This is a genomic window from Rhizobium sp. 2YAF20, assembly GCF_052114685.1.
Classification (GTDB): Bacteria; Pseudomonadota; Alphaproteobacteria; order Rhizobiales; family Rhizobiaceae; genus Rhizobium.
The window spans coordinates 512678-741038 of the sequence record NZ_JBFRFF010000001.1 but is presented as its reverse complement, the minus strand read 5'-3'; the positions used below and the strand labels follow the sequence as shown (position 1 = coordinate 741038).

The following is a 228361-nucleotide window of genomic DNA, read 5'->3' as shown; positions in this document are numbered from 1 at the left end:
GGTCTGCTTTCCCTCGACCTCCATCTGCGCGTTCAGCGCCAGGAAGTCGCTCTTGGCCATATACACCTCGCCGCGCACCTCGACGATTGCAGGCGCGCCTTTCGCCAGTTGCTGGGGTATCTCCTTGATGGTGAGGATATTGGCGGTGACGTTTTCGCCAGTCGTGCCGTCGCCGCGCGTTGCAGCGCTTACCAGCTGTCCGTTCTCGTAGCGGATCGACATGGAAAGGCCATCGATCTTTGGCTCGGCGGTAAAGGCGATCGATTGGTCCGGCAGCCGCCCGAGGAAACGGTAGACGCCCGCGACGAAATCCTGAACGTCCTCTTGCGAAAACGTGTTGTCGAGCGACAGCATCGGTCGCGCATGAGTGACGGCAGAAAAAGTCACCGAGGGAGCTGCGCCCACCCGCCGCGATGGGCTATCGGCCCGAACGAGATCCGGAAACCGTGCCTCGATAGCATCGTTGCGTCGCTTGAGCGCATCGTATTCGGCGTCGGAAACCTCAGGCGCGTCCTTGCCATGATAGAGCGCGTCGTGATGGGCGATCTCTTTCGCCAATCGCTCCAGCTCGGCAGCGGCGGTTCCCTCGGTCAAGGTATCGACGGCAGGCAAGTCGGTCGGCATCGGCGCACACTCCAGAGATTCTGAAGATGGTTTTAGAGCAATTTTCCCGGATGAAAAGATGGGCGGTGTCGGAGTGATGTGAGATGGGAGCTTCCAATTCGGTTTGGTCGAGCCGGTCGCGCAGAAGGTTCTCCACCCCTCATGGTCAGGAGCCGGGTTTGCGAAGCGAAGGCGAAAGCAGCGGGCCTCGAACCACGTGGGCTTGCCTGGAGGTTGCGGCTACGACTTGCCGCAGGGTGAGGACGTAACGCCGGTCTCCAGTGCGATCATCCCACCCCAGCTCCTCGCTTGCCCAAGGGTGGTTCGATCCTGCGTATGAAGCGGTAGGGCAAATACCTTACTACCCATTCCCCGCAAGCAATCTTACCGCCGCTGCCCTCGCCTCGTCGGTGACCGACGCGCCGGCCAGCATGCGGGCTATTTCTTCGGTGCGGTCCTTCGGCGCCATGGCGGCAACGCGGGTGAATATCTTCTCTGAGCCCTCCTTGGACGGACCCTTCGAAATCAGCAGATGCGTCGCGGCACGGGCGGCGACCTGCGGCGCGTGTGTGACCGACAGAACCTGTACCGTGTCAGACAGCCGCTTCAGCCTCTGGCCGATCGCATCCGCCACGGCACCGCCGACGCCTGTGTCGATCTCGTCGAAAACGAGCGTTGGCGCAGAGCCGCGGTCGGCAAGCGCCACCTTGAGAGCAAGGAGGAAACGCGACAGTTCGCCGCCGGACGCGACCTTCATGATCGAGCCGGGCCGCGTGCCGGGGTTGGTCTGGACATGGAATTCGACGACGTCGATGCCCTCGGCTGTCGCTGCCTCGTCGCTCGTCGATATCTCGACCATGAAACGCGCCCGTTCGAGCTTTAGCGCCGGCAATTCAGCCATGACAGCTGCTGCCAGCGCCTCTCCCGCATGGTGGCGTTTGTCGGAAAGCGAGCGCGCTGCTCCATCGAAGGCGGTCTTGGCGATGCCAAGCTCGGCGTCGAGCTTGGCGAGCCTCTCCTCGCCGGCATCGAGATCGGCAAGCTCGACGATCATCCGCTCGGCAAGGGCCGGCAGACCGGTCACCGGCACCGAATATTTGCGCGAGGCGGCGCGAAGCGCGAATAACCGCTCCTCGACGCGCTCGAGCTCCTTCGGATCATATTCGGTGTTGCGCAGGGCGGCTTCGACTTCCATCTGCGCATTCGACAATTGATCAAGGGCGGCATCGAGAAGCGCGACCGTCTCTTCGAGCAGTCCCGGCGCCTCGTGGCTCTTGCGCTCCAGTCGTCTCACCAGCGAGGCGATATGCGGTACCGGCGAGGCGTTGCCGTTGAGAAATTCGGACGCTTCGGAAATGTCGCCGGCGATCCGCTCTGCCTTCATCATCCGCGACCGGCGATCGGCAAGGTCGTCCTCCTCGCCGTCCTGCGGAGACAACGCTTCCAGTTCCTCGACCGACGAGCGGATATAATCCGCCTCCCGCGCCGCGTTTTCTACCTTTTCGCGTTGTTTCTTCAAGCTGCGCTCGGTGTCGCGCCAGATGCGATAAAAGCCGGATAACTGCTGCACCTCGTCGTTCAATCCGGCGAATGCGTCAAGCAGCATGCGATGCGCATCGGTATCGACCAGCGCGCGGTCGTCATGCTGTCCATGGATTTCGACGAGCAGTTGTCCGGCCTGGCGCATCAACTGGACGCTGACGGGCTGGTCGTTGACGAAGGCCTTGGTGCGGCCATCTGCAGATTGCGTGCGGCGGAAGATCAGGTCGCCGTCGTCGTCGATGCCGTTGTCGCGGAGCAGCTTGCGGGCCGCATGGCCCATCCCGACGTCGAAGACGGCAGTCACCTGTCCCTTGTCTTCGCCGTGGCGCACGAGATCGCCATCGCCGCGCCCGCCGAGTGCCAGCGACAGACTGTCAAGCAGGATGGATTTGCCGGCGCCCGTCTCTCCGGTCAGCACCGAAAGCCCGGTCTCGAAGGCAAGATCCAGCCGCTCGATCAGGACGATATCGCGGATCGAAAGCTGGATCAGCATCGGCGCTCAAATCTCACGTACCAAGAAGCAGTTTCTTCCCCGCGCGGGCGATCCATGAGCCGCTGTTTTCACGAGGCTCGCTGCCGCCGCTCTTCAGGAGCTTGTAGCTGTCCGCATACCACTGGCTGTCAGGATAGTTGTGTCCGAGCACTGCCGCGGCGGTCTGCGCTTCCTCAACGATGCCCATTGCATAATAGGCTTCGACGAGTCGCGCCAGCGCTTCCTCGACCTGGTTGGTCGTCGGATATTGTTCGACAACGATGCGGAAGCGCGAAATCGCCGGCAGATAGTTCTTGCGCTCGAGATAATAGCGGCCAATCTGCATTTCTTTGCCGGCGAGCTGGTCGCGGGCGAAACGGATCTTTGCCTGGGCGTCCGTCACATATTCGGACTTCGGATAGTCGGTGACCACCTTCTGCATGGCGACGATCGTCTGCTGGGCAGCGCGCTGGTCCTGCGTAACATCGGTGATCTGCTTTGAATAAGACGAACCGACGAGATACTGCACATAGGCGGCGTCATCCGACTGCGGGTATTGCTTCAGATAGGTATTGCCGCTTTCGATCGCGTCGTCGTAGCTGCCCTGGCGGAACTTGACGAAGGTGCTCATGACCAGCGCTTTGCGTGCCCAATCCGAGAACGGCTGCTCGCGGTTGATCGCATCGAACTTCTTGCCGGCCTCGCCGAGGTTGCCGGCCTTGATATTAGCAAGGCCCTGGTTGTAGAGGGCTTCTGGCGGATCCGTATCGACGGCGAGCTTGGTGATATCGATATCTTTGTCAGTCTGGCATCCGGAAATCGCAGCACCCACACTGGCCAGGAGAAGCGATACGAGCAAGGCCCGTGCTGTATTCTTCATGCTTTCAGATCCTGCAAAACCCATCGGAAAAATCCCAATTGCCGTCCAGACGGAAACGGCTGCTTCTCGATGGCGTTTCTATCCATAAAAGCACCATCAGGGCAACGCAATGATGATGCATTAACGCATTTTTGTGGCGACGCCAGCGAGAATGCCGTCTTTAGCCACTGTATTGACAGAAGTTTCTGCAACGGCCGTATTTTAGGAAGACGCCAAGGCAGGACGATTTCCCAAGCGCGCGAATCTTGCCTCAAGAAAAAGCCGCCTCCTTTCGGAGGCGGCTACCCTGGTCATGGAAAATTCTGGAGGTCATGCCGACCAGGGTGCAAACTCAGGTGCGCTCACGGCAACGAATTCGCGAGTGCTGGCGCGCCGGCGCGGTGCAGATGCTTCAACCACCTCATAGGCGCTCGGATCGCTGAGAAGTGCCTTCAACGCGTTGGCATTCATACGATGGCCACCGCGATAGGACCGGTAGCAGCCGATGAACTGCGTGCCGGCAAGAGCAAGGTCGCCGACCGCATCGAGCGCCTTGTGGCGAACGAATTCGTCCTTGGCATAACGCAGGCCTTCGACATTGATGACCGTGTTGTCATCGGAGATGACTACCGAATTTTCGAGCGAGGAGCCGAGCGCATGGCCGGACGCCCACAGTCGCTCGACATCGCGCATGAAGCCGAAGGTACGAGCGCGGGACAGTTCGGACTTGAAGGTCTTCGCCGTCAACTCCCCTTCCCACTTCTGGCGGCCGATCAAGGGGCTGTCGAAGTCGATCTCGACTTCGAAGCGCGTGCCGTCATGCGGGCGAAACTCGCACCAGGAGCCGCCCGATTCGATACGAACGGGCTTGGTGACGCGGATATAGCGGCGCTTGACGTCGAGCGGAACGATGCCGGTCTGCTCGAACGCTTCAATGAAAGGATAGGAGCTGCCGTCCATGATCGGCATCTCGGCGCCCTGCACTTCGATCAGCACATTGTCGAGACCGATGGCATAGATCGCAGCCATCACGTGTTCGACGGTAGCAACCGAGCGAGCCGGCGACAGGCCAAGCACCGTGCAAAGATCAGTGTTGCCGACCTGCGAGGAAACAGCGCGCAGTTCGGTCACGTCGCCATTGTCATGCATACGCTGGAATACGACACCCGTATCGGCTTCGGCCGGGAGGAAGGTAATAGACACATTGGCCCCGGAATGAACTCCGATACCCGACATTGTCAGGGCGCTCGCAATGGTGGTCTGAAAACCCAGCAATCTAATTGCCATTCAATTCTGCCTTCATCTTCCTTCACCGAACCCGGGCGGCTCTTGGGATGCCTGCCCTGCAATGCGTGGTCCGGTCTGTTACCTTGACTGCGAAATTTCGATGCAACTCGTTGTCGAATGCGATTCAGCAGTGCGCTTGATATCTACATACGCGCCGGACCATCGCATTCCAAATCACTGTTTCTTTCGCATTGTAACGGAAGCAGGCCTCTGAAATTCCTAGGTAATTCTCAAAAAGAAGATGTGGAATAATTTTCATTGCCCGAGGCAAAAAATCACCTCGGGCAATGGAGTTCCGTTAAGTCAGCCAATCCGTTCGATTGGCTCAGCCGATCAGTTCGATTGGCGGCGCAGGAAGGCCGGAATTTCGAGCTGGTCGTCCTCCTGGCTCATGCGGGCCTGCGGTGCTGCGCGACCGTGGTCATCAAGCTGGCCGCGACGCGGAGCGTAGAGGCTGGCTTCCGGCGACAACGGCCGGCGCTGCTGCGAAGCGGCGCTTGGTGCGGTTGCCGTCATGTCGACAGCGACGGTCTCTTCCTCGCGGCGGCCAAGCGAGTTGGTGATCCGCTTCAAGAGACCCATCGGGCCGCGATCTTCAGCGGGTGCTGCGGCAGGCTGCGCCCTGTGATCCATCTCAGCCTTCACGACCGGAGAAAAATCCTCGACCTTCGGCATGCGCACCTGTTCGGGGGCCTGACGAATAATCGGCTCATGGCGCATTTGCGGCTGGCCGGCCGGCTGCTGGCTCATCGCCGGCTGCACGATAGGCTGCTGCATGACCGGTGCCGGCTGCGGAGCCTGGGGTGCAGGCTGGCGCATCACGGGTGCATTTTCCTGAGCGCCGGAAAACAGGCGGCTCTGGGGACGGAAGGCTTCTTCCTGCGCGACCGGCTGCTGGACTGGAGCCGGATGGCGCATGACGATGTCGAGTTCACGCTCCATTTCGACTTCCGCCTGGCGGATGGTCTGTGCGATCGGATCGACGGCCTTCGGAGCCTGCGCGACGTAGGCAGGCTGAGCTGCGGCTGCTGCCGGAGCAACAGCCGCGGAGGGACGGGCAGCCGGCTTCGGGGCGGAACGGAATTCCATGTTCCGTTCGTGAGCTTCGTTCATGGCACGGTCGATGCCGGTGGCGACGACCGAGACGCGGATGATGCCTTCGAGGGATTCGTCGAAGGTGGCGCCGAGGATGATGTTGGCATCCGGATCGACTTCCTCGCGGATGCGGGTTGCCGCTTCATCGACTTCGAACAGGGTGAGGTCGCGACCGCCGGTGATGGAGATCAACAGACCCTGCGCACCCTTCATCGAGGTTTCGTCGAGCAACGGGTTGGCAATCGCCGCTTCGGCTGCCTGCATGGCGCGGCCGGAGCCGGAAGCCTCGCCGGTGCCCATCATGGCGCGGCCCATTTCACGCATCACGGAGCGAACGTCGGCGAAGTCGAGGTTGATGAGACCTTCCTTCACCATCAGGTCGGTGATGCAGGCAACGCCTGAGTAGAGAACCTGGTCGGCCATGGCGAAGGCGTCCGCAAAGGTCGTCTTGTCGTTGGCGATACGGAAAAGGTTCTGGTTGGGGATGACGATCAGGGTGTCGACCGACTTTTGCAGTTCCTGGATGCCCATTTCGGCAAGCCGCATACGACGGCCGCCTTCGAAGTGGAACGGCTTGGTGACGACGCCGACCGTGAGGATGCCCTTGTTGCGGGCCGCCTGTGCGACGACGGGTGCAGCACCGGTACCGGTGCCGCCGCCCATGCCGGCGGTGACGAAGCACATGTGCGTGCCGTTGAGATGATCGACGATTTCGTCGATGCATTCTTCAGCGGCGGCGCGACCGACTTCCGGCTGCGAACCGGCGCCGAGACCTTCGGTGACATTGACACCGAGCTGGATGATGCGTTCGGCCTTGGTCATGGTCAGGGCCTGCGCGTCCGTATTGGCGACGACGAAGTCGACGCCCTGGAGGCCAGCGGTGATCATGTTGTTGACGGCATTGCCGCCGCCACCGCCGACGCCGAACACGGTGATCCGCGGCTTCAGCTCGGTGATATCTGGCTTTTGCAGCTTGATAGTCATTGTACCAGTTCCTTCTCTCTATGGCCGCATCGCCACGCCGGCCAATTCACTCAATCTCGTTTGCATGGACCCTGCCCGGAAGCGTTCATCGCGATCCGGGGGCCATGCACTCAAAAACTCTCCTTCAGCCATTGCCCGACGCGGGCAAAACGACTGTTGTTACCGCCAAGCGACGAAAGCAGACCGCTTCCCGCCGCATGTGTCTCCATGTCCGCGACCTGCGGATAGATCATCAGGCCGACGGCCGTCGAAAAGGCCGGGCCCTTGGCCGCCGTCGGCAACCCGGAAACGCCCATCGGGCGGCCGATGCGAACGTTGCGAGCAAGGATGCGACGCGCCACATCAGGCAGGCCGGTCAACTGGCTGCCGCCGCCTGTCAGGACGACGCGCTTGCCGACGATCGGGCTGAAGCCCGACCGCTGGATCCGGTCGCGGATCAATTCGAGCGTCTCTTCGATGCGGGCGCGAACGATGCGCGAGACCAGTGCCTTCGGCACATGCGTCGGCTGGTCGCGATCGTCCTCGCCGATCGGCGGGATGGAAATCAGTTCGCGCTCGTCCGAAGTGTTCGGGAGTGCCGAGGCATGCACGACCTTCAGCCGCTCGGCATCCTCGATGCGGGTCGAAAGACCGCGGGCAAGATCCGTCGTGACATGGTGCCCGCCGATACTGACGGCGTCCGTGTGCACCAGCTTGCCTTCGGCAAAGACCGAGATCGTTGTCGTGCCGCCGCCCATGTCGATGGCAGCGCATCCGAGCTCGACCTCGTCGTCGACGAGAGCGGCAAGCCCGCTTGCGTAAGGCGTTGCTACCATTCCCTCGACGGAAAGATGGGCGCGATTGACGCTGAGCTCGAGATTGCGAAGTGCAGCGCGCTCAGCGGTGACCACATGCATCTCGACACCAAGCGCATCGCCGAACATCGACAGCGGATCTCGGATGCCCCGCTCGCCGTCAAGAGAATAACCGGTCGCCAGCGAATGAAGCACGGCGCGATCCTGGCGGATCGACTGGTGGCAAGCGGCGGAAAGCACCTTTTTCAGGTCGTTGCCTTCAACTTCCTGTCCACCGAGATCGATGGTCGCAGTATAGATATCGCTGCCGAGACGCCCTGCCGAGACATTGACGATCAGGCTTTCGACGGTGAGGCCGGCCATGCGTTCGGCGGCGTCGACAGCAAGCCGGATAACGCCTTCGACAGCGTCGAGATCGGCAATGACGCCGGTCTTGATGCCGCGCGAGCGCTGGTGGCCGATGCCGATGACTTCGATATTATGCGTGCGGCCAGGTAGGACCTGGCTCTCTTCGCGAGGCGTCAGGCGCCCGATCATGCAGACGACCTTGGTCGAGCCGATGTCGAGCACCGAAACGATATGCGACCGCTTCGAAGAAAGCGGCTTCAGGCGTGGCAATCCAAAGTGGGACGAACCGAATAAGCTCATGTGCTCTGTCCCGCCTTTGCCAGCGCCTTTGTCCTGTTGTCGACTGCTGCCTGCCGGCGGGTTGCCGCGTCGGGTGTCAGCTCGATCGTAGTGCGATCTTCGAGACGGAGATCCACGGCAGCGATATCCCGCTGCAGCAGATCGTTCTGCTTGTTCATCTTGCTCAGCACCGCCATCGCCTGCTGAACATTGTCTTCGGGCAGCTTCACCACGATGCCGTTGTCAAGATAGACATCCCAGCGACGACCGGCGACGCGCACGAAAGCCTTGATGCGGCTGCGAATATCCGGCCATGCTGCAAATTCGTCGACGACGGAGGCAGCAGCGGTTTCCGCGCTCCGGCCGACGAAGAGCGGCAGGGCTGCAAACTTATTGTCGCGAAGCGGCGCAATGACGCTTCCGTCCTTCTCGATCAGGGAAAGCTCGGAGCCGTGCTGCCAGATCGCATAGGCCTGGCGCTCCTTGAGCTTCACTTCGATCGTCTTCGGATAGACCTTGCGGACCTCGACATTCTGAACCCAGGGAAGGGTCGCGATCTTCTTGCGGGCGGCATCGACATCGAGCGCAACCAAAGAGGTGGTGCCGTCGAGGCCGAGCAGCTGCAGGATTTCGATTTCCGACGTCTGGTCGTTGCCCGAAACCTTCACGTCCTCGATGGCAAAGCCTGCAGCCGTCGTCGTCGCCTGCGCAAAGCTCTGGGTATGGCCGCCGAGCGACATGCCGTAGAAACCGGTTGCCGCAAGGAAAGTGAGCGCCGAAACTGTGCCGACATGGGCGGGAACGTGGATGCGGCCGGATCCGAGGCTGACCAGGAAGCGCACAGCACGGCGCAGCGGACGCGGCAGTACGAACAGCTCGTCGGCCTCATCGAGGGTGACCGCAACCCGGTGGCGGGATCGCCGCATTCTTTTCACCGTCAACGCAAGCAAGACGCGTCCTCCACCATCCACCGGAGAAATTCGCCGAACGAGTAACCGGCATGGCCGGCCATTTCGGGCACCAGCGAAGTGGGCGTCATTCCCGGCTGGGTATTGATCTCCAACCAGATAATTTCACCGTCCTCGGAGAAGCGATCGTCATAACGGAAGTCAGATCGACTGACGCCACGGCAGCCAATTGCTTGATGCGCCCTTAGTGCCAATGATTGTATTTTTTGGTAAATATTTGGTGAAATTTCCGCCGGTATGACGTGTTTTGATCCACCAGCCGCATATTTGGCATCGTAATCATAAAAGCCGTGCCCGAGCGGCACGACCTCGGTCACGCCAAGCACCACATCGCCCATGACGCCGCAGGTCAGCTCGCGTCCGGCGATATAACGCTCAACGATCACCTGTTCGCCAAAGGCCCATTCTGGCGAAGAGATGATCTGCGGCGGGTGCGTCTGGTCTTCCTGGACGATGACGACGCCGAAGCTCGACCCCTCTTTGACCGGTTTTACGACATAAGGCGCGGGCATCGGATGCGCCGATGTAAATTCGAAGCGGTTCATGACAAGTGATTCGGCAACGGGAATGCCGACATCCTTGGCCACGAGCTTTGCCCTCGCCTTGTCCATGGCGAGCGCCGAAGCCAGCACGCCAGAATGGGTGTAGGGAATCTGCAGATATTCGAGGATACCCTGGATCGTCCCGTCTTCGCCGAAAGGTCCGTGCAGGGCATTGAAGACGACATCAGGCTTGAGATCGGCAAGGCGCGAAGAGACGTCGCGCTCGACGTCGACGCGGGTCACCTTGTAGCCTTCAACCTCGAGAGCGTCGGCGCACGCCTTTCCGGAGGAGAGGCTCACCGGCCGTTCCGAGGAAAATCCGCCCAACAGGACAGCGACATGCTTGCCGTTCATCAACGCCCCCAAATAACCAACAGCCCTATGACCGCACGCTTGCGCGGAGCTATTTTCCAAAGAATCCTGCCGCGTCCCAATGAAGGCATTACAACGCGATTATGGTTAATGAAGTGTTTACTTTGGTTAACCGGCGTCAGGTTTCGGAATGGAAAAACTCCGTCGAATCAAATCGACCTGCAGAATTGTCTCTTGGAATCAGAGAGTTGAAGCGGGATCAAGACCTTTTCTTAATTTCTTAAGAAGCAAAGACCCGCGCAGATGAGCCTGCGCGGGTCTTTGATACAAATTGGACGAATTGGATCAGGCCTCTTCGCCGAAACCCTTCCAGATGATTCCGCCGAGTGCGCCGCCGACCAGAGGCGCGAGCCAGAACAGCCATAGCTGCTGCAGGGCCCAGCCGCCAACGAACAGGGCCTGCCCCGTCGAACGGGCCGGATTGACCGACGTGTTCGTCACGGGGATGGAGATCAGATGGATCAGCGTCAGCGCCAGGCCGATTGCAAGCGGCGCAAACCCAGCCGGCACCCGGCCGCTGGTCGATCCGAGGATGACGATCAGGAAGAAGGCGGTGAGCACCACTTCGATGACCAACGCCGATACCAATGAATAGCCGCCCGGCGAATGCTCGCCATAGCCGTTTGCGGCAAATCCGCCGAGCTCGAAGCCCGCCTTGCCGCTCGCAACCAAATAAAGCACCGCCGCCGCCGCGATCGCGCCCACGACCTGCGTGACGATGTATGGGACAAGGCTCGAAGCCGGAAATTTGCCGGCGACCGTAAGACCGAGCGAAACTGCCGGATTGAAGTGTCCACCGGAAATGCCGCCGACGGCATAGGCCATCGTCAGCACTGTCAATCCAAACGCCAGTGCGACGCCCGCAAAGCCGATCCCAAGATCTGGGAAGCCAGCTGCGAGGACGGCACTGCCGCATCCGCCAAAGACAAGCCAGAATGTTCCAAGAAATTCTGCGATAAGTTTTTTCTGCACAGTCGCCTCCAACAGCGTTCACAACCAGAGCGCTCAATTGGTGTCTACTGCAAACTGAGTCTCGTCAAGAGCGTCTGGAATAGGCGAATGCATCGAAATATGCGGCTTGCACTGCGATGATCGGCGGTTCGCAAATATGATGAAATGCGTAATTCAAGACTTGGACAGGAAAGGTTGGGTGCGTTGCAGCATCGATTTTCGTCGAAAAGTTGCCGCTTTTGCGTTTCCGCTGAACGAGAATTGCGCTAATGACCGCTTATTCGCTAGGCAAACAGATCGAATTCAGGATTGGTAAGATAATGACTAACGCGATAACAGAGCTATCGCCGGCCCCCTCGTCGTCGAATAACGCTGCGCTCAATTCACCGGCGCGCGTGCTGCTCGCAAGCCTCATCGGCACAACCATCGAATTCTTCGATTTCTACGTCTATGCGACCGCCGCCGTGCTGGTCTTTCCGACGCTGTTCTTCCCGACCAGCGATCCGACCTCCGCCATTCTCCAGTCCTTCGCCACCTTCTCGATCGCCTTTTTCGCCCGTCCGATCGGCGCAATCGTCTTTGGACATTTCGGTGACAGGATAGGCCGCAAGGTCACGCTGGTCGCAGCCCTTATGACCATGGGCGTCTCCACCGTATTGATCGGCTTCCTGCCCTCCTATGCTTCGATCGGCGTTGCCGCTCCGTTGCTTCTGGCCCTTTGCCGCTTTGGCCAGGGCTTCGGGTTGGGCGGCGAATGGGGCGGCGCCGTGCTTCTCGCCACCGAGAACGCGCCGGAAGGCAAGCGCTCCTGGTACGGCATGTTCCCGCAGCTCGGCGCACCGATCGGCCTGTTCCTGTCTTCGGGCGTCTTCTGGATGCTGCTGCACTTCATCTCGCAGGAAGACTTTATTACCTGGGGTTGGCGCGTCCCGTTCATTGCCTCCATCGCACTGATCGGCATCGGCCTCTGGGTGCGGCTGTCGATCACGGAAACGCCGGAGTTTCGCAAGGCGATCGAAAAGCAGGAGCGCGTCGCCGTGCCCGTTGCCGAGATTTTCCGCAACCACAAGCGAAGCCTGGTGCTCGGCACCTTCGTCGCCCTTGCCACTTTCGTGCTCTTCTATATCGGCACGGCCTATCTGCTTTCCTACAACGTCAAGGTCCTGAAGATCAGCTTCCTCGACGCGCTTCTCGTGCAGATCGTCGCTTCGGTCTTTTTCGGGATTTTCATTCCGATCGCCGGCAAGCTTTCCGATCGCTTCGGCCGGCGCATCGTCCTGGTCACGACGACGATCGCCATCATCGCGTTCTCCTTTCTTCTGCCTGCTCTGCTGAGCGGGGGGATTTTTGAAGTCTACGTATTCGCCGCGCTCGGAATGGCGCTGATGGGCATGACCTACGGTCCGATCGGCACGGCACTCGCGGCCCCCTTCCCGACCGCCGTGCGCTATACGGGAGCATCGATCACGTTCAACTTCGCCGGCATCTTCGGCGCGTCCCTTGCCCCCTACATCGCCACCTGGCTCGCCTCGACCTATGGGCTTGCCTATGTCGGCTACTACATGGCGATCGCAGCGCTGATCACACTTGTCTGCATTCTGCTATCGGGCAACGAGGAAATCTGACCCTTCAGGATATCGATAAAAGGGCCGCGGCAAAATCTGCCGCGGCCCTTTTTATGCAATACAGTGTCTCTGGAGACGGATCGTTAGTCGGAGGTTACGCCTTGAAACGGCCGAACCTCGCGGCCGGGCATGAAGACGCCGAGCCTCTTGATCTCCCACTCGAGCTTGATCCCCGAATGCTCGAACACTTCGCGGCGAACCTGCTCGCCCAGATATTCGAGATCGTAGCCGGTTGCCTGACCCATGTTGATCATGAAGTTGCAGTGAAGCGACGACATCTGCGCCCCGCCGATGACAAGTCCGCGGCAGCCGGCTTCGTCGATCACCTTCCATGCGGAATGGCCATCGGGGTTCTTGAATGTTGAACCGCCGGTCTTTTCGCGGATCGGCTGCACGGTCTCGCGGTGGTTTCGCACCGCGTCCATCTCGGCACGGATCTTCGCACGATCTTCCGGATAGCCCTCGAACACCACCTCGGTGAAGATCAGGTCTTCGGCTGCCACGGAATGGCGATAGGTGTAGCCCATCTCGGCATTAGAGAGCACATGCTTGTTGCCCTTGCGGTCGACCGCATGAACCTCGATCAGCCGGTCGCGGGTCTCCGCGCCGTTTGCCCCGGCATTCATGCGCGCGGCACCGCCAATGGCGCCCGGAATGCCGTAATAAAAGTGAAAGCCGCCGATGCCGTTGTCCATCGCCATGGCGGCGACGTGTTTGTCCGGGCAAATTGCGCCGGCCCTGATACGGTTCTCGCCGACCAGCTCGACAGCGCCGAATCCCTTGGCCGACAGCCTGAGGACAATGCCGGGAATGCCTCCGTCGCGCACCAGGATGTTCGAGCCGACCCCGACCACGGTCAGCGGCACTTCGTCAGGCAATATCTTAAGGAATGCAATCAGATCGTCGAGATCGTGCGGCTGGAACATCAGCTCCGCCAGCCCGCCGGCGCGGAACCATGTCACACGGTCCATCGGAGCATCCGGTGTCAGTCTACCCCTGATGTCCTTGACGCCCTCACCGAGCGAAGCAAGTAGTTTTTCTCCATTTACCTGTTTCATGCGGACTTACCCGAGAGACCTTCCAATTCCTTTGGCAACGCTGCTGCCCAATAGGTTATGCTGCCAGCCCCTAACAAAACCACAAAATCGCCCGGCCTTGCAATCTCTTGCACCACGCCTGCCAGATCCTCCGGCGCGCGGAGATAGCGCGCATCGCGATGGCCGCCGGCCTTGATGCGCGAAACCAGCGCCTCGGAATCTACACCCTCGATCGGCTCTTCGCCCGCTGAATAGACAGGAGCGAGTAAAATACTGTCGGCATCGTTGAAGCAGGTGGCGAATTCTTCAAACAAACTGGAAAGCCGTGTGAAGCGATGCGGCTGGTGAACTGCGATGATCCGGCCGGAGCAGGCCTCGCGCGCGGCCCGCAGCACGGCTTTGATCTCGACGGGGTGATGCCCGTAGTCATCGAATATCTTGACGCCATTCCATTCGCCGGTGAGCGTGAAGCGCCGCTTGACGCCGCCGAAGGAGGCAAGGCCTCTTGCAATATCCTCGTTGGATATACCGAGACGATTGGCAACCGCGATGGCGGCGACCGCGTTGGAGATATTGTGCCGGCCCGGCATCGGCATGACCAAATCCTTGATCTCGATGATCTGGCCCGTGCGCCGGCGACGAATCTCGATATCGAACAACGAGCGCGTACCGTCGATGCGCACGTTCATGAAACGAACGTCGGCCTGTGGGTTCTCGCCATAGGTGATGACCTTGCGGTCCTCGATGCGGCCGACCAGAGCCTGCACCTCGGGATGATCGAGGCAAAGGACGCCAAAGCCGTAAAACGGCACGTTTTCGACGAACTGGCGGAATGCCGCCCGAACCGCGTCGAAATTGCCATAGTGGTCGAGATGTTCCGGGTCGATATTGGTAATGACAGCGACGTCGGCGGGGAGCTTCAGAAACGTGCCGTCCGATTCGTCGGCCTCCACCACCATCCATTCGCCGGCACCCATGCGCGCGTTGGTGCCATAGGCATTGATGATGCCGCCGTTGATGACGGTCGGGTCGAGCCCGCCGGCCTCGAGCAGCGTCGCCACCAACGAAGTCGTGGTTGTCTTGCCATGTGTGCCGCCAATCGCAATCGCATTGCGGAAGCGCATGAGTTCGGCCAGCATCTCGGCACGGCGGACGACCGGCAGCAGCTTTTCGCGCGCGGCAATCAGCTCCGGATTGCTCTTCTTGATCGCGGTCGAAACCACCACGACTTCGGCATCACCGAGATTCTCCGCCCGGTGGCCGATATGGACCTCGATGCCCTTTTCCCGTAGGCGCTGAACGTTGGCGCTTTCCGACTGGTCCGAGCCCTGGACGCGGTGGCCGAGGTTATGCAGGACCTCGGCGATGCCGCTCATCCCGATGCCGCCGATGCCGATGAAATGAACAAGGCCTATCGCCTTCGGCAGCTTCATGCGCCTGCCCCCTTGAATTCCGCAATTGAACGTTTGCCCGCAATAGCCTCAACCATGTCCGCAAGCAAGTTTGCCGCGTCCGGCTTGCCGGAAAGCTTCGCTGCCGCCGCCATCGCCGCGAGCTTGTCCGGATGCGTCATCGCACCGCGAAGGATGGTCGATAGCTTCTCGGCCGAAAGCTCCGATTGGGCGATGACCTTGGCGCCGCCGGCTGCAGCGAGCGACGCCGCATTGGCTGCCTGGTCGTGATCGAGCGCATAAGGATACGGCACGAGGATGGCCGGCCGGCCGATAACGGAAATCTCGGAAACGGTCGAAGCGCCGGAGCGGCAGATGACGAGATGAGCAGCGCCCATCCGCTCGGCCATGTCATTGAAGAACGGCGCGATGTCGGCGCCCATTTCCAGGTGCACGACGCAGTTCTGGACGGTTTCCATGTCTTCGGGGCGAACCTGCTGGGTGATCCTCAGGCGCTTGCGCAATGCATCTTCCAGTAGGCTGACGGCCGTTGGAATGGCCTTCGAGAAATATTGCGCGCCCTGGCTGCCGCCGAAGACAACCAAATTGAACGGGTTGTCCAAGCCCGATGGCACATAGGGTATCTTGGCCGCCTCTATGACCGCCGGACGTACAGGGTTGCCCGTCGTCACGGTTTTCTCGGCAAAGGCTCCGCCATCTTCCGGCAGAAAGCCGCCGGCTATCGCTTGGACGCGGCCGGCAAGCGCCTTGTTGGCGCGGCCCATGACGGCGTTCTGCTCGTGGATCATCGTCGGAACGCCCATGCGGGTCGCGGCAAGCAAAGGCGGCACGGTCGGATAGCCGCCGAAGCCGACGACGCAGAGCGGCCTTATATTGCGTATGAGCTTGCGGGCAGCCCGCATGCCAGTCCACAGCGTCCAAAGTGAGCGAGCCACCTTGATCGGATTCTTCGAGCCGATCGTTGCCGAGGGGACGACATGGATCTCGTCGGCCGGAAACTTGCCGGCATAGCGCTCCGCACGTCTGTCGGTGACCAGATGCACCGAATAGCCGCGATCCTTCAGCTTGTAGGCAAGCGCCTCGGCCGGAAAGACGTGGCCGCCGGTACCGCCCGCGGCGAGCAGGATAATGCCCTTGGTCATGGCGTCACTCCGCTGCAACGCCGTGAGTGACGCGGAACAGGCTGCGTTCCTGTGCCCGTTTTTCCGGACGGTGGCGCGTCAGCGCCAGAATGAAGCCTGCAGTCACGCATATGGCGATCATCGACGAACCACCATAGGAAATCAATGGCAGCGTCATGCCCTTGGCCGGCAGGAGCTGCAGGTTTACGCCGACATTGATGATCGACTGTATGCCGATCTGCAGGACCAGCCCGGCGACGGCAAAACGGTTGAAGTCGTTCTTTTCCCGATAGGCGTGCGACAGGCCGCGCAGCACCAGCACCGCAAATATCGCCACCAGCGCCATGCAGAAGACGATGCCGAACTCTTCAGCGGCGACCGAGAAGATGAAGTCGGTATGCGCGTCGGGGATGATGCGCTTGATGATGCCCTCGCCCGGCCCGACACCGAACCAGTCCCCGCGCACAATCGCTTCACGGGCCGTGTCGACCTGGAACGTATCGCCTTCGCCGGTCAGGAACCGGTCCACGCGGCCCGCCACGTGCGGAAAGGCGTAATAGGCCGTAACGAACCCCCCAGCACCAAGCCCGCCGAGTATCGTGATCCAGAGCCAGGGCATACCGGCCATGAAGAACATGCCAGCCCAGACCGCCGTAGTCAGGATAGTCTGGCCAAGGTCGGGCTGTGCGACAAGCAAGGCTGCGACGATGCCGAAGAGGATGATGGCGAAGAGATTGCCCGGGATTTCAGGCTGGCGCGCATGTTCGGCGAAGAGCCATGCGCAGACGACGACGAAGGCCGGCTTCATGAACTCAGACGGCTGGATCGAGAGGCTGGCAATATTGACCCAGCGCCGCGAACCTTTGACCTCGACGCCGAAGAACAGCGCGAAGAGCATCATCGCAAGCGCGACGATCAGGATGATCACCGCCGTCCGCCGCACCTGCCGGGGGGTCAGGAACGAGATGCCGATCATCGTCGCCAGCGCCGGAATGAGAAAGGCCGCGTGACGCTTGACGAAGTGGAAGGGCTCGAGCCCGATGCGCTCGGCCACCGCCGGTGATCCGGCAAAGGACAGCATGAAGCCGATACCCATCAACAGGATGAATATCGCCAGGAAAAATCGATCGATCGTCCAGAACCAATCGGCCAAGGCCCCACGTTCTACGCGGCTTACCATGTCATTTGCCTCCTGTTGCTGAACCGATCAGCATGGTGATCCCGTCAAGTGCTGCAACCTGGGCGACGAACGCATCGCCGCGAACTTCAAAGTTCTTGTACTGGTCGAAGCTTGCGCAAGCCGGTGACAGCATCACGACCGAGGCGCCCTTCTCATCTTTTTCAGCGTCAGCGGCGGCATGGGCCACTGCCTGATCTAGCGTCCCCGATATCTCGTAGGGAACCGCCTCGCCGAGGGTCGCTGCAAATGCTGGCGCCGCCTCGCCGATCAGGTACGCCTTGACGATGTGCGGAAATAAGGGGGCCAGCGTCGTGATGCCGCCCTCTTTCGGCAGTCCGCCGGCGACCCAGTAGATGCGATCGTAGCTCGACAAGGCAGGTGCTGCCGCATCGGCATTGGTCGCCTTGCTGTCATTGACGAAGACGACTTTCCCGCGCCGGCCGACCGGCTGCATACGATGCTTGAGGCCTGGAAATGACGCGAGGCCGGCCCTGATTTCATCAGGCGAGAGCCCGACGGCGAGGCAGGCGGCGATCGCGGCTGCAGCGTTTTGCGCATTGTGGCCGCCGCGCAGCGTCTGGATGCCGTCGAGATCGGCGATGGTGGAAGTCATGGCGCCGATAGCCCGCACGATCCGGCTGCCCTCGGCATAAAGACCGTCGGCGAGCACATGCCGGCGGGAAATCCTCGTGACCTTTCGGCCCGCCCGTTCGACGCGATCGGCAATCAGGGCCGAAAAGCTGTCATCGACGCCGATGATGGCAACACCGCTGCCGGCGACCAGCCGTTCCTTGATGTCGGCATAGTGCTGCATCGTACCATGCCGATCGAGATGGTCGGGCGTCAGGTTGAGGAGAATGCCAGCGGAAGGATTGAGGGTCGGCGCAAGGTCGATCTGATAGGAGGAGCATTCGACGACGTAATAGCGCGCCGACTTCGGCGGATCGAGCGTCAGGATGGCTGTGCCGATATTGCCGCCGAGCTGCGTGTCCCGTCCGCCCGATTTGAGGATATGCGCAATCAACGCCGTCGTCGTCGATTTGCCGTTGGTGCCTGTGATGGCAATGAAAGGGCAACCGGGGGCATGTGCCCGGCGTTCGCGCACGAAAAGCTCGACGTCGCCGATGATATCCACACCGGCAGAGCGGGCAAGATCGACCGTCCAGTGTGGTTTCGGATGCGTCAACGGCACGCCCGGCGACAGCACGAATACTGAGCACGCATTCCAGTCGATCGTCCTGAGGTCGGCGGTATGGATCCCCTCGGCCGAAGCCTTCGTCACGCTGTCGGGATTGTCGTCCCAGGCGGTGACATCGGCGCCACCCAGGATCAACGCCCGGGCGGTCGCAAAGCCCGAGCCGCCGAGCCCGAACAGTGCGACTTTCTTTCCCTTGAGCGTGGTGACCGGGATCATTGTCGTCTCACCGCAGTTTCAGCGTTGAAAGGCCGACCATCGCCAGCACGACGGCAATGATCCAGAACCGGATAACCACCTGGCTCTCGGTCCAGCCCTTCTTCTCGAAGTGGTGGTGGATCGGCGCCATCAGGAAAACCCTACGCCCGGTCAGCTTGAAGAAGCCGACCTGGATAATGACCGACAGCGTCTCGATCACGAACAGCCCGCCGATGATCGCCATGACGATCTCGTGCTTGGTGGCGACGGCGACAGTGCCGATCATTCCACCGAGCGCGAGAGAACCGGTATCGCCCATGAAGATAGCGGCCGGCGGCGCGTTGAACCAGAGGAAGCCAAGGCCGGCGCCGATCATCGCGCCGAGCACGACGGAAAGCTCGCCGGTGCCGGGCACGAAGTTGATCTGCAGGTAGTTTGCAAAGACGACGTTGCCCGCGAGATAGGCGATGACCCCGAAGGAGGCCGCGGCGATCATGACCGGGACGATGGCAAGACCATCGAGGCCGTCGGTCAGGTTCACTGAGTTTCCCGCCGCCACGATGACGAAACCGCCGAACAGCACGAAGAACAGGCCGAGATTGATCATGAAGTCTTTGAAGAAGGGGAAGGCGATCGACGAACCGAAGGTCGATCCAGCCGGTCCGGACATGAGCGCCGAGCGCATCATGAAGTAGACTGCAATGCAGGCGATCAGGAATTCGATTCCAAGCCGCGCCCGGCCGGAAAAGCCCTTGTCGCTCTGCTTGGTGACCTTCAGATAGTCGTCATAGAAGCCGATGGCGCCAAAGCCGAGCGTCACCAGCAGCACAGCGACGACGTAAACGCTGGAAAGGTCGGCCCACAGCAGGCAGGACCCGACAACGCCGGCGATGATCATCAGCCCGCCCATGGTCGGCGTGCCCGCCTTCTTGAAATGCGTCTGTGGACCGTCGGCCCGGATCGGCTGACCCTTGCCCTGGCGCAGGCGGAGCGAGGAGATGATCGTCGGGCCAAACAGGAAGACGATCAACGCCGACGTAAAAAGCGCGCCACCGGTGCGGAACGTGATGTACCTGAACAGGTTGAAGAATTTCACATGCTCCGACAGGTCGACAAGCCAGATCAGCATCCATAGCCCTTTCTAGGGTCAAACTTCAGTGGGACATGATCGGGAAAGATGCAGAGGCTGCTTTCGGATCATGCCAATTGGTAGCGAGCGTAATGACGACATGAAAATGAGTCACCTTGCTCCAGAACGAGGCCCCGTGTCGGAAAATGCGGCAAATTTGTCAAGCAAGGCCGCGACGATCTTCCCAAACCCAGTTCCAAGCGACGATTTCACCATCAGCACATCGCCGGCAGCAACCGTTTCTACAACGAACGCAGCCAGATCCTCGGTCTTCTCGCGATATTCGACGTGCACGCTGTCCGGCAGCGAATCTCTCAGCGCCACCATTTCCGGGCCGGCGAGCCAAACATGCTCGATGCCGGCTGCAAGCAGCGGCCCTGCAAGGTCGGCGTGAACCTTCTGCGAATGGTCGCCCATTTCCAGCATGTCGCCGAGGACGGCGATGCGGCGCGTGCGGCTGTCGGAGGCGCTGGCGGCAAGCAACGAGATCGCCGCCCGCATCGAGGCCGGGTTGGCGTTGTAGCTCTCGTCGATCAACGTGAAATAAGATGTGCCGAGCGACAGCTTGTGGCGCTTGCCCCTGCCCTTTTCTGGCTGCAGGGTCGACAGCGCCTCGATCGCCTTGTCGAGGTCGGCGCCCACCAGCGTTACTGCACCAAGCACGGCAAGCGCGTTTTCCGCAATATGCCGCCCAGGCGCACCGATGGCGATCTCGAACGTCTCGCCGCCGATCGTCAGCCAGAGCGCCGAATTCTCTTCCGACCCGTTGAACTCGGCGAGCCGGAAATCCGCCTTGGGATGCTGGCCGAACGTGTGAATATTCTCCACGCCCGATGCCTGGGCGGCGCGATCGAGGAAATTGAATTGGTCGCTGTCGCGGTTGAGGATCGCGTGGCCGCCGGGAACAAGCCCTTCGAAGATCTCGGCCTTGGCCGTGGCGATCTCCTTGATGCTTTTGAAATTGCCGAGGTGGGCAGCCGCGATCGTCGTGATGATCGCCACATGCGGCTGCACCATCTTGACCAGCGGCCGGATCTCGTCGGGATGGTTCATCCCGACTTCGAATATGCCGAAGTCCGTATCCTGAGGCATCCGCGCCAGCGTCAGGGGAACGCCCCAGTGATTGTTGAAGGACGCGACGGACGCATGCACCTTGCCAGATGGCGCGAGCACATGACGCAGCATCTCCTTGGTGGTGGTCTTGCCGACCGACCCCGTCACCGCGATGATCTTCGCCTCGGTGCGCGCTCGCGCCGCCACGCCGAGCTTGGCCAGGGCCGCGAGCACATCCTCGACAACGATCATCGGAACCGTCAACCGCCCCATGGCCGGAAGCCTGGATTCGTTGACAACCAGCAGCGCCGCACCGCTCGCCATCGCCATGCTGGCATAGTCATGGCCGTCGACGCGGTCGCCCTTGATGGCGAAGAAGGCTTCACCGGGACCGATGGACCGGCTGTCGATGGAAATGCCGGTGATGCCTTCCGGCGGCGCGCCGAACGGCCGGCCTGCCATCGCGGCAATCATGTCGTCCGTTGTCCAAAGCCAGGTCAAGACTTGCACTCCTCCAAAGCTTTACGCACTTCCGCATGATCCGAGAATGGCAGGGTGGCGCTGCCGATGGTCTGGCCTTCTTCATGCCCCTTGCCCGCAACGATCAACGTGTCTCCGGATTTCAACATGCCGACGGCCTCGCGGATCGCAGCCGCGCGATCGCTGATCTCGGTGGCGCAGGCTGCAGCTGCCATGATCTCCGACCGGATCGTTGCCGGATCTTCCGATCGCGGATTGTCGTCGGTGACAATGACGATATCGGCAAGACGGCATGCGATCTCGCCCATGATCGGACGCTTGCCGCGATCACGGTCGCCGCCGCAACCAAAGACGGTGATGACGCGTCCCGTCGTGAAGGGCCTGACGGAGGTCAGAACATTCTCCAGAGCGTCCGGCTTGTGGGCATAATCAACATAGGCGAGCGCACCGTCCCTGGTGTGGCCGACAAGCTCAAGCCGCCCGGGCGCGCCCTGCAATTTTTCGAGCGCCGCCACGGCAACGGGCGCTGCAACGCCGGTCAAGATCGCAAGACCGGCGGCCACCAGCGCATTGGCAATCTGAAAATCGCCGGCGAGCGGAATATGCACTTCGAAGATGTCCTGACCGATATGAACCTCGGCCACCTGCTTGTGGCGGAAATGCTCCACGCGCTTCAGGGTCAGGAAATTGCCCTTGCGGCCGACGGTCCTGACGTCGTGTCCGGCAGCGGTTGCGACTGAGATTGCCTGCTGCGACCAGGCGTCATCGGCAAAGATGACAGCCGGCGAGCCCTTCGGCAACAACGTCTCGAACAGCCGCATCTTGGCAGCCATATAGGCCTCCACCGTCGGATGGTAATCCATGTGGTCGCGGCCGAGATTGGTGAACGCCGCAGCCGAAAGTCTGACGCCGTCGAGCCGGAACTGATCGAGCCCGTGGCTGGAGGCTTCCATGGCGGCATGGGTGACGCCCTCATCGGCCAGTTCGGCAAGAAGCTGATGCAGCGAAACCGGGTCAGGCGTCGTCAGCGAACCATAGTCGTTTCTCCCTGGAGAGACGACGCCCGTGGTGCCGATCATCGCTGCCGGGTGTCCGGCAAAGGCCCAGATCTGGCGAGTGAACGACGCGACCGAGGTCTTGCCGGCGGTGCCGGTGACGGCAACCATCGTTTCGGGTTGCCTGCCGTAGAAATTCGCTGCCGCAAGTGACAAAAGTCGGCGGGGCTCCGATACAGGGAGAACAGGCACATCGCCTGCCTGAGCGGCATGCCCGGCAAAGATCACCGAAGCGCCACGAGCAGCGGCATCGGCGATGAAGGTGGCGCCGTCTGCCTTGGTGCCGGCGACGGCGACGAAGGCCATTCCAGGCGTGATCTTGCGGCTGTCGGCGGAAAGACCTGAGACGTCAAGGTCACCAAGCGTCCCGTCGATATATCCGTTGAGGTCCGGAAATCCGTTTCCGGTGATGTCCCGCAATTTCATCGCGTCTACTGCTTCTCTTTCAGGCCTGAATCCCAACGAATCGGCCGTTTCATTTCATTTGCGCCTAATAAGACACCAGCATTGCGGAGCTATCTTGTCCGAATTTCGGTTGTACACCGAGAATTGGTGCAGCCCTTGCGATGATGTCGCGTGCGATAGGCCCTGCAGTACCGGCCGAGATCGTGTTGCCATACTTGGCCTCACCGGACTTTGGTTCGTCGCAGAAGGTCATGACCACATATTGCGGATTGTCGATCGGAAAGGCCGCCACGAACGAGTTGAAGTTCAGCGTTTTGGAATAGCGCCCGTTGACGACCTTGTCGGCGGTACCCGTCTTGCTGCCAACGTCAAAACCGGGGACGCGGGCAACGCGACCGGACCCCTTGGAGCCGTTGAAATCGAGCAGGAACCTGATGTCGTCGCTCGTGCTTTTCTTCAGGACAACCTTGGCGACTTCGTCGGCCTGTTCGCGTGTCCGCGGCAGGAAAGTCGGCTCGATCAGCTTGCCGCCATTGACGAGCGCTGCCGCCGCAACCGCCGTCTGCAGCGGCGTGGTCGAGACGCCGTGGCCGAAGGAGATGGTAATAGAGTTGATCTTCTTCCAGACGCGCGGCTGCGAAGGCATCTTCACTTCCGGCAGCTCGGTCTGCGTCTTCGTCAGAAGGCCGACGCGTGTCAGGAAGTCCTTCTGCGCATCGATGCCGACGAGGTCGACGATCTTGGCCGTACCAATATTCGACGAATACTGGAAGATCTCCGGCACCGTCAGAACACGGCCCTGACCGTGGAAGTCGTGGATGGTAAAGCCGCCGATGTGCAGCGGCGCACTGGCATCGAAGGCGTCGCGCAAGGTGATCTTGCCGCTGTCGAGCGCCATGGCCATGGTAAAGGTCTTGAAGGTCGAGCCCATCTCGAACGTGCCGTTCGACATGCGGTTCAGCCAGCCCTCGGCGGCGCTGGCATTCGGATTGTTCGGATCAAAATCCGGTGCCGACGCCATGGCGATCACTTCGCCGGTATGAATATCAAGCACGACCGCACCGCCGCCCTTGGCCCCGAAGTTGGTGACAGCATTCGTGACTGAATCGCGGACGATTGCCTGGACGCGCAGGTCGATGGAGAGCTTGACCGGTTCCAGCGGCTGGTTGCTGGTCATGCCGACGGCGGCAAGATCGGCAAGCCCCTGGTCATCGATGTATTTTTCCATGCCGACAACGCCTCGGTTGTCGATGTTGACGTAGCCGAGGATATGCGAAGCGGTCGCGCCACCTGGATAGAACCGACGCTTTTCAGGCCGGAAGCCGATGCCGGGAATGCCAAGCGCCAGGATCTGGCTCTGCTGCTTCGGTGTCAATTGCCGGCGCAACCACTGGAAATGCGATTTGGAGGAAAGCTTGCGATAGATACTCTTCGGCTCGAGATCGGGCAGCACCGTGGACAGCTTCTCCGCGGCATCGTCCGCATCGACGATCTTGTTCGGCTCGGCAAACAGCGAGACAGTGCGGATATCGGTTGCAAGAAGCGCGCCGTTGCGGTCGACGATGTCGGGTCGCGAGGCCATCAGCCGGTCCGGCGGCAATATGCTCGACGTCGTGTCCGGCATTGCAACGCCATATTCGACGAGGCGTGCACCGATGACGCAATAGACGGTGGTAAAACTCACGATCAACAGCACGACGCGGCTTTTGGCCTGCCCCGACTTGCGCTTGCGCGTACCCTCGAAAATAGCGGCGCTATAGGGATCGGTCGGCCGGTTGTTGGCGCCGGCGGAGAAATGCGCTTTGCTTTTCAAAACCATGATGCGAGAGAGAAAAGACATCAGCGCTTCACCGATCCCGTTTTGACTTCGTCTATCTGCGGCTTGCCGTGCTTCAGCGGCAATGCCTTGGCGACCGGTTTCGGAGCCGGCTTGGAGGCAACGTCGGCGATGACCTTCCTGATATCGGCATCGGTGCTGGCGCCCTTCGACAGGGTGGGGCCGGACGACTTGCCGCCCTTGGCGTCCTTGCCATCCGCGGCATCGGCGACGATAGGTGCTTCCGGAAGCTGCGAACGCAGCATCGGCAATTCGTTCGGCTGCACCATCGCGGTCGAGAGCGTCGGCGCCAGCTTCAGCTCGCCGTTGAAGTTATTGACCAGGCGCTCGAGGCGGTTCGGCTGGATGACGAGCGCCCAGTCGGCTTTCAGAAGCTCGATCGTATCCTTTTCCAGCTTTATCTCGGATTCCAGCCGATGCACCTCTTCGAGCTTCAGCTCGGCGCGATGCTTGATCGTATAGGTCACGGCCGCAGCGGCGGTCATGATGCAAATCAGGATGACGTCAAAGGTCTTCAGCATCTCAACCCCCGAGCTTTCCAAGTGTGGCAAGGCTGGGCAATTCGAAGATCGAGAGATCGGCGGCCTCAGCCGGTGCGTGCGTGCGGACCGCGGCGCGCAGCTTGGCCGAACGGGCTCGCGGGTTGAGTTCCGCTTCCTCGTCGCTCGCCGAAACCATCGACTTGCCGATGGCATCGAATGTAGCCGCGCGTTCATGCACGATCGGCAGATGCCGCGAGCCAGTGGCGCGACCGGAGCGATCGGCGAAGAACTTCTTGACGATGCGGTCTTCGAGCGAATGGAAGGTGACGACGACAAGCCGCCCGCCGGGCTTCAGGGCCCGCTCAGCCGCAAACAACGCCGCGGCCAGTTCGCCGAGCTCGTCATTGACGAAGATGCGCAGCGCCTGGAAGACACGCGTGGCCGGATGAATCTTGTCCTTGGCCTTGCGCGGCGTCACGGTCTCGATCAATCCAGCCAGATCGCGCGTGGTCACGAACAGTTGTTCGGCGCGACGCTTTTCGATGGCATGAGCGATGCGGGGCGCCTGCTTTTCCTCGCCGAGAAAAACGAATATTCGGATCAGGTCGGCAAGCTTGGCGCGATTGACGACGTCGGCGGCAGAAACGCCGCTTGCCGACATCCGCATGTCGAGCGGACCGTTCTTTTGGAAAGAAAATCCGCGCTCCGCCTCGTCGATCTGCATCGACGAAACACCGATATCAAGGACGATGCCGTCAAGACCGCCTTCCGGCGCATGCTCGGCAAGTTGCGAAAACTGAGATTGAATGAGCGTGAGGTGGTCGCCGTGCTTTTCGACCAGCGCCTGACCAGCCGCAATTGCAGTCGGGTCGCGGTCGAGCGCGATCACGTCTGCGCCCTTGTCAAGGATTGCCAAGGTGTAGCCGCCTGCACCGAAGGTGCCGTCCAGGATCATCTTGCCGGGCGTCGGCGCCAGCGCTTCGAGCACTTCAGATAGAAGAACCGGAATGTGGCGAACCGGTCCGCCATCGGCATCAGTTGAACCTCCGCCAGGATTCGCCACCATTCCGTTCCCTCGTATTAGTCGGAGCGCTTGCCCGCCAGCCGGCGCTCCTGTCTTGCGGTCGCCTGCAAGGCCTGAAAGGCCTCCGGCTCCCAAAGCTGAAAATGGTCCGCCCGACCCACAAAAGTCACCTCGCTGGTGATCCCGGTGAAATCCCGGATGAAATCCGTGACCATCAACCGCCCTTCGGCGTCGAGCTTCATGAAGACCCCGCCCCCATGAATCAGGAGCGACATCTGATTGGCAGCCGTCGAAAACGGATCCTCGGCTGCGATCTGGCGCTCGAACCGATCGAGCAGATCCGGACCGCCGACGCTGATCGCAGGAAACACGAAGTCCTGGAAGCAATATAACTCCTGGACCTTGCGCTCCGCCAACACCGAACGAAATGCCGAGGGCACGGAAACCCGCCCCTTGGCATCGATCCTGTTGGTCGCGTTCGACAGGAAGCGGCTCATTACGCGAAACACCCGTTTCCAATGGCAAGCGGACGACCATCCGCCCGCCAATACCGCAAAAATCGGACACAACTTCGCAAGCCGAGGGAACGAAAGTCCCCCTGGCGCCCTCCTTACGAGGGTAGCCGTAGCTTTGCGGTGAACGGGCACCGAATTGCCCTTGTGCAGTACGACTTTGGGATAGCATGGGACCATATGGGCGTCAATGGGATGCTACGAAAACGGGACTATCGCAGCTTAAATATTCATAAGCTGTTAAGTTTAACGAAAGGTTATGATCACCGCCGGCAAGCCGTTCGAAACGAGGGTGTTCATGGCGATTTTGAGCGGGCGAATTGTTGGCTTGAGAGTAGGCGAAAATATTATATTTTCAGTGACTTATAGATAATAACTCCAAACGCCCGCGCTGCGGCGCGCAAGGAAAAGGCGAATACCAGTTGGCCTGTAAGCCGGGTTCTGTAAGGCTCCGGCCGAAACCGGAACGTGGCAGCCATTCATCTGGGACGACACTTGCGCGCCGCCTCATGCAACCCACCCGGATGACCGGCCCGGAAACGGGCTGGAGCGCTTGCGCGCGCCGCGTCATCCCTATTCGGTTTTGCTCCCGGTGGGGTTTACCATGCCGTCGCTGTCACCAGAGACGCGGTGGGCTCTTACCCCACCCTTTCACCCTTACCCGCTCCCGAGGGAACGGGCGGTTTACTTTCTGTGGCACTTTCCCTGAGGTCGCCCTCGCCGGACGTTATCCGGCACCGTGTTTCCGTGGAGCCCGGACTTTCCTCACCCCACTGCCTTTCGACATTGTGAAGCGCGGCTGCCCGGCCAACTGGTAGGCGCTCATTAACGGAGACCGCAGGCGAATGCCACCGAAATGTGTCTCACTGGGGCATATGCGATCACTTGAGGAAATGCCCTGAGAAATCCGTGGTGTAGCCACCGTCCTTGATTCGGCCTTCGAGGATCAACTCGGCGCCGAGCCTGCCGATTTCATCGGAGCTTTTCGCCGCCGTGCCGCAGCCGCCGGTCAGGACGGCAATGCGCGGCGACGCCGTGTAGCTGATCATCGGATAATCGGTCGGAGGATAGGATGTAACGCAGGAACTGCTCGTGACCGAGATCGGGTCGAGATCGGGCACCAGCCTGCGGATAATTCCGGTGAGATGGTCGCGCACCGTCTCCCGCCCGTCTGTGCGAAACCAGGCACGCAGCTCGCTATCGCGCTCCAGCCCCAGATCGTCGGGATCGCCACCGATCTTCAGGTAGTACCGCCCATCGGGGTAACGGATCGGTGGCAGCAGGTAAATGCTGTCAATATCGTCGACGCCCTTGGTGATCAGCGACGGCATAGTCGAAAGCGCCCTGGCGTCTCCGGCGCTGACCTCGAAGAACGCGACCGTCCGCCCGCAAACCTTCATGTCGACAGGCGTTGCCAACAGGCCCCCTGCAATCGAGAATCCACCGGCTGCCATCAGCACTTTTTCACCGCGATAGCGGTTGCCTTCGCTGGTCGTGACCACCGCGAGACCGCCCTCGTCTCGGATGGAGGTTACGGTTTCCTTGATGACGGCGGCTCCCGCCTGCTCGGCAAGAAAGGACTGTGCCTGCACCAGCCTGCGCGGGCTGATATGTCCGGCGCCATGCGGCTCGTGAACGCCCTCGCTGCCCTCGACGAAGGAGAAGAATGGAAAGCGGGACTTCAGGCCATCATCGTCAAGAATGTCCTTTTTGACATGTAGCCGCGAGGCCGCGGCGACAACGTGTTCAATGTAGCTGTCGACACCGCCACGCTTTGGTCCGACGACGAGGCAGCCGACTTCCGAGTAGAATTGAATGCCGCTGTCGTGCTCGATCTCCTCGTAGCGGGCGATGGAGCGATTGGCGAGCAAGGCCCAGTTGGTATCGGGATCGATGGTCCGGGTGATCCGGCCCTCGTCGTAGTGGCTGGCAAAGACGCCGTCATGATGCTTGCGATCTTCCGGCTCGTCAGGCCCGATCACCGCGATGCCATCGGTCTGGCATGCCAGATGGCGGGCAGCCGCTGCCCCCATCATCCCACGCCCGACCACGATGAACCTGAAATCCCCAGCCATGCCCGATCCTCGCAAATTACCTGCAATGGATAACACGGCGTCAGGTTGATTCAATGCATGAGGAGCAGGCAAAAATGATTCTGCTCCAATGGCTTGGCGGCTTTAGTCGAGAAGCGCCAGTACCTTACCGCAATAGCGCTGCGAGACCGGGTTCATGCGGGTGGCACCGTGGCCGGCATTGTATTTGAGGATGGTGTTGCAGGTTGGACCGCCGCCCAGCTGCTGGGCCATGGCGAGATATTTCATGCCGATACGGATATTGGTGTCGGGATCGTAGAGCCCTTTGGTCGAGCCCGAATAGCCCATCAGCCGTGCGGTGGCGGGCTTCACCTGCATGAGGCCGATCTCGCCGGCACTGCCGCGCATTCTGGGATTGAAGTTGCTCTCGATCTGGACGACGGCAGTCGCCAGTTCGACAGGAACGCCATTCTGGTTGGCATATTTGGCGATCGTATCCGCATAGGGATTGGCTTTGAGGACCGATGCGCCTGGAGTTGCGACGGCGGCGGCAACCGCAGCTGCGGCCTGCGGTGTGGCGTAACCGGTGCTGCGCGTGACGGCCTTCAACGAAACGGTTTCGACCTTTACCCTATGGGCCCGATGGACCGGATGAACCCTGTGGACTTGGTGAACCTTGTGGACCGGGCGGACCTTGTGGTTTTGGCCGGCGAATGCGCAATCATATCCCATCAGCAACATGCTCGCGCATGCTGCAGCCACAACAATCAAATTTTTCATTTAGTCTTTTGTCTCCGAGCGCGGGATCGCAGGACGGCGCACGTTACCGTCGGTCCGGACCTGACAGCGAATGGTCAGGGGTGCCGCAACGATCCCCGTTGTTTGATTTTCGACCGCACACAGACAAACAAACAGGGCGCGTGCGGCCGCCGTTCAGTGGCGCCGTTAGACCATCGCAATGAGGAATTAATAGGGAAATGATGTGGCAGTGCAGGGTGTTAGCAATTATCCAGGCTTTATGGGAGTTCTGCGCGCAAAAAAGCGAACCAACTGACGCTAGGCAAAGTTGGGTAGCGAACGAAGCAATCGGTGCAGCGTGTCGATGGTCGAGAAATCGGCTATCCCGTCTACCCGTTCCTGGCGGAAATGCCGTTGGAAGGCTTCGACGTCGCCTTCCATCTGCGCCGTGAATTCACCATTGACCTCAGTACCGTAGCCATAGAGTGACAACATCGATTGCAGTGCCTCGATCGGCTGGCCGGCATCACCCTTTTGGAAGTAGCGACCGCCGGCAATAGGCGTCGGTTCGACCCAGTGCCCGACCCCTGCCGCATGCAGCCGCGCCCAGGGGAAGCGCTCGCCCGGATCGACCTTGCGGATAGGCGCTATATCGGAGTGACCAAGCACCCTTTCAGGCCGAATTGCCCAACGATGGCCGCAATCGCGACACAGTTCGATCACCGCTGCAATCTGTTCGTTCGGGAATTGAGGCAGTCCGCCAGGGTGGCCGGCATTGGCGATCTCGATGCCGATCGACTGCGAATTGACATCGCCCTGCTTGTGCCAGCTGCCCTTGCCGGCATGCCAGGCGCGACGTTCCTCCGGCACCAGTTGGATCACTGTGCCGTCCTCATGGATGAAATAGTGGCTGGAAACCTGACTTTCTTCTCGACAGAGCCAATCGAGCGCGCCGACAGCGGTGCCCATGCCGGTATAGTGCAGGAGAATAATATCCGGCTTGCAGCCGTCCGCGCGCTCCCCGTGGTTCGGCGAGGGCTGCACCAGGGCACGGCGGTAATCTGCCGCAAACCCGGTCATGCGGCGCGGCGTTCTTTCTCGATCTCTTCGTAGGCGGCGTTCAGCACCGCCATCCGCTCGTTGGCGATGGCGTGGAATTCCTTCGGCACGCCGCGGGAAACAAGGCGATCGGGGTGGTTCTCATGAACCAGCCCATGATAGCGGCGGCGGATCGTCGGAAAGTCGTCGCTCGGCGAAACGCCGAGAACCTTGTAGGGATCGCGACCATTGCCGGAGACATGGCGCGCCATGATCTGTTCGAAGCGCTCCTGGCTCATCTGGAAAATCTCGGCAACGTGGGCCAGGAATGCGATTTCCTTCTCGTGGATCAGACCGTCGGCCTTGGCGATATGGAAAAGGCCATCGAGCACATCTTCGAGAACCGGGCAATTCTTGGAGCACGTGACGCAGAGCGATGAAAGTCGCTCGGCATAGGCCTCGTAGCCGGCAACGTCCTGGCGCGCCAGGTTATAAAGCCGGGCGACATTCTTTGCCTGGTCTTCTGGAAATTCGAAAATCTCGCGGAAGGCGTTGACCTCTTTGTCCGTCACCACGCCGTCAGCCTTGGCCATCTTTGCAGACAGCGCAATGATGGCGACCGAGAAGGCAACCCTGCGGCGCGTTTCCGGGTCACCCTCAAACAGGGTGCGGATAGCCTCAACGACCCCCGACAGGGCATTGCCCGCGATATCGACGGCGTTCAGCAGCTTTTCCCAAAACGACATGATGGTCTCGATCACTCTCCAGAATGAGAAACACGTTGATCAAATAATGGTTGCGAAAGCAAGCTGTCCATTGGTCGCAGTCCTGAAAACACCTTTCACAATTCGGTAATGATCGACCCGATATTTGCGACCCATCGCGTTGGCTTCTCGCCCCATGACCCAAATGAATTGGCCAATTTGCCACCCTTCCCAAACCGGCGGATTGGCGCTGCTGGTCGCCTTCGCCGTCTGGCTTGGACGCAAAGCGTGTCTTTCGTAAATTCTTTACTTTACAGCCTCATTTCCCTGTCGCATCCATTTTGACAGCAACCATGGGATCGACACAACGGGTCCCTGCAAGGAGGAAATGATGGCCAAGCAGAAAGTCGCAATGCTCACCGCCGGCGGGCTCGCCCCCTGTCTTTCCTCAGCCGTCGGCGGCCTCATCCAGCGTTATACCGATGTTGCCCCGGACATCGAGATGATCGCCTATCGCTCGGGATATCAGGGTGTTCTTCTCGCCGATCGCATCGAAATCACGGCCTCGATGCGGGAACGGGCGCACCTGTTGCACCGCTACGGCGGCTCACCGATCGGCAACAGCCGCGTCAAGCTCACCAACGCCGCCGACCTCGTCAAGCGCGGCATGGTCAAGGAGGGCGAAAACCCGCTGCGAGTCGCCGCCGAACGGCTGGCCTCGGACGGCATCACCATCCTCCATACTATCGGCGGAGACGATACCAACACGACGGCTGCCGACCTTGCAGCCTATCTTGGCGCCAATGGCTATGACCTGACGGTCGTCGGCCTGCCGAAGACCGTCGACAATGACGTGGTGCCGATCCGCCAGTCGCTCGGCGCCTGGACGGCAGCAGAAGTCGGCGCGGCCTTCTTCGACAATGTCAGCAACGAGCAGACGGCAGCCCCGCGCTCACTGGTCATCCACGAAGTCATGGGACGCCATTCCGGCTGGCTGACCGCCGCAACCGCCCGCGCCTATATACAGAAGACCAGCAGGAACGAGTATGTCGAAGGCTTTATGACCAACGAAGAGATGAAGTCGATCGACGGTCTCTATCTTCCGGAAATGGAATTCGACATTGAGGCCGAAGCGCAGCGATTGAAGAAGATCATGGACAAGACGGGCCATGTCACCCTGTTCGTTTCCGAAGGCGCTTGTGTCGATGCCATCGTCGCCGAGCGCGAGGCAGCCGGCGAAACCATCAAGCGCGACGCCTTCGGCCATGTGAAGCTCGACACCATCAATGTCGGCAACTGGTTTCAGAAGCAGTTCGCCTCGCTGCTCGATGCCGAGCGCTCCATGGTGCAGAAGTCGGGCTATTACGCCCGCTCGGCTCCCGCCAACGGCGAAGACCTCAGGCTGATCCAGGGCATGGTCGATCTTGCCGTCGAAAGTGCGCTCAACAAGGTATCGGGCGTGACCGGCCACGATGAAGGCCAGGGCGGCAAGCTGCGCACCATCGAATTTCCACGAATCAAGGGCGGCAAGCACTTCGAGCTGTCGACGAAATGGTTCGGCGAGGTCATGGATCACATCGGGCAAAAATACAAGGAAGCCTGATTGACAGCTTTTCAGAGCGATGGCTTGCTGCGGCGAATAGTAGAGGAGGATTCCATGTCAATTGAAACCTGGCTCGCCTTCGCCGCAGCATCGGCGATCATGCTGGCTATCCCCGGCCCCACCATTCTGCTGGTGATTTCCTATGCGCTGGGCCATGGCCGCAGGACGGCGCTGGCAACCGTCACCGGCGTCACGCTCGGCGATTTCACCGCGATGACCGCCTCGCTTGCCGGCCTCGGCGCCCTGCTCGCCACCTCCGCGACCCTGTTTACGATTCTGAAACTTATCGGTGCCGGTTACCTGATGTTTCTTGGCATTAAGCTGTGGCGGGCGCCTGTTATCACGGGCCCAATGGGCGATAATGACAATCTTCCAGAAGAAAAACCGCTGAAGATTTTGGCACACGCCTATGTTGTGACGGCGCTGAACCCGAAGAGCATCATCTTCTTCATCGCCTTCGTTCCTCAATTCCTTGATCTTAACCAGCCGTTCTTTCCGCAGACGCTTATTTTAGAGGCAACCTTCCTCTGTCTGGCGGCGCTGAACGCGCTTTGCTATGTGCTTTTGGCCGACATGGCGCGAGGCTTTATTCGCAAGGCAAGCGTGCAAAAGATGGTCAACCGGACCGGGGGAACTTTGCTGATCGCGGCCGGTGCAGTGACCGCCGGATACCGTCGGATGGCTGCCTGAGCGTCAACCACGCTTGCGGCACCATCCCGAATAGGTTAATTGGGATTCATAAATTTATTTCTCCTGTGACGGATTTGCATCGCAGGTAGGGCGCAATCTTCGAAAGCGACAGCATGGTAACGAATGGATTTTCCAGCCTTAAGCGCAGCGTTGCCTACTCGGCAATTCTGTGCGGCGCGCTGGCCGGATGCGCAAGCACCGACCAGCATACGTCTAAGGCAGAACTTTCTCCGGCGCAGACCAACGTGCCGCATCCGGCGACCACAGGGGCTCCAGCCGGCGTTGCTTCGACTTCTGGCGTTGCGACTACAACGGCGATCGCAAGCGTTGGTTCCACCGCCAACGACGCATCGCTTCAAAAATCAGGCCGTATCCAGACGGCGATAAACCAGAGCCCGCACGGCAGCGCGCCGGTCGAGACGACGCAGACTGCTAAGATCGAATCCAGCCAGATCAACGCTGCCCAGGATCGCATGGCCCAGACGCCCGTCCAGCCGGCGGCGCAGTCAAGCCAGGCCCAAGTGGCCTTTGCCGCCGTCACCGGCGCGCAGACGACGAATACCTCGGCATCTGCAGCCTACGCCTCGCCCGACCAGCCACCCATCCCGACCATGGTCGCTATCCCGACGCCCAACCCGGCCCGTCCGGGAGACATGGCGCTCCAAGCCGTTGCTGGTCCAACCGTCGATGCGGCCTATGCCCCGATCCCGCTGACGCCGGAAATGGTGGCAATCCAGTCAGTGATACCGATCCCGCGCCCCGGCGAGGCGTCGGGGATGGAGGCGACAATGGTAGCCTCCGCAACCCCGCCCGCCCAGCTTGCCGCCCTCTCCTATGCCGACAGCCGTCCTCATTACGATTTCAATTTCGATACAACCGGCCCCGTCGTGATCCCCGCTGTTCTGAGCGAACGGGAAGACAGCAGGGTTCCCCCGGAAGAGAAGAGCTACATCACCCAGCTCATACAGAAATACGCCAAGCTCTATCAGGTCCCGGAAGCGCTCATCCATCGCGTCGTCCACCGCGAAAGCCGCTACGACCCCAAGGCTTATAACAATGCCGGCTATTTCGGCCTGATGCAGATCAAGTACAACACTGCAAAATCCATGGGCTACGGCGGCCCCGCCTCCGGCCTGTTCGATGCCGAGACCAACATCAAATATGCCGCCAAATATCTAAGCGGCGCATGGAAGGTTGCCGACAATAAACAGGATGACGCCGTGCGGCTTTACGCCCGCGGCTACTACTATGATGCCAAGAACAAAGGCATGATGGACATTGCCACCGGCAACTATTAGCCCTTCGCCTATGTGTTCGCCGGTGTCACGGCGTCCAGGATCTTTTTCAGCAATATCTGCGGCCGGTAGCCGAGAACACCGGGCGTCAGACCGAGCCTGACGACCACGAGGTTGGCCGAAGGCACGATGGCGATGCTCTGTCCGTCATGGCCGAGCATCCAGAACGTATCGTCCGGCAGGCCGAATTGCTTGCTCGATCCTCCCGGCACCGAGAGCCACGCCTGAACCTGCGTGTAGGCTCCATCCGACGCGGCGGTGCCGGTGCGCATCGCGCCGACGAAGCCTTCCGGCAGCAGGCGCTGTCCCTTCCAGACACCATCCTGCAGCAGGAACTGCCCGAAGCGCGCCCAGTCGCGCGCCGTGGCGTAGAGATAGGATCCTCCGACGAATGTTCCCTGCTCGTCTGCCTCCAGGACCGCGCTCGACATGCCAAGCGGCGAGAACAGCGCGTCGCGAGGATAGGCCAGCGCCGCGTTCTGGTCCGCAAACCGGTTCATCCAGATTCTCGACAGCAGCAAGGCCGTGCCCGTCGAATAATAGAACCGCTTGCCTGCAGGCTGTATCTGCGCAGCACTTTGGGGCAGCGCCACCATGTCCGGATTGAGAAAGAGCATGCGCGTCACATCCGTCACGGCTCCATAGTCCTCGTTAAAGACGAGACCGCTCTCCATCGCCAGCAGGTCCCGCAACCTTATTCGGCTGCGCCGGTCTCCATGCCATTTCGCCAGCAGATCCTTGTCATCAAACGACATGCGGCCTGCAAGCATCAGGCGACCGATGATCGACGCATTCACCGTCTTCGTCATCGACCAGCCGATCAGCGGCTTTGTGGCGTCAAAGCCGTCGGCATATTTTTCCGCGACGACGCGCCCGTCCTTGACGACCAGGATCGCCCGCATTCCCGGGCCGCCAAGTGACGGTTTCGCGATAACCTGCGAAACCTCGCTTTTGACGTCAATGTCGACGCGCCCACCATCCGGCCACAGCCCGTCACCGTTCGCAGGATCGCCCACCTTCATCGTCGGCAGGCTTGCAGCAGCCTCGAAGTTGCCATCGGGAACGCTGGCGCAGCCAAGCGCCCCGCGATAGAGCGCATAGTTCGGCGCGAACAGGCCGAGAATACGCGCACTGACGACGCCCGCAGTACGGTCGACGGAAATCCGGACGAGTTTCAGGGCGGGATTGCCCGGGGCCTGCACGTCCTCCGCAAGCACAGCGTCCGGGCCGCGGCCTGCGATGAAGACGTTGGAGCAGACGATCTTGGCGGCATAGCCATCGCCGACCCGCAACAGATCAGGCGGAAAAAAGGAGAGCCAGACGATACAACCGATTGCGGCAAGCAGCACGAGAGCCACGATACCCTGAACTACCCTCAACGCAAATCGCATGCACCGTCCTCCGATGCGCAGACACAATCAGGAAAACAACGATTGCGAAAGAGCAACCATGATCAAAAACGGGGATCGACCTCTGAGGCTTCCTAGGTGACGGGATACCAACAGGAAACGTCATCAGTCTGTAGCATTGGCGGGTTACACGCCCAGAACCTTAAAAAAGGGGTGACAGACTCACATGACGGAATTTGCACCGGACGCCGGCTTCGGCAAGAACCGAAAGCTCAAGGACGCTCTTCTCCAGCACAAGGCGCTTTCGAAGGCCGGCTTGTCCGAGCGGCTCTTCGGCCTGTTGTTCTCTGGCCTGGTCTATCCACAAATCTGGGAAGACCCCGATGTGGATATGGAGGCGATGGAGCTTAAGGCACATCACCGTGTCGTCACGATCGGCTCCGGCGGCTGCAACATGCTCGCCTACCTGTCGCAGAGCCCCGCCTCCATCGACGTTGTCGATCTCAACCCACATCACGTGGCGCTGAACCGGCTGAAGCTTGCCGCATTCCGGCTGATGCCCGGGCATGCCGACCTCGTCCGCTTCTTTGCGACGCCGCGGCTGAACATCAACAGTCACGCCTTCGACCGCTTCATATCTCCGGGCCTCGATGCAGCGACGGCAGCCTATTGGAATGGCCGCGACATGCTCGGCCGCCGCCGCATCACGGTGTTCAATCGCAATATCTATGAAACCGGCCTGCTCGGCCGTTTTATCGGCGCCGCGCACCTTCTCGCCCGCCTTCATGGCGTCAAGCTCGCAAAGATCACCGAAGCCCGAACCCTTCGCGAACAGCGGCAGTTCTTTGACGACCAGATCGCGCCGATATTCGACCGCCCGATGGTTCGCTGGCTTCTCGGCCGCAAGAGCTCGCTGTTTGGCCTCGGCATTCCGCCGCAGCAATATGACGAACTTGCAAGTCTCGCCAGCGGTGGGTCGATCTCTTCCGTCCTCAGGCACCGACTGGAAAAGCTCGCCTGTCATTTTCCGATGAGCGAGAACTATTTCGCATGGCAGGCCTTCGCGCGCCGTTATGCCGGCCGCAGCGAAGGGCCGCTGCCGACCTACCTGAGGCCAGAACATTATTCGGCGATTCGCAACAATGCCGAACGGGCGACCGTTCATCACGCCAGCTTTACCGAGCTGCTTGCCACCAAGCAGGCAGCCTCCATGGACCGTTATATCCTGCTCGATGCGCAGGATTGGATGAACGACACACAGTTGAACGAGCTCTGGGCGGAAATCAGCCGCACAGCACGCGAAGGTGCGCGCGTCATCTTCCGCACCGCTGCCGAGAAGAGCATCATCGAAGGCAGGCTGTCGCCGGCAATCCGGGCGCAGTGGACCTATTTCGAGGAGCGGTCGCAACGACTGAACGTGCTGGATCGCTCGGCGATCTACGGCGGCTTCCATATCTACGGAAAAAACGCGTGAGCCGCGCCGAGACGGATACGCCTGTGGCCGGGGAGAGCCATGCCGGCCTGATGGACGGCATGTATCGCTATCAGCGCCACATCTACGATCTTACCCGCAAATACTACCTTTTCGGCCGCGACCGGACGATCGACAACCTCGGCGTCCCGTTCGGCGGGTCGCTTCTGGAAGTCGGCTGCGGCACGGGCCGCAACCTGCTTTTCGCCCATCGGCGCTTTCCCTCGGTAAAGCTTTACGGCCTCGACATCTCGCAGGAGATGTTGTTGAGCGCGCGAAAATCCTTTCAGGACATGTCGCATATGCCGGATTTCCGCGTCGCCGATGCCACTGCCTTTCAGGCGGTGGATTTCGGCACCGACGGCTTCGATCGGATTATGATCTCCTACGCCTTGTCGATGATCCCGGATTGGCAAAGCGCCGTCGACGCGTCGCTTCGAGCGCTTGCCCCAGGTGGTGAACTCCACATTGTCGATTTCGGCCAGCAGGAACGCTTGCCGGTCTTTTTCCGTTCGATACTGAAATCCTGGCTGCGGAAATTCCACGTCACGCCCAGGGCCGATTTGCGCGCAGTGCTGGAAGAGCATGCTACGGCGCTCGGCGCACGCCTGATTTTCGAGGAAATCGGCCGCGGCTACGCCTGGCGAGCGGTTATTGTTACCCAGCAACGATAATTCGCTTGAAGATAACGCAATTTTTACGTTGATATGGTGAAAAAGAGGTTAGGGCCTCTTTTGACGGCAGCTGGGATTCACCTATCGCGGAAGCTGAAGCATTGAGGCATCGGGATTACTCGCGCCATCACGGGACGCCAATGCACCGGCTTTTGTTGTGCTTACTGCCGCTTGCCATGCTTCTGACCAGCTGCACGGCTGGCTACGATTTCATGGAAACCAAATCCATCAGGCCGAAGGCGCGGTTCCATGACACCAAGCCGCAGGATTTTGGCGCCGATCATCCGCAGTTGCACCCGATCCACGGCATCGATATCTCCAAATGGCAAGGCGATATCAACTGGGGCACGGTGAAGTCGTCGGGCGTCGCCTTCGCATTCATCAAGGCGACCGAAGGCAAGGACATCGTCGATCAGCGCTTTCTCGAATATTCGCAGGAAGCGCGGGCCGCGGGCATTCCAAGCGCGCCCTATCATTTCTACTATTTCTGCTCGTCGCCGGACGAGCAGGCTGACTGGTTCATTCGCAACGTGCCCAAGGAAGCGATGCGTCTGCCACCAGTGCTCGACGTCGAGTGGAACAGTGAATCGAAGACCTGCCGCTATCGCCCAGATGCTGCCACCGTCCGCATCCAACTGCAGCGTTTCATGGACAGGCTCGAAGCCTATTACGGCATGCGCCCGATCATTTATACTTCGGTCGACTTCCATCGCGACAATCTCGTCGGCTATTTCCAGGACTATCACTTCTGGGTTCGCTCGGTCGCCAAGCACCCGAAAGTCACCTACGCCGATCGTCGCTGGGCCTTTTGGCAGTATACGTCCACGGGCGTCATTCCTGGTATCAAGGGTCCGACCGATATCAATGTATTCGCCGGCAACGAAAAGAACTGGCACAACTGGGTAGCGGCAGTAACAAAGCAGGGAAATTCTTGAGACTGCGGCCATTTCCTCCTTGCTTCTGTCGCATAGTTCTGTGAAAGCGACCTCTTCCGTAAGCAAAGAGGATCGCGCATGACCCGTATCACCGTCCGAAACACTGCACTTGCGATTGTATTTGCCTCAGCGCTCGCCGGTGCTGCGGCCGCGCAGCAGAGCCCGGCTCCAGTTGCAGATGCGCCCAAGGTCGCTTGCGGCGGAGACCTTTCAACCTTCCTTGCCGGCGTGAAAGCGGATGCAATCGCCGCGGGCGCAACGGCAGAAAGCGTCGACAAGACCTTCGCCGGAGCGCAGCTTGACCAGAAGGTTCTCGCGCGTGACCGCGCGCAAGGCGTCTTCAAGCAGACATTCCTCGAATTTTCGCAGCGCACGGTTAGCCAGGGCCGCCTCGACATCGGCCGCCAGAAGATGAAGCAATATGCCGACGTCTTTGCCAAGGCCGAACAGGACTACGGCGTTCCGGCCGGCGTTATTACCGCCTTCTGGGCGATGGAGACCGACTTCGGCGTGGGCCAGGGCGATTTCAACACCCGTAACGCCCTTGTCACGCTTTCGCACGACTGCCGCCGCCCTGAGATTTTCCGCCCGCAACTGATCGCCTTGGTCGAATTGGTACAGCGGGGAGATGTCGATCCGGCAACGACAACTGGTGCCTGGGCTGGCGAAATCGGCCAGACGCAGATGCTGCCAAGAGCCATCATCGACTACGGCGTTGATGGCGACGGCGACGGCCACGTCAGGCTCAAGGAGAGCGCACCTGACCTCATCCTCACCACGGCAAAGTTCATAAAGGCGCTCGGCTTCACGAGCGGCCAGCCCTGGCTCCAGGAGGTCACCCTCCCCGAGACGCTGCCTTACGAGAAATCCGGCATTGGCGGCACGCTGACGGCCGGCGACTGGTTCGCCCTCGGCGTCAAACCGCGAGACGGCAATACCTCGTTCGCCAACCTCGCCTCGGCGCTAATCCTGCCGCAGGGCCGGCTGGGCCCGGCCTTCCTCACCTATCCCAATTTCAACATCTACCTCGAATGGAGCAAGTCGTTCATCTACACGACTTCGGCCGCCTATTTCGCCAACCGCTTCAGCGGCCTGCCGACCTATCTCAAGGGCACGCCTGAGAAGGGGCTTTCGGACACGGAAATGAAAGCGCTGCAGACCAAGCTGCAGGCCCGCGGCTACGACGTCGGCGACATCGACGGCATTCTCGGCTCCGGCACCCGCGTCGCCATCCAGAAGGAACAGCTTCGCCTCGGCGAGCCGGCCGACGGTTGGGCAACAGAGCAGTTGCTGAATGCCCTTTGAACGTGACCATCCCAAATGAGACGGGCGGCTTCGGCCGCCTTTTTCATTATCTCTTTCCGGACGTACCGCCGATCGTCGAAATTCTGCCTGCTGGTCTGGAAACGGGTGGCGAAGCCTGCGCGGATCGCCATGATGGCAGCATGTGTGGGAGAGCAGACCGATGAAGACGGATACCGGCATGAATGCGCTGACCTGGGGCCTCTTGCTGCTGCTGGGCCTGATTTGGGGCGGTTCGTTCTTCTTTGCCCGTATCGCCGTCCACGACGTTCCGCCGTTTACACTGGTCTTCCTGCGCCTGTCGCTGGCAGCGGTGGCGCTTCACCTCTACATGGCTGGCCGCTTCGATATCTATCGCCTGCTGCGATTGCATTGGCGGCAATTCCTGTTTCTCGGCCTCATCAACAATGCGGTGCCGCACGCCCTGATCTTTCTCGGCGAAACCGAGATCGGCGCGGGTCTTGCCTCGGTGCTCAACGCGACGACGCCAATCTGGACCGTTATCATCGCCCGCTATCTGACGGAGGATGAGAAGCCGACGGCGGCAAAACTCGTTGGTTGTCTCGTCGGGCTGGCCGGGACGATCGTTCTCGTCGGGCCTGGAATAATGGTGACAAACGGCGTGCCGTTCTGGGCACTGCTGGTGCCGATCCTTGCTGCTGTCTCCTATGGCTTCGCCGCGATCTATTCCAAGCGTTTCAAAGGCACCCCGGCGCCGATCATCGCAACGGGACAGCTCACCGGATCATCGATCATCATGCTTCCGGTCTCGCTAATCGTCGATCGGCCGTGGACAGTGGCGATGCCGCCGCTTGGATCGATCACGGCGATCGTAGCACTTGCGCTGCTTTCCACCGCTTTCGCCTATATTCTTTATTTCCGGATCATGGCCCTTGCCGGAGCGACGAATGCATCGCTGGTGACCCTCCTCGTCCCGCCCGGTGCCATTCTGCTTGGCGTCGTCTTCCTCGGCGAGCGGCTGGAGCCAACTGACATCGCCGGAATGCTGCTGATTGCCGTAGGCTTGCTTATTCTCGATGGGCGGTTGTTTGCTAGATTAAGGCCAGGCGCCAGACCGGCCTAACCTTACGTAACCCCAACCAGCTAGTGGCCAAGTCGGCGGCGGCGTTAACAATTCGCGCCAGAAATTTAACAGTTCATTAAAAATCGTGACTGTGGAGAAGGATAGTTTTATCTTTTGAAATCAAAAACTTGATGATCCTGCCTAATCCCATCGGAGAAGTGGATATCGCATCGCAGCATCGATTTTCTTTGCCAGCGACATATTTGTGACATAAGCTTTAAGGGTTAACGGAGGAGGCAGACATGGGACTGACACAATCCTTTAATGTCCTATTGATCAGTGCTGCGTTCGTATTCGTGGTGACCATGCTCTTCATCTAGAGGCACGGTTTGGCGAACTCAAAGACGGGAAATGCGACTCCTAGAAGCTAACAGTAAGTCATTCCAAGAAGCGCATGCCTTAAGGGGTATGCGTTTTTTTGTGCCTTCAAGCTGCCGCTCCGGCTGACTTCCTTTCCGTATCGCAACCAAGGCCGAGGAGTTCCAGCACCGATCCGACCAACGGCGCGCGGTTCATCGTGTAAAGGTGAAACTCGTTCAGGCCACGGCGAACAAGGTCCTCGATCTGTTCGGCCGCGACATCCGCGGCAACCTTGGCCCGCTCGATCGGGTCCTCGTCCAGCCCTTCGAAACGCGCATCCAGCCTTACCGGTATCGTGGCGCCGCACATGCCGGCGAAACGCTTCAGCTGGGTGAGGTTCTGGATCGGCATGATACCCGGAACAACGGGAATGCCGATGCCCGCGGCGCGCACGCGCTCCAGATAGGTCTCAAAAACATCATTATCGAAGAAGAACTGCGTCAGGGCCCGGTCGGCACCGTTGTCGGCCTTGCGTTTCAGCATGTCGATGTCGGCGTTCACATCACGACTTTCCGGATGTTTTTCCGGATAGGCCGAAACGGAAATCTCGAAGTCTCCAAGCGCGCGCAGCCCCAAGACCAGCTCGGCCGCATTGGCATAGCCGCCCGGCTGCGGCCGGTAGGCGCTGCCGATACCCTCGGGCGGATCGCCGCGCAACGCCACGAAATGGCCAACGCCGGCGGCACGAAATTCATCAACGACCCGGTGGGTCTCCTCCCGCGTCGCGCTGACGCAGGTCAGATGAGCGGCTGTCGCGAGCGGCGTCTGCGAGATCATCCGCCGCACCGCGGCAAGCGTCGGGACCTTGGTCGAGCCGCCGGCCCCATAGGTCACGGAGACAAACTCGGGATCCCATTTCTGCAATTCAGCGACGGTGTTCCAAAGCTGCGCCTCCATCTCTTCCGATTTCGGCGGAAAGAACTCGAACGAGATACGAATGTCGCGGCGACCGTTTTCCAAATTCGATACCATATCAGGCTCCCCCGGCATGCATGGATGAAGACTGGCGCTCCTGTCCGGCGGCCATCAGCAATCGCCGATCGCGCGCCACCCAGATCGTCACCGTCAGGTTCTGGTCATTCTGCTTTCCGGCGTGAAGGTCCTTGACCTCCTCGACCTCGAGACCGGCATTCTCCAGCCACTCGGCCATCATCTGATGGGAGAAGCCCAACCTCAGATGCGCGTGCTCGTCGCGCAGATATTCGAGCGTATGCGGCGCAAGATCGATGATCACCAGCCGGCCGGCAGGCCGCAGCATCCGCGCCGCTTCGCCGATCGCCAGTTCCGGTTGATAAAGAAAATGCAGCACCTGATGGATGGTGATGAGATCGAAATCCTGCGCGTCGAGCGGCAGATTGAAGATGTCTCCATGGCGCACGGACGCTGTGGTGATGTTCGCCTTGTCGAGATTGGCGCGCGCCACAGCCAGCATGTCGCGGCTGGCATCGACGCCGAGGCCGCGGCGATAGACGCCCGAGAGCAGCTGCAGCATGCGACCCGTCCCGGTGCCAAGATCAAGGAATGCATCGATCGGCTTTGCGCCGATGAGATCGATCAGCGCACTGTCGACATCCTCGTCGGGCACATGCAGCCGCCGGAGCTCATCCCATTCTGCGGCATTGCGGCTGAAATAGGCCTGCGCCCGCTCCGATCGAATGCGCTTCACCGCGGCGAGCCGCTCGCCGTCGCGCAGCAGGACCGGATCGTTTTCGGAAGCGTATTTCAGCAACGTCCGCACCAGCTGGACGGCCTTGCCATCATGGGTGAGCCGGAAATAGGCCCAGGCGCCCTCTTGGTAACGATCGATCAGCGACGCCTCGCCAAGTAGCTTCAGGTGCCGTGAAATACGGGGCTGCGACTGACCAAGAATTTCTGTAAGATCGGTGACGGTGAGATCGCCGGATGCAAGCAAGGCGAGCAGACGAAGCCGCGTCGGCTCACCCGCCGCCTTCAGCACGTCGACCAGGCCGTCCAGACCGAATTTCACCAAGTCCATCATATCCGCACCCAATCAAGATATAAAGATATCTTTATGTGATTTGGTTTTTGATGGCAAGCGAGAATTGCGCAATCGGTTTTGTGCCAAAGAAAAACCCCGGCGAAACCGGGGTTCTCAATCGTGCCAACTTGAAAGCCGATCAGCGCGTCAGGCGCTTGTAGGTAACGCGGCTCGGATTGAGCGCGTCGGCTCCCAGGCGTCGCACCTTGTCGACTTCGTAGTCTTCGAAGTTGCCTTCGAACCATTCCACATGGCTGTCGCCTTCGAAGGCGAGGATATGCGTCGCCAGGCGGTCGAGGAACATACGATCGTGGCTGATGATGACGGCGCAGCCCGCGAACTTTTCCAGCGCATCTTCCAGCGCCGCCAGCGTCTCGGTGTCAAGATCGTTGGTCGGCTCGTCGAGCAGGAGCACATTGCCGCCAGCCTTCAGCATCTTGGCCAGATGGACGCGGTTGCGCTGACCGCCGGACAGATTGCCGACCTTCTGCTGCTGGTCGCCGCCCTTGAAATTGAAGGCGCCGCAATAGGCGCGGCTGTTCATATCGAATTTGCCGAGCTTGATGATTTCGGCTCCGCCGGAGATTTCTTCCCAGACCGTTTTGTTGCCATCAAGTGCATCGCGGCTCTGGTCGACATAGCCGAGCTGAACGGTGTCGCCGATGCGCAAGGTGCCAGCATCCGGCTTTTCCTGGCCGGTGATCATGCGAAAGAGCGTCGTCTTGCCGGCGCCGTTCGGGCCGATGACGCCAACGATGCCGCCCGGCGGCAACTTGATCGACAAACCGTCGATCAGGAGCTGGTCACCGTAGCCCTTCGAGATGCCGTCCATCTCGATGACGACCTGACCCAGCCGCTCACTGACCGGGATGATGATCTGTGCGTCGCCCGGACGCTGCTTCTCGGCCGCATCGACCAGCTGTTCGTACGATTTGATACGGGCCTTCGACTTCGCCTGACGCGCCTTGGGGCTGGAGGCGATCCATTCCTGTTCGCGCGAGATCGCCTTCTGGCGGGAGGCGTCTTCGCGGTTTTCCTGCGCCATGCGCTTGGCCTTGGCAAGCAGGTAGGCTGAGTAATTGCCCTCATAGGGAATGCCGCGGCCGCGATCGAGCTCGAGGATCCAGCCGGTGACGTTGTCGAGGAAGTAGCGATCGTGGGTGATCATCATCACGGCGCCGGGATAGGCGCGCAGGTGTTTTTCGAGCCAGGCGATCGTTTCCGCGTCGAGATGGTTGGTCGGTTCGTCGAGCAGCAGCAGGTCGGGCTGCGACAGAAGCAGCCGGCAAAGTGCTACGCGGCGACGCTCACCGCCCGACAGGCTGGTGACATCGCTGTCACCGGGCGGGCAGCGCAACGCGTCCATCGCCATCTCGACCTGGCTTTCGAGATCCCAGAGGTTCTGGCTGTCGATGATGTCCTGAAGCTTAGAGCCCTCTTCCGCCGTTTCATCGGAATAGTTCATCATCAGTTCGTTGTAGCGCTCGAGGATGGCCGTTTTCTTCGCAACGCCAATCATGACATTCTCGAGCACCGTCTTGTCGGCATCGAGATGCGGCTCCTGCTCCAGGTAGCCGATGGTCGCGCCTTCGGCGAGCCAGGCTTCACCGGTATATTCCTTGTCGAGGCCGGCGATGATCCGCAACACCGTCGATTTACCGGCACCGTTGGGTCCGAGGATACCGATCTTGGCATCCGGGTAGAATGAAAGGTTGACGTTCTCAAGGATCTTCTTGGCGCCATAGGCCTTGTTGAGCCCTGACATGTGATAGATGAACTGACGTGCCATTGCTGCACTGCTCCTAGGCGAGAGGATTTCGGGTTTGTGCCGCTATGTAAGGTAAACAAAGCCGCCGGGCAACGCCGAAAACTCGTTATCGCCTGAAGAGCCGCCCGATGGCAGCGTTCACGAGCCGACGGCTTGTACCACGCCCTGGTCGCAACCGAATTTCGTCGTCCCCGCACTCTGGATCAGCGTTTCGAGCCGGGGGCCGGATGGATCGGGTTCGATCGCATCCTGCGAAAGGCCGATCGTCAGCTCCGATATGACCCTCACCTTGCCGACGCGACGGCAGCTCATCTTGACCCGGTCGCCTGCCCCCTCGCCGAAGCTCTTGTCGAAAGCCTGCTTGATCGTCTCGGCATCGAGCGTCTTGCCGATATTCTGCGCGAAGAGATCGCGCACTGCCGAGGCATTCAATTCGCCGATCAACCCGGCGGCTCCGGCAAAATATTCGTCAGCCGAGAGCTTCGTGCAGGTGCCGTGCTTGATCCACTCATGGCGCTCCAGGCCGGATTGCGTGCCGGGCATCGCCTTTGCGAGAACAGACCGCGTCTTTGTCGATAGCGGCACCTCGGGCAGGCTGTTCCAGTCCTTGTCGCGATCCGATCGCTGCAGATCCTGCGAAACATCACAATATTGCTGCCGCATCGGCCAGAGCCCATGAAGCGAGAAATTCGTCGCGTCGTATGCGTCAGGCTTTTCGTCGCGGCATTCCGCCTTCTTCTGGTTGGTGGCGCAGAAAGCCGGTTCCCAGCTGGCGGCAAGGATGAAGCGCGTGTGTCCACCCTTTTCGCCGTCCTGTGCCGACGCGCCGATTGCCAGCATCTGCAGCAACAGCGCTGCAATAAGCGCCCGAATCCCGAAATGCATACCACCCTCCAAACCAGAACAATATGGGAACAAATAAGCAGCTTGCCGCAATCTTCGCAACCCAGAATCGTAGCGGCTTGAATATTTTGTGCCGTCGCGCCGCCCGGCATTGCAAATCACCTTGGGATGGCCTTTTGTCCCGGCCAGGATGAGGAGAGCTGCATGTTCGCAGAAACAGCCTGGCACGATAGCCCGACAGGTGCTGCACTTGCGCATCATCACATTTCCGCCGAGGGCAAGCCGCGCGGAATTCTGCTGATTTGCCACGGGCTTGCCGAGCATTCGAAGCGCTATGCGCCTTTTGCCAAGGCGATGGCCGCGCGCGGCTACCATGTCTATGCGCACGATCATCGCGGCCATGGTGAAACGAAAGCGGTGGATGCGCCCATCGGCCGCTTTGCCCGGCGCGACGGTGTAAGCTGCGTGATCGAGGATGTCGTTGCCATGCACGATCATGCGGCGGCCCGCCATCCCAGCCTACCGGTCATCCTGTTCGGCCATTCGATGGGCGGTCTTGTCAGCCTCAACGCCGCGGTCGCATTCCCCGGAAAATTCGATGCCGTCGCGGTCTGGAACGCCAATTTCAACCCCGGCCTCGCGGGCCGGCTGGCACAGCTCATCCTCAGGACGGAGCGAATGCTGAAGGGTTCGGATGTTCCAAGCGCGATCCTGCCGAAGCTCACGTTCAGAACGTGGGCGCGGTCGGTTCAAAACCGCCGCACCGCGTTCGACTGGCTTTCCGGCGACCCGCAGCAGGTCGACCGATACATCGCCGATCCCCTCTGCGGCTTCGACGTTTCCGTCTCCCTGTGGCTGGATCTTTTTGAAATGACGTTCCGCGCGCCTCAGACATCTGCGCTTGAAAGATTGCGGAAAGACCTACCGATCCATCTCGTCGGTGGCGGCAAGGACCCCGCCACGGAACAGGGGAAAGCGACGATCTGGCTCGCAAATCATTTGAAACGCCACGGCTTCCTGCGTATCACGACCGAGATCTACCCTGACATGCGTCACGAGACCCTGAACGAGATCGGCGCCGACGTGGCGATATCGTCGTTTGCGGATTGGTGCGATCGGGCAATCGTGCAGTCGTAGGTAACAGGACTTCGAAATGAGCAGCAGCAACATGGTTCGTTCGGCATCAGCCGCTTCGCAGGTGACGACGGGCATCACGTTGATGTTTCTTTCGGTCCTGGTCTCGCCGATCATCGACATCTTCGCCAAGCTCGCCATCGCCACCATCCCCTCGGCGGAAATTACCGCCGCGCGCTTCGTCGTGCAGGCGCTATGCATGCTTCCGATCGTCCTCTGGCGGCGCACATGGGCCGATTTTTCCTGGCGGCAGAGCATGTTTCATGCGATGCGTGGCGCCATCATCACCGTGTCGATGGTCTCGTTCGTGACGACGTTGAAATACATGGCTGTTGCCGACGCCATTGCCATTTTCTTCGTCGAACCCATCATGCTGACGATCCTCAGCAGTATCTTCCTCAAGGAGACCATTGGCTGGCGGCGCTATACGGCCTGCGGGGTCGGCTTCTTCGGCGCGATGTTGATCATCCAGCCAAGCTTCGAGGAGGTCGGCTACGTCGCACTCCTGCCGGTGCTCAGCGCGCTCTGCATTGCCGTCTTTGCGCTGATGACCCGGGTGCTGTCGCATCGGGAAGATCCGTGGGCAATGCAGTTCCAGATGGGCCTGTGGGGGCTGTTGTTCTGCGCTGTCATCCTGTCCTTCGGCCAGGGATCGGGCTCCGATGTATTCGATCCCGTCATGCCGAGAGGCGTCGCTCTTTTCTATCTTTTGGGCGTCGGCGCCATGGCGGCGATCTCGGGAATTCTCGGTGTCTATGCCTATCGCTCGGCCCCGGCCTCGACGCTGGCACCGCTTCAATATTTCGAAATCGTCTCCGCGACGATCTTCGCCTGGCTGGTCTTCGGCGATTTCCCGGATGCAATCAAATGGCTCGGCATCCTCATCATCATGGCGTCCGGTTTCTACATTCTATGGCGCGAGCGCCGCTTTGCATCCAAACCCGTATCGGATACATCTGACGCCACCCGCGCACCCTGAGCGCTGTTCTGGAACGACATGACGAATACACCAATGAAACAGCCCCCGCTTTCCGGCATCCGCGTTATCGAGCTTGCCCGTGTCCTTGCCGGTCCCTGGGCCGGCCAGATGCTGGCCGACCTCGGTGCCGATGTCATCAAGGTAGAAAATCCCGATGGCGGCGACGATACGCGCCACTGGGGGCCTCCCTTCGTCGAGGGCAAGGACGGCGAGAACCTTTCCGCCGCCTACTACCACTCCGCCAATCGCGGCAAGCGCTCGATTACATCAGACCTCAAGAGCGCCGAAGGCCAGGATCTTGTCCGGCGGTTGGTGATGACGGCCGATGTCGTCATCGAGAATTTCAAGCTGGGCGGGCTGACCAAATACGGCCTCGACTATGAGAGCCTCAGGAAGATCAACCCGAAGTTGGTCTATTGCTCGATCACCGGCTTCGGCCAGACCGGCCCCTACGCCGATTTCGCCGGCTACGACTATATCGTCCAGGGCATGTCGGGCTTCATGTCCATCACCGGCGAGCCGGACGGCCAACCGATGAAGGCAGGCGTCGCAATCGCCGATGTCTTTACCGGTATTTATGCAGTCGCGGCGATCGAGGCGGCCCTGATCCACGCGCTGAAAACGGGGCAAGGCCAGCTGGTCGACATGGCGCTGCTCGACGTCCAGTCCGCCGTCCTTGCCAACCAGAATATGAACTACCTGATCTCGGGCAAGGCGCCGGAACGCCTCGGCAATGCGCATCCGAACATTTCTCCTTATGAAGTCGTTCCGGTGGCGGACGGTTTCCTGATCCTTGCGATCGGCAATGACGGCCAGTTTCGTCGGCTTTGCAGCCTCCTCGGCGTCGAGGCCATGGCCAGCGACGAGCGCTATGCGACCAACAAGGCCCGCGTCGCCAATCGCGTTGACGTGCGCCGGCTCGTCTCGACTGAGACGCTGAAATGGCAAAAAGCCGACCTGCTGAGGCTCTGCGAACAGAACGCCGTGCCATCAGGCCCAATCAACACCGTCGAGGAAATGTTCGCAGACCCGCAGATCGTCGCCCGCAAGCTGCGGATCGATCTCAACGACTTCGCCGGCACAAGCATCCCCGGCGTTCGCACGCCGGTCGTCCTGTCGGAAACGCCGCTGCGCTATGAGCGGCCGAGCCCGCGCCTCGGCGAACATCAAGAGGAGGTTCTTGCCGAACTGGCGGACCTCGAGAGAAAGGCAAAAGCATGAAAAGGCCGACTGAAGGGCTAAAAAGGACTGGCGGCCAGCTCATCGTCGAGGCCCTGAAGGCAAACGGCGTCAGACGGATCTCCTGTGTTCCGGGCGAAAGCTTCCTCGCCGTGCTCGACGCATTGCATGATACCGACATCGACGTCATCGTCTGCCGCCAGGAAGGCGGCGCGGCGATGATGGCCGACACATGGGGCCGCCTGACGGGCGAGCCCGGCATCTGCATGGTCACCCGAGGACCGGGCGCGACCAACGCAACGGCCGGCCTCCATATCGCCCGCCAGGATTCGATCCCGATGATCCTTTTCATCGGCCAGGTGCAGCGCGATGCACGCGAGCGCGAGGCGTTCCAGGAAGTCGAATATCGCCGCGCCTTCACCGAGTTCGCCAAATGGGTCGGCGAGATCGACGATGCCGCCCGCATTCCCGAGTTCGTGACCCGCGCCTTTGCGGTCGCAACTTCCGGCAGGCCCGGCCCCGTGGTCCTGACACTGCCGGAAGACATGCTGCGCGATATGGTCGACGCCCCGCACGCCAAGCCCTATGTTAGGGTCGAAAGTCATCCCGGCAAAACCCAGATCGACGACCTCTATCTCAGATTGATCGCTGCCGAACGGCCCATGATCGTGCTCGGGGGCACACGCTGGGACGAGGACGCAGTTGCCGATATCAAAGCCTTTGCCGAACGCTTCCAGTTGCCGGTCGGCTGTTCCTTCCGCCGCCAGATGCTGTTCGATCATCTCCACCCGTCCTATGCGGGCGATGTCGGTATCGGCATCAATCCGGCACTGGGCAAGGAGGTGAAGGAGGCAGACCTGCTCATCCTTCTCGGCGGACGGTTTTCCGAGATGCCGTCATCGGGCTACACGCTGATGGACATCCCCTACCCATCGCAGTCACTGGTGCACATCCATCCGGACCCGTCAGAACTCGGCCGGGTCTACCGCCCCGATCTGGCGATCTGCGCCAGCCCCGCTGATTTTGTCGCCGCCCTCACAGACCTTGAGGCGCCGGCCGAGCCGCGCTGGGCGGAGCGGACAAAGTGCATGCATGGAGCCTATCTCCAATGGTCGACGACGCCAGAGACGAGCCCGGGCCCAGTCCACATGGGCCGGATCATGGATTGGATCGAGGCGAATACGCCGTCTGACGCCATCTTCACCAATGGTGCCGGCAACTACGCCACCTGGCTTCATCGCTTCCACCGGTTCCGCAGGTTCAATACCCAGTCGGCACCAACCTCCGGTTCGATGGGGTACGGCATGCCGGCCGCCGTTGCCGCCAAGCAGTTGTTCCCCGACCGCGAAGTCATCTGCTTTGCCGGCGACGGCTGCTTCATGATGCATGGGCAGGAGTTTGCGACCGCGGTGCAGTATGGCCTGCCGCTGATCGCGCTCGTCATCAACAATGGGATGTACGGCACGATCCGCATGCATCAAGAACGCGACTATCCCGGCCGGGTCAGCGCCACGGCGCTGGTGAACCCCGATTTCGCGGATTTTGCCCGCGCCTATGGTGGCCATGGCGAGACGGTCAAGACGACCGAGGAATTCGGAGCCGCCTTCGAGCGCGCGCGGGCGAGCGGCAAACCCTCGATCATCGAAATCGTGCTAGACCCAGAAGCGATCACGCCGACGCGCACGCTCAGCGAAATTTCCGCAGCAAAAAGCCGGTGAGCTTATGCCCACCGGCTTAAAGTCCTAGTCTAAGCAAACGCTACTGATCAGTCGAGAGCAGCGGTGACGATGAATTCGACCTTGTACTTCGGCGCGGCAAGCTTTGCTTCGCTGGTGGCGCGGGCTGGCGTGTTGGCCGGGTCGACCCAGGCTTCCCAGGCGGCATTCATTTCGGCGAAATAGGCAATGTCGGAAAGATAGATCAGCGTCTGCAGGACCTTTGCCTTGCTGCTGCCGGACGCGGCCAGCAGGCGATCGACTTCGGCCAGTGCCGACTTGCACTGGTCGGTCACGCTTTCGCCCTCGCCGACCTGGCCTGCCAGGTAGACGGTGTTGCCATGAATGACGGCGCCGCTCATGCGCGGGCCGCTGTCGATGCGCTTGATGCTCATTATGTTCTCCTGAACAATCGGTGTTGGATTGGAAATTGCGGGCACCGCAATGCGCAGCACCCAAGGGGCAACGCAATTGCGCGAGGGAACTAAATGCGCATATGCTGGGTCTTCTGGTAGATCGCGGTCGAGCGCGCGCCGGAGCGGCAATAACCAAGCATCGGCCGCGGAAACTCGTCGAGCGCGTCGACCATGCTCAGCACCGCGTCTTCGGTGACGCCCATCGGGCCGACCGGGACATGGGCAATCATCATGCCGAGCTCCTCGGCGCGGCTCGCGATATCGTCGAACAGCGGCTGATCAGGGCTTTCATGATCGGGCCGGTGGCAAACGATTGACTGGAACCCCATCGCCTTGATCTCGTCGAGGTCATCGACGCCGATCTGGCCGGAAACCGAGTACTCGTCGTCGATCTTGCGGATATCCATGGTTCATTCCTCTTTGAAACCGCAGGCCCTCGCGCGGGCCCTGCAAACCGTGGCCACTGATCTACGCCGCACAAATGCGACCGTCAACCGCTCGGACCTGCCATCTATCTTGTCCAAGGCCCGCCTACAGAAACGCGAAGCTGAGCGCGTAATTGCGGCTTTCACCCGGCTGGAGAATGTTGAATTCGCCGGCCGCTTCGAGCTCGGCCCGCAAGACGCCTCGATGCGACACCGGCTCTATGCCAAGGACATGCACCGGGGTTCGCTGGTTGCGCCAGACCTGCAGGAAAGGCAGCGTCTCGGCACTAAACCGCACTCGCAGCGTCTTGCCGTCGGCAACTTTGATCGGTCCTAGTGAAACCTCGGCCCATTTGCCCTCGGTCGCCGGGGACGGTACACAGAAGAGACCGCCGGGCTCCTCGCCGAAATTCCAGGGGAAGCCGCCACCATCGAGCATCGCACCGGTCAGCCTAACGCCGTCGTCGAACCATTTTCCGCCGATATTCATGTGATACATCAGGAAGACGGGCACAGGCACTTTGCTGGTGTTGACGACCCGGTCCATCAGATGCACCTCCCCGGTCTTGCCATCGATGCGCCAAAGCCTCTCCAGCCGAAACGGCCGACCCTCGGCGCCGACGACGTCGACATCCGCCCGGCATTCGGCATTGCCATCTTCGAACCGGGTCCAAAGCACCTTGGCCGGGTTGGCTGAAAGAGAGCCGTGCAATGGGTATTTCCGGCCGCCGAATTCCGGGGCCATCGGTTCGGGATGACGAATATGGTCCGGGCCGCAGGTGAAGAGGAAGCCTTCGACAGAATGGGAAATCCTGGCGTCTCCGTCGTCGGGCACTGCCTTTGCGGGCGATAGATCGACACCACCGACGACACAGGCCCCTATATCCATGACGGAGCCTTCGTCCAACCTGAGCTTCGGACCCTTGTCGGCTGAAAAATCGATCATCGGCAACCATCTCCCCTGTCGGCCTGACGGCAGCGTTAAGACGAGCAATGACTGGCGTCAACCGGCAAGAGTGCATCTTTACCAGCCGCTAACCATGACCAGGCGACAATGCCTGCACCCTTGGAAACCATTTGGATTACCGAACGTTAATCCGCTAACCATTCCGCTGCAAATTTTTATCTTTTATTCAGTATGATGTCGGAAATTCCACATTGCAGTCAAGATTCCAATGTGTGAGTGCCGGACTACTGATCGAGGAAACCACCGACGTGAACCGATTCCTGAGAACGAGCATTGCGCTGGCCGCCGCGATCACGATGTTCGCCGCCGTGTCGCCCAGTGCCGACGCGCAGCAATACTATCGCCAGCGTAGCAGCGATGTGGTCCTGGTCACGCCTGACGGCCGGATTCTCGATCAGGTTCCCGAGCAGGGCGACGTTATCGTCGCACGCGACGGTCGAGGCCGTCGCGTGCTGATCGATCGCCGCGGCAATCTGCTTGCGACCGAAATGCGCGCAAGCACCTACTATCCGAAACCGCCTGTACGGGACGCCTACAATGGTGGCTACCAGGACAATGGCGACGGCAACCGCTACGGCGATACCCAGTTCGGCAACAACAGGGGCTATGGTGTCGATGACGGCTACGGACAGCCGGAGCCCGGAGCCATAACCGGCGGCATTGCGCGCGAAGGCTCGGTCCAGCGGCTTCCTCTCGACAATCAGCAACTGCCCGACGCGAACGGCCAGGCCGATCTCAACAGCAACGACAGCTACGCTTCGCTCGATCCGCAACAGCCGCCGCCAAGCGCCCCGAGGGCCGCACCGGCCGAGCCGGTCATCACCCTAAAGAACAAGTCGAAGATGGAGATCACCGCTCTTGAGGTCTTCCTCGATCGCCAGGGCATATCGCCTGGTGCCATCGACGGCCGCATGGGTGCAAACGTCACCAAGGCGATCTATGCCTACCAGCAGATGACCGGCCAGACGCTCGATCCGAATGATACGGACTCGATCCTGGAGCAGCTTCGAAATTCCGGCGGCATGCCGATCACCACCTACACCATCACCCCGGCCGATGCGGCAGGTCCCTATGTGGCTGAAATTCCCGAGGATTACGCCCAGAAGGCGACCCTGACCTCGCTCGCCTATACCTCGACGACGGAAATGCTTGCCGAGCGTTTCCACATGGATGAGGGATACCTGAAGGAGATCAACCGCGGCGTCGATTTCACCGTACCCGGGACCACGATCAAGGTGATCGATCCCGGCCCGATGAAGACGGGCAATGTCGCTCGCATCGTTGCCGACAAGGGCCGCAAACAGGTCTTCGCCTATGACGCGACGGGCGCGCTGATCGCGGCCTATCCGGCAAGTATCGGCTCGACGGACACCCCCTCGCCCTCCGGCACAGTCACAGTCGAACGCGTCGCCTTCAATCCGGGCTACACCTACAATCCGAAGATCAACTTCAAGCAGGGCGGCAACGACAAGGTACTGGATATCCCGCCCGGCCCGAACGGCCCGGTCGGGACCGTCTGGATGGCGCTTTCCAAGCCGACCTACGGTATCCACGGAACACCCGAGCCCTCGAAGATCGGCAAGTCCCAGAGCCACGGCTGCGTCCGCCTGACCAATTGGGACGCCACCGAACTTGCCAAGATGGTCAAACCCGGCGTCGTCGTCGAATTCGTCGACTAATGAACCAGCCAAGAGAAAAGGCCACCGGTGCAACGTGCCGGTGGCCTTTTTCTGTATCGCGTTCGATATTCAGGCGGCGTCTCTGACAGTGTCGTAGCCGAACCGGCGCTCCGACGCTGTCAAGCGGATGGGCAATATCCGCATCATCTCCTCCGCAAATGCCCTGGCGTTTTCCTGGGCCTTGTCGAGATTGCTGACGCATTGCGGGTCCATCGTCTGCAGCGTGCCGCCACAGTCGAAGATGTCGCGGAAGGCGGAGCGCTCGACGATCGGCGTTTCGAGCACAGGCACCTGTCGCTCCGACAGAAGTGCCTTCACCGTCTGCAGCGCTCGCGTGGTCACCAGCGAGTTGACCCGTGTCAGTATCACGGAATGAGCGATGTGGATCCCTGCCCGCTGCCTCAGACATTGCAGCAGTTCCAGCACCTGCGCGCCGCCTCGCGCGTCCATCGCACAGCCCTGTATTGGGATGAGCACGTGATCCGAAAGGCCGATGGCGGTGGCCAGCAACGCATCGCGCGCACCGGGCAGGTCGACGATGAAATAGTCCGTCTTGTCTTTCTCTTCTTTCAGGTGGATTGGCAGCGAGGTTGTCGTGACGAAATCGATGACGGAGATATTCGCGATACCTCCCGAAATTTCATACCACCGCGAGATCCAATGCTGAGGGTCGGCGTCGAGGATCGTCACTCGATAGCCCCGCCGCGCCAGTTCGGTCGATAGAAGCAGCACGGCGGTGGTCTTGCCCGCCCCGCCTTTGGTATTTGCAAATGTGATGATAGCCATGGGGTTGATCCTGGTGGGGAGCTGCGACATCGCTCCGATCAGCACCTTCGGGATCATGGTGCGATTAACATATCCTTTCGAATTATGGTTAACAAACTAAGAACAGATAAGTCTAATTTACACCCGGCTGTTGCGGCCAATCCCTTGCCATACGATCTGCGAGGCAAAAAGCCCGGGATGCGTTCTTTTGCATTCCGGGCTTTTCTCATGGTCCGCCGCAGGGCCGAGCAAATAGGTCAGAAGCAGTCCTTGAAAAGGGCCTTGGTGTATTCAAGCGTCAAGGGCACAGGATTTCCACCAGCACTCGGATCCTCGATCGCCATCGCCGACAATTCGTCGATGCGGTCGTTGGCAATCCCCATGGACGTAAGATTTTCCGGAACGCCGAGCTCGGCGCGCAGCGCCAGCACGTAATCGTAAAAGCCGTTGAAGCCACCGGAAATTCCGAGATAGGCGGCCGCTCGCGCGATCTTTTCTTCGATGGCCTTGCGGTTGAAGCGCAGCACGGCGGGCATGACGACGGCATTGGTCATGCCGTGGTGGGTGTTGTAGACGGCGCCGATCGGGTGCGATAGCGCGTGGATGGCGCCAAGGCCCTTCTGGAACGCGACGGCACCCATGGCAGCAGCCGACATCATGTTGGCGCGGGCTTCGAGATCTGTGCCTTCCTTATAGGCGCGCGGCAGAAATTCCTTGACGAGACGCATACCTTCCAGCGCGATGCCGGCCGACATCGGATGGTAGAACGGCGATGAATAGGCTTCGAGGCAATGCGCGAACGCATCCATGCCGGTGCCGGCAGTGATGATCCTCGGCATGCCGACCGTCAGTTCCGGGTCGGAGATGACGACGCCCGGCAGGAACTTCGGGTGAAAGATGATTTTCTTCACATGCGTCACCGAATTGGTGATGACGCTGGCGCGGCCGACTTCGGAACCGGTACCGGCCGTCGTCGGGACCGCGACGATCGGCGCGATGCCCTCGACGCTTGCACGCGTCCACCAGTCACCGACATCCTCGAAATCCCAGACCGGTCGGCTCTGGCCGGCCATGAAGGCCACGCACTTGCCAAGATCGAGACCGGAGCCGCCGCCGAAGGCAACGACGCCATCGTGACTGCCGTCCTTGAACGCCTTGACGCCGGCTTCGAGGTTCTTCTCGTTCGGGTTCGGATCGACATCGGCAAAGATGGCGCGGCCAAGTCCGGCCTCTTCAAGAATGTCGAGCGCGTTCCCCGTGATCGCCATCGACGCAAGACCGCGATCAGTCACTAGCAGCGGCTTCTTGATGCCGAGGCTCTTGCAGGCGTCCGCCAGTTCCTTGATGCGGCCTCGTCCAAGCTTGACTGCTGTCGGATAGCTCCAATTGGCTGTGATGTTGCTCATGCTGTGACTTTCTTCAAATGGTAGGATTTGGGACGCGTCAGATTATGGAAACCGAGGACGGAAAGCGAGCCGCCGCGGCCGGTTTCCTTGACGCCTGTCCAGCAGAGCGCCGGATCGAGGTAATCGGCACGGTTCATGAAGACGGTGCCGGTCTCGATTTCCCGACCAAGCCTTGCGGCGCGTTCGCTGTCCCTGGTCCAGAGCGAAGCGGTCAAGCCATAGGGACTGTCGTTTATCAGTTCCAGCGCTTCCGCGTCGCTCTTCACCTTCATGATGCCGACCGCCGGGCCAAAGGTTTCCTCGCGCATGAAGGCCATGGAGTGATCGACATTGACGAGGATCTGCGGCGCCAGGTATGCGCCGCCGTCATCGGCCGGAAACAGCTTCGGATCGACCAGCGCCTTGGCGCCCTTGGCAATCGCGTCGGCGATCTGGTCGCGCACGACCTTGGCAAAACGCTTGTGGGCCATCGGGCCGAGCGATGTCTCAGGGTCTAGCGGATTGCCGAGCTTGTAGTTCGACACCCAGGCGACCGACTTCTCGACAAATGAATCATAAAGCGATTCGTGAACGTAGATGCGCTCGATGCCGCAGCAGCACTGGCCGGAGTTGAACGTCGCGCCGTCCATCAGCGTATCGACCGCCGCTTCAAGATCGGCATCCTCCATGACATAGCCCGGGTCCTTGCCGCCAAGTTCGAGACCGAGGCCGGTGAAAGTGCCGGCCGCCGCCCGCTCCATGGTGCGGCCGCCTTCGACGGAACCGGTGAAATTGATGAAGTTGAAGCTGCCGGCAGCGATCAGCGCGGACGTCGTCTCGTGATCGAGGAAGACGTTCTGGAACACATCGGCGGGCACACCGACTTCGACGAAGGCCTGCACGAGGCGCTCACCGACGAGCAGCGTCTGGCTTGCATGCTTGAGGACGACCACGTTGCCGGCCATCAAAGCTGGGGCCACCGTGTTGATCGCCGTCATGTAAGGGTAGTTCCAGGGCGCGATGACGAAAACGACGCCATGCGCCTCGCGCTCGATGCGACGCTCGAAGCTGGCGCTATCCTCGACGACCATCGGCGCCAGGGCGTCGGCAGCGATCGTGGCAACGTAGTTGGAGCGCTCGTTGAAGCCGCGATATTCGCCGCCATACTTGATCGGCCGACCCATCTGCCAGGCAAGCTCGGGCACGACAACATCCGCCATCTCGTTCAGCCGGGCGACGCCCTTCATCACCAGCTGGACGCGATCTTCAAGCGGACGGCGGGCCCAGTCCTTCTGCGCCCTGCGCGCCCGTGCCACCGCTTCCTTGGCAGCCTCCAGCGACAGCGCCGGACGTTCCGCATAAACCTCCCCATTCACCGGGGAAACGCATGTGATCATGGTCATGATCGAATTCCTATTCTCTATTCACAAACAAAATTTCTTTCGGCGAGGCATCGCCCTCACCCCAGCCCCCCCCCGCAAGCGGAACGAGGGAGCTATTGCAGCTGCCGCTCGCCTCGACTGGCAGTTGAGCGACGGTGAAAGGTGCGTCTATCTCCTTCTCCCCGTCAGGCGGGAGAAGGTGGCCGACAGGCCGGATGAGGGGCATTCGTGGTCTCAATTACGCCCGCTCGAACCCGCGTGCAACTTCCCAGTCGGTGATGCGGCTGTCGTATTGTTCCTGCTCCCATTCGGCAGCCCGCGTATAGTGGTCGATGACATCGTCGCCGAAGGCCGCGCGCAGCATCTTCGATTGCGCCATTTCCACCGTCGCGTGGCGAAGCGTTCTCGGAATCTCGCGGACTTCGCGCGCGCCATAGGCGTCACCGACGAAGGGAGGTTCAAGTTCCAGCTTTCTTTCGATCCCGTCGATGCCGGCTGCCAGAAGGGCTGCGAAGGCCAGATAGGGATTGAGGTCGGAACCGCCGATGCGGCACTCGATGCGGATGCCCTTTGTGTCGGCGCCGCACATGCGATAGCCAGCCGTACGGTTGTCCGTGCTCCAGATCGCCTTGGTCGGCGCGAATGTTCCGGCCACGAAGCGCTTGTAGGAATTGATATAGGGCGCGAGGAAGTAGGTGATTTCGCTGGCATGGTCGAGAAGCCCTGCGACGTAGTGCTTCATCAGCGGCGTCATCCCATGGTCCTCCTTTTCGTCGAAGAAAAGGGGGCTCTTGCCGTCGGCGCTCCATAGCGACTGGTGGATGTGTGACGAGCTGCCGGCAGAGGTATAGCTCCACTTGGCAAGGAAGGTAATTGCCTTGCCCTTGGCCCAGGCCATTTCCTTCGCGCCGTTCTTGATGATCACATGCCGGTCGGCCATGGTCAGGGCGTCGGCGTAGCGCACATTGATCTCCGCCTGCCCAGCCGATGCCTCGCCCTTGGTGTTTTCAACCGGAATGTCGGCGCCCTGCAGCCCCTTGCGGATCGCCCGCATCAGGTCTTCTTCCTTGGTGGTCTGGAAGATGTGGTAATCCTCGTTGTAGGCGCTTGCGAGCGGCAGGTGGCGATAGCCGCAAGCCTGCGCCTGCTCGTAGGTCTGGTCGAAGAGAAAGAATTCCAGCTCGGTCGCCATGAACGCCTTCATGCCCATGGCTTCGAGGCGCTTGACCTGCTTCTTCAGGATGGCGCGCGGCGAGTGAGGCACTTCCTCATGGGTATGATGGTCCATGATATCGCAAAGCACGAGCGCGGTGCCCTCGAGCCAGGGCGTCCGGCGCAAGGTCGAAAGGTCGGGCTTTATCGTGTAGTCCCCGTAGCCCTTTTCCCAGCTCGTCGACTTGTAGCCGGAGACCGTCTCCATCTCCATGTCTGTGGCGAGCAGATAATTGCAGCTATGCGTCTCTTTCCAGGCGCTATCTATGAAGAATTCGGCCTGGAAGCGCTTCCCCATCAAGCGCCCCTGCATGTCGACCTGACATGCCAGAACCGTATCGATGCGCCCTTCGGCAACATCCTTTTTGAGGTCGTCGAACGTATAGCTGGTGCTCATGGTTGATCCGCCTGAAAACTTGAAGAAAAATGACGGGACTTGACAGCGGCCGCATTGCGCAAAGTTGGATTTGCGCAACGCATGTCCTTTCAGTCCGAAGCAGGGCCGCAGGATCGCGGCCCCGTCTGTTGCTGGAATGCTTGTCAGACTTCGCCGACGGCGCGTTCGGCAGCGGCAATATCTCCCTGCCGCTTGGCGATCATGTCGCCGATCGGCGGGCCGAGGAAGCGACGCTTTTCAAAGGCGAACCAGATGATCCCGGTCAGAACTAGGAAGCCGATGGTGATGTAGAGCGCCCACTGGTTCGGTGGCTGCACGCCAATGACGAAGATGATCGCCATGGCGATGATGACCAGAACCGACACGAAGCGATAGGCACCGATGCCCATGTTCCACGGACCCATCTTCGGCCATTTCGCCGTTCCGATGGCCTTGATGCCGAGCACGATCGGCACGGCGAAGGACAGGAACAGGAAGATGACGGTGCACGATACGACGATCGTGTAGGCCGAGGAGCCGGCGATCGTGACCAGAGACGCGCCCCAGACGAACAGCACGGAAAGAACGGCCGCCGTCCAGATGGCAACCGAAGGTGTGCGGTACGACTTGCTGACGCTGGCAAGCGCCTTGGAGAACGGCAGACCGCCATCACGCGAGAAGGCGTAGATCATCCGCGACGCCGAGGTGACGGTCGCAAGGCCGCAAAGGAACTGCGACACGAAGATCGCCACGTAGAGCACCTTGGCGACGATAGGATTGGTGATGCTGTCGATCGTCCAGAAGAACACGTTCCAGCCCTGCTTGGATGCATCGTCCATGTTGGGGATGGCAAGAAGGAAGGCGACCAACATGATGTAGCCGAAGAGGGACGACCACCAGACCGACGATATCATTCCCCTTGGAACGGAGATCGATGCCTTGATGGTTTCTTCGGATGTATGCGCGGAGGCATCGTAGCCGGTGATCGTATAGATCGGCAGCAACAGGCCCAGCGCAAAGATATACCAGATATTGTCGGTCTTCGGCCAGACCGATGCATCACCCGCCGGCGTGCCGGAGTAGTTGGTGAAGGTCCACAGACGGCTGATATCCCATTCCTTGATACCGATCAGGCATACGATTGTCAGCGCCAGGGCGGCAGCGAAAATCAGGTAGCCGGACATATCGGTCAGCTTCGCGGTGAGCTTGATGCCAAAATGGTTTATCAGCGCCTGCAGGCCAGTGATGACTGCGACGAAGATGATCTGGTTGGCAAAGCCAGCAGACGTCGTCGTATCGACATTCATGCCGATCCAGCCGCCAATCGAGCCGGCAAAGAAGCCCCAGGTGCCGGCATTGATGGCGCCGAGCACGGTGATGAGACCAAGAAGATTGAGCCATGCGGTCAACCATCCCGTGAAGCGGTTACCGAGGATCGAACCCCAGTGATAAAGGCCGCCCGCCGTCGGGTAGGCGGACGAAATCTGCGCCATGGCGAGCGCAAAGACGCCTGAGATCAGGCAGCCAATGGGCCAGCCGATGCCGATCGCGGCACCGCCTGCTCCCGAGGTTGCCTGCGCCAGCGAATTGATGCCGCCAGACAGGATGCAGATGATGGAGAACGAGATTGCAAAGTTCGAGAACGAACTCATGCGTCGTTCGAGTTCCTGGGCATAGCCCATGGAATGCAGGATATGCACATCCTGTTTTTTGTCTAATTCGGAATAGTCCGACATGAATGCCCCCTAATTACAGACCATCCGCGGAATTGCGGACAGTCCACCAGCCAAAGTCCGCTCGGAAAACACCGTGCGGCCTGATCGCAGTTAAACTGCTCCCCGGGGTCTTTTTCTTTGTAGTCAGGCATCCAGGCTTCTCTGGATCAGCCCCGTCAGATAGTCAGCCACGACCCCTTGGCCTGTATCGTCCGCGACGAGGTCGTTGCGGACCTCGATCATTACATTATGCAACCCATTGGCAATTCCGTGAAGCTGCAGAGTATGCGTCACGCCGTCTTCCGGTCCATAGGGCTTGTTGCGCTCGGTCCTGAAGAGCAGCGCATCTTGCGCAGCCCTCAGCATACGATCTGCGAGATGGCTGTCGGTATCGTGCAGAATGCCAAGCTCGACGCCGCGCGTCGTACCCATGTACACCGGCGTGAAGCTGTGAACCGTGACGATGACCGTCCGCTGCCCCCTCGCCGCGCGGTCCTTGATCAGCGCCCGGATGCGGTCGTGAAACGGCACGTAGAGCGCCTCGGTGCGTGCCTGCCGCTCCGCCACCCCCAGATGCAGATTGCCCGGGATCGTATAGATTTCGCTGACCTCCGGCATCGCACCGGCCGAGTGAGGTGGCCGATTGCAATCGTAGACCAGCCGCGAAAAGCGCTGGTGGACAAGCGTCGCATCGAGCGCCGCCGACATTCGTCGCGATACGGCCAAAGCGCCAGGATCCCAGGCAATATGGCTCGATAGCGCCTCTTCCGAAAGCCCGAGGTTACCGAAATGCTGTGGCAGCACGCGGGAGGCGTGCTCGCAGATAATCAGTACCGGGCTCATTCCGTCCGGCCTCTCAACCGCGACGCAATCCCCGTCCGCTTCGGTCAACACTGTTTGCCGAGCAAGCATCGTGCAGCAACACCCATCGCTTAATAAAAACTTACTAAAGAAAAGAATTCTTCAGGTTTGCGTCGCTGTCAACCGGAAACTGAAAATTTCTCTTCAACAAGGACATTGACTCCATATGTGACAGCGTTGTTAACTCATTTAGGAGATCGGCAAAGACCGATCCGGGGAGCAAAACCAGAGTGAGCAATGCGTCGAAAACAGTCTCGGACGTCATAAATGCGCATTTCGATGGCCTGACGCGGGCAGAGAAGCAACTCGCCAAGAGTTTGCTGGATAACTATCCCGTTTCAGGCCTCGGCAGCATTACGACGGTGGCCGAAAATGCACGAGTGTCGACGCCGACCGTGGCTCGCATGGTGCAGAAGATTGGCTTCAAGGGATATCCGGAATTTCAATCTCGTCTTCACCAGGAGGTCGAGGCGACGATTTCCAATCCGCTCACGAAGCGTGACCGCTGGGCGTCCAACGCACCCGGAACCCACATCCTCAATCGTTTCGCCGACGCTATCAGCGACAACCTGCGCCAGACATTGAAAGACCTCGACACCGTGACGTTCGACAGCGTTGCAACCTTGCTGTCGGAGCATAAGCGCGGCCTTTATTTCGTCGGCGGCCGCATCACAGGCGCGCTGGCGGAATATTTTTTCACCCATATGCAGGTGATCCGGCCGAACACCACGCTGCTCTCGGCAAACTCTAGCTCCTGGCCTCAATATGCCCTGAACATGAACCCTGGCGACGTGCTGGTGATCTTCGACATCCGCAGATACGAGCAGGAAATGGAAAGCCTTGCCGCCGCCGCCCGTCGCCGCGGCGCTGATATTATCGTGTTCACCGATCAATGGGCGACGCCCGCCGCCAAGCACGCGAAACATACGTTTCGAGTGCAAATCGAGGCGCCGTCCGCCTGGGATTCGTCCGTCGTCACGCTCTTTATCGTCGAGGCCCTGATCGAGGCTGTCCAGAATTCAACCTGGGACGAGACGAGCGCGCGCATGAAAACATTGGAGGGCCTGTTCGAGCAGACCAAGCTCTTCCGCAAACTGGGTTAGGAGGAAGGGAGAGAATGAAATTTTCGGGCGCAGTTCGCGTAACAACCCGGAATAGTTACCCCGCTAAAGGGAAGGCCGACAGGCGGCTAAACCAGGGATGTGCCGAAATGATGCCCGTCACACAAGCTTCATGCAATGTCATTAACAGCTTCGCCAGATACTGGAAATCAAAGGAGAAAAACATGAACACTAATATTCGCCGTATCCTTTCGCTTTCGACCGCATTGGTCATGGCGTCCACCGCCATCGCTTCAGCCGCTCCAAGCGACGACCTGGTCGCCGCCGCCAAGAAGGAAGGCTCGCTGACCACGATCGCTCTCCCGCACGACTGGTGCGGCTATGGTGACGTCATTTCCGGTTTCAAGGCCAAGTATGGCCTGACTGTCAATGAACTGAACCCCGATGCTGGTTCCGGCGACGAAGTCGAAGCCATCAAGGCCAACAAGGGCAACACCGGCCCGCAGGCTCCTGACGTCGTTGACGTCGGCCTCTCCTTTGGCCCGTCCGCCAAGAAGGACGGCCTGCTGCAGCCTTACAAGGTTTCGACCTGGGCTTCGATCCCGGATAGCGCCAAGGATGCCGAAGGCTACTGGTATGGCGACTATTACGGCGTTCTCACCTTCGTCGTGAACAAGGACATCGTCAAGGAAAACCCGAAGGACTGGGCTGACCTGAAGAAGCCGGCTTTTGCCAACACCGTTGCTCTCGCAGGCGACCCGCGCACGGCAAACCAGGCTGTACAGGGCGTTTTTGCCGCCGGCCTGTCCACCGGCGAAAAAGATGCTGCCAAGGCTGGTGCTGCTGGCCTCAAGTTCTTCTCCGAGCTCAACAAGTCTGGCAACTTTGTTCCCGTCATCGGCAAGTCGGCTCCGCTCGCTCAGGGTTCGACCCCGATCGTCGTCGCATGGGACTATAACGGCCTTGCATGGCGCGACAGCCTGAAGGGCAACCCGCCGGTCGACGTCGTCGTTCCGGCTACGGGCGTTGTCGCCGGTGTCTATGTTCAGGCGATCTCCGCCTTCGCGCCGCACCCGAACGCTGCCAAGCTCTGGATGGAGTACCTCTATTCGGACGAAGGTCAGGTTCTGTGGCTGAAGGGCTATTGCCACCCGATCCGTTTCAACGATCTTGCCAAGAACAACAAGATCCCTGCGGACGTTCTGGCCAAGCTGCCGCCGGCCGCTGCCTATGAAAAGGCCGTCTTCCCGACGCTCGAAGAGCAGGCTGCCGGCAAGACGGCAATCACCACCGGTTGGGACAGCGTCGTCGGCACCAACGTCAAGTAATCAACTCACCTGCCTCCCCGCCCGAAAGGCGGGGAGGCTCTCTTCCTCCGGCTGAGAAGTGATTGGGCTTCATGAGCACCGTTTCGACATCGACGATCAGTACCCATGCTCCCCTGATTAGCAGGAAGACCGTCATAGATTGGCTGGGGATCGCACCCTTCACCATTTTCGCGCTGCTGTTTCTGGTCGTGCCGACGATCTATCTGATTTCGGGCGCGTTCCTGACGCCAGAGGGCCAGTTGACGCTTCAAAACCTGCGTGATCTCAACACCCAGGCGATCCGCGACGCCTACTGGATCAGCATCAAGATCTCAATCGCCTCCTCGATCGGCGGCGCCCTCATCGGCTTCTTCCTTGCCTGGGCCATCGTGCTCGGCGGCCTGCCCTCCTGGGTCCGCAGCGGGCTTTTGACCTTTTCCGGTGTTGCGTCGAATTTTGCCGGGGTGCCCCTCGCCTTCGCGTTCCTCGCAACCCTCGGCCGCACCGGCCTCGTCACCGTGTTCCTGCGCGACTGGTTTGGCTTCAACCTCTATTCCACCGGCTTCAATCTGCTGAGCTTCTTCGGCCTGACCATCACCTATATGTACTTCCAGATTCCGTTGATGCTTTTGATCCTGACACCGGCGCTCGACGGCCTGAAGAAGGAGTGGAAGGAAGCAGCCTCCATCCTCGGCGCCACAAACGGCATGTACTGGCGCATGATCGCCCTGCCCATCCTTTGGCCGAGCCTGCTTGGCACGACCCTGCTGCTCTTTGCCAATTCCTTCGGTGCCATCGCCACCGCCTATGCGCTGACCGGCAGTTCGCTCAACATCGTGCCCATCCTGCTCTATGCCCAGATCCGCGGCGACGTGCTTCACAATGCAAACCTCGGTTACGCCCTGGCCCTCGGCATGATCGTCATCACGGGTGTCTCCAACATCATCTACATCATGTTGCGCATGCGCGCCGAACGGTGGCAAAAATGAAAATGGGTCGCTTCTTCGCCTGGCTCGCAATTGCCATCGGCGTCATTTATTTCTTCGTTCCACTTATCGGCACGTTCGAGTTTTCCCTGCGCGCCCGCCGCGGCGTCTATAGTTTCGATGCCTACGAATCGGTATTCTCCGACGCCTCGTTCCGCGAGACGTTCGGCTATTCGATGCTGATGGCGCTCTTCACCATCATCTTCGGCATGCTGCTCGTCGTGCCGACGGCCTATTGGGTGCGCCTGCGCCTGCCGCAGATGCGGCCGGTCGTCGAGTTCGTCACCCTGATGCCGTTGGTTATCCCTGCGATCGTCATCGTCTTCGGTTATTTGAGGATGTACAATTCGTCCTCAATCCTGCCTCTGACAGGCTATGCCTCCACGACCAACCTCCTTCTCGTCTGCTCCTATATTACGCTGTCGCTTCCCTACATGTACCGCGCTGTGGATACCGCCATGCGCACCATCGATGTGAGGACCCTGACTGAGGCTGCAGAGAGCCTCGGCGCCAGCTGGACGACCATTATGTTCAGGTGCATCTTTCCAAACGTCATGAGCGGCGTTCTTTCCGGCGCCTTCATTACCCTCGCAATCGTCATCGGCGAATTCACCATGGCCTCCCTGCTCGGACGCCCGGCATTCGGTCCCTATCTGCAGCTTGTCGGCGCCAACAAGGCCTATGAGCCTTCGGCGCTCGCGATGATCGCCTTTGCGGTCACCTGGCTTAGTATGGGCCTGCTACAACTCGTTTCCCGTTTCAATCGAGCCGCTCCGGCCAAGGTTTAAGGTACTGCACGATGGCGTTTCTCGAACTATCCAACATCAAGAAGTCATTCGGCAACGTGCACGTGGTGCACGACTTTACCATGCATATCGAGAAGGGCGAATTCGTCTCCTTCCTCGGACCATCGGGCTGCGGCAAGACGACCGTGCTGCGGATGATCGCCGGCTTCGAAACGCCGACCGCCGGCTCGCTTACGATCGCCGGGAAAGACCAGCGTCCACTAAAGCCGAACCAGCGCAACATCGGCATGGTGTTCCAGGCCTACGCCCTGTTTCCGAACATGAGCGTTCATGACAATGTCGCCTTCGGCCTCAAGGTCGCCGGCGCGCCAAAGGAAGAGATCGACAGTCGCGTCAAGGAAATGCTCGGCCTCATCAAGCTCGATCACCTGGCCGACCGTTACCCCTACCAGATGTCTGGTGGCCAGCAGCAGCGCGTGGCGCTTGCCCGCGCGCTCGCCGTCAAGCCGCAGGTGCTGCTGCTCGACGAGCCGCTCTCGGCACTCGACGCCAAGATCCGCGTCTCTCTGCGCGAGGAAATCCGCGCGATCCAACAGAAGCTCGGCATCACCACCGTCTTCGTGACGCACGACCAGGAAGAAGCCTTGTCGATTTCCGACCGGATCGTGGTCATGAATGCCGGCCGCGCCGACCAGATCGGCACGCCATTCGAAATCTACAACACGCCGGCAACGCGCTTCGTGGCTTCGTTCGTCGGCACGCTGAACCTCATCGAGGCCAAGGTTGTCGATCCCGACAAGAACCGCATCATCATCGGCGACCAGGGCGTCACGCTCAAGCAGTCCGTTACAGCCTACAAGGCCGGCGATACGGTTTCGTTGGCCCTGCGTCCAGAAGCCGGTTCGCTTGCGGAAGGTGCCAAGGGTGACACGGCATTGACCGGCGACGTGACGTCTGCGCATTTCCTCGGCTCCGTTATCCGCACCCGCATGAACGTCGGCGGCAACACCATTTCCTTCGACATGTTCAACAGCCCCGGCAAGATGCCGCCCGCCGTCGGCGAACGCGTCACGCTTCGCTTCTCGGCGGAAGATCTGCTCGTCATTCGCGACTGATCGCTTTTCTCGAACAAAGTGTTCAAAAACGCCTCACATATTGAGGCGTTTTTGCTTTGATTTTTAAGCTGGCCAGCAGATATAGTCTCCTTGTTCTCAGGGCGGGGTGCAATTCCCCACCGGCGGTATCGGGACTTGTCCCGGAGCCCGCGAGCGCTTTTCGCCCCCCAGGCGAAAGGGTCAGCAGATCCGGTGCGATGCCGGAGCCGACGGTCATAGTCCGGATGGAAGAGAGCACGTTGGATCGACGGCCTTTCCGCGCCAAGGGACACCCCTGCGCCAAGGCGCCATACGACCCGGCTTGTTCGCCCAAGGGATGTTGAAGCAAACCCTTGAAAGGCAAGACAAAGAAATGACAATCTCCGTATTACCGCAAAGAGGCAAGATCGCCGTCGTTCGCGCCCGCTGGCATGCCGACATCGTCGACCAATGCGTCGAAAGCTTCGTCTCCGAATGGCAGACACTCGACAGCAATCCGGCCGCCGTCGAGATCTTCGACGTGCCGGGCGCGCTTGAAATTCCGCTCCATGTGCAGACGCTTGCCCGCAGCGGCCGTTTTGCCGCCATCATCGCCACGGCCTTTGTCGTCGATGGCGGCATCTATCGCCACGATTTCGTCGCTGGCACCGTGCTCGATGCGATGGTGCGCGTCCAGCTGGACACCGGCGTGCCTGTACTCTCTGCAGTCCTGACCCCGCACCATTTCCAGGAGAGCGAAGCCCACATTCGCTTCTTCAAGGACCATTTCGTCATCAAGGGCAAGGAAATGGCCAACGCCTGCCAGCAGATCCTCAGCGAACGTGCCAAGCTGCTGACGTTTGCGGCGTGACAGCACTTCCCCTTCTCCCCTCGGGGAGAAGGCGGTCCCGAAGGGGTCGGATGAGGGGAGCGGCAGGCTTGTCCCTTTCATCTGCCCTGTCGGAGATCTTCTCCCGCTGGGGAGAAGAGAGACCTGCGGCGTTTCCACGCCACATATCTCTTGAAAAGCCCATCCCGATCCCGCATTCAACTAGCGAGTGAGGAATTCAACGTTTCAGCAGAGAACAGCGCCCATGTCTCCAACAGCGACGCAATCGCCAGCGGCTCGCCGCCTGACGGCACAGGATTTTCGCACGCTCGGGCTTGCGGCCCTCGGCGGCGCGCTCGAATTCTATGACTTCATCATCTTCGTGTTCTTTGCGACTGTCATCGGCAAGCTGTTCTTTCCACCCGATATGCCGGACTGGCTGGTGCTGATACAGACCTACGGCATCTTTGCCGCCGGCTATCTCGTGCGTCCGCTCGGCGGCATCGTCCTTGCCCATTTTGGCGATCTATTCGGCCGCAAGCGCGTCTTTGCCTTTTCGCTGCTGTTGATGGCACTGTCGACGCTCGGCATGGCCGCCATGCCGACCTACCAGTCGATTGGCCTCGCCGCACCCATCCTCCTCATCGTGTTGCGTATTGTGCAAGGTGCGGCGATCGGCGGTGAAGTGCCCGGCGCCTGGACCTTCGTTGCCGAGCATGTGCCGTTCCGCCGCGTCGGCTTTGCCTGCGGCTTCCTGTGCTCGGGCCTGACGCTCGGCATCCTGCTCGGCTCGTCCATCGCGACGATCATCAACACCGTCTTCATACCGGATGAAGTCGCGGCCTATGGCTGGCGCATTCCCTTCCTCATCGGCGGCATCTTCGGTCTGATCGCCGTCTATCTCCGCACATGGCTGCAGGAGACCCCAATCTTCGCAGAGATGAAAAGAAGCCGCTCGCTCGCAAACGAGCTGCCGCTGAAGGCCGTCCTGCGGGACTATCCGCGCGGCATCGTCATCTCGATGCTGCTGACCTGGATCCTGTCGGCCGGCATCGTCGTCACGACACTGATGACCGCGACCTTCCTTCAGAAGCTCTACCACTATACCGCCCAGCAGTCGCTTGCCGCGACCAGCTTCGGCACGCTGTTCCTGATCTTCGGCACGGCTGCGGCCGGCGCCATCGTCGATCGCGTCGGGTCGGGAAGGTTCTTCACCGTGGCTAGCCTGTTCTTCGGCGCTGCGACCTTCGCCTTCTATACCTATGCCGCTGCCTCCCTGACGGTCATGTTCGTCCTCTACGCTATCATGGGCCTTTCGGTTGGCCTCGTCGGTGCCGTGCCCTATGTCATGGTCCGCGCCTTCCCGGCCCGCGTCCGCTTCACCGGCCTCTCCTTTTCCTACAATGTCGCCTACGCGATCTTCGGCGGCCTGACACCGATCGCCGTGACCTCATTGCTCCCCCTCAACCCGATGGCCCACGCCTACTACCTCCTCTTCATCGCCGCCCTCGCCTTTGGCCTTGGGCTCTATCTCACCGCCAAGGGCGATCAGGTCGAATCGGATGCGGGTATTGAGGAATTGACGACGAGGATGGCGGTGGAATCGTGACATTCAAAGACCTGCGCGCCGCGCCGGCAATCGATCGACCGGGTCACCGGAGGCAGTCACCCGCCCCCGGTTCCCACAGAACGTAGCGTGCGGATTTCCCGCACTACGCTCTTCGGCAGCTTCACAGCACCGCGAGTGCTTTCAGCTTCCCGTAAGGAAGCCGCAGCTTGGGTCGCAGCAGCGGGTTCCGTTCTTTGATCTGGTTGAAAGTGTCCCATGTGAGGTGGCCACCATCTCGGCTGCGGCTGCGTAACATTCGGCACCAGTACCGTTCCGTGACCCGATACACCTTGAGCAGCGACCGAAGATTTCCGGCGATGCCATAATAGGCGTAGTGGCCACGAAGAGCAGCGTTGATTTCGCTGACCTGGTCTCTGATGACGTAATGTCGAACTTGCCGCATCAGCTCCTGCAGAGCCGAGAGACTACGTCGAAGCCGAGACTTCTCCGTGCGCATCCCGACCTTGAAGTTACCCTTTTGGTTCCGCGAGCAGTACAGCGTCATGCCCAGAAAGTAGATCGTCTCTGGGCGGCTTCTGCCGCGTTTGCTCGCGTCCCTCTGGGCAAACCGGCCAAACTCGACCAACTTGGTCTTGCTCGGCTCAAGTGTGAGGCCAAACTTCCCCAAACGATGACGGAGAGCTTCCTCGACGCGGAGCGCATCCGATTGATGTTGGAAACAGATCACGAAGTCGTCGATATAACGCACCAGCCGGGCTTCGCCCTTGAGCTGGACCTTCACCACGCGCTCGAACCAGAGGTCGAGCACGTAGTGTAGATAAACGTTGCTCAGCAAAACGCTGATCGACCCTCCTTGTGGAGTTCCTTCATCGCTCGGGTGGATAGCCCCGTCCTCAAGGACGCCTGCCTTCAGCCAGCGCCTGTTCACGACAAACCTCTTGGTTGCATGCTGGCGGTACGAACCCCGGGAGCATCTCAAGCCACTCGCAATGACGCAGCCCGCGATTCCGCCTTCCCCTTAGAGAGATAGGGTCAGCTACTCCGATAACGTTCGATTTCGGGGCTATCTATCCGTTCACATATGTTCCGGCCTACAACCTCCTTGTCTACGCTTCGCAGTGGCCGTTACCGGACACCACGCAAGACTCAGTACACGGCTGCTTGCTAGGCTTTGCCGTGGCCGCCATCCCAGACGGCTAGATTTGTCGCGCTTGCAAGGCGCGACTCCCACAAGAACCAAAGGTGCCATCATGATTACCTGCCATCTTCGCTACGTCGTTGAACCCTACAAGATTGCGGAATTCGAGACCTATGCGCGCCTCTGGATCCCGATCGTCAACAGGATGGGCGGCACGCACCACGGCTATTTTCTGCCATCCGAAGGCGCCAACAACATCGCCGTTGCCCTCTTCTCCTTTCCGAGCCTTGCAGCCTATGAAAGCTATCGACATCAAATGGCGGACGATGCCGAATGCCAGGCTGCCTTCGATCTCGAAAAACGCAATCGCAGCATCGTCAGCTACGAGCGAAGCTTCATGCGCCCAGTTCTCGGTTGAGAGCGATAAAACGCGAGATTCCCAAGAGATCGCCAAAGGTCGCGGGGGGCAAATAGCCAACTAAGGATGGGCCGCGGCTTCAAAAGGTCATGCGCCTCCTCGCGAGACAGGCCGGCGTCCTGAAGCAAGTGATCGTTTGGCCTTTCCGCGACGAGCTGAAGTGAGCGATATCGAATCAAGTCGAACCGCAGCTGCACTCGCTCCTGGCCTTTGCCCGCATCACACATCCCGGTCGCTCCGCACCTTTTCGAACGCAGTAGATGTGATCCGCCGTTTGACATCGCACAAACGAATAGTGACAATAGCAGCCATTGAAAAATTTGATGGCAGGATGTGATGCAGATCCCTCTCGACAGCGACTTGCTGCGTGTATTTCTCGTGGTCGCCGACACCGGAAACGTCACGCGCGCTGCAAAAGATGTGGGGCGCACCCAATCGGCTGTCAGCCTGCAGGTGAAGCGGCTGGAAGAAAACATCGGTACGCCGCTTTTCGCTCGTGGGCCGCGTGGCGTGGCGCTGACCGAAAGTGGCCGGCAGCTTCTTCCCTATGCGCGACGCATTGTCGGACTGATGGACGAAACCACCGCGGCGATGCGCCGCAAACCGCTGGACGGCCCGGTGCGTATCGGCATTCCCGAAGAATACGGTGATACAGTGCTCCCCCGGGCACTGGCCGCCTTTGCGGAAAGCCAGCCCAAGGTCGATGTCACTGTCCTGTGCGGATACACGGCCCAGCAGATGCAAGCGCTGGAAAACGACATGCTCGACCTTGCCGTCGTCTTCGACTGGAGCATTGAGACGCGGGGCGAAGTGCTCTTCGTCGATCCAACCGTCTGGGTGACATCGACCGTCCACAAGCTGCATGAACGCGACCCCGTACCGATCGCCGTTTACGGCCGCTCGAACTGGTGCCGCGATTTCGCCATCAGGTCACTTGAACAGCATAGCCGGCCCTATCGCGTCGCCTATAGCTGCGATACCAGCGGCGGCCTCAAGATAGCAGTCACGGCCGGCCTCGGCATCGCGCCGCTGTCGCGCAGCAATATCCCTGCGGACTGCCGCGAGCTGACATTGGAAGACGGTTTCCCGCCGATCGATTCATCCCGCGTCGTAATGAGGCGCAACGCCTATCACGCAAGCCCCGCCGTCGAAAGCATGGCCAACGTCATCCGTTCCGCCTTCCGCCCTGCGCAGCAGCCGAACTTGCGATAGCGTGGATCACCCTAAATCGATCTTGAACGTTACCCGTTCCGCAGACCACAACGTTTCGGCATAGGCAATCGGGCTGCCGCTCTTGTCGGCATCGACCTTGGTGATGACGAGCACCGGCAGTGACTTGGGCTGTCGCAGCAGCCGTGCTTCCTCGGCGCTCGGCATGCGCGCCTCGATCTCCGTGGACTGCCGGTCATAGTCCTCGATACCGTAGATCGCCAAAGCTGCAGTGATCGTCGAATGCGTTGCCCGCACCCTGTCAAAATCCGGGAAACGGTCAGCTGGGTAGAAACTGTCTCCCAACTCCACCGGAACGCCGTCCGCCGTCATGACACCGCGGCGATGAATGACCATAGCGCCAGTCGGAAGACCCAGCCTGGATGCAACACGGGACGGCGCCGCAATGATTTCGTGCACAAGCAATTCCCCGCCCGGCTCGAAACCCTGCTCGATCAGGTTCTTTGAAAAACGCGTCTTTTTCGACAGGGTGTAGTCCAGTGTCCCCTTATGCACGAAGGTCCCCCGGCCTTGCTCGGCCCGCACAAGTCCCCTGGCCTCAAGGTGTGCGAGCGCTTGCCGGACGGTGAAACGGCTGACGCCGTAGCGCTCCATCAATTGCGGCTCGGTCGGCAACTGGTCGCCGGGCACGAGCGTCCCGGCAGCGATCTCGGCGGCAAGAACCTCGCCGATTTGATGCCACAACGTGCTGCCGCTCTTGCGATCAATCATGACCGGATCGCTCACACACGCTTTTCGAGCCGGAACAGCAATTTGTATTCCGCGGGATAGGCGATAGCGTCGAGAACGCTTGGATAATATTTGCGATCCTTCGTCGCCGATACGAAGCCGTCGAAGCCGAAGCGCTTTACGGAGACGTCGAACCCGGCCGCGGCGAAAGCCTCGATGTAATCTTGAGGCGAATAATCCTGCACCGGCGCATTGCTGTTTGAACCGATCAGGTGGCGCCATTTCGGCCAGAGCGGGTTTTCCGTATGGCAACCCGTCACCGCGTAGTAGATGCCGCCATCTCGCAGCACCCGGTACATCTGCCCGGCGTGCATTTTCAAATCCGGCAGCAGATAAATGACTTCATAGCTAAAAGCCACGTCGATGGTATCAGCCCACGGCACGAGATCGGTGGCAACCGCGAAGCGAAGCGGCAAATCGCCCTTGGCAGCATCCGCCGCGGCAACGGATTCGGACGCGATATCAATCCCGATACCTCGTCGGAATGGCCGCAACGCATGAAGCAAGCGCAAGAACCCGCCACGACTGCAGCCGAAGTCAAGAATGGTCTTCGAGGAGAAGTCGCGCTCAGGAACCGTCTCAATAAAATGCCGCCAATATCGATGATGCGATAGAGCCATCGCTGTATCGCCGTTTGGTTCGGTATGCCATGTCGCATATGAAGTCACTGCAGCGGTCATCTTGTGCTCCCATTGATGTAGACAGGACAAAGTTTACAGAGGCACCATGACGGCCTGATGAATTCGTCCGGATGACCGGATGTACTCAAAAAAATGCCCCGCACGAGGGCGGGGCTTGCGTAATAGGGGCGCGCGGAGAGGGTTAGGGGCGGATCGCCTGGTCGTTGGCGTCGAAGCGGTGCATGTGGGTGGTGTCGGGGGTGGCGTAGACGATTTCATCAGGCTCGTATTGGTGTTCCCCGAAGAGGCGAACCGTCAGCAGCCCGGTCTGGTCGGATTCGAGATAGATGATCGTGTCGGCGCCGAGGTGCTCGACGTGAACGACCTTGGCGGCCCAGGTTCCTTGCTGGCGTGATAGCGTAATGTGCTCCGGGCGGACGCCGATGGTCTTTGCCTTGGCGTCACCGAGCTTGTCGCCGGGGATCATGTTCATCTGCGGCGAGCCGATGAAGCTGCCGACGAAGACGTTGGCCGGGCGATTGTAGAGTTCCATCGGAGTGCCGACCTGCTCGATCGCTCCGGCATTGAGCACGACGATCCGGTCGGCCAACGTCATTGCCTCGACCTGGTCGTGGGTGACGTAGATCATCGTCGCCTTCAGGCTGCGATGCAGCCGGGCGATTTCGAGGCGGGTCTGGACGCGCAGCGCGGCATCGAGGTTCGACAGCGGCTCATCGAACAGGAAAAGGGCCGGTTCGCGCACGATGGCGCGCCCGATTGCGACGCGCTGGCGCTGCCCGCCGGAAAGTTCGGCCGGGCGCCTTGCGAGATATGGCCCCAGAGAGAGCATGCCCGACGCTTTGTCGACGCGCGTGTCGATCTCGTTCTTCGGCATGCCGGCCTGCTTGAGGCCGAGGCCCATATTGTCCTTGACCGTCAGGTGCGGATAGAGCGCGTAGGACTGGAACACCATGGCGATGCCGCGCTTGGCAGGCGGGGTTACGGTCACATCCTGGCCGTTGATCAGCACCGTGCCCGACGTCACGTCCTCGAGGCCGGCAATGCTGCGCAGCAGCGTCGACTTTCCGCAGCCGGAGGGACCGACGAAGATGACGAACTCCCCGTCCTTCACCTCGAGGTCGATGCCCTTCAGCACATCATGGTTGCCGTAGGCCTTGCGGATGGATTTCAGTTGAAGCGATCCCACTATATTCAATCCTTACAGATATACGGTCTTGCCGGTGCGGACGCTCTCGTCGGCGGCAAGGCAGATGCGAAGCGATTGCACGGCGTCATGCATGTGTCTTGTCAGGTCCAAGTCTTCGCGAATGGCCTTGAGCACGTAAGCCTGCTCGAAATTGCAGAGTTCTTGATGATCAGGCTCGCCTTCCATGTGCAGATCCTGGTCCGGATGGATGAACGTGCCGTTCGGTCCGGTCTCGGCGTTGTGCAGGCGAATGACGGAGGTCTTGGTGTGCGTATCGATATCGTCGGACTTGGCGTTCGGGTCCATGACGATCGATACGGCGCCGTTCGGCGACATGACATCCTTCACGAAGAATGCGGTTTCGGAGATCATCGGCCCCCAGCCGGCTTCGTACCAGCCGACAGAGCCGTCCTCGAACTTCACCTGAAGGTGGCCGTAATTGTACATATCAGATGCGATCTCATCGGAGAGCCTAAGGCCCATGCCACGAACCTCGACCGCCTTGGCGTCGGTGATCTGGCACATGACGTCGACATAGTGAACGCCGCAATCGACGATCGGCGAGGTTGTCTGCATCAGCGCCTTGTGGGTCTCCCAGGTCGGCCCACTCGATTGCTGGTTGAGGTTCATGCGGAAAACGTAAGGCCCGCCGAGGTTTCGCGCCTCAGCAATCAGCCGCATCCAGGACGGATGGTGGCGCAGGATGTAGCCGATCACCAGCTTGCGGCCGGCCCTCTTAGCGGCTGCTACGACCCGCTCCGCATCGGCAACGGTGGTCGCCAACGGCTTCTCGATAAAGACGTCGCATCCTGCCTCGAACGCCGTTACCGCATAGTCTGCGTGGCTGTCCGAATAGGTGCAGATCGAACAGAGGTCGGGTTTCAATTCCTTGAGCGCCGCCTTGAAATTCGGGTGGATTGTGTAGTGTTGCAGCTCCTCGGCCAATTGGGGCTTCGAGCGGTTGACGAGCCCAACGATCTCGAAACCCGGATTGTTGTGATAGGCGAGCGCATGGCTGCGGCCCATGTTGCCGAGGCCGGCGACAAGGACGCGGATCGGTTTTGCAGAAGGGTTCACTTGACGGCTCCAGAGGTGATGCCGCGGATCAGCTGCCGCGAGAAGAAAACATAGAGGACGAGGATGGGCAGGATCGCGAGCGAAAGTGCTGCGAGCACTGCGTTCCAGTTGGTGACGAACTGGCCGATGAATATTTGCGAGCCGAGCGTGACCGTCTTTGTGGCTTCGCTGGGCGCAAGAATCAGCGGGAACCAAAGGTCATTCCAGATCGGGATCATCGTGAAGACCGCAACCGTCGCCATGGCAGGCCTGACGAGCGGTATGACCAGCCGGAAGAAGATCGCATACTCGCTGAGGCCGTCGATGCGACCGGCATTCTTGAGGTCGTCGGAAACCGTGCGCATGAATTCCGACAGGATGAAGATCGCAAGCGGCAGCCCCTGAGCGGTATAGACGAGGACGAGGGCCGTCAGAGTGTTGACGAGGCCGGCGGCGACCATGCCTTGCAGGATTGCGACGGTGCCGAGGCGAATGGGGATCATGATGCCGATCGCCATATAAAGCCCGGTGATCAGGTTGCCGCGGAAGCGATATTCCGACAATGCGAAGGCAGCCATTGCGCCGAACAACAAGACCAGGACGATCGCCGAAACGGTGACGATGGCGCTGTTTTCGAAATAGATCAGGTAGTTGCCCTGGCCCACGACCGTCTGGTAGCCGATCATGCTGAAGGTCGACGGCAACGGCACGCTGAGCGGCGAGCGGAAGATCGATGCGCGATCCTTGAACGAATTGACGACGGTGAGGAACACCGGAAACAACGCGACCAGCGTATAGGCAATGAGGGCCAGGTGGACGAGGCCGGTGCGGATGGTGGAATTGCGTGCCTGGGACATGAAGCGCCTCCTCAGAACTGGTAGCGGCGGATGCGCCGCTGGACGACGAAGAGGTAGAACGAGACGCCGGCAAGGATGATGAGGAACATCACCGTCGCGATCGTCGCGCCCATCGAGCGGTCCCCGAGCTGCAACTGGAAGCCGAAGAAGGTTCGGTAGAGCAATGTCCCGAGAATGTCGGTCGATCCGTCAGGCCCGGCAAGCGCGCCCTGTACGGTGTAGACGAGGTCGAAGGCATTGAAATTGCCGACGAATGTCAGGATCGAGATGATGCCGATGGCCGGCAGCACCAGCGGCAGCTTGATCTTCCAGAATTGAGACCAGCCGGTGATGCCGTCGCATTCGGCAGCCTCGATCACCTCTTCCGGGATGTTGAGCAGCGCCGCGTAGATCAGCATCATCGGAATTCCGACATATTGCCAGACGGAAATCAGCGCCACCGCGATCAGCGCAGTGCCCGGTTTTCCGAGCCACGGCTCGAAGAACGATTTCAGACCGATCAGGTCCATCATTCCGGGTGCCACGCCCCAGATCGGCGACAGGATCAGTTTCCAGATGAAGCCGACGATGACGAAGGACAGCAGCGTCGGCAGGAACATCGCCGTGCGATAGAAGGCGACGAAGCGCAGCTTCGGCAGCGACAGCAGCGCTGCAAGCGCAACGCCGATCGGATTTTGCACGCACATGTGGATGGCGAAGAAGACAAGGTTGTTGCGCAGCGCATTCCAAAAATCATGCGCCCAGCGCGGATCGCCGAACAGCACCTTGAAATTCGCAAGCCCGACGAAGGCCAACTGCCCATCGACGAGATTGTACATCGACTGTCGCAGCGTCTCGATCAGCGGCAGGATCATCACCGCCGTATAGACCAGAAAGGCCGGAAAAAGGAAAACGAGGATATGCCAGCGCCTCGGGCGCTTGATTGGAACCGCATCAATGGCGGCAGCAGTGTCGACGTCGCTCATGGCTTCTGCCTGTTCTTATGTCCTGGCCATGAAGGCGCAGCGAGATGAATAAGGATGATCGCCCTGGTCCAAAGACCTCTCCCCGCCAAGCAGGGAGAGGAAAATTTAACGAGGTGATAGTCGCGATCCCCACCTCCCCCTTAAAGGGGGAGGTCGCAGCGAAGATGCGGGTAGGGGTGAGTTTTGTCTGAAACGGATCACCCCACCCCGGCCCTATGGGCCGACCCTCCCCTTCAAGGGGAGGGTGAAGCTTCTTTACTTACTTCGCAGGCTTGAACCAGCTGTCGAGGCCGGTCTGCAGCTTCTTGGCGGCAGCGTCAGGCGTATCCGTGCCGTTGATGACGTTGGCCGATTCGACCCAGGTCTCGTTCTCGAGGTTTGGCGTGCCGCGCGACAGGATCTGGTAGGTCGAGCGGACCGTCGACTTGCACTTGCCGCGCCAGGAAACAAATTCCTGAGCGAGCGGATCGGACATCTTTACAGGTGCCGAGTTCAGGCTGAAGAAGCCCGGCAGCGAGTTTGCGTAGATATCGGCAAACTCGGAAGACGCAACCCAGCTCAGGAACTTCTTGGCTTCCTCGGGATGAGCCGACTTGGTGTTCAGGCCAACGCCGATATCCGGATGGTCCGAGATGTAGCAGGTGTCGCCAGCCTTCTGAACCGGTGGCGGGAATGCTCCCATCTTAAACTGTGCCTGGCTGGTGAACAGCGCGATTTCCCACGAACCGGCCGGATAGATGGCGGCACGGCCGAGCGTGAACAGGTTTTGGCTGTCCGAATAGGTCTGTGCTTCGAAGCCGTCGCCGAGGTAAGGCTTCCACTTGGCAAGCTGCTTGTAGGGCTCGACCCAGGCAGCGTCGGTCAGCTTCTGTTTGCCGGCCATCAGGGCGTCGCGGCCCTCTTCACCCTTCCAGTAGTTCGGACCGATGTTCTGGTAGCCCATCGTCGCGGCTTCCCAGAGATCCTTCGTGCCCATGGCCATCGGGATGTAGGTGCCGTCGGCCTTGATCTTGTCGAGCGCGGCGTAGAACTCGTCCGTCGTGGTCGGGATCTTGATGCCGAGCTTGTCGAAGGCGTCCTTGTTGTAGATGAAGCCGTGGATGACCGAAGCCATCGGCACGCAGAAGGTCGACTTGCTATCGTCGGTGCTCCAGGCAGCCTTTGCGACCGGAGAGAAATTCGCCATGCCCGGAAGGGCCGTCAGGTCGGCGAGATGCTTCTTGTTGAAGAGGTCGAGCGAGGCATCGAACGGACGGCAGGTGATGATGTCGCCCGCCGAGCCTGCGTCGAGCTTGGCGTTCAGCGACGCGTTGTACTCGGTCGGAGCGGTTGGCGAGAAGGTGATCTTGATGCCCGGGTTCTTGGCTTCGAAGGCCGGGATGATCTTCTGCTGCCAGATCGCCAGGTCGTCGTTGCGCCAGCTTTCTACATTCAGGGTGACGTCCGCTGCACGCGCGAGGCCAGCCGAAGTCAAGAGGCTGGATGCGAGCAGCAGGGTTTTCAGAGCTTTATTTTTCATATTCCCTCTCCTGTTTTATGCGCTTGGAACAAGCGCTGATCTCTTCTGAAACAAGCGGTTGGTGTATGAAGAGACACCCAACGCCGATGAGGTCGCCATGACTGCCGACCCCGAATGCGCAAGGGCGCTTGCGGCCATGACGCCAAAGCCACCCGACTTGCCTGCTTTCCGCCGACGGTCCTGGCGAAACGCAATAAACTTAAACAAGGAAGAACGATGCCACGCTGCCGCCGTATGGATCCTGCGATCCGCACTTTGTCCGACACCGGCTGGTCCGCCATTTAGCGAGGTCCTCCGGCTATTTTATGCCGGTGTAGCCGTCGTCTGTTCGCACTGTTCCCTTGGCGAGAATTAAGTCCAAAAAAATACCAATTGTCCAGTCGAAATTAATTTATTTCGCCTATAAAAATTCACACAATAATTTTATTGTGTAAAATCAATATGTTAAAATTGCGAAAAAAGAACTGCATTGCCACTTGGTAAATGGTATTTTTTTGGTATGGTAATAAAAAACACGGGAACAGCCGACATCCGGAGGATCAGATGACACAGTTTGCGATCGGCATCGATGGCGGCGGAACAAGCTGCCGCGCTGCTGTGGCTGACGAAATGGGCAATGTGCTCGGCACCGGCAAGGCGGGCTCCGCCAATATCCTGTCGGATCCTGACGGGGCGCTTGCCAATATCGTCGCCTCGGCGCGCGATGCTTTCGTGAATGCGGGTCTGGATCTGGCCGCCTTTCACTCAAGTGCCGTCGTGCTCGGCGCAGCCGGCGCCAATGTCGGCCCCTACGGCGCGCGCATCCAAAAGGCCCTGCCCTTTGCGACATGTCAGGTGGTCACCGATTCGCTGATCGCGCTTCAAGGAGCACTTGGCCACTCCGATGGCGTCGTCGGCGCATTCGGTACGGGGTCGGTCTTTGGCGCACGTCGCAATGGCGAGGTGAAGGAGATAGGCGGCTGGGGCTTCATCGTCGGCGATCAGGCAAGCGGCGCCCGGCTTGGCCGCGATCTTCTCGAAATTGCGCTGCTTGCCCATGACGGCGTTTGCCGCGCGACGGGCATTACGGATATCGTCATGGAAGAATTCGGCCACGATCCGCAAAAGGTCGTCGAATTCGCCCATGCCGCAAAGCCCCGCGACTTTGCGCGCTATGCGCCGCTGATCTTCGAGCAAGCCCGAGGCGAGGATGCGGTTGCACTTCGGATCGTGCGCAAGGCGGCTGATGACATCAACCAAGGCCTTGACGCCGTGCTCTGGCCGGAATGCAGAGCCATCTGCCTGCTCGGGGGCCTTGCCGGTGCCTATCGGATTTGGCTCGGGCCGCAGCATCAGGCATTGCTCGTTGAGGCGAAGGCAGATGCATTGCACGGCGCGGTCTCCTTTGCAGTCGATCTTGCCGGAAACGGCGAAAGGCGGCGCGCATGACCGAGGACCTGACCCGCCTCTTTTCACCCGAGCGGATGCTTGCAAGCGGCACCGGCCCGCTTTACGTCAAACTGCGCCGGTCGCTGGAAGACGCGGTACGGGCGGGGGCGCTTAGGCAAGGCGACGCCCTGCCAGCCGAACGCGACATCGCCGAATATGCTTCCGTCAGTCGTGTCACCGTGCGCAAGGCGATCGACGATCTTGTCGCCGACGGTCTGCTGGTGCGACGCCATGGCTCCGGGACCTTCGTCTCCAGGCCCGTTTCCAAGGTCGAGCAGAGCCTGTCGCAGTTGACGTCCTTCACCGAGGACATGGCGCGGCGCGGCATCAAGGCGCGGTCCGAATGGCTCCATAAGGGTATCCACACCCCCTCGCCCGACGAAATGATGATACTCGGCCTTGCCGCCGACACCAAGGTTTCAAGGCTCAGCCGCTTGCGCATCGCCGAAGACCAGCCCTTGGCAATCGAACATGCAAGCGTCTCCGGTGAATTCCTGCCCGATCCCGCGACGGTGACCACATCGCTTTATGCCGAACTGGAGAGGCGGCAGGTGCGTCCGGTTCGCGCCGTCCAGCGGATTTCCGCGACCAACATGAAGGAGGCCGATGCCAGCCTGCTCGACGTCCCCGTCGGGGCCGCCGGCCTGTCGATTGAACGCATATCCTACCTCGCCTCCGGCCGCGCCGTCGAATTCACCCGCTCGCTCTATCGCGGCGACGCCTATGATTTTGTCGCGGAACTGACGATCGGGCCGAGTTGAATAGGTTGAAGCTTAAATATTATACGTATAGTACATATTCAATCGATAGGACGATCCGATGTCGCAGACCCTCTCAGCCGATCGTTCCAACCACCCGAAAAGACTCGCCGATTACGCCGCATCCTCAATTTTCGCTTCGCGCACTGTCGGCACATAGTTGAGCACCGGGCCGAGCCAGCGCTCGACCTGGTCGATCGCCATGCCCTTGCGCGCCGCATAATCCTGCACCTGGTCGCGTTCGACCTTGGCGACGCCGAAATAATAGCTGTCGGGATGGCCGATGTAGATGCCGGACACCGAAGAACCCGGCCACATCGCAAAGCTTTCCGTCAGCTTCACGCCCGTGGCAGCTTCCGCGTCGAGCAGCCGGAACAGCGTATCCTTTTCGGTATGGTCGGGCTGCGCCGGATAACCGGGCGCCGGCCGAATGCCGGCATAGGCCTCGTTCAGAAATTCCTCGGCAGTGAGGTCTTCGTCCTTGGCATAGCCCCAGAATTCGCGGCGCACTCGCTCGTGCATTCGCTCGGCAAATGCCTCTGCGAAGCGGTCGGCCAGCGCCTTGACGAGGATCGAGGAATAGTCGTCATTGGCACGCTCGAAGCGCTCGGCAATCGCGATCTCCTCGATGCCGGCCGTGACGACGAAGCCGCCGACATAGTCCTTGGCACCACTCTCCGTTGGCGCGACGAAGTCCGACAAGGCCACATTGGGCCGGCCGTCGCGCTTGGAAAGCTGCTGGCGGAGCGTGTAGAAGGTCGCAATTTCCGTCTCGCGCGCCTCGTGCGCGAAAAGCCTGATATCGTCGCCGACGCTGCCGGCCGGCCAGAAGCCGATGACGGCACGTGGGCGGAACCAGCTCTCGTCGATGATCTTCTTCAACATGGCCTGAGCATCGGCAAACAGTTGGCGAGCCGCCTCACCCTGCTTCTCATCCTCGAGGATCGCAGGATAGCGGCCCTTCAATTCCCAGGTCTGGAAGAACGGCGTCCAGTCGATGTATTTGGCAAGCTCGGCCAGATCGTAGTGCTCGAATACCTTTGTCCCGAGGAAAGACGGTGCCGTCGGCTTGTAAGAAGCCCAGTCGAGCTTCTCCGCATTCTCGCGGGCGCGGGCAAGCGGCAGGCGAACCTTCTCCAGCTCGTTGCGCGCATGGGCCGCGGCGACCTTGGCATATTCGGCCCGGACGGTATCGACATATCCTTGTTTGGCGTCCTCCGACAGCAGCGCGGAGACGACGCCGACCGCACGCGAGGCATCGTTCACATAGACCGTCTGGCCCTTTTCGTAGCGCGGATGAATCTTCACGGCCGTATGCACGCGGCTGGTCGTTGCGCCGCCGATCAGCAGCGGAATGTCGAAACCCTGCCGCTCCATTTCGGCAGCCACATGCACCATCTCGTCGAGCGACGGCGTGATCAGGCCTGACAGGCCGATGATGTCGACCTTCTCGCGGATGGCTGTCTCGAGGATCTTCGTTGCCGGCACCATGACGCCGAGGTCGATGATTTCGTAGTTGTTGCAGGCAAGCACGACGCCGACGATGTTCTTGCCGATGTCGTGAACGTCGCCCTTGACGGTCGCCATCAGCACCTTGCCGGCCGCCTGCCGCTCGCCGCTACCGCCATTGGCAAGCTTTTCGGCCTCCATATAGGGCAGCAACACGGCAACCGCCTGCTTCATCACCCGCGCCGATTTCACCACCTGCGGCAGGAACATCTTGCCGGTGCCGAACAGGTCGCCGACAACATTCATGCCGACCATTAGCGGCCCTTCGATGACATGCAGCGGCCGGACAGCGCCGAGACGCGCCTCCTCCGTATCGGCTTCGATATACTCTGTAATACCGTTGACCAGCGCGTGTTCCAGCCGCTTTTCGACCGACCAATCGCGCCAGGCAAGATCCTGCACTTTGGCCTCGCGCACGCCGGTGCCGCGATACCGCTCGGCGATCTCGAGCAGTCGTTCGGTGCCGTCGGCCCGGCGATTGAGCACGACATCCTCGCAGGCCTCGCGCAGTTCCGGATCGATGTTGTCATAGACGACCAGCTGTCCGGCATTGACGATGCCCATGTCCATCCCCGCCTGGATGGCGTGATAGAGGAACACCGAGTGCATCGCCTCGCGCACGGTCTCGTTGCCGCGGAATGAGAAGGAGAGGTTTGACACGCCGCCAGAGATATGAACGAGCGGCATCTGCTGGCGGATCGTCCGCGTCGCTTCGATGAAGTCGACACCGTAATTGTTGTGTTCCTCGATGCCGGTCGCCACCGCAAAGACGTTGGGGTCGAAAATGATATCCTCGGGCGAGATACCGGCTTCCTCGGTCAGAAGCTTGTAGGCGCGGGCGCAGATATCGACCTTGCGCTGGTAGGTGTCGGCCTGTCCGGTTTCGTCGAACGCCATGACAACGACGGCGGCACCGTAATTGTGCACGAGCCGCGCCTGGGCGAGGAATTTCTCCTCGCCTTCCTTCAGCGAGATCGAATTGACGATCGACTTGCCCTGGACGCATTTGAGGCCGGCTTCGATGATCGAGAACTTCGACGAATCGATCATGACAGGCACGCGCGCAATATCCGGTTCGGCAGCGATCAGGTTGAGGAACTCGACCATTGCCTTTTCCGAATCGATCAGCCCCTCGTCCATGTTGATGTCGATGATCTGAGCGCCGTTCGCGACCTGGTCGCGAGCAACGACGAGTGCTGCGTTATAATCGGCATTGGTGATCAGCTTGCGGAACTTGGCCGAACCCGTGACATTGGTACGCTCGCCGACGTTGACGAAGGGAATATCCCTGGTCAGCTCGAAGGGCTCGAGGCCCGACAATGACATGAACGGGCGGTGCTCGGGGATCTCGCGCGGCTTGTACTTGGAGACCGCCGCAGCGATCGCGGCGATATGCTCCGGCGTCGAACCGCAGCAGCCGCCAACGATATTGACGAGGCCTTCGGCTGCAAATCCCTCGATCTGCGCCGCCATCATATCGGGCGTCTCGTCATATTGCCCGAATTCGTTGGGCAGCCCGGCATTCGGATAGGCGCAAATGAAGGTGTCGGAGACGCCTGACAGTTCCTGCAGATGCGGACGCATGGCGTCGGCGCCGAGCGCACAGTTGAGCCCGATCGTGAAAGGATTGGAATGGCGCACCGCGTTCCAGAAGGCCGTCGGCGTCTGGCCGGAAAGCGTGCGGCCGGAAAGATCGGTGATGGTGCCTGAAATCATCACTGGCAGCCGCACGCCCTTTGCAAGAAAACGCTCCTCGCAGGCAAAGATCGCCGCCTTGGCATTCAGTGTATCGAAGATCGTCTCGATCAGGATGATGTCGGCACCGCCGTCGATCAGGCCGTCGATCTGTTCGCCATAGGCGATGCGCAGATCATCGAACGAGACGGCGCGATAGCCCGGATTGTTAACGTCAGGAGAGATGGATGCCGTGCGGTTTGTCGGGCCGATCGCACCGGCGACAAAACGGCGCTTTCCGTCCTCGCGCTCGGCACGGATGGCCGCTCGGCGAGCAACGAGCGCGCCGCCGCGGTTCAGATCGTAGACCGCCGCTTCCATCTCGTAGTCGGCCTGGGCGATGCGCGTCGAGGAAAACGTGTTGGTTTCGAGAATATCGGCGCCGGCCTTGGCGTAGCGATAGTGAATTTCTTCGATCGCGTCGGGCTGGCTGAGGATCAGAAGATCGTTGTTGCCCTGCTGATGGCAGGCGCAGCCGATGAAGCGCTCGCCGCGAAAATGATCCTCGTTGAAGCCGAGGCCCTGAATCTGCGTTCCCATGGCGCCGTCAAGCACCAGAATGCGCTCGCGCGCAGCCTGCTTCAATGCCTCGAAAATGTCGCTGCCGTCACGTTTCGCCGATGCGGGACCGAAAAGATCATCAAACACGAGCGTATTCCTTTGGCCTAATTGCGACTCTAGCTCCAGATCACATAAAGATATCTTTATGTCAATATATCTCTTTCCCTCTGAACTGTCAGGGATTGTTCCCATCGAACGCGGCCAGCGGTTTGTAACCACAGACGAGCGTTGCTCCGCTTGATCAGGCAAAAGGCAAGTGCCGCCCTTGCTGGCCATTGTGTCACATTCGACGACTTGGTGGCTTGATATCCGGAAATTTTGCCTCGAAGATAACCCTAACCTCCGTGACAGCCCAACCATAGGACGCTATAGGCGTAGGTCAAAGTCTCGGGAGGATGTATATGAACACGTTAGAAAAAACGCCTACGCTCGGTAACTGGAGCACCCGGGATTATCACCGTCGGTGGCTGCTGGATCAGGCGAACGGTCTCTTCGATTTCTTTCAATACCGCGCCGTCAATCCGAAGGGCGGCTTCTATGACATGGACGATGTGGGTCGTCCGCTCGATGCGGTCAACCCCGTGCGTGGCATCCATTCGACCGCCCGCATGGTGCATTGTTTTTCGATCGGCAGCCTGCTCGGCCGGCCAGGCTCGGAGCAAATCGTCGATCACGGCATGACCTATCTCTGGAACCAGCACCGGGACACGACCCATGGCGGATATGTCTGGTCTGTCAACAATGACGGTCCGGTCGATGCCAGCAAGCAAGGTTACGGACATGCCTTCGTCCTGCTCGCCGCCTCTTCCGCTAAGACGGTCGGTCATCCGCTTGCAGACGGCATGCTCGCCGATATCACCGAGATCCTCGACACGCGCTTCTGGGAAGCGACCCATGGCGCCATTGCCGAGGAGTTCAATCAGGATTGGTCACCGATCGGTGACTATCGTGGCCAAAATTCCAACATGCACCTGACCGAAGCCCTCATGGCAGCCTTTGAGGCGACCGGAGATCGGTCTTATCTCGAAAAGGCCGAAAGCATCGCCGATCTCGTGATCCGCCGTCAGGCAGGCAACGTCGGCTATCGTGTTCCCGAACATTTCAACGACAAATGGGAACTCGACAAGCATTACCGCGGCAATGAGATGTTTCGGCCGTCCGGCACCACCCCAGGCCACTGGCTGGAATGGGCGCGGCTGATCCTCCAGCTCTGGACACTCGGCGGCAAGCGCCACGAATGGATGCCGGACGCCGCCAAGGCGCTGTTCTCGCAATCGATGTCACTGGGCTGGGACAGCGACAAAGGCGGCTTCTTCTACACGCTGGACTGGCAGGATGTACCGGCCAAGCGCAACAAGCTGTGGTGGCCTGCCTGCGAGGCAGCAGGTGCTGCTCACTACCTCAACGAACTTGCGCCGAGCGATTTCCACGAGGAGAGCTACCGCAAGATCTGGGGTGCCATCGCCAGCGCATTCGTCGACCGCGAGAACGGCGGGTGGCATGAGGAACTGACGGAAGATCTCGTTCCTGCCCATACGCTGTTCTCCGGCAAGGGAGACATCTATCACGCGCTGCAGGCCTGCCTTATCCCGCTGTTCCCAGCGGCCGGCAGCCTGACCAAGGTCATAGCCGAGGCCGGCGGCAGGCTTTGATCGTCAGCGGTCCGACAGTGCGAGGTTGTGGAGCTCGTGGCCGAGCATCAGCGCCAGGGCTTCCACCACCAGATTGTGGTCGTCGCGCTGCGGCAGGCCTGAAACGGTGACGGCGCCGACGCAGCCTGTGCCATTGACATAAATGGGAAAGCTGCCGCCATGGGCTGCATACTCGGTGGCGGGCAGCCCGTCGGTTTCGATCGTCTTCCCCCGCTTTTCCAGCGAAAGACCGCTGGCGTAGCTACTGCGGAAGTAACGCAGCACCATGTTGCGCTTGCGACGGATCCAGTTGGCGTTGTCGGGCGTGGAGCCTGGCAGCGCGACGTAGAACACCGGCATGGAGTGGAACGTCACATCGATGGCGACGCCGAGATTGCGTTCGCCGGCAAGATCGTGAAGCAGCTTGCCCAGCACCCAGGCCGTGGAAAGGTCGAAAGCGTCGAAGCGCAGGGTCTCCTCCTGCAGTGCGATGCGGCTTAGATCATGTTCTAGCGTCATGGACGAATCCTCTCCCAGATAGCTTAAGACTTGGCCTATCAAACGCGCCGCGTCGCATTTGTCCACTCCGTCGCACGTGCATGACTGAGGAGCGCGCCTGTCAATCCGCCGGAATCCCGTTCAGCGCCAAGGCGATAGCGCCATTACCACAGCCTGAAGCCGATAGCCTCTTGCTCGCTGCCGCCGATCACGGCATTGATGACGCATCATTGATGCTGATCGGGGGAAATACAGTCTATGAGAGCGAAAATCGTCCTGCTTGCCATCCTCGCTGCGATCTCACGTGTCGCCTCCGCCCGCGCAGGCGACCCCGGACAGGAGGTGCTGCGGGACGGCTTCGACGGCAAAGATTTTTCCCCCAGCGGACGTCTCTATTATCGCGAGAACTACGAACAGAGCGCCGGCAGCTACGAGTTCCAATCAGAAGTGAGCCGCGACGGCGGCGGCGCACTGAAGCTCAGCGTCAAGCCTCTATGTACGACCACGAAGAAAGATTGCAGCGAGCGCGCCGAGGTCTGGGAGCGCACCAAGCATCGCGTTCCCTACACGCAGGGCGTCTGGTACGGCTTCGCCGTCAAATTCGCCGATCCCATCCCCTCCGGCGACCACCGCTATCTCATCGCCCAGTGGAAGCGCGAGATCGGTCCGGATGCGAAGGGTGATTTCAGTCCGTTCCTGGCGATCAGGCTGAACAACGGCAAGCTGTTTGCCACCGTCGAGACCAATTATGTCGCCCCGCCGACCGGATCGGCAAGCGGCGACCCGAAATCCTGCGGCGACACGCAGACGCCCGTCTGGTACCGGCCGGATACCAATCAGATGCGCGCGCTGATCGCCACCGACCCGACCTGGACGAAGGATGACGGTGGCGAATTCACAAGCTGCACCAACGCCATCACCGTGACCGATCACGGCAACAAGTTGCCGACACCCGACAGCGGCTGGATCGATTTTGCGATCTACACCAAGCCCGGGCCTGACGGCAGCGGCCGCATCGAAATCTTTGCCAACGATAAGTGGATCGTCACCGTCAAGGGACATATCGGCCACGCCGATGTCGGCCTCGGCAAGAACCAGTACTTTAAATTCGGCCCCTATCGCGACGCCGACACGACGAACTGGACGCTCTACTACGACGATTTCCGCCGCTCGCCCAACTGCGGCGACGTGCTCGGATCGACCGCGCTCTGCCCGGCGGAATGAGGCCGGTCGGCACTTACAATTCGTGATCGATATATTTGAACCTTTTTGGCCGCGGGGGGTTATAAGCAGTTAGCTAAGGAGGTGACCAAAAATGCTTACCACTAGCCGCGACTGCAAGCGCGACAGCGCCAGGAATGCCATCCCTTCCCTCGGCGAAATCGAAGGACGAATGGCAGTCCTCGAAGTCGTTGCTCAGGCAGCCTTGACCCACGCTCTCGCAGAGGGTGACGACAGCGTCGATAAATCGTTGATCGCCGAAATTCGAGAGGCCATGCACGATAAGTGCGGTGAAATGAAGCTCGACAGGACGGACGCAAGAGCTGCTGTATTTTACGCAGAAGAGCTGATCTGCGCAGCAATACAGGCGTCTCATATCGTTCGGCAATGATAGGACCGCGCGTCAAACTCATACTCGGAGCGATGATCGCCATGGCATTCGCTTTTGGCGTCCTCCTCTTTGTCGATCCAAACGGGCGCCGGGGCGCGCCCAGCGTAAACGCTGGCCTTCATCCGCCCGTCCAGACCCCCGTGCAATGAACCAGACCCCGTGCAATGAACCCGGCGCCGGGCGATGTGTCGATATGGGACGGCCGTTGTCCCATATTCGGGCGGCGTTAACGTCAGCATGTGAACGGCCTTGCAAACCTCTGAAATAAAATCAGTCTTGCCGACATTCGCTTCGTTCGAGCGAATCAGGCTCCACTCAGACGCAGAGGTATCGCTCATGTCCATGATGCTTAATTCATCCGTTCATTCCGACGATGTCGACGTTCTTGCCGGCGCCCTTTATGCGTGGTGCGCGGAGCGAAGCATCAGACTTCACAGCCAAGAAGGCCTGTCCATCGCAAGCAAGGCAATCGATCTATATAATGCCGGCCATCAAACGCAGGACCAGCTCCTCGGCGCCCTTCACGGCAACGAACTTCACTGAAGTCCCAACACCCGACAGCTGTTCAAGCCACGGGGTGTCTTCGAACGTAGAACCCTCAGCAAATCTTCCGTTTCGCCGAAATCGTGCTACTTCCCGTACGACAGTGTCGCATAGGCGTTTGTAGATTAGTAACCACTAATCCTAAGGAAACGAACGAAGAACACTTGCGGTCCAATCGGCGTTTGAAAAGCGCGGCACTCAGGGTTGATACTCCAATTGGGTAACAACCTTCTCATTAGTAAATTGACCGTTAGAGATCCGGCATATATCCTGCGCTGGATTTTAGATGGATGCGTTATGCATAGTTCTGTTGACCGAGATTCCCTTAAACGCAAGGCCGCTTTCTTGAACGCGATGGCGAACCCCCATCGTCTTGAGGTCCTTGACCTACTTTCAGACCGCGAACTTTCGGTAAACGCCTTGACGGAGCTCGTGGGGCTTAGCCAATCCGCGCTTTCCCAGCACCTGGCCAAATTGCGCGCGCTAAAGTTGGTAAAGACCCGCCGCGATGCTCAAACGATTTACTACTCGTTGAGTTTCGATGGGGTGGGCGTAATTCTCGAGACCCTGTCGCAGATTTTCGACGTCAATCGGACAAGCAGCCTGCCGGAACCCGCAGCCTCCTCCAATCGCTAGAAACCATTGTGTCGCTACCTTAGATGCCGTCCCCGACCCACGAGCACAGCGGCCACCAATCCGAACGGCACTTTTTGGATGACTTTTCCGAAAACGTAGCTGGCCAGAAAAGCCGCCGCGAGTTTCGCCCAAGGGTGTTTTCCAAGTTGCGCCCGAGCACTGGCATTGATCCATACCCCCTTTGTCGCAATCATGCCTCTCGTTCGCAAGGGGATCGCGGCCAATCGTTCCTTGAGAAGAGCGACTTCGTCCCGAAGGCGCTCGACTTCCAACCGGGCCTTGGATCTTGCTTCATCCAGCGGCGTCGAGGCTGGAATATCGTGGCGGGCGCTGCCAGACCGCTCCAGGTCAGGAGCAACCGAACTTCGAGACGCAACCCTCTGCGATCTGAATGCATCCGACATCGATGTCTCTCCTCGTGGCTGACAGGGAACGCCCTGCGCTTGCGGAAGTTCCGAACCGATCGGCCCTCACGGAGCCAGGCGACGCAGGTCATCCTAATTTCCACGTAATCTTGCGCTGCTATAACAGTCGCGAAGGAGACGTGTGATGATCAGATTTATCCGTCGGAATATGGCACTTGTGGTGGCGCCGGTTATGGCAGTGTTTGCTATATTTGCTTACGACATGTTGCACTTGCTCTCGAGAGATTACCCAAGGATCGTGCACAGCGTATATTTCGTTATTGCTGCAGTTGTTCTGTTTGGCCTTTTCTACGCGGTTATAAACTTTATTCGGATGTTGCCGGAAGATGAAGACCAGCCACAGGACCCCCGCGCCAGGGGCTCCCGCGACTAGCGTTGTCTGACATACTTTTGCCAAGCTTTGGCATGGCGCCGACCCTTAAGCTGATACGCGCCGGAAGATCACCGAATACCGAAATTGCCAGCCTTCCTCATTGCGATCCAGAGGCTCGTAGCTCCAGCGCACCCAGGGCCACCCCCGCTTGGAAGGGTCGGCAGTCCATATGTCCTCCTGTCGCGACAACACTGGCTTGAACTCTGACGGCATCAGAATTCGTGTCTTGAGATCCGTGTCTATACCTTCGACGACAAGCAGGCCGCCGGGCTTGACCAGCCGCATGATGTTGCGCAGGCAAGCCTCGGCAAGCGGGTCTTCCATGGGCCCCATGAAATTGTTGGCAAGGACGATATCCTGGTCGCCAACCACATCGAGCAGGGATTTATCCGTGGCATCGGCCGTCCACCAACTTGAATTTTCACGAAGCCATTCGTGCACGCGCAAGGTTCCGTCAGGCAGGGTTTCAAGAATACCGCGAAACTCGTCTATGTCCTTGCTCGAGACTTCCGCACGCCCGGCCTGATAGAGCCCATCCTCAGCCGCCGGTGCGTCTGGACGATAGATGCCGCGCCTGGCAATCTCCACGACCGCGCTCGAAATATCGACGCCCTGCGCCAGGAACGTCAAGTCCGGTCGCGCGCGACGGAGCACGTGCAAGGTCGAATAAAGCTCCGCCCCCGTGCTGCACCCGATCGACGCAAGGCGCAGCGTCGAGCCCTTGTCGAAGTCGGTCAAAAGACTAGCAAGAGCGTCAAGCAGTGGGGGATTTCTCATGAAATGCGTGTAATGGCTTTGCACGCGCAGGACATTGCGCGTGAAATTCCGATAGATGAGCTTGCCGGTATAGCGCATAGGCGCGGTCTTGACGATCGGACCGGGTATGCTCTCCCAGACGGCCCGGCATAATTTTCGTGGTGTCCTGCGAATGACATCAGTGAAATTGGTGACGTTGCTTGGCATGGCGAATCTCCTATGTCGTTTGCACCTCCACGCTCAAAAGCGCAAAGAGAGCCGATTGAATGCAAAAATGCGATGCTTTTGGGGGAAAATTGGCCGCTACCGGCGATTGTCACATCAACCAGTCTGCCTGGATGACCGCTTGCAACCCACTCCCCGCGCAATTAATTCCTTGCAGTGCAAATCACGCGATTGGCGGGCGATGGAGGCTTCGGCAAACGAAGGAGACGAGCTCCAGGCATTCGGAATTTGCCCTAATGCTCTGTTGAGGGCCGACGGGAATGGCCATGACCGAAGTCAGAATTGCCAAGACCGAACAGGCAGTGCCACAGCACTTTCGCCCGCCGACCTTGCCGTGGTGCTGGTCGGCAACAGGCTGGCCTGCCCTGTTTAGACAATCAGCCGCGGCGATATGAATTGCGACGGTAGCGACCCGGGAGGGCAAGCTGTCATGGGTGTCCGCCGCAAACGCTTCGTTCTGGACAAACGCGTTGAACGCGACCAGCGACAGGATCATCGCCAGTGCTATCAGGCAGAACAGGAATGAGACAGTTCGCTTTCTCATGTCTTACTTTTAGTGCGCGGATAGGTCGAGATCAACGCATCAGTCGGACGTTTGCCTTAGGCCGAATTGGGTAAGCGAGCCTACCTCTTCAGCCGAAATCATCGCCGTGAACGAACCCCGGCAATCCAAGAGCCGCTACAAGAGACTGGTCAGAAACCGGTCGACCCTGGTGTTCTCAACGTAAAGAGACCGCACCACCCAGGCCGCAAACACGGCTGTCGCCGCGCCGCCCAAGATGTCGCTGACATAATGTGTGCCCAGATAGACGCGGGAGAATGCAATGACGAGCGCCGCAACGACAAAGGCAGCCCCGCGCCGGGAAAAGCCATGCAGCAGGAATGCGGCAGCAATCGCAAATGATGCAGTCGCGTGATCCGATGGAAACGAATAATCGACCGTCGGCGAAATGATCAGGTGAGTGACGTTGGCCTCATAGGGTCGCATTCTGTGCAGAAAAAGCAGGATCACCTGGTTGAGCCCAAGGCCGAGAAGAAACGACAGGCCGGCGGCAATGAGAACATGTCTAACATGGGCGCTGTCACGCCTCACCCACCATTGAACGGCAACGGCGAGGATCATGAGCGGCACCCCGATCGTCGAAACCGTCATGACAAGCCAATCCAGAATACCGGAATGACCCGATAACGAATTTATCCACTGGGTTACGGCAACGTCGAAAGCATACATCCAATTCGTTTCCCTGCGCGACGGTCTCGATAGCCGGAACGTGGCAAGCCGCATCCTAGGCGGGCAATCTAAAAAGAAAATGGTGGGCCCGGGAGGACTCGAACCCCCAACCAAGCGGTTATGAGCCGCCGGCTCTAACCATTGAGCTACAGGCCCGGCGCCGGCGGAGCGGTCGCGTGGCGACGGGGCAATGGTCCCCCGAAGCAGACCCGCTCTAGCGCAAATTCCATGGCCCGACAAGGGACCGCCGCAATACGTTCACAATCAATCGACAAAAAGCGATAATGAGGAAAACATCAACCAAGGAACGAACCATGTCATTGACCAAAACCAGGAATTTCGCTCTCTCCGCGGTGATCGGCGCTGCCTTTCTGGCGGCGGCCGGTGCGAATGCCTTTGCGCAGGATGCGAAAGACCGCCAATCCGTCATCGTGGTCTCGGGCGAAGGCCAGTCGGCGATCTCGCCGGATACGGCGCTTGTGACGCTCTCGGTCGTCAAGCAGGCAAAGTCCGCCCATGATGCGCTCGACCAGAACAACAAGGCAATGGGCGCGGTACTTGCGACACTGAAGGACAGCGGTATTGCTGAGCGCGACATGCAAACATCAGGTTTCTCCATCCAGCCGCAATACAACTATCAGAACGGCACAGACGGCCAGCCGAAGACGCCGGAGCTCGTTGGCTATCAAGCGACCAATTCTCTCTCGGTCCGCGTCCGTGACCTGGGCAAGCTCGGCGGCCTGATAGACCAGGCGGTCAGCCTTGGCATCAATCAGGGCGGCGATATCCAGTTCATCAACGACAAGCCGGATTCAGCCCTCGAGGCCGCGCGCAAGGACGCGGTGGCGAACGCCTTGGCCAAGGCCAAGACCTTGAGCGAGGCCGCCGGCGTCAAGCTTGGCCGCGTCATCGAGATTTCGGAGGATTCCAATCGTCCGGCGCCGCAACCGGTCTTCCGCGCCGCGATGATGAAGCAGGCGACCGACAGCGTCGTTCCGGTCCAGAGCGGCGAGAACACCTATAGCGTCAAAGTCAGCGTCACATACGCCATCGAACAGTAGAGCACGTTGCTGAAACAAAACCGCCCTTTGCGCCATCCGGAAGGCGGCGCAAAGGGCAGACTTTTTTGGCTCATCAATTGAGACAGGCTTGTCTGATCAGCGACCCATGACGGGGCAGCCGCGGACGTTGGCGAATACCATCGTGTCGGGGCCACGACGGCTGTAGCCGTCGACGATGACCCGGCGCGGCGTGACGTCGCTGACGCGGGCGCGACGGAAGCCATAGTCCCGGGCGATGCTCACTGCCTGGCGCGGATCGCAGCCGCGGCGGCCATAGTCGCCACCATAGCCGTAGCCTGGAGGCGGTGGTGGGCGGCCATAATCCGGCGGCGGCGGACGGTGATAACCGGGGCCGACATAGATATCAAGATTCTGAGCGGCGGCACTTGTCACCGTGCCCGAAAAGGCGCCGACGGCGATGGCCGCTGCGAACCCGAGGTTTGCAAAAACCTGCTTCATTTATTTCTCCTCAAGCGAAACGCTTTGTCTCGTGGCCAAGCCGCATTGTAGAGCGGTTGCCTGATGTAACGACCCGGACGCCGAACAAGTTCAGAATCAGTCATTCACGCAATAACCAGTTAAGAGGATGGCCGGCGATGCGCCAGTGTCCGCGTCGATTAGATCAGTGAAAAAAACGAGGCCGTGATCGCTGGCGAACACGGCCTCGGCCAGGCTTTTGACGCAGCGCTTAGCGGCGAATGATTGGGCAACCTGGTACATTCGCAAAGACGATGCGGTCGCGCCCGAAGCGGCTACGGCCGTCTACGATGACACGGCGTGGAGCGATTTCGGCGACGTGCGCATTGCGCAGGCCATGGGCACGGGCCTTGCGCACCGCCTGCACGGGCGAACAAACGCGCGCGTGGTGCCGGTCGTAGCGAACCTCGTGGACGGTTCGCACGTAAGGCGAGGCCGAAGCCGTCGAGATCATTGCTGAAATGGAGCCGAGCCCGATCAGGGCAGCGATGCCAAGCTTGCTGAGAATGGTGGTCATGCGAATTCCTCCTGAATATGTCTCGATAATCCCGTTTTCCTCGGGATTGGGTGGAGGATAGAGCGACGAAGATGAACGCCGCGCGAACCACGCGTTCACATAGCATTCAATTAAATTAACACGCCGAACGATCACCGCCGGCTTTTCAGGCGCTCAGATGAAGCACGATCTCGCGCCTGTGCGGCCTGTCCCGATGCTCGAAAAGATAGAGGCCCTGCCAGGTGCCGAGCGCCAGACGCCCGCCTGAAAAGGGAATGCCGACGGAGACCTGCGTCAACGCGGATTTGATATGGGCAGGCATATCATCCGGCCCCTCGGTCGTGTGAACGACCCAGCGCATGGAGGGATCCGAGGAAGGCGGCACCAGGCGGCGGAAAAACGTGTGGAGGTCGGTCTTGACGTCGGGATCGGCATTTTCCTGGATCAACAGCGAACAGGAGGTATGCCTGACGAAAACGGTCAGCAGGCCGTCGCTGCCGCCCGCCGTGCGGACAAAATCAGCCGCTTCATCGGTGAATTCGTAAAGGCCCTGGCCTTGTGTCTGGATGGTCAAGAGTGTCTGCGTCATCCGATCTCCCTTCCAGGTTCGCTCCGATATTCCGCCTTGAGCAATCCCATCATCACGGTGTCCCACCGCTCCGACCCCACCCGCGCGGATGAGCAGCGGACGCCCTCCCTGACGAAGCCGAGCCGCTCATAGGCGCGCAATGCCGGTGTGTTGAAGCTGAAGACGTTGAGCTCCAGCCGTTCGATCCCGGGCATCGCAAAGGCGCGCTCCACGACCTCGCCCAACATGGCGGCGGCAAACCCGCGACCGCGCTGCGCTGGCGCAATGCCGACGCGCGCCAGCCGTCCGATGCCGTTGCGCCAGTCGAAGGCAAGCTGGAGGTGGCCTACAAGACGGCTCTCGCATGCCGCCATCCACGCCAGACGCTGCGGAGGCTCGTCAAGCGTCTCGTCAAGCATCGCCTGGAGCTGCTCGTGATCGAGCGGAAAGGTCACGGTGGCACCTGCCCATTGCACCGCCTCTGCCTCGTTGCGAAACCAGGAGATCAACGGATCGAAATGCGCGGTGGCAAAGGGAACGAGCGTTATCATGGAGGGCTGGTTAGCAGAGCGGATGCGGCGGTTCCAGACCCCTTGCGTAGGCCCGTCTTCAAAAAGATACGAAATATTTGTAGGACTAAGCTGATGCCGCACGTCCTGTAAAAGATCGATCGCAACGAGGAGGACCGCACCCTTGCAGAAAATCACACCCTTTCTCTGGTTCAACAACCAGCTCGAAGAGGCAATCACCTTCTATACCTCGATCTTCAAGGAGGGCCGCGTCACATCGATGAAGCGCGGCCCCGACGGCAAGGCATTCACTGCCACCTTCGAACTCGCCGGCCAGCACTTCATGGGACTGAATGGCGGGCCGCATTTCACCTTCAACGAGGCAATTTCATTTTTTGTTTCCTGCAAGGACCAGGCCGAGGTCGATTATTATTGGGAACGGCTGCTCGATGGCGGCAAGCCCCAGCAATGCGGATGGCTGAAGGACCGCTACGGGGTCGCCTGGCAGATCATTCCCGATGCGCTGATGGGCTACATGAACGATCCGGACACGGAAAAAGCCAACCGCGTCCAGGCGGCGATGATGCAGATGGTCAAGATCGATATAGCAGCGCTCGACGAGGCTTACGGCCGATAAGACTCTACCCTTGCAGCGTCTTGACCTTGGTCAGCTCGGGGAAGAGGCGCATCCACAAGAGCACGACGACGATCGTGCCGACGCCGCCGACGATGCCGGTTGCGACCGGGCCGAGCACGCCCGCCAGCATGCCGGATTCGAATTCGCCTAGCTGGTTCGACGTGCCGATGAACAGTGAATTGACCGCGTTGACCCGGCCGCGCATCGCGTCCGGCGTCAAGAGCTGCACGAGGGAACTGCGCACGACGACGCTGACGGTATCGGCGGCGCCGACGACGAGGAGCGCCAGGATCGACAGCGCGATATTGCTCGACAGGGCAAAGACCACCGTCGCAACACCGAAGATAAAGACGGCGGTCAGCATCTTCTTGCCGACATCGGCCTGCAGCGGCGAACGCGCGAGAACAATCGACATGCTAAGGGCTCCGACCGCCGGCGCTGCCCGCAGCAAGCCCAGCCCCCATGGACCGGCATGGAGAATGTCGCGCGCAAACATCGGCAGCAGTGCCGTCGCCCCGCCGAGCAGCACCGCAAAGAGATCGAGCGAGATGGTGCCCAGCATCAGCGGCTTTCCCTTGATGAAGGAGACGCCGGCAAAGACCGAGGAAAGTGTCACAGGCTCGCGCGCCGCCTGGCGGCGCTCGATCCTTATCGAGGCAACGTTGATGCTCGCGACCGTGAAAAGAACTGCAGCCATGATGAATGGGGCGATCGGGCTCAGGCCATAGAGCAGGCCACCGAGCGACGGCCCGATGATCAGCGCCGTCTGCATCATCGACGTCGAGGTCGCGACAGCCTTCTGAAGCAGCGCCGGGCCGACGACGTTCGGCAGCAACGCAGCCATCGTCGGCCGCTCGAAGGCGGTTGCCGCTCCGAGGATCGCGACGGCTGAGAGGATCACCGCAGGCGTCACCCAATGCTGCCAAACGGCGATGGCAAGTGCTACCGAAGTCAGAGCTTCGATTATCTGGCAAACGAGGCCGATGCGGCGTCGATCAAATCGGTCCGCGACGTGGCCGACGACGAATGTCAGAAGCATCATCGGTAGAAACTGGCAGAAGCCGACGAAACCGAGCGCAAAGGCACTATGTGTCTGGTCGTAGATCATCCAGCCCATCGCCACCGTGATCGCCTGGAACGACAGCGACGAGAACACCCGCGAGGCGGCAAAGGAGCGATAACCGGCATTGCGCAGAACACTGCCCGAAATGAGATGTGGCTGGTCCATGAAGACTTTCTGCGACCCGTCGCCGATAAGGCGGCGCACGCAACGGGAACTTTGCTGTCGGCAAAAGCAAGACTGATGCCCTGCTCTCCCCGATCCGCCGCCATGTCAACCGCGATATGCGCTCGCCGACAATTTGCCGCAGCGCGAAAATCGTCAAAGCGGCTGGTGATGCCGCATGCAACAACAACCAGACATTCGTCACCGAAGCCAGTTTTGGCAAGCGTCTTCCGCCGGGACTGACCGGCATTCCCTGTCATGAGGCAACGGCATCGCGGCGCAGAGCGGCCGTGCCATGCCTCATGCCTGATGTCGCACCTTATCAGCCGAGCGAATTGATGATTTCGCGATAGGCGGCTTCGGGAAAGGCCTTGAGCGTTCGGGTGCGCACGCTGCCGCCGGAGCCGAGCGAAAGCGCGAAGCGCGCAGCGACCGCATCGTCCGGCGCGTCGCACACCGCCACCATGTCGTGTTCGCCCATGGTGAGATAGAATTCCTTGAAATTGCCGCCCATCTCGCGCAGCAGCTTCTTGGCGGCATCGAGCCGGCGCGGTGATTCGCGCACATTCTTGACGCCTTGCTCGGTCCAGTTGATCAATACAATATAAGTGCTCATTTGAGACCTCCTCGATGGAGGCACGGCGGCACCGACGCCACGCTACGCCCAAACGTCTCCTCTACGCTGAAACAAACCCTCTTTGCGCCGGCAAACGATCCTCTCGCTCCATCAAAGACGGAGTATAGTCCTCGCCTCATGCGCCAACAAGCAATCGTCGATCCGATCGCGGAACGCTTGGGGCCGCCGGTACAATCAATGAACGGTGTCGTGGGAAACTTCGAATTTGAGGATCTTCAGCGCTTCCTCGAGCGCCTCGACCAGAATATCGGTGAGTTCATCGCTCTTGTTCTCGAGAAACATCAGGCTAACAACTTCGTCCTGCGTCTCCAGAAAGCGCTCGACTTCATTCGACATATCATTGTCCCCTCTGATTCCGGAACCATCCCGGCTGCAAAGAAGAGGCTACATGGTCGTTCTTGCGCCAGGCTGGCGGGGAATTCAACGAGGACGTTCGGAGATTAGTAGTCCGGAAAGTTTCGGCTCTTCCATTCGCTTCTCGGAACGGGATTACCAACGTTCAGGTCGAAAGAAATCACCTTCGTCGCGCCGCGATTGACCTCACATCGGAAGCTCACGTCATACCATCCGTCAGGATTGAGGAAGGCCCCGCGATCTACGCTGAGAACCGTGCTGCCCGTTCCCAGATACGTCGGCGCAAGTAAAGGGCTGTAAGATGGTGTGGATTGCTGAAGCTGAGCCACCATTTCCGACTGGCAAAGTTGCCCGACACGCGTCTCTTGAGAGAGGTTGCCCATAGCGGTAGTGCCCCTCGCCCCGGAGTTCGATTTCTGCGAGAAAAGCTTCTTCGGCCGGTTCAATTTATCTTCTTCGATGGGTGTGGCGTTCGGCTTCACCGGCGTCGAGGGATCGGTCTTCTCCGGAGTTGCGACTTCGAGAGCCTTCTCGGTCTCCAGGCTCACCTTGGCATCATCAGGACCCAATGCAGTCGGTGCATCCTTTTCAGAATGCGTATCGGCAGTCTGGACTTTGGGCAGATCAATGCCCTTGGCAACCGGCGCTGCTGATGCCGGCTTTTCATGCGGTGAAACCTGGTCGGGCTTTGCCTGAGGTGGCGTAGAGCGTTCAGTCTCGCTCGATTTCACTTCAGTGGCCGCAGCGTTGCCCTTATCCGATTGTTCGGGTCCCCTATCCTCAGGACCAAACTCGTAGACCGGCTTCATTGGCGGAATGACGGGCCTCGGCTGTGGTTTGGGAGGCTCTGGTTTAGGCTCCTCCTTCGCCTCCTCTTTCGGCGGCTCCGGGGGCGGTGGCGGCGGCTCTTCCGGCTTTGTTTCAGCCTTCGGCATCTCTGGAAGCTTCACTGGCGGCTTTACTTCCGGTGGCTTTTCCTCAGGCTTCTTCTCCTCCTTCTTCGCCTCTTCGGGCTTCTTCTCCTCCGGCTTCTTCTCCTCAGCCGGGGGCACGAGCTCGACATTGACGGCCTGTTCCTGTTCAGGCGTCGGCTGTTTGGCGGGAATGTTTACGAGAAAGACAGCAGCGATTGCCAGATGGACGAAGATCGAGACGGGAGTACCCCATGGAAACGCTTTTCTAGCCTTTTCGGAATCTTGCTGCATGACGGAACAGACACTCGATGGCAGAAAGCGTGCAGGGCGACGCTATCTGGCTACCGCCCCACGAAAAGGCAGAAAAACAAAAACCCGGCCAGTTTAGCCTGACCGGGTTCGATTGTACAAGCATCAGCGCATGCGACTAGCTGTCCAGGAAGCTCCGCAGCTTGCGGCTCCTCGACGGGTGCTTCAGCTTGCGCAGTGCCTTGGCTTCGATCTGGCGGATGCGTTCCCGGGTGACCGAGAACTGCTGGCCGACTTCTTCGAGCGTGTGGTCGGTGTTCATGCCGATGCCGAAACGCATGCGAAGCACGCGCTCTTCACGCGGCGTCAGCGAGGCGAGAACCCGGGTGGTCGTCTCGCGCAGGTTCGCCTGGATGGCGGCATCGATCGGCAGAAGCGCATTCTTGTCCTCGATGAAATCGCCGAGATGCGAATCCTCCTCGTCGCCCACGGGGGTTTCGAGCGAGATCGGCTCCTTGGCGATTTTAAGGACCTTGCGGACCTTTTCAAGCGGCATCGCCAGCTTTTCGGCCAACTCTTCCGGGGTAGGCTCGCGACCGATCTCGTGCAGCATCTGACGCGATGTGCGGACGATCTTGTTGATCGTCTCGATCATGTGCACCGGAATACGGATGGTGCGGGCCTGGTCGGCGATCGAGCGGGTGATTGCCTGCCTGATCCACCAGGTCGCATAGGTCGAGAACTTGTAGCCGCGGCGATACTCGAACTTGTCGACCGCCTTCATCAGGCCGATATTGCCTTCCTGAATGAGATCGAGGAACTGCAGCCCGCGGTTCGTGTACTTCTTGGCGATGGAAATCACGAGGCGAAGGTTGGCTTCGACCATTTCCTTCTTAGCAATGCGCGCCTCGCGCTCGCCCTTCTGCACCATGGACACGATGCGGCGGAATTCCGTGATGGAGATGCCGGTCTCGGTTGCAAGGTTCTGGATTTCCTGACGGATGTCGCGGATCGTCGTGTTTTCGCTCTTGGCGAATTCCTTCCAGCCGCGTGCCGCAAGATTGCCAATCGACTTCATCCAGTTCGGATCGAGCTCGGCTCCCTGATACTGCTCGAGGAAGCTGTCGCGCTTGACGCCGTAGGATTCGGCCAGCCGCAGGAGCTTGCCTTCGTTCTGCATCAGCCGCTTGGAAATGTCGTAAAGCTGCTCGACCAGCGCATCGACGCGGTTCTGGTTGAGCGACAGCGACTTCACCGACTTGATGAGTTCGTCCTTGAGCTCCTTGTAGCGGCGCTCCTGGGCCGAGGACAAAGTGCCGGATGCGGCAAGGCGCTGCTCGACCTGCTGATCCTGCAGCTTGCGCAGCTTCTTGTAGGTTTCGGCGATCGTGTCGAGCGTCAGCATGACCTGCGGGCGCAGTTCGAATTCCATCGCCGCGAGCGACAGGCTGCTTTCGTCCTCGTCGTCTTCCTCTTCCTCGCCCTGCTGGCCCTCGCCGCCGACATCGGTAATGTCGTCGTCGCCGGGGAAGCGGATCTTGCGGGCCTTTTCCTTCTCTTCAGCCGCCTTGCGGTCGGCCTCGATCTTTTCCGGGCTCTGGAATTGCGGCGCAGCCTTGGCTTCGGGACCGGAATAGGTGGTTTCGAGATCGATGATCTCGCGCAGCAGCGTCGTGCCTTCGTTGAGTTCGTCGCGCCAGATGATCAGCGCCTGGAACGTCAACGGGCTCTCGCAGAGACCGCCGATCATCGTTTCGCGGCCGGCCTCGATGCGCTTGGCAATGGCGATTTCGCCTTCACGCGACAGAAGCTCGACGGAGCCCATCTCGCGCAGATACATGCGCACCGGGTCGTCGGTACGGTCAGTCGGCTCTTTCTTCTTGGCTGTCGCAAGTGCGGAGCCGCCTGACGGAGCAAGCTCGCCGCCTTCGCTTTCCTCGTTATCGTTGCTGTCGTCGTCGTCGGCAGCAGCAGGCGTCCCCGGCTCCTCGACGTCTTCGTCCTCGATGACATTGATGCCCATGTCGGACAGCATCGCCATCGTGTCTTCGATCTGTTCCGATGTCACCTCTTCGGACGGAAGAACGGCATTGAGCTCGTCCATCGTCACATAGCCGCGCTTCTTAGCGGCCTTGATCATCTTCTTGACCGCGTCATCGGAAAGATCGAGAAGCGGGCCGTCGGAGGCGCCGTCGCGTTCGACTTCAGCTTCTTCGTTTTCTTTGACTTTGGTTGCCATCTATATCGTCGCTTTCCCTGACGCTTTGAACTTTGCTTCGGTGAATGGCCGTCGCATGGCCTGGCACATCAAGCGCCCGCCTCGAATCACCCACACTCACCTAATGGAATGACCTTTAATTCCTGCTTAACCACGATCGCCGGCGTCGGACGGCAGAGCTCAATCGCGTTTGAAGTTCCGGCCATGGTTGTGTGATCTTCCTGACCCAGTTCGCGGTTTCTCCTGGGTTAACGCTCAAGCTACCCTTTGGGTAAACCTGAATTTGCCCTTGGGGTAAACGGTGATTCCCACAATTTTTGCTCCCGTCAAGCTTTTCCGGAGAAAAAGCTTACGAAAATCGCAAAATAGCCTTATCCACAGGCTTCCGCACCATAACCCACTGCTTCCATAACTTAGGAAGCCTCGGTGCGAAGACAAGGGCGCGCACCGAAACTTGAGCGGGATATAGCGATACCACGCCCGAATTGCCACAACATAATGATGTCGGCACCATCGCACCTCTTACCACAACCGGTCCGAAAGCGAAAGCTTACGCCCAATCCATCACCACCTTGCCGGAGTTGCCCGAACGCATCGCCTCGAACCCTTCGCGAAAATCGTCGATGCCGATGCGATGGGTAATGATGGGCGAAATGTCGAGCCCGCCCTGGACGAAGGCAATCATCTTGTACCAGGTCTCGAACATTTCGCGGCCGTAGATGCCCTTGAGGTTCAGCATCTTGAAGATGACCTTGTTCCAGTCGATCTCGAAGCCGGCCGGCGCAATCCCGAGGATGGCGATCTTGCCGCCATTGTTCATCTTGTCGATCATGTCGCGGAAGGCGGGTGCTGCACCCGACATTTCGAGCCCTACGTCGAAACCCTCGGTCATGCCGATCGCCTTCATGACATCGGAGAGGTTTTCCTTCGAAGCATCGACGACGTAGTCGATGCCGACCTTGCGGGCAAGCTCGAGACGGATCGGATTGATGTCGGTGATGACGACCTTGCGGGCGCCTGAGTGCTTGGCGACCATCGCCCCCATGATGCCGATCGGTCCGGCGCCGGTGACAAGCACATCCTCGCCGACGAGATCGAACGAGAGTGCGGTGTGAACCGCATTGCCGAACGGATCGAAGATCGCAGCAACCTCGTCGCTGATGTCGTCCGGGATCGGCACGACGTTGGATTCAGGAATGCAGACGAATTCGCCGAAGGAGCCCGGCCGGTTGACACCGACGCCGAGCGTGTTGCGGCACAGATGCCCCCGCCCCGCCCGGCAGTTGCGGCACTTGCCGCAGACGATGTGCCCCTCGCCCGAGACCCGCTCGCCGACATGGTACTTGGTGACCGAGGAGCCGATCTCGGCGATCTCGCCACAGAATTCATGGCCGACGACCATCGGCACCGGGATCGTCTTCTGCGCCCACTGGTCCCAGTTCCAGATGTGAACGTCAGTGCCACAGATCGCTGATTTCTTCACCCGGATCAGCACATCGTTCGGCCCGACCTCCGGCACCGGAACATGCTCCATCCAGAGCCCGACCTCGGGCTTAGCCTTCACCAGCGCCTTCATCATGTTCGACATTGTATGTTCCTTATTTTTGCCTTTACCTCCCCTTTGATGGCGGAGGTCGTAGCGCAGCTGCGGGTGACAGTCTCAGCATTCGCGACACCCAATGGATCACCCCACCCCGGCACTGCGTACCGACCCCCCCCTTAAGGGGAGGGTAGATATCAAATCACACCCAACTCCCGGCCCGCTTCGGCAAACGCAGCAATCACCCGCTCGACATCCGCCCTTGAATGCGCAGCCGACATCTGCGTCCGGATGCGGGCCTGCCCCTTGGGCACAACAGGAAAGGCAAAGCCGATCACGTAGACGCCTTTCTTCAGCATTAGCGCCGCCATGTCCTGCGCCAGCTTCGCGTCCCCGAGCATGACCGGGATGATCGGATGCCCCTCGCCGGCAAGCGTGAAGCCAAGCTTGGTCATTTCGCTGCGAAAAAGCGCGGCATTGCTCGAAAGCCGGTCGCGCAGCGCGTCGCCATTGTCGATCAGGTCGAACACCTTCAAAGAGGCGGCCGCGATCACGGGCGCCAGCGTGTTCGAAAACAGATAGGGCCGCGAGCGCTGCCGCAACCAGTCGACAATTTCCGCCTTCGCAGCGGTATAGCCGCCCGAGGCACCGCCGAGCGCCTTGCCGAGCGTGCCGGTGATGATGTCGATCCGACCCTCGACGCCGCAATGCTCGGCCGAGCCGCGCCCATGCCGGCCGACGAAGCCGACGGCATGGCTGTCGTCAACCATGACCATGGCGCCGTATTTCTCGGCGAGATCGCAAACGCCGCCGAGATTGGCAATGATCCCGTCCATTGAAAACACACCGTCGGTGGCAATCAGCTTGAAACGGCAGCCTTCGGCCTTCTTAAGTTCCTCCTCAAGCGCAGCCATGTCGTTGTTGGCGTAGCGGAAACGCTTGGCCTTGGAGAGCCTGACGCCGTCGATGATCGAGGCGTGATTGAGCGCGTCGGAAATGATCGCGTCCTCGTCCGACAGCAGCGTCTCGAAAAGCCCTCCATTGGCATCGAAGCAGGAGGAATAAAGGATTGTGTCCTCCATCCCGAGGAAGGACGAAATCCGCTCTTCGAGCTGCTTGTGCTCTTCCTGCGTGCCGCAGATGAAGCGCACGGAGGCCATGCCATAGCCATAGCGATCGAGCGCCCGTTTGCCGGCTTCTGCGAGCTCGGCATTGTCGGCAAGCCCGAGGTAGTTGTTTGCGCAGAAATTCAGCACCCGTTCGCCGCCGGCGACCGTGATTTCGCCGGCCTGCTTCGAAGTGATCACGCGCTCGGTCTTGTAAAGACCCGTTTCTTTCAGCCCGGCGATTTCCGATTTGAGATGGTCGATAAATGCTGTTGTCATGCGGCTCGGTGACCTCTGAGAAAAGTCGCTTGCGTCGAAATCAACGCTGGTATGCGACACAGATAGCAGCTTGCATCAATTCATGATTAAGCCTGGGCGCCTCGAAACGCCAGCGCAATGGCGTATTGAAGACAGCCGCCAATGAAGATGCGACGCAGGCCTGCGCCAAGCCTCCGGCTATGCGTCGAGATGTGCCCGGATGACCTTAAGGAATGCATCGCCATATCGATCGAGCTTTGCCTGGCCAATCCCCTGCACCCCCAGCAACTGATCGCGGTTCTTCGGTCGCCCGGTTGCGAGCGCGATGAGCGTCGTGTCGGGGAAGACGACGTAAGGCGGGACTTCGAGCGCCCTTGCGATCTTCGTCCGCTCAATGCGCAACGCCTCGAAAAGAACCGCATCGCCACCCAAAAGGCTGGACTTGGCGCTCGACGCCGATGCCCGGGCGCTCTTGTCCTTTCGGTCCGCCGTCGGCCGGTCCTTGCGGAAAAACACCTGCCGCTCGCGCTTGAACACCACCTTTGCATCAGGCTCGAGCTTCAGTGCGCCGAAGGCGGTGTGATCGACGCTGATGAAGCCGCCGGCAAGCAACTGGCGAAACACCGATTGCCATGTCCGCGCCGGAATATCCTTCCCCACTCCGAAGACCGGCATATCGGCATGACCAAAACGTTGGGTCTTCTCGTTGACGGTGCCCATCAGCACATCGATCACGTGGCCGGCGCCAAAACGCTCGCCGGTGCGATAGATGGCGGCCAGCGCCTTGATCGCCGCCTCCGTTCCCTCCCAGGTCTCGACCGGCTTCAGGCAGGTATCACAATTGCCGCAACCGCCCGCATGGGCTTCGCCGAAATGGCCAAGAATCGCCTGGCGCCGGCAACCTGCGGTCTCGCAGATACCGAGAAGTGCGTTGAGCTTTGCCTTTTCGACCCGCTTGATCTCGTCGGCGGCATTACCCTCGTCGATCATCCGGCCGCGCTGAATGACGTCGGCCATGCCATAGGCCATCCAGACATTCGACGGCAACCCGTCGCGCCCGGCGCGCCCCGTCTCCTGGTAATAGGCCTCGACAGAGCCTGGAATATCCAGATGCGCCACGTAGCGCACATCAGGCTTGTCGATCCCCATGCCGAAGGCGACGGTCGCCACCAGGCAGAGGTCTTCCTGCTTGAGGAACGCGTCCTGATTGGTGTCGCGCACCAAACGATCCATGCCTGCGTGATAGGCAAGTGCGCGGATCCCCTGCCCGTTCAGCCACTCGGCCGTGTCTTCGACCTTTGCGCGCGACAGGCAATAGACGATGCCGCTATCGCCCTTGTGGCCGCTCAGAAACCGCAAAAGCTGCTGGCGCGGCTGGTCGCGTTCGACGATCTCGTAGGCGATGTTGGGACGATCGAAGCTCGTCGTAAACACCTTCGCGCGCTGCAGCGACAGCCGCTCGATGATGTCGTCGCGAGTATGCGGATCGGCGGTCGCCGTAAGTGCCACCCGCGGCACGTCAGGAAACTGTTCGGCCAGCTTGCCGAGATCGCGATATTCAGGGCGAAAATCATGTCCCCATTGGGAAACGCAATGGGCCTCGTCGATGGCAAAGAGCGCAATCCTGGCGTTGCCGATCATCTGCCGGAAACCGTCGGTCAGGATGCGCTCGGGCGTCACATAGATGAGGTCGAGCGTTCCGCTCGATATCGCACGATAGACCTCCTGCGCCTCCTCGCGCGACAGCGACGAATTCAGGGCTGCTGCCCGAACGCCCAGTTGCTTCAGCGCCTGAACCTGGTCGCGCATCAGCGCAATCAGCGGCGAAACGACGATGCCGAGACCTTCGCGGCAGAGTGCCGGGATCTGGAAACACAGCGACTTGCCAGCGCCTGTCGGGAAAAGCACCACGGCATCGCCGCCGCCAACCACATGCTCAACAACCTCCTGCTGTCTTCCACGAAACGACGAATAGCCGTAGATCCTCTTCAGGACATCCAGCGGCTCCTGGCCGTCGTAAGGCGCTTCGAACAGCACATCGGAAGCTGAAAACCTCGGATCATCTAAGGGTGGCTGCAACATCAGGCTCTTTCAATCGGTCCGGCTCTTTCAGGCGAGAATCGCAAAGCCATGATCAGCACTGCCAGACCCGGCGCAAGGAATTTATCCACGTGCAGTATGGCTAGGCCTCGCTTTCCAGCCGGGGAGTTCATCGTTAATGCGTCGCGACGCCCTTGACGCGGCCGGAGAGCACGCCGAAACCGTCGATGATCGCTTCCTGGTTTTCGAGACGCAGGCCTTCGTTGTGGATTTCTTCGAGCGCCCGCATCAACTGGTCGATCTGGTCGCCGTTGCCCGCCTCCGTCGCCTCGGCGATCTCGCGCTCAAGCTCGATCTTCTGCCACCGCAATGCCTTTGATCGCTGATGCAGCGAAAGCGTCTGGCGATAGCCCTCGCGCGCATCCTCCATCGCCGCCTCTTCGGTTGCGGTCCAGAGCCTGGCATTGCGCACCTGCTGGTCGAGCGCCTTGAGCAACGCCCCGAAACCCTGTTCCTCCAAGCGGTCGATCAGATGTTCCCGCGTCAGATGCGGCGTCGCCACCGTCGCTGCCGTTCCAAGCATTGCCGACCATAGCCGCTGAAGCTCGCGGTTTTCGTAGTCAATGGCGGCGATCTCGTCATATTCGTCCTGGAGCAACAGAGGATGATTGACGATCGACAGCGCCAGCACGCTCTCGCGCAACGCCGGCACGGTGTCGTGTCCCCTGACCATGCCTGATGCCGTCAACCGGTCGGAAGCCGTGTTGGGGGTTCGTTGCCCTCCTCCCCCTCGCGGATCGTTGCGGCCACCGCCTCGACCGTCATTGCCGCTTCGCTTGAAGTTCCGGCCTTGCTGATTGCCGCGATTTTGGAATTGCGGCTGGAAAAACCCATTCAGCCGGTCGCGGATATCCTGCTGGTAGTGGCGACGGACGTTCTCGTCGGCGATGACCGAGACCAGTTGCTTCAGCCGCGCCTCAAGCTCCGCCCGGGCCTCGGGGGTATCGACGCGGCCTGCATTGAGTTCGCGGTTCCAGACCATCTCGGCAAGCGGCCTTGCCTGCGCCATCACCTTGTCGAAGGGTGCGCGCCCCTCGTGACGCACCAGATCGTCGGGATCCTTGCCATCAGGCAACATCGCAAACCGCACCGAATAGCCCGGCTTCAGCCTGGGCAAGGCCAGATCGACACCGCGGTTTGCAGCGCGAATGCCGGCCCCGTCGCCATCGAAGCAGAGGACAGGCTGCGGCGTCATCCGCCACAGGAGTTCCAGCTGGTTCTCCGTCAACGCGGTTCCGAGCGGCGCAACGGCATTCTCGATGCCCGCCTGATGCAGCGCGATGACATCCATGTAGCCTTCGACCGCGATAATCGTGCCTGAGGCTCCCTCTTCCGGACCGGCGCTGGTCGCGCGGCCGGCAACCTGGCTGGCGCGGCGGGCGCGATTGAAATTGTAGAGGACGTTGCCCTTGTGAAAGAGCTCGGTCTCATTGGAGTTCAGATATTTGGCCGGTGCATCCGGAGCCATAGCGCGGCCACCAAAGGCAATGACCTTGTCGCGCGACGACAGGATCGGGAACATGATGCGATCTCGGAAGCGGTCATAGGCAACTGGAATATCAGGCCCGTGCACGACCAGCCCGCATGCCTCGATCTGCTCTTTCGATACACCCTTGCCCGCCAGGAATTCCTTGAGCGCATTGCGGCTGTCGGCCGCATAGCCCAGCCGGAAAGTCTCGACCGTGCGGCCCGTCAGACCGCGATCGCGCAGATAGGCTCGCGCCTTGGCCCCGACGGCCGACTGCAGTTGATCCTGGAAGAATTGCGTCGCCATTTCCATGACGTCGAGAAGCGATGTCCGCTCCTTGTCGCGTTCCTCGGCGACAGGGTCCACCTGCGGCATGGGAACGCCCGCCATATCGGCAATCTGCTGGACTGCCTCCGGGAAACTAAGACCCTCGAGATCGGTCAAGAAACGAAAATGATCGCCGGTGACGCCGCAACCGAAGCAATGGTATCTCCCCTTGCGATCCTCGCAATGGAAGCTCGGAGACTTCTCGCCATGAAACGGGCAGCACGCCCAATAGTCGCCGCGTGGCACATTGGTCTTGCGCCGATCCCAGCCGACACGACGACCGATCACGTCCGAAATCAGGACGCGGTCGCGGATATCGTCGAGAAACGAAGTGGAATATCGCATAAGTACCTCTGGCTTGACCCTCCATATAAGCCGGAACCGCGGGCAATGCCACGCGGGTCGTTCAGGTCACACACGCTATTCACAGGGTTGAGCGCGCCCAGTATGGTCGCAATGCAACTGCGTACCCTTGCCGGAGCTCTAAGCCGTGACAGAAGAGAACACCGCCGATGATATCCGCTGAAAACGCGCCCGGGCGGATAGAGCCTAACAGACTGAGCTCGCGTCGATGCCCTCACGGATGAGAATATCAAGCGTTCCATGCGGCACGATCCCGACTGGGCGGATCACATCGACGTGAACTGCGCCGAGGCCTGCGTCGTCTATCCCCTCGCCAAGAAGGCGCTTTCCATCAGGCTGCACAAGGATGTGATCGACTTTTTCCAGGCTGGCGATCGCGGCTAGCAGACACGCATGAACGCCGTGCTTCGACACTTCATGCTTGAGAAAAAGAAACAAAACAAATAGTTGCTGTCCCCAGTCCGTACATCTGGCCGAGACGCTGTGGGGTCACTTGCACCTGCGATGCGCGGGAGCGATTTGCTCGCCCGAGAGCCCATGTGGCTGATTTAGGGCGCGTCCTCAGCCCCAACATTATATTTTTGTAATTTGAAACTTGATGTGCGCCGCAATAGCGTTCTTGTGACGGATCGAGGCAGCCCCTGCCCGGTCCCGATCCATCCCTACGTGAGGCACCATCCCTACCCCGGCGCCGCCTCACATGGGTGCCTTTGCAGTAAACCGTCTGATTTTTGGGCCCCACCCTGCGTCGTCAGACCGTGCAAAGAGCAAGAAGGCAGGAGCTCCCCCAGCTCCTGCCTTCTCTATTTTGGGCATGTTTTCACTATTTTATGTGCTTTAGCTTATATTTCCGTCACCGGCATATTTCCTTCTCCGTGAAATTCGTTGACAAGTGCGGTCCCCACGACAACGAGTGCCTGTCCCGGTTTGGACCAACACATGGCTTTTACTGCAAAAGACCTCGCCTCCAGTGATCATTTTCTAGCCGCGATCTTACGTTGTGCGAACGAATTGATCGCCATATACCACCAGAGCCCTCGCATCGCCTCGATCTTTGCCGCCCAGCAACGTTGGCTGATGGCCCATGCGGGCTTTGCGCTCTACCACGGCTATCCCGACGAGCCAGGATCGGCTCTCTATGCCGCCCGGTTTGTCAGCCTGGTGCTGAAGCAGCGGATCGCAAGCCGCAACACGGCGGTCGCCTTCATCCAGGAAATGCTCGCCTATCGCTTCCTGCGCCCGATGCCTGAATTTTCCGACCGGCGCACGCGGCTGCTCGAGCCGACCGAGACTGCCACCGAGCATCTGGCGCGCTGGATCAACACCCACCTTTTCATCCTCGACCACCTGGATGGCGGTGACAGGGTCGCAAGAATGGCTGCGGACGCGTCGGCGTTCGCCGTCATCCAGTCGGAGATCGCAAAGCGCATTTTCCACAGCGAGGCAGTTCGAAATCCCGGCGTCACCTTCAATTTGTTCAATTGGGCCAATTCCGGCGGCGTCGTCATGGACTACCTGATTTCGCGGATTGAGCATTTCGACCCGGAATCAGAAAGGGTCGTCATCGGTCCAATCTCGCTGAAGAGTATCCGCGAGCAATTCCTGATCTCCAACACGCATCTGAAGCGCTTGCTTCGCGAAGCGGGCGTGCTGGGAAGCGTCGGCTGGACCGGCGTGCCCGGCAAGAGCCCCTTCTGGCTCTCACGCGCGTTTGTGTCCGAATACTGGAATTATCAGGCGGCCAAATTCGCGATCATCGATGCGGCGAGCGAAGTCGCGCTCGGAGCCGGCCAATGACAGTCCGAGGTCGGCCGACAAGCGACCGACGCTCAGATCTCACTTCAGCAGGTCCTTGAGCGCGGCGGAAGCCTTGGCGAAGTCCATCTGCCCAGCATAGCGCTCCCTGAGGATCGCCATGCACTTGCCCATGTCCTTGATGCCGACAGCCCCGATTTCGGCAACGACGGCGGCGCAGATGTCGCGCACCTTCTCGTCGGAGAGCTGGGCGGGCATATAGCCCTGGATGATGGCGATCTCCTCGCGCTCCCTGGTCGCCAGTTCCGGACGGCCGCCCTCATCGTAGATCTTGGCCGATTCGTCGCGCTGCTTGATCATCTTGGCAAGGATCTGCAGGATCTCGTCGTCGCTTGCCTGTTCCTTGCCCGTGCCCCGGTTGGCAATGTCCCGGTCCTTGATTGCCGACAGAATGAGCCGCACGGTCGAAAGACGGGGCGCATCCTTGGCTTTCATGGCCTCCTTTTGGGCGTTGCTGAGCGTATCGCGAATCATCTTCCAAACTCCTTGGCGAACCGTTGCATTTGGCATGGCCGGTCCGTTGTGCGCCTTGTCATAGACTTCTGCCCGAAGCCGATCAATGCATTTACACCGTGGCAAGTCGCAAAGACAGATTGACCCGCAGGCCGCGTTTGGCTATTGACCGACACCTGCACGAAAATCGATTTCGGGGACCATTGGCGCGCGACCTTTGTCGCGCTTGCGTCCGCGAACCAAAATGGCGAATGGTCCAGGCCTTTGCAAGGCCGCGGCGAGCGCCGGAAACGGGATGACAATGACCGCAACAGCCCCCTGGACGATCGAAAAGCCCACCGCCATGCTCGTCCTGGCCGATGGCACAGTAATCGAAGGCAAGGGCATCGGCGCGACCGGCAAGGTCCAGGCTGAAGTCTGCTTCAACACGGCGCTGACCGGCTATCAGGAAATCCTGACCGACCCCTCCTATCTCGGCCAGATCGTCACCTTCACCTTTCCGCACATTGGCAATGTCGGCACCAACGAGGAAGACGTCGAAGACCTGACGCCCGCCGCGCGCCACGGCGCCGTTGGCGTCATCTTCAAGGCCGATATCACCGACCCGTCGAGCTACCGCGCCGCCAAACATCTCGATGCCTGGCTGAAGGCCCGCGGCATCATCGGCATGTGCGGCATCGACACGCGCGCCCTCACAGCCTGGATCCGCGAGAACGGCATGCCGAACGCCGTCATCGCCCATGATCCAAGCGGCGTGTTCGACATCGGGCAACTGAAGATCGACGCCAAGGCCTGGAGCGGCCTCGAAGGCCTCGATCTTGCCAAGCAGGCCTCCTCCGGCCAGTCGTCACAATGGGCGCAAACCCCCTGGGTTTGGAACGAAGGCTATGGCGCCCTGAACAAGGACGAGGCGAAATATCACGTCGTTTGCCTCGATTATGGCGTCAAGCGCAACATCCTGCGCCTCTTTGCGGGCCTTGATTGCAAGGTCACTGTTCTGCCGGCGACGGCCAGCACCGAAGACGTACTCGGATTGAAGCCCGACGGCATTTTCCTCTCGAACGGACCAGGCGACCCGGCGGCGACCGGCGAATATGCCGTCCCCGTCATCAAGGACCTGATCGACAGCGAGATCCCGCTCTTCGGCATCTGCCTCGGCCACCAGATGCTTGGCCTTGCGCTCGGTGCAAAGACCGCCAAGATGCATCAGGGCCACCACGGCGCCAACCATCCGGTCAAGGACCACACCACGGGTAAGGTCGAGATCGTCTCGATGAACCATGGCTTCGCGGTCGATAGCAAGTCCCTGCCGGAAGGCGTTGAAGAGACTCACATTTCGCTCTTCGACGGCTCGAACTGCGGCCTGCGTCTTACAGGCAAGCCGGTGTTCTCGGTCCAGCATCACCCCGAAGCGTCACCCGGCCCGCAGGACAGCCACTATCTCTTCCGCCGCTTCGTCAATCTAGTGCGCGAGAAGAAGGGCGAGCCGGCGCTTGCCGAACGCTAGACGCTTTGGTTTGACCTCCCAGCAGGACGAGATAGCCTGAGACGCTGATTGCGACCGCCCGATCAGGCGGCCGCCCTCTCCAGTCGCAACAGCACGTAGAACCGGATGCATAGCATCACTGCGGCCGAGCCAAGGCCGAGCAGGAAGCCTACCCAGATGCCGATGCCGCCAAAGCCGAGCGGGAAGGCGAGCAGCCAGGCTAGGAAAAAGCCGATCGGCCAATAGGCAATCAACGCCATGATCATCGGCACGCGTGCATCCTTCAGCCCGCGAAGCAGCCCGTTGGCAATCGCCTGCAGCCCGTCGACCAATTGAAACAGCCCGGCAACCACGATCAAGGGCGCGGCATAGGCCAGAACCTGCGGCGCTTCGAGCGATTTCACGTCGAGAAACCAGCTGGCAAAGAATTCCGGCATGGTGGCAAAGAGAACGCTGCCGATGATCGAAATCGAGCATGAGACGATGGTGACGGCGATCGCAGCGCGCGTAAGGCCATGGTAGTCACCCTTTCCATGGGCGACGCCGACGCGCACCGTTGCTGCCTGCGAAAGGCCGAGCGGGATCATGAAGGCGATCGACGCCCATTGCAGGGCGATCCCGTGCGCTGCAAGCTGGATCGTGCCTATCCGTCCCATCAGGAGCGAGGCGGCAGTGAAGAGGCTGACTTCGGCAAGCACGGTGATGCTGATCGGCAGGCCGAGGCGGACCACCTCAAAGAGCGCATGCCAGTCGGGGCGCCAAAGCCGCACGAATATCTCGTAGCGACGGGTATCCACGCGGGTCTGGACATAGGCGACGATGAAGAGAAAACCCGCCGTCTGAACAGCAAGCGACACGATCGCCGCGCCGCGAAGTCCGAGCGCCGGCATGCCGAAATGGCCAAGCACCAGCCCGTAGGCCAGAATCGCGTTCATCACCAGCATGGTGATGGTGACATAGAGGATGATCCCGGCGCGGCCGATTGCGCTGACCAACGCCCGAATGACGTTATAAAGCAGCCCAGGCAGCACTGCGAAATGACCGATCGCGATATAGTCCCCGGCAAGCCTTGCGACGTCGGGCTTCTGTCCAGCGGCGAGTAATATTCCCTCGGCGTTGAAAAACACCGGCTGCATCAGGAGCCAATAGATCGTCACGACCCAGAGACCCATGCGCATGGCGCGGCGAACGCTGACGACGTCGTCGCGACCATAGGCCTGGGCTACCATCGGCACGACTGCGATGGCAAAACCCGACCCGAAAATGAGGATCGTGAACAGGAACTGCGCCGACAGCACCATCGCCGCCAGCTGCTCTGCGCCCAGGCGGCCGACAATCATCACGTCTGTCGTGTTGATGCCGAGCTGAGCCAGCTGCGCGCCGATCAGAGGGATGCCGAGCGCCAGCGTCGCGCGAAAATGCGCGGGCCAGGAATTGTTGCTTTCACGCGCAAAAGCGCGCGCATCGATCGGCGTGTCCATGTCGGAATCTCGTCATTAAGCCGCACGACATTGCCCAGAAGGGTCTGTGCGGAAGCTCCGCCAATACCGCAAGACGGCTTATAAAGCCAGTCCACGGCAGGCATTTGATCAAGAATTCATCAGGCTATCAATTTTTCTGATGACTTTTTAGGCTGCATCGGCCAGCGCCGCTGTCCTGGTCGCGTTCACTTTCAAGGCAAAGACAACAGCACCAATGACGATGAACGTCGCAGCCATGGCATAGGGGGCTCCGGCAAACGCGAAGGGCGCATTCGGCCCGGTGAAATAGCCGAACAGCTGCGTGAAAATCAGCGGCCCAACGATCGTGGTGATGCTGCCAAGGCTCGTCAAGGCGCCCTGAAGCTCCCCTTGCGCCGACGGCGGCACTTTGGCTGCCGCAAGGCTCCTCATCGGCGGATCGGCGACACCTTCGAGCGCGGTCGCCGCGATCACCGCGTAGACCATCCATCCCTGCCAGGCTAGCGCATAGCCGATGAAACCCGCAGCACAGAAGGTAAGGCCCACCAAGGCCGTCTTCCATTCGCCGAGGACCGGCACCAGCCGGGGCAGAACGAAGCCCATGACCACCGCACTGCCAATGCCGAATATCCCGAGCGAAAGCCCGATTTCCCCTTCGCTCCACCCATACCGATAGACGGCAACGAAGGGCCAGACCGCGGGATAGACGGAGTGGGCCAGCCAGTAGAGAAACATGACGAGCCCGATCCAGCCGATACCGGCATAGTTGCGCATTTGCTTGAGGGCGCCAAGCGGATTGGCCCGCGAAAGCTCGAAGCGACGGCGGTGCTTAGGCTCCAGCGTTTCCGGCAGCATAAAGCAGGCAACCACGAAATTGAGCAAGGCCACAGCAGCCGCTCCATAGAAGGGAACGCGCGGCCCGAATTCACCGAGAAAACCGCCAATGACAGGGCCGAGAACGAAGCCTGCGCCGAACGCCATGCCGATCAGGCCGAAATTCTTCGATCGGTTCTCGTCGTTGCTGATATCGGCGATATAGGCCGAGCACGTGGCAAAACTCGCACCGCTGATGCCGGCAAGAACCCGGCCGACGAACAGCATCCAGTAGCTGACGGCGACCGCACAGATCAGGTTGTCAATGCCGAAGGTCAGCACCGAGGCAAGCAGGATCGGTCGCCGCCCGAACCGGTCACTGAGGTTGCCGATCAACGGCGCAAAGAGGAACTGCATGCCCGCATAAACCAGCAGCAGCCAGCCGCCATCGACCGCCGCCTCGCTCACCGAACCGCCGGTCAATTGCTCCAGATAGGCCGGCAGCACCGGCATGATGATTGCAATGCCGATAACATCGAGAAAGAGGATGACGAAAACCAGAAACAGGCCGTGGCGCACGAATTTCGGATCGACCATGGAACTGGCCTTTTGATGGGCTCCATCTCCATGAAGAGACAGAACGAGAACAGCGACAGTGATACTTCCATAGTCAAAACGGCCGATAGAAACAATCCGTGAACAAGTCAAAGTTGTTGATCCTGCCAACGATTTTATTGATCGATGAGCGGAACATACAGGGAAAAGCGGTCCTACGTACCGCTCGTTCGTCGCTGTTCGGCACGTAGGAAATCGACGAATGCCTTGAGCGGAGCAGGTATGAGGCGGCGGCTGGCATAGTAGAGAAATGGCCCTGGAAAGGTGCTTTCCCAATCCTCGAGGATTGCGACGAGTTCGCCTGTTGCGATCCCCGGCGTCACGAAGTCCTCAAAGCCTCTGATGATCCCAAGACCCTGAACGGCGGCGCTGACCTCAAGATCGAGGGAATCGCTGGCGAGATAGGCAGGCGGCGATATGGTGATCGTCTCGTCTCCCTTCTCGAATTCCCACAACGCAGTCGACCCGCTCTTAAAGCGATGGCGTATGCATTTGTGATCAAGCAGATCGCGCGGGTGCTGCGGCACGCCATTGGTCTTTAGATAGGCAGGCGAAGCCGTGGTGACGAAGCGCTGGGTTCGTGGCCCGAGCGGAACGGCGATCATATCCTTGGCAAGACTTTCATCATACCGAACGCCGGCGTCGAAACCGGCTGCCAGCACGTCGATGAAATTGTCCTCGGCGATGATTTCAAGCCGAATGCCTGGATATTGCTTCATGAACCTGCCGACGATCGAAGGCATAATGACGCGCGCAACGACTATCGGTACATTGAGCCGCAAGGTCCCGCCCGGGCTGTCTTCGGAATCTCGGAGCTTGTCGAGTGCTGCGGCAACTTCACCGAGCGCCGGTCCAAGCCTCTCGAGCAAGCGCTCTCCCGCCTCAGTCGGCGTCACGCTTCGGGTGGTGCGGTGGAGCAGCCGAACGCCCAGGCGCTCTTCAAGCCGGCGCAGCGCTTCGCTGAGCGAGGAAGCCGAGACGCCACGCTTCCGCGCCGCCGCTCGAAAACTGCGCTCGCGCGCGACTGCGGTAAAAGCATCGAGATCGCTGAGGGGAAGATCGTCCATTGTACAAAATTCCGTACGGCTCGTTCATCAATATCCGGATTATCGTACAGCGGAACCCCGCGTAAAACAACGTCCAACGACGCCGCCCCCGGCGTCAGACACTGCCGAACACGAAGGAGACGGATCATGAAAATGTATCGTTTGGGCAAGACCGGCCCGGAAGTATCAAGCATTGGCCTCGGCTGCATGGGAATGTCCGGCATGTATGGACCTTCCGACCGCATGGAGAGCATCGCCACCATCCATGCCGCCCTCGACGCCGGCATCAACCTGCTCGACACCGGCGATTTCTACGGCATGGGCCACAACGAGATGCTGATCAGCGAGGCGCTGAAAGGCCGCAACCGCGACAACGTCGTCCTTAGCGTCAAGTTTGGCGGATTACGCAATCCAGAGGGCGGCTGGAGCGGCTTTGACGCCCGGCCGATCGCCGTCAAAAATTTCGTCGCCTACTCGCTGCAGCGCCTCGGCGTCGATCATATCGACATCTACCGCCCTGCCCGTCTCGACCCGAGCGTGCCGATCGAAGACACCGTCGGTGCCGTCGCCGATCTGGTCAAGGCCGGCTATGTCAGGCATATCGGCCTTTCCGAAGTCGGATCGGACACCATTAAAAGGGCCGCCGCCGTCCACCCTATCGTCGATTTGCAGATAGAATATTCGCTGATCTCGCGCGGCATCGAGGACAGCATCCTGCCAACCTGCAGGGAGCTTGGCATTTCGATCACCGCTTACGGTGTCCTTTCGCGCGGCCTCATCAGCGGCCACTGGCAGCCGGGAGCCGGTAAGGAAAAGGGCGACTTCCGCGCCTACAGCCCGCGCTTTCAGGAGGGCAATATCGAAAAGAACCTCGCGCTGGTGGAAGCACTGCGCAAGATCGCCGACGCCAGGGGCGTATCGGTTGCACAGATCGCGATTGCCTGGGTGGCATCGAAAGGCGCCGATATCGTGCCCGTCATTGGCGCCCGCCGCCGCGACCGGCTGACCGAGGCACTCGGCTCGCAGTCCGTCCATCTGTCAGCTGCAGATTTCCTCGCCATCGAAAAGGCCGTCCCGAAGGACGCCGCAGTCGGCGGCCGCTATCCTGAGGCGCAGCTTGTCCACATGGACAGCGAGAAGTAGCCCGCCTGCCATCGAGGCGGGACTATCGTGTGGGAAGCGCCTCTTGCACAGATGCGTCCCCTCTCTCCGTTTTACCGGGAGAGGGGCTTTGTGCCTGCGCAGTCAGAGCGGGTTCGCGAAAGTATCGCAGGAGGTCAGCTGACCGCTGTCGAAGCCCTGTTTGAACCACCTGACCCGTTGCGCCGATGTGCCGTGGTTGAAAGTTTCCGGCACGACGTAGCCCTGGCTTCTCTTCTGCAGCGTATCGTCGCCGATCTGCTGCGCAGCATTCAGCGCATCCTGCAGATCGTTCGCCTTAATATATCCCTTTCGCTGCTCGAACTTGCCAAAGACGCCGGCCAAGCAATCGGCCTGCAGCTCGACGCGAACAGACATCTTATTGGAATCGGCTTCGCTCATATTCTGGCGCGCCGCATTGACCTTTGGCAGGATGCCGAGAAGGTTCTGGACGTGGTGCCCTACTTCATGGGCGACCACATAGGCTTCGGCAAACTCGCCGGATGCTCCGAATTGCTGCTTGAGCTGGCGGAAAAAGTCCATGTCGAGATAGACCTTGCGATCAACAGGGCAATAGAACGGACCCGATGCAGCAGACGCGAAGCCGCAGCCGGATTGCGTCCGGCCTGAGAACAGAACGAGCTTCGGCTTCTCGTAGTCCTTCCCCTGCGCCTGAAAGATCCCCGTCCAGGTATCTTCAGTGTCGGCGAGCACGGTTGCGACGAACGCCTTCGTCTCGTCGTCGGCAGGATTGCTTGGCGCCGAGCCGCTCTGCTCGTATCCTGGATTGCCTGTCGTGGTGCTGCTCTGGTCGAGGAGCTGCAGCATATCGATACCCATCGCCTTGAGGATGAGGTAGATCACGACCAGCACGATGATCGTGCCGATGCTCATCCCGCCGCCAGCACGACGCATGCCGCCGGAGGGAAAACCCATGCCGCCACCGCCTTGGCCGAATGGGTTGGAGCCCAATCCGCCACCGGACGAACCGCGGTCATCTTCGATATTATCGGACTGACGACGTCCCTTCCAATCCATAAGCACCTCCCGGCGATGCGCTGAATGCGAATACCACTGACCTCGTTATATATCCGCGCGCCGCCCGAAAGCCAGTTGCATAAAAGGTGGTGATCTCAAATCAGTTGCCGAGCCGCCCGTTTGCGGGTCAGCGCGACCCGGACCAGGAAGGCGGCAATGGCGCCAACAACGACAATGGGGAGAATTTCATCGCCGCTGAAAATCACCTTGCCCATGATCCGGCCAGGGATGAGCGTGAAAAAACCGGCAATACCGATGCCTCCGAAATAAAGTCCAGTAACGGTCCTTCGATGCCGAACGATGTCGTGGCGCCGCGCCGCGGCGATGGCCTGCCAGCTTGCGACAAGAACGTAGATCGACAACAGGTGGATCGGGCTAAAGCCATAAACCATGTTCAGCGCATGAATGAAGAAGCTCGACAGCGCCGTGATCACCATCAGCGTCAGCCAGATCTTGCCGAGCAACCGATGCGCCGGCGTACCCTTGCGCCCCATGAGCAGATAGGCGCCCAGGATTGCTGCAGGAACGACGGCCGCCACGTGGATCTTGATCGCGAGCGGGGCATCGAGAAGCGGTTCAAGCATCATGATTGAATATCCGGTTAAATGCGACGGGCCTCAAGATGCACTATCTAAGCTGAGGACGAAATAGCATCATTGCGGCTAGCCAATGCGATAAGCATCAACGCAGTCAAATCAAGTGACAACCATTCGGATTTCCCGCTGCGACGGCGCGACCGAACCGGCAAAGAAGGTGATCGTTGCGATTGCAAATGCCGAGACGCCGAGACCGACAATGACGTCCACCAGGTAGTGGCTGCCGTGCAAAAGCGCTGAAACAGCCGTGGCAATGTTCAGTATCAGGAATGGATGACGCATTGGTGACGTCCACGCGGCCCAGGCGCAAAGACATGCGACGGCAGCATGGACGAACGGAACCGTTAAAATGCCCTGAGCCGCCTGCAAAGAAAAGTTGAAGCAGTCCCACTCAGCCACTGTCATGAAGTGATCCCGGAAGAGGCGCGCGTCGATATGCTGAAAGGAATTTGGGTCAGGCTGGTAGGCTGGATAGGCGCTGACGCCAGGATACCAGATGGATATCAGGGCTGCGATCAGGCAGACTAGTCAAAGTCGGCTACCATCGAGTAGGCCCTGGGCCCTGCCGAAACAGCACGAGAAGGCAGGGTAGAAAGAATGATTGAAACTGAAATGAAGCATAGGAACGTTTGACAAGAAGAGAAAATAGCCCGTTGGAATCAACAGCTCGAACAAATTCGGCGCCATTGAAACCAATGGCCGCGTCCATTGCCGTAAACTGGATGTCCACCTCAGGAGCTCCAACCGAGACGGCCATGTAGCTTGCTAACAGTCCCAAGATTGACAGTTGCAGGCAACAGGCCATCAGTTCGAAAGTTACCGCTGCACCGGGAACTCTTCGAAGGCGGCAATAGATTGCTGCCGCGCCCAAAAAGGCAACGAATATGCTAGCATGACCAAAAATCTGGATATCCAGGGTAATCTTTGTAACGGGCAACAGCAGGATGACCATTGTCAGAGCAAATAGCGTCGTCGCAAACAGCAAGCGCCGTGCTCTTTCGGAATTATCCATGGCGGCATCAATATCAACAAGGTGGGATGAGCGCTTGAGATAATCGGACACGCTCTGCAGAGGCGCTCGGTAATACCTTTTTACGTGCACTACCTTAAAACATTGCAATTTCAGAATGTGAGCAAGTAGCGATACATGATGGGAGTTCATCAATGAAAGCAGTCCGCCTCGAATCAGTCGGCAATCTCTTCCTGTGCGAGGTCGAAAAGCCTGTGCCGGGGCCGGGAGAGCTCCTTGTTCGCATCGAGGTCTGCGGCATCTGCGGTACGGACCGTCACTTGTTTCTCGGCGAATTTCCTTCAAAACCGCCCGTCACCCTCGGCCATGAATTTTCTGGCTTCGTCGAGGCAGTTGGCCCCGAGACCCCTGGCTTTAGCGTCGGCATGCGCGTCACTGGCGATCCGAACATCGTCTGCGGCCGCTGCGTCCAGTGCCAGCGCGGCCGCATCAATCTCTGCGAAAACCTGAGGGCGATCGGCATTCATCGCGACGGCGGCTTTGCGGACTATGTCGTTCTTCCGATAAGACAGGCCATCGAATTGCCGGTCGATCTCGAACCGGGCCACGGTGCGTTCTGCGAGCCGCTTGCCTGCTGCCTGCACGGCGTCGATATGGCCGAGATCAAGGCCGGCTCCTCGGTGGTCGTGCTCGGCGGCGGCGTCATCGGGCTGCTGGTCGTCCAGCTCGCAAGGCTTGCCGGCGCCACGAGCGTGGTGCTGGTCACCAGACATGAGGGCAAACGCCAATTGGCCGAGACCTTGGGCGCAACCGCGTCCATCGATCCCAATGCGCGCGATCCGATCGAAGCCATTACCGCCAGGGATGGCCTCCTGCCCGGCGGTGCGGATGTGGTGATCGAATGCGCGGGCGTTGCGGAAACAGTGCGGCAATCGACCCTCATGGCGAGATCAGGCGGCACGGTGGTCGTTCTCGGCGTCATGCCGCGGGGCGAAAAAGTGGAGATCGAGCCCTTCGACATTCTATTTCGCGAATTGAAGATCCTCGGCTCCTTCATCAACCCTTTCACCCAGCGCCGTGCTGCGGATCTAATCGCTTCCGGCGTGATCAAGGTGGAGCCGCTGATATCGCGCCGTATCGGGCTGAAAGAGGCGCCCGAGGCGATCAGTCATCCGCCTCGCCCAGGCGAGATCAAGGTGCTGGTCGTCCCTTGCCTGCCGTCGTGAGAGAGACGCCGGGGGATTCCTGTCGATTCCACGATTTATGGGGTTCCGTTTGCAAAAACATTTGCCTATAAGCCGCTTCTAGCCTTTTGAGATGCAGAGTGCGCGCCCCGGCCGGTGGAAAACACCCTGGCCGGTTTTTCGCGCACGCGGAAAATGGATAGAGATTATGCCGAAGCGCGAAGATATTAAATCGATCCTCATCATCGGCGCTGGGCCGATCGTCATCGGTCAGGCATGCGAATTCGACTATTCCGGCACCCAAGCCTGCAAGGCGCTGAAGGAGGAAGGCTATCGCGTCATCCTCGTCAACTCCAATCCGGCGACCATCATGACTGACCCGGGTCTTGCCGATGCAACCTATGTCGAGCCGATCACGCCCGAAGTCGTCGCCAAGATCATCGCCAAGGAACGCCCTGACGCGCTGCTGCCGACCATGGGCGGCCAGACGGCTTTGAACACCGCGCTTTCCCTGAAGCGGATGGGCGTGCTCGACCGCTACAATGTCGAGATGATCGGCGCCAAGCCCGCTGCCATCGACATGGCCGAGGACCGCGCGCTCTTTCGCGAGGCGATGTCGCGCATCGGCCTGGAGACGCCTAAGTCGCTGCTGGCCAACGCCACGGAAATCAAGGATCTCGACCGCAAGAGCCACGAGGCAGAGCGTAGCAAGCTGAAGGCAGGCCTTTCCGGCCCTGCCCTTGATACGGCTTTGGACGCGCTCGAAAACCATTGGAACCTCGGCGAGACCGACCGCAAGCAGCGCTACATGAGCCACGCCATGGCGATTGCGGCGCAGGCGATCGATGTCGTCGGCCTGCCGGCGATCATCCGTCCGTCCTTCACCATGGGCGGCACCGGCGGCGGTATCGCCTATAATCGCTCTGAGTTCTTCGAAATCGTCGGCGGCGGCCTCGACGCCTCGCCGACCACGGAAGTGCTGATCGAGGAATCGGTTCTCGGCTGGAAGGAATATGAGATGGAGGTTGTCCGCGACAAGGCGGACAATTGCATCATCATCTGCTCGATCGAGAACATCGATCCTATGGGCGTGCACACGGGCGACTCGATCACCGTCGCGCCGGCGCTGACGTTGACCGACAAGGAATACCAGATGATGCGCAACGCCTCGATCGCGGTTCTGCGCGAGATTGGTGTCGAGACCGGCGGCTCGAACGTGCAGTTCGCCGTCAACCCGGCCGACGGCCGTCTGGTCGTCATCGAAATGAACCCGCGCGTCTCGCGCTCGTCCGCTCTGGCATCGAAGGCGACCGGCTTCCCGATCGCCAAGGTCGCGGCCAAGCTCGCCGTCGGCTATACGCTCGACGAACTCGACAACGACATCACCGGCGGCGCGACGCCTGCCTCGTTCGAGCCGTCGATCGACTACGTCGTCACCAAGATCCCGCGCTTCGCCTTCGAGAAGTTCCCCGGCGCATCCCCCGTTCTGACGACGGCGATGAAGTCGGTCGGCGAAGTCATGGCGATCGGCCGCACCTTTGCCGAATCGCTGCAGAAGGCCCTCCGCGGCCTTGAGACCGGCCTGACCGGCCTCGATGAAATCGAAATCCCCGGCACCGAGGAAGGCGAAGGCAGCCAGAACGCGATCCGCGCCGCGATCGGCACGCCGACACCGGATCGGCTGCGCATGGTCGCCCAGGCGCTGCGCCTCGGCATGAGCGCCGAAGAGGTGCACGAAGGCTGCAAGATCGACCCCTGGTTCATCGCCCAATTGAAGGCGATCGTCGACATGGAGGCACGCGTTCGCGAGCACGGCCTGCCGGCTGACGCCACCAATCTGCGCATGCTGAAAGCCATGGGCTTCTCCGACGCGCGGCTGGCAACGCTTTCGGCCAAGCGCCCGAAGGAAGTGGCGGAACTGCGCAACAGCCTCAACGTCCGCCCCGTCTTCAAGCGCATCGATACCTGCGCTGCCGAATTCGCGTCGCCGACGGCTTACATGTATTCGACCTATGAGGAGCCCTTCGTCGGCACCGCGCGCTCGGAAGCGAAGATTTCGAACCGTCGCAAGGTCGTCATCCTTGGCGGCGGTCCGAACCGGATCGGTCAGGGCATCGAGTTCGACTATTGCTGCTGCCACGCCGCCTTCGCTCTGAAGGATGCCGGCTACGAAGCCATCATGATCAACTGCAATCCGGAAACCGTGTCGACCGACTACGACACCTCGGACCGGCTTTATTTCGAGCCGCTGACCGCCGAGGATGTGATCGAGATCTTGCGGGCCGAGCAGGAAGACGGCGAACTCGTCGGCGTCATCGTGCAGTTTGGCGGCCAGACGCCGCTGAAGCTGGCAGAAGCGCTGGAAAAGAACGGCATCCCGATCCTCGGCACCTCGCCCGACATGATCGACCTTGCCGAGGACCGCGATCATTTCCAGAAGCTTCTGATGAAGCTGGATCTCAACCAGCCGAACAACGGTATTGCCTATTCGGTCGAGCAGGCGCGCCTCGTCGCCTCGGAAATCGGCTTCCCGCTGGTCGTACGCCCGTCCTATGTCCTCGGCGGCCGCGCCATGCAGATCATTCATTCGGAATCGATGCTGCAAAGCTACCTGCTCGACACCGTACCCGGGCTGGTACCGGAAGACATCAAGCAGCGCTATCCGAACGACAAGACCGGCCAGATCAATACGCTCCTCAGCAAGAACCCGCTTCTGTTCGACAGCTACCTGACCAACGCCACCGAAATCGACGTCGATTGCCTGGCAGACGGCAACGACGCCTATATCGCCGGGATCATGGAGCATATCGAGGAAGCCGGCATACACTCCGGTGACAGCGCCTGCTCCCTGCCGTCGCGGTCGCTCTCGAACGAGATGCTCGATGAGCTCGAACGGCAGACCAAGGCCATGGCCAAGGCGCTCAATGTCGGCGGCCTGATGAACGTGCAGTTCGCCATCAAGGACGGCACCGTCTATGTACTGGAAGTCAATCCACGCGCCTCGCGCACGGTCCCCTTCGTCGCCAAGGCCATTGGCGCGCCGATCGCCAAGATCGCGGCCCGCATTATGGCCGGTGAGACACTCGATGCAGCCTTTGCCGCCTACGGCGAGAAGCCCGATCCACGCAAGCTGAAGCACATCGCCGTCAAAGAAGCCGTCTTCCCCTTCGCGCGCTTCCCCGGCGTCGACACGCTGCTCGGCCCGGAAATGCGTTCGACCGGTGAAGTCATCGGGCTTGATACCGACTTCGCGTTGGCCTTCGCCAAGGCCCAGCTCGGCGCAGGCGTCGAGTTGCCACGCGAAGGCACGGTCTTCGTCGCGGTGCGCGATGACGACAAGCCGCGCGTTCTGCCGGCAATCCGCATCCTCGTGGAGCTTGGCTTCAAGGTGCTCGCCACCGGCGGTACCGCCCGCTTCCTTGGCGAACACGGCATCTCCGCCACCAAGATCAACAAGGTGCTCGAAGGTCGCCCGCACGTCGAGGACGCCATCCGCAACCGTCAGGTCCAACTGGTGATCAACACCACGGACAGCAACAAGGCGATCTCGGATAGTAAATCGCTTCGTCGCGCGACGCTGATGCAGAAGGTGCCATATTACACGACGATGGCCGGCGCCGAGGCTGCTGCTCTGGCAATTAAGGCGCTGAAAGCCGGCAATCTCGAAGTTCGGCCGCTGCAGAGCTATTTTCCTGCATGATATCGACCTGCCGGCGCCCGAACTCCAGGCCCGGCAGGCTGTAGGCTACCGATAATTGCACCAACCAGAATTGCATGCTAGCGTTTCACTTCGACCACTTGAAGCGGCGGGTCGGAGGCGGGCATGGCAAAGAACATCGTCATTCTCTTTGACGGAACCTCGAATGAGATTTCGGCGGACCGCACCAATATCCTGAGACTGTTCGGCGTCCTTCAACGCACCGACACGCAGATCGTCTACTACGATCCCGGCGTCGGCACCTTCGGCGCGGCCAATGCCTGGTCCGATGCCTACCGCAAGACAGTCGAAGTCTGGGGCCTGGCGACGGGATGGGGACTGGATCAGAACGTTAAGGATGCCTACCGTTTCATTGTCGAAAACTACGAGCACGGGCCGCTCGACAGCGATGGCAATTCCGTCGGCGCAGGCGATCGCCTCTACATTTTCGGTTTCAGCCGCGGCGCCTATTCCGCCCGCGTCCTTGCAGGCTTCATTCACTCGCTCGGGCTGATGAGCAAATACCACCTCAATCTTCTCGATTACGCCTACAATACCTACAAGGGGATCGGCCAAAGCGAGCAACGCGACAACCCGGCACACTCAGTCGCCGACAATGACCCTCCCTCCGCCTTCGCCACGATGCGCCTTTATGAGCGGACATTGCGGACCTATCGTCCTTCGATCAAATTGCTCGGCCTGTTCGATACCGTGTCGTCGGTGATCGTATCGGGCAAATGGTTTCCCCAGCTCCAGACCCTCCCCTTCACGCGGCACAATCCCAGCGTTGAATGCGTTCGCCATGCGATGGCGATCGACGAAAGGCGGACCATGTTCAATCCACTGCCCTGGGTCATCGGGCAGCCCTATTGGGGAGGCCCGTTCAAACCCGCGCAATCCAAGCCGCAGGACGTCAAGGAAGTTTGGTTCTCGGGCGTCCACGGCGACGTCGGAGGCGGCTATCCCGAAAAGGAAAGCAGCGCGATCAAGATCCCGCTTGCCTGGATGATTTCGCAAACCGGGACCATGGGGCTCGATTATAGCGCGAAAACGGTCGATGAACTCGTCTTCGGCCGAAATCTCGGCAAGCCCTATCTCCCGCTCGATGCGCTGGCCCCGCTTCACGACTCGATGAATTTCGCCTGGAAGATGCTCGAATACCTCCCGCGCCGCGTGCCCGAAACCTCCTGGCGCAAGCGCGGCAACACCCAGGGCATCTACCTGCCGATATCGGATCGGCGCTTCATTCCGGACGGCGCTACGGTTCATCAATCGGTACTGGATCGGAGTGATCGGAGCCCCCCGACCACGCCATACGCTCCGCCAAACCTGCCACAGAATTTTGCGATCGAGCCATGGTCAAACGACGATACCGATACCCCGGCACAACCGCCTCGCTAGTCGGTTACGTCAACGCATCTCTGTCATATGTTCGCAGTACGTTCCTCGGCCCTCCACGAGAAGCAGCGCCGCCGGGACGCTGGCGCCCTCAGCCGAATCTGCGGTCCAAAATTGCGCTGGCGCCGATTCCCATGCGAATTTTCTGGAAATTTGCGGAAATGATCTGATATAAGAGAGCCAATAGTGACTATAGCACGGTTCCGAAGTTCCGCTTCGGGACCTGTTTTCTTTTGTGTCCGCGCCAGAGCGGCGCGGGGAGTGAAGGACGGGAAAAATGGTTGATAAGGTACCGATGACACCGAACGGGTACGTCAAGCTGCAGGAAGAACTGCGCTGGCGTCAGCAGGAAGAGCGCCCGCGAATCATCGAGGCAATCTCGGAAGCCCGTGCCCATGGCGACCTGTCCGAAAATGCCGAGTACCACGCCGCCAAGGAAGCACAGAGCCACAATGAGGGCCGCATCGGCGAAGTCGAGGACCTGGTCGCTCGCGCCGAGATCATCGACCTGTCGAAGATGTCCGGCTCGAAGATCAAGTTTGGCGCCAAGGTCAAGCTGATGGACGAGGACAGCGAGGAAGAGAAGAACTACCAGATCGTTGGCGACCAGGAAGCAGACGTGAAGGCGGGCCGGATCTCCATTTCCTCCCCGATCGCGCGCGCGTTGATCGGCAAGGAAGTCGGCGACAGCATCGAAGTGAACGCTCCCGGCGGCTCCAAGGCCTATGAGATCCTCGCAGTGACCTGGGGCTGATCGCCCGTGCGCGATCACCCGGCATCTCACCTCAGCGATATCACCGAAATCGAGATCGTCGCGCCGAACTTCAAGCGGCGTCTATCCGGCGTGACGTCGACGATCGTGCAGCTAGTCCCGAAGCAGGTGGAGCTCGGCTGCCATATCGTCACGCTCGGCCCTGGCCTGCCGGAACATCTGCCGAAGCTTGGATGGATGCGGTTGCCGGGCCTTTGGCGACGGCCGCGCCGCCACCCTGTGCGAGTCTGGCACGCGCGCCGGAACAACGAGATGCTGTTCGGCCTGTTGCTGAAAGCCGTGCTGCGGATGCCGTTGAAGCTGCTGTTTACGTCGGCTGCTCAACGCAAGCATTCGAGATACACCCGCTGGCTTATCCGCCGCATGGACGCGGTGATCGCCACAAGCGCCGGCTCCGGCACCTTCCTGACGGTTCCACACACCGTCATCCAGCACGGCGTCGACCTCAAGCTCTTCCATCCCCCCGAGGTGCCCGACGACCGCATGGCAGCGACCGACCTCCCCGGCCGATATCTCGTCGGCTGTTTCGGCAGGGTCCGCCACCAGAAGGGCACCGATCTGTTCGTCAACGCGATGATCACGCTGCTGCCGCAACACCCGGATTGGACGGCTGTCGTCTGCGGCCGGGTGACCGCCGAACACCGCGCCTTTGCCGATGACCTTATGAAGGCGGTCGTTAGCGCTGGCCTGTCCGACCGTATCCGGTTCCTGGGTGAAGTCGACGACATCCGCCCCTGGTATCGGCGCGCGACGCTCTATGTAGCCCCTTCCCGCAACGAAGGCTTTGGGCTTACCCCCCTTGAGGCGATGGCCTCGCGGACGGCTGTCGTCACCTCGACCGCCGGCGCCTATTCCGAAATGGTGGTTCCGGGCGAAACGGGCGCGATCGTGCCGGCGGGCGATGGCGACGCACTGACAAAGGCGATTGCCACCTACCTCGCCGACCCGGAGGAAACGCTGCGCCAAGGCGAGAACGCCGTTCGCCACGTTCGCAGCAATTTCGCGCTCGAAAAGGAAGCCACTGCCATCAGCGATGTCTACCGGCAGCTTCTCGCCTCCAAACCCTGAAGCCACCTATTTGCCCAGATCAATCCCGTTATGTGCGACGAAATCGATCATGGTGCGATCTTCCACCGCGTCGGCCTCTATGTGCCTGACGACGGCCAGCACCTTGTCCCGATAGTAGGACGCCGATTTGTCGTAGGACCAGCCCCTTGCCACCTTCGCCATCAGCTCTTCGGTGGACTTGCTGTAGTAGTGGTTGAGCTGCAGGAAGTCGTTCGAATAGAACGACGCCGACTTCCGTGCCTTTCGCGAAAACCGCTTGCCGGCGTCATTGGCGGTCAAATCGCCGAATTCCCGCGTCTTAAACTGGTGAACCGTCACCTCGGTCACTTCGCACGGATCGACGATGCACTTGAAGTTGCGTACATCCGGCTCGTCTGTCATCGGATCGGCGCCGCGCAACGTGAAGTTCAGGACGATCGGCCCGTCCGGGCGCCTGACATTGCCGCCGGTACCAAACATGTGCCACGGCAGCGAGACATTCGGGAAATCGCCGACCGCCTCCAGCGCCTCTTCCACCGTCCGGCTCCTTTTCGGAAGCAGGAATTCATCGGCGTCGATGAACGCCATCCATTTGTAACGGCTTCCGAAATTGAGGATTGCATGGGCAAAGACGATGACCTGGCCGTTGATCGGCGTGTCGGTGGATGCATCCACCATGCGCCCTGCCCAGGGGATGATCGTCAGCGCATCGGGCTCAAGCACATCGCGCAGGATGTCACCTGTGCCATCCGTCGAGCCGTTGTCGTAGATGTAGAAATGGCGGATACCGACCGCCCTGTGGAAGCGAACCCACTCCTCGATGTAGCTTGCCTCGTCCTTGATGCAGGCCGCGATCGCGATCCCGTGGCGCCCCGCTTCAGGCTTGGGCGGCGATATTGCGATCCGCTTGGCGGCCGTGACACTTTTCTTCGAAAACCAGCCCATACGTTCCTTACCGAAGCGGCAAAGCCGATCCGTCATCTCTCAAGCTGCAAACCTGCCGTCGTAGCCGAACCCCTGGCTGACGAGCGCCGACACCGGGGAGAAGTTCAAGATCTCGACATCCCGCTCGGCGGCTACCTTTTTCGCCAGCGCGAGATGGGCGACAATCCGCTTCTCAGCGCCGGCTATGCCGGAAAAAGCCGTCCTCTTGCCGGTCTCGTAAAATCTTGGCTGGTCGGCGTTGGAAATATCGATGCCGAACAGGCCGACGGTTCGAGGGGCGCAATAGATCGCAAATTGCAGCACCGATACCGCGACCGATCCACCCTGCACGACGCCGCGATCCGGCAAGCGCGAAAGGCCGGCCGAGCGATCCTCCTCGAGCACCACGAAGTCGAACCGCGCGATGGCATCGAGCGAGCGGCGCCGTTCGCCATAGGGCTTCCTGATATAGTCTATCAGCAGCACCGTCTTGTCCCTGAGCCATCGACGGTCGTGCTCGCAGATCGCCCTGAGCACGGCGACCGAGAAAAGGCAAAGCGAGCCGGCGGGCACCTTCTGCTTCATGAGATCGAAGTGCCGCCAGATGAAACGTTCGTCTTCGACCGCAATCGCCAGCGGCGTTTCGATCTGTTCGCCGATAAGGGCGATCGCGCCGTTCAATAGAACGGCGCTGCCATCCTCAAGACGGCTAAGATTGCAGTCGCGCACGGAGGGACCGGACCCTACGATGTAGATATTCTCGCCGGCTCGCTCACGCAAAAGATCGGCGTCTGAAAGTTCGACAACCTTTTTGCCAAAATGGAGAACGGCTCGACGGCCGGTTTGGGGATCGGGCACGATCTTGAGACCGGGAAACCAGTCCTGCACGTGAGCGCGCGGACCGCCGAGAAACAGTAGCGCGCCGCTCTTCACCATCGAACGAAACCAGGGACGGTCGGAACCCGCCATGCCTAAAGCTCCACCAGGCCGAGTTTCTTCACCTGGCGAATGGTCAGCATGGTCCGGACCGTGTCGACATGCTCGTTCGCGGTAAGAACTTCGATGACGAAATCCTGGAAGCGGGTTAGGTTTTCAGCAACGCAATGCAGCAGGAAATCGCTGTCGCCGGAGACCATCCAGGCCTGACGCACCAATTGCCATTGCCCGGTCGCCGCCGCAAAGGCCTTGAGATTGGCTTCGGACTGGTGCTTGAGCCCGACCATACAGAAGGCAACGAGATCGAAACCCAGTTTCGGGCTGTTCAGCATCGCGTGGTAGCCCTCGATGATGCCGGCTTCCTCGAGCTTGCGCACCCTCCTCAGGCAGGGCGGTGCCGAGATTCCGACGCGGTCGGCCAATTCTACGTTGGTCATGCGTCCATCGCGCTGTAGCTCGCGCAGGATCTTGATGTCGATGGCGTCGAGTTCAGCCCTTTGCACTGGTCGGCCTTTCTTTAATTCCATCGCGGCAGTTTCTATATAAAGCGGCGCGATACGCAAGAATCTTTCTCAAAGGCAACCGAAAATTACATATGAGCCGATTTGCCCTGTTGGTAATGCAAGGCTGCCCTTGAATAAATGCATACGGCAATCATAAATGGGCCAGCGGATCGCGAAACCGCCTGAATGCCCGCTTAGGGCGCCGGTTTCCCGAAGCGCTTTCATCGAAAGGACGTCTCCATGCCAGCCCGCCATACCAAGGTGCTCATCATCGGTTCAGGACCCGCCGGCTACACAGCCGCCGTCTATGCCGCACGCGCCATGCTGAAACCGGTCCTAATCGCCGGCCTCGAACAGGGCGGACAGTTGATGATCACTACCGATGTCGAAAATTACCCGGGCTTTGCCGATCCGATCCAGGGCCCGTGGCTGATGGAGCAGATGCTGCAGCAGGCGACCCATGTCGGCGCGGAAATCGTCAACGATCTTGTGACCGAGGTCGACGTGAACCAGCGCCCGTTCGTAATCCGCACAGATAGCGGTACCGTCTGGACCGCCGATACACTGATCATTTCGACCGGTGCCAAGGCCAAATGGCTCGGGATCGAAAGCGAACAGCATTTCCAGGGTTTTGGCGTTTCGGCCTGCGCCACATGCGACGGCTTCTTTTATCGCAACAAGGACGTGATCGTCGTTGGCGGCGGCAACAGCGCCGTCGAGGAAGCGCTCTATTTGTCGAACATCGCAAAGAGCGTCACGGTTGTTCATCGCCGCGATTTCTTCCGCGCCGAGAAGATCCTGCAGGAGCGCCTCTTCGCCAAGGAAAATATCAAGCTGCTCTGGAACACCGAAGTCGCCGAGATCACCGGCACGCCGGCCAAGCCGCCGATGCCGCCGTCGGTATCCGGCGTACGCCTGCGCGACACTCGCAACGGTACGATCACCGATGTGCCGATCGACGGCGTCTTCGTCGCGATCGGCCACGCGCCTGCGACCGAACTTTTCAAGGGCAAGCTGAAGCTCAAGGACAATGGCTATCTCTGGACCGCTCCGGATTCGACCGCGACCAGCCTCGAAGGCATCTATGCCGCCGGCGATGTCACGGACGACATCTTCCGTCAGGCGATCACGGCGGCCGGAATGGGCTGCATGGCAGCACTTGAGGCAGAACGGTATCTGACGGGCGCCATGCCTGTCGCCGTGGCGGCGGAGTGATCCGCCGATGAGGGGGAGCGGAATGCCTTTGGATTGGGACAAGCTGCGGATTTTCCACGCAGCTGCGGAAGCAGGCTCGTTCACGCATGCGGCCGATAAGTTGCATCTGTCCCAATCGGCCATCAGCCGCCAGGTCAGCGCGCTGGAACAGGACGTCGGCATCAAGCTCTTCCACCGCCACGCCCGCGGCCTGATCCTGACGGAACAGGGCGAGCTGCTCTACCGCACCGCCCATGACGTGCTGCTGAAGCTCGAAACCGTCAAGATGCAGCTCACCGAGACAACCGAGAAGCCAAGCGGCAAGCTGCGCGTCACCACGACGGTCGGCCTCGGCCAGGGCTGGCTTACCGACAAGATCCAGGAATTCCTTCAGCTCTACCCCGACATGCAGATACAGCTGATCCTCGACAACGAGGAGCTGGACGTGAACATGCGTCACGCCGATTGCGCCATCCGCCTGCGCCAGCCGCAGCAATCGGACCTGATCCAGCGCAAGCTCTTTACAGTGCATATGCACGTCTACGCCGCGCCCTCCTATATCAACCGCTATGGCGAACCGCAGTCGGTCGAGGATCTCGACGATCACCGCATCATCAGTTTCGGCGAACCTGCGCCGATGTACCTTCTGGATGTCAACTGGCTGGAGATCGCCGGACGGTCGTCCGACAACAAGCGGCCGCCTCATCTCCAGATCAACAGCCAAACCTCGATCAAGCGCGCCTGCCTGCTTGGGATCGGCATCGCCGTGCTTCCGGATTATATCGTTGGCCGAGATCCTGGCCTCATTCAGCTTGCGATCAATGCGGATGTGCCGTCGTTCGACACCTATTTCTGCTATCCGGATGAAATGAAGAACGCCGCGAAGTTGAAGGTTTTCAGGGACTTCGTTGTCGCCAAGGCGCGGAACTGGAATTTCTGAGCTAGCTCCAGTGCCTACGAAATATCCGCTCATGCATAGCGCGCATAGCAGATATGCACAATAACGAGTTGCCGAATGCACATTTAAACACCATATCGCACTCAGCTGATGCACATGGTGGCTTTTCCTCCCAGTTCCACCGCAGCAGCTGTTCCCCTCTGGAGGTTTTTAACCTTCATACCTATAAGGGCCTCGGATTTTCCGATGGCCCTTTTTTTTGTCTTTTCTCCGCCTGCAAACCCAACTGCACAAACGCATAGCTGCCCTGCACAAAAAATCATTGCGCACTGCACAATAAAATACCATCTTGTCCACAGCTGATGCACATGGTGGCTTTTCCTCCCAGTTCCACCGCAGCAGCTGTTCCCCTCTGGAGGTTTTTAACCTTCATACCTTAAAGGGCCCTGGCTAACGCCGGTGGCCCTCTTTTTTTGCTTAAAATTTAATCGCAACGATATGCGGCTATGCTCACGGAGATGTGACCTCCTCCGCCTTGATGTATCGAAAATAAGCGATACATAAATCGCCAACGATCAATATTCGATGGCAATTCGATGGACCGAGACGAAATCCTCAAGGCGCTCTCACATCCGAAGCGCATAGAAATACTCAACTGGCTGAAGAAGCCGGAGGAGCATTTCGCTGGCCAGGATCACCCGTTGGAGATGGGTGTCTGCGCCGGGCAATTCGAGCGCTGCGGCCTGTCGCAATCCACGGTCTCGGCCCATCTCGGGACCCTTCATCGCGCCGGGCTTGTAACGACGAAGCGCATCGGCCAGTGGGTTTTCTACAAGCGCAACGAAGACGTCATCGCCGAATTCTGCGACTGCCTCAGGCAGGAGCTTTGAGACCCACTTACGCCTCAGCTTCTGCTTTCGGCAGCAGTCTAAATTCCCTCCCACTTCCCAGCAGCCGCAAAGGCACAATAGCCAAAAAGGAAAGCCTATGACCAAGCTCTTCGAACCGACGAAGCTAGGCGACATCGCCATTGCGAACCGCGTCATCATGGCGCCGTTAACCCGCAACCGCTCGCCGGGCGCCGTGCCGACAGACATCAACGCCACCTATTACAGGCAGCGCGCCACCGCCGGTCTAATCATCACCGAGGCCACCGCGATCTCCCATCAGGGACAGGGCTATGCCGACGTCCCGGGCCTTTATACGAAGGAAGCGATCGACGGCTGGAAGAAGGTGACCGATGCCGTTCATTCAGCAGGCGGCAAGATCGTCGTCCAGATGTGGCATGTGGGGCGCATCTCGCATAACAGCCTGCAACCGAATGGCGGCAAGCCGGTTTCTTCCACATCGAAAATCGCAGACGCCAAAACCTTTCTCGTCAAGCCGGATGGTACAGGCGAATATGTCCCGACATCAGAACCCCGCGCGCTCGAACTTTCGGAGATCCCCGGCATCATAGAGGACTACCGCAAGGCAGCGCGCGCCGCGATCGACGCAGGCTTCGACGGTGTCGAGATCCACGCAGCCAATGGCTACCTGATCGATCAGTTCCTCCGAGCGGGCGTCAACGACCGCACCGACAAGTATGGCGGCTCGATCGAGAACCGCGCCCGCTTCCTGTTTGAAGTCGTGGACGTCATCGTGAAGGAAATCGGTGCCGGCCGCACTGCAATCCGCCTCTCCCCGGTCACTCCCTCGGGCGACAGCACCGATCCCCAGCCGCAGCCGCTCTTTACCAACGTCGTCGAAGGCCTGGCCAAATATGGCCTTTCCTACATCCACATCGTCGAAGGCCAGACCGGCGGCCCGCGCGACTTCCAGCAGGGCGACCTGCCCTTCGACTATGATGCTCTGCGCGCCGCTTACGAAGTGGCCGGCGGCAAGGCTGCTTGGATGACCAATAACGGTTATGACAGGCAGATGGCGATTGATACGATCGATAGCGGCAAGGCCGACGTGGTCGCCTTCGGCAAGCCCTTCATTGCCAATCCCGATCTCGTCGAGCGCCTGAAGGTGAATGCGCCGCTGAACCCGCTGGATACCAGCAAGATCTACGGCAAGGGCGGCATCGGCTATACCGACTATCCGACGCTCGAAAAGGTTGCCTGATCGAACGTCGCAAAGTTGCGGTCGCGCCGAACCTCTCGAGGTCAGGCGCGACCTGCTTGACGCAAATTCCTAGCGGCAGTCGATCGAAGCCAGGGTCGCGCGCACCGCTTCGTTGATCGGCGTCCGTGGTTCCGCGCCAAGCGCCGAAACGAGCTTGTCGTTCCGCATTCGCAGCGGCTCCCTCCACAGATAGCTCATCTCGCGAAGCTCCCGCATGAAGGTGACAAATGGTGCCGCAACCGGCAGCAGCCACCAGGGGAAATTCCGTACCTTGAGCTTGCGACCGACGGCCCCCTCGATGGCGGCGATCATCTGCCGGCCGTTCGAATCCCAGAAGCCCTCCATGTGGTAGACGCCGAAGGCCGGCAATGTGTCACCTTTTTCGACAAGGCGGATCATTGTCTCGGCAACATCCGGAATATAGGCCCACTGATGGCCAAGCCCTGCCTTGCCCGGATACATCACCGACGTGACCTGCTTGCCTGCCTTGACCAGCCCCTGACTGAACCAATTGTTGGCCGCATCCGGCCCGAAATAATCACCGGCACGGACGATGATGACCGGCGTTCCGCCCTCGGCGGCCTGCTTTAGACGCCGCTCCATTTCCACGCGGATGCCGCCCTTTACCGTAGCGGCCCGCTGAGGGCTGCCTTCAGTCAGGATCGGAAAGGCGTCCGGCCCGAAATTGTAGACCGTGCCCGGCAGGACGATGCGCGCCCCGACGGTGCGGGCCGCTGCGATCGTATTGTCCAGCATCGGCAGCACAAGCTCGCCCCAGTTCCTGTAGCCGGGCGGATTGACTGCGTGGACGATAAGGCTTGCGCCCTCTGCTGCCTTGAGCACGTCGGCCGCGTTCATGGCGTCGCCCCCTACCCATTCGTACAAGGGCAGCGACCGCGAGGCCATCGCGACGTCGCGGTTCAACGCCCTGACATTCCAGCCCCGCGCTGCGAGACCTTTGGCAACCGCTCCGCCGATGCCGCCAGTGGCGCCAAGAACGAGGGCTGTGTTTCTGCTGTCTGTCTGTTTGATCATTGTCATCTCCATCTTTTCGATGAGGCGACAATGCCCGGGAAAGCCGATAAACAAAATTGCGTAAAAATGTGCATATGATATACAAATATTTATGACAACGACCGAACCGAGCTGGGACTTCTACAAGACATTTCTCGCCGTCCTTCAGCATGGCTCGCTGTCAGCGGCAGCGCGAGAACTCGGGCTGACGCAGCCGACGGTCGGCCGCCACATCGACGCACTGGAACAGGCTATCGGCGCGGAGCTTTTTACCAGATCGCAACTCGGCCTGTTGCCGACAGAGGCAGCGCTTGACCTGCGCCCTTACGCGGAGACCTTGGCCGCCACCTCGGCAGCGCTGCTGCGCGCTGCATCCGGTCAACGGGGCAATATCTCCGGAACTGTGCGCATCAGCGCCAGCGAAGTCATCGGCATAGAGGTGCTCCCGCCGATCCTTGCCGACCTGCAGGAGCGATATCCCGGCCTGACTGTCGAGCTCTCAGCCTCCGACGCGATAGAAGATCTTCTGCAGCGGGAAGCCGATATCGCAGTGCGCATGGCCGAACCGTCGCAGGATGCCCTCGTCGTGCGTCGCATCGGCACCATCCGACTCGGCTTCTTCGCACATCGCTGTTATCTGGACGGAAGGCAGCGGCCTGAACAGGTGGCCGATCTCGCTCGTCACCGAATTGTCGGCTTCGATCGCCAGAGCGCCTATATCCGCGTCATGTTGAAGCGCTATCCCGTCCTCGATCCGGCAAAATTTGCCTTCAAGGCCGATAGTGGGCTGGCGCAGATCGCCGCAATCCGCGCCGGCGTCGGCATCGGACTGTGCCAGTTGCCGCTCGCCAGGCGGGACGCAAATCTCGTCCGCCTGCTGCCTGAGTTCGAATTGCCGATGAACACATGGGTCGCGATGCACGAAAACCTGAAATCCTCGCCGCGCTGCCACGTAACCTTCGACGCGCTGGTGGCGGGACTGCTGGATTATGTCGCGTAAGATCTAAGGCAGCACTGCCTGCCTGCAAGTCAGTCGCTGCTCGACTTCACGCCTCAGGAGACGCCTCAGGAGACGCCTCCGCTGACCGCTTCATCCAACGGCCGTCTATGACCTCGGTCTCCGGACGATCGCCGCCGTCGGTATATTCCTCATGCCAGCGGCCATGCTCGTCCTGATAACTGATCTCGGCCGATTCGCCGCCGACCTGCTGTTCGGCAGCGACAATGCGGGCGGCCTGCAACGCATCCGAATGGGTTGGAAAAGCTTCCGAATAGACATCCGCAAGCTTGTAAGCCCACCCCCCGTCATGCGGAACCACTTCGTAAGTAACCTTGACCATTCAGATGTCTCCTCGTTCTTCTTCTGGCGCTCGAAAGCGCCGGCACGTTCCGGATTTCATCTCGTTCAATCATGAGCGTCCGGCAAAGTGCGTCGGGATCGGTGCATCTATCCGGGAGCGCGATTGCGGGGAGTATTCCACCAAAAGGGCGCAACTGCAAATTTTTGCTAGGTTGCAGCTTGCTTGATGTGAGAAATCATTGCCTTAGATTGCAAAACTGAATCGGGATCGGAGCCGCGGCCTGTGGGGATATCGAGCATTCTGAAAGAGGAGAGGTTTCTCTTAATCTCGCTTGCCGTGGCGGTTGTCGCTTTTTTTGGCGAACATTGGGTCCTGGAGATGGGCAGAGGTGCTGCGATCCTTGCAGCGATCGCGCTCATTGCAACCATCGTTCTCGCCTCGATGCGCGTCGCCCACCATGCCGAAGTACTGGCCGTCAAAGTCGGCGATCCCTACGGCACCATGATCCTGACGCTTGCAGCTGTCGCGGTCGAGGTCATCATCCTTGCCATCCTCATGAGCGGCGAAAGCTCGCCGACGCTGGTCCGCGACACGATATATTCGGCGGTCATGCTCGACATTAACGGCATCCTCGGCCTTGCAGCCCTGCTTGGCGGCTTGAAGCACGGCGAGCAACCCTACAACGACGACAGCGGCAAGACCTATGGCGTGATGATCCTGACCGCGATGGGCATCTCGATGATCGTGCCGGAATTCATCCCCGATGCCAAATGGCACTATTATTCCGCCTTCACCATCGGCGCCATGATCGCCCTCTATGCCCTCTTCCTCAGGATGCAGGTCGGCCAGCACAGTTATTTCTTCAGCTACAGCTATCCCCGCACGGAAAAGCGTAAGGAAAGCGCGCAGGAGGCCCATGAAGACGAGTCCTCGGCCGTCTCGATTGCCACCATTCTCGTCGGCGTCGTCATTATCGGCCTATTGGCCGAGTTCATGTCGGCGTTCATGAGCACCGGCCTGAGGGGCAGCGGCGCACCGCCTGCCATTGCCGCCATCATCGTCGCGGCAATCTCTGCCGCACCTGAGATCCTCACGGCACTAAGGGCCGCCCTTCGCAACCGCATGCAGGCAACAGTCAACATCGCCATGGGCGCCTCGCTATCGACGGTCATCCTGACCGTCCCGATGATGGAGGCGATAGCACTTTACACCGGCCAGCCCTTCATCATGGCGATGTCGCCGGTCCAGACGGTCATGGTCATCATCACCCTCATCGCCGCTGCGATAAACCTCAATGACGGCGAGACGAACGCCATCGAAGGCATGACCCATTTCATCCTCTTCGCCACATTCATCATGCTGACGGGATTGGGGCTTTGATCGTTATTTCAATGGGATGGAGGTAGGGGCGGAATCGGATCGGTAGGGCGTTGAAGCGGGATGTGAACGCGGCGTCGTTTCTACCCCTTAGAGGCCAAGTGATGGTCAACCAGCGCCCTATAGCCAGAATCAAACGACTTGCATCAATTCGATCCTGTTGCCGAACGGATCGCTCACGTATCGTCTGTTATAGCCACTCAACGGCTCGTCCGACAAAGTCGGAAATCCAACCGCTTCCGACGTTGCGACTATAGATGCCAGATCACTGAAAATGAGGCCTGGGTGCGCTTTTCGCGCGGGCGAGAAATTGGCGTCGACACCTAGATCAATCTTGACGCCATTTGCCTCGAACCAACACCCGCCCCTCCCGGCCAGGTTCGCAGGCTTGGGCACCTCGTTGAGACCAAGCAGTCGCTGATAGAAATCACGGGCAGCCCTCTCCTTTCCTGCCGGCATTGCGAGTTGAACATGATCAATCCCGATGACCGTCAACTTGGCCTCCCGAATAACAAATCCAAGGCAGTGTACGAAATTCTAACCGATGCAGTTTCAGGAATAACACCGACTTTCGATAGGTGCCCACCATCAAAAACGGGGAGAGCCCGCCATCGCTGACGGGCTCTCGATCATAACCAAACCATGCTTAGTTGCAGGCGTTGCAGAAGCGCTGGATACGGCGGCAGGCTTCTTCGAGCAGGTCTTCGGAGGTCGCGTAGGAGATGCGGAAGTTGGGGCCGAGGCCGAAGGCCGAACCGTGGACGACGGCGACGCCTTCCGATTCCAGCAGCTCGGACACGAAGTCCTCGTCGTTCTCGATGACCTTGCCGGAAGGCGAGGTCTTGCCGATCAGGCCGGCGCAGGACGGGTAGACGTAGAACGCCCCTTCCGGAACCGGGCAGGAAATGCCCTTGGCCTGGTTGAGCATCGAGACCACGAGATCGCGGCGGCCTTCGAAGATCTTCTTGTTCGCTGGGATGAAATCCTGCGGACCGTTCAACGCTTCGACGGCCGCCCATTGCGAGATCGATGCCGCACCCGAGGTCTGCTGGCCCTGGATCATGTCCATTGCCTTGATAAGTTGCAGCGGGCCGGCCGCATAGCCGATACGCCAGCCGGTCATCGCATAGGCCTTCGATACGCCGTTCATCGTCAAGGTGCGGTCGTAAAGCGCAGGCTCGACCTCAACGGGCGTGACGAACTTGAAGTCGCCATAGGTCAGGTGCTCATACATGTCGTCGGTCAGCACCCAGACATGCGGGTGCTTCATTAGCACGTCCGTTAGAGCCTTCAGCTCGGCATGGGTATAGGCAGCGCCCGACGGATTCGACGGCGAGTTGAAGATGAACCACTTGGTCTTCGCGGTGATCGCCTTGTCGAGATCGGCAGCGGTCAGCTTGAAGTTGTTTTCCTGTGTCGCCGAAACGAACACCGGCGTGCCGCCGCAAAGCGCCACCATTTCCGGGTAAGACACCCAGTAAGGCGCCGGGATGACGACTTCATCGCCTGCGTTCATCGTCGCCATGAAGGCGTTGAAAAGAATCTGCTTTCCGCCGGTGCCGACGATCGTCTGCTCCATTGCGTATTCGAGACCGTTTTCGCGCTTGAACTTGGCAACGATCGCCTTGCGCAATTCCGGAATACCGGAGACCGGCGTGTACTTCGTCTCGCCGCGGTTGATCGCGTCGATCGCAGCCTGCTTGATATTGTCCGGCGTATCGAAATCCGGCTCGCCGGCGCCAAGGCCGATCACGTCGCGTCCTTTTGCTTTCAGCTCGCGCGCTTTCTGGGAAACGGCGATGGTGGCAGAAGGCTTAACACGGGAAAGAGCGTCGGCAAGAAAGGCCATGGTGATCGGTCCTATTCGGTTGAAAACAGCAGAAACTGTGGACCAGATTTCTGCGGTAAGGTCTATGTCGAATGTGAGCCCGGGTTTCAAGCGCAAAGGCGTCACAGTGACGTTATTTATGAAGGCTGTGGCAAAGCGAGGGACGGCGTGGTCACACAAACGCGTTACCCGGCCGTCAATCCGCCTTGAACCGCCGCCGGCCTCCACCACCTTGCCTTGAGGAGGCCCAAAAGGAGGCGGATCTTGAACAGCATGCTCAGAGCAAAAACCTTGGCATTCGTCGCCATGGCACTCATTCCGGCAGCCTCTGAAGGACATGCCGCGACGACACAAACCGTCAAGACGCAGCTCGTGACAGTCAAGGTCGAAACGATAGCGACGGGGCTCTCCCATCCCTGGGCGGTCGAGGTGCTGCCCGATGGCGCTTATCTCGTCACCGAGCGCCCGGCCCGAATGCGGATCATCCGCGACGGCCACGTCCTCGAGCCCATTTCAGGCCTGCCCGATATCGCCGTCCGCGGCCAGGGCGGTCTGCTCGATGTCGCACTCGATCCGAAATTCACCGTGAACCGGACGATCTATTTTACCGCATCCGTGGCCGGCCCTGGCGGTATCGGTACGGCCGCTTTCAGTGCGAGTCTAGCAAGCGACGAAAAGCGGATCACCAACGTCAAGCGCATCTTCCAGATGAATCACCTCTCCGAGGGCGGACTGCAATTCGGCTCGCGTATCGCCATCGACAAGGACGGCAGTCTGTTCGTCAGCCTCGGCGATCGCGGCGAGATGGGCCGTGCCCAGGATTTCAAGGACGACGCCGGTTCGATCGTCCACATCAATGCCGACGGCAGTCTTCCCGCCGACAACCCGTTCAAGGATGGCGCAACGGCCCTGCCAGAGATATGGACGAAGGGCCACCGCAATCCCGAGGGCATGACGTTCGACAGCGCCGACGGCAAGCTCTACACCGTAGAACACGGCCCGATGGGCGGCGATGAGATCAACCTTATCGAGGCCGGCAAGAATTACGGCTGGCCCATCATCACCTACGGCCTCGACTATTCCGGCGCCAAGATCGGAATCGGTACCGCGAAGGCAGGGATGGAACAGCCCCTCTTTTACTGGGATCCGTCGATCGCGCCAGGCGGGCTTGCCATCTATCACGGCCGAATGTTTCCGGAATGGAGCGGTGATTTCCTGGTTGCCGCCCTGAAATTCAAGTTGCTGTCCCGCCTCGAGCGCGACGGCAACGGCAAGATCGTCGAACGGGAGCGGATGCTGACGGGCGATTTCGGCCGGCTGCGCGATGTGGTGGTCGCGCCCGATGGCGCCCTGCTGATCACCACAGACGCCGACAACGGCGCGTTGCTTCGGATCTCCCGGGCAGCGGATACGAAGTGAATTGGCCGCGCTGAGCGAGTTCCCGCGCGCCCTTGCCCAATGGAAAGGCAACTGCTAACCGTCGCGCCATCGACATCCCTCCTGATATCAAGGGCGAATATGACGCGCGTTCAGGCGAATCTGGTTCTATTGCTTGCGGCAGCGATATGGGGCGGCGGGTTCGTTGCCCAGTCAACGGCGATGCATGCGATCGGCCCGTTCTGGTTCATCGGACTGCGTTTTGCCGTTGCCGCCATCGTCGTGCTGCCCTTCGTCTGGCTTGAAGCCCGAAAGGCTGCAGCGCCTGTCACGCGCAAGAATGCGATGTCTTTCACACTTGTCGGAATTGCCCTCTTCGGCGGCGCGGCCACCCAGCAGGTCGGCCTTCAGACAACGACTGTCACCAATTCCAGCTTCATCACCGGCCTTTACGTCGTCTTCGTACCGATGATCGCGGTCGTCTTCCTGCGTCGCCCGCCGCACTGGGTAATCTGGCCCGCCGCCCTGATGGCGCTGACCGGGATCTACCTTCTCTCCGGTGGCTCGTTCTCCCACCTGACGGTTGGCGATCTGTTGACCGTTGTCTGCGCGATCTTCTGGGCGATCCAGATCACGCTTGCAGGATCGGCTGTCGCCGAGACCGGCCGTCCGCTTGCAATTTCCGCCGTGCAGTTCGCGGTGACGGCCGCAGCCGGTCTTGCTGCCGCCATCGTGACCGAGCCGATCAGCCTTGAGGCGATCAGCGACGCAATCTGGGAAATCCTCTATGTCGGCATTTTCTCGTCGGGCCTTGCCTTCGCCCTGCAAGTGATCGGTCAGCGCTATACGACGTCCTCCCAGGCCGCGATCTTCCTGTCATCCGAGGCCCTGTTCGGCGCTTCGCTCGCCGCCCTTATCCTCGGGGAAACGGTTTCGCCGCTCGGCTATGTCGGATGCGCATTGATGTTTGCAGCGATGCTGACGGTCGAACTGGTGCCCGAGATGGCGCGCCGTCGGGCGATTTCAGACTAGAACCAAGACGCGGCCGAAATCCTGAAGCGAGCGCCGCACCGCACAATTCTATCAACGCGACATAATCGCCTCCGCGCCATCGATTTGGGAAAATTTGGCGGGACTTATATCGCTGACGATGCGAAACGGGCAGCGATCCGGCATGGTGTAGAAAAATTTAACATGCCGCCCTTGACTTCCGCCGGAGACGAGAGAGCCAAGTGGAAACGTTAAAAAACTTTTGCTTGCCAACTCCCGATAAACCCAGCACTCTCAAAGGTGTTCGGGCATTTTACGAGCATGGGAAGTCCTTATAAGAATGCGCGCCGGAGACGCCAATACTCCGGTCAGCCTGATTTGAAATCGAACCGCGAGGTTTGGATTGAACATCACGGCCGAGGTAGAGGGACCCTTTCCTCAGACTGCGAGAACTGCCTGCAAGCGCCCGCAAGGGTAAAGACAGTGATGCCGCCCGCACGGACGGTGGGCGGAGAGAAAAGGGAACTGACGCATGGCCGAGACTGGCATTGTTAAATTCTTCAACACCGACAAGGGCTTCGGCTTTATCAAGCCAGATCGGGGCGGCGCCGACATTTTCGTTCATATCTCCGCTGTTCAGGCCTCGGGTCTTTCGGGCCTCACCGAAAATCAGAAGGTCAGCTTCGACACCGAGCCGGATCGTCGCGGCAAGGGACCAAAGGCGGTAAACCTCCAGGTTTCCGGCTGACTTCCAGCACGTCACCAGCAGATTTCAAGCCCGGCTGAATGCCGGGCTCTCATTCAGCCTGTATTCACCTTGCTGCCGTTAGTTTGGCGTAATCGAAGCCCATGAAACGGGTCTCCCGATTCTCTGCAAGGACAGGACAGATGAACACTTTAGGCAAATCCCTCATTATCTCAGCGGCAGCCGCGGCGATGACATTTGCGTCACTTTCGGCCGCATCAGCAGACGACGGCTGGCATCATCATCACGACAATAGTGGCTGGGTTGCTGGTGCCGCCGGCCTCGCGACCGGCCTGGTCGTTGGGTCTGTCATTGCCAACCAGCCGCGCTACGTCGAACCGGACCCCTACTACGACGCTCCTCCGCCCCCGCCGCCCTATTATTATCGCGCGCCTACCCGGGTCTACTACCCAGGTCCGGCAGTCGGCCTTCGCCCCTGGTCACCGCAGTGGATGCGTTATTGCTATGACCGTTACGGCAGCTTCGACGCCCGCACCGGCACCTATGTAGGTTATGACGGCGCTCGACACTTCTGCGTCGCCAACTGATCCTCAGCTATCGATAAAATTAAGACGCCGCTCTTTGGGCGGCGTCTTGCGTTTGTGGCATCATATTCCGCGAAGGAAGGGATTGGTCCGGCGCTCCTCGCCGATCTGCCCGCCAGGACCGTGGCCGCAGATGAAGCCGACATTGTCCCCAAGCGGTAGCACCTTGTCGCGGATCGAATCCAGCAACTGCTGGTGATTGCCGCCCGGAAGGTCGGTGCGGCCGATCGAGCCATGAAACAACACGTCGCCGAGATGGGCGAACCCCTGTTCCTTGTTGAAGAAGATCACGTGGCCCGGCGAGTGCCCCGGACAGTGGAACACCTCGAATTCGTGCTCCCCGAAGGAAACCTTGTCGCCGTCGTTCAGGAACCTGTCCGGGGTAACGTTGCGCACGCCCGGAATATTGAATGCCTTACCTCTGTCCTCGATCAGCTGAAGCAGCGGCAGATCGTCTTCATGCGGGCCGACAATCTCCAGGCCGAGCGCCTCTTTGACGTCCTTGGCGCCGCCCGCATGGTCGATATGCCCATGCGTCAGCCAGATCGCCTTCAGTGTCAGGCCGTTCTCCCGCACCGTCTCGAGGATGAGTTCGACGTCACCGCCCGGATCAACGATGACACCTTCCTTGGTATCCGGATCGAACAGGATCGTGCAATTCTGCTGGAACGGTGTCACCGGAATGATGCCGGCCTGAAGCATGCCCATAAGCGCCTCTTGCGTTGAGATATGAGCCTTCCCTATAGCTCCAAACACATCGATGTGCAGCCCCTGTCCTTTGAAAACGGCGGAACGGTTGAGCCTTAGGAAGATAAATCCTCAATCGGCATCGGCCGCAATTTCGAACTCATCGAAAAAAGACTTGGGTGGACGATATTCAAATATTTATTTGAATTTTCAATAGCTTGTTGGAAATGCCGAAAGCCTTCACAGGCGTCGTTTTCCTTAATTTTGGAACATCGGTCCGATCCATACGTTTTTGACCCACCAAGAGATCATCAACAAGGAGAGACCCTATGCGCTTCAAGAGAAACCTATTGGCGGCGGGCGTCATCTTCGCTGCAAGTGCGGGACTGGCCGAGGCGCAGATGTCGGCGACCACCATGTCGGACATCGATGTGCACACCGGCCCTGGCACTCAATATCCTACTGTGGGCACGGCAACACGGGGATCGGAGGCAATGCTCGACGGATGCGTCGCGGGTAGCCACTGGTGCCGCATCGACGTCAACGGCATGCGGGGCTGGGCCTACGCCCAATCACTGAGCGTCGAGCAGAATGGTGCCCCCGTCGTCGTCGAACAGCACAGCACGGATCTAGGAGTTCCGGTCGTGACCTATCAGCAGACAGACGAGGTCAACACCGGCAGCGTGAACGCTGCCCCCGCCCCCGGGGATGAACTTCTTGGAACGGTGGAAGATGTGGAGGCTGTCACGCCGCCAAGAACCATCCGTAACTACATCGATGAAAATCCCGTCGATGCCGTCCGACTGAAGGGCAGCGTCGTTGTCGGCACCGAATTGCCGCGCGACATCGCCGTTCGCACCATACCGGACTATCGCTATAGCTACGTGCGAATCAACGGCCAGCCCGTGCTGGTCGATCCCGGCACCCGCCGGGTGGTCTATGTTTACAACTAAAAACAACAAAAGCGGCCAAATGGCCGCTTTTCTCCTATAATTCGTCACCATCCAGCGCTCATTTCACTCGCGGCAGTTGCCTTTCTATCCCTTTGTACAATTGCGTGATAAACTCCGACCTTGTGAAGGGCGGTTCTCCTTCACCGTCCTGGACGGAGACGAGATAACGGGATCCGGTACGATTGTCGACCGGGGGAGAGAGGGGACTAGCATGGAATCTTTGATGCCAATCATCACTCAACTGATCGCCGGCGCGGTCGGCGGAAACCTGACGAGTGCCGTGCTGAAACAGGAAGCGGCCAGCGTTGTCGCCAGAACCATCGCCGGCGCAATCGGTGGTGTCGGCGGCGGCATCCTGCTGACGCTTGTCGGCGGTGAAGCCGGCCTGACCGGGCTCGTCGCCCAGGGCATTGGCGCACTGGTCGGCGGCGGCATCCTGTCCGGAATCGTCGGAGCGGTCATGAACCGCTCCAAGTAATATCCTAGCCTTCGAAAGCCGGGAGGCACGATGGAACCCGGCTTTCGATCATGAACTATTCGGCGGCGACTGCGGCCGATGGATAGACTTCCCTCATATAGTCGTTCATCAGTGTCTCCGAGATGGTCGCGGGCTTGAACGTGTAAGGCCCGATTTCGGAAACCGGGGTCACCTCGGCTGCCGAGCCTGTGAGGAAGCATTCACTGAAATCACGCAATTCTTCCGGCATGATCACCCGCTCCACGACCTCGATCCCGCGGCGTTTGGCCAGCGCGATCACCGTCTGCCGGGTGATGCCATTCAGGAAGCAATCGGGCGTAGGTGTGTGGATGACGCCATCCTTGACGAAAAAGATATTGGCGCCCGTCGCCTCGGCGACCTGGCCGCGATAGTCGAGCATCATTGCATCGGCATATCCCTTGGCTTCTGCCGCATGCTTTGAAATGGTGCAGATCATGTAAAGCCCAGCCGCCTTTGACGCGCAGGGTGCAGTGCGCGGATCGGGACGGCGATACTCCGCTATATCGAGCCTGATCCCCTTGAGCTTCTCGGCCGGATTGAAATAGCTTCCCCATTGCCAGATGGCGATGGCAACGTTGATGCGGTTGGATTGGGCCGAAACGCCCATCATCTCGCTGCCGCGCCAGGCGATGGGGCGAACATAGGCATCGGAAAAGCCCTGGCGCTTGAGGAGCTCGATAGTCGCCTTGTCGAGTTCCTCGACGCTGTAGGGGATCTTGAAGCCGAGGATGTCGGCAGACTTGTGAAGGCGCTGATTGTGCTCGGTCAGCCTAAAGACCTTGCCACCGTAGGCACGCTCGCCTTCGAACACCGCACTTGCATAGTGCAGGCCGTGGGTCAGCACATGAATCTTGGCATCCTTCCAGGCGACAAATTCGCCGTTGAACCAGATCTCGCCATCCAGTTGGTCAAAAGGAACTGATGCCATTCGTCTATCCTCCGGCGCCTATAGGCCAAGTCTGTTGATTGTTGCTCCGAATACACTCTATCCAGTGACGCAACTGGCAGAAAGTGTGTTCTATTGGAGTTTTGCGGAGCCAGGCTTATTTTGCCCGACAAGGTCGTCATCGTCCAGCCGCCGCAATCTTGCGGAAACTAGCATGGCATCATAATATGTCAACGATACTGACTTATTTCTACTGAAGTGTCCGGAACGCGGTGACACGGGAAAGGAAATGCCAAGGTGCCACGACAGACGAGCCAAAAGGCAGCAAGACCGGAACTGCTCGAAACGCCGATGGGAAACGCTGATATCGTCGACTTCGAAATCATCGAGCTGCTGTTCTTCGCCTATCGCGACTTCGTCTCCGATCCCGACGCAATCCTGAGCAAGAGCGGCTTCGGCCGGGCGCACCACCGTATCGTGCATTTCGTTAACCGCGAACCGGGCATGACCGTTGCAGACCTTTTGGAAACATTGAAGATCACCAAACAGAGTTTGGCGAGAGTCCTCAAACAATTGATCGATTCAGGCTATATTCACCAGGTGGCCGGGCCCGAGGACCGCAGACAGCGAAAACTCTACCCGACAAAGGCCGGACGGGACCTCGCCCTGGCGCTAGCGGAGCCGCAATCGCGCCGTATTGAGAAGGCATTCGGAAGCGCCTCTGACAACGAGCGCGAAAGCGTCAAGAGGTTTTTGAAGGGCATGCAGGACAGAAACAGAAATGAGATGGATTGAATGACGACCAAGACACCCATTTCGGACGACGCGGCCCATCTTCTGGTGGTCGATGACGACACCCGTATCCGGGCGTTGCTCAATCGCTATCTCATGGAAAAAGGTTTTCGGGTGACAGTCGCCGCCGATGGGGCCGAGGCTCGTCGCAAGCTCGAAGGGCTCGATTTCGATCTCATCATCATGGACGTCATGATGCCAGGCGAATCCGGCATCGCGCTGACGGCGGGCCTGCGCGATATCAAGAACATCCCGATTATCATGCTGACGGCGTTGGCCGAGGCCGACAGCAGGATAGCCGGCCTTGAAGCCGGCGCTGATGACTATCTCTCCAAGCCGTTCGATCCGCGCGAACTGGTCCTGCGCATCAGCAACATTCTCAGACGCAACACACCGGCAGACGCGCCAAAGATCGAGCAGGTCATGTTCGGCCCCTACACCTTCTCACTCTCGCGCAAGGAACTGAAGAAGTCTTCCGAGCTGATCCGGCTGACGGACCGCGAACAGGAAATCATGCTGCTCTTCGCAAAGCGCGCCGGCGACACCATTCCGCGCCACGAGCTGATCGGCGACGATGCCGAGGTCGGCGAGCGAACGATCGACGTGCAGATCAATCGTCTGCGCCGCAAGATCGAAGAGGATCCGGCCAATCCCGTCTGGCTTCAAACCGTGCGAGGCATCGGCTACCGCCTGAGCATCGACTGAGGCGGCTCATTCGCGATGAGGACGTTGCGCACAAAAACAAAGAGTTAACACCCGTTTCCGGAATCCTTTTTTGAAGCGGCGTGCGTTAATATATAAAAGCCGTTATCCCGGCAGCAGGATCAGCAGCAATGGCGACAATCGAGACGATCAGGCGCGATCACGATCAATCCTCGTCTTCCGGGCTGCGCTGGTTCGTACGCTGGCTGCGCCGGCAGCTGCCGACAGGCCTCTATGCGCGCTCGCTGCTGATCATCATCATTCCGATGGTGCTGTTGCAGGCAGTCGTCGCGGCGGTGTTCATGGAGCGGCACTGGCAGATGGTCACGCAGCGCCTATCCATGGCGACCACCCGTGATATTGCCGCCATCATCGACATCATCCAGACCTATCCGCAGGATGCCGACTATACGCAGGTGACCCGGATCGCCAACGACAAGCTCGACCTCAGCATCTCTATCGAGCCGGGCGGGGACCTGCCACCGCCGCGCGCCAAGCCCTTTTTCTCGATCCTCGACGGTATCCTCAGCGACGAGATCCGCGAGCAGATCGACCTGCCCTTCTGGGTCGACACGGTCGGCGATTCCAAGCTCGTGGAGATAAGGGTCAAGCTTCCCGACAAGGTGCTGCGTGTGTTTGCCCGGCGCAGCCAGACCTACGCCTCCAACACGCAGATTTTCATTTTCTGGATGCTTGGGACATCGCTTGTCCTCATCGGCATCGCGGTGCTCTTCCTTCGTGGACAGATCAGGCCGATCCAGGCGCTTGCCCGCGCGGCGGAAAGCTTTGGTAAGGGACAGCGGCTTGAGAACTTTCTGCCGCGCGGCGCCGACGAAGTCCGAAGAGCCGGCCTTGCCTTCATTCTCATGCGCGAGCGCATCGAGCGCCAGATCGAGCAGCGGACAGCAATGCTCTCCGGCGTCAGCCACGACCTGCGGACCGTTCTCACGCGTTTCAAATTGCAGCTCGCGCTCGTCGGTGACAATCCCGATCTCGCCGGTCTGAACGAAGACGTCGAGGACATGCAGAGCATGCTGGAAGGCTATATGGCTTTTGCTCGCGGCGAAGCGGAAGAGGATGTCGGCAAGGTAACCCTCAGCGATATCTTCGACCGGCTGGAAGCGGACTTTACCATGCACGGAAAGAAGCTCACCTACGCCATCGAGGGCGAGAACACCGTCGCCGTCAGGCCGAATGCCTTTACGCGGCTGGTGACCAACCTCGCGTCCAATGCCCGGCGCTATGCCGATACCCTCAAGATCGATGCCAAGCATAGCGCCAAATGGCTGACGTTGGTGTTCGACGATGACGGGCCTGGTATTCCGCCCGCCTACCGCGACGACGTATTCAAGCCCTTCTTCCGCCTCGACGAAGCACGCAACCTCGACAATTCAGGCACAGGGCTCGGCCTTGCCATTGCTCGAGACATCGCCCGCAGCCACGGCGGCAACGTCACGCTTGGCGATAGCCCGATGGGCGGCCTGCGCGCTACGATCCGCATTCCCGCCTAGGGGCTTCGCGCATTTCGACCTCATGCCCTGAAAGGAAACGTATGCCCATCGATCTCAAGGATATGACCTGGCTGAACCCGCCCCCCCTTGCCGAAATGCATGGCGAGCGGCTGGTCGTTCGCACCGGTCCGACGACCGATTTCTGGCAGGGAACCTATTACGGCTTTCACCGCGACAACGGTCATTTCCTCCAACAGCACCGCCGCGGCGATTTCACCGCCAACGTCACTTTCGTCGGCCGCTATGAAGAGCTCTACGACCAGGCCGGCCTGATGATCCGCCATGACGCGACGCACTGGATGAAATGCGGCATCGAATACACCGATGGAGCAAGGCACTTCAGCGTCGTGGTCACCAACGGCCATTCCGACTGGTCCGCCTTCAGGCTCGACGACGACTTCGAGACAATGTCGCTGCAGGTCACGCGCAACGGCGACGCGCTCTTCATCCAGTATCGCACGGATGAGATGGAAGCCTGGCGCATGGCGCGCCTTGCCTATTTCGACCCGGCGCTTGAAGACGTGGCCGTCGGTCCTGCCTTGTGCTCACCCCAGCGCGAAGGCTTCGAAGCGGAATTCCTCGATTTCAGCGTTACCAACCCGGTCTCGCGCGATATCCACTGAGGCAGGGCTCTTCCGCCATATTTACGAAATCAAATACGCGGTCCGACGTCAGCCTCGGACCAGCATCGCCGCTGCATAGTTGGCGTGATCCTTGGTTTTAGTGCGAGTCTCCGGGGTCTGTCCAAGTCATCCGATCGAAACTCGGCTCTAAACTGCGCGTCGCCGGCGCCTCATGGGGAACTCAATGGCCTTTTTTCATGCTTGTCCTGTTTGTCGAAACAGGATCCCGCATTTTGTCCCGCTTCCGTCGTATTATATCGACAAGAATGCCGAGCACGGCTTTGCCTATTCGCCGGACGACTTCGAGACCATAAACCATCGGGCCTACAGCTGCCCCAACTGCCACGCCTCCGACCGAGACCGGCTCTACGCACTGTTCTTTTCGCCGGTGTTTCAGCGGCTTAATCAAGCCCAGCCGTTCAGGTTTCTGGACATCGCGCCGGGCCGGGCGCTGAGCTACTGGCTGAAAAGCCACCCCCACGTCTTCTATCGCAGCTGTGACATGTACATGCCGGAAGCCGACGACAAGGCGGATATCCACAACTTGCCCTACGAAGACGGGACCTTCGACTTCGTCCTTTGTTCTCACGTGCTTGAACATGTGGATGACCCGGTTCGAGCAACGGCGGAAATCAAGCGTGTACTGAAACCGGATAGCATCGCCATGCTGATGGCGCCGATCTGCCTTGCGATCGAGGAGAACTACGAAAACCCGGCGATCACCACGCCGGAGGGTCGCTGGAAGCACTTCGGCCAGGACGATCACGTTCGCATGTTCTCAAGAAGCGGCTTTATCGACGTCATCAAGCAAGCCGGCCTTGCGGTACAGGAAATCCCCGTCGTCGAATTCCTGGCACCCGATGTGTGCGACACCTACGGCATCAGCCCGCGATCCGTGCTTTATCTCGGCGTCAAGCAAAGAGCTGAAGCCCAGCAACAGACGGACGAACGAAACGTCGCTTAAGGCGAATAAACGTGCAATCGCAAGGCGCCCCAGCGGGCGCTTTTTCGTTGGGCTGGAATGTGACTATCGCCGGTGTCTCGCAATAGCGACACGCAAAGGAGCCCCGCCATGGGAAAGACGGGGCCACTGACTTGTAGCTTCTATCGTCAATCGCACCGTAAGGGCCAAATTGACCGCCTTCATCGCCGGCGCGAACAATCCGCGGCATTTCGCCTAGATCACATCATTCTGCTGCCGTTCGGCGTCGGCCGTTCGACCGCTGCGAGCACAATGGCGCCTGCCTCGTCCTCGAACCCGAGGGTCAAGACCTCCGAGCGGAAGGGTCCGATCTGGCGCGGCGGGAAATTGACGACGGCAAGTACCTGCCGTCCGATCAGCGTCTCCAAACTATAGTGGACAGTGATCTGCGCCGAAGACTTCTTCACGCCGATGCCTGCTCCGAAATCTATCTTCAGCTTGAACGCGGGCTTGCGAGCTTCGGGAAAGGGTGCCGCCTCGACGATCGTTCCAACGCGAATGTCGACGCGCCCAAAATCGCCATAGGTGATTTCATCCGCCATCGACGCTTCCTCTGGTCAGCCGGCCAGCTCCTGGGCACGCTTGCGCGCTGCTTCCAGAGCCTCGTCAAACAGCGGCTGCATGCCGTTTTCGGCCATTAACACCGCAAGCGCCGCCGCCGTCGTGCCGCCTGGCGAAGTCACGTTCTGGCGCAGCCTCGAGGCGTCGTCGGGGGACTGGTGGAGAAGTTCGCCAGCCCCCGCGACGGTTTCCCGTGCGAGGCGCATGGCGAGGTCCGCCTGCAGGCCGAGTTTCCGGCCCGCTTCCGCCATGCACTCCACGAGATAAAAAACATAGGCCGGGCCGCTGCCGGAGAGCGCCGTGACCGAATCGATGTCGGTCTCGCCGGGTACCCATTCGACCGGCCCGGAAACCTTTAGGAGATTGTGGACAAGCTCTCTTTGCTGTTTGCCGACCCGCGAATTGGCAAAGGCGCCCGTAACGCCACGTCCGATCATCGCCGGAGTGTTCGGCATGGCTCGAACCATAGCCGCCTCGCCGAGATGGCTTTCAAGGAAGGCCAGCGTCTTGCCTGCAGCAACCGAAACCACCACTGTCTTTGGCCCGACCGCAACCTTCAGCGCCGGTAACACTGCTTCCATCACCTGCGGCTTGACCGCAAGAAAGAGAACACTGGCCTTGACGCCATCTGCAAGGCTTGTCGCGTGCGTGGCACCGGCATCGCCGATCAGCGTCAGCATCGCCGCGGAGGGACCCGGATCAACCACGATGACGGAGGCGCCCGGAATACCGCTCTTCAACCAGCCCGCCAGCATGGCGCCGCCCATATTCCCCGCTCCGACCAGAACGATCGGGCCAGAGAGCGTGGATGCCCCGGGCACTGCTGCCGATGTCATTTCAGGCCTCGCCTACGGTTTCAAAGAGAACGGCTTCCATCGCGCGGTTGGCTTCCATGCCGGACCAGACAACGAACTGGAACGCCTGATAATAGGCCTCGCAGGTGTCGAGCGCGTTGGACAGCAAAACCTCCACCTGCCGGTTCGTCGGCTCGGCACCGCCCGAAAGCAGCAGCGACTGGCGGAAGATCACGATGTCCTCCTGACGCCACAGATCGAAATGGCCCATCAACACCTGGCCGTTGACGCAGGAGAGCAGGCGGATGACTTCGTTGACACGAATATCGGGAATTTTGAGATCGAAGGCACAGGCGATGTGCAGCGCTTCAAATTCCTCCATCCAGGAAAAGGATACATGATAATCTGCCCAGTGTCCTGCGACAGTCATGGCAAGCTCGTCTTCGCCCGACCGCTCGAACGACCAGTCATTATTGGCGGCGACGAATTCGATCATATCGACCGGATTCGACTGTCGTTCAAATTCAATTTCCATCAGGCTCATGCAGCACCTTCTTGGCCGGAATGAATCTCGCTATTTCGTGTTTCGACACAAAACGACACAGATACGTTTACTCCGGAACAACCACTGGGAATGATGTCGAACCGATGCCAGGCTAATGCAATTACCATGCCTGAGGCTTACCAAGTCCGTTTCGAATCATCATTTAAAATCAGTGTATAGTGGCATGAACCCTGCGCCATCCCCTGAACCTGCAATTCGGCTGCAGCGCTGTGGATAGGCTCTCGGATTTAGATTCAGGAGCGAGTCATAACCGACTCTGCCGATTGGCTTTTTTGACAGTGTCCACAGGCATGATAAATTTGATTAATTTTTTGTGAAAAAGAGCGCGGTCGAGGTTCGCCGCGCTCCGTAAAGCCCGTTTGTTGCAGAGTTATTTGCTTTTCGACGCTAGACGCGCCTCCAATGCATCTATTCTCGCCAGCAATGCTTCGTTTTCGTCACGCGCCTTGATGGCCATCTCGCGCACAGCCTCGAATTCCTCGCGCTTGACGATGTCCATACTGTTCAGCCAGCGCTCGGCCTGGGCGTTGAAGGCCGTTTCTATTTCGCGGCGAACGCCCTGGGCAGCGCCCGCGGCATCGGTCATCAACTTTGCGAATTCGTCCATGATGCGGTTCGGTCCAGTGCTCATGTTGGCTCTCCCTTGCGGCCGTAGGCCCGACTGTATTGGGTCAGGTCTTTCACGTCCACGATAGTCTTGAGTTAGGATTTCGGAGGCCTCGATGCAAGCGCTTTAGCATGTCACAGGACGTCAGGCTGCGGGCTCTGTGCGGTAGTGTTACAATATTCAACTTGACCGATACCTGCTGCGACGGCATGTTCCCGCCAAATCAACGGACCGAACACATTGCCGACAGCCGCTAATCTTCTCGCCATATTGCCCTATCCGCAAATCGATCCGATCGCATTTTCGCTAGGACCGCTGGCGATCCATTGGTATGGCCTTGCCTATGTCGTCGGCATTCTTCTAGGCTGGGCCTATGCCCGCCGGCTCGTAAACCAGGGCCGGCTCTGGCGCGGGGACACAGCGCCTATGACGGTCGCCAATCTCGACGATTTCATCGTCTGGGTGGCGCTGGGCATCGTGCTCGGCGGCCGCATCGGCTATATCCTGTTCTACGATCTCCAAGCCGTCATCGAAAACCCGATCCGCGCCATCGAGATCTGGAACGGCGGCATGTCCTTCCATGGCGGCTTCATAGGCACGACGGTCGCGATGATCCTCTTTGCCCGCCGCAGCAAGATCCCCGTCTGGAGCCTGTTCGATATTGTTTCGGCTGTCGTCCCGATCGGCCTCTTCTTCGGCCGCATCGCCAATTTCATCAACGGCGAACTCTGGGGCCGTATCTCCGGCGTTCCCTGGGGCATGATCTTCCCGACAGGAGGGCCGTTTACGCGCCACCCGAGCCAGCTCTACGAGGCGGGACTTGAAGGCATCATCCTTTTCCTTGTCCTTGCCGCCATGACCTATTGGGTGAAGGCTCTGAAGATACCTGGGACTGTGACCGGCGTTTTTGTCATCGGTTACGCGCTCTCTCGTATTTTCGTCGAATTCTTCCGTGAACCTGACGCGCAACTCGGCTATCTCCTCGGCACCAACTGGTTGACCATGGGGATGGTCCTGTCGTCGCCGATGATCCTGCTTGGCATCTGGGCGATCTTCCGCGCCCGGCATGCCGCAGGCAAGCTGGCTTGATACTGGTCGGGGCGATTTGCGATGACGACAGCTCTTGGAGAAAAGATCAAAGCCATCATCCGCGCAACCGGACCGATTAGCGTGACCGACTACTTCTCGCTCTGCTTGGCAGATGCGGAATACGGCTACTACAAGACGCGCGAACCCTTCGGATCTTCCGGCGATTTCGTCACGGCTCCGGAAGTCAGCCAGCTCTTCGGCGAAATGATCGGCATCTTCATGGTGCATGCCTGGCAGCGCCACGGCAAGCCATCGAACGTCCGCCTCGTCGAGGTCGGCCCCGGCCGGGGCACGATGATGGCCGACATGCTGCGGGTGATCGCCCGCATAGCGCCCGGCCTGCATGAGACGCTCTGCGTTCATCTTGTCGAGACCAGCGAACGACTGCGCGATGTCCAGCAGCGAACGCTTGCCAACTACGAAGGCAAGATCGCCTGGCATTCCGGTTTCGATGAAGTCCCACCCGGATTCACGCTGCTTGCCGCCAACGAATTGTTCGATGCCATTCCGATCCGCCAGTTCGTGCGCACCGCGAACGGCTTTCGCGAACGGGTTATCGGCTTTGACATCGACGGCGAGCTAACCTTTGCAGCCGGCGTCGCAAGCCTCGATCCGGCATTGCTACCCGACACAAGTCGTCATCTGCCGCTTGGCACGACCTTCGAGATCGCCCCTGCCCGCCAGGCCGTCATGACGATGATCTGCGACCGGCTGGCGGCGTGCGGAGGCACCGCTGTAATCATCGACTACGGTCACATGATAACCGCGTTCGGCGATACACTGCAGGCCGTTCGAATGCATGAGTACGATCCGCCGCTGGAACACCCTGGGGAGGCGGACCTGACCAGCCATGTCGATTTCCAGCATCTGGCCGAAACCGCGCGCGCCTCCGGCGTCCATATCAACGGCTGCGCCCATCAGGGCGACTTTTTGATCGGTCTCGGCCTGATGGAACGCGCCGCAGCGCTCGGTCGCGACCAGGACGATCTGGTCCAGCAGAATATCCAGGCCGCGGTGGACCGCCTTGCCGGTGCCGGCGAAGGCAAGATGGGCGAACTCTTCAAGGTGCTGGCGATCTCAAGCCCGGCGATCGATCTGATGCCGTTCCGCCCGGTGGATTGACAGCAAGCGCGTCGGCGGGTCAACATTAGACAAAGAAAAGCGCTTCGCCGGAGAGGCGAGCGACGCGAGCGACGGCACCCCGATAACCATGGCCGGATGATGAAGGACGACGCATTGCCGAGCCCGATCGAAAGCACGCTGCTGAAAGATGCAGGCAAAGCCGGCATCCAGCACGGCTATTTCACCCGCAACGGCGGCGTCTCCAAAGGCATATACCGGGGTCTCAACGTCGGCCTTGGATCGAATGACGATCGCAACGACGTCAACGAGAATCGCCGGCGCGTCGCCGCCTGGTTCGGCGTGCCGGCATCAAAGCTCGCAACGGTTCATCAGCTTCACTCGCCCGACGTCGTCACGGTCGACGCTGCCTATAACGGCGCTCGCCCTGAGGCGGATGCGATGGTGACGGCGACGCCGGGAATAGCCCTTGGCGTGCTTGCCGCCGATTGCGGCCCCATCCTTTTTGCCGATCCCGAAAATCGCGTCATCGGCGCTGCGCATGCCGGCTGGAAGGGTGCGCTCAACGGCGTGCTTGAAAACACCGTCGAGGCCATGCTGGCGCTGGGCGCCCGGCGGGATGCCATCGTCGCCTGCCTTGGACCCTCGATCAGCCAAGCAAACTACGAGGTCGGGCCGGAATTCGTCGAACGCTTCATAGCCTACGATCCGGCCTATGCCAGATATTTCGCGCCGTCCGGGCGGCCGGGCCATTCCATGTTCGATCTCAAGGCATTGACGGTGGATCGCCTGGCAGCCACGGGCATTGCCGCCGAAAGCCTCGACCTCTGCACCTACCCCGACAGCGATCGTTTCTTCTCCTATCGCCGCACCACCCATGCGAAGGAGCCGGACTACGGACGCCAGATATCAGCCATCGCAATTGAGGATACCTTCTAATGGCACTTCATTTCGAAGCGAACGAATTCAGCGAACGACTCGGGCGCCTGACTGCAAAGATGCAGGAGGAAAAGCTCGACGCCATGCTGCTTTTCGCGCAGGAGAGCATGTTCTGGCTGACCGGCTACGACACGTTCGGCTACTGCTTCTTCCAGACGCTGGTCGTAAAGGCAGACGGGACGATGGCGCTTCTGACGCGCTCGGCCGATCTGAGGCAGGCACGCCAGACATCGGTCATCCAAGACATTCACATCTGGGTCGACCGCGTCAATGCCGATCCGACGCTCGACCTCAAGAACCTGCTTATCGAGATGGACCTTCTCGGCGCCCGCATCGGCGTTGAATATGACACGCATGGCATGACCGGTCGCGTCGCGCGCCTGCTCGACAGCCAGCTGACGAGCTTCGGCCAGTTGGTCGACGCCTCCTATCTCGTGAGCGGCCTTCGCCTTGTGAAGAGCCCGACCGAGATCGCCTATGTCGAGCGGGCGGCAGCCCTTGCCGACGACGCGCTCGACGCGGCACTCGCCCTCATCAAGCCCGGCGCCGACGAGGCCGACATCCTTGCCGCCATGCAGGGCGCCGTCTTTTCGGGCGGCGGCGACTACCCGGCAAACGAATATATCATCGGATCGGGCAGCGACGCCTTGCTCTGCCGCTACAAGGCTGGCCGCCGCAAGCTCGACGCCAATGACCAGCTGACGCTCGAATGGGCCGGCACCTATGCCCATTATCACGCAGCGATGATGCGCACCGTCGTCATCGGCGAGCCGACGCATCGCCACCGCGAGCTCTACAGCGCCTGCCTTGAAACCATCCAGGCAATCGAGACCGTGCTGCGTCCCGGCCATGTCTTCGGCGATGTCTTCGACATGCACGCAAAGATTATGGACGAACGCGGGCTGGCGCGGCATCGGCTGAACGCCTGCGGCTATTCGCTCGGCGCCCGCTTCTCTCCCTCCTGGATGGAGCACCAGATGTTCCATGTCGGCAATCAGCAGGAGATCCTCGAGGGCATGTCGCTGTTCGTCCACATGATCATCATGGATTCGGACACGGACACCGCGATGACGCTCGGACAAACCTATCTGACCACCTCGCAAGGACCGCAGACGCTTTCCAGGCATTCGCTCGACTTTCTTAACCGTTGATCCGCTACACTGCCCGGCACGATTGGAATTGAGAGCGCGGTGACCGCTCTCGCCAATCTCTCCGATATGCACGAGGAAAGGGCGGGTCGGGCGATGGGACTGGTCAGAACAACGTCGATATCGGTTGTCCTTTGCTTCCTGCTTGCGGCCTGTAACACGACCGACGCACTGACACCGCGCGTCGGGATCGGTGACGACATGGCCGGCGCCGGCTCCTCACCGGTGACCCAGCGCGACACCGAACGGATGGCAGCGGCTCAGCCGCAGCGGGTTCTCGGATCCGAGACCGAAAACACCTACCAGTCGGACACCAATCAGCAGGCATATCAGCCGAGCGGTGGCGGCGCATATGGAGGAACGCTCGACCAGCAGGCCGATGCCCTTCGAACCAGCGGCGTCAATCCCCAGGCCTCGCAGCCCCTGGACGACGGGCAATCGCCACAGCCCCACAGAAGCTACGGCGCCCCGCCCTCGACGCTCTCCGAACAGGAAGAAGCGGATCGCCGTCTCAACGAGCAACCAATGCCCAGGCGCCGCCAGCCTGTTCAGCAGGAAGAGCAGCAACAGGACGAGGCGCAACAGCCGGAGCAGCAGCAACAGCAGCCTGACCAACCGGCCGCCCAGCAGGCTTCATTGCCGCCCGCCTCTCCCGCCGACACCAATACGGTCCGCTTCCTGCCGATCATCGGCGCACCGCTCGAAGCGGTAACGCCGCTGTCTCGCCAGCTGGGCGCCGAGGCACGCGCCAACGGCCTTTCGATCAAAAGCTCGAGCGACACGACGAGCAGCTACATCCTGAAGGGCTACCTCTCGGCCTTCGCCGATGGCCCGGCGATCACAGTGTCCTATGTCTGGGACGTGCTCGACAATAGCGGCGCACGCCTGCACCGCATCCAGGGAACGCAGAGCGTACCCTTGAAGAAGGGCGATCCCTGGGCCGCCGTCCCTGCGTCCGTGATGCAGCAGATTGCCACCAAAACCATGGCCGAGTTCACTTCATGGCGCACAACGCGCGGTGGATAGCTGCCCTCCTTGACAGAAATGTTAAAGCGCATAGAGCCTAACCCCTTGCATTCGAGATCAGGCCCGTTAAAAGCGCGGCTATCAAGTTGGCAATAGGCGGACCACAATGAAGGTTTTCGCAGGCAATTCGAACCGGCACCTTGCCGAAGCGATCTGCAATTATCTCAATGTTCCCTTGGGTAGGGCGAGTGTCCGCCGGTTCGCCGACCAGGAGATCTTCGTCGAGATCCAGGAAAACGTCCGCGGCGAGGATGTTTTCCTCGTGCAGCCGACATCGTTTCCCGCCAACGACCACCTGATGGAACTGCTGATCATGATCGATGCGATGCGGCGCTCGTCCGCCCGCCGCATCACCGCAGTCCTCCCCTATTTCGGCTATGCCCGCCAGGACCGCAAACCGGGACCGCGCACGCCGATCTCCGCCAAGCTCGTCGCCAACCTGATCACCGAAGCCGGCGCCGATCGTGTGTTGACGCTCGACCTGCATGCAGGCCAGATCCAGGGCTTCTTCGATATCCCGACGGACAATCTCTACGCCCTGCCGATCCTGACCCGTGACATCAAGCAGAACTACGACATCAGCAACGTCATGGTGGTGTCGCCTGACGTCGGCGGCGTCGTGCGCGCGCGAGCACTTGCCAAGCGGCTGGACTGTCTGCTGGCAATCGTCGACAAGCGCCGCGATCGCCCAGGCGAGTCGGAAGTGATGAACATCATCGGTGAAGTCAGCGGCAAGGATTGCCTTTTGATCGACGACATCGTCGATAGCGGCGGAACGCTGGTCAACGCTGCCGAGGCACTGTTGAAGCACGGCGCCACCAGCGTCACCGCCTATATTACCCACGGCGTGCTGTCGGGCGGCGCGGTGACCCGTGTCACCTCATCGAAGCTGAAGGAGCTTGTCATCACCGACAGTATCCAGCCAACCACTGCCGTCCAGTCCGCCCACAATATCCGCGTCGTCAGCACCGCCAGCCTCATCGGCGAGGCGATCAACCGCACCAGCCAGGAAGAATCGGTCTCCAGCCTGTTCGACTGATAGGGCGCTGCATGCGCCCTCCCCAGCCCTCATGGTGAGGAGGCTCGCGGGCCGTATCGAACCACGATAGTTGGCCCCGAGGCTGCAGCACGACAGCAAGCCGAATCCGCTGAACAAGCGCCCGCGTACTCGAGGCAATTCTTCGAATTGCACTTCAGCATGAGGCTTGACGTCCCTGCCTCGGTTCATTCGCTCTTTATATGCCCTGACCTTGTGGAAGAGATCGGGAGGATACCACCTCCACCCCAGAAAATTACACCCGAGTGGCAACCAATGGAACTGCGCAGGCCTCGCCGCCGTTGAACAGGCGTGAGCGCGTCAGGAACCGCTTTTCGCGGCCATTGTCGAGGGAAAACATGCCGCCCCTCCCCGGCACGACGTCGATGATCAGCTGGGTGTGCCTCCAGGCTTCGAACTGGCTGCCGCTGATATAGACCGGCACGCCTCCGATCTCGCCGAGCTTCACATCATTGTCACCGAGCGGAAATTCGCCCGCGGGATAGCACATGGGCGACGAGCCGTCGCAGCAGCCGCCGGACTGATGGAACAGAATGTCGGGATGATCCCGCCGGATCTCCTCTATGAGCGCGAGTGCGGCATCCGTTGCCAATACCCGCGGCTCGCCATTGATCGTCTCGGTCATTAAAGCCTCCCCAAAAAGGGGCCCTTCGCCCGCCTGCTGGGGGACAGGTCGGGACGAAGGGCAATGGCAGGGAGAGGGACTCTCGACGGCCCCTCGTCCGGCCCTTCAATTCATCGATGGACCGGTAGCTTTCCCCTGCAAGCAGGAAAAGGAGTACGCCGTTCCGCCCGCTCAGAAGAATCCAAGCGCCTTCGGGCTGTAGCTTACCAGCATGTTCTTGGTCTGTTGATAATGGTCGAGCATCATCTTGTGGGTCTCGCGGCCGATGCCGGATTGCTTGTAGCCGCCAAATGCCGCATGCGCGGGATAGGCGTGATAGCAATTGGTCCAGACGCGGCCCGCCTGGATGCCGCGGCCAAAGCGGTAGCAACGGTTGGCATCACGGCTCCATACTCCGGCGCCGAGGCCATAGAGCGTGTCGTTGGCGATCTCCATTGCTTCGTTCTCGTCCTTGAAGGTCGTCACCGAGACCACCGGCCCGAAAATTTCCTCCTGGAAGACCCGCATCTTGTTATGGCCCTTGAAGATCGTCGGCTTGACGTAGTAGCCATTGGCAAGTTCGCCGCCGAGATCGTTGCGCGACCCGCCGGTCAAGACCTCGGCGCCTTCCTGCCTGCCGATGTCGAGATAGGCAAGGATCTTTTCCAGCTGCTCGCTGGAGGCCTGCGCTCCGATCATCGTCGCGGTGTCGAGCGGGTTACCCTGCTTGATCGCCTCGACGCGTTTGACAGCCTTTTCCATGAAGCGATCGTAAATGCTCTCCTGCACCAGCGCGCGGCTGGGGCATGTGCAGACCTCCCCCTGGTTCAGCGCGAACATCGCAAAGCCCTCAAGCGCCTTGTCGAGGAAATCGTCATCCTCGGCCATGACATCCGCAAAGAAGATGTTCGGCGATTTGCCGCCGAGCTCGAGCGTGACCGGAATGAGGTTCTGGCTGGCATATTGCATGATTAGACGGCCGGTCGTGGTCTCGCCGGTGAAGGCGATCTTGGCAATACGCGGGCTTGTTGCGAGCGGCTTGCCGGCTTCGAGCCCGAAGCCATTGACGATATTGAGCACGCCCTTCGGGAACAGGTCGCCGACGATTTCGGCCCAGACCAGCAACGAGGCAGGCGTCTGTTCGGCAGGCTTGATGACGACACAATTGCCGGCCGCAAGTGCTGGCGCCAGCTTCCACGCAGCCATCAGGATCGGGAAATTCCATGGAATGATCTGCCCGACCACCCCGAGCGGCTCATGAAAGTGATAGGCGACGGTATCGTGGTCGATCTCACCGATCGAGCCTTCCTGGGCGCGAATGCAGGCGGCGAAATAACGGAAATGATCGATTGCCAGCGGCATGTCGGCCGCCATTGTCTCACGGATCGGCTTGCCGTTGTCCCATGTCTCCGCCCTGGCAAGCAATTCGAGATTGTCCTCCATCCGCTGCGCCACCTTCATCAGGATGTTCGAGCGTTCGGTGGCCGACATCTTGCCCCAACCGTCCTTGGCCGCGTGGGCCGCATCGATGGCGGCGTTGATATCCTTTTCATCGGAACGCGGAATGTCGCAAAGCTTGCCACCTGTAACAGGGGTGACGTTCTCGAAATATTTGCCCGAGATCGGCTCGCGCCATTCGCCACCGATATAGTTGCCGTATTTCAGCTTGAATGGCGACTCGACGATTTTCTGGTGCAGCATGATATCCTCCCTTGTGGACTGGTCCCGCTACGGACCGATGGACGCAAGCTGCACCTGCTTGGTGTCGATAAGTAGAGCACCGGATCAATGCCGCACCGCACAGTGTTTCACATGTGCGACAACAATCGACCGCGTCGACGCACGGCTCGGTCTTTAGTGCAGCGACAGCTTTTTCATCTTGCGGTGCATCGTCGCGCGACTGATGCCGAGCAAGGTCGCGGCTTGCGAGACATTGCCGCTGGTGCGCGACAGTACGCGGCGAAGGGCCGCGCGCTCGGCCTCGACGAGGTCTGCCCCGCCTTCGCTGCGGTCCTCATGCAAGGCATCGGAGGCGGGCAAGCCCGCGGCAATATGAGCGTCATCGAGCTTGAGCGCCAACCGCGCCGCACGGGTTGCGCCAAGGACAAGGTCGTCCTTGTCGACGGCGAGCAGTGCCGCGGCAGGATTTGCGCCGGCCGGCACCATAATGAAGCGCGCGCCCGGAAAGGCACTGCGGAAGAGATTGGTTTCGATGCGCAAGGCAGCGTCCCGGACCGCCTGCGACAGGATTGCCAGTGCCATTTCGTTGACGTCTTCGCGGCAGGTGGAAATATCGAGTGCGGCGGCGATCTGGCCGCGATGGTCGCGGATCGGCGCGGTGGTGCAGCTCAGGCGGATGTTAGCCGACAGGAAATGCTGGTCGCGGAATATGGCGACTGGACGCTCGTCGGCAATTGCCGTACCGATACCATTCGTCCCCACGCTCGCCTCGGTCCAGACGGAGCCGGGCCACAGCCCGAGCCGATGAAAGTCCTTGTCGTCTGTGCTGGCACCACGTCGATCGAGAGCCACGCCGTCGCGATCGGTCAAGAGCACGCAGCAGCCTGCCTTGCCAACGGTTGAAAAAAGCCGGTCCAGCTCCTCGGTGGCTTCGGCGATCAGTCTCTCCGATTGCTGCCGAACAGCGCGAAATTCTTCCTCGGTCAACCGGAACGGCGACCGCGCCTCTTCCGGCGCCAGCATGTGCATGGTCATGCAACGATACCAGGAAGCAATGATCGGGGAACTGGCAGCGGCGGATTTCTGTTGCGCGCTTGCATAGACGCGCTCAGCGTGAGCGATCTCGTTTTGCATGTGCTCCTCCCAAAGCATGGGAGGCGAGTGTGTCGCGGAATGAGGACGGTTGCAAACGGTAAAGACCTGAAATCGGATGGGCACTGTCTCAAAGCTGAGACAGTGCCGTGTCAGCCGGTGCTATTTCGGCGCCTTGATGACTTGTCCGTTGACGATGAAGGTCCCGTCGTCCGTAGCGCTGACATCCCAACGCTGGCGTCCGTCGGGATCGGTCTTGGCAAAGCCCTTGGCCATCATCATAACGAACGACACCTGGTTGAGCTCAGCATCGGTCTTCGCGGCGTTCTGGATAAACGCAATCGTCTTGTCATAGTCGCGGGCAAGGATCGATGCCTGCAACGAATAACGGTCCTTCTGTTTCGGATACCCGGTGACGCTGCCGGAGACCTCGAAGTCATAGACGCTTGACGTCGCGCCGATCTTCGGGAAATCGACGGTGACCGAGCCTTTCGGAAACACTGCCTGGCCTATCCTGTCGCCCTGTTCCTTCGAAAGCGGCTCGGGCTTTGAAAAGTCGGCTTCTAGCAGAATATCCGTCGCAGCGGCAAGATCCATGTCAGGAACGCCAATTTCCAACACAGCCGTATCGGGCACCAGGGGCTGGTAATCGGCCGGGATGACGCCCGCATCGAGCTTCAGACCTTCCGCCTTCAGGCCGAAACCGACGCTCGACGCCTTGGTCACGCCATTCATATGAGCAGAGTAGTCAACCCTCTTCAGCGCGACCTTGCCCTTTTCGGTAACAATGGACAGGTTGTTGGCCGAGGCGGTTTCTTCAAGCGATTGGAATACCGGAAGCGCCTCGCGGATCAATGCCTTGAACTTGTCGCCGCCACTCTTGGAGAGGGTCTTTGCCTTGACATGAGCGAACACGAACCGCGCGAGTTCGCGCAGTTCCTTGATCGGAACGCTGGTTGCCTTGGCGTCGAAATCGATCGAATCGGCACGCACTTCGACGGTTGGGGTGGTCGGCGCGCTGATTTTCTCGTAAAAGCCCGGCATCGTGCCGGTGCTCAGGAAATCGACCGTTCCAGCCTTGCCGGTATCCGTGGCCGAAAACTTGGAGTTCATTCCGTCAAAGCTTGCCTCGACCGTCTGAGCCGCACTTTTCGACGACATCTTGATGGCCTTGGCCGTCACATCCATTGAGCGCAGGTAGCTGATCGCCGGATCGAAGACGCCAGTGTAGACTAACGACGCCAGCGAATAGGTGATGTCGGTCTCTGGCGCATCGCCGAGCTTGGAATGAGCTGATATCTCGAGCGAGTTGTCGCCATCGATGCTCCACAGCCCCTTGTCCATCGGCGCTGCGAACATCATCAAGGGTTTGAGGCCGGCGATTGAAAAATTGGACGAGCTGATCTTGTCGAAGAATTTCGACAGATCATAGGTGACCTCGTAGCGATTGGTCGCCGGTTTTACAGTTATGAACCCGCTGTCGGCCAGGTCGCGCGATAGATATTGGGTGAGCACACCGCGCAGTTCCTTTGCGCCCTGCTCGCTGACGTCTGCGGCCTTCGATGTAACAGCGAGGCCAAGGGTAAATACTGCGGCGGCGACTAGGACATTGGAACGCATGAAATCGAACTCTCTTTTTTAGCGGCAGCGTCGGCGGGAATGTGGAAGACTGGCGAGTCTTATGTCAACCGGCTAATGCCTGACAATGACAAGTTTGACCGGATCACGCCGCTGAATGCGATATTCGTCAGCTTTATCATGCCGCTCTGTGGCGCGTTCCGATAAATTCAAGTTTTCCGGTCTCTGTCGACCTGGTGGCTCCTCCGTCCGAACCGTTGACGATGTCCTCGATGCCCGACCGTGGTGTCGGTTTTCCGAACAGGAAGCCCTGCACCTGCAGGCAACCTTCGTTGCGAAGGAAATCCATATGTTCTTCACGCTCGACGCCCTCTGCAAGCACCGGTATGTCGAGACTTGCGGCAAGGATCAACGTGGAGCGGACAATTGCTGCTGACTGTTTGCTGGTGACGACGCCATCGATGAACGCGCGATCGATCTTGATCTTGTCGAACGGAAAACTCTGCAACGTGGACAACGAAGAATAGCCGGTCCCGTAGTCGTCCATCGCCACCTTCACTCCCAGCTTCTTCAACTCGCGGATCGCATGCAGCGCATAGCGGTGGTCGGAGATAATGCTTGATTCGGTGATCTCTATTTCAAGGCGCGGCGCGGACAAGCCGCTTTCGAGCAGGATCTGCTGAACGAGGTCCGGCAGCCGCGGGTCGGAGAGTTGTTGGGGCGCAACGTTGACTGCAATGCGCAGCGGCCGCTTCCAGGTCGCGGCCTCCGCGCAGGCAGCGCGCATCACCCATTCGCCAAGTTCGAAGATGAAGCCGGTCTTCTCGGCAATCGGGATGAACTCTACCGGAGAAACCATGCCGCGCTTTGGATGGCGCCAGCGAAGCAGAACCTCGAACCCGACAACCTCACGGCTGACGGTATCGTTCTGTTGTTGAAAATAGAGCTCGAATTCATTCCTCTTCAGACCGTCACGCATCTCAATTGCCAGCGCGTTACGCTCGCGCACCGCCTGGTCCATCGATGGATCGTAAAAGCAGACGGTGTTCGATGCCGTCGACTTGGCGCGATACATGGCGATGTCTGCCTGCGACAGCAGCTCGTCAATGGTCGAGGCCTGCCCGGGAAAGGTCGAAATGCCGACGCTGGTTCCGACGAAGAGCACATGTTCGCCCCACTCGATGGGCTTTGTAACTTCATCAAGGACCCGTTGCGCCAAGGATTTGGCATCGACCCGAATGAAGTAGTCCTGCATCACCGCCACAAATTCGTCTCCACCGACGCGCGCGACGAATTCACCCCGCTGCATCGCGCTGCCGAGACGCTCGGCCACGGTTCTAAGAACGTGGTCGCCTGCCGAATGACCATGGACGTCGTTGATCTCCTTGAACCGGTCGAGATCGAAGCAAAGCACGGCAATGTGGGCCGTCATGTCAACAGGTCGGTTCGTCAACCCGGCCAGATGCTCGTTGAAGGCTGCCCGGTTCGGCAGGTTCGTCAGCGGATCGTGAAGTGCAAGGTGGCGATAGCGCTCGACCGCAGCCTGGGTTGATTGCATGTCGATGACGTAGGTCGAGGCGCCAAGCAGAAGGATGATCACCATGGCGGCGCATACGATCCCGGTCATGACTGCGCCGGAGATGATTTCCGGCGATATCGCGATGCTGGGATCGAGATCGATCGTCAGCCCTGCCATGCCGATGAAGTGGGTCGAGACGATAGCAAGGACCAGCGCGATGGAGGAACCATATTTGCTGAACCTGGTCACCGGCCGGGCGATACGGTTCGTGGCGATCGCACCGAAAAAGGCGCCTGATAGGATCGAGACGATCACGTAGGACCGGTCCCATTCAAGATGTCCCGCCGCCTCATAGGCCGCAATGCCGATATAATGCATGAGGGCGATGCCGAAACCGACGATTGCACCGCCCGCCTCGACCAGCGGGCCCGTCTTGCTGGCGGAGGCGACGGAAAAGCCGGCAATGGTCACCACGATGCCAACCACCAGCGAGATCAACGTCAGTGTCGGATCGTAGCCGTTGACGACCGGCGTTCGGTAGCCGAGCATGGCCACGAAGTGCGTCGTCCAGATTGTCGAGCCGCCGACGAAGCCGGACAGGAAGAGCCAGTTGAGCCTTTGGAGACCCTGGGTCCTGCGCACCCTTGAAAACAGCCGCATCGCAAGCACTGACCCCAGCACGCAGATCGTCGCGGCGAAGAGCAGGTGGCTGAAGCTGTGCTGGACGGAGATGCAGGAAATCAATCTGAACATGATAGGAACCGCAATATTTGAAGTCACCCGCTTATGTTCGGTTGCAAGCTTAGCATCTATTAATTTCTCTGGAATTCGAGCTTAATGCTTAAGGCTTCCTGCAAATATGCACTCTTTGAATTTATATTGTGTAAGTAGGCACGTTGTGATTGTTTTTCCGCCTCTTTTGCCTACCCTTCGCGCCTTCAGCAAGCCAACTTGCGTTTCGAAGCTCTTTGTACTATAGGCACGCGTCCGCATAGACACCCTTGGAGGCAACGCGGATGAGGTGGACTTTGTCCTCCTCCAGTTTCGTCGGCTGCGGTTCGCCGTAACGGCAAAACTCTCCATACAACCTTGAAAAGGAATAGCCATGAGCCACGAAAGCTATGAGCTTAAGGCCGAGGCGCGCGAACGGGTCGGTAAGGGGTCCGCCCGTGAACTTCGCCGCAACGGATTGATTCCTGCTGTCATTTATGGTGACAAGCAGCCCCCAATCTCGATTACACTGAACACCAACGACGTGACGAAGCGTATCCACGCTGGTGGTTTCATGACCACCATCGTTACGATCGACATCGGTGGCAATAAGGTCAAGGTCCTGCCGAAGGACTACCACCTCGATCCGGTGCGCGACTTCACGATGCATGTCGATTTCCTGCGCGTATCTGGCAACACCCAGGTTACCGTTGAAATTCCGGTTCACTTCGTCAACGAAGACAAGTCCCCAGGCATCAAGGTCGGCGGCGTCGTGAACATTGTTCGCCACGAAGTCGAGGTTCATTGCCCGGCCGACGCGATCCCGGAAGCCTTCACCGTCGACCTCACCGGCGCGAAGATCGGCGATAGCATCCACATCTCCCAGATTACCCTGCCAAAGGGCGTGGTCCCTGTGATCACGGACCGCGATTTCACGATCGCGACCATCATTGCCCCGGCAGGCGGCATCAGCGAAGAAGGCGAAGCAGAAGCTTAATCCTGTGCAGTTATCCGCAAGGAGATGAACCCGCCGCCCTCTGGGCCGGCGGGTTTTTATGTCAGCTCGCAACCCTCGAAAATTGTGACAATTTCGCCAATTGCGGTTGTATTGAAGACCATTAACCCCGCCGTTTCAGCAACATTTAACAAATTCATGAAAGCTTGCTGCGCAGAGTTGTAGCACGCCCCGCTCCCGGTGCGCAGAGAAGCGGAACCATGAATAATTCCGTAGAAAACAGATTTTTCGCGATCGTCTGCGGCGCCTTGCTGGTCTTTGTGGCGCCGCTGTTCGTGCTGTTTCTGTTTCTCTCGTCTGAGCGTGCCGAAAAAGAGATCCGCGACCACATCACGGTCCTTCTCGTCGCCAATTCCCAGGCGCTCGCCAAGCCCCTCTGGGACCTGGACGAGGACAGCGTCACGCAGATCAGCGCCACGACGGTTGCCGAAGGCGCGATCGTCAGGGTCAATGTCCGCGACACATCAGGCCAGCTCGACGTCACCCAGTCGACGATCCCGAAATCCTATACCGGCGAACTCGAGCAGATCTCGCGGCCGATCATCTACACGACTGTCGACGGAAAGAGGAACCTCGGCAGCATCACAGTCTATTACCCGGCGCTTGGTCTCTTTGATGGCTTGAAGCACGAGGAGATCGTCTTCATCTCGATCTTCATCTTCGCGGTATTGACCGTTTTCGGCACCGCGCTGATCGGCAACCGCATCTTCGTCATCCAACCGCTGATGCGCCTGACCCATGCGATCGAGGCGACACGCCAGCTAGGCTCTCGCCACCATGTCGACTGGCAGTCGAACGACGAGATGGGACGGCTCGCCCGAAGCTTCAACGAAATGCAGAGCAAGCTGGAGCGCGAAGAGACCGAGCTTCGGCTAGCCCACCGCCGCGCGACAGACACCTATAACCTGACGCCGGCCATGCTGTTCTCGCTTGACGAGAGTGATTGCATCGTCGCCGTCAGCGACTACTGGCTTGTCGCGACCGGCTACGAACGCATCCATATGATTGGCCGCAAGTTCGCAAGCCTCGTGCTGCCGGAATCGCGTGAGGACTACGTGCTTCGCAAGGAAAATCGCCACGACGGCGGCGCGCGGCTGAATGTCACGGTTAAGTTCCTCTGCCGGGACGGCCACGTCATGGACGTACTGATCCTGGAATCCACCGCGATCCAGAATGGCCGCACGCTGTCCGTCATGACCGACGTAACCGACCTCAAGCAGTCCGAAGACCGCAACCTTCGCCAGGCGATCACCGATCACCTGACTGGGCTTCTCAACCGTCAGGGCTTCGAGACCGCACTCGACGCGAAGATCAACGAGGCGGATCTGCGCGGACGCGAGCTCGCCTGCCTCTTTGTCGACCTCGACCGCTTCAAGTGGATCAATGACAATCTGGGCCATGCCGCGGGTGATGCTGCCCTGCGCGAGCTGGTGGCGCGAATGCATGAACGCCTCGGCCCCGGAGACATCGCCGCCCGTCTCGGCGGCGACGAGTTCGCCATATTGTTGCTGTCGGAAGATGCGGAGAAGCGTGCCTTCGAAATGGCGGCCGGCATCGCCGAGATATTCGAGGTACCCTTCATCGGCGACGCGCGCCTCAGCGCCAGTATCGGCATCGCGATCTACCCCCTGCACGCCTCCAATGCCTCGGAATTGCTGCTGAAATCCGACATGGCCATGTATGCCAAGAAGCGTGACGGCAAGAACGGCGCGCAGGTCTTCAACAACGGCATGCTCGACGACGCCCGCCGTCGCGCCGACATCGAGGGCTATATCGAAAACGGACTGAACGAGGACTGGTTCGAGGCCCATCTCCAGCCGATCGTCAATATCGAAGATCGCTCCATCGCCGGCTTCGAAGCACTGATGCGCCTGCACCATCCGCAAAAGGGCATTTTGCCGCCGAAGGACATCATCGATGTCGCCGAGGAAACCGGCTCCATCATCCGTATCGGCAATCGTATCATGGAAAAGGCGATCAGCGGCCTTGCACGCATGCAGCATCTCGACGGCATGCAAGACGCCTATCTCGCCATCAACTTCTCGCCCATCCAGTTCGAGCCCGCGCTGCCTGCAAGGATCGTCAGCCTGCTTGCCCGCTACAACATTCGCCCCGAGCGTATCGTCGTCGAGATCACCGAGGCGGTGCTGATGGACGACAATCCGGAAATTCGCACAGTTATCAACGAGATCTGCCGCTTCGGCTGCCGCATCGCCCTTGACGACTTCGGCACCGGCTATTCGTCGCTAAGCTATATCAACCGCTTTCCGGTCGACATTATCAAGATCGATCAATCCTTCACCAGGGCGATCAACGACACCTCGCCAGATGTTCGTCGCAAGAGCCGCATGCTGATCGAGAGCATCACCACCCTGTCGCACAAGATGAACTGCACCGTTATCGCCGAAGGCATCGAGACTGAGGAAGAATGCGCCACGCTCGTCTCGATGGGCCTCGACTATGGCCAGGGCTTTCTGTTTCATCGACCGAAGCACCCCGACGCGCTCCTCGAGATCCTTACCGAGACCCAGTATCATATCCGCGGCGCGGTCGTCGCGCAGGCTTCATGAATTCAGCCCTGCTCTAGAGGAAAACCTATGCGCAAGTTCCCGGCTCTGGCCCTCCTCACTTTGCTCCCCCTAACCCATTCGTCCTTCGCGCAGGCCGAGAGCGTCGTGTTCACGACGGAGGAATATCCACCTTTCGTCTATCGCGACGGAAATGAGGTCAAGGGCGCTGCAACCGAACAGGTGCAGCAGGTGATGACGGCGATCGGGACCGACTACACGATCACGGTGATGCCGTGGGCCCGCGCCTACGCGGAAGCGCTCAAGACGCCGATGACCTGTGTCTTTGCAACGGCGCACAACGCCGAGCGCGACAAGCTCTTCAAATGGGTAGAACCGCTGCTGATCGATCGCAACGTGCTTATCAAGCATGCAGGCTCGCCCGTTGCCGCCGACAACCTGGACCAGGCCAAGAAGTATACGGTCGGTACGTGGCGTGAAGATTATACCGAGAAGCTGCTGCGACAATCCGCATTCCCCAGGATCGATGTCGCCACGGACTTCAAGGCAACGCTGAAGAAGCTGATGAGCGACCGCATCGACCTGATGCCGATCTCCGAGCTCTATTACCTGAAATTGAAGAAGGAAGGACAGGCGATCGAGAAGGTCGTGCCGTTCTCGCAGCAGTCCCTCGCCGTCGCGTGCCAGAAGGATTTCCCCGACGACCTGCAACGCCGGATGCAGGCAGCTCTTGACAAGCTCGTCGCCGACGGCACCCAGACAAGCATCTTGCACAAATATGGACTGAACCTCGACAACTGAAGGCGGCATGACCACCTCATCGTGATTCTGCCTTGACTTTGGCAGCCCTTCACGCCGATGAACGGCTACGTCATTTCACCAAGGACGGAGCGTATGCTTCTCATTGCGGGTCTCGGCAATCCCGGCGCCAAATACCGATATAACCGCCACAACATCGGCTTCATGGCGATCGATGCGATCCATCGCCGCAATAGTTTTGGACCGTGGTCGAAGAAATTCAAGGCGGAAATTGCCGAAGGCGAGCTTGACGGCCAGAAGGTCCTGTTGATCAAGCCGCAGACCTTCATGAACCTCTCCGGCGAATCCGTCAGCGAGGCGATGCGCTTCTACAAGCTCGAACCCGCCGATCTCGTCGTCGTCTACGACGAACTCGACCTGGCACCTGGAAGGGCACGGCTGAAGACCGGTGGCGGCCACGGCGGCCACAACGGCATTCGGTCGATCGACGCCCATTGCGGCCGCGAGTATCGCCGCCTCCGTCTCGGCATCGGCCATCCGGGCGTCAAGGAACTGGTGCAAAGTCACGTTCTCGGCGACTTCGCCAAGGTCGATCAGACATGGCTGGAGCCCCTGCTCGATGCGCTGGCCGACAATGCCGGTATGCTGACGCGCGGTGAGGATTCACAACTGATGAACAAGATGGCGCTCGCGCTCGATGGCAAGGCGGAGTTGAAGAAGGCCGAAGCCGAAAAGCCGAAGCAGGAAAATCGGCCATCCGGCCAATCGCACATCCACAAGGCTCGCGACCACAAGCCGAAGTTGCCGACAACAGGACCCATGGCCGAGATGTTGAAGAAGATGTTCGGCGCCAAGGACGATTGAGATGGAAAAGGTCGAAAGCCCCGACATACGCGCTGCCCGCGCTAAAGATTTGCCGGCCCTCCTTGCTCTTTATCGCCAACTCAATCCCGACGATCCCGTCCTGCCGGAAGCCGAAGCTGGTGCACGCTTCGCGGAAATCCTGGCGCATCCGGGAACGACGATATTCATCGCCTGCGTCGATGGTGTGGCCGTGTCATCGGTAAGCCTGGTGGTGATCCCCAACATGACACGCGGCGGGCAGCCCTACGCCCTGATCGAAAATGTCGTCACCCATGCCGACCATCGCCAGCGCGGCCATGGCAGGGCGCTGATCGACACGGCCGTTGCCTCCGCCTGGGATTTCGGCTGCTACAAGGTGATGTTGCTGACCGGTTCGACCGAACCGGCCACGCTTCGCTTCTATGCCAATTGCGGATTTTCACCGAACAAGACCGGCTTCCAGATCCGCAGGACGTGAACCGCTATTCCTCCGGCTCGGTGGTGAACATCAGCGGGAACCCCGCTTCGCGGCCATAGTCGGTCGCTTCCTTGGCCTTGGTCTCGGCAATATCCCTAGTACAGACGACGATGACGCAGGAACCGAGCTGATGCGCCGTCATCATCATCCGCAAGGCTGTCTCCTCACCCATCCGAAACACCGCCTTCAGCACCATGATGACGAATTCGCGCGGCGTGTAGTCGTCGTTGATGAGAATGACCTTGTGAAGCTTCGGCTGTTCGGTCTTCGGCTTGGTCGTCGTTTTCGGTTTTAAGGTCGTCCCGCTGCCACTCATGGAAAGTCCGTCTCCCAAAGACGCTGGAGCTTCAAGGAGCCCGCTTTGCGTCTATATTGCGCCGCACCCGCGGTGATTCAAGAAAGAGAGTGAGATTTTGATGGGTCGCCGGCCTAGTCAGCCTTTCTCAATTGCTTCGTTCATTTCTTCTATCGCGAAATGCAGATCGTGTTCGATTTTCAATGAACCGAAAAAATCTTCGATGCCTCGCTTCGACGATCCCTGTATATGAAGTCGACCTCTCGGCAAAAGATCGATGTCCACATAATCTCCCGGCTCGACGCCGAGATGATCCAGGACCTCCTTCTTCAAGGTCACCAGCCCTTTTGATGTCATTTTAAGTCTGACCATGGCCCCATCCGTTCGCGACATACGGTAAGGGAGTTTTGCTTTGCCGGTAAGATGGAAGCATGCCAAATGCCGAAAGACTTGACCGCCCTCCTCCTTTATCTCATACGCACTGCCAAACAATTCAAGTAAAGCAGGTGTCAGAGCCATGGGCTTCAAATGCGGTATCGTCGGGCTTCCGAATGTTGGAAAGTCCACCCTCTTCAATGCGCTGACCAAGACGGCGCAGGCGCAGGCAGCCAACTATCCGTTCTGCACCATCGAGCCGAACACTGGCGAAGTGGCCGTGCCCGATCCACGCATGCGCAAGCTTGCCGATATCGCCAAGTCGAAGGAACTGATCCCGACCCGCATCTCCTTCGTCGACATTGCCGGCCTCGTGCGCGGCGCGTCCAAGGGTGAAGGCCTCGGCAACCAGTTCCTGGCAAACATCCGCGAAGTCGACGCCATCGTCCATGTGCTGCGCTGCTTCGAGGATGACGACATCACCCATGTCGAAGGCCGCATCAACCCCGTCGGCGACGCCGACACGATCGAGACCGAGCTGATGCTCGCCGACCTCGAAAGCCTCGAGCGCCGTACCGAGCAGACCCGCAAGCGCGCCAAGAGCAACGACAAGGAATCCATGGCACTGCTGCCGATCATGGACGCCTCGCTGAAGCTTTTGAACGAAGGCAAGCCGGTCCGCACGATGCTGTCGAAGCTCGACGCCGAAGAAACCGCCATTCTGAAGAGCCTCAATCTCCTGACCTCGCACCCGGTCCTCTATGTCTGCAACGTCGCGGAAGAGGACGCGGTGTCCGGCAACGAGCACACCGCAGCCGTCGCGGTCATGGCCAAGGAACAGGGTGCTGAGACCGTCATCATCTCGGCAGCAATCGAATCCGAAGTGGCCCAGCTGCCGGAAGACGAAGCCAAGGAATTCCTGTCGGCGCTCGGTCTCGATGAGGCAGGCCTCGACCGGCTGATCCGCGCCGGCTACAAGCTATTGCACCTCATCACCTATTTCACCGTGGGCCCGAAGGAAACGCGAGCCTGGACGATCGAGCAGGGCACGAAGGCCCCGGCGGCTGCCGGCGTCATCCATTCGGATTTCGAACGCGGCTTCATCCGCGCCAACACCATCGCCTATGACGACTACATCGCCTTCAACGGCGAGACGGGCGCCAAGGATGCCGGCAAGGCCCGCGACGAAGGCAAGGAATATATCGTCCAGGACGGCGACGTCATCCATTTCCGCTTCAACACCTGAAACCCTTGGGCACCCGGCTCCTGACCGTGCCCAAGCCTTAAAGAGTAGGCGGCAACCTGCTCGACAGGCTTTGCGGCAGAAGACGCAGCGTCAGCCGGCGCAGCGGCACCCAGCCGACGCCGATGATGAGAACGATGACGCCGACGATCAGAAGCGTCAAATAAAGGTAGGTGTCGACGCTGGCGCCGCCAGTGCGGAACACCCCGAAGATCGCGGCACCCAAGGACATCAGCCCGGCCGTGACGAAGGCGCGCCGGTCGATCACAAGACCGATCAGCATAAGGACCACGACCGTTACCACCACCACGGATGTCCACCCATTTCTCGCCTGATCTGCCTCGGCGAACGAAATCTGGCCAATGAAGACGAATACGACGCTGTACAACAGCGCCGGCGCAGCACCCATGTGAAGCCAGAATGCGATGTCAGAGCGTAGGGTCTGGCGTCTGGTATCACGGAGGTCGAAATACAATGCCGTGGCAAAAAGCGTGAGCGCAGCTACTAGAAGAACGACTGAAAAAAGCCTCAGGTTATCGAGTGGAAAGGAAGGATCACTCCCAAAACTTTGCATGGCGCGGACAAACAGGTCCAACAGAAGCGCGAAGCCCGACATGACGGAAAGCGCAAACGACAACGGCACTCGATAGCGCAGATAATAAAGGCCGAGCGCGATTGGAAATGCAGCAAGCAAAGGGATCGCGAAATGCGTGGGCGCCAGGAAGTCGTATGATATCGGGAACCAGGCAGTCATGAACTTGCCAGTCCAGACGAAGACGGCAATCGTCAGAGCCACCGCTGGCAAGGCCAGTCGCTGACGTCTCACGAGCACTTCCGAAAGCAGAAGTATCGCAGGCAGGACGGCATAGAGCGTCGCGATGCCCCACAAGCCGCTCAGCAGAATGACCACGCCAATGGTGATCAGGATGTCATGGAAGCCGCGAACAAAGCGCGGCGTCTCCGTATCCGGCTCCACGGACAAAAGTTCCTCAGCCAGCGTATGGGGCCGTTCCGGTTGGGCGGCCTGGTATCCCTGCGCGATAACGACGCCGCGATCCATCAGAAAATACAGCAGTTTTTCGCTGGTTTCAGGTGAGATCAAAGCAGCATCGGTTGCCTCGTCGAGCACCGATCTCAGATCAGCCATGCAGTTTATCCCTCAGGAATCGTTGAGCCTTGTTCAAGGCTATTGTAAGCAGGCTCGCAAGGATAGGGAGGCACTGGACGAATGGACAAACAAAAATTGCAGTTCGAGGACTTTCAACCCGGAAGGATTTTCCTCCTCGGTCCGAAGGCCGTCACCGCAGCCGAAATCATAGAATTTGCCAGCGAATTCGATCCTCAGCCGATGCATATGGACGAGGAAGCCGGACGCGCCAGCATCCTTGGCGGCCTTGCCGCATCGGGCTGGCATACATCCTCGATGTTCATGCGGATGATGATCGACAGCTACCTCCTGAATTCGCAATCGGAAGGTGCGCCCGGCGTGGACTTCATGGAGTGGAAAAAACCGGTTCTCGCAGGTGACACGCTCTCCGGTCGGTCGATCGTGCTCGAAGCCCGGCCGATGCGCTCGCGGCCAGGCATCGGCATCGTCAAGTTCCGCCACGAGGTCGACAACCAGCGCGGTGAACTCGTCTGCCTCGGCGAGAACTCGACCATGTTTCGCATGAGAGCGGCGGAGGTCTCCCCATGAAAATGAAGGAGCTTTATGCCTTCGGCACCAGGACCATGATCGGGTCCTACACCTTCGACGAGGAACATATCATTCACTTTGCCGAGCGCTTCGATCCGCAACCCTTCCACGTCGACCCGGAGGCCGCAAAGAATTCGCTCTTCGGCGGGCTCTGCGCTTCTGGCTGGCATACATGTTCCGTCTGGATGAAGAGCTTCGTCACCTACTGGTCGAAAGAGACCGCGCGCCTTAAAAACGAAGGTATCGAGCCTCCGAAGCTCGGCCCTTCGGCAGGTTTCCAGACGCTGCAATGGCTGAAGCCTGTTTTTGCCGGCGATACCGTCACCTATTCCGTGACGCTGCTCTCAAGCCGCGCCCTCGCCTCCCGTCCGGGATGGACCCTCAACACCATCCTTTGCGAAGGCGAAAACCAGAATGGCGTTCCCGTCCTGCGCTTCGAAAGCACTGTGCTAGAATTCGAGTAGCGCTGGTGTGTCACTGTCCATTGCTCGTCGGGCAGCCCCTCATCCGCCGCTTTCACCTTCTACCCTTAGTGAGAAGGTTGGCCGAAGGGTCGGATGAAGGGTATCTGCCGGGACAGAGAAACGCAATCTGGGCCGCTAGTGCCCGCTGAATTCCACCAGCGTATGAACCGGAACGTTCAGCATCTCCAGCTTCTTGCGGCCGCCGAGATCCGGCAGGTCGATGACGAAGCAGGCGGCGACCACTTCGGCGCCGATCTGGCGCAGCAGCTGCGTGGCGCCGACGGCCGTGCCGCCGGTTGCGATCAGGTCGTCGACAAGGATCACTTTTTCGCCGGGGTTGACCGCATCGCGGTGCATCTCCATCTCGTCAACCCCGTATTCCAAGCTATAGGCGATCCGCACGATATCGTGCGGCAGCTTGCCCTTCTTACGGATCGGCACGAAACCGGCTGAAAGCTGGTGCGCAACCGCACCCCCCAGAATGAAGCCGCGCGCCTCCATGCCGGCGATCTTGTCAATCTTCGTTCCGGCGTAAGGCTGCACCAACGCATCGATGGCACGGCGAAAGGCACGCGGATTGCCGAGCAACGTGGTGATGTCACGAAAGATGATCCCTGGCTTGGGGTAATCCGGGATGGAGCGGATGCTGGCGGCAAGCTCAGAAGCGACGGTGTCCATGCGAAGTCCATAGTCTGAGGGGTCGATGTATCGGGCGCACCCTATCAACAGCCATGTTGGTTACCAACAAAAAAGGCGGCTTGTGAGCCGCCTTTTGATCTCGATGCGCTTTAGTCAAAGCGCTCAATGTTCGACCTTGGAGTAGATCGAGCGCTTGGTCAGATAGATCAGCACCGTAAAGATCAGAAGGAATATTATCACCATGAAGCCCATGTGCTTGCGATCTTCAAGATGGGGTTCTGCGGCCCACATCAGGAAGGAGGACACGTCCTTGGCGTACTGATCGACCGTCTGCGGCGCGCCGTCGTCATAGGTGACCTGGCCGTCGGAAAGCGGCTTCGGCATTGCGAATGATGGAGCCGCGTGGAAATACGGGTTGTAGTGCGAACCCGGCGGCAGCTGGAAGCCGGCTGGTGGTTCCTCGTAGCCCGTCAACAGCGAGTAGATATAGTCCGGTCCGTTTTCCTGATACTGCGTGAAGATATCGAAGACGAAACGCGGAAACCCACGCTCGACTTCGCGTGCCTTGGCAAGCAGCGACATGTCAGGCGGCACGGCCCCGTTGTTGGCGGCAGCCGCTGCTTCCGGATTGGGGAACGGTGCTGGGAAGTGGTCCGAAGGCAAGGCCTTGCGGGTATACATTTCGCCCTGCGGGTTCGGGCCGTCCTGGGTTTCGTATTTGGCCGCGAAAGTCTTTACCTGCGCCGGCGAATAGCCGAGGTCTCCCAACGTCCGGAACGGAACCAGGTTCATCGAATGACAGGCGGAACAGACTTCCGCATAGACCTTGAGGCCACGCTGCAGCTGCGCTTTGTCGTAGTGGCCGAACGGACCGGCGAAGGTCCAGCTCTGCTCGCGCGGTTCCTTGATCGGATAGGTTGGCGTTGCGGTTTCCGCGGCCGGCTTTTTTTCCTGGGCGACGGCGACAGCGGTCGTGAGACCGCCGATCACCGCGAGAGAGAGAAGGCTTGCAACAAGCTTGTTCATTGTTCTGTTCCTCTTGCCCGCTCTCACGCCTGCACCGGAACGGCAGCTTTGCCGTTTCGTTTTTCCAGCACCGCCTCCGTAATCGAATTCGGAATGCGCCGCGGAGTTTCGACCAGACCGAGAACCGGCATGATGACGAGGAAGAAGGCGTAATAATAGAGCGTCGAGAACTGCGAGATCGTCACATAGGTTCCCTCCGCCGGCTGCGAGCCGAGCCAGCCCAGCAGGATGGAATTGGCAACGAACAGCCAGAAGAACAGCTTGTACCAGGGGCGATAAACTGCCGAGCGCACCTTCGAAGTATCGAGCCAGGGCACGAAGAACAGGACGGCGATCGCGCCGAACATCGTCAATACGCCGGCAAGCTTCGAGTCGATCGGTCCGATGTTGAAGGTGATCGAACGCAGCATCGCGTAGAACGGCAGGAAGTACCATTCCGGAACGATATGGGCAGGTGTCTTCAGCGGGTCTGCCGGGATGTAGTTGTCGGCGTGGCCGAGATAGTTCGGCAGATAGAAGACAAAATAGGCATAGACCAGCAGGAACACCGAGACGCCAAGCGCATCCTTCATCGTCGCATAGGGCGTGAAGCGGACGGTATCGGTCTTCGACTTGATCTCGACGCCCGTTGGGTTGGTTTGGCCAGTGACGTGCAATGCCCAGATATGCAGGACGACGACTCCGGCGATCATGAAGGGCAGCAGATAATGCAGCGAGAAGAACCGGTTGAGCGTCGGATTGTCGACCGCAAAGCCACCGAGCAGGAACTGCTGGACCCACTCACCGACCCAGGGGAAGGCCGAGAAGAAGCCGGTGATGACGGTTGCACCCCAGAACGACATCTGGCCCCAGGGCAGCACGTAGCCCATGAAGCCGGCTGCCATCATCAGGAGGTAGATGATGACGCCGAGGATCCAGAGGATTTCCCGAGGTGCCTTGTAAGAGCCGTAGTAAAGGCCACGTGCAATATGAAGGTAGACCGCGACGAAGAAGAACGAGGCACCGTTGGCGTGCATATAGCGCAACAACCAGCCGTCGTTGACGTCGCGCATGATCTTTTCGACCGAGTTGAAAGCAACTGTCGTCTCGGCAGCGTAATGCATGGCCAGCACGACGCCAGTCAGGATCTGCAGCACGAGCATAACCGACAGCATCGCGCCGAAGGTATAGGCATAGTTGAGGTTGCGCGGAACTGGAAAGGCAACAAAACTATCATAGACAAGACGCGGCAGCGGAAGCCGCGAATCAATCCATTTTTCGAGCCCTGTGGAAGGCTCGTACGATGAATGACCACTCATGATTCAGTATCCCCCTCAACCGATCTTGATCACTTTGTCGGACGTAAATGAAAATTGCGGAATGGCGAGGTTCTGGGGCGCGGGACCCTTCCGGATACGACCGGCAGTGTCATAGACCGAGCCGTGGCACGGACAGAACCAGCCGCCATATTCACCCGCCGTGCCGAGCGGCACGCAACCGAGATGGGTGCATGAACCGATCATGACGATCCAGTTCTCCTTGCCCTCGCCTGCCGTGCGGGCGATGTCGGTCGCCGTCGCGTCAGGCGGCAAATTGGCGTTGCGAGCGATCGGATCCTTGAGATCGGTCAGCGCCGCCGCCTTCGCATCGGCGATTTCCTTCTCGGTGCGATTGCGGATGAAAATCGGCTTGCCGCGCCACTTGGCCGTCAGCGAACTGCCAGCGGTAAGGCTGGAAATGTCCACCTCGATCGAGGCAAGCGCCAAGGTCGACGCATCGGGGCGCATCTGGTCGATGAACGGCCATGCGACCGAAACGGCACCGACTGCGCCCGCCATCCCTGCTGTGAGATAAAGGAAATCGCGGCGAGTAGGCTCGCCGATGGTTTCACTATTGATGTCGTGTTCGCTCACGGCTGGACCATCCTCTTTGCGCAAAAACTGCAGTTTACCCGCAGACCCCCTCGACGCCCGGCGAATCGATATGGACACAATTCCGCCATAGATTCCTCCGTAACCCGCCGCGTTCTATGCTTGATCGCAAATTATGTCCAGTCTTGGCAAGGGGTGGAGGCACAATGTCGCGGGAAAAGCGCACCATTTCGCCGCTGCGATGCAACTTAAATTCACCCAGCGCGTGCGGCTCCGCTTAACCGCATGAAATATCGCAAGATTCCAGCAATATAATTCCACGTTGCGTCGTGACGCAAACGCCGCAAATCCTGTTGCGTTGCAACAGTTTCAGCCTCGTGCTACTCGCTCGACAGCGAACCGCACACAGGGGCCAGACCGCCGCCATGAGAGACACCGTCTATTGCGTGCTGTGTGTCCTCCTGACGCTGATGCTGGGCGTCCTCGCCGCCCGCTATGTCAGCGACACCTGGATGCTCGCCTTCTTCGAAAGCCTCCAGACCCATATCGCCCTTGCCTGCACGGGAGGCGCGGTGTTGGCGCTGATCGTCAGGCGGCATTGGTATGCCGGGGCTCTTCTCATCGCCAGCCTCCTGCTTGCCTGCCATTCGATTGTCATGTTGCGCGAGCATGCCGCCTCCCCGGTGTCGGCAGATGCTCAGCCTTCATTCCGCCTCCTCTCCTTCAACATCGACAACGATAACTTTGAAAACGGCGCGCGCATTGCCGACCTTATCGTGGGTTCCAAGGCCGACGTGGTCGAGATATTCGAGGCCTCCCCGGTCTTGTCCGAGATGTCCCGCATCTCGGTCGTCTACCCCTATCGCATCGGTTGCGGCGTGATGACGGAGGACTGCGATTCTCTTCTCTTGTCCAAGCGACCGCTATTGAAGCCCGATATGCGCGATCTCAGCGTGCTGTGGCGCAACCGCTTCATCCTGGCGACCATCGACATGGACGGCCAGCCGGTGGCGTTTGCGTCGGCGCATCTGAGCAAACCCTATTTCGACGACTTCCATAAGGGAGAGCTCTACTATCTCGGCGATATCCTGCAATCGGTGCAGCAGCCGCTGCTACTCGCCGGTGATTTCAACGCATCGGTCATCGAACCCGACATGCGCCGCTTCCTGAGAAGATCGGGCCTTACACACCTCTTTCCCGAACCTTCGACATGGCCGATCAGGGCCGGCCCGCTTGGCATCAGCATCGACCACGTTTTCGCGCGACCGCCGCTTCAACTAATATCAGTCAGGCGGATCGAAGACGCGATGGGATCGAACCACTACGGCCTGCTCACGGAATTCACGGTGGCAAAATAAGGCGTCTTACTGGCCGTCCGCTGCGATGAAGCCGCCCGACTGCCGCGCCCAGAGCTCCGAATAAAGACCGCCCCGTACAAGCAGCTCCGCGTGGGTGCCGTCCTCGATGATCCTGCCCTTGTCAACGACGATCAGGCGGTCGAGCGCTGCAATCGTTGACAGCCGATGGGCAATCGCAAGCACCGTCTTGCCCGCCATCATCTTCTCGAGGTTCGATTGCAGCGCCGCCTCCGCCTCGGAATCGAGCGCCGAGGTCGCCTCGTCGAGAATGAGTATGGGCGCGTCCTTCAGCATGACCCGGGCAATCGCGATGCGCTGGCGCTGGCCGCCTGAGAGCTTGACGCCGCGTTCACCCACATGCGCCGAAAACGCCTTGCGGCCCTTCTGGTCTTCCAAAGTGGAAATGAAGCGATCGGCTTCGGCTCGTTTGGCCGCCCGCCATACCTGCTCGCCGGAAGCATCCGGGCGCCCGAACAGGATATTGTCGCGAATGGATCGGTTCAGAAGCGCCGTATCCTGCGTCACCATGCCGATCTCGGCACGCAGAGATTCCTGTGTAACCTTCGAGATGTCCTGCCCGTCGATGAGGATACGACCGCCCTCGAGGTCGTAGAATCGCAGCAGGAGGTTGACGAGTGTCGTCTTGCCGGCACCGGACCGGCCGACGATGCCGACCTTTTCACCGGGGCGGATGGTAAGCGAGAAATCGTCGATCACCCCGCCCAGTCGGCCATAGTGGAAGGTCACATTCTCAAAGCGGATTTCCGGTCGCGCCACTTTAAGCATCCCAGCGTCGGGCGTATCGACGAGACCGATCGGCTCGGAGATCATCTCTGCGGCATTCTGGATCGTGCCGAGATTGCGCATGATGGCGTTGAACTGCGCCATCATGCGGCCGAAAAGCATGTTGAGCCGCAGAACCATGCTGAGCGTGAAGGCGACGCCGCCGGTCGATATCTCACCGGACAGCCAGAGCTGGATGGCCAGCGCCGCGATCGTCGTGATCATCACGCCGGAAAGCAGCGCCAGCGACGAACGCACGCCCGTCAGCAACCGCGTAAACGGCATGACGGCGGCCTGAAAACGGTCGAAGCCGTCACGAATATAGAGATCATTCTGGTCTTCGCGGCCGAACAGCTTCAATGTCTGGATGTTGGCATAGGCATCGACCATGCGACCGTTGAGCATCGAGGATGCCTCGGCAGCGTCGCGCGCATGCTGGCGGATGCGCGGGACGAAATAACGCGCGAGCAACGAGAAAATCACGATCCAGATGGCGATGCCCAGCGCCAGCCGCCAGTCCAGCCCGCCCACGAGCGCCACGGTCGAGACGGCGTAGATGACGATGAACCAAACGACCTGCAGCAGCGACACGACCAGATCGCCGGTCGACTGCCCCGCCGACCAGACCTTGGTCACGATCCGGCCTGAAAAATCGTTCTGGAAGAAGGTCAGCGATTGCCGCGCCACATGCGCATAGGCCTGCCAGCGCACCAGATTGAGAAAGCCCGGCACCACGACCTGTTCCTCGACCAGCGCGCCGAGGCTGACGACTGCAAAACGCACGATGAGGACGACGAACACCATGCCAAGAAGTGCCGCACCGTGGCCGGAAAGCAAACCACTCCATCCGGAACCCGGCGGCACCTTGTCGAGAATGTCCACGAGGTGGCCGACGAACCAGAACAGAGCGGCCTCGAGCACCGCCACAGCACCGCCAAGCGCCGCCATCGCCAAAAACGGTCCCTTCGCCTGGCCGACATAGTGCCAGATAAACCAATACAACGCCCGCGGCGGCCGCAAATCCCCCTTGCGATGGAAAGGATCAAGCCACGTTTCGAAGGCACGGAAGACCGAACGGATCAGCATCCCAGCGATATAGGTGGTTTTAAAGGGAGCGCAAAGGAAGAGCCGATGGGGTGGGGTTATATTCTCGCTGTTTTTCTGCCTTCATGATCAGCTCAAACATCTTCCTCTTCATCGGCGAATAGAAGATTCGCACAGCTTCGAAGCTCGTCACCGGCAACGAGCGCATTCCCGCAACTGCCGCATCATCGAAATATTTTGCAGCGACTGCATTCGGCGACAATGTCAATCGCTCTATCGACTGCCGAATGTTTGCCAGAAATCGTTCAGCCAAATCATTACGATCGAGATTAGCTCAGTACCGCATTTGAGCCAGGATATCGGATCGGGCAGCCGGCTGAATAACGACCCTCACCAAGCTTTCTTTCCGGACGTTCTTTTCGCAAGCAACTCGGCAGCTTCCGCATTTAGGTCGTTCCAGAACTCTTCTGCAACCACTTCGCCTTTCCCGCAGGTCAGCCCGTCAAGCAACAATTCCTCCAGACGATCGTCGTGCTCCCACGCCTGAGCCTCTCAAAGTAGACTTCGAACATTCGCTGACATTGCCGAAGCCTCGACTAGCGATCTGGCTCTCCATGAAGCTTTTCAAGCTTTCCGGCAGCGATATCGAAACTGCCACCATCGCGCTATATCTCCAGAGTGATCGCTTGAGGCTAGCATTCTGAATAACTGTTCTCAATAGACAGGGAGCTCTGCGACCAGCCTATCCAACGCCCCTCACTCCGCCGCAGCCTCCGCCTCTTCCGAGTGATCGGCGATGAAGCCGCCGGATTGGCGATTCCAGAGGTCGGCGTAGATGCCGCCCTTGGCGACGAGATCGTGGTGGCTGCCAGTCTCGATGATGCGACCCTTGTCGAGAACGACCAGCCTGTCCATTTCGGTCAGTGTCGACAGCCGATGCGCGATGGCGATGACGGTCTTGCCCTTCATCAGCGCGAACAGGTTTTCCTGGATCGCGGCCTCGACTTCGGAATCGAGCGCGGATGTCGCCTCGTCGAGGACGAGGATCGGCGCATCCTTGAGGAAGACGCGGGCGATGGCAACGCGCTGCCGCTGGCCACCCGACAGTTTGACGCCGCGTTCGCCGACCTGGGCGTCGAGCCCCTGGCGACCATGCAGGTCCGCCAGTCCTTCAATGAACTCCCAGGCGTTGGCGCGCCGGGCCGCCTCGATGATCTCTGCGTCGGTCGCGTCGGGACGGCCATAGGCGATGTTGTCGCGGATCGAGCGATGCAGCAGCGATGTGTCCTGCGTCACCACGCCGATCAGCGAACGCAGGCTCTCCTGCGTCACCTTCGAAATGTCCTGGCCGTCGATGCTGATTTTTCCCGCTTCCAGCTCGTAGAAGCGCAGCAGCAGGTTCATCAGCGTCGTCTTGCCGGCACCGGACCGGCCGACGAGGCCGACCTTTTCGCCTGCGCGGATGTTTAGCGTCAGGTCCTCGATGATCCCCTTGGCCTTGCCATAGTGAAAGCGGATGTGATCAAAGCCGATCCCACCCTGCTTGGCGGCAATCGCAGGTGCGGCAGCCGCATCGACAATGTCGTGCTGCTTGGTCATCATCTCCATGCCGTCATAGATCGTGCCGATGTTCTCAAACAGCGCCGAGACTTCCCACATGATCCACTGCGACATGCCGTTGACGCGCATCGCAAGGCCGATGGCAATGGCGATGGCGCCCACCGAGATCGCCCCGTTCAGCCAGAAGCCGATCGAGATCGCCGAGACCGCAAACAGCGCCACGCAGTTGTTGATGTAGACCGACGCCTGGAACAGGCTGACGAAGCGCATCTGCCGATAGACCGTCTGCAGGAATTCATTCATCCCGGCCTTGGCGTAGGTCTCCTCGCGCCCGGCATGAGAGAACAGTTTCACGGTCGCGATATTGGTGTAGCTGTCGACCACCCGCCCCGTCATCGAGGACCGCGCATCGGCCTGGGTCGCGGCAATTTTGCGCAGCTTCGGCACGAAGTAGCTGACGATGCCGATGTAGATTGAGAGCCAGATCAGGATCGGGATCATCAGGCGCCAGTCCGCAGCTGCAATCACCAGGATCATGGTGATGAAATAGGTGACGACATAGACGAAAACGTCGAGCACCTTCATGACTGTCTCGCGCACGGCAAGCGATGTCTGCATCACCTTGGTAGCGACGCGACCGGCAAACTCGTTGGCGAAAAACGTCATGCTATGACGCAGCAGGAACCGATGCATCTGCCACCGGGCAATCATCGGGTAATTGCCGAGCAGCACTTGATGCATGATGATGCTGTCGAGAACAGCGGCGACTGGCAGGCCGACGAGCACCATCATCGCCATCCAGAATAGCCTGGAGCCCTCTGTCTGAAGGAAGGTGGCCTTGTCCGTATGCGACAGCCAGTCGACGATCTGCCCGAGAAACTGGAACAGCGTCACTTCACCGATGGCAATGAGCATGGTGAGCGTCGCCATCGCCGCAAGCCAGGGAGCGGCCGGCCTCGTATAATGCCAGCAAAACGCAAAAAGACCGCGCGGAGGAACATTGGGTTCCTCGCTAGGAAAGGGATTGAGTTGCCGTTCAAACCAGCCAAACATGATTGCTCCAGAAACGTCGACGGTCTGACTGCCATCGTCACGCGCAAATGCCGCAGACAGATATGGGAGCCGAGTGCCGCAAGAACGAGGCCGTAGTAGCCACGCAATGAATTGAAAATGGGGAAACCGCTAAACCGCGGCGCAAAAAGCCTGGAAATTTACCACGGCATCACGCCAAGGAGGCGATTGTTCGAACTAATCTTCATTTCAACCTCCCTTTTCTAGTTGTGGAGCACCTGACCTATACACGCGATTTCATGAGCTGAAAAGTCGAAAAGCCGCAGAAAATAGCAATGTTTGTGATGAAAGGCATAACCGCAGTTGATAAGGAAGGGTGCAAGTGAGGGGCGATAGGGCCGGATTTCGGTTGAGCTATTCCACCTAAATGGCAGGAACTTCCGTATGAGAACCCGTGAAGTTGCGGCTGGACTTTGAGCCCTCATACTGAGGTGCAATTCGCAAGAATTGCCTCGAAGGACGAGGGCGCTTGCTCCTTTGCCCACGGCCTTGCTAAGACTTGCAGCCGCCGGGCCCTCGTGGTTCGAGGCCCACTGCCTCCGCCTTCGCTGTCGCCCGAGGAACCTCGCCATAAGGGTTGGAGCGGGCCGCCGCCGCTCCAACTAGCGTTAGAAAAAGCCATGACCCTTTTGCGCATTGCCCTCTATCAGCCCGATATCGCCGGCAACACCGGAACGATCCTCCGGCTTGCCGCCTGCCTCGGGCTCGGCGTCGACATCATCGAGCCCGCGGGCTTTGATATCTCCGACCGCAACCTGAAACGTGCCGGCATGGACTATATCGCCTCGGTCGATCTTGTGCGGCACGTCAACTGGGACCAGTTCGAGAAATGGCGCGCCGGCACAAAACGGCGGCTGATCCTTGCCTCGACCAAGGCGGCAGAGCGCTACACCAACATGGCATTCCGCAGCGACGACATTCTTCTCTTCGGCCGCGAAAGCGCCGGCGTGCCCGACCATGTGCATGACAGGGCCGATCGCCGCGCGCTCATTCCCATGGTCGAGGGTCAGCGCTCGATCAATATCGCCATGTCAGTCGCGATGATGACGGGTGAAGCACTGCGGCAGACCGCTTGGCGATAGGCCTTGTCCACGCCAAATTCGGGCGGTTCAAAGCTCGCCAAAAAATGTCGCGGATGGTGTTGAATCGCGATCAAATCTGGCCATATAATATTTAGCCGGCAAGCAAAAATGCGCGATCCGCGTCGCCCAGCCAACGGCCCTCCTTCACACTGAAATATATGCCTTTTCAGTGTCTCCGACAGGTTCGGAACACTCCGGCATGAAAAGGAAAAAACAAGAAATGGGCTCAACCATCGTCATGATCAACCTGTTCGGCGCCGTGGCATTGTTGCTGTTCGGCCTTGCGCAGGTGAAAGATGGCGTTTCGCGCGCGTTCGGCGCACGACTTCGAACTGGCCTTGCAAGCGGAACCCGCAGCGCCAGCCGTTCGTTCCTCTCAGGCTTCATCGCGACGATCGCGTTGCAGAGCTCCACGGCAACCGCGCTGATGATCGCCTCCTTTGTCGAGCGCGATCTCGTGCTGCCACGCATGGCCCAGATTGTCCTGCTCGGCGCCAATGTCGGCACCGCCGTCACCGCCTGGATCGTCGCGACCGGCATCGAGTGGCTCTCCCCGCTCATCATCCTGTCAGGCATCGTCCTCTACCGCCGCTCGTCCAGCACCCAGCAGGGAGCGGGAACGGCGCTGATCGGCATCGGCCTGATGCTGCTGTCGCTGCAGCTTCTCAGCATTGCGACCGCGCCGATGCGCGAATCCCCGGCGCTCGGCGCTTTCATCGGCCTGCTCGATGGCGCCCTGCCAGTGGCACTTATTTTCTCCGCGGTCCTTGCCTTCGTCTCCTCTTCAAGCCTTGCCGTCGTCGTGTTGATCCTGTCGCTCGCTTCGACGGGCATCCTGTCGCCGGCTCTTGCCATCGTTCTTGTCCTTGGCGCCAACCTCGGCGGCGCGGTACCGCCTGTTGTCGCGACGCTTTCGGGCCCAGCCACGGCGCGCCGGGTGACGCTCGGCAATCTGATCGTGCGCGGCATCGGCTGTCTGATCGCCCTGCCGCTTGCCGGCTATGCCGGAGAATTGCTGCAAAGCCTGCCCTTGTCACCGGCAAAGCTGCCTGTCGATGCGCATCTGTTTTTCAACATCGCGCTGGCGCTTGTGGCCTGGCCCTTCTCTCCCTTGATTTCGCGGCTCATGCTGCGGCTAGTGGCAGACGATCCGAAGACAGAGGATGGCGCGAAGTTCCTCGACCAGCAGGCTCTCGGCACGCCGGTCGTGGCGCTAGCGAGCGCCACCCGCGAAGTGCTGGGCGTCGGCGATCTGATCGAGCGTATGCTGATCCGGACCGAAAACGCCTTCATCAACAACGACCTGGCACCCCTTAGAGAAATAGCCGCGCTCGAGAAGCGGGTGGACCTCATCCAGCAGGAAATAAAGATCTACCTCTCCAAGTTGGGCCGCGAGGGATTGGACGAGGAAACGGGTCGTCGATCGATCGTCATCATCGACTACGCGATCAACCTCGAGCATATCGGCGATATCATCGAGAAGGGCCTGTGCGAACAGGTGACGAAGAAGATCACCAAGGGCCTGACCTTCTCGGAAGACGGTTATGGCGAGTTGAAGAGCCTGTTCAACATGACCATTGATAACCTTCGCGTTGCCCAGACCATTCTCGTGACGCGTGATTTCAAGCTCGCTTGCCAGATGATGGAGGTTAAGGTTGATGTTCGCAGGCTGGAGAAGCAGTCGTCGGAGCGCCATCTGGAGCGCCTTCGCGACGGGCGCATGGACAGCCTGCAAACAAGCTCGCTGCATCTCGACATGCTGCGCGACCTGAAACGCATCAACGCTCACATCGTATCGGTCGCCCACCCGATCCTCGACGAAAGCGGCCTCCTGATCGAAAGCCGCCTTCGCGACGTTCCTTAAGTCGGCCAACCCTCCTTCTGACAAATATATTCTCGTCACTTTGCGGGCGCATGGTATGGTCCGATCTTGCAAGAGGACATGGGAGGAGAACACCATGCAACTGACGCCATACCTCATTTTCGACGGCGATTGCCGCCAAGCATTCGAATTCTACCAGAAGGCGATCGGCGGCGAGATCGTGATGATGATCGATCACCGTATTCCGGAAATGGCCGGCCACGTCCCGCCAGGCTGGGACGACAAGATCATGCATGCCCGGCTGGTGGCCGGCAATGCAACGCTGATGGGCTCGGACAACATGCCCGGCGCAACCGGCACGAAATATGGATTTTCCGTCTCGCTGCAGGTCGATACGCCTGCCGAAGCGGAACGCTACTTCTCGGCGTTGTCTGATGGCGGCAATATCACCATGCCGATCGGCCAAACTTTCTGGGCCTTGCGCTTCGGCATGCTGGTCGATCGTTTCGGCGTGTCCTGGATGGTTAATTGCGAAGGTCCGAGATAACCGACACGCAGCACTGCCGCATCAATCGGCAGTGGGCAGGCGCCGCATCGTGAACTCGATGCGGTCGCCATCAATCTGGCGCCAGCTCTCGACTTCCGTCCAATAGGCAGCCTTCGGAAAACTGTCGAACCACTCACGCGCCTTTGCACGGGCATCCGGCAGGCTGAGACAATAGGTCTGGCGAACGAAGTCGCCTTTTCCCGTGGCAACCTGATCCTGGCGGTACTGGTGTATTCTACGCTTCAGCCCATCGAGGGGCGGCGGTCCCGGAATTTTTGTCATGAAACCTCGCCTAAAAACCAAAGATAATATTCCCCTTTGGAATTTGCTAGTCGAATCTCCGGTGCAAAATGACAATGGTTCGGGCTGGTGGCGACGGATATCTGCTGCTAGACACGAGCTAAAGTCGAAGCCGCGCCTTGCCGTGGCTTGTTGCGCAATGCCGGAGACCATCCATGGAAAGACCGCAGCTTCCGACGGGCCTGCCTGACGACATCGAGCAGAAGAAAATCGCCGCGCGTACCTGGTTTGAGAGCCTGCGCGACACGATCTGCGCCGGCTTCGAGGCGCTGGAGGACGAACTGTCCGGCCCGCGTTCAGATCGACCGGCCGGCCGCTTCGTGGCCAAGGACTGGCTGCGGGAAAACGGCGAAGGCGGCGGCGGCCGCATGTCAACGATGCAAGGCCGCGTGTTCGAAAAGGTCGGCGTCCACACCTCGACCGTATTCGGCGAATTCTCGCCCGATTTTCGCGCACAGATACCAGGCGCGAGCCAAGACCCACGCTTTTGGGCATCGGGCATCTCGCTGATCGCCCATCCCGTCAATCCCAATGTACCCGCCGTTCACATGAACACCCGCATGGTCGTCACGACCAGCCATTGGTTTGGCGGCGGAGCCGATCTGACGCCCGTGCTCGACCGTCGCCGCACCCAGGACGATCCCGACACCGTTCTTTTTCATCACAGCATGCAGGATGCCTGCGAAAGGCACGCCGTCGCGGATTACCCGCATTATAAGAATTGGTGCGACGAATATTTTCACCTGAAGCACCGGAACGAACCACGCGGCGTCGGCGGCATCTTTTTCGACTGGCTGCACTCGGACGACAAAGCCGGCGGCTGGGAGGCGGACTTCGCCTTCGTCCGCGATGTCGGCACCGCCTTTTCCAAGGTCTATCCCTCTATCGTCCGCTCCAACTTCAATAGCCCGTGGACAGAGGCGGATCGGGATGAACAATTGGTTCGCCGCGGCCGCTATGTCGAATTTAACCTTCTCTACGACCGCGGAACGATTTTCGGCCTCAAGACAGGCGGAAACGTCGAGTCGATCCTGTCGTCACTGCCGCCCGTTGTCCGTTGGCCTTGAGGTAAAGCCCGCCGGATTGTTTACAGCTGCTGCATTCTCGGAATAATTGTCTCTGATTTCAGATTCCAAAATTTATAGAGGCTGCCATTTTGAAGATTCTTATTCTCGGTGGATATGGCGTCTTCGGTGGACGCCTGGCCGTATTGCTGTCGAATCTCGCGCAAATCGAAATTATAGTGAGTGGGCGCAGCCTGGTTCGCGCCTCGGCGTTCTGTGCCGGATATTCCGGGCTGGCGCGTGTCCGCCCGCTGCGACTCGACCGAAACGACATCGCCCGGAGCCTTGAGACCGAACGACCCGACATGGTCGTGGATGCATCCGGCCCGTTTCAGGCCTACGGAGAAAACCGTTACGGTGTCATCGAGGCCTGCATTGCCGCTGGCGTTCACTATCTGGATTTCTCGGATGCCGCCGACTTTGTCTTCGGCGTGCAGCAATTCGACGGGCAGGCGAAGCAAGCCGGCGTGTTCGCACTGTCCGGTGCAAGCAGCTTTCCGGTCCTTACAGCCGCCGTTTTGCGGGAGATGGCCAAGACCATGGACATCGTATCGGTCAAGGGCGGCATCGCTCCCTCCCCCTATGCTGGAATCGGGCTGAACGTCATGCGGGCTGTCGTCAGCTACGCCGGTGGCCCGGTAAACTTGCTGAGAAACGGCATCAAGACGCAGGCGCGGGGTCTCACGGAAAGCATGCGGTATACGATCGCAGTGCCTGGACGATTGCCGCTGCGGAACGTCCATTTCTCCCTGGTGGATGTGCCCGATCTGCAGGTCATCCCGCCCGAGCACAAGAGCCTGAGGGACATCTGGATGGGGGCCGGGCCTGTTCCGGAGATACTGCACCGAGTGCTCAACATGCTGGCTAAGATGCGCGCTACACTCGGATTGCCATCGCTGGCACCTCTGTCCGGCCTGTTCTACCGGGTTCTGAACATGATGAAGTTCGGCGAACATCGCGGCGGCATGTTCGTCTGGGCGCGTGGGATGCGGGACGGTGTGGAATTGGAGGTAAGCTGGCACGTTCTGGCCGAAGGCGATGACGGCCCCTACATCCCCTCCATGGCCATTGAAGCCATCGTTCGAAAGCATCTGGCCGGGATAACGCCGCAAGCCGGAGCACGTCCGGCAACGCGGGCGCTGGAACTGGCGGACTACGACCTGCTTTTTGAAAACCGGGCAATCTATTCAGGGTTTCGCCGGGATGGGCAGTCGGCCGACCCGCTATATCGGCAGATCCTGGGCAGCGCCTTCGACGCGTTGCCGGCGCAGGTCAAGGCGCTGCATGATACCAGGGACGCCCGCAGTTGGACCGGGCAAGCGGAGGTTTGCCGAGGGGGTGGCGTCATGGCCCGCCTTGTTGCTCGGGTCATCGGTTTTCCCGACGCTGCAGCTGAAGTTCCGGTCAGCGTTACCCTTTCTCCCGAGAACGGCGGCGAACGTTGGACCCGAAATTTTGGAGGCAGAACGTTCTCGTCGCTTCAAAAGCGCGGGACCAAGAAGAACGACTATCTGCTGGTGGAGCGCTTCGGCGCTATCGACGTCAGCCTCGCCCTCGTTGTTGAAAAGGATCGGTTGCGGCTGATCCCGCGCAGATGGTCCCTTTGGGGTATCCTATTGCCTTCGTTTCTGCTGCCGGCAGGCCATGCCACCGAAACGGAGAGAAACGGGCGTTTCTGCTTTGACGTCGAGATTGCAGCACCTCTGGTCGGGCTGATTGTCGCTTACAAAGGCACGCTGGAGCCGGGCTCAATCATGTAGCTTCACAAAGATGGGGACCAAGAGTTTCCGTTGATGGCATCTGCGACAGAATGGCGTAAAATCCAGGTCTCGGCCCTTCAAGTTTTTCCAAGGAGTACCACATAAGCATTAGCATGCTTCAATCGGAGGAGGATTGTCATGTCTATGAACAGCGGCGCCGCCGTAAGAGTAGCAGAAGCCGAAGACCATCCCCGGGCAATCGGCACCCCGGATTTCATCACCCGGCTGGCTGAAGAGTTGAAAAACAGGAGCGGCTCGGACCTTCCGCTTTCCTGCTTTATCGAGCAGGTGAAAATGCAGCTTGCGGGAAATTCGCCCGTAGATCTCGCCCGCGCAGCGTCCGAACGCGCCAAGCGGACCACGGCCGCGGACTACGAATCATCCGATTGCTTTAAGGCCTGGGCAATGCCCGAATAGCTGATGACAGCACGTCAACGCAGCCCGGCCGCCGGAGGAGGCGATGTCAGGCTCCGAACCTTTCCGACTCTATCGCGTTTCTGGAACCATAAAGGGCCGAAGCGCACAGAATGAGGAGATAGATATGCGACTGTTCGAATGTGGTACCCTCGTGCCCGGCTGCGCCTGGCATACACGCGCCGACAATGATGCGGAAGTTGTGCGCCGCGCCGTCGATCACATGAAAAATGCCCATGGCGAGACGATCATCCGCGAAAACATGGTCGACAACATCAAGGCCCGCATCCGCAACGAAGCGAGTGCCGCCTGATCAACCTGCCATTTCCTTGAGCCGGGCGAGCAAGGCCGCCCGGTCCATCGCGAAGTTCCCTGCGATCCATTGCTGCTCTATCGCAGCGAGGATTTCGCCGACGCGTGGGCCGGGTCCGATGCCGACGTTGAGTGCGTCGGTGCCGCCGATGGGAAAGGTCGGCTTCTCCCAGCACTCCAGCCTTGCCATCAATTTTCCGAGCCTCGCCGAGCGCGCCATCTCGTCGAAATCGTCTTCAGCCTTGCCGCGCGCAACGGCGAGCGCCAGCTTGAGCCTCGTGGCGATGCCATCGGTTCCATTGACGTAAAGCAGCCGATCGAGTGTCGCTTCTGAAATGTCGTCCTTGACGACAGGCGCCGTTGCGAAAGCCTGCAGCCGCAGGGCCTCCGCCTTCGACAGCCGCAGCCTTTCGGCAAGCTTCACCAGCCTTTCCGCATCAGGAGGAACGATGGCGGCAAGCCGGAGCACCGCGTCGGGCCGCCAGCCGAGCGACTGTTCGGTCGCAACCAGCGACGGAATGGCGTCGATGCCCCATTTCTCGGTCTCCGGCAGCACCTCGCTCAACACGCTGACCTGGCGCATCCATAGCAGAGCCCGCCCGGGATCCCTGGCGCCGAGAAGCTTTTTCATCTCCGACCAGACGCGCTCTGCCGACAGCGACCCCAGTGTCGAGCGGGCGGCGGCACAAGCCCTTAACCCATCGGCATCGGGCCGCCCTGACCCGTAATAGGCAAAGAAGCGGAAAAACCGCAATATCCGCAGCCGATCCTCGGCAATTCGCGTCGCGGCATCGCCAATGAAACGGACGTTCCGCTTCTCGATGTCGGCAAGTCCGCCGACAAGATCGACCACCTCGCCGTCGCGTCCCGCATAAAGCGCGTTGATCGTCAGGTCGCGTCGTTCAGCGTCGGCCTGCCAGTCGGTGCTGAAGGCGACCTCCGCATGGCGGCCGTCTGTCTCGACGTCGCGGCGAAGCGTGGTGACTTCAAATGGCTTGCCGTCGACGACGAGCGTCACGGTGCCGTGCGCGATGCCGGTCGGAACCGCCTTGATCCCGGCGGCCTCCGCGCGCTTCGTCACCGCGTTCGGCAGCAACGTCGTCGCGATGTCGATATCGGCAACGGGAATGCCCATCAGGCTGTTGCGCACCGCGCCGCCGACGACGCGTCCTTCGCCGCCATCGGCGTTCAGCAATGCTAGTACCCGCGTCAGCGCTGCGTCCTTGAACCAACCCTTGCCGGCAACCGTGGTCATGCATAAAGCCTCTCATAAAGCGTGCGGACGATGCCCGCCGTGATGCCCCATATCATCCAGTCCTCATAGGGCATGCGATAAAAATGGCGGGTGCTTCCGCGCCAGTGCATGCTGTCGCGCAGATGATGGTCCGGGTCCATCAGAAACGACAGCGGCACTTCGAAGGCGTCTTCGACCTCGGTAGGGTTCAGCCTCAGCTCGAAGCCGGGCTTGACCACAGCCAACACCGGCGTGATCCGAAACCCCGTCGCCGCGAGGTAATGCGGAAGCCGCGCCACCGGTTCGACAAAGATATCCGCAAGCCCAATCTCCTCCTGCGCCTCCCGCATGGCCGCACGCTCCGGCGACGCATCGTCGGGATCTATGGCGCCGCCTGGAAAGGCGATCTGACCGGAATGCTTGCGCATCGTCGCGGTGCGCAGCGTGAAGATGACCTTGGCGTCGTCGCCTTCGTCGACCACAGGGACCAGCACGGCAGCATCGCGAAGCGGCTGCCCCTCGACCTGAAGAATGGTCGCCGGATTGAGCAGATGGTCGCCATGTTCGCGCCAGGAAAGTTCGGCAGGCCCGCCGGTCTGGTTCATGGCGCGGCGGCGAAACTCCGAGGCCGAGTAAAGCGGGAACTCACTCATTGCGCCAGGGCATCCAGCTCTGCGGCGCGCATGATCGGAAAGACCTCGCCACCGGCGCGAACGCAGAACATGGAGACACCTTCAATTTCAAGCGTCTCCCCGCGTTCGACGAGATCATACATCACAGCGCGCGAGACAAGAGCCTCAAGCCGACCGCGAATATGCAGATAGGGTTTCAGCTCATTGTTCTCGCCATGAACGACGAAGCGAAGCGGATGCTCGGCTCCCGCCTCGACGACATCGCCGACATTGGTACGAAACGTTAACACCGGCCCGCCGTGCTGCGTGGTCGCGGTCATCTCAACGGCGACGAAAGGCGCATCGACGATGCGTACCCCAACCTTTTCCACAGGCGTGACCAGATAGGTCTTTCCGTCCTCGTCCTTGCGCAAAACCGTCGAAAAAAGGCGTACGAGCGGCGCACGACCAATCGGTGTCCCCATGTAGAACCAGGTGCCGTCGCTACGGATTTCCATGTCGATATCGCCGCAAAACGGCGGATTCCATCTCTCAACCGGCGGTAATCCGCGTTTGCCGTCACCGGTATCGCCGGCTGCTCGCAAAATGAGCGCCGCCAGGGACGCTGCATCGCTTGTCGCGCTGATCTCTTCGGCTGCCATCGTTCCGTCCCGGTTTGCACTTAACAAACAATCCTCACGAGATAGTCATTCGAAACGCGCTTGTCAGCCATCTCAACGGGGATAAATTGCTTGAGTATGGGGCAAATGTGTATGAACTGCGAATCGACAATACCGCCTTTCAGCCGCTGGAGATGCACATGGGCATGATGAATTCGACTGAAACGAGCCTGGACGACAAGGCCATCATCGCATCAGCCGAACGTGCCCTTGCAGACATCGCCTCCATTCGCGCGGAAGTCTCCAAAGTGATTTTCGGCCAGGAAAGCGTTGTCGAGAAGACGCTTCTGGCGGTTCTGGCAGGCGGCCACGCACTCCTCGTCGGCGTTCCCGGCCTTGCAAAGACCAAGCTGGTGACCACGCTCGGCGACGTCCTTGGCCTTGCCGCAAATCGCGTGCAGTTCACCCCCGACCTTATGCCCTCCGATATCCTGGGCTCCGAAGTCATGGACCAGGACGAGAACGGCCGCCGCTCCTTCCGCTTCGTCAAGGGGCCAATCTTTGCGCAGCTGCTGATGGCCGACGAAATCAATCGCGCCTCGCCGCGAACCCAATCGGCTCTGCTGCAGTCGATGCAGGAATATCACGTCACCATCGCCGGCCAGCGCTTCGACCTGCCGGCGCCATTCCATGTGCTCGCGACCCAGAACCCGCTCGAGCAGGAAGGCACCTATCCGCTGCCGGAAGCGCAGCTCGACCGCTTTCTCCTGCAGGTCGATGTCGACTATCCAGAGCTTGCCGACGAGCGAAAGATCCTTTTAGAAACCACCGGCCTCGGCGAAGTAACGCCCCACGCCGTGATCAATGCTGCCCGCCTTGTGGAAATCCAGAAACTGATCCGCCAGATGCCGGTTTCCGACAGCGTTGTCGATGCCATTCTCTCGCTGGTGCGCTCGGCCCGTCCAGGACAGGGAAATGCATCGACGGACAAGCATGTCGCCTGGGGACCGGGTCCGCGTGCCGGACAGGCTATGATGCTCTGCAGTCGTGCCCGCGCTCTCTATGAAGGACGTCTCGCCCCGTCGCTCGACGACATCCATGCGCTGGCCGAGCCGATCCTGCAGCACCGCATGGCGCTGACATTTGCCGCTCGGGCGGAAGGCATGTCGGTTCGCGATGTGATTTCGGGGCTTGTGAAGCAGGCCAGGGCATGATCGCTAAAGGTGCAAGGCGCTTTTCGGGTAAGATTGTCCTGAATGAAATAGATGGAGCAAGACGGGCTTTCGATACGTCATCTTGTTCCAGGGCGTAAGGAGAGCGTACCGCGTGGCATCCATCGGACAGATCGTCAGCCCGACATCCGGCAATGATGCCCTCTCACGCGCCCGACAGCGGGCGGCACTGGTACCGGACTGCCTGGTGGAAGCAAAGCGCATCGCCAACACGGTGATTGCCGGCTGGCACGGCCGCCGAAAGCGCGGAATCGGCGAAAATTTCTGGCAGTTCCGGCCCTATAGCGAAGGCGAAAGCCTGTCGCGCATCGATTGGCGCCGCTCGGCCCGCGACGACCATACCTACATCCGCGATCACGAATGGGAAGCTGCCCACACCATATGGCTCTGGGCCGACATGTCCCCCTCGATGATGTTCAAGTCGAGCTATGGCCATGTCTCGAAGGAGAGCCGGGCGCTGGTAGTCATGCTGGCATTGGCGGAGATCCTTGCGCGATCCGGCGAGCGCATCGGCTGCCCCGGCATCATGGAGCCGATTTCGGCCCGCAATGCCTCGGAAAGGCTGGCGACCGCGCTGATCCACACCCCGCTTATTGGCGGCCTGCCGGAAACCGGCATGATACGCGGCTGGAGCGATGTCGTGCTTATCGGCGACTTCCTCGACGATGCCGACAACGTCATGGCCCGCCTCGGGCCGCTTGCCCGTCGCGGCCTTCGCGGCCATGTCGTCGAGATCGCCGATCCAGCGGAAGAGATCTTTCCCTATAGCGGCCGCACCCAGTTCACCGATCCCGAAACCGGATCTCAGCTGGTGGCCGGGCGGGCCGAGAGCGTCCGCGACGATTATCAACGCGCCTACCTTGCCCGCCGCGACAGCCTTGGCCAGTCTCTGCGCCATCTCGGCTGGAGTTTCGTTACCCACCGCACCGACCATCTGGCGTCAGAGGCGCTCGTCGCCGTCCACATCCATCTGTCCGGCATGCCGGCAAGGGCAACGCATGGGGGCAAGCTATGAGCGCCTTCGCATTTGCCTATCCTGCCGTTCTTGCCGCCCTTGTCGCCCTGCCGGTGATCTGGTGGCTGCTGCGGCTGACGCCGCCGCATCCAAAAGCGGAGGTCTTCCCGCCGCTGAAGATCCTTGCTGCAGTGATGAAGCGCGAGGAAACGCCGGCGCAGAGCCCCTGGTGGCTGACGCTGCTGCGGATGCTTCTGGCGACCGCCGTCATTCTCGCAATCGCCGACCCGATCTTCAACCCGCGCACCAACACGCTGGCCACAGGTGGCCCTTTGGTTCTGTTCATCGACAACGGCTGGGCGAGCGCTCCCGACTGGGACCGTCGCGTGCAGACTGCCGATGCTTTGATCAGCGATGCCGATGCCGATAGCACGCCAGTCATTGTGGCGTTCACGGCCGACCAGTCCAACGACGCGGTTCCCGGCACTGCCACTGCGGCGCGCGACAAGCTCCATGCCGCAGCGCCCCGCCCGCTCGTGCCGGATCGCGACCGGGCGTTCCAATCCCTGAAAGCTGCGCTTGGCGGCACGCATCCAGGCACCCTCGCCTTCCTGTCCGACGGCATAGCTGCTGCGGCCAAGGACAAGGAGACTGACGATACAGTCCGACAGCTTTCGACACTGCAGCCTGCCGAACTCCGATTGCTGGAAGGCGACGGCAGCGAGGCGATCGCCATCACATCAGCAGCCAACGCTGCCGACGACATGACAGTGACCGCGACGCGGCTGAACAGCAATGGCCCGGCGAGACTGACGCTGAGCGCGCAGGATACGCAAGGTCGCCCGATTGCAGCCGGCATACTGAGCTTCACCTCCGGCCAGCGGGTCGCAACCGGCTCAATCACCGCTCCCTTCGAGATGCGCAACGATTTCGCCCGGATCGGCATCGACCGGCATGCAACCACGGGCGCCGTCCATCTTCTCGACGACGGCTTCAAGCGACGCCGCGTCGGGCTTCTCTCTGGCCAGGCGGCCGATGAGTTCCAGCCGCTGCTTTCGCCGCTCTATTATATTCAGCGCGCGCTGCAGCCCTATGCCGATCTCGTCCAGCCCAATGCGTCGGACCTTGCCAAGTCGATCACTGAGCTGCTCGCTGGCAATCCCTCCGTCATCATCATGGCCGATATCGGCCGCCTGCCGCAGGAGAGCTATGAGCCGCTGCAGCACTGGATCGCCAACGGCGGCACGCTGATCCGCTTTGCCGGACCGCGGCTGGCCGCAGCTCCGGCCGAAGATCCACTGGTGCCGGTCATCCTTCGTCAGGGCGAGCGGGCGCTAGGCGGCGCGCTTTCCTGGGCAGAGCCGCAGCCGCTTGCCGACTTCCCGTCCTTCGGGCCTTTTGCCGGCATGCCCAAGCCCACCAATGTGCTGGTCAAACGGCAGGTGCTGGCCGAGCCGACGCCGGACCTTGCCGAGCGAACCTGGGCAAGCCTTGCCGACGGCACGCCGCTGGTGACCGAGAAAACCGACAATGCCGGCCGCATCGTCCTCTTCCATGTCAGCGCCGAGGCGACCTGGTCGGACCTGCCAATATCAGGCGATTTCGTCGAGATGCTGCGCCGTATCGTGCAGATGTCCCGTTCCGGCGGCGTCACCTCTGCAGCAAGTGCGCCGCGCACCGCCGAGGCCCTACCGCCCTTCCGCCTGCTGACGGCAAAGGGCGTCCTAGTCAGCGAGACCGGCAACGCCCGGCCGCTGGAAACAGGAAAGAAAGGGCCGCTGTTGTCGAATTTCGATAATCCGCCCGGTCTCTATGGTTCGGAAGAAGGCTTCACCGCGCTGAACCTGTTGCCAGCCGGTGCCGAACTCAGGCCGCTCGACACTTCGGCCGCCATAGCCGTTATTCGCGAGGGGTTGATCGGCGGCAAGGCCTGGTCGGCAAAGCCGGTGCTTTTCCTCATCGCCTTCCTTCTGCTGCTGGCCGACAGTCTCCTCGTGCTCTTCATCAACGGCGCTTTCACACGTATCGCCCGACCGGCGCGCTCTACTGCAAAGACTGCGGCCGCACTTGTCATCGCCCTTGCCGTTGGCACCTTTCTTCAGCCGACCGATAGCCGCGCCGACGATACCAAACCCGGCGACGAGACGATCTACAAGGAGCTCGACAAGACGCACCTCGCCTATGTGGTTACCGGCGAGAGCGAGGTCGACCGCATCTCGGAGCGCGGTCTCGAAGGGCTCTCCGAATATCTCACCTATCGCACCACGCTCGAGCCCGGAGCACCGATCGGCGTCGACCCCGCCAAGGATGAGCTGGCGTTTTATTCGTTGATCTACTGGCCGGTATCGGCAACCGCTCCGATGCCGTCGGCCGATGCGATCAACAAGATCGACGCCTATATGCGCAGTGGCGGCACAGTGCTGTTCGACACCCGCGACGCCATAAGCTCGATCGGCGACAACGGCACGCCCAGCGCCAACGGCGAGCGGCTGCAGGCGATCCTCTCCAACCTCGATATTCCGCCGCTGGAGCCCGTGCCCTCGCATCATGTGCTGACCAAGTCGTTCTATCTGCTGTCGAGTTTCCCGGGCCGCTACACCGGCAGCCCGCTATGGATCGAGGCACATCAGGACAGCCGTCCCGGCTCCGACGCCAGGCAGGCGGCAACTTCGGACGGCGTAACGCCGATCATGATCACCGGCAACGACCTTGCAGGCGCCTGGGCCGTCGACCAGAACGGCACCCCGCTTCTGCCGACCGTGCCGCAGGACGAAACCCAGCGTGAATATGCCTACCGCACCGGCGTCAACATCATGATGTACATGCTGACCGGCAATTACAAATCCGATCAGGTCCACGTCCCGGACCTGCTTCAGCGCCTGGGACAATGATGTGACCGTCGATTTCTCGCCATTCCTCCCCTGGCCGATCATCGCCATCTTCGCGGTGATCATGCTCGGCATCGCCGCCTATGCGATCTGGCGCGGCATGCGCGGCGCGTGGATCAGGCTCATTGCCGCCGCCGCATTGCTCGTCGCACTTGCCAACCCGTTGCTGTTGCAGGAAGATCGCGATCAGCTTTCGACCATCGTTCCTGTCATTGTCGACCGCAGCCAGAGCCAGCAAACGCCGGAACGCATCAAGATGACCGAGGATGCGCTTGCTCAATTGAAGGACCGGCTGGCGCAGTGGCCGCGCATCGAGCCGCGCTTCGTCGACGCCACGGAGCCGAGCGAATCCGATACGCCTTCGACACGCCTCTTCAGCGCGATGGCCTCGGCCATCGCAGACGTTCCGCCGGCCCGGATCGGCGGTGCGATTTTCCTCACCGACGGCCAGATCCATGATATTCCCGGCCTTAACCAGGCACTCGGCTTCAACGCGCCGATCCACGGGCTGATCACCGGCAAGGCCAACGAGTTTGATCGCCGCATCGAAGTGGTCCGCGGCCCGCGTTTCGGTATCGTCAACGAGGAGCAGCAGCTCTTCTTGCGCGTCGTCGACGACGGCCCGAGCCCGGGCGGCATGGCGACGGTCACCGTCAAGCTCAATGGCGACGAGATCGCCACGCTGCAGGCGACGCCCGGCCAGGAAACGCCCTTCAGCTTCAAGGTCCCGCGCGCCGGCAACAACGTCCTCGAATTCAGCGTCGCCGAATTGCCGGGCGAAATCACCACCGCAAACGATCGCGCCGTCCACCTGATCGAGGGTATCCGCCAGAACATGCGCGTCCTCCTGGTCTCAGGTGAACCGCATGCCGGCGAGCGCGCCTGGCGCAATCTGCTGAAATCCGACGCCTCGGTCGATCTCGTCCACTTCACCATCCTGCGGCCGCCGGAAAAGCAGGACGGCACGCCGATCAACGAGCTGTCGCTCATCGCCTTCCCGACGCGCGAGCTTTTCGTCGACAAGATCAACGATTTCGACCTGATCATCTTCGACCGCTACCAGCACCGCGGCGTGCTGCCGATCCTTTATTACGACTACATCGCCCAATATGTGCAAAATGGCGGCGCGCTGCTGATCGCCGCCGGTCCCGAACATGCGGGCGAGGATTCGATCGCGCTGACGCCGCTTGCCTCCGTCCTGCCGGCAGCGCCGACCGGCCAGATGATCGAGAAACCCTTCTATCCGCGCCTCTCTGAAGAAGGCCGCAAGCATCCCGTTACCCGCGGCCTTGACGGCTCCGACCAGGAGCCACCGCATTGGGGCCGCTGGTTCCGTACCGTCGACGTCGAGCAGCCGCAGGGCCAGACGGTGATGGTCGGCGCCGACAACCACCCGCTGCTGGTGCTCAATCGCGCCGGTCAGGGTCGCGTGGCGATGCTTCTGTCCGATCAAGGCTGGCTCTGGTCCCGCGGCTTCGAGGGCGGAGGCCCGAGCGTTTCGCTCTATCGCCGCATCGCCCATTGGCTGATGAAGGAACCGGCGCTCGAGGAAGAGGCGCTGACGGCAACGGCTTCAGGCCGAACGCTGCAGATCGCCCGCCAGACGATCGGCGACGATCCCGGCAACGCCATCGTCAAATATCCCTCGGGCAAGACCGTTTCCGTGAAGCTCGCCCAAAGTGAGCCCGGTCTTTTCCGCGCCGACAAGAAGACAGACGAGATCGGCCTCTTCGAGGTCAGCAACGGCAATCTGTCGACGCTTGTCCATGTCGGCGCCGTCGACGCCCCGGAATTCAAGGCGATGATCTCGACGACTGAGACGCTGAAGCCGTTGGCGGACAAGACCAAGGGGCTCGTTGCCCGCGTCGCATCGTCCGACGGCGGTGCCACCGTTCCGGCGATCCTGCCCGTGCGCGGTGCGGTGCGCGTTGCCGACAACCAGCGCATGACCATCCGTCTGACCGACGAAACCGTGCTCAAGGGCATCAATACCTTGCCGCTATTTTCAGGCTTCGTCGGCCTTGCAGCACTGCTCCTTGCCTTTAGCGCCACATGGTGGCGTGAAGGACGGTAGGCGCAGGCATGGTCGAACTCAGCCTCACCGACAAGCCCTTCGAAAGCGACCTTGCCGCCATCAGCAGCGGCTTGACGGATTTCAATGCTGCCGATGTCGGCCCGTCGGGGAGACGGCCGCTTGCCGTTTTTATCCACGACGCGACCGGCAACGCAATCGGCGGGATGTCCGGCTATACTGGCTGGGGCTGGCTCTTCACGCAATGGCTCTTCGTGCCGGAAAGTCTGCGCGGCCAGGGCATAGCCGGCAAGATGCTCGACATGGCCGAGGCAGAAGCCATCGCGAGAGGTTGCCACGGCGCCTGGATAGACACGTTCAACCCGCAAGCGCTTCGCGCCTATCAGCGGCAGGGATATCAGGTGTTCGGCGAGCTTCCCGACTTCCCGGTCGGGCGAAGCCGGTCGTTCCTGCAAAAGCAGCTGGTCGACCCGGCGCCCTAGGCCCTCAGGCGCACCAGCCGATCGTGCCTTTCAACCGCGGATGCACATTCTCGCCAATCGGCACGACCAGCACCCGGCCGGGATCGACAGGGCCGGGAAAGGCCAAGGCGTTATAGGCGACTTTCTCGAATCCCAACGGTCCATAGTAAGGTGGATCGCCGATGAGGATGACAGCTTCCGAGCCCTTGCGCCTTGCCGCTTCCACCGCGATCCGTACGAGCTCGCGACCGATACCCTGATTCTTGTGCGATGGCCGCACCGCTAGCGGCCCAAGCAGATGGCCCCGGACCCCGCCTGCCATGACGGGCGTCATCCGCACCGAGGCGATTGTCTCGCCGTCGTCGGCGCAGACGAAGGAAAGCGAACGGTCATGCGGACCTTGCTCGCGGATGCGCGCCGCCGCACGGACGTGCCGGCCGGGACCGAATGCTTCTTCGTTGATGTGTTCAATAACAGCGTCGTGCGACGCGTCCTCGGTGAGGTAGACCAGATCGTGCTTGTGCATGAAACGTAAAAAACCATATAGACATAAGGGGATGGCTCTCGAACACGCTCGTCGAGCGTTCGGGTCATCAGCGTCGTCGCAGGCTTCTCGTTACGTTCATCAACCGGTATCCTTCAAATGTGGGAAGGCCGATAGCAGGAAAATTTTCGGCCGTCCAACTTAAAATATCCGGCCTCTGCATAAATGCCCGATCGCCTGAACGACGCACTGTTCAACTTTTGCCCCCTCGAAATCCCCGCATAAGCGCGTATTTTCCAAAACCAAGCAATTTTGAAAGGATGACACATGGGCATGTTGGTTGACGGCGCCTGGCAGGACGTCTGGTACGACACCAGGGAAACGAAAGGCCATTTCAAGCGCGCGGCCTCCCAGTTCCGCAACTGGGTGACATCGGACGGCTCTCCCGGGCCGACCGGCACTGGCGGCTTCAAGGCCGAGGCCGGCCGCTATCATCTTTACGTGGCTCTGGCCTGCCCCTGGGCGCACCGCACTCTGATATTCCGCAAACTTAAGAAGCTGGAAGACCTGATCTCGGTCTCCATCGTCGATCCGCTGATGCTGGAAAACGGCTGGGAATTCAAGGATCGCGACGGCGGCACCGTCGATCATCTTTTCGGCGCAAAAGCGCTGTGGGAAATCTACGTCAAGGCCGATCCGCATTATTCCGGCCGCGTCACTGTCCCGGTTCTCTGGGATAAGCAGACCGGCACGATCGTCAACAATGAGTCCTCCGAGATTATCCGGATGTTCAACAGCGCCTTCGATGGCCTCACCGGCTCGAAGGACGACTACTATCCAGCGGCGCTGCGTGCCGAAATCGATCCGCTGAACGACATCATCTACGACACGGTCAACAACGGCGTCTACAAATCAGGCTTCGCCACGGCGCAGGAAGCCTATGACGAGAACGTCCGCAAGCTGTTTGAAACGCTGGACGTTCTGGACGAAAGGCTGGGCAGGAACCGCTATCTCCTCGGCGATCGCATCACCGAGGCGGATTGGCGACTGTTCACGACGCTCGTGCGCTTTGACGCAGTCTATGTCGGCCACTTCAAGTGCAACATCCGCCGCATCGAGGACTACGGGAACTTGTCAGCTTATCTCAGAGACCTGTATCAGACGCATGGCGTGCGCGAGACCGTGAACCTTCATCACATCAAGGATCACTATTACCGCAGCCACAAGACGATCAACCCGACAGGTGTCGTTCCGCTCGGCCCCGACCTCGACCTCGATCGCCCGCACGATCGCGACAATGTGAAGGCTGCAGCCTGACGGCTACCAATAGTGGGAGCGCGCAACGTCGCCCTCCATTTCTTTCAATCGGCGGATCGTCGCCTTGGAGGTGTCTTCCGGTAGCGCGTCGAGGGGAAAAAACCCGCATTCGACGATCTCCCAGTCGCCTTTGCGCGGTGCCGTCTGTTCGACCGTGACGCGATAGAAGACGACATGATCGCGATTGCTGGCCGCCTTGTTCAAATAGACATGGATGAGTTCCGGCCGGGCCGTCATGCGCAGGTTGCCCTCCTCGCGAAGTTCCTTTTCCAGCGCCTGCAGCACCGTTTCGTGGCGCTCGACGCCGCCGCCCGGCATATACCAGCCGGGCATATAGGAATGCCTGACCAGAAAGAGCCGCCCCTCCTTGTCGAAGCAGGCAGCGCGAACACCCATGGTCATGCCTCGGGCCAGTGCGAAATATACATGGACGAGGCGGCCGAACAGCTTCGCTTTCCAGCCGATGGCTTCAGGCGGCGGCGGTTGATCGCTCATCCAGTGGCTCCGATCGCGATTGCAGCCGAATTGAAGAGATCGAAACTTTTTGCTGTCACCAAGACCTGACAGAACTGTTTGATCTGACAATGGACTGGTCTATGTCTCTTCTCATGTTCAAGCTCGCGCATATTTCCGACATTCATCTCGGACCCCTTCCACGACTTTCGATTCGCGAACTCGCTTCGAAACGCATCACAGGATTTGTGAACTGGCATCGGAACAGGAGCAAGCACCTTTTCGGCGGCACGCTCGACATCCTGCTCGAAGATCTCAAGGAAAGAGGCCCCGACCACCTGGCGATCACGGGCGATCTGGTCAATCTGGCAAGCACGATCGAGATCCGCACGGCGGCGGAATGGCTGCGGACCGTCGGCGACCCGGCTTTCACTTCGGTCGTTCCCGGCAACCACGACGCCTATGTGCCCGGCGCCTACGAGAAATCGATGCGGGCCTGGTATCCTTACGTCCGCGGCGACCTCTCCCCGCCGGAGTGGGAAGAGGACCGGCACGTCTTCCCCTATCTGAGGGTCCGCGATCGGGTCGCCCTGATCGGCTGCTCCACGGCAGTGGCGACCCTCCCCTTTTCCGCCAGCGGCTTCTACAGTTCCCGCCAGGCGCGCGAGACCGTCAATATGTTGCGGGCGGCGGGCGAGGCCGGCCTTTTCCGCGTGCTGATGATCCATCATCCGCCTATCCGCAGCGCCACGTCCTTTCACAAGCGCATGATCGGCATTCGCCGTTTCGGCGCCGTGGTCTCCACCGGTGGTGCCGAGCTTGTGCTTCATGGACACACACATTTGAACACGGTCAAGTGGCTGCGCGGCCAGACTTCTCCGGTGCCGGTCGTCGGCATAGCCTCGGCGTCGCAAGGACCAGGCGGAATGAAGCCGCGCGCGGCGTATAATTACTTTACCATTTCCGGCTCGCCGGGGGCCTGGGAACTCAAGGGAGAGCGCTTCAGCCTCAATCAGCTGGGCGACGGCGTATCAGCTGAGGGAGCAAACATTTTCGGCCCGTGAAGAACGACGTTTATCCCTGCACTTATGCGTTCAACCAGCCTCGGCGCCATGGCGTTTGTGCCTATCTCGGACTATAATGAAAATGGTCTAATCTTGGAGGTGAATCGAGCATGGTCGTCGCATTAAAGGGTTCTTTCACGGCCGTGTTTGCGGCGGGTTTTCTCTTCGCTGCCGGGCTTCCAGCCTTCGCGGCAGGAACGCAGACCGACGACACCGCCCCACCCCCAAAAACCGAAACGACGACAAAATGCACTGACGGCAAGGTCTGGGACAAGGACAAGAAGGAATGCGTCGCGCCAAAGAAGAGCAGCTTCAACGACGACCAGCTTTTCCAGGCGGCACGCGAATTCGCCTATGCCGGCCAATATGAAAACGCCATCAAGGTTCTGCATCTCGCCCAGAACCAGGACGACCCGCGCATCCTGAATTATCTTGGCTATGCCAACCGCAAGGCCGGCCGGATGCAGCTTGGTATGAACTATTACCACAGAGCCCTGCAGAAGGACGAGAACTACATCCTCGCCCGTTCCTACATGGGCCAGGCCCTGCTTCAACAGGGCGACGAACAGGCGGCGCGCGTCCAATTGGTGGAAATTCGCGACCGTGGTGGCGAAGGAACTTGGGCCTACCGCTCGCTGTTGCAATCCCTCGACGGCTACCGGAAATATTGACCAGGCAGCCTCAATGTCGGTCGTCGGCGAATGATCAGGTGGACGTTTAACGCCGGTATTACCGATTTTTGGAGGGTTGCGAAGCGACAAGAAAATGGTTCATACCAAGAGAGAACATCTTTTCGCGTCGACCCCCCTGTCACGGCGAGTTACTTCCTCCCCGTCAAGACAAGACCGCCGCGGCAAGATCAGATTTCGTCCACGCCCGCTCGCCGCCAACATCCTTTGGAAAGACAATGCCCGCCCCGCTCGCAGCTCTTGATATCCGACGTGATCTTGTAGGCCTCCTGCCGAAGTTGCGTCGTTTTGCTGTGACGCTGACGGGGGATCTCGCAGAAGCCGACGAGCTGGTGCAGAATGTCTGCCATCGCGGCATCACCAAGATCCATCTCTGGAACAACGAGGGCCGGCTTGAAATCTGGCTCTATACCATCGCCCGACAGCAATTGGCCGATGAAGCCCGTCGGAACAAGCAGCGGGTGGCCGCGGCAAAAGCGATGGCAGCTGAACATCGCGAACCGGCCATGCATGCGCAGACGAGTTCGGTGGAAGCCAACGAGGGCCACCAGACAGTCATCTCGCTTCCCGAGGGTCTGGGCTCGGTCTTCCTGCTGGTGGATATCGAGCACCACAGCTACAAGCAGGCCGCCGATATCCTGGGAATTCCGCTATCGACCGTTGCATCGCGGCTTGTCAGCGCTCGCCAGCATCTGGCTGCCATCGGCGACAGCCGTTCTCTACGAAAGTTCTGAGTTTGCACGACATGAAGAAAACGCCTTTGGAAGCGCGCCTCTCAGCCTATATGGACGGCGAGATAAGCCGCGAAGAGAAAGAGGAACTGGAGCGCCTTCTGAGCAGCGACCCCGAAACGCGCAGGGTCTATGAAACACTGAGGCATGGCTCCGATGTCGGGCGCAAGGCATTTGACGAAGTCCTCAAGGAGCCCGTTCCGCTGGCTTTGGTGCGTGCGATCAAGAGTGCGCAGCCGCCGAAGGTTCGCGAAACGCCGCGTTTCACACCCCCTTCGCTCAAGCTTGCGCCGACCGGGCGGCAGGCGCTTGCGGCAGCGCTGATCCTGTTCTTCATCGGCGGCGGCATTGGCTATTTCTACGGTGCAGCGCCTGGCAGCCTCCCCGCAGCTCAGATCGCGCAGACGCCGGCGCATGGTTGGCTCGACGACATTGCGGCTTCCCACAGGATATATGCGCACCAACGGCATCTGGCGGAACTGCCGTCAACCCAGGTCGTCGAAATCGTCCAATGGCTTAGCGGCAGTGTCGGCGTGAAGTTCAACATCCCCGACCTGACTTCCGTCGGTCTTTCCTTCCAAGGGGCGCGATTGCTCGTTGCAGCAGGCAAGCCGGCCGGGCAATTGATCTACAAGAATGCAGACGGCGACGTCATCGCAGTCTGCTTCCTCAAGGATAATGTGACGAACGACAGCAATGACTTCAACGAGGTCATCAAGGATGATGTCGGCGTCGTTACCTGGCACAGGGACGGCACCGCCTACGCCGTGGTCGGGCCATCGGCAGACGCAACGCTCAACGACATCGCCGGCCGGGTATCGAGCGCAATCTGAAAACCCACGTATAAAATAGAAATGGCAGCGCTTGAGACGCTGCCATTATCCTTTTAGACTTTCCAGACGGACAGCAGCTGTCCTAAGTCTTGGCCTTCAGCTCGAGTACCCGGTTTGCAGCCGAGACGATCGCTTCGAGGGAAGCGGCAACGATGTTCGTGTTGACGCCGGCGCCGAACAGTTTTCCGCCTGGATGGGAGGTCTCGACATAGGAGATCGCCGCTGCGTTCGACCCATGCTGCAGCGAGTGTTCCGAATAGTCCTCGACGGACATTTCAATGCCAAGATAGGCCGACAACGCATTGATGAATCCATCGATCGGCCCGTTGCCCTTGCCCTCGATATGCATGAGCTCACCGTTGTCGGTGATTTCGGCGGCGATGATGCGTTGGCCCTTCTGTTCCGGGTCGGCGAAGGTGTGATGGTCAACGAAGCGGAGGCGAGCGTCCGGCTGCGCGACATAGACCTCCATGAAGCGGTCGTAGATCCGCCGCGACGGCAATTCCTTGCCCTCGACATCGGTAATCCGCTGGATTTCCTCGCGAAACTCCACCTGCAGATTTCGCGGCAGGTTTAGCCCGTAGTCCTGCTGCAGGATGTAGGCAATGCCGCCCTTGCCGGACTGTGAGTTGATGCGGATGATCGCCTCGTAGCTGCGCCCGACGTCCCGCGGATCGATTGGCAAGTAGGGAACTTCCCAGACCGAGGTATTGGCGATCTTGCTCGCCTTCATTCCCTTGTTGATCGCATCCTGGTGCGAGCCGGAGAAGGCCGTGTAGACCAGTTCGCCGACGTAAGGATGACGCTCGGCAATCGTCATCTGGTTGGAATATTCGTAGACTTCCTTAATCCGCTCGATGTCGGAGCAATCGATGCCCGGATCGACGCCTTGCGTGAACATGTTCAGCGCCATGGTGACGACATCGACGTTCCCTGTGCGCTCGCCATTGCCGAACAACGTTCCCTCGACGCGGTCGGCGCCGGCCAAAAGCGCCAGCTCGGCAGCGGCGATGCCCGTGCCGCGGTCGTTATGCGGATGCAGCGAGATGATCAGGTTTTCGCGATTGTCGAGATTGCGGCACATCCATTCGATCTGGTCGGCATAGATGTTCGGTGTCGCCATTTCGACAGTTGAGGGCAGATTGATGATCAGCTTATTGTCGGCAGTCGGCTTCACCACCTCGATCACGGCGTTGCAGATTTCCAGCGCCACTTCCAGTTCCGTGCCCGTGAAGCTCTCGGGCGAATATTCGAAGCGATAGCCACCACCGGCCTTCGCCGCCATATCGGTGATCATCTTGGCCGCATCGACGGCGATCTGCTTGATGCCGTGGACATCCTTGGCAAACACCACGCGCCGCTGCAATTCGCTGGTCGAATTGTAGAAATGCACAATCGGTCGGGTCGCGCCCTCCAGAGACTCGAACGTGCGCGTGATCAGCTCGGGGCGGCACTGCACCAACACCTGCAGCGACACGTCGTCGGGAACATTCCCCTCTTCGACACACCAGCGGGCAAAATCGAAATCCGTCTGCGAGGCCGATGGAAACCCGATCTCGATTTCCTTAAAACCCATTTCCAAAAGCAGCTGGAACATCCGTGCCTTGCGATCATGGCCCATGGGGTCGACCAGCGCCTGGTTGCCGTCGCGCAGGTCCACCGAGCACCAGACGGGAGCGTTCGTGAGCGTCTTCGACGGCCACGTACGATCGGGAATGTTCACCTGCGGATAGGCGCGATACTTGATCGCAGCCTCGGACATGCCTTTGAACCGGGAGTTGCCAGCCTGCGGTTTCGTGGCGGGGGCGTTCGTGGCGGGGGAATGGTTTTTCGCGTCCATTGTCTCTTCCTCTTGCCGTCGATTGTCCGCCTAATAGCCGATCGGATCCGGCTTGGCGATGACAAAAGCGGCTTTGAATACGGGCCTTGGGATATTTCGGAGAACTAGATCGAGGAGCAGTTGCCGGGCGGGCTGGTCGGCCGCCGGGCGCTCCTCAAAGAACCCGGCAACCGCGTGTAAGGCCGAGGAGAAGAAGCGAGGTGAAGGCACGCGAATTGTCACGCAGCGCAATGCGGCCGCGGACGATCTGTTCGGAAACTTGGGTGCCTATGGACTTCATAGCTCGGCTTATAGCCGGGCGCCAGACAAGACGCAACCCCCGGCCTACTTCTTGAGCATCTGCACGAAACGCTGCATCGCCAGCATGAGGCCACCGGCGACAAGACCCCAGAATGCCCCTGATATGCCGGCAAACGTCACGCCCGAGGCTGTGATGAGGAAAGTGATCGCCGCCGCTTCCCGCGTGTCGGCCCGCTGGAACGCCGCCATCGCAGAGCCAGAAAACGCGCCGACCAGCGCCAATCCCGCCACCGCTTCGATCAGTACCGGCGGAGCCAGCGCCACGAATGCGGTCACCACGCCGGCAAGCAGTCCAAGCACGATGTAGCCGAGACCGGCGACGACGGCCGCCCAGTATCGCCTTGCCGGATCGGCATGCGCATCTTGCCCCGCACACATAGCGGCGGTGATTGCCGCAAGGTTCACCGCGTGGCCGCCGAACGGTGCGCTCAGCAGCGAGAACAACCCGGTCACGGCAAAAAGCCGACCCGGCTTCGGATCGTAGTCATTGACCTTCAGCACCGCGATGCCGGGAATGTTCTGCGAGGCCATGGTGACGATGAACAGCGGCAGCGCGATCGAAACCAGGCCGGGGAAACTGAACACCGGCCGGATCAACTCCATCCTTGGCACCAGCGACTGCACCACCGACGATAGAGCACCGTCCGGAACGTGCACGCCGAGGGCCAGCACCAGGGCAAATGCCAAAAGAGCGGCTGGCACCGCCCACAGGCGCCTGAATGCGCCGACGACGATCCAGGCAAGCACGATCGGCAGGCCGAACAGCGGGTTGAAGGCGATCGCTTTGACCGGAGCAAAGCAGAGCCCGATCAAGACGCCGGCGAGCATGGCATTGGCAAGCGGCGCCGGGATCGACGCGACTGCGCGCCCGAGCGGCCGAAAGAGCCCGGCGATGATGATGAGGATCGCGCAAACGAGAAAGGCCCCGACCGCTGCTGGAAAACCGCCTACGACGGCGCCAGTGCTGGCAAGAAGTGCCGCGCCCGGCGTCGACCAGGCTATGCTGACCGGCATGCGCGTCGAAAGGCTGATCACGATCGCACAGACCCCCATCGAGATCGACAATGCCGTCAGCCCTGAGGCGGCCTGCGCATCCGACGCGCCCACCGCCTGCAGCCCATGCAGCACGACGGCAAAGGAACTGGCAAAGCCGACGAAGGCGGTCAGAACCCCCATGAACAGGCTTTGAACTGAGAATTCTTTGAGCATGATGCCGCCGGAAGGATTGATGAATGCGATTGAACGCATGGAGCATTATCACCAGCGGTCGTGCAAGTCCCGTTTGTGGGTAAACGGTTCTGTATCTCCAAGGCCAGCCCGCGCCCAGCCCCCACTGTCGGCCGGGCCGACATCTCCCCTATAGGTGGGCAGAACAATTCCAGGCACCCTCCTGTACTCCGCCACCAATTGTTTGGCGGAGCCGGTGCGGCAAATTCCAAATCTCCCCACCTGTGGGGGAGATGTCACCGAAGGTAACAGTGGGGAGGCCAGGCGCGAGGCTAACGACCGCAACTCGCAAACAAAAATGCGCCCTCACCCGTCTTCCGACGGGCAAGGGCGCTACGAAACGCAATAGAATCAGATCTCGGTCTGCGACGTCACGATCCGCGAAACCAGACCATAAGCCTTGGCGTCTTCTGCGGTCAGCCAATAGTCGCGGTCCGTATCCTTGGCGATCTTCTCGATCGGCTGGCCGGTGGCAGCCGAAAAGATCCTGTTGAGGCGCTCGTTCATCTTGATGATTTCGCGGGCCTGGATCTCGATATCCGATGCCATGCCGCGGGTGCCGCCCGAGGGTTGGTGCAGCAGGAAGCGGGTATTCGGCAGGCAGATGCGCCGCTCCTTGGGGACGCTCACGAAAATCAGCGCACCGGCCGAAGCCACCCAGCCCGTCCCGATCATCCAGACCTTCGGCTTGATGAACTTGACAACGTCGTGGATCGAATCACCAGATTCGACGTGACCGCCGGGCGAGTTCACGTAGATACGGATATCGTCATCGCTGGCGGCGGCAAGGGCGACGAGCTGCGAGCAAACCTTTTGGGCCAGTTCCTGTGTGATTCCGCCATAGATGAAGATCGAACGCGACTTGAAGAGATTCGCCTCCGTTTCCTTCCCCAAAGGCAGTTCCGTCTTTTTTTCTTCCTGTTCGTCGTCGTTCATTCGCAACTCTCCACCATGATTTGTCCTGTCCCGCACATAGTGCGACTCAATGCGTAAAACAATGCAGGAAAAAGACAAGCCGCCGAGCCGGTGAAGATATCCTTACGCCCCATCGTGAATTACCAAAATGTAAGCTGTCGAGGCTTTGAAAAGCCAACATCCATCCCTAAGTCAGGTCAGCGCGAAGCATGTCCGCGCCCCGTCTACCAAGGAGGCCATTATGTCGCCCGAAGAACGCCAATTGCTTAGCTCTCTTTTCGACCGGATCAAATCCGCAGCGGCGACGCCGCGCGATGCTGATGCCGAAGCTCTCATCAACCAGTCCGTTCGCGACCAGCCCTATGCGCCCTACCTACTGTCACAGGCCGTGATCATGCAGGAACAGGGCATGAAAGCAGCCGCCGATCGCATCCAGCAGCTGGAAGCGCGGGTACGGGAACTGGAACAAGGCGCCAGCACCCAGCAGCAGGGCGGCGGCAGCTTCCTTGGCGGTCTCGGTTCGCTTTTCGGCGGCAGCCAGCCGTCTCAACCCCAGCGCGCCCCCGCGCCACAGCAGAACTACGCACCTCAGCCGGGCTACGCACCTCAGCCGGGCTACGCTCCGCAGCCGCAAGGTGGCCCTTGGGGTGGCGGACAGCCACAGCCTGTCGGCCCCTGGAGCCAGCAGCCGGGCGCACCCTCTGCCGGCGGCAGCTTCCTGCGCGGCGCGCTCGGCACGGCGGCAGGTGTCGCCGGCGGCGTGATGCTGGCGGAATCTTTAAGCAGCCTGTTCAGCCCGCATCTCGGCGGCCTCGGTGGCGCATCGGCGCTCGGCGCTGCCGGCCTTGGCACTCCTGCCGCGGCCCCGGTCGAAGAGACCGTCATCAACAACAACTACTACGGCAATGACAGCAAGGATGGTCAAGGCGGCAACGACGCCAACGACCAAACACTCGTCAGCGACGATAACGACAACGACAACAATTTCGACGACAGCAACGACGGAAGCGACGACAGCTTCAACGTTTGAAGCCGTCAATATTCTTGCGACGAGCGGGCATGGCGAACGCCTCGCCATTGCCCGGTCTGGTTCATTGCCCGATCATGCTGCTTCGGAAATGGCAATCCGCACCGAAAAGGCCGGCCCGCGCGGCAAGGCTGACCGAGGCATCGAGACTGAAACTATTTACCCAACCTCGCATCAGATCACTAAGGCGAGGCTGGGTAGTCTCCAGCCGACGCGCCGCCTCTGCCTGAGTGAGCTTCCAGCCACGCACCTGCTCAGTCTCTGCGAGGAACATCAACCGCTTCATCGCAAGGCGCCACCAATTATATCGATACGCCCAGTCGCTCCGAAACTGCCACAAAAAATCACCCCCGCCCGCGATACGGCTGCACGCCCTGATCCGGCAGCCAGACGCCTTCCGGGGGCTTGCCGGTCTGCCAGAAGACATCAATCGGAATGCCGCCGCGGGGATACCAATAGGCCCCGATCCTCAGCCATTTAGGCTGAAGAAGCTCGACGAGGCGCTTGGCGATATAGATCGAGCAATCCTCATGGAAGGCGCCATGGTTGCGGAAGGAATGCAGGAAGAGCTTCAGTGACTTCGATTCGACCAGCCATTCCGACGGAATGTAGTCGATGACGATATGAGCAAAATCGGGCTGTCCCGTCATCGGGCAGAGCGACGTGAACTCCGGCGCGGTGAAGCGCACGACATAGTCGGTACCCTGATGGCCCGACGGTACCTTCTCGAGAACGGCGTCATCAGGGTTTGCAGCAGTCTCGGTGTGGCTCCCGAGCATGGATAGGCCGGAAACATCGGTACTTGGCATGGGTTAATGCTCCTTGATCACTCTGACGCGGATACCATGGGCTTTCTCGCCCTCGGGTTCCACGTGGATGGTTATTTCGGCGCCCGCATGGATCGCCCGAATGGCATCTTCAAGGCGGTCGCAGATCTTGTGCGCCTCGCCGACTGCCATGCTAGAGGGCACGACAAGGTGGAAATCGACGAAGGTGACAGAGCCTGCGATCCGGGTCTTGAGGTCGTGCACTCCGAGCGACCCGACCGCATGGGTGGCGATCGCCTCCTTGATTGCCGCTTCCTCGACAGGCAGCACAGCCTTGTCCATCAATCCATCGATCGAATGGGAAATGACTGCATAGCCCTGATAGAGGATATTCAGCGCCACCAGGATAGCAAGGATCGGGTCGAAGATCGGGTACCCGGTCCAGAGTGCCAGCAGCAGGCCGCCAAGAACGCCGATCGACGTTACAACGTCGGACATGATGTGCTGCCCGTCGGCGACGAGCGCCACCGACCGATGCGCCCGGCCCTCTCTGATCAAAATCCGCGCCCAGACCAGATTGAAGATGCCCGCCACAAAGTTGATCGCGAGACCCATCGCCGGCGCCTGCATGGGCTCCGGGTTGCTCAGATGGCCAACGGCCGCCTGGACGATCAAAAGCGCAGCGACGACGATCAGAACGCCCTCGGTAACCGCGGACAGGTATTCCGCCTTGTGATGGCCGAACGGATGGTCGGCATCCGCCGGCTTTTGCGCATAGCGGATGACGAAGAAAGCGATGAAGGCCGCAGCGACATTGACGAAGGATTCAAGTCCGTCCGAAAGCAGCGCCACCGAACCCGTCACCCACCACGCCGCCATCTTGATGGCCATGACGCCAAGCGAGACCGGGATCCCCCAGAACGCCAGTTGCTGGATGCTCTGTTTGCCGCTTGCGGCCATGCCTTTCTCCCATGCGGATGCGAATGAATTGCAGAAAATCGGCCCTTCAATGCAAAACCGCGTGCCCGAAATTTCGGGCACGCGGCTCATTGCGGTTGATATGGGGGATTAAGGCCGATTTGTCAAAGCTGATCTACTATCCTGGCTGAGCCACCGGTTGCCGCGGCGCCGCAAAAACCGCCGGATCATTGTGCAGCCAAAGCGACACCCGCAGCATCCATGGCAGGACCGTCCACCAGCCGGAAGTGAGACCGGCGTGGCGCAGGGCAGCCGCAGTCCAGGTGTTGCATCCCGCGAGCACGTTAAAGTAGCCCTCCCCTTCGAAAAAGGCATCGTGATGGCCGTAGGCGCTGCCCAAAAGCGGTATCGGTCCGTTTTCCCCCACGGTGAAACTGCCGCGAATGAAGGTCAGCAAGCGGTCGAACCCAGCCGCGTCGATGTCGATGATACTGACCTCGGGACGATCGAATGGAATATCGCCGGCAAGTTCGACATGCATGACGGCGCGATCAAGGGTTAGGCTTTTTAGCACCGGAACGGTCTTCAAATCCGCCCACGTCGGCGTCTGAGTGTAGAAGGCGCGTCCACCCCAGCCGAAAATCAGATAGCGAAGATTGGGATTGTCGAGATCGAGCCCGCCAGTGCTCAGGAAGCCGAACTGTGCCAGAACGTCGCCGTCTACCGGGATGGCGATATCGGTGTGGATTGGATTGCTCAGCACAAGAATACGCGACCGCCAATCTACAGGCTTTGAGGCAGCACTGACCCAGATCGGGCGCGGGACCAGTATGCCAGTTGTGACAATCACCAGGACAAACAGCGCTAGCGTCGACAGGGCTTTGAAGGCTTTGGCAAGCACACGGTGATCCGTCGGAATGAGAGCGCGAGAATTTGTGCGTCGATGGCGCGGCATCAAGGCACGTTCCACAGGTCGGGCTCAGTCGGCCAGAAAAATCTACCGACTGAGACAATGTGCGGCTCCTTACGCCGCCTTCGTCTTCACCCGTCTTGCCAGATGCGCCACCACGTTTTCGATCATGCGCATGCCGGCGTCGCCGCCGAGCGTCATGATCGATTCCGGGTGAAACTGCACGGCGGCGACCGGCTCCTTGACGTGCTCGATGCCCATGATCGTGCCGTCCTCGCTCTCAGCGGTGATCATGAAGTCGCGCGGCAAAGTCGACGGATCGGCAAAGATCGAATGATAGCGACCGACGGTGACTTCCTTGGCAAGGCCTGAAAACACGATGCCGGGCTCCAGCACGCGGATGCGCGACGGCTTGCCGTGCATCGGGATCGCCAGCTGGCGAAGGTCGCCGCCATAGGCCTCGGCCAGCGCCTGGAGACCGAGGCAAACGCCGAAGATCGGCAGGTTGCGGGCCCTGGCCTTCTTGATCGTCGCCTTGCAGTCGAAATCCTTGGGATTTCCAGGGCCGGGAGACAAGACGACAAGATCCGGATCGAGCCGTTCGAAAATCTCTTCCGACACAGGCGAGCGCACCGTCGACACCGTCGCACCGGTCTGGCGGAAATAGTTGGCGAGCGTATGGACGAAACTGTCCTCGTGATCCACCAGGAGGATCTTAACGCCATGGCCGACTGCTGCGACGTCGCGGGACGTCTTGCTGGAGTTGGCGGCCTTGGCATCGCGAATTGCGGAGAGCATGGCAGACGCTTTCAATTCGGTTTCGGCTTCTTCGTCTTCCGGAATGGAGTCGTTCAACAGCGTAGCACCGGCACGCACTTCGGCAATGCCATCCTTGATGCGCACAGTGCGAAGCGTCAGCCCAGTGTTCATGTCGCCGTTGAAGCCGACCATGCCGATCGCGCCGCCATACCAGGCGCGCGGGCTCTTCTCGCGCGATTCGATGAAACGCATCGCCCAGAGTTTTGGTGCGCCGGTGACCGTCACTGCCCAGGCATGGCTTAGGAAGCCGTCGAAGGCATCCATGTCGTCGCGCAGCCGCCCCTCGATATGATCGACGGTATGGATGAGACGCGAATACATTTCGATCTGGCGGCGGCCGATTACCTTGACCGAGCCCGGCTCGCAGACGCGGCTCTTGTCGTTTCGGTCGACGTCAGAGCACATGGTAAGCTCAGACTCGTCCTTCTTGGAATTCAAGAGCTTGAGGATCTGTTCGCTGTCGGCGATCGGATCGTCGCCACGCTTGATCGTGCCGGAGATCGGGCAGGTCTCGATGCGGCGGCCGGATACCCGGACGAACATTTCAGGCGAGGCCCCGACCAGATATTCCTGGTTGCCGAGATTGATGAAGAAGGAATAGGGCGAAGGGTTGATCGCTTTGAGCCGTTTGGAAATATCCGATGGCTTGCTGTCGCAGCGCTCCATGAACTTCTGCCCGGGCACCACTTCGAAGAGATCGCCCTTGCGGAAGCTCTCCTTGGCCTTGGTCACCAGTTCGGCAAATTCGCCCGGCCGGTGATCACTCTTCGGCGGAATGGCGTCGGTGTGCTCGAAAGGCTCAGGTGCAATATCCCCGGCCTTGCCTTCGGTGGTCGCGCCAGCCTTTGCAAAGTCGTAGCGGTCGATCCAGGCCTTGGCGGAGTAGTTGTCGACGACGAGGATTTCGTCCGGCAGGTAGAGCACCATGTCGCGCTGGTCCGACGGGCGTGTAAGCTTCAGGTCGATGGCGTCGAACTGGAAGGCAAGATCGTAGCCGAAGGCGCCATAAAGGCCGAGGCTTGCATCCGCCTGAGAATAAAACAGATCGGTGACGGCGCGCAGAACCGTGAAAACCGTCGGCATCTTCGAGCGCTCTTCCTCGGTAAAGACGCGATCGGGCGTCTTCACGGTCAGGTCGAGACGGCGCGCCGCCGAACCGCTGATCGAAATCTCGGAAACCGCCGTCAGCCGTTCGGCAATGAAGCCAAGGATCACCTCGCCGCGCTCGTTATAGGCTTCGATCCAGACGTTGCGGCCAAAGCAGGAAATGCCGATCGGCGGATCGACGATCGCGGTATCCCAACGGGTATAGCGGCCGGGATATTCGTAGTTCGACGAAAACACCGCACCGCGACGTTCGTCGAGCTTGTCGATATAGGACGAAACGGCATCGGCATAGGGGATAGGCCGACGCTGACGCGTGACCGTGATCCCGCCGCGCGTTTCGTAGATTTCCGCACCGTCATCCCGAAGGATCGTTACCATGATTTGTCTCTCCGCTCTCTCCATGCCCGGATGACAGGCGCTTTAAAAACAAAAAAAGCCGCCTGAAAGTTTCGGGCGGCTTACTCGTCGTCTGTGAACACGATTGATCGAGGCCGCTTTAGCGTGCCCACCACCAGGATGCATTGTTCAAAGACGTGCTCATGGCCGAATTGTTACCGTGAGATGTGACGATGCGCAAGCGGCAATTCTGAGGGAATGTCTCGAGCAGCAGATGCGCCTAAAGTCGGGCTGAGGCAAAGAAATTTTCCGGCCCGTCGATTTCCACGAGACGCCGTTTGTCGATCAGCCAGAAGCGATTGCCGATTGCCCTGACAAAACTGCGATCATGCGAGACGAGCAAGCAACTTGCCTCCTGTGCCAGAAGCTCGGACTCCAGGGTTTCCTGACCGTTGATGTCCAAATGGTTGGTCGGCTCGTCCAGCAGATAGAAATTGGGAGCCCGAAGGCGCAGAACCAGCATCGCAAGTCTCGCCTTCTGTCCGCCGGACAACCTGCCGATAGGCTGGTTCTGCATATCGACGCCGATGCCGGCACCTGCAAGGAGTGTGCGAGCGCGTTGCTCGGCAAGTTCGAACAGGCGCGTCGTGACGCCGAGCGGCGTCTCGCCGTCGGCAAGGCTGGAGAGCGTCTGGTCGCCGTAACCGAGCACCAGCGACGGCGTCGCCCTGATGGCCTCCGGCACCGCATTCTGGTCGACAATCGCTTGCCTAATCATCTCGACAAGACGCGATTTGCCGACGCCATTCCGGCCGAGCAGCACGATGCGATGGCCCTGGCAAATCCATTGTTTGCCGGTCTTGAAGAGCAATGCCCCATCCGGGGTTGTGACCGAAACATCGTCAAGAGTGATCACCACCTTCGCGTTGATGCCGCGGTTGGCAAGCCGGATCGCGCCGGCCGAGCGCTCCAGAAAACCCGGCCGCGCCTCATCTTCCAGGCGGTCGGCCCGCTGCTTCAATTGCTTCGTCTTGACGGTCAAGAGGTCACTGCCGGAATTGACGGCAATATTGTTGAGCTTGGCCGCCTGACGCCGCAACTGCTGCGCCGCCTTCATATCCCTTTGATATCGGCGCTGGTCGGAGGCATCCGCGTGGTCAAGCGCCTCCCGCGCCCGGCCGTAGGGCAGTGAGAAAACCTGGGAATGTTCGGATCGCAGGAACAGCGTCCGGTTGGTTGTCGCGTCGAGAAATGCCCTGTCGTGGCTGGAGATCAGCACCGGGACATCCCGCGCAAGGGCATTGAGCCAATCCTCGAGCCGCGCAATCTTTGCAAGATCGAGATGGTTCGTCGGCTCGTCAAGCAGCAGCACGTCTGGTTCGGTCACCCAGACGCGGGCAAGAAGGGCAAGTCGCTGCCAGCCACCACTCAGTTCCGCAAGTGGCCTCTTGCGCAATGCTACCGGCACGTCGAGTTGATCGAGCACGACATCCGCGCGCCATCCTTCGCTCTCCGCTTGTGCGGCGGACAAGGCTTGACATACCGCATCTCGGAACGGCGTCTCCAGTAGCGAGGCCGGGACATTCTGCTCGACATAGCCAGCACGCAGGCCACGCGACCGCGTGATCTCGCCTACTGTCGGATCAAGCCTGCCGGCAATACAATTGAGAAGCGTCGACTTGCCCCTACCGTTTGCGGCAACAATGCCGACGCGGTCTCCGGCGTCGACGGTGAAATTGAGATCGGATATGAGCGGCGCACCCAGGGTGACGCCGAAATTACGCAAGGTGATCAGTGCCATAATCGTTCTCTGGTCTGCCGAGCAGACAGCATCAATCCGCAATCGTCGATCGCTATGGATATTGATGCTGAAGACCGAACTGCCGCCGAGGGCTGACGTCCGGTCATGTGTCACTCGGTGATTGTCAAGAAGCAGCCACGCGAACACGAACAGTTCGCAACTGCATGCCTTAAGGGGCAGACCAGGAAGGAGTTAAATGAGCTACAGCCTCTGATCAGCCCTGCAAACGCATCCGCAGGGCATTGTTCGGGCCGAACTGACGATTACGCCAGAGATAGATAATCATGATACGGCCCTCCTTTCTCGCTCGGTTATGTCATTCTACTAGCATCCAGCGCGGCGCGAAACAACGTCAAGTCTGAAGTCACACCACGATGTCACCCAAAGAAAAGGCGCCGCCGCAGCGCCGCCCAGCGGTGTCGAAAGACTTCGGGCAATCAGAAGGCCTGCGTCAAGGACACTTTGAAGGTGCGCCCAGGCTGCGAATAGTAGGCATAGGGCTGGGGCAGAGTGCCGGTGGTGTTGAGTGCGTTGTAGTAGGTCTTGTCGAAAATGTTGTAGACGCCTGCGCGCAAGGTCAGGCCTTTTACCTTTTTCGGCTGTGCCCAGGCCGTCAGGTCGAAGATGCCGTAGCCCGGCGTGCGGAATTTGTCTCCATCCCTCTTCGGCTCGCTCGCTGCCGTGATGAAGGTGAGGTCGGTTCCCCAGGTCTCTGTGGCGTAGCCGACGCCGAGGGCGGCCTTTGCCGGAACGTCCGAACTGATGTAGGCGCCCGAATCGCTGTCCTTGCCGTTCGAATAGGCGAACGCGCCGTTGATGTGGATGCCGTTGTCGAAGGTCTTGTGGACCTTGGCCTCGAGACCGTAGATGCGAACATTGGCGCGATTGAAGTATTCGGTAATGCCGAGCGGATAGGTGCCGGTCGGATCGGCGGAGCTTTCGGAATCGATGAAGTTCTTGTAGCGGTTATAGAAAACGCCGATATGGCCGCCGAAATCCTTGTCGCCAAGGTTCGTGCCTATCTCGATGCCGTTGCTAGTTTCCGGCTTGAGGTCGGGGTTGCCGTAGCTGACATATCCGCCGGGAACACCGTAGTTCTCATAGAGCTCCGTCACGTTCGGTGCGCGAAAAGCCATCGCCCACTGAGCATAAATCTCGACATCGTCCTGCGGTTGGTAGGACGCACGCAGCTTCGGGGAGAAGCGGCTGTCGGATTGGCCGACGGGCATGCCGCTGTAGTTGGCACTGCGGCTATAGGCATCAGTGCTCTCAGGCGAATAATCGTACCAGTCGAAGCGCAGACCCGGCGTCAGCGAAAAGGCGCTTGAACCAAACGTGATCTTGTCGTCGACGAATGCACCGACGCGCTTGCCGTCGATATCGGGCATGTCGGACTGGTTGGTATGCAAGAAGTTGCAGCTATAGGTGAAGCGGACGCTGCAGCTATCCTTGCCTGCGGAATACTGGCGCGTCTTGTCGAAGGAGACATTCAGGCCGGCTGTGACCTTGTGATTTAGGGCGCCGGTATCGAAGGACTTTTCAACGTCGCCGTTGAAGCCGATGGCCCGATCCTCGATCTCGTTTCGGCGCCAGTAATCGCCGATGACGGCGGTGTTGCGATAGCCGGCGCTTCCATTTTCGCGCAGCAGATGCTGCCAGTAGAACACCGCGTTGGCGCTGTCGAACAGCGCATCGTCATCGGCCGCCTCGAACTTGTAGTCGAGCGAGACGCGGTCGCGTGATGTATCGTTGCTGCCGTCGTAGTCACCGGGCCGGAAGTTTCCCTTAGGCGCCTGAAGGGTTCTTAGATCCGTGTCGACGTCCTTGGCGAAGTGCTCCGCCGTCAGGCCGAAGATGCTGCCTGAATCGGTGTATTGGCGGATCTTGAAGAGCAGGTTCTTCTGATTGTAGTCGGCCGGGTTCGCCTCGGTGCGCGTGGTCGAATAGCCGCCGACGTCGCCATTGCTGTCCGTCTCATGGCCGCGGCGGTAGCCACCCTGGAACAGGACAGCCGTATTCTCGATCCGCTTGGCAATGGCAGCCGACGCCCCGACGCTCCGGTCGTCGCCGTCATAGTCGAGCTTGAAGATGCCGCCAAAGGTCGCGCCGGGCTTGATCAAGTCCCCGGGTTCCAGCGTGCGCAGAACCACCGCACCGCCAAGCACACCCGAGCCGCCGCGACTCGAATCGGCACCGCGGACGATATCGATCGTCGAGAGCATGTTGAAATCGAAGCTGTTGGTGCCGCCGTCCGCATCGCGCGCGCCGTCCAGCAGGAACGGAATCTGAATACTGTCGATCGTGGTCAGCACCCGATCATCGCCGAGGCCGCGAATGTTGGTGCTGCCGTTTGTGGGATTGTAGCCGACGCCGACCTCCGTGCTGCGTCCCAGATCAGCGATGCTGTTGATCTGCTTGTCGTTGATGGTCTGCGCCGTGGTCTCGGAGGCAAGCGGCGTATCCGCCACCACATCCTTCGACGGCTTGTTGCCTTTGACTACAATTTTCTTCAAGGCCGTTGCTGTATCGTCCTTTGGGGAGGCAACATCTGTGGAGCTGCCCTGTTTTACCGTCTGCGCCTGGGAGGCAGTGCCCATTCCCAGAGCCAAAAATGCCGTGCACGCCAAGAGAACCGAGCGGGATCGCCGGACAACCATAACCATTCCTTTCGAGTGATGTCACCGGGCTGGCTGGTTGGCGCGCTTGATGCACCCAAGGGGCTGGCTAGGGTCGAAAGCCGCTCAATCGCCGCCTTCTTTCTGCCGCATAAAAAACATGACAATATTTGTCAATATATAGGCTGGACATAATCATGAATTCTTTAATCAAGTTTAACCGCTGGCGTCTTTCGTGACCGAATTGCAACGAATTGCACCCTGAGCGCGTTGTCCCCGACGAGATAACCGCAACGGGTGACACGCTTGATCGTATTTCGGATTGCCACGGCCACTGCCTGTCTATGCCTCCTGACAGCAGCCTCCCTTCCAAAAACCGGCCCTCTGCCGGAAACAAAGCCTGGACAGGAGCAGCCCGAGACACCCACCAATCTTCCAACGCCGACCCCGAAACCTGAGGAACCAGGAAACAAATCGGAAGCTCCCGATAGCAAGCAGCCACGGAGCGAAACGCCCAACCCCGGAAATCCTGTCGAACCGGAAGGCGCCAAGCCGCGCGAGCCCGGCGAGGCGCCGCAAGCAGCCCCATCCGAAGACAATGCCAAGCCGCCTGAACCTCCGCTGACCATCGAGCCCGAATCCGACGAGGACCATCAGTCCTGCATGAAGGACCTGCAGGCGATGGGCGCCGTCTTCAAGGACATACCACGCATCGACGACGGCAATGGCTGCGGCATCGACAAGCCGATCGCACTGTCGGAAGCCCTGCCCGGCATCAAGGTAAAGCCGGAAGGCACGATGCGCTGCGAGGCGGCGCTGGCGCTTGCCCATTGGATGAAGCAGAGCGTCATTCCGGACGCGGCAACCGCACTCAAGGATGCCGGGCCGATCGCCACGATCAACCAGGCATCGACATATATCTGCCGGCTGCGCAACAACGCCACTACGGGGAAAATCTCGGAACATGCCCGCGGCAACGCCATCGACGTCGCCAGCTTCACCTTTCAAAACGGCACGACGGTTGCCGTCGAGCCCAGACGCGAAGACCCGACGCTCACAGGCGCATTCCAACGCAGCGTCAGCGCCGCCGGATGCCTCTATTTCACGACCGTACTCGACCCCGAAAGCGACGCCGCCCACGAACATCACTTCCATCTAGACGTGATGAAACGCTCTGGTGGATTCCGGTATTGTCATTGAGAATAGGCATTAATTTCAACAAATTAAGATTTACGCTTGAATCAAATGGCCAAGCTCTTAAGCTTGTGCTTGAAACCAGCGCCGAGTGCCGCTGATGACGATATTCACCTTTGAAAGGCATGAAACGACGGCCTCGCCTAGCCAAGCGACGTTAGCTGTCATCTGTTGAAATGGTGGAACTCGCAATCGAGGAATTCGTCGAACGCGAGGAGTGGCAAATTGCGGAAATCGAAGCCGCAGACGCCGACAAAGCGATTGTGCCTCGGACGACGAAGTTGACGCCGACTTTGACAAGTATGTCCGTATCAGGCCGGCCCAATGAAGCTGCACGTTAAGGGGACGAAAAGGGCATCATCCCGGTTCGACGATATCGGCTGTTACATTGGCGCTCAAAACCCTTCGGCGGCTGACAATGTTCTCACTGATCTTTGCCAGATCATCGTCTAGCGCAGGCCGAAAATCGCATCGAAATCCTCACCTTCATGCACACGTCGCAGAGATGGCCTGCAAGGTTCTGAAGGCGTTGATGTCCCTCGTTAACTGCCGGATTCAACCTCTAAAACAACCCCTCTATATATCCGTCTTCATTGACGAAGATTCGCTCAGCCGACGGTGATCTCGGCAGGCCGGGCATGGTTCTCATATCGCCCGTGATAGCGACGACGAAGCCGGCGCCGGCCGAGAGGCGCACCTCGCGGACGTGAACGACATGTCCCGCCGGGGCGCCGAAAACGGTGGGATCGGTCGAGAAGGAATATTGCGTCTTGGCGATGCAGACCGGCAGGTTGCCATAGCCCTCCTTCTCCCACGCATCCAGCTGGTCGCGGACAGTCTTGTCAGCCGTTACCTCACCGGCATTGTAGATCTCGGAGGCGACGATTTCGATCTTCTCCATAAGGGGGATATCGTCGGGATAAAGCGGCGTGAAGCGTGCGACCCCCGAGCTTGCAAGCTGGACTACCTTGTGCGCCAGTTGTTCGATGCCGGCAGAGCCTTCCGCCCAATGACGGCACAGAATAGCCTCGGTGCCGAACTT

General features: G+C 60.0%; 211 protein-coding genes, 1 tRNA gene, 1 other RNA gene and 1 riboswitch (2 of these 214 cut by a window edge). Of the genes, 93 read left to right on the top strand and 120 right to left on the bottom strand.

The window, feature by feature from the left end; genetic code table 11:
* From ligA to aqpZ, 9 genes are all read right to left on the bottom strand, one after another.
* A protein-coding gene (gene ligA, locus AB4Z52_RS03525; protein WP_442216496.1) for an NAD-dependent DNA ligase LigA crosses the window boundary here: on the bottom strand, positions 1 to 624 show its 5' end (the start). It extends 1530 nt beyond the left edge of the window; only the first 624 of its 2154 coding nucleotides appear in the window; its start codon is at positions 622 to 624; the stop codon falls past the left edge of the window.
* A gap of 340 nt (positions 625 to 964) precedes the next feature.
* Entirely contained in the window at positions 965 to 2638 is a 1674-nt protein-coding gene (gene recN / locus AB4Z52_RS03520; RefSeq protein ID WP_442216495.1) for a DNA repair protein RecN, read from the bottom strand.
* A 13-nt stretch (positions 2639 to 2651) separates the two neighbouring features.
* The gene (locus AB4Z52_RS03515; protein WP_442216494.1) at positions 2652 to 3521 is read right to left on the bottom strand and encodes an outer membrane protein assembly factor BamD; all 870 of its coding nucleotides are present in this window, start codon (positions 3519 to 3521) and stop codon (positions 2652 to 2654) included.
* 285 nt (positions 3522 to 3806) lie between these two features.
* Complete coding sequence (lpxC, locus tag AB4Z52_RS03510; protein ID WP_442216493.1) at positions 3807 to 4763, bottom strand: UDP-3-O-acyl-N-acetylglucosamine deacetylase; 957 nt, start codon at positions 4761 to 4763, stop codon at positions 3807 to 3809.
* Between the two features lie 333 nt (positions 4764 to 5096).
* A complete protein-coding gene (gene ftsZ, locus AB4Z52_RS03505; RefSeq protein ID WP_442216492.1) occupies positions 5097 to 6842 on the bottom strand; it encodes a cell division protein FtsZ in 1746 nt (581 codons plus the stop codon).
* A gap of 110 nt (positions 6843 to 6952) precedes the next feature.
* A complete protein-coding gene (gene ftsA, locus AB4Z52_RS03500; RefSeq protein WP_442216491.1) occupies positions 6953 to 8284 on the bottom strand; it encodes a cell division protein FtsA in 1332 nt (443 codons plus the stop codon).
* Positions 8281 to 9213 carry a cell division protein FtsQ/DivIB gene (locus AB4Z52_RS03495; RefSeq protein ID WP_442216490.1) on the bottom strand — a complete coding sequence of 311 codons (933 nt, stop codon included), beginning with the start codon at positions 9211 to 9213 and terminating at the stop codon, positions 8281 to 8283. The genes ftsA and AB4Z52_RS03495 overlap by 4 nt, the downstream gene beginning before the upstream one ends.
* Positions 9201 to 10127, bottom strand: a complete 927-nt coding sequence (locus tag AB4Z52_RS03490; protein WP_442216489.1) for a D-alanine--D-alanine ligase — start codon at positions 10125 to 10127, stop codon at positions 9201 to 9203. Before AB4Z52_RS03490 ends, AB4Z52_RS03495 begins: the two co-directional genes overlap by 13 nt.
* A 303-nt stretch (positions 10128 to 10430) precedes the next feature.
* The gene (gene aqpZ, locus AB4Z52_RS03485; protein ID WP_442216488.1) at positions 10431 to 11117 is read right to left on the bottom strand and encodes an aquaporin Z; all 687 of its coding nucleotides are present in this window, start codon (positions 11115 to 11117) and stop codon (positions 10431 to 10433) included.
* 299 nt (positions 11118 to 11416) lie between these two features.
* On the opposite strand from aqpZ, the gene AB4Z52_RS03480 reads away from it, so the two are divergent.
* Positions 11417 to 12721 carry an MFS transporter gene (locus AB4Z52_RS03480; protein ID WP_442216487.1) on the top strand — a complete coding sequence of 435 codons (1305 nt, stop codon included), beginning with the start codon at positions 11417 to 11419 and terminating at the stop codon, positions 12719 to 12721.
* An 83-nt stretch (positions 12722 to 12804) separates the two neighbouring features.
* Here the strand turns inward: AB4Z52_RS03480 and murB are convergent, their stop codons facing one another.
* The 17 genes from murB to AB4Z52_RS03395 form a co-directional block, all read right to left on the bottom strand.
* The gene (murB, locus tag AB4Z52_RS03475; protein ID WP_442216486.1) at positions 12805 to 13779 is read right to left on the bottom strand and encodes a UDP-N-acetylmuramate dehydrogenase; all 975 of its coding nucleotides are present in this window, start codon (positions 13777 to 13779) and stop codon (positions 12805 to 12807) included.
* Positions 13776 to 15191, bottom strand: a complete 1416-nt coding sequence (murC, locus tag AB4Z52_RS03470; protein WP_442216485.1) for a UDP-N-acetylmuramate--L-alanine ligase — start codon at positions 15189 to 15191, stop codon at positions 13776 to 13778. The genes murB and murC overlap by 4 nt, the downstream gene beginning before the upstream one ends.
* A complete protein-coding gene (murG, locus tag AB4Z52_RS03465; RefSeq protein WP_442216484.1) occupies positions 15188 to 16312 on the bottom strand; it encodes an undecaprenyldiphospho-muramoylpentapeptide beta-N-acetylglucosaminyltransferase in 1125 nt (374 codons plus the stop codon). The genes murC and murG overlap by 4 nt, the downstream gene beginning before the upstream one ends.
* A gap of 4 nt (positions 16313 to 16316) precedes the next feature.
* Complete coding sequence (gene ftsW / locus AB4Z52_RS03460) at positions 16317 to 17471, bottom strand: putative lipid II flippase FtsW (RefSeq protein ID WP_442216483.1); 1155 nt, start codon at positions 17469 to 17471, stop codon at positions 16317 to 16319.
* Between the two features lies 1 nt (position 17472).
* The gene (gene murD / locus AB4Z52_RS03455) at positions 17473 to 18885 is read right to left on the bottom strand and encodes a UDP-N-acetylmuramoyl-L-alanine--D-glutamate ligase (RefSeq protein ID WP_442216482.1); all 1413 of its coding nucleotides are present in this window, start codon (positions 18883 to 18885) and stop codon (positions 17473 to 17475) included.
* Positions 18886 to 18892: 7 nt separating this feature from the next.
* A complete protein-coding gene (gene mraY, locus AB4Z52_RS03450) occupies positions 18893 to 19993 on the bottom strand; it encodes a phospho-N-acetylmuramoyl-pentapeptide-transferase (protein ID WP_442216481.1) in 1101 nt (366 codons plus the stop codon).
* A 111-nt stretch (positions 19994 to 20104) separates the two neighbouring features.
* Positions 20105 to 21547 (bottom strand): UDP-N-acetylmuramoylalanyl-D-glutamyl-2,6-diaminopimelate--D-alanyl-D-alanine ligase, encoded by a 1443-nt coding sequence (locus tag AB4Z52_RS03445; RefSeq protein WP_442216480.1) that lies wholly within the window; start codon positions 21545 to 21547, stop codon positions 20105 to 20107.
* A complete protein-coding gene (locus AB4Z52_RS03440; protein WP_442216479.1) occupies positions 21544 to 23007 on the bottom strand; it encodes a UDP-N-acetylmuramoyl-L-alanyl-D-glutamate--2,6-diaminopimelate ligase in 1464 nt (487 codons plus the stop codon). Before AB4Z52_RS03440 ends, AB4Z52_RS03445 begins: the two co-directional genes overlap by 4 nt.
* Before the next feature lie 64 nt (positions 23008 to 23071).
* Complete coding sequence (locus AB4Z52_RS03435; RefSeq protein WP_442216478.1) at positions 23072 to 24826, bottom strand: peptidoglycan D,D-transpeptidase FtsI family protein; 1755 nt, start codon at positions 24824 to 24826, stop codon at positions 23072 to 23074.
* Positions 24826 to 25344, bottom strand: a complete 519-nt coding sequence (ftsL, locus tag AB4Z52_RS03430; RefSeq protein ID WP_442216477.1) for a cell division protein FtsL — start codon at positions 25342 to 25344, stop codon at positions 24826 to 24828. Before ftsL ends, AB4Z52_RS03435 begins: the two co-directional genes overlap by 1 nt.
* A gap of 1 nt (position 25345) precedes the next feature.
* The gene (gene rsmH / locus AB4Z52_RS03425) at positions 25346 to 26371 is read right to left on the bottom strand and encodes a 16S rRNA (cytosine(1402)-N(4))-methyltransferase RsmH (protein ID WP_442216476.1); all 1026 of its coding nucleotides are present in this window, start codon (positions 26369 to 26371) and stop codon (positions 25346 to 25348) included.
* Positions 26372 to 26385: 14 nt separating this feature from the next.
* On the bottom strand, positions 26386 to 26826 hold the full coding sequence (mraZ, locus tag AB4Z52_RS03420) for a division/cell wall cluster transcriptional repressor MraZ (protein WP_442216475.1): 441 nt from the start codon (positions 26824 to 26826) through the stop codon (positions 26386 to 26388).
* 429 nt (positions 26827 to 27255) lie between these two features.
* An RNA gene (gene rnpB / locus AB4Z52_RS03415) (RNase P RNA component class A) lies at positions 27256 to 27656 on the bottom strand.
* A 66-nt stretch (positions 27657 to 27722) separates the two neighbouring features.
* Entirely contained in the window at positions 27723 to 28916 is a 1194-nt protein-coding gene (locus tag AB4Z52_RS03410; protein ID WP_442216474.1) for an NAD(P)/FAD-dependent oxidoreductase, read from the bottom strand.
* Positions 28917 to 29018: 102 nt separating this feature from the next.
* Positions 29019 to 29654, bottom strand: coding sequence for a lytic transglycosylase domain-containing protein (locus tag AB4Z52_RS03405; protein WP_442216473.1), 636 nt, complete (start codon positions 29652 to 29654; stop codon positions 29019 to 29021).
* A 276-nt stretch (positions 29655 to 29930) separates the two neighbouring features.
* Positions 29931 to 30692, bottom strand: coding sequence for an N-acetylmuramoyl-L-alanine amidase (locus AB4Z52_RS03400; RefSeq protein WP_442216472.1), 762 nt, complete (start codon positions 30690 to 30692; stop codon positions 29931 to 29933).
* Positions 30689 to 31396, bottom strand: coding sequence for a TerB family tellurite resistance protein (locus tag AB4Z52_RS03395; protein ID WP_442216471.1), 708 nt, complete (start codon positions 31394 to 31396; stop codon positions 30689 to 30691). Before AB4Z52_RS03395 ends, AB4Z52_RS03400 begins: the two co-directional genes overlap by 4 nt.
* A gap of 349 nt (positions 31397 to 31745) precedes the next feature.
* Between AB4Z52_RS03395 and AB4Z52_RS03390 the strand changes: the two genes are divergently transcribed.
* The 3 genes from AB4Z52_RS03390 to AB4Z52_RS03380 all read left to right on the top strand — a co-directional run bounded on the left by AB4Z52_RS03390 (position 31746) and on the right by AB4Z52_RS03380 (position 34945).
* On the top strand, positions 31746 to 32957 hold the full coding sequence (locus AB4Z52_RS03390) for a pyrophosphate--fructose-6-phosphate 1-phosphotransferase (RefSeq protein WP_442216470.1): 1212 nt from the start codon (positions 31746 to 31748) through the stop codon (positions 32955 to 32957).
* A gap of 54 nt (positions 32958 to 33011) precedes the next feature.
* Positions 33012 to 33647: a LysE family translocator gene (locus tag AB4Z52_RS03385; protein ID WP_442216469.1), complete on the top strand. Its 636-nt coding sequence runs from the start codon at positions 33012 to 33014 to the stop codon at positions 33645 to 33647.
* Between the two features lie 113 nt (positions 33648 to 33760).
* Positions 33761 to 34945 (top strand): transglycosylase SLT domain-containing protein, encoded by a 1185-nt coding sequence (locus AB4Z52_RS03380; RefSeq protein WP_442216468.1) that lies wholly within the window; start codon positions 33761 to 33763, stop codon positions 34943 to 34945.
* 8 nt (positions 34946 to 34953) lie between these two features.
* Here AB4Z52_RS03380 and AB4Z52_RS03375 read toward each other — a convergent pair whose 3' ends face one another.
* Positions 34954 to 36333 (bottom strand): serine hydrolase domain-containing protein, encoded by a 1380-nt coding sequence (locus tag AB4Z52_RS03375; protein ID WP_442216467.1) that lies wholly within the window; start codon positions 36331 to 36333, stop codon positions 34954 to 34956.
* A 184-nt stretch (positions 36334 to 36517) separates the two neighbouring features.
* On the opposite strand from AB4Z52_RS03375, the gene AB4Z52_RS03370 reads away from it, so the two are divergent.
* The 5 genes from AB4Z52_RS03370 (at position 36518) to AB4Z52_RS03350 (ending at position 41757) form a co-directional block, all read left to right on the top strand.
* Positions 36518 to 37765 carry a DUF3419 family protein gene (locus AB4Z52_RS03370; protein WP_442216466.1) on the top strand — a complete coding sequence of 416 codons (1248 nt, stop codon included), beginning with the start codon at positions 36518 to 36520 and terminating at the stop codon, positions 37763 to 37765.
* 50 nt (positions 37766 to 37815) lie between these two features.
* On the top strand, positions 37816 to 38436 hold the full coding sequence (locus AB4Z52_RS03365; RefSeq protein WP_442216655.1) for a class I SAM-dependent methyltransferase: 621 nt from the start codon (positions 37816 to 37818) through the stop codon (positions 38434 to 38436).
* A gap of 140 nt (positions 38437 to 38576) precedes the next feature.
* A complete protein-coding gene (locus tag AB4Z52_RS03360) occupies positions 38577 to 39371 on the top strand; it encodes a glycoside hydrolase family 25 protein (RefSeq protein ID WP_442216465.1) in 795 nt (264 codons plus the stop codon).
* A 78-nt stretch (positions 39372 to 39449) separates the two neighbouring features.
* Positions 39450 to 40676, top strand: coding sequence for a lytic murein transglycosylase (locus AB4Z52_RS03355; RefSeq protein ID WP_442216464.1), 1227 nt, complete (start codon positions 39450 to 39452; stop codon positions 40674 to 40676).
* A 160-nt stretch (positions 40677 to 40836) separates the two neighbouring features.
* Entirely contained in the window at positions 40837 to 41757 is a 921-nt protein-coding gene (locus tag AB4Z52_RS03350; RefSeq protein ID WP_442216463.1) for a DMT family transporter, read from the top strand.
* 426 nt (positions 41758 to 42183) lie between these two features.
* Here the strand turns inward: AB4Z52_RS03350 and metF are convergent, their stop codons facing one another.
* From metF to AB4Z52_RS03330, 4 genes are all read right to left on the bottom strand, one after another.
* Positions 42184 to 43089 (bottom strand): methylenetetrahydrofolate reductase [NAD(P)H], encoded by a 906-nt coding sequence (gene metF / locus AB4Z52_RS03345; protein ID WP_442216462.1) that lies wholly within the window; start codon positions 43087 to 43089, stop codon positions 42184 to 42186.
* 1 nt (position 43090) lies between these two features.
* Entirely contained in the window at positions 43091 to 44116 is a 1026-nt protein-coding gene (locus AB4Z52_RS03340; protein ID WP_442216461.1) for an ArsR/SmtB family transcription factor, read from the bottom strand.
* A gap of 139 nt (positions 44117 to 44255) precedes the next feature.
* Positions 44256 to 45905, bottom strand: a complete 1650-nt coding sequence (gene ettA, locus AB4Z52_RS03335; RefSeq protein ID WP_442216460.1) for an energy-dependent translational throttle protein EttA — start codon at positions 45903 to 45905, stop codon at positions 44256 to 44258.
* Positions 45906 to 46022: 117 nt separating this feature from the next.
* Entirely contained in the window at positions 46023 to 46724 is a 702-nt protein-coding gene (locus AB4Z52_RS03330; RefSeq protein ID WP_442216654.1) for a ribonuclease T2 family protein, read from the bottom strand.
* A gap of 207 nt (positions 46725 to 46931) precedes the next feature.
* Between AB4Z52_RS03330 and AB4Z52_RS03325 the strand changes: the two genes are divergently transcribed.
* Genes AB4Z52_RS03325 through AB4Z52_RS03310 form a run of 4 tightly spaced genes read left to right on the top strand, consistent with a single transcriptional unit; the run spans position 46932 to position 51737 of the window.
* Complete coding sequence (locus tag AB4Z52_RS03325) at positions 46932 to 47864, top strand: alpha/beta fold hydrolase (RefSeq protein WP_442216459.1); 933 nt, start codon at positions 46932 to 46934, stop codon at positions 47862 to 47864.
* Positions 47865 to 47880: 16 nt separating this feature from the next.
* Positions 47881 to 48840: a DMT family transporter gene (locus AB4Z52_RS03320; RefSeq protein WP_442216458.1), complete on the top strand. Its 960-nt coding sequence runs from the start codon at positions 47881 to 47883 to the stop codon at positions 48838 to 48840.
* An 18-nt stretch (positions 48841 to 48858) separates the two neighbouring features.
* Positions 48859 to 50061 carry a CaiB/BaiF CoA transferase family protein gene (locus AB4Z52_RS03315; RefSeq protein ID WP_442216457.1) on the top strand — a complete coding sequence of 401 codons (1203 nt, stop codon included), beginning with the start codon at positions 48859 to 48861 and terminating at the stop codon, positions 50059 to 50061.
* Entirely contained in the window at positions 50058 to 51737 is a 1680-nt protein-coding gene (locus AB4Z52_RS03310) for a thiamine pyrophosphate-binding protein (RefSeq protein WP_442216456.1), read from the top strand. The genes AB4Z52_RS03315 and AB4Z52_RS03310 overlap by 4 nt, the downstream gene beginning before the upstream one ends.
* A gap of 47 nt (positions 51738 to 51784) precedes the next feature.
* Here the strand turns inward: AB4Z52_RS03310 and AB4Z52_RS03305 are convergent, their stop codons facing one another.
* The 3 genes from AB4Z52_RS03305 to AB4Z52_RS03295 form a co-directional block, all read right to left on the bottom strand.
* On the bottom strand, positions 51785 to 52129 hold the full coding sequence (locus AB4Z52_RS03305) for a RidA family protein (RefSeq protein ID WP_442216455.1): 345 nt from the start codon (positions 52127 to 52129) through the stop codon (positions 51785 to 51787).
* A gap of 89 nt (positions 52130 to 52218) precedes the next feature.
* Entirely contained in the window at positions 52219 to 52557 is a 339-nt protein-coding gene (locus AB4Z52_RS03300; protein ID WP_442216454.1) for a TIGR01244 family sulfur transferase, read from the bottom strand.
* 124 nt (positions 52558 to 52681) lie between these two features.
* Complete coding sequence (locus AB4Z52_RS03295) at positions 52682 to 53521, bottom strand: DUF4432 family protein (RefSeq protein WP_442216453.1); 840 nt, start codon at positions 53519 to 53521, stop codon at positions 52682 to 52684.
* A gap of 269 nt (positions 53522 to 53790) precedes the next feature.
* Between AB4Z52_RS03295 and AB4Z52_RS03290 the strand changes: the two genes are divergently transcribed.
* On the top strand, positions 53791 to 55221 hold the full coding sequence (locus AB4Z52_RS03290; protein ID WP_442216452.1) for a L,D-transpeptidase: 1431 nt from the start codon (positions 53791 to 53793) through the stop codon (positions 55219 to 55221).
* 69 nt (positions 55222 to 55290) lie between these two features.
* On the opposite strand, the gene AB4Z52_RS03285 is transcribed toward AB4Z52_RS03290, so the two are convergent.
* The 6 genes from AB4Z52_RS03285 to AB4Z52_RS03260 form a co-directional block, all read right to left on the bottom strand.
* Complete coding sequence (locus AB4Z52_RS03285; protein ID WP_442216451.1) at positions 55291 to 56007, bottom strand: AAA family ATPase; 717 nt, start codon at positions 56005 to 56007, stop codon at positions 55291 to 55293.
* A gap of 236 nt (positions 56008 to 56243) precedes the next feature.
* Positions 56244 to 57392, bottom strand: a complete 1149-nt coding sequence (locus AB4Z52_RS03280; protein ID WP_442216450.1) for an iron-containing alcohol dehydrogenase — start codon at positions 57390 to 57392, stop codon at positions 56244 to 56246.
* Complete coding sequence (locus AB4Z52_RS03275) at positions 57389 to 58774, bottom strand: aldehyde dehydrogenase family protein (RefSeq protein ID WP_442216449.1); 1386 nt, start codon at positions 58772 to 58774, stop codon at positions 57389 to 57391. The genes AB4Z52_RS03280 and AB4Z52_RS03275 overlap by 4 nt, the downstream gene beginning before the upstream one ends.
* A gap of 217 nt (positions 58775 to 58991) precedes the next feature.
* Positions 58992 to 60362, bottom strand: coding sequence for a glutamine synthetase family protein (locus tag AB4Z52_RS03270; protein WP_442216448.1), 1371 nt, complete (start codon positions 60360 to 60362; stop codon positions 58992 to 58994).
* A gap of 143 nt (positions 60363 to 60505) precedes the next feature.
* Positions 60506 to 62077 (bottom strand): amino acid permease, encoded by a 1572-nt coding sequence (locus tag AB4Z52_RS03265; RefSeq protein WP_442216447.1) that lies wholly within the window; start codon positions 62075 to 62077, stop codon positions 60506 to 60508.
* A 123-nt stretch (positions 62078 to 62200) separates the two neighbouring features.
* Entirely contained in the window at positions 62201 to 62968 is a 768-nt protein-coding gene (locus AB4Z52_RS03260) for an N-formylglutamate amidohydrolase (protein WP_442216446.1), read from the bottom strand.
* Between the two features lie 179 nt (positions 62969 to 63147).
* Here AB4Z52_RS03260 and AB4Z52_RS03255 point away from each other — a divergent pair, with 179 nt between their 5' ends.
* The 7 genes from AB4Z52_RS03255 (at position 63148) to AB4Z52_RS03225 (ending at position 70528) form a co-directional block, all read left to right on the top strand.
* Positions 63148 to 64020: a MurR/RpiR family transcriptional regulator gene (locus tag AB4Z52_RS03255; RefSeq protein ID WP_442216445.1), complete on the top strand. Its 873-nt coding sequence runs from the start codon at positions 63148 to 63150 to the stop codon at positions 64018 to 64020.
* Between the two features lie 182 nt (positions 64021 to 64202).
* A complete protein-coding gene (locus AB4Z52_RS03250) occupies positions 64203 to 65306 on the top strand; it encodes an ABC transporter substrate-binding protein (RefSeq protein ID WP_442216444.1) in 1104 nt (367 codons plus the stop codon).
* 71 nt (positions 65307 to 65377) lie between these two features.
* Positions 65378 to 66274: an ABC transporter permease gene (locus AB4Z52_RS03245; protein WP_442216443.1), complete on the top strand. Its 897-nt coding sequence runs from the start codon at positions 65378 to 65380 to the stop codon at positions 66272 to 66274.
* A complete protein-coding gene (locus AB4Z52_RS03240; protein ID WP_442216442.1) occupies positions 66271 to 67059 on the top strand; it encodes an ABC transporter permease in 789 nt (262 codons plus the stop codon). Before AB4Z52_RS03245 ends, AB4Z52_RS03240 begins: the two co-directional genes overlap by 4 nt.
* An 11-nt stretch (positions 67060 to 67070) precedes the next feature.
* Positions 67071 to 68132 (top strand): ABC transporter ATP-binding protein, encoded by a 1062-nt coding sequence (locus AB4Z52_RS03235; RefSeq protein WP_442216441.1) that lies wholly within the window; start codon positions 67071 to 67073, stop codon positions 68130 to 68132.
* Positions 68133 to 68220: 88 nt separating this feature from the next.
* Positions 68221 to 68372: riboswitch (FMN riboswitch) on the top strand.
* A gap of 112 nt (positions 68373 to 68484) precedes the next feature.
* Positions 68485 to 68961, top strand: coding sequence for a 6,7-dimethyl-8-ribityllumazine synthase (locus AB4Z52_RS03230; RefSeq protein WP_442216440.1), 477 nt, complete (start codon positions 68485 to 68487; stop codon positions 68959 to 68961).
* A 223-nt stretch (positions 68962 to 69184) separates the two neighbouring features.
* Positions 69185 to 70528 (top strand): MFS transporter, encoded by a 1344-nt coding sequence (locus AB4Z52_RS03225; protein WP_442216439.1) that lies wholly within the window; start codon positions 69185 to 69187, stop codon positions 70526 to 70528.
* Positions 70529 to 70649: 121 nt separating this feature from the next.
* On the opposite strand, the gene AB4Z52_RS03220 is transcribed toward AB4Z52_RS03225, so the two are convergent.
* Positions 70650 to 71417, bottom strand: coding sequence for a reverse transcriptase domain-containing protein (locus AB4Z52_RS03220; RefSeq protein ID WP_442216438.1), 768 nt, complete (start codon positions 71415 to 71417; stop codon positions 70650 to 70652).
* Positions 71418 to 71739: 322 nt separating this feature from the next.
* Between AB4Z52_RS03220 and AB4Z52_RS03215 the strand changes: the two genes are divergently transcribed.
* Positions 71740 to 72045 (top strand): NIPSNAP family protein, encoded by a 306-nt coding sequence (locus AB4Z52_RS03215; RefSeq protein WP_442216437.1) that lies wholly within the window; start codon positions 71740 to 71742, stop codon positions 72043 to 72045.
* Positions 72046 to 72381: 336 nt separating this feature from the next.
* Positions 72382 to 73257: a LysR substrate-binding domain-containing protein gene (locus tag AB4Z52_RS03210; RefSeq protein WP_442216436.1), complete on the top strand. Its 876-nt coding sequence runs from the start codon at positions 72382 to 72384 to the stop codon at positions 73255 to 73257.
* Between the two features lie 6 nt (positions 73258 to 73263).
* Here the strand turns inward: AB4Z52_RS03210 and phnF are convergent, their stop codons facing one another.
* From phnF to AB4Z52_RS03175, 7 genes are all read right to left on the bottom strand, one after another.
* Positions 73264 to 73986: a phosphonate metabolism transcriptional regulator PhnF gene (gene phnF / locus AB4Z52_RS03205; RefSeq protein WP_442216435.1), complete on the bottom strand. Its 723-nt coding sequence runs from the start codon at positions 73984 to 73986 to the stop codon at positions 73264 to 73266.
* An 11-nt stretch (positions 73987 to 73997) separates the two neighbouring features.
* Positions 73998 to 74684, bottom strand: a complete 687-nt coding sequence (locus AB4Z52_RS03200) for a class I SAM-dependent methyltransferase (protein WP_442216434.1) — start codon at positions 74682 to 74684, stop codon at positions 73998 to 74000.
* Positions 74685 to 74826: 142 nt separating this feature from the next.
* On the bottom strand, positions 74827 to 75831 hold the full coding sequence (locus AB4Z52_RS03195; protein WP_442216433.1) for an ABC transporter ATP-binding protein: 1005 nt from the start codon (positions 75829 to 75831) through the stop codon (positions 74827 to 74829).
* A 12-nt stretch (positions 75832 to 75843) separates the two neighbouring features.
* Positions 75844 to 76908 carry a Gfo/Idh/MocA family protein gene (locus tag AB4Z52_RS03190; protein ID WP_442216432.1) on the bottom strand — a complete coding sequence of 355 codons (1065 nt, stop codon included), beginning with the start codon at positions 76906 to 76908 and terminating at the stop codon, positions 75844 to 75846.
* Positions 76905 to 77744 carry a carbohydrate ABC transporter permease gene (locus tag AB4Z52_RS03185; protein ID WP_442216431.1) on the bottom strand — a complete coding sequence of 280 codons (840 nt, stop codon included), beginning with the start codon at positions 77742 to 77744 and terminating at the stop codon, positions 76905 to 76907. The genes AB4Z52_RS03190 and AB4Z52_RS03185 overlap by 4 nt, the downstream gene beginning before the upstream one ends.
* A gap of 11 nt (positions 77745 to 77755) precedes the next feature.
* Positions 77756 to 78709 carry a carbohydrate ABC transporter permease gene (locus AB4Z52_RS03180; RefSeq protein ID WP_442216430.1) on the bottom strand — a complete coding sequence of 318 codons (954 nt, stop codon included), beginning with the start codon at positions 78707 to 78709 and terminating at the stop codon, positions 77756 to 77758.
* A gap of 259 nt (positions 78710 to 78968) precedes the next feature.
* Positions 78969 to 80228 carry an ABC transporter substrate-binding protein gene (locus AB4Z52_RS03175; RefSeq protein WP_442216429.1) on the bottom strand — a complete coding sequence of 420 codons (1260 nt, stop codon included), beginning with the start codon at positions 80226 to 80228 and terminating at the stop codon, positions 78969 to 78971.
* A gap of 543 nt (positions 80229 to 80771) precedes the next feature.
* Between AB4Z52_RS03175 and AB4Z52_RS03170 the strand changes: the two genes are divergently transcribed.
* Positions 80772 to 81656 (top strand): BadF/BadG/BcrA/BcrD ATPase family protein, encoded by an 885-nt coding sequence (locus AB4Z52_RS03170; RefSeq protein WP_442216428.1) that lies wholly within the window; start codon positions 80772 to 80774, stop codon positions 81654 to 81656.
* A complete protein-coding gene (locus tag AB4Z52_RS03165) occupies positions 81653 to 82417 on the top strand; it encodes a GntR family transcriptional regulator (RefSeq protein ID WP_442216427.1) in 765 nt (254 codons plus the stop codon). The genes AB4Z52_RS03170 and AB4Z52_RS03165 overlap by 4 nt, the downstream gene beginning before the upstream one ends.
* A gap of 111 nt (positions 82418 to 82528) precedes the next feature.
* Here AB4Z52_RS03165 and metH read toward each other — a convergent pair whose 3' ends face one another.
* Complete coding sequence (metH, locus tag AB4Z52_RS03160) at positions 82529 to 86305, bottom strand: methionine synthase (protein WP_442216426.1); 3777 nt, start codon at positions 86303 to 86305, stop codon at positions 82529 to 82531.
* A 314-nt stretch (positions 86306 to 86619) separates the two neighbouring features.
* On the opposite strand from metH, the gene AB4Z52_RS03155 reads away from it, so the two are divergent.
* Entirely contained in the window at positions 86620 to 87870 is a 1251-nt protein-coding gene (locus AB4Z52_RS03155) for an AGE family epimerase/isomerase (RefSeq protein ID WP_442216425.1), read from the top strand.
* 3 nt (positions 87871 to 87873) lie between these two features.
* Here AB4Z52_RS03155 and AB4Z52_RS03150 read toward each other — a convergent pair whose 3' ends face one another.
* Positions 87874 to 88368: a heme-degrading domain-containing protein gene (locus tag AB4Z52_RS03150; RefSeq protein ID WP_442216424.1), complete on the bottom strand. Its 495-nt coding sequence runs from the start codon at positions 88366 to 88368 to the stop codon at positions 87874 to 87876.
* Positions 88369 to 88605: 237 nt separating this feature from the next.
* On the opposite strand from AB4Z52_RS03150, the gene AB4Z52_RS03145 reads away from it, so the two are divergent.
* The 4 genes from AB4Z52_RS03145 (at position 88606) to AB4Z52_RS03130 (ending at position 91138) form a co-directional block, all read left to right on the top strand.
* On the top strand, positions 88606 to 89571 hold the full coding sequence (locus AB4Z52_RS03145) for a polysaccharide lyase (protein WP_442216423.1): 966 nt from the start codon (positions 88606 to 88608) through the stop codon (positions 89569 to 89571).
* Between the two features lie 91 nt (positions 89572 to 89662).
* Positions 89663 to 89959 carry a hypothetical protein gene (locus AB4Z52_RS03140; protein ID WP_442216422.1) on the top strand — a complete coding sequence of 99 codons (297 nt, stop codon included), beginning with the start codon at positions 89663 to 89665 and terminating at the stop codon, positions 89957 to 89959.
* Positions 89960 to 90295: 336 nt separating this feature from the next.
* Positions 90296 to 90502 (top strand): hypothetical protein, encoded by a 207-nt coding sequence (locus AB4Z52_RS03135; RefSeq protein WP_442216421.1) that lies wholly within the window; start codon positions 90296 to 90298, stop codon positions 90500 to 90502.
* A 297-nt stretch (positions 90503 to 90799) separates the two neighbouring features.
* Positions 90800 to 91138, top strand: a complete 339-nt coding sequence (locus AB4Z52_RS03130) for an ArsR/SmtB family transcription factor (protein ID WP_442216653.1) — start codon at positions 90800 to 90802, stop codon at positions 91136 to 91138.
* A gap of 14 nt (positions 91139 to 91152) precedes the next feature.
* On the opposite strand, the gene AB4Z52_RS03125 is transcribed toward AB4Z52_RS03130, so the two are convergent.
* Positions 91153 to 91542, bottom strand: a complete 390-nt coding sequence (locus tag AB4Z52_RS03125) for a hypothetical protein (protein WP_442216420.1) — start codon at positions 91540 to 91542, stop codon at positions 91153 to 91155.
* Positions 91543 to 91687: 145 nt separating this feature from the next.
* Here AB4Z52_RS03125 and AB4Z52_RS03120 point away from each other — a divergent pair, with 145 nt between their 5' ends.
* A complete protein-coding gene (locus AB4Z52_RS03120; RefSeq protein WP_442216419.1) occupies positions 91688 to 91936 on the top strand; it encodes a hypothetical protein in 249 nt (82 codons plus the stop codon).
* A gap of 45 nt (positions 91937 to 91981) precedes the next feature.
* Here AB4Z52_RS03120 and AB4Z52_RS03115 read toward each other — a convergent pair whose 3' ends face one another.
* From AB4Z52_RS03115 to AB4Z52_RS03100, 4 genes are all read right to left on the bottom strand, one after another.
* Positions 91982 to 92899: a CheR family methyltransferase gene (locus AB4Z52_RS03115; protein WP_442216418.1), complete on the bottom strand. Its 918-nt coding sequence runs from the start codon at positions 92897 to 92899 to the stop codon at positions 91982 to 91984.
* 181 nt (positions 92900 to 93080) lie between these two features.
* Positions 93081 to 93461, bottom strand: coding sequence for a hypothetical protein (locus tag AB4Z52_RS03110; protein WP_442216417.1), 381 nt, complete (start codon positions 93459 to 93461; stop codon positions 93081 to 93083).
* Positions 93462 to 93596: 135 nt separating this feature from the next.
* Positions 93597 to 94148 carry a phosphatase PAP2 family protein gene (locus AB4Z52_RS03105; RefSeq protein ID WP_442216416.1) on the bottom strand — a complete coding sequence of 184 codons (552 nt, stop codon included), beginning with the start codon at positions 94146 to 94148 and terminating at the stop codon, positions 93597 to 93599.
* Between the two features lie 80 nt (positions 94149 to 94228).
* Positions 94229 to 94304 (bottom strand) — tRNA-Ile (locus AB4Z52_RS03100).
* Between the two features lie 158 nt (positions 94305 to 94462).
* Here AB4Z52_RS03100 and AB4Z52_RS03095 point away from each other — a divergent pair.
* Positions 94463 to 95209 (top strand): SIMPL domain-containing protein, encoded by a 747-nt coding sequence (locus AB4Z52_RS03095; protein ID WP_442216415.1) that lies wholly within the window; start codon positions 94463 to 94465, stop codon positions 95207 to 95209.
* A 96-nt stretch (positions 95210 to 95305) separates the two neighbouring features.
* Here the strand turns inward: AB4Z52_RS03095 and AB4Z52_RS03090 are convergent, their stop codons facing one another.
* The 4 genes from AB4Z52_RS03090 to AB4Z52_RS03075 all read right to left on the bottom strand — a co-directional run bounded on the left by AB4Z52_RS03090 (position 95306) and on the right by AB4Z52_RS03075 (position 97301).
* Positions 95306 to 95668: a hypothetical protein gene (locus AB4Z52_RS03090; protein WP_442216414.1), complete on the bottom strand. Its 363-nt coding sequence runs from the start codon at positions 95666 to 95668 to the stop codon at positions 95306 to 95308.
* A 229-nt stretch (positions 95669 to 95897) separates the two neighbouring features.
* The gene (locus AB4Z52_RS03085; protein ID WP_442216413.1) at positions 95898 to 96203 is read right to left on the bottom strand and encodes a hypothetical protein; all 306 of its coding nucleotides are present in this window, start codon (positions 96201 to 96203) and stop codon (positions 95898 to 95900) included.
* 145 nt (positions 96204 to 96348) lie between these two features.
* Complete coding sequence (locus AB4Z52_RS03080) at positions 96349 to 96771, bottom strand: secondary thiamine-phosphate synthase enzyme YjbQ (protein ID WP_442216412.1); 423 nt, start codon at positions 96769 to 96771, stop codon at positions 96349 to 96351.
* Positions 96768 to 97301, bottom strand: coding sequence for a GNAT family N-acetyltransferase (locus tag AB4Z52_RS03075; protein WP_442216411.1), 534 nt, complete (start codon positions 97299 to 97301; stop codon positions 96768 to 96770). Before AB4Z52_RS03075 ends, AB4Z52_RS03080 begins: the two co-directional genes overlap by 4 nt.
* Before the next feature lie 142 nt (positions 97302 to 97443).
* Here AB4Z52_RS03075 and AB4Z52_RS03070 point away from each other — a divergent pair, with 142 nt between their 5' ends.
* Complete coding sequence (locus AB4Z52_RS03070; protein ID WP_442216410.1) at positions 97444 to 97896, top strand: VOC family protein; 453 nt, start codon at positions 97444 to 97446, stop codon at positions 97894 to 97896.
* A 4-nt stretch (positions 97897 to 97900) separates the two neighbouring features.
* Here AB4Z52_RS03070 and AB4Z52_RS03065 read toward each other — a convergent pair whose 3' ends face one another.
* The 9 genes from AB4Z52_RS03065 to dnaG all read right to left on the bottom strand — a co-directional run bounded on the left by AB4Z52_RS03065 (position 97901) and on the right by dnaG (position 110637).
* A complete protein-coding gene (locus tag AB4Z52_RS03065; RefSeq protein WP_442216409.1) occupies positions 97901 to 99124 on the bottom strand; it encodes an MFS transporter in 1224 nt (407 codons plus the stop codon).
* A gap of 319 nt (positions 99125 to 99443) precedes the next feature.
* The gene (locus AB4Z52_RS03060) at positions 99444 to 99737 is read right to left on the bottom strand and encodes a GYD domain-containing protein (protein ID WP_442216408.1); all 294 of its coding nucleotides are present in this window, start codon (positions 99735 to 99737) and stop codon (positions 99444 to 99446) included.
* Positions 99738 to 99932: 195 nt separating this feature from the next.
* Complete coding sequence (locus AB4Z52_RS03055; RefSeq protein WP_442216407.1) at positions 99933 to 100094, bottom strand: hypothetical protein; 162 nt, start codon at positions 100092 to 100094, stop codon at positions 99933 to 99935.
* A gap of 104 nt (positions 100095 to 100198) precedes the next feature.
* Positions 100199 to 101317 (bottom strand): DUF930 domain-containing protein, encoded by a 1119-nt coding sequence (locus tag AB4Z52_RS03050; protein ID WP_442216406.1) that lies wholly within the window; start codon positions 101315 to 101317, stop codon positions 100199 to 100201.
* A 136-nt stretch (positions 101318 to 101453) separates the two neighbouring features.
* Positions 101454 to 103514: an RNA polymerase sigma factor RpoD gene (rpoD, locus tag AB4Z52_RS03045; RefSeq protein WP_442216405.1), complete on the bottom strand. Its 2061-nt coding sequence runs from the start codon at positions 103512 to 103514 to the stop codon at positions 101454 to 101456.
* Positions 103515 to 104043: 529 nt separating this feature from the next.
* Positions 104044 to 105081, bottom strand: coding sequence for an L-threonine 3-dehydrogenase (gene tdh / locus AB4Z52_RS03040; RefSeq protein ID WP_442216404.1), 1038 nt, complete (start codon positions 105079 to 105081; stop codon positions 104044 to 104046).
* Positions 105082 to 105230: 149 nt separating this feature from the next.
* Positions 105231 to 106418 carry a glycine C-acetyltransferase gene (locus tag AB4Z52_RS03035; RefSeq protein ID WP_442216403.1) on the bottom strand — a complete coding sequence of 396 codons (1188 nt, stop codon included), beginning with the start codon at positions 106416 to 106418 and terminating at the stop codon, positions 105231 to 105233.
* 177 nt (positions 106419 to 106595) lie between these two features.
* Complete coding sequence (gene recQ, locus AB4Z52_RS03030; RefSeq protein WP_442216402.1) at positions 106596 to 108479, bottom strand: DNA helicase RecQ; 1884 nt, start codon at positions 108477 to 108479, stop codon at positions 106596 to 106598.
* A 133-nt stretch (positions 108480 to 108612) separates the two neighbouring features.
* On the bottom strand, positions 108613 to 110637 hold the full coding sequence (gene dnaG, locus AB4Z52_RS03025) for a DNA primase (protein WP_442216401.1): 2025 nt from the start codon (positions 110635 to 110637) through the stop codon (positions 108613 to 108615).
* Positions 110638 to 110895: 258 nt separating this feature from the next.
* Between dnaG and AB4Z52_RS03020 the strand changes: the two genes are divergently transcribed.
* On the top strand, positions 110896 to 111039 hold the full coding sequence (locus AB4Z52_RS03020; protein WP_442216400.1) for a hypothetical protein: 144 nt from the start codon (positions 110896 to 110898) through the stop codon (positions 111037 to 111039).
* 555 nt (positions 111040 to 111594) lie between these two features.
* On the top strand, positions 111595 to 112452 hold the full coding sequence (locus AB4Z52_RS03015) for a hypothetical protein (RefSeq protein ID WP_442216399.1): 858 nt from the start codon (positions 111595 to 111597) through the stop codon (positions 112450 to 112452).
* 39 nt (positions 112453 to 112491) lie between these two features.
* Here the strand turns inward: AB4Z52_RS03015 and AB4Z52_RS03010 are convergent, their stop codons facing one another.
* Entirely contained in the window at positions 112492 to 112944 is a 453-nt protein-coding gene (locus AB4Z52_RS03010; RefSeq protein WP_442216398.1) for a GatB/YqeY domain-containing protein, read from the bottom strand.
* Between the two features lie 280 nt (positions 112945 to 113224).
* Between AB4Z52_RS03010 and carA the strand changes: the two genes are divergently transcribed.
* Positions 113225 to 114430 carry a glutamine-hydrolyzing carbamoyl-phosphate synthase small subunit gene (gene carA, locus AB4Z52_RS03005; RefSeq protein ID WP_442216652.1) on the top strand — a complete coding sequence of 402 codons (1206 nt, stop codon included), beginning with the start codon at positions 113225 to 113227 and terminating at the stop codon, positions 114428 to 114430.
* Positions 114431 to 114492: 62 nt separating this feature from the next.
* Here the strand turns inward: carA and AB4Z52_RS03000 are convergent, their stop codons facing one another.
* From AB4Z52_RS03000 to AB4Z52_RS02990, 3 genes are all read right to left on the bottom strand, one after another.
* The gene (locus tag AB4Z52_RS03000) at positions 114493 to 115890 is read right to left on the bottom strand and encodes an MATE family efflux transporter (RefSeq protein WP_442216397.1); all 1398 of its coding nucleotides are present in this window, start codon (positions 115888 to 115890) and stop codon (positions 114493 to 114495) included.
* A 147-nt stretch (positions 115891 to 116037) separates the two neighbouring features.
* On the bottom strand, positions 116038 to 117279 hold the full coding sequence (locus AB4Z52_RS02995) for a TCR/Tet family MFS transporter (protein WP_442216396.1): 1242 nt from the start codon (positions 117277 to 117279) through the stop codon (positions 116038 to 116040).
* Positions 117280 to 117452: 173 nt separating this feature from the next.
* The gene (locus AB4Z52_RS02990; RefSeq protein ID WP_442216395.1) at positions 117453 to 118364 is read right to left on the bottom strand and encodes a LysR family transcriptional regulator; all 912 of its coding nucleotides are present in this window, start codon (positions 118362 to 118364) and stop codon (positions 117453 to 117455) included.
* A 126-nt stretch (positions 118365 to 118490) separates the two neighbouring features.
* Between AB4Z52_RS02990 and AB4Z52_RS02985 the strand changes: the two genes are divergently transcribed.
* Positions 118491 to 119486 carry an aldo/keto reductase gene (locus tag AB4Z52_RS02985; protein WP_442216394.1) on the top strand — a complete coding sequence of 332 codons (996 nt, stop codon included), beginning with the start codon at positions 118491 to 118493 and terminating at the stop codon, positions 119484 to 119486.
* 102 nt (positions 119487 to 119588) lie between these two features.
* Here the strand turns inward: AB4Z52_RS02985 and ypfJ are convergent, their stop codons facing one another.
* The 4 genes from ypfJ to AB4Z52_RS02965 all read right to left on the bottom strand — a co-directional run bounded on the left by ypfJ (position 119589) and on the right by AB4Z52_RS02965 (position 122180).
* Positions 119589 to 120521, bottom strand: a complete 933-nt coding sequence (gene ypfJ / locus AB4Z52_RS02980; RefSeq protein ID WP_442216393.1) for a KPN_02809 family neutral zinc metallopeptidase — start codon at positions 120519 to 120521, stop codon at positions 119589 to 119591.
* A 95-nt stretch (positions 120522 to 120616) separates the two neighbouring features.
* Positions 120617 to 121108: a DUF2306 domain-containing protein gene (locus AB4Z52_RS02975; RefSeq protein WP_442216392.1), complete on the bottom strand. Its 492-nt coding sequence runs from the start codon at positions 121106 to 121108 to the stop codon at positions 120617 to 120619.
* A 108-nt stretch (positions 121109 to 121216) separates the two neighbouring features.
* Positions 121217 to 121633: a phosphatase PAP2 family protein gene (locus tag AB4Z52_RS02970; protein WP_442216651.1), complete on the bottom strand. Its 417-nt coding sequence runs from the start codon at positions 121631 to 121633 to the stop codon at positions 121217 to 121219.
* 22 nt (positions 121634 to 121655) lie between these two features.
* Positions 121656 to 122180 carry a hypothetical protein gene (locus tag AB4Z52_RS02965; protein WP_442216391.1) on the bottom strand — a complete coding sequence of 175 codons (525 nt, stop codon included), beginning with the start codon at positions 122178 to 122180 and terminating at the stop codon, positions 121656 to 121658.
* A 101-nt stretch (positions 122181 to 122281) separates the two neighbouring features.
* Here AB4Z52_RS02965 and AB4Z52_RS02960 point away from each other — a divergent pair, with 101 nt between their 5' ends.
* The 5 genes from AB4Z52_RS02960 (at position 122282) to AB4Z52_RS02940 (ending at position 130206) form a co-directional block, all read left to right on the top strand.
* A complete protein-coding gene (locus AB4Z52_RS02960; RefSeq protein ID WP_442216390.1) occupies positions 122282 to 123313 on the top strand; it encodes a zinc-dependent alcohol dehydrogenase family protein in 1032 nt (343 codons plus the stop codon).
* Positions 123314 to 123479: 166 nt separating this feature from the next.
* On the top strand, positions 123480 to 126971 hold the full coding sequence (gene carB / locus AB4Z52_RS02955) for a carbamoyl-phosphate synthase large subunit (protein WP_442216389.1): 3492 nt from the start codon (positions 123480 to 123482) through the stop codon (positions 126969 to 126971).
* 123 nt (positions 126972 to 127094) lie between these two features.
* A complete protein-coding gene (locus tag AB4Z52_RS02950) occupies positions 127095 to 128369 on the top strand; it encodes a T6SS phospholipase effector Tle1-like catalytic domain-containing protein (RefSeq protein ID WP_442216388.1) in 1275 nt (424 codons plus the stop codon).
* A 274-nt stretch (positions 128370 to 128643) separates the two neighbouring features.
* Positions 128644 to 129120, top strand: coding sequence for a transcription elongation factor GreA (gene greA / locus AB4Z52_RS02945; RefSeq protein WP_442216387.1), 477 nt, complete (start codon positions 128644 to 128646; stop codon positions 129118 to 129120).
* 6 nt (positions 129121 to 129126) lie between these two features.
* Entirely contained in the window at positions 129127 to 130206 is a 1080-nt protein-coding gene (locus AB4Z52_RS02940) for a glycosyltransferase family 4 protein (protein WP_442216386.1), read from the top strand.
* Between the two features lie 6 nt (positions 130207 to 130212).
* On the opposite strand, the gene AB4Z52_RS02935 is transcribed toward AB4Z52_RS02940, so the two are convergent.
* Genes AB4Z52_RS02935 through AB4Z52_RS02925 form a run of 3 tightly spaced genes read right to left on the bottom strand, consistent with a single transcriptional unit; the run spans position 130213 to position 132548 of the window.
* A complete protein-coding gene (locus AB4Z52_RS02935; protein WP_442216650.1) occupies positions 130213 to 131130 on the bottom strand; it encodes a glycosyltransferase family 92 protein in 918 nt (305 codons plus the stop codon).
* 39 nt (positions 131131 to 131169) lie between these two features.
* Complete coding sequence (locus AB4Z52_RS02930) at positions 131170 to 132078, bottom strand: glycosyl transferase (RefSeq protein WP_442216385.1); 909 nt, start codon at positions 132076 to 132078, stop codon at positions 131170 to 131172.
* A 2-nt stretch (positions 132079 to 132080) separates the two neighbouring features.
* Positions 132081 to 132548: an Lrp/AsnC family transcriptional regulator gene (locus AB4Z52_RS02925; protein WP_442216649.1), complete on the bottom strand. Its 468-nt coding sequence runs from the start codon at positions 132546 to 132548 to the stop codon at positions 132081 to 132083.
* Between the two features lie 240 nt (positions 132549 to 132788).
* Here AB4Z52_RS02925 and trxB point away from each other — a divergent pair, with 240 nt between their 5' ends.
* From trxB to AB4Z52_RS02905, 4 genes are all read left to right on the top strand, one after another.
* Complete coding sequence (trxB, locus tag AB4Z52_RS02920) at positions 132789 to 133763, top strand: thioredoxin-disulfide reductase (protein ID WP_442216384.1); 975 nt, start codon at positions 132789 to 132791, stop codon at positions 133761 to 133763.
* A 22-nt stretch (positions 133764 to 133785) separates the two neighbouring features.
* Entirely contained in the window at positions 133786 to 134682 is an 897-nt protein-coding gene (locus AB4Z52_RS02915; RefSeq protein ID WP_442216383.1) for a LysR family transcriptional regulator VtlR, read from the top strand.
* A gap of 554 nt (positions 134683 to 135236) precedes the next feature.
* Positions 135237 to 135530, top strand: coding sequence for an ArsR/SmtB family transcription factor (locus AB4Z52_RS02910; RefSeq protein WP_442216382.1), 294 nt, complete (start codon positions 135237 to 135239; stop codon positions 135528 to 135530).
* A gap of 97 nt (positions 135531 to 135627) precedes the next feature.
* Complete coding sequence (locus AB4Z52_RS02905) at positions 135628 to 136749, top strand: alkene reductase (protein WP_442216381.1); 1122 nt, start codon at positions 135628 to 135630, stop codon at positions 136747 to 136749.
* Positions 136750 to 136818: 69 nt separating this feature from the next.
* On the opposite strand, the gene AB4Z52_RS02900 is transcribed toward AB4Z52_RS02905, so the two are convergent.
* Entirely contained in the window at positions 136819 to 137784 is a 966-nt protein-coding gene (locus AB4Z52_RS02900) for an NAD-dependent epimerase/dehydratase family protein (RefSeq protein ID WP_442216380.1), read from the bottom strand.
* A gap of 91 nt (positions 137785 to 137875) precedes the next feature.
* On the opposite strand from AB4Z52_RS02900, the gene AB4Z52_RS02895 reads away from it, so the two are divergent.
* Positions 137876 to 138763 carry a LysR family transcriptional regulator gene (locus tag AB4Z52_RS02895; protein ID WP_442216379.1) on the top strand — a complete coding sequence of 296 codons (888 nt, stop codon included), beginning with the start codon at positions 137876 to 137878 and terminating at the stop codon, positions 138761 to 138763.
* A gap of 46 nt (positions 138764 to 138809) precedes the next feature.
* Here AB4Z52_RS02895 and AB4Z52_RS02890 read toward each other — a convergent pair whose 3' ends face one another.
* Entirely contained in the window at positions 138810 to 139103 is a 294-nt protein-coding gene (locus AB4Z52_RS02890; protein ID WP_442216378.1) for a DUF2188 domain-containing protein, read from the bottom strand.
* Between the two features lie 243 nt (positions 139104 to 139346).
* Between AB4Z52_RS02890 and AB4Z52_RS02885 the strand changes: the two genes are divergently transcribed.
* The gene (locus AB4Z52_RS02885; protein WP_442216377.1) at positions 139347 to 140444 is read left to right on the top strand and encodes a calcium:proton antiporter; all 1098 of its coding nucleotides are present in this window, start codon (positions 139347 to 139349) and stop codon (positions 140442 to 140444) included.
* Between the two features lie 643 nt (positions 140445 to 141087).
* Here the strand turns inward: AB4Z52_RS02885 and AB4Z52_RS02880 are convergent.
* On the bottom strand, positions 141088 to 142290 hold the full coding sequence (locus AB4Z52_RS02880) for a pyridoxal phosphate-dependent aminotransferase (RefSeq protein WP_442216376.1): 1203 nt from the start codon (positions 142288 to 142290) through the stop codon (positions 141088 to 141090).
* Positions 142291 to 142542: 252 nt separating this feature from the next.
* Between AB4Z52_RS02880 and AB4Z52_RS02875 the strand changes: the two genes are divergently transcribed.
* The 4 genes from AB4Z52_RS02875 (at position 142543) to AB4Z52_RS02860 (ending at position 145929) form a co-directional block, all read left to right on the top strand.
* Positions 142543 to 143688: a PQQ-dependent sugar dehydrogenase gene (locus AB4Z52_RS02875; RefSeq protein WP_442216648.1), complete on the top strand. Its 1146-nt coding sequence runs from the start codon at positions 142543 to 142545 to the stop codon at positions 143686 to 143688.
* 99 nt (positions 143689 to 143787) lie between these two features.
* Positions 143788 to 144678 carry a DMT family transporter gene (locus tag AB4Z52_RS02870; protein WP_442216375.1) on the top strand — a complete coding sequence of 297 codons (891 nt, stop codon included), beginning with the start codon at positions 143788 to 143790 and terminating at the stop codon, positions 144676 to 144678.
* A gap of 490 nt (positions 144679 to 145168) precedes the next feature.
* Positions 145169 to 145384, top strand: a complete 216-nt coding sequence (locus AB4Z52_RS02865; RefSeq protein WP_442216374.1) for a cold-shock protein — start codon at positions 145169 to 145171, stop codon at positions 145382 to 145384.
* A 140-nt stretch (positions 145385 to 145524) separates the two neighbouring features.
* Positions 145525 to 145929, top strand: coding sequence for a BA14K family protein (locus tag AB4Z52_RS02860; protein ID WP_442216373.1), 405 nt, complete (start codon positions 145525 to 145527; stop codon positions 145927 to 145929).
* Between the two features lie 60 nt (positions 145930 to 145989).
* On the opposite strand, the gene AB4Z52_RS02855 is transcribed toward AB4Z52_RS02860, so the two are convergent.
* Entirely contained in the window at positions 145990 to 146634 is a 645-nt protein-coding gene (locus AB4Z52_RS02855) for an MBL fold metallo-hydrolase (RefSeq protein ID WP_442216372.1), read from the bottom strand.
* A gap of 308 nt (positions 146635 to 146942) precedes the next feature.
* Between AB4Z52_RS02855 and AB4Z52_RS02850 the strand changes: the two genes are divergently transcribed.
* Positions 146943 to 147566, top strand: coding sequence for a DUF1236 domain-containing protein (locus tag AB4Z52_RS02850; protein WP_442216371.1), 624 nt, complete (start codon positions 146943 to 146945; stop codon positions 147564 to 147566).
* Between the two features lie 211 nt (positions 147567 to 147777).
* Complete coding sequence (locus AB4Z52_RS02845) at positions 147778 to 148044, top strand: hypothetical protein (RefSeq protein ID WP_442216370.1); 267 nt, start codon at positions 147778 to 147780, stop codon at positions 148042 to 148044.
* Positions 148045 to 148099: 55 nt separating this feature from the next.
* On the opposite strand, the gene AB4Z52_RS02840 is transcribed toward AB4Z52_RS02845, so the two are convergent.
* Positions 148100 to 148993, bottom strand: coding sequence for a branched-chain amino acid aminotransferase (locus AB4Z52_RS02840; RefSeq protein WP_442216369.1), 894 nt, complete (start codon positions 148991 to 148993; stop codon positions 148100 to 148102).
* Positions 148994 to 149248: 255 nt separating this feature from the next.
* On the opposite strand from AB4Z52_RS02840, the gene AB4Z52_RS02835 reads away from it, so the two are divergent.
* The 5 genes from AB4Z52_RS02835 to AB4Z52_RS02815 all read left to right on the top strand — a co-directional run bounded on the left by AB4Z52_RS02835 (position 149249) and on the right by AB4Z52_RS02815 (position 153543).
* A complete protein-coding gene (locus tag AB4Z52_RS02835; protein WP_442216368.1) occupies positions 149249 to 149746 on the top strand; it encodes a MarR family winged helix-turn-helix transcriptional regulator in 498 nt (165 codons plus the stop codon).
* Positions 149747 to 150448, top strand: coding sequence for a response regulator (locus tag AB4Z52_RS02830; protein ID WP_442216367.1), 702 nt, complete (start codon positions 149747 to 149749; stop codon positions 150446 to 150448).
* Positions 150449 to 150576: 128 nt separating this feature from the next.
* Complete coding sequence (locus AB4Z52_RS02825; RefSeq protein WP_442216366.1) at positions 150577 to 151956, top strand: ATP-binding protein; 1380 nt, start codon at positions 150577 to 150579, stop codon at positions 151954 to 151956.
* A gap of 41 nt (positions 151957 to 151997) precedes the next feature.
* Positions 151998 to 152579 carry a DUF1349 domain-containing protein gene (locus AB4Z52_RS02820; RefSeq protein ID WP_442216365.1) on the top strand — a complete coding sequence of 194 codons (582 nt, stop codon included), beginning with the start codon at positions 151998 to 152000 and terminating at the stop codon, positions 152577 to 152579.
* A 184-nt stretch (positions 152580 to 152763) separates the two neighbouring features.
* A complete protein-coding gene (locus tag AB4Z52_RS02815) occupies positions 152764 to 153543 on the top strand; it encodes a class I SAM-dependent methyltransferase (protein ID WP_442216364.1) in 780 nt (259 codons plus the stop codon).
* 218 nt (positions 153544 to 153761) lie between these two features.
* Here the strand turns inward: AB4Z52_RS02815 and AB4Z52_RS02810 are convergent, their stop codons facing one another.
* The 4 genes from AB4Z52_RS02810 to AB4Z52_RS02795 all read right to left on the bottom strand — a co-directional run bounded on the left by AB4Z52_RS02810 (position 153762) and on the right by AB4Z52_RS02795 (position 156112).
* On the bottom strand, positions 153762 to 154103 hold the full coding sequence (locus AB4Z52_RS02810) for a tRNA-binding protein (RefSeq protein WP_442216363.1): 342 nt from the start codon (positions 154101 to 154103) through the stop codon (positions 153762 to 153764).
* A gap of 15 nt (positions 154104 to 154118) precedes the next feature.
* On the bottom strand, positions 154119 to 154958 hold the full coding sequence (proC, locus tag AB4Z52_RS02805) for a pyrroline-5-carboxylate reductase (RefSeq protein ID WP_442216362.1): 840 nt from the start codon (positions 154956 to 154958) through the stop codon (positions 154119 to 154121).
* Between the two features lies 1 nt (position 154959).
* On the bottom strand, positions 154960 to 155460 hold the full coding sequence (locus AB4Z52_RS02800; protein ID WP_442216361.1) for a YbjN domain-containing protein: 501 nt from the start codon (positions 155458 to 155460) through the stop codon (positions 154960 to 154962).
* 391 nt (positions 155461 to 155851) lie between these two features.
* Positions 155852 to 156112, bottom strand: coding sequence for an accessory factor UbiK family protein (locus tag AB4Z52_RS02795; protein WP_442216360.1), 261 nt, complete (start codon positions 156110 to 156112; stop codon positions 155852 to 155854).
* 216 nt (positions 156113 to 156328) lie between these two features.
* Here AB4Z52_RS02795 and lgt point away from each other — a divergent pair, with 216 nt between their 5' ends.
* From lgt to AB4Z52_RS02765, 6 genes are all read left to right on the top strand, one after another.
* The gene (gene lgt, locus AB4Z52_RS02790; protein WP_442216359.1) at positions 156329 to 157177 is read left to right on the top strand and encodes a prolipoprotein diacylglyceryl transferase; all 849 of its coding nucleotides are present in this window, start codon (positions 156329 to 156331) and stop codon (positions 157175 to 157177) included.
* A gap of 21 nt (positions 157178 to 157198) precedes the next feature.
* Positions 157199 to 158299 carry a class I SAM-dependent methyltransferase gene (locus AB4Z52_RS02785; protein WP_442216358.1) on the top strand — a complete coding sequence of 367 codons (1101 nt, stop codon included), beginning with the start codon at positions 157199 to 157201 and terminating at the stop codon, positions 158297 to 158299.
* A gap of 99 nt (positions 158300 to 158398) precedes the next feature.
* A complete protein-coding gene (pgeF, locus tag AB4Z52_RS02780; protein ID WP_442216647.1) occupies positions 158399 to 159196 on the top strand; it encodes a peptidoglycan editing factor PgeF in 798 nt (265 codons plus the stop codon).
* Complete coding sequence (locus tag AB4Z52_RS02775) at positions 159196 to 160347, top strand: M24 family metallopeptidase (protein ID WP_442216357.1); 1152 nt, start codon at positions 159196 to 159198, stop codon at positions 160345 to 160347. Before pgeF ends, AB4Z52_RS02775 begins: the two co-directional genes overlap by 1 nt.
* A gap of 93 nt (positions 160348 to 160440) precedes the next feature.
* The gene (locus AB4Z52_RS02770; protein ID WP_442216646.1) at positions 160441 to 161370 is read left to right on the top strand and encodes a hypothetical protein; all 930 of its coding nucleotides are present in this window, start codon (positions 160441 to 160443) and stop codon (positions 161368 to 161370) included.
* Between the two features lie 106 nt (positions 161371 to 161476).
* Complete coding sequence (locus tag AB4Z52_RS02765) at positions 161477 to 162409, top strand: ribose-phosphate pyrophosphokinase (RefSeq protein ID WP_442216356.1); 933 nt, start codon at positions 161477 to 161479, stop codon at positions 162407 to 162409.
* 253 nt (positions 162410 to 162662) lie between these two features.
* On the opposite strand, the gene AB4Z52_RS02760 is transcribed toward AB4Z52_RS02765, so the two are convergent.
* From AB4Z52_RS02760 to AB4Z52_RS02740, 5 genes are all read right to left on the bottom strand, one after another.
* A complete protein-coding gene (locus AB4Z52_RS02760) occupies positions 162663 to 163052 on the bottom strand; it encodes a DUF779 domain-containing protein (RefSeq protein WP_442216355.1) in 390 nt (129 codons plus the stop codon).
* A gap of 171 nt (positions 163053 to 163223) precedes the next feature.
* Entirely contained in the window at positions 163224 to 164732 is a 1509-nt protein-coding gene (gene adh, locus AB4Z52_RS02755; protein WP_442216354.1) for an aldehyde dehydrogenase, read from the bottom strand.
* 153 nt (positions 164733 to 164885) lie between these two features.
* The gene (locus AB4Z52_RS02750) at positions 164886 to 165845 is read right to left on the bottom strand and encodes a GAF domain-containing protein (RefSeq protein ID WP_442216353.1); all 960 of its coding nucleotides are present in this window, start codon (positions 165843 to 165845) and stop codon (positions 164886 to 164888) included.
* A 120-nt stretch (positions 165846 to 165965) separates the two neighbouring features.
* On the bottom strand, positions 165966 to 167423 hold the full coding sequence (locus AB4Z52_RS02745) for a hypothetical protein (protein ID WP_442216352.1): 1458 nt from the start codon (positions 167421 to 167423) through the stop codon (positions 165966 to 165968).
* Positions 167424 to 167559: 136 nt separating this feature from the next.
* Complete coding sequence (locus AB4Z52_RS02740; RefSeq protein WP_442216351.1) at positions 167560 to 169653, bottom strand: putative bifunctional diguanylate cyclase/phosphodiesterase; 2094 nt, start codon at positions 169651 to 169653, stop codon at positions 167560 to 167562.
* A 352-nt stretch (positions 169654 to 170005) separates the two neighbouring features.
* Between AB4Z52_RS02740 and AB4Z52_RS02735 the strand changes: the two genes are divergently transcribed.
* The 5 genes from AB4Z52_RS02735 (at position 170006) to AB4Z52_RS02715 (ending at position 175234) form a co-directional block, all read left to right on the top strand.
* Positions 170006 to 170608, top strand: a complete 603-nt coding sequence (locus AB4Z52_RS02735) for a 50S ribosomal protein L25/general stress protein Ctc (RefSeq protein ID WP_442216350.1) — start codon at positions 170006 to 170008, stop codon at positions 170606 to 170608.
* 218 nt (positions 170609 to 170826) lie between these two features.
* Complete coding sequence (locus tag AB4Z52_RS02730; RefSeq protein WP_442216349.1) at positions 170827 to 173196, top strand: EAL domain-containing protein; 2370 nt, start codon at positions 170827 to 170829, stop codon at positions 173194 to 173196.
* Positions 173197 to 173223: 27 nt separating this feature from the next.
* A complete protein-coding gene (locus AB4Z52_RS02725; RefSeq protein ID WP_442216348.1) occupies positions 173224 to 173955 on the top strand; it encodes a substrate-binding periplasmic protein in 732 nt (243 codons plus the stop codon).
* Between the two features lie 93 nt (positions 173956 to 174048).
* Positions 174049 to 174777 carry an aminoacyl-tRNA hydrolase gene (pth, locus tag AB4Z52_RS02720; protein WP_442216347.1) on the top strand — a complete coding sequence of 243 codons (729 nt, stop codon included), beginning with the start codon at positions 174049 to 174051 and terminating at the stop codon, positions 174775 to 174777.
* Between the two features lies 1 nt (position 174778).
* Positions 174779 to 175234 (top strand): GNAT family N-acetyltransferase, encoded by a 456-nt coding sequence (locus AB4Z52_RS02715; RefSeq protein WP_442216346.1) that lies wholly within the window; start codon positions 174779 to 174781, stop codon positions 175232 to 175234.
* A gap of 4 nt (positions 175235 to 175238) precedes the next feature.
* On the opposite strand, the gene clpS is transcribed toward AB4Z52_RS02715, so the two are convergent.
* A complete protein-coding gene (gene clpS / locus AB4Z52_RS02710) occupies positions 175239 to 175550 on the bottom strand; it encodes an ATP-dependent Clp protease adapter ClpS (protein WP_442216345.1) in 312 nt (103 codons plus the stop codon).
* A 117-nt stretch (positions 175551 to 175667) separates the two neighbouring features.
* Positions 175668 to 176048, bottom strand: coding sequence for an AbrB/MazE/SpoVT family DNA-binding domain-containing protein (locus tag AB4Z52_RS02705; protein WP_442216344.1), 381 nt, complete (start codon positions 176046 to 176048; stop codon positions 175668 to 175670).
* Here AB4Z52_RS02705 and ychF point away from each other — a divergent pair.
* Complete coding sequence (gene ychF / locus AB4Z52_RS02700) at positions 176047 to 177150, top strand: redox-regulated ATPase YchF (protein WP_442216343.1); 1104 nt, start codon at positions 176047 to 176049, stop codon at positions 177148 to 177150. The two genes, AB4Z52_RS02705 and ychF, sit on opposite strands and share 2 nt — an antisense overlap.
* Positions 177151 to 177187: 37 nt before the next feature.
* On the opposite strand, the gene AB4Z52_RS02695 is transcribed toward ychF, so the two are convergent.
* Positions 177188 to 178294, bottom strand: a complete 1107-nt coding sequence (locus tag AB4Z52_RS02695) for a hypothetical protein (protein WP_442216342.1) — start codon at positions 178292 to 178294, stop codon at positions 177188 to 177190.
* An 81-nt stretch (positions 178295 to 178375) separates the two neighbouring features.
* On the opposite strand from AB4Z52_RS02695, the gene AB4Z52_RS02690 reads away from it, so the two are divergent.
* Both AB4Z52_RS02690 and AB4Z52_RS02685 read left to right on the top strand, forming a co-directional pair.
* Positions 178376 to 178843: a MaoC family dehydratase gene (locus tag AB4Z52_RS02690; protein WP_442216341.1), complete on the top strand. Its 468-nt coding sequence runs from the start codon at positions 178376 to 178378 to the stop codon at positions 178841 to 178843.
* Positions 178840 to 179307, top strand: a complete 468-nt coding sequence (locus tag AB4Z52_RS02685; RefSeq protein ID WP_442216340.1) for a MaoC family dehydratase — start codon at positions 178840 to 178842, stop codon at positions 179305 to 179307. Before AB4Z52_RS02690 ends, AB4Z52_RS02685 begins: the two co-directional genes overlap by 4 nt.
* Positions 179308 to 179442: 135 nt before the next feature.
* Here AB4Z52_RS02685 and AB4Z52_RS02680 read toward each other — a convergent pair whose 3' ends face one another.
* The 4 genes from AB4Z52_RS02680 to petA all read right to left on the bottom strand — a co-directional run bounded on the left by AB4Z52_RS02680 (position 179443) and on the right by petA (position 182864).
* A complete protein-coding gene (locus tag AB4Z52_RS02680) occupies positions 179443 to 179985 on the bottom strand; it encodes an adenine phosphoribosyltransferase (protein WP_442216339.1) in 543 nt (180 codons plus the stop codon).
* Between the two features lie 123 nt (positions 179986 to 180108).
* Entirely contained in the window at positions 180109 to 180972 is an 864-nt protein-coding gene (locus tag AB4Z52_RS02675) for a cytochrome c1 (protein WP_442216338.1), read from the bottom strand.
* A 23-nt stretch (positions 180973 to 180995) separates the two neighbouring features.
* Positions 180996 to 182270, bottom strand: coding sequence for a cytochrome b (locus AB4Z52_RS02670; protein WP_442216337.1), 1275 nt, complete (start codon positions 182268 to 182270; stop codon positions 180996 to 180998).
* A 15-nt stretch (positions 182271 to 182285) separates the two neighbouring features.
* The gene (gene petA, locus AB4Z52_RS02665) at positions 182286 to 182864 is read right to left on the bottom strand and encodes a ubiquinol-cytochrome c reductase iron-sulfur subunit (protein WP_442216336.1); all 579 of its coding nucleotides are present in this window, start codon (positions 182862 to 182864) and stop codon (positions 182286 to 182288) included.
* A gap of 383 nt (positions 182865 to 183247) precedes the next feature.
* On the opposite strand from petA, the gene AB4Z52_RS02660 reads away from it, so the two are divergent.
* Complete coding sequence (locus AB4Z52_RS02660; RefSeq protein ID WP_442216335.1) at positions 183248 to 184180, top strand: endonuclease/exonuclease/phosphatase family protein; 933 nt, start codon at positions 183248 to 183250, stop codon at positions 184178 to 184180.
* A 6-nt stretch (positions 184181 to 184186) separates the two neighbouring features.
* Here the strand turns inward: AB4Z52_RS02660 and AB4Z52_RS02655 are convergent, their stop codons facing one another.
* The 3 genes from AB4Z52_RS02655 to AB4Z52_RS02645 form a co-directional block, all read right to left on the bottom strand.
* Positions 184187 to 186049, bottom strand: a complete 1863-nt coding sequence (locus AB4Z52_RS02655; protein ID WP_442216334.1) for an ABC transporter ATP-binding protein — start codon at positions 186047 to 186049, stop codon at positions 184187 to 184189.
* 19 nt (positions 186050 to 186068) lie between these two features.
* On the bottom strand, positions 186069 to 186275 hold the full coding sequence (locus AB4Z52_RS02650) for a hypothetical protein (protein WP_442216333.1): 207 nt from the start codon (positions 186273 to 186275) through the stop codon (positions 186069 to 186071).
* A 488-nt stretch (positions 186276 to 186763) separates the two neighbouring features.
* Positions 186764 to 188620, bottom strand: a complete 1857-nt coding sequence (locus AB4Z52_RS02645; RefSeq protein ID WP_442216332.1) for an ABC transporter ATP-binding protein — start codon at positions 188618 to 188620, stop codon at positions 186764 to 186766.
* Between the two features lie 638 nt (positions 188621 to 189258).
* Here AB4Z52_RS02645 and AB4Z52_RS02640 point away from each other — a divergent pair.
* The 3 genes from AB4Z52_RS02640 to AB4Z52_RS02630 all read left to right on the top strand — a co-directional run bounded on the left by AB4Z52_RS02640 (position 189259) and on the right by AB4Z52_RS02630 (position 192089).
* A complete protein-coding gene (locus AB4Z52_RS02640) occupies positions 189259 to 189720 on the top strand; it encodes a tRNA (cytidine(34)-2'-O)-methyltransferase (protein ID WP_442216331.1) in 462 nt (153 codons plus the stop codon).
* A gap of 220 nt (positions 189721 to 189940) precedes the next feature.
* Positions 189941 to 191584 carry a Na/Pi cotransporter family protein gene (locus AB4Z52_RS02635; RefSeq protein ID WP_442216330.1) on the top strand — a complete coding sequence of 548 codons (1644 nt, stop codon included), beginning with the start codon at positions 189941 to 189943 and terminating at the stop codon, positions 191582 to 191584.
* Positions 191585 to 191678: 94 nt separating this feature from the next.
* Complete coding sequence (locus tag AB4Z52_RS02630) at positions 191679 to 192089, top strand: VOC family protein (RefSeq protein WP_442216329.1); 411 nt, start codon at positions 191679 to 191681, stop codon at positions 192087 to 192089.
* Positions 192090 to 192110: 21 nt separating this feature from the next.
* Here the strand turns inward: AB4Z52_RS02630 and AB4Z52_RS02625 are convergent, their stop codons facing one another.
* Positions 192111 to 192371, bottom strand: a complete 261-nt coding sequence (locus tag AB4Z52_RS02625) for a hypothetical protein (RefSeq protein WP_442216328.1) — start codon at positions 192369 to 192371, stop codon at positions 192111 to 192113.
* A gap of 173 nt (positions 192372 to 192544) precedes the next feature.
* On the opposite strand from AB4Z52_RS02625, the gene hemF reads away from it, so the two are divergent.
* From hemF to AB4Z52_RS02605, 4 genes are all read left to right on the top strand, one after another.
* Positions 192545 to 193456, top strand: a complete 912-nt coding sequence (gene hemF / locus AB4Z52_RS02620; RefSeq protein WP_442216327.1) for an oxygen-dependent coproporphyrinogen oxidase — start codon at positions 192545 to 192547, stop codon at positions 193454 to 193456.
* A gap of 89 nt (positions 193457 to 193545) precedes the next feature.
* The gene (locus tag AB4Z52_RS02615) at positions 193546 to 195213 is read left to right on the top strand and encodes a DUF4166 domain-containing protein (protein ID WP_442216326.1); all 1668 of its coding nucleotides are present in this window, start codon (positions 193546 to 193548) and stop codon (positions 195211 to 195213) included.
* A gap of 138 nt (positions 195214 to 195351) precedes the next feature.
* A complete protein-coding gene (locus AB4Z52_RS02610) occupies positions 195352 to 195630 on the top strand; it encodes a hypothetical protein (RefSeq protein WP_442216325.1) in 279 nt (92 codons plus the stop codon).
* Positions 195631 to 195754: 124 nt separating this feature from the next.
* On the top strand, positions 195755 to 195940 hold the full coding sequence (locus AB4Z52_RS02605) for a DUF1059 domain-containing protein (protein WP_442216324.1): 186 nt from the start codon (positions 195755 to 195757) through the stop codon (positions 195938 to 195940).
* Here the strand turns inward: AB4Z52_RS02605 and AB4Z52_RS02600 are convergent, their stop codons facing one another.
* Genes AB4Z52_RS02600 through AB4Z52_RS02590 form a run of 3 tightly spaced genes read right to left on the bottom strand, consistent with a single transcriptional unit; the run spans position 195941 to position 198446 of the window.
* Entirely contained in the window at positions 195941 to 197194 is a 1254-nt protein-coding gene (locus AB4Z52_RS02600) for a CCA tRNA nucleotidyltransferase (RefSeq protein ID WP_442216323.1), read from the bottom strand. It lies immediately after the preceding gene.
* On the bottom strand, positions 197191 to 197826 hold the full coding sequence (locus AB4Z52_RS02595) for a CoA pyrophosphatase (protein WP_442216322.1): 636 nt from the start codon (positions 197824 to 197826) through the stop codon (positions 197191 to 197193). The genes AB4Z52_RS02600 and AB4Z52_RS02595 overlap by 4 nt, the downstream gene beginning before the upstream one ends.
* The gene (locus AB4Z52_RS02590) at positions 197823 to 198446 is read right to left on the bottom strand and encodes a DUF1285 domain-containing protein (RefSeq protein ID WP_442216321.1); all 624 of its coding nucleotides are present in this window, start codon (positions 198444 to 198446) and stop codon (positions 197823 to 197825) included. Before AB4Z52_RS02590 ends, AB4Z52_RS02595 begins: the two co-directional genes overlap by 4 nt.
* 158 nt (positions 198447 to 198604) lie before the next feature.
* Here AB4Z52_RS02590 and AB4Z52_RS02585 point away from each other — a divergent pair, with 158 nt between their 5' ends.
* The 5 genes from AB4Z52_RS02585 (at position 198605) to AB4Z52_RS02565 (ending at position 205993) form a co-directional block, all read left to right on the top strand.
* On the top strand, positions 198605 to 199618 hold the full coding sequence (locus tag AB4Z52_RS02585; protein ID WP_442216645.1) for an AAA family ATPase: 1014 nt from the start codon (positions 198605 to 198607) through the stop codon (positions 199616 to 199618).
* Positions 199619 to 199730: 112 nt separating this feature from the next.
* Entirely contained in the window at positions 199731 to 200651 is a 921-nt protein-coding gene (locus AB4Z52_RS02580) for a DUF58 domain-containing protein (RefSeq protein WP_442216320.1), read from the top strand.
* A complete protein-coding gene (locus AB4Z52_RS02575) occupies positions 200648 to 203482 on the top strand; it encodes a DUF4159 domain-containing protein (RefSeq protein WP_442216319.1) in 2835 nt (944 codons plus the stop codon). The genes AB4Z52_RS02580 and AB4Z52_RS02575 overlap by 4 nt, the downstream gene beginning before the upstream one ends.
* Position 203483: 1 nt before the next feature.
* Entirely contained in the window at positions 203484 to 205553 is a 2070-nt protein-coding gene (locus AB4Z52_RS02570; RefSeq protein WP_442216318.1) for a glutamine amidotransferase, read from the top strand.
* Between the two features lie 8 nt (positions 205554 to 205561).
* Positions 205562 to 205993, top strand: coding sequence for a GNAT family N-acetyltransferase (locus tag AB4Z52_RS02565; RefSeq protein ID WP_442216317.1), 432 nt, complete (start codon positions 205562 to 205564; stop codon positions 205991 to 205993).
* A 4-nt stretch (positions 205994 to 205997) separates the two neighbouring features.
* On the opposite strand, the gene AB4Z52_RS02560 is transcribed toward AB4Z52_RS02565, so the two are convergent.
* Positions 205998 to 206498, bottom strand: a complete 501-nt coding sequence (locus AB4Z52_RS02560) for a GNAT family N-acetyltransferase (protein ID WP_442216316.1) — start codon at positions 206496 to 206498, stop codon at positions 205998 to 206000.
* A gap of 285 nt (positions 206499 to 206783) precedes the next feature.
* Between AB4Z52_RS02560 and AB4Z52_RS02555 the strand changes: the two genes are divergently transcribed.
* Positions 206784 to 207773 carry a glutathione S-transferase family protein gene (locus AB4Z52_RS02555; RefSeq protein WP_442216315.1) on the top strand — a complete coding sequence of 330 codons (990 nt, stop codon included), beginning with the start codon at positions 206784 to 206786 and terminating at the stop codon, positions 207771 to 207773.
* Between the two features lie 3 nt (positions 207774 to 207776).
* On the opposite strand, the gene AB4Z52_RS02550 is transcribed toward AB4Z52_RS02555, so the two are convergent.
* Positions 207777 to 208268, bottom strand: a complete 492-nt coding sequence (locus AB4Z52_RS02550) for an NUDIX domain-containing protein (protein ID WP_442216314.1) — start codon at positions 208266 to 208268, stop codon at positions 207777 to 207779.
* A gap of 83 nt (positions 208269 to 208351) precedes the next feature.
* On the opposite strand from AB4Z52_RS02550, the gene AB4Z52_RS02545 reads away from it, so the two are divergent.
* From AB4Z52_RS02545 to AB4Z52_RS02530, 4 genes are all read left to right on the top strand, one after another.
* Positions 208352 to 209290 (top strand): metallophosphoesterase family protein, encoded by a 939-nt coding sequence (locus AB4Z52_RS02545; RefSeq protein ID WP_442216644.1) that lies wholly within the window; start codon positions 208352 to 208354, stop codon positions 209288 to 209290.
* Between the two features lie 110 nt (positions 209291 to 209400).
* The gene (locus tag AB4Z52_RS02540) at positions 209401 to 209961 is read left to right on the top strand and encodes a tetratricopeptide repeat protein (RefSeq protein WP_442216313.1); all 561 of its coding nucleotides are present in this window, start codon (positions 209401 to 209403) and stop codon (positions 209959 to 209961) included.
* A gap of 236 nt (positions 209962 to 210197) precedes the next feature.
* Complete coding sequence (locus tag AB4Z52_RS02535; protein WP_442216312.1) at positions 210198 to 210713, top strand: RNA polymerase sigma factor; 516 nt, start codon at positions 210198 to 210200, stop codon at positions 210711 to 210713.
* A 2-nt stretch (positions 210714 to 210715) separates the two neighbouring features.
* Positions 210716 to 211543, top strand: coding sequence for an anti-sigma factor family protein (locus AB4Z52_RS02530; RefSeq protein WP_442216311.1), 828 nt, complete (start codon positions 210716 to 210718; stop codon positions 211541 to 211543).
* Positions 211544 to 211625: 82 nt separating this feature from the next.
* Here AB4Z52_RS02530 and leuA read toward each other — a convergent pair whose 3' ends face one another.
* The 3 genes from leuA to AB4Z52_RS02515 form a co-directional block, all read right to left on the bottom strand.
* On the bottom strand, positions 211626 to 213383 hold the full coding sequence (gene leuA / locus AB4Z52_RS02525) for a 2-isopropylmalate synthase (protein ID WP_442216310.1): 1758 nt from the start codon (positions 213381 to 213383) through the stop codon (positions 211626 to 211628).
* A gap of 324 nt (positions 213384 to 213707) precedes the next feature.
* Positions 213708 to 214892 carry a benzoate/H(+) symporter BenE family transporter gene (locus tag AB4Z52_RS02520; protein WP_442216643.1) on the bottom strand — a complete coding sequence of 395 codons (1185 nt, stop codon included), beginning with the start codon at positions 214890 to 214892 and terminating at the stop codon, positions 213708 to 213710.
* Positions 214893 to 215261: 369 nt separating this feature from the next.
* Positions 215262 to 215846 carry an ATP-dependent Clp protease proteolytic subunit gene (locus AB4Z52_RS02515; RefSeq protein ID WP_442216309.1) on the bottom strand — a complete coding sequence of 195 codons (585 nt, stop codon included), beginning with the start codon at positions 215844 to 215846 and terminating at the stop codon, positions 215262 to 215264.
* Positions 215847 to 216066: 220 nt separating this feature from the next.
* Here AB4Z52_RS02515 and AB4Z52_RS02510 point away from each other — a divergent pair, with 220 nt between their 5' ends.
* Entirely contained in the window at positions 216067 to 216855 is a 789-nt protein-coding gene (locus AB4Z52_RS02510) for a DUF2076 domain-containing protein (RefSeq protein ID WP_442216308.1), read from the top strand.
* Between the two features lie 61 nt (positions 216856 to 216916).
* Here AB4Z52_RS02510 and AB4Z52_RS02505 read toward each other — a convergent pair whose 3' ends face one another.
* From AB4Z52_RS02505 to AB4Z52_RS02475, 7 genes are all read right to left on the bottom strand, one after another.
* Positions 216917 to 217138: an XRE family transcriptional regulator gene (locus AB4Z52_RS02505; protein ID WP_442216307.1), complete on the bottom strand. Its 222-nt coding sequence runs from the start codon at positions 217136 to 217138 to the stop codon at positions 216917 to 216919.
* A gap of 58 nt (positions 217139 to 217196) precedes the next feature.
* Positions 217197 to 217661: a preQ(1) synthase gene (gene queF, locus AB4Z52_RS02500; protein ID WP_442216306.1), complete on the bottom strand. Its 465-nt coding sequence runs from the start codon at positions 217659 to 217661 to the stop codon at positions 217197 to 217199.
* A gap of 3 nt (positions 217662 to 217664) precedes the next feature.
* Entirely contained in the window at positions 217665 to 218579 is a 915-nt protein-coding gene (locus AB4Z52_RS02495; RefSeq protein ID WP_442216305.1) for a cation diffusion facilitator family transporter, read from the bottom strand.
* A gap of 136 nt (positions 218580 to 218715) precedes the next feature.
* Entirely contained in the window at positions 218716 to 219492 is a 777-nt protein-coding gene (locus tag AB4Z52_RS02490; protein ID WP_442216304.1) for a TIGR02117 family protein, read from the bottom strand.
* A gap of 69 nt (positions 219493 to 219561) precedes the next feature.
* Positions 219562 to 221751 (bottom strand): anthranilate synthase, encoded by a 2190-nt coding sequence (locus AB4Z52_RS02485; RefSeq protein WP_442216303.1) that lies wholly within the window; start codon positions 221749 to 221751, stop codon positions 219562 to 219564.
* Positions 221752 to 221989: 238 nt separating this feature from the next.
* Entirely contained in the window at positions 221990 to 223510 is a 1521-nt protein-coding gene (locus AB4Z52_RS02480; RefSeq protein WP_442216302.1) for an ABC-F family ATP-binding cassette domain-containing protein, read from the bottom strand.
* A 437-nt stretch (positions 223511 to 223947) separates the two neighbouring features.
* Positions 223948 to 226167, bottom strand: a complete 2220-nt coding sequence (locus AB4Z52_RS02475; RefSeq protein WP_442216301.1) for a TonB-dependent hemoglobin/transferrin/lactoferrin family receptor — start codon at positions 226165 to 226167, stop codon at positions 223948 to 223950.
* A 255-nt stretch (positions 226168 to 226422) separates the two neighbouring features.
* On the opposite strand from AB4Z52_RS02475, the gene AB4Z52_RS02470 reads away from it, so the two are divergent.
* Positions 226423 to 227325: an extensin-like domain-containing protein gene (locus AB4Z52_RS02470; protein WP_442216300.1), complete on the top strand. Its 903-nt coding sequence runs from the start codon at positions 226423 to 226425 to the stop codon at positions 227323 to 227325.
* Positions 227326 to 227881: 556 nt separating this feature from the next.
* On the opposite strand, the gene AB4Z52_RS02465 is transcribed toward AB4Z52_RS02470, so the two are convergent.
* Positions 227882 to 228361: the 3' end of a formate--tetrahydrofolate ligase gene (locus AB4Z52_RS02465; protein ID WP_442216299.1), read on the bottom strand. The gene runs 1200 nt beyond the window's last position; the window shows 480 of its 1680 coding nt (coding positions 1201–1680); its start codon lies off the right edge, out of view; it ends in the stop codon at positions 227882 to 227884.

Excerpts from the sequence above, each read along its gene's own strand:
- recN (WP_442216495.1), bottom strand. The coding sequence starts at position 2,638 with ATGCTGATCCAGCTTTCGATCCGCGATATCGTCCTGATCGAGCGGCTG.
- AB4Z52_RS03080 (WP_442216412.1), bottom strand. The coding sequence starts at position 96,771 with ATGACGCAGACACTCTTGACCATCCAGACACAAGGCCAGGGCCTTTAC.
- AB4Z52_RS02485 (WP_442216303.1), bottom strand. The coding sequence starts at position 221,751 with ATGGTAACGATCCTTCGGGATGACGGTGCGGAAATCTACGAAACGCGC.
- AB4Z52_RS03065 (WP_442216409.1), bottom strand. The coding sequence starts at position 99,124 with ATGGACCAGCCACATCTCATTTCGGGCAGTGTTCTGCGCAATGCCGGT.
- AB4Z52_RS02870 (WP_442216375.1), top strand. The coding sequence starts at position 143,788 with ATGACGCGCGTTCAGGCGAATCTGGTTCTATTGCTTGCGGCAGCGATA.
- pth (WP_442216347.1), top strand. The coding sequence starts at position 174,049 with ATGCTTCTCATTGCGGGTCTCGGCAATCCCGGCGCCAAATACCGATAT.
- AB4Z52_RS02770 (WP_442216646.1), top strand. The coding sequence starts at position 160,441 with ATGGGACTGGTCAGAACAACGTCGATATCGGTTGTCCTTTGCTTCCTG.
- AB4Z52_RS03265 (WP_442216447.1), bottom strand. The coding sequence starts at position 62,077 with ATGTCGGACTATTCCGAATTAGACAAAAAACAGGATGTGCATATCCTG.
- AB4Z52_RS02715 (WP_442216346.1), top strand. The coding sequence starts at position 174,779 with ATGGAAAAGGTCGAAAGCCCCGACATACGCGCTGCCCGCGCTAAAGAT.
- AB4Z52_RS03175 (WP_442216429.1), bottom strand. The coding sequence starts at position 80,228 with ATGAAAAATAAAGCTCTGAAAACCCTGCTGCTCGCATCCAGCCTCTTG.
- AB4Z52_RS02915 (WP_442216383.1), top strand. The coding sequence starts at position 133,786 with ATGCCTTTGGATTGGGACAAGCTGCGGATTTTCCACGCAGCTGCGGAA.
- AB4Z52_RS03105 (WP_442216416.1), bottom strand. The coding sequence starts at position 94,148 with ATGTATGCTTTCGACGTTGCCGTAACCCAGTGGATAAATTCGTTATCG.
- AB4Z52_RS03115 (WP_442216418.1), bottom strand. The coding sequence starts at position 92,899 with ATGCCAAGCAACGTCACCAATTTCACTGATGTCATTCGCAGGACACCA.
- AB4Z52_RS02910 (WP_442216382.1), top strand. The coding sequence starts at position 135,237 with ATGGACCGAGACGAAATCCTCAAGGCGCTCTCACATCCGAAGCGCATA.
- AB4Z52_RS02855 (WP_442216372.1), bottom strand. The coding sequence starts at position 146,634 with ATGGGCATGCTTCAGGCCGGCATCATTCCGGTGACACCGTTCCAGCAG.
- AB4Z52_RS03245 (WP_442216443.1), top strand. The coding sequence starts at position 65,378 with ATGAGCACCGTTTCGACATCGACGATCAGTACCCATGCTCCCCTGATT.
- AB4Z52_RS02810 (WP_442216363.1), bottom strand. The coding sequence starts at position 154,103 with ATGGCGGATGAAATCACCTATGGCGATTTTGGGCGCGTCGACATTCGC.
- AB4Z52_RS03300 (WP_442216454.1), bottom strand. The coding sequence starts at position 52,557 with ATGGATATCCGCAAGATCGACGACGAGTACTCGGTTTCCGGCCAGATC.
- AB4Z52_RS03155 (WP_442216425.1), top strand. The coding sequence starts at position 86,620 with ATGAACACGTTAGAAAAAACGCCTACGCTCGGTAACTGGAGCACCCGG.
- AB4Z52_RS03295 (WP_442216453.1), bottom strand. The coding sequence starts at position 53,521 with ATGATCGATTTTTCAGCCGACAAGGGTCCGAAGCTCAGGTTGGACGAA.
- AB4Z52_RS02995 (WP_442216396.1), bottom strand. The coding sequence starts at position 117,279 with ATGGTCGATCCGAAATTCGTGCGCCACGGCCTGTTTCTGGTTTTCGTC.
- AB4Z52_RS02535 (WP_442216312.1), top strand. The coding sequence starts at position 210,198 with ATGCCCGCCCCGCTCGCAGCTCTTGATATCCGACGTGATCTTGTAGGC.
- ftsW (WP_442216483.1), bottom strand. The coding sequence starts at position 17,471 with ATGGTAAGCCGCGTAGAACGTGGGGCCTTGGCCGATTGGTTCTGGACG.
- AB4Z52_RS03435 (WP_442216478.1), bottom strand. The coding sequence starts at position 24,826 with ATGTCTTTTCTCTCTCGCATCATGGTTTTGAAAAGCAAAGCGCATTTC.
- AB4Z52_RS02555 (WP_442216315.1), top strand. The coding sequence starts at position 206,784 with ATGGGCATGTTGGTTGACGGCGCCTGGCAGGACGTCTGGTACGACACC.
- AB4Z52_RS02890 (WP_442216378.1), bottom strand. The coding sequence starts at position 139,103 with ATGGTCAAGGTTACTTACGAAGTGGTTCCGCATGACGGGGGGTGGGCT.
- AB4Z52_RS02975 (WP_442216392.1), bottom strand. The coding sequence starts at position 121,108 with ATGATGCTTGAACCGCTTCTCGATGCCCCGCTCGCGATCAAGATCCAC.
- AB4Z52_RS03135 (WP_442216421.1), top strand. The coding sequence starts at position 90,296 with ATGTCCATGATGCTTAATTCATCCGTTCATTCCGACGATGTCGACGTT.
- AB4Z52_RS02795 (WP_442216360.1), bottom strand. The coding sequence starts at position 156,112 with ATGAGCACTGGACCGAACCGCATCATGGACGAATTCGCAAAGTTGATG.
- AB4Z52_RS03515 (WP_442216494.1), bottom strand. The coding sequence starts at position 3,521 with ATGGGTTTTGCAGGATCTGAAAGCATGAAGAATACAGCACGGGCCTTG.
- AB4Z52_RS02865 (WP_442216374.1), top strand. The coding sequence starts at position 145,169 with ATGGCCGAGACTGGCATTGTTAAATTCTTCAACACCGACAAGGGCTTC.
- AB4Z52_RS02625 (WP_442216328.1), bottom strand. The coding sequence starts at position 192,371 with ATGACAAAAATTCCGGGACCGCCGCCCCTCGATGGGCTGAAGCGTAGA.
- ftsA (WP_442216491.1), bottom strand. The coding sequence starts at position 8,284 with ATGAGCTTATTCGGTTCGTCCCACTTTGGATTGCCACGCCTGAAGCCG.
- AB4Z52_RS03130 (WP_442216653.1), top strand. The coding sequence starts at position 90,800 with ATGCATAGTTCTGTTGACCGAGATTCCCTTAAACGCAAGGCCGCTTTC.
- AB4Z52_RS02595 (WP_442216322.1), bottom strand. The coding sequence starts at position 197,826 with ATGAGTGAGTTCCCGCTTTACTCGGCCTCGGAGTTTCGCCGCCGCGCC.
- murC (WP_442216485.1), bottom strand. The coding sequence starts at position 15,191 with ATGAAGCTGCCGAAGGCGATAGGCCTTGTTCATTTCATCGGCATCGGC.
- AB4Z52_RS03260 (WP_442216446.1), bottom strand. The coding sequence starts at position 62,968 with ATGCTTGCTCGGCAAACAGTGTTGACCGAAGCGGACGGGGATTGCGTC.
- AB4Z52_RS02550 (WP_442216314.1), bottom strand. The coding sequence starts at position 208,268 with ATGAGCGATCAACCGCCGCCGCCTGAAGCCATCGGCTGGAAAGCGAAG.
- AB4Z52_RS02905 (WP_442216381.1), top strand. The coding sequence starts at position 135,628 with ATGACCAAGCTCTTCGAACCGACGAAGCTAGGCGACATCGCCATTGCG.
- AB4Z52_RS03360 (WP_442216465.1), top strand. The coding sequence starts at position 38,577 with ATGCACCGGCTTTTGTTGTGCTTACTGCCGCTTGCCATGCTTCTGACC.
- AB4Z52_RS03165 (WP_442216427.1), top strand. The coding sequence starts at position 81,653 with ATGACCGAGGACCTGACCCGCCTCTTTTCACCCGAGCGGATGCTTGCA.
- AB4Z52_RS03095 (WP_442216415.1), top strand. The coding sequence starts at position 94,463 with ATGTCATTGACCAAAACCAGGAATTTCGCTCTCTCCGCGGTGATCGGC.
- AB4Z52_RS03235 (WP_442216441.1), top strand. The coding sequence starts at position 67,071 with ATGGCGTTTCTCGAACTATCCAACATCAAGAAGTCATTCGGCAACGTG.
- AB4Z52_RS03385 (WP_442216469.1), top strand. The coding sequence starts at position 33,012 with ATGTCAATTGAAACCTGGCTCGCCTTCGCCGCAGCATCGGCGATCATG.
- AB4Z52_RS03325 (WP_442216459.1), top strand. The coding sequence starts at position 46,932 with ATGTTCGCAGAAACAGCCTGGCACGATAGCCCGACAGGTGCTGCACTT.
- trxB (WP_442216384.1), top strand. The coding sequence starts at position 132,789 with ATGCCAGCCCGCCATACCAAGGTGCTCATCATCGGTTCAGGACCCGCC.
- mraZ (WP_442216475.1), bottom strand. The coding sequence starts at position 26,826 with ATGAGCCGCTTCCTGTCGAACGCGACCAACAGGATCGATGCCAAGGGG.
- AB4Z52_RS03480 (WP_442216487.1), top strand. The coding sequence starts at position 11,417 with ATGACTAACGCGATAACAGAGCTATCGCCGGCCCCCTCGTCGTCGAAT.
- AB4Z52_RS02645 (WP_442216332.1), bottom strand. The coding sequence starts at position 188,620 with ATGTTTGGCTGGTTTGAACGGCAACTCAATCCCTTTCCTAGCGAGGAA.
- AB4Z52_RS03390 (WP_442216470.1), top strand. The coding sequence starts at position 31,746 with ATGGCCAAGCAGAAAGTCGCAATGCTCACCGCCGGCGGGCTCGCCCCC.
- greA (WP_442216387.1), top strand. The coding sequence starts at position 128,644 with ATGGTTGATAAGGTACCGATGACACCGAACGGGTACGTCAAGCTGCAG.
- AB4Z52_RS03140 (WP_442216422.1), top strand. The coding sequence starts at position 89,663 with ATGCTTACCACTAGCCGCGACTGCAAGCGCGACAGCGCCAGGAATGCC.
- AB4Z52_RS02495 (WP_442216305.1), bottom strand. The coding sequence starts at position 218,579 with ATGGCCGCAAGCGGCAAACAGAGCATCCAGCAACTGGCGTTCTGGGGG.
- recQ (WP_442216402.1), bottom strand. The coding sequence starts at position 108,479 with ATGTTGCAGCCACCCTTAGATGATCCGAGGTTTTCAGCTTCCGATGTG.
- AB4Z52_RS02490 (WP_442216304.1), bottom strand. The coding sequence starts at position 219,492 with ATGCCGCGCCATCGACGCACAAATTCTCGCGCTCTCATTCCGACGGAT.
- AB4Z52_RS02735 (WP_442216350.1), top strand. The coding sequence starts at position 170,006 with ATGAGCCACGAAAGCTATGAGCTTAAGGCCGAGGCGCGCGAACGGGTC.
- AB4Z52_RS03250 (WP_442216444.1), top strand. The coding sequence starts at position 64,203 with ATGAACACTAATATTCGCCGTATCCTTTCGCTTTCGACCGCATTGGTC.
- murD (WP_442216482.1), bottom strand. The coding sequence starts at position 18,885 with ATGATCCCGGTCACCACGCTCAAGGGAAAGAAAGTCGCACTGTTCGGG.
- AB4Z52_RS03350 (WP_442216463.1), top strand. The coding sequence starts at position 40,837 with ATGAAGACGGATACCGGCATGAATGCGCTGACCTGGGGCCTCTTGCTG.
- AB4Z52_RS03405 (WP_442216473.1), bottom strand. The coding sequence starts at position 29,654 with ATGAAAAATTTGATTGTTGTGGCTGCAGCATGCGCGAGCATGTTGCTG.
- AB4Z52_RS02565 (WP_442216317.1), top strand. The coding sequence starts at position 205,562 with ATGGTCGAACTCAGCCTCACCGACAAGCCCTTCGAAAGCGACCTTGCC.
- AB4Z52_RS03125 (WP_442216420.1), bottom strand. The coding sequence starts at position 91,542 with ATGTCGGATGCATTCAGATCGCAGAGGGTTGCGTCTCGAAGTTCGGTT.
- AB4Z52_RS02510 (WP_442216308.1), top strand. The coding sequence starts at position 216,067 with ATGTCGCCCGAAGAACGCCAATTGCTTAGCTCTCTTTTCGACCGGATC.
- phnF (WP_442216435.1), bottom strand. The coding sequence starts at position 73,986 with ATGATTGATCGCAAGAGCGGCAGCACGTTGTGGCATCAAATCGGCGAG.
- AB4Z52_RS02575 (WP_442216319.1), top strand. The coding sequence starts at position 200,648 with ATGAGCGCCTTCGCATTTGCCTATCCTGCCGTTCTTGCCGCCCTTGTC.
- AB4Z52_RS03060 (WP_442216408.1), bottom strand. The coding sequence starts at position 99,737 with ATGAGCACTTATATTGTATTGATCAACTGGACCGAGCAAGGCGTCAAG.
- AB4Z52_RS03340 (WP_442216461.1), bottom strand. The coding sequence starts at position 44,116 with ATGATGGACTTGGTGAAATTCGGTCTGGACGGCCTGGTCGACGTGCTG.
- metF (WP_442216462.1), bottom strand. The coding sequence starts at position 43,089 with ATGGTATCGAATTTGGAAAACGGTCGCCGCGACATTCGTATCTCGTTC.
- AB4Z52_RS03400 (WP_442216472.1), bottom strand. The coding sequence starts at position 30,692 with ATGACCGGGTTTGCGGCAGATTACCGCCGTGCCCTGGTGCAGCCCTCG.
- murB (WP_442216486.1), bottom strand. The coding sequence starts at position 13,779 with ATGAAACAGGTAAATGGAGAAAAACTACTTGCTTCGCTCGGTGAGGGC.
- lpxC (WP_442216493.1), bottom strand. The coding sequence starts at position 4,763 with ATGGCAATTAGATTGCTGGGTTTTCAGACCACCATTGCGAGCGCCCTG.
- rsmH (WP_442216476.1), bottom strand. The coding sequence starts at position 26,371 with ATGGTGGCGAATCCTGGCGGAGGTTCAACTGATGCCGATGGCGGACCG.
- AB4Z52_RS02505 (WP_442216307.1), bottom strand. The coding sequence starts at position 217,138 with ATGAAGCGGTTGATGTTCCTCGCAGAGACTGAGCAGGTGCGTGGCTGG.
- AB4Z52_RS03050 (WP_442216406.1), bottom strand. The coding sequence starts at position 101,317 with ATGCAGCAAGATTCCGAAAAGGCTAGAAAAGCGTTTCCATGGGGTACT.
- AB4Z52_RS03120 (WP_442216419.1), top strand. The coding sequence starts at position 91,688 with ATGATCAGATTTATCCGTCGGAATATGGCACTTGTGGTGGCGCCGGTT.
- AB4Z52_RS03365 (WP_442216655.1), top strand. The coding sequence starts at position 37,816 with ATGGACGGCATGTATCGCTATCAGCGCCACATCTACGATCTTACCCGC.
- AB4Z52_RS02840 (WP_442216369.1), bottom strand. The coding sequence starts at position 148,993 with ATGGCATCAGTTCCTTTTGACCAACTGGATGGCGAGATCTGGTTCAAC.
- pgeF (WP_442216647.1), top strand. The coding sequence starts at position 158,399 with ATGAAGGACGACGCATTGCCGAGCCCGATCGAAAGCACGCTGCTGAAA.
- AB4Z52_RS02830 (WP_442216367.1), top strand. The coding sequence starts at position 149,747 with ATGACGACCAAGACACCCATTTCGGACGACGCGGCCCATCTTCTGGTG.
- proC (WP_442216362.1), bottom strand. The coding sequence starts at position 154,958 with ATGACATCGGCAGCAGTGCCCGGGGCATCCACGCTCTCTGGCCCGATC.
- AB4Z52_RS02850 (WP_442216371.1), top strand. The coding sequence starts at position 146,943 with ATGCGCTTCAAGAGAAACCTATTGGCGGCGGGCGTCATCTTCGCTGCA.
- AB4Z52_RS02775 (WP_442216357.1), top strand. The coding sequence starts at position 159,196 with ATGGCACTTCATTTCGAAGCGAACGAATTCAGCGAACGACTCGGGCGC.
- AB4Z52_RS02750 (WP_442216353.1), bottom strand. The coding sequence starts at position 165,845 with ATGCAAAACGAGATCGCTCACGCTGAGCGCGTCTATGCAAGCGCGCAA.
- AB4Z52_RS02730 (WP_442216349.1), top strand. The coding sequence starts at position 170,827 with ATGAATAATTCCGTAGAAAACAGATTTTTCGCGATCGTCTGCGGCGCC.
- AB4Z52_RS03395 (WP_442216471.1), bottom strand. The coding sequence starts at position 31,396 with ATGTCGTTTTGGGAAAAGCTGCTGAACGCCGTCGATATCGCGGGCAAT.
- AB4Z52_RS03490 (WP_442216489.1), bottom strand. The coding sequence starts at position 10,127 with ATGAACGGCAAGCATGTCGCTGTCCTGTTGGGCGGATTTTCCTCGGAA.
- ftsL (WP_442216477.1), bottom strand. The coding sequence starts at position 25,344 with ATGCTGAAGACCTTTGACGTCATCCTGATTTGCATCATGACCGCCGCT.
- AB4Z52_RS03010 (WP_442216398.1), bottom strand. The coding sequence starts at position 112,944 with ATGATTCGCGATACGCTCAGCAACGCCCAAAAGGAGGCCATGAAAGCC.
- AB4Z52_RS02695 (WP_442216342.1), bottom strand. The coding sequence starts at position 178,294 with ATGGCTGATCTGAGATCGGTGCTCGACGAGGCAACCGATGCTGCTTTG.
- AB4Z52_RS02875 (WP_442216648.1), top strand. The coding sequence starts at position 142,543 with ATGCTCAGAGCAAAAACCTTGGCATTCGTCGCCATGGCACTCATTCCG.
- AB4Z52_RS02640 (WP_442216331.1), top strand. The coding sequence starts at position 189,259 with ATGACCCTTTTGCGCATTGCCCTCTATCAGCCCGATATCGCCGGCAAC.
- AB4Z52_RS03185 (WP_442216431.1), bottom strand. The coding sequence starts at position 77,744 with ATGTCCCAGGCACGCAATTCCACCATCCGCACCGGCCTCGTCCACCTG.
- AB4Z52_RS02560 (WP_442216316.1), bottom strand. The coding sequence starts at position 206,498 with ATGCACAAGCACGATCTGGTCTACCTCACCGAGGACGCGTCGCACGAC.
- AB4Z52_RS02960 (WP_442216390.1), top strand. The coding sequence starts at position 122,282 with ATGAAAGCAGTCCGCCTCGAATCAGTCGGCAATCTCTTCCTGTGCGAG.
- AB4Z52_RS02610 (WP_442216325.1), top strand. The coding sequence starts at position 195,352 with ATGTCTATGAACAGCGGCGCCGCCGTAAGAGTAGCAGAAGCCGAAGAC.
- AB4Z52_RS02800 (WP_442216361.1), bottom strand. The coding sequence starts at position 155,460 with ATGAGCCTGATGGAAATTGAATTTGAACGACAGTCGAATCCGGTCGAT.
- AB4Z52_RS02475 (WP_442216301.1), bottom strand. The coding sequence starts at position 226,167 with ATGGTTGTCCGGCGATCCCGCTCGGTTCTCTTGGCGTGCACGGCATTT.
- carA (WP_442216652.1), top strand. The coding sequence starts at position 113,225 with ATGACCGCAACAGCCCCCTGGACGATCGAAAAGCCCACCGCCATGCTC.
- AB4Z52_RS03015 (WP_442216399.1), top strand. The coding sequence starts at position 111,595 with ATGGCTTTTACTGCAAAAGACCTCGCCTCCAGTGATCATTTTCTAGCC.
- rpoD (WP_442216405.1), bottom strand. The coding sequence starts at position 103,514 with ATGGCAACCAAAGTCAAAGAAAACGAAGAAGCTGAAGTCGAACGCGAC.
- AB4Z52_RS02985 (WP_442216394.1), top strand. The coding sequence starts at position 118,491 with ATGAAAATGTATCGTTTGGGCAAGACCGGCCCGGAAGTATCAAGCATT.
- AB4Z52_RS03170 (WP_442216428.1), top strand. The coding sequence starts at position 80,772 with ATGACACAGTTTGCGATCGGCATCGATGGCGGCGGAACAAGCTGCCGC.
- AB4Z52_RS02745 (WP_442216352.1), bottom strand. The coding sequence starts at position 167,423 with ATGCGTTCCAATGTCCTAGTCGCCGCCGCAGTATTTACCCTTGGCCTC.
- AB4Z52_RS03145 (WP_442216423.1), top strand. The coding sequence starts at position 88,606 with ATGAGAGCGAAAATCGTCCTGCTTGCCATCCTCGCTGCGATCTCACGT.
- AB4Z52_RS03150 (WP_442216424.1), bottom strand. The coding sequence starts at position 88,368 with ATGACGCTAGAACATGATCTAAGCCGCATCGCACTGCAGGAGGAGACC.
- leuA (WP_442216310.1), bottom strand. The coding sequence starts at position 213,383 with ATGGACGCGAAAAACCATTCCCCCGCCACGAACGCCCCCGCCACGAAA.
- AB4Z52_RS03275 (WP_442216449.1), bottom strand. The coding sequence starts at position 58,774 with ATGACCATGATCACATGCGTTTCCCCGGTGAATGGGGAGGTTTATGCG.
- AB4Z52_RS03230 (WP_442216440.1), top strand. The coding sequence starts at position 68,485 with ATGACAATCTCCGTATTACCGCAAAGAGGCAAGATCGCCGTCGTTCGC.
- AB4Z52_RS03440 (WP_442216479.1), bottom strand. The coding sequence starts at position 23,007 with ATGAAATTGCGGGACATCACCGGAAACGGATTTCCGGACCTCAACGGA.
- AB4Z52_RS02675 (WP_442216338.1), bottom strand. The coding sequence starts at position 180,972 with ATGAACAAGCTTGTTGCAAGCCTTCTCTCTCTCGCGGTGATCGGCGGT.
- AB4Z52_RS02660 (WP_442216335.1), top strand. The coding sequence starts at position 183,248 with ATGAGAGACACCGTCTATTGCGTGCTGTGTGTCCTCCTGACGCTGATG.
- AB4Z52_RS02635 (WP_442216330.1), top strand. The coding sequence starts at position 189,941 with ATGGGCTCAACCATCGTCATGATCAACCTGTTCGGCGCCGTGGCATTG.
- AB4Z52_RS02590 (WP_442216321.1), bottom strand. The coding sequence starts at position 198,446 with ATGGCAGCCGAAGAGATCAGCGCGACAAGCGATGCAGCGTCCCTGGCG.
- AB4Z52_RS03380 (WP_442216468.1), top strand. The coding sequence starts at position 33,761 with ATGGTAACGAATGGATTTTCCAGCCTTAAGCGCAGCGTTGCCTACTCG.
- carB (WP_442216389.1), top strand. The coding sequence starts at position 123,480 with ATGCCGAAGCGCGAAGATATTAAATCGATCCTCATCATCGGCGCTGGG.
- AB4Z52_RS03240 (WP_442216442.1), top strand. The coding sequence starts at position 66,271 with ATGAAAATGGGTCGCTTCTTCGCCTGGCTCGCAATTGCCATCGGCGTC.
- AB4Z52_RS03000 (WP_442216397.1), bottom strand. The coding sequence starts at position 115,890 with ATGGACACGCCGATCGATGCGCGCGCTTTTGCGCGTGAAAGCAACAAT.
- AB4Z52_RS03355 (WP_442216464.1), top strand. The coding sequence starts at position 39,450 with ATGACCCGTATCACCGTCCGAAACACTGCACTTGCGATTGTATTTGCC.
- AB4Z52_RS03035 (WP_442216403.1), bottom strand. The coding sequence starts at position 106,418 with ATGACAACAGCATTTATCGACCATCTCAAATCGGAAATCGCCGGGCTG.
- ychF (WP_442216343.1), top strand. The coding sequence starts at position 176,047 with ATGGGCTTCAAATGCGGTATCGTCGGGCTTCCGAATGTTGGAAAGTCC.
- AB4Z52_RS03110 (WP_442216417.1), bottom strand. The coding sequence starts at position 93,461 with ATGAGAAAGCGAACTGTCTCATTCCTGTTCTGCCTGATAGCACTGGCG.
- mraY (WP_442216481.1), bottom strand. The coding sequence starts at position 19,993 with ATGCTGATCTGGCTTGTCGACCTGTCGGAGCATGTGAAATTCTTCAAC.
- AB4Z52_RS03375 (WP_442216467.1), bottom strand. The coding sequence starts at position 36,333 with ATGCGATTTGCGTTGAGGGTAGTTCAGGGTATCGTGGCTCTCGTGCTG.
- queF (WP_442216306.1), bottom strand. The coding sequence starts at position 217,661 with ATGCCAAGTACCGATGTTTCCGGCCTATCCATGCTCGGGAGCCACACC.
- AB4Z52_RS03320 (WP_442216458.1), top strand. The coding sequence starts at position 47,881 with ATGAGCAGCAGCAACATGGTTCGTTCGGCATCAGCCGCTTCGCAGGTG.
- hemF (WP_442216327.1), top strand. The coding sequence starts at position 192,545 with ATGGAAAGACCGCAGCTTCCGACGGGCCTGCCTGACGACATCGAGCAG.
- murG (WP_442216484.1), bottom strand. The coding sequence starts at position 16,312 with ATGACCAAGGGCATTATCCTGCTCGCCGCGGGCGGTACCGGCGGCCAC.
- AB4Z52_RS02990 (WP_442216395.1), bottom strand. The coding sequence starts at position 118,364 with ATGGACGATCTTCCCCTCAGCGATCTCGATGCTTTTACCGCAGTCGCG.
- AB4Z52_RS03180 (WP_442216430.1), bottom strand. The coding sequence starts at position 78,709 with ATGAGCGACGTCGACACTGCTGCCGCCATTGATGCGGTTCCAATCAAG.
- AB4Z52_RS02630 (WP_442216329.1), top strand. The coding sequence starts at position 191,679 with ATGCAACTGACGCCATACCTCATTTTCGACGGCGATTGCCGCCAAGCA.
- AB4Z52_RS02685 (WP_442216340.1), top strand. The coding sequence starts at position 178,840 with ATGAAAATGAAGGAGCTTTATGCCTTCGGCACCAGGACCATGATCGGG.
- AB4Z52_RS02740 (WP_442216351.1), bottom strand. The coding sequence starts at position 169,653 with ATGTTCAGATTGATTTCCTGCATCTCCGTCCAGCACAGCTTCAGCCAC.
- AB4Z52_RS02605 (WP_442216324.1), top strand. The coding sequence starts at position 195,755 with ATGCGACTGTTCGAATGTGGTACCCTCGTGCCCGGCTGCGCCTGGCAT.
- AB4Z52_RS03075 (WP_442216411.1), bottom strand. The coding sequence starts at position 97,301 with ATGATAACGCTCGTTCCCTTTGCCACCGCGCATTTCGATCCGTTGATC.
- AB4Z52_RS02540 (WP_442216313.1), top strand. The coding sequence starts at position 209,401 with ATGGTCGTCGCATTAAAGGGTTCTTTCACGGCCGTGTTTGCGGCGGGT.
- AB4Z52_RS02825 (WP_442216366.1), top strand. The coding sequence starts at position 150,577 with ATGGCGACAATCGAGACGATCAGGCGCGATCACGATCAATCCTCGTCT.
- ypfJ (WP_442216393.1), bottom strand. The coding sequence starts at position 120,521 with ATGGATTGGAAGGGACGTCGTCAGTCCGATAATATCGAAGATGACCGC.
- AB4Z52_RS02880 (WP_442216376.1), bottom strand. The coding sequence starts at position 142,290 with ATGGCCTTTCTTGCCGACGCTCTTTCCCGTGTTAAGCCTTCTGCCACC.
- AB4Z52_RS03270 (WP_442216448.1), bottom strand. The coding sequence starts at position 60,362 with ATGAGCACCAGCTATACGTTCGACGACCTCAAAAAGGATGTTGCCGAA.
- AB4Z52_RS03315 (WP_442216457.1), top strand. The coding sequence starts at position 48,859 with ATGACGAATACACCAATGAAACAGCCCCCGCTTTCCGGCATCCGCGTT.
- AB4Z52_RS02860 (WP_442216373.1), top strand. The coding sequence starts at position 145,525 with ATGAACACTTTAGGCAAATCCCTCATTATCTCAGCGGCAGCCGCGGCG.
- AB4Z52_RS02725 (WP_442216348.1), top strand. The coding sequence starts at position 173,224 with ATGCGCAAGTTCCCGGCTCTGGCCCTCCTCACTTTGCTCCCCCTAACC.
- ettA (WP_442216460.1), bottom strand. The coding sequence starts at position 45,905 with ATGGCACGTCAGTTCATCTATCACATGTCAGGGCTCAACAAGGCCTAT.
- AB4Z52_RS02845 (WP_442216370.1), top strand. The coding sequence starts at position 147,778 with ATGGAATCTTTGATGCCAATCATCACTCAACTGATCGCCGGCGCGGTC.
- AB4Z52_RS02515 (WP_442216309.1), bottom strand. The coding sequence starts at position 215,846 with ATGAACGACGACGAACAGGAAGAAAAAAAGACGGAACTGCCTTTGGGG.
- AB4Z52_RS02785 (WP_442216358.1), top strand. The coding sequence starts at position 157,199 with ATGACGACAGCTCTTGGAGAAAAGATCAAAGCCATCATCCGCGCAACC.
- AB4Z52_RS03280 (WP_442216450.1), bottom strand. The coding sequence starts at position 57,392 with ATGAGCAACATCACAGCCAATTGGAGCTATCCGACAGCAGTCAAGCTT.
- AB4Z52_RS02520 (WP_442216643.1), bottom strand. The coding sequence starts at position 214,892 with ATGCTCAAAGAATTCTCAGTTCAAAGCCTGTTCATGGGGGTTCTGACC.
- ftsZ (WP_442216492.1), bottom strand. The coding sequence starts at position 6,842 with ATGACTATCAAGCTGCAAAAGCCAGATATCACCGAGCTGAAGCCGCGG.
- AB4Z52_RS02705 (WP_442216344.1), bottom strand. The coding sequence starts at position 176,048 with ATGGCTCTGACACCTGCTTTACTTGAATTGTTTGGCAGTGCGTATGAG.
- AB4Z52_RS02930 (WP_442216385.1), bottom strand. The coding sequence starts at position 132,078 with ATGGCGGGTTCCGACCGTCCCTGGTTTCGTTCGATGGTGAAGAGCGGC.
- clpS (WP_442216345.1), bottom strand. The coding sequence starts at position 175,550 with ATGAGTGGCAGCGGGACGACCTTAAAACCGAAAACGACGACCAAGCCG.
- AB4Z52_RS03215 (WP_442216437.1), top strand. The coding sequence starts at position 71,740 with ATGATTACCTGCCATCTTCGCTACGTCGTTGAACCCTACAAGATTGCG.
- AB4Z52_RS02765 (WP_442216356.1), top strand. The coding sequence starts at position 161,477 with ATGAAGGTTTTCGCAGGCAATTCGAACCGGCACCTTGCCGAAGCGATC.
- AB4Z52_RS02680 (WP_442216339.1), bottom strand. The coding sequence starts at position 179,985 with ATGGACACCGTCGCTTCTGAGCTTGCCGCCAGCATCCGCTCCATCCCG.
- AB4Z52_RS03310 (WP_442216456.1), top strand. The coding sequence starts at position 50,058 with ATGAAAAGGCCGACTGAAGGGCTAAAAAGGACTGGCGGCCAGCTCATC.
- AB4Z52_RS03090 (WP_442216414.1), bottom strand. The coding sequence starts at position 95,668 with ATGAAGCAGGTTTTTGCAAACCTCGGGTTCGCAGCGGCCATCGCCGTC.
- AB4Z52_RS02820 (WP_442216365.1), top strand. The coding sequence starts at position 151,998 with ATGCCCATCGATCTCAAGGATATGACCTGGCTGAACCCGCCCCCCCTT.
- AB4Z52_RS03225 (WP_442216439.1), top strand. The coding sequence starts at position 69,185 with ATGTCTCCAACAGCGACGCAATCGCCAGCGGCTCGCCGCCTGACGGCA.
- AB4Z52_RS03410 (WP_442216474.1), bottom strand. The coding sequence starts at position 28,916 with ATGGCTGGGGATTTCAGGTTCATCGTGGTCGGGCGTGGGATGATGGGG.
- AB4Z52_RS03285 (WP_442216451.1), bottom strand. The coding sequence starts at position 56,007 with ATGGCTATCATCACATTTGCAAATACCAAAGGCGGGGCGGGCAAGACC.
- AB4Z52_RS02670 (WP_442216337.1), bottom strand. The coding sequence starts at position 182,270 with ATGAGTGGTCATTCATCGTACGAGCCTTCCACAGGGCTCGAAAAATGG.
- AB4Z52_RS03200 (WP_442216434.1), bottom strand. The coding sequence starts at position 74,684 with ATGACCGCTGCAGTGACTTCATATGCGACATGGCATACCGAACCAAAC.
- AB4Z52_RS03370 (WP_442216466.1), top strand. The coding sequence starts at position 36,518 with ATGACGGAATTTGCACCGGACGCCGGCTTCGGCAAGAACCGAAAGCTC.
- tdh (WP_442216404.1), bottom strand. The coding sequence starts at position 105,081 with ATGTCGAACATGATGAAGGCGCTGGTGAAGGCTAAGCCCGAGGTCGGG.
- AB4Z52_RS03020 (WP_442216400.1), top strand. The coding sequence starts at position 110,896 with ATGCGGCACGATCCCGACTGGGCGGATCACATCGACGTGAACTGCGCC.
- AB4Z52_RS02760 (WP_442216355.1), bottom strand. The coding sequence starts at position 163,052 with ATGACCGAGACGATCAATGGCGAGCCGCGGGTATTGGCAACGGATGCC.
- dnaG (WP_442216401.1), bottom strand. The coding sequence starts at position 110,637 with ATGCGATATTCCACTTCGTTTCTCGACGATATCCGCGACCGCGTCCTG.
- AB4Z52_RS02900 (WP_442216380.1), bottom strand. The coding sequence starts at position 137,784 with ATGATCAAACAGACAGACAGCAGAAACACAGCCCTCGTTCTTGGCGCC.
- AB4Z52_RS02655 (WP_442216334.1), bottom strand. The coding sequence starts at position 186,049 with ATGCTGATCCGTTCGGTCTTCCGTGCCTTCGAAACGTGGCTTGATCCT.
- AB4Z52_RS02950 (WP_442216388.1), top strand. The coding sequence starts at position 127,095 with ATGGCAAAGAACATCGTCATTCTCTTTGACGGAACCTCGAATGAGATT.
- AB4Z52_RS03210 (WP_442216436.1), top strand. The coding sequence starts at position 72,382 with ATGCAGATCCCTCTCGACAGCGACTTGCTGCGTGTATTTCTCGTGGTC.
- AB4Z52_RS02815 (WP_442216364.1), top strand. The coding sequence starts at position 152,764 with ATGGCCTTTTTTCATGCTTGTCCTGTTTGTCGAAACAGGATCCCGCAT.
- AB4Z52_RS03330 (WP_442216654.1), bottom strand. The coding sequence starts at position 46,724 with ATGCTGGCAATCGGCGCGTCGGCACAGGACGGCGAAAAGGGTGGACAC.
- adh (WP_442216354.1), bottom strand. The coding sequence starts at position 164,732 with ATGCTGCACCAGAAAATCGTCGAGTCGCCATTCAAGCTGAAATACGGC.
- AB4Z52_RS02600 (WP_442216323.1), bottom strand. The coding sequence starts at position 197,194 with ATGACCACGGTTGCCGGCAAGGGTTGGTTCAAGGACGCAGCGCTGACG.
- AB4Z52_RS02935 (WP_442216650.1), bottom strand. The coding sequence starts at position 131,130 with ATGGGCTGGTTTTCGAAGAAAAGTGTCACGGCCGCCAAGCGGATCGCA.
- AB4Z52_RS03085 (WP_442216413.1), bottom strand. The coding sequence starts at position 96,203 with ATGACCACCATTCTCAGCAAGCTTGGCATCGCTGCCCTGATCGGGCTC.
- AB4Z52_RS03305 (WP_442216455.1), bottom strand. The coding sequence starts at position 52,129 with ATGAGCATCAAGCGCATCGACAGCGGCCCGCGCATGAGCGGCGCCGTC.
- AB4Z52_RS02480 (WP_442216302.1), bottom strand. The coding sequence starts at position 223,510 with ATGGCACTGATCACCTTGCGTAATTTCGGCGTCACCCTGGGTGCGCCG.
- AB4Z52_RS02690 (WP_442216341.1), top strand. The coding sequence starts at position 178,376 with ATGGACAAACAAAAATTGCAGTTCGAGGACTTTCAACCCGGAAGGATT.
- AB4Z52_RS02895 (WP_442216379.1), top strand. The coding sequence starts at position 137,876 with ATGACAACGACCGAACCGAGCTGGGACTTCTACAAGACATTTCTCGCC.
- AB4Z52_RS02585 (WP_442216645.1), top strand. The coding sequence starts at position 198,605 with ATGGGCATGATGAATTCGACTGAAACGAGCCTGGACGACAAGGCCATC.
- AB4Z52_RS03055 (WP_442216407.1), bottom strand. The coding sequence starts at position 100,094 with ATGTCGAATGAAGTCGAGCGCTTTCTGGAGACGCAGGACGAAGTTGTT.